This is a genomic window from Candidatus Nanosynbacter sp. HMT-352, assembly GCF_022819385.1.
Classification (GTDB): domain Bacteria; phylum Patescibacteriota; class Saccharimonadia; order Saccharimonadales; family Saccharimonadaceae; genus Nanosynbacter.
The window spans coordinates 114,142-344,827 of record NZ_CP089290.1 but is presented as its reverse complement, the minus strand read 5'-3'; the positions used below and the strand labels follow the sequence as shown (position 1 = coordinate 344,827).

225 protein-coding genes, 13 tRNA genes, 3 rRNA genes and 2 other RNA genes (2 of these 243 running past the window's edge) are annotated in these 230,686 nt (G+C 42.3%); 71 read left to right on the top strand and 172 right to left on the bottom strand.

Translation table 11 applies throughout. The features are described from left to right. The 4 genes in view from LRM44_RS01785 to prfB are tightly spaced (at most 41 nt apart) and all read right to left on the bottom strand, a layout consistent with a single transcriptional unit that may run on beyond the window. Nucleotides 1-85 carry the beginning of a CHAP domain-containing protein gene (locus tag LRM44_RS01785; RefSeq protein WP_243804398.1) on the bottom strand. The gene continues 1,055 nt to the left of window position 1, outside the view, so only the first 85 of its 1,140 coding nucleotides appear in the window; it begins with the start codon at nt 83-85; its stop codon lies off the left edge, out of view. Nucleotides 86-126: 41 nt separating this feature from the next. Beyond that, nucleotides 127-1,113 carry a cell division protein FtsX gene (locus tag LRM44_RS01780; protein WP_178143235.1) on the bottom strand — a complete coding sequence of 329 codons (987 nt, stop codon included), beginning with the start codon at nt 1,111-1,113 and terminating at the stop codon, nt 127-129. Beyond that, the gene (gene ftsE / locus LRM44_RS01775; protein ID WP_129632464.1) at nt 1,113-1,796 is read right to left on the bottom strand and encodes a cell division ATP-binding protein FtsE; all 684 of its coding nucleotides are present in this window, start codon (nt 1,794-1,796) and stop codon (nt 1,113-1,115) included. Before ftsE ends, LRM44_RS01780 begins: the two co-directional genes overlap by 1 nt. Nucleotides 1,797-1,816: 20 nt before the next feature. Continuing rightward, a complete protein-coding gene (prfB, locus tag LRM44_RS01770; RefSeq protein ID WP_129635424.1) occupies nt 1,817-2,908 on the bottom strand; it encodes a peptide chain release factor 2 in 1,092 nt (363 codons plus the stop codon). 51 nt (nt 2,909-2,959) lie between these two features. Here prfB and hpt point away from each other — a divergent pair, with 51 nt between their 5' ends. Further along, nucleotides 2,960-3,499, top strand: coding sequence for a hypoxanthine phosphoribosyltransferase (gene hpt, locus LRM44_RS01765; protein WP_243804396.1), 540 nt, complete (start codon nt 2,960-2,962; stop codon nt 3,497-3,499). Here hpt and murD read toward each other — a convergent pair. The 22 genes from murD to frr form a co-directional block, all read right to left on the bottom strand. Beyond that, entirely contained in the window at nt 3,496-4,740 is a 1,245-nt protein-coding gene (murD, locus tag LRM44_RS01760; protein WP_243804394.1) for a UDP-N-acetylmuramoyl-L-alanine--D-glutamate ligase, read from the bottom strand. The two genes, hpt and murD, sit on opposite strands and share 4 nt — an antisense overlap. 36 nt (nt 4,741-4,776) lie before the next feature. Beyond that, complete coding sequence (locus LRM44_RS01755) at nt 4,777-6,054, bottom strand: M16 family metallopeptidase (RefSeq protein ID WP_129744011.1); 1,278 nt, start codon at nt 6,052-6,054, stop codon at nt 4,777-4,779. A gap of 15 nt (nt 6,055-6,069) precedes the next feature. Continuing rightward, nucleotides 6,070-8,700, bottom strand: coding sequence for a preprotein translocase subunit SecA (secA, locus tag LRM44_RS01750; protein ID WP_243777699.1), 2,631 nt, complete (start codon nt 8,698-8,700; stop codon nt 6,070-6,072). A gap of 125 nt (nt 8,701-8,825) precedes the next feature. After that, nucleotides 8,826-9,197, bottom strand: a complete 372-nt coding sequence (gene hpf, locus LRM44_RS01745; RefSeq protein ID WP_129744703.1) for a ribosome hibernation-promoting factor, HPF/YfiA family — start codon at nt 9,195-9,197, stop codon at nt 8,826-8,828. Between the two features lie 29 nt (nt 9,198-9,226). Then, nucleotides 9,227-10,468, bottom strand: a complete 1,242-nt coding sequence (gene serS, locus LRM44_RS01740) for a serine--tRNA ligase (RefSeq protein WP_243804392.1) — start codon at nt 10,466-10,468, stop codon at nt 9,227-9,229. A gap of 90 nt (nt 10,469-10,558) precedes the next feature. Next, a complete protein-coding gene (locus LRM44_RS01735) occupies nt 10,559-11,779 on the bottom strand; it encodes a hypothetical protein (protein WP_243804390.1) in 1,221 nt (406 codons plus the stop codon). Between the two features lie 163 nt (nt 11,780-11,942). After that, a complete protein-coding gene (locus tag LRM44_RS01730; protein WP_243804389.1) occupies nt 11,943-12,782 on the bottom strand; it encodes an undecaprenyl-diphosphate phosphatase in 840 nt (279 codons plus the stop codon). A 65-nt stretch (nt 12,783-12,847) separates the two neighbouring features. Continuing rightward, nucleotides 12,848-14,125 (bottom strand): PspC domain-containing protein, encoded by a 1,278-nt coding sequence (locus LRM44_RS01725; RefSeq protein ID WP_243804387.1) that lies wholly within the window; start codon nt 14,123-14,125, stop codon nt 12,848-12,850. After that, on the bottom strand, nt 14,125-14,469 hold the full coding sequence (locus tag LRM44_RS01720; RefSeq protein WP_243804385.1) for a PadR family transcriptional regulator: 345 nt from the start codon (nt 14,467-14,469) through the stop codon (nt 14,125-14,127). The genes LRM44_RS01725 and LRM44_RS01720 overlap by 1 nt, the downstream gene beginning before the upstream one ends. Continuing rightward, complete coding sequence (locus LRM44_RS01715) at nt 14,459-15,163, bottom strand: ABC transporter ATP-binding protein (RefSeq protein ID WP_445083030.1); 705 nt, start codon at nt 15,161-15,163, stop codon at nt 14,459-14,461. The genes LRM44_RS01720 and LRM44_RS01715 overlap by 11 nt, the downstream gene beginning before the upstream one ends. A gap of 4 nt (nt 15,164-15,167) precedes the next feature. Beyond that, nucleotides 15,168-16,457, bottom strand: a complete 1,290-nt coding sequence (locus LRM44_RS01710) for an ABC transporter permease (RefSeq protein ID WP_243804382.1) — start codon at nt 16,455-16,457, stop codon at nt 15,168-15,170. A gap of 119 nt (nt 16,458-16,576) precedes the next feature. Further along, entirely contained in the window at nt 16,577-17,227 is a 651-nt protein-coding gene (locus LRM44_RS01705; RefSeq protein WP_243804380.1) for a hypothetical protein, read from the bottom strand. 23 nt (nt 17,228-17,250) lie between these two features. Beyond that, entirely contained in the window at nt 17,251-18,204 is a 954-nt protein-coding gene (locus LRM44_RS01700; RefSeq protein WP_243804378.1) for a CNNM domain-containing protein, read from the bottom strand. Between the two features lie 90 nt (nt 18,205-18,294). After that, on the bottom strand, nt 18,295-20,055 hold the full coding sequence (locus LRM44_RS01695; RefSeq protein ID WP_243804376.1) for a DUF2207 domain-containing protein: 1,761 nt from the start codon (nt 20,053-20,055) through the stop codon (nt 18,295-18,297). Nucleotides 20,056-20,073: 18 nt separating this feature from the next. After that, the gene (locus LRM44_RS01690) at nt 20,074-21,576 is read right to left on the bottom strand and encodes a lysine--tRNA ligase (protein ID WP_243804374.1); all 1,503 of its coding nucleotides are present in this window, start codon (nt 21,574-21,576) and stop codon (nt 20,074-20,076) included. Nucleotides 21,577-21,622: 46 nt separating this feature from the next. Beyond that, nucleotides 21,623-22,078, bottom strand: a complete 456-nt coding sequence (greA, locus tag LRM44_RS01685; RefSeq protein WP_243804372.1) for a transcription elongation factor GreA — start codon at nt 22,076-22,078, stop codon at nt 21,623-21,625. Nucleotides 22,079-22,210: 132 nt separating this feature from the next. Beyond that, on the bottom strand, nt 22,211-23,452 hold the full coding sequence (locus tag LRM44_RS01680) for an aminoacyl--tRNA ligase-related protein (protein ID WP_243804370.1): 1,242 nt from the start codon (nt 23,450-23,452) through the stop codon (nt 22,211-22,213). A gap of 17 nt (nt 23,453-23,469) precedes the next feature. Continuing rightward, nucleotides 23,470-24,276, bottom strand: a complete 807-nt coding sequence (locus LRM44_RS01675) for a CPBP family intramembrane glutamic endopeptidase (RefSeq protein WP_129634813.1) — start codon at nt 24,274-24,276, stop codon at nt 23,470-23,472. Continuing rightward, the gene (locus LRM44_RS01670; protein WP_243804368.1) at nt 24,257-25,417 is read right to left on the bottom strand and encodes a M50 family metallopeptidase; all 1,161 of its coding nucleotides are present in this window, start codon (nt 25,415-25,417) and stop codon (nt 24,257-24,259) included. Before LRM44_RS01670 ends, LRM44_RS01675 begins: the two co-directional genes overlap by 20 nt. Then, a complete protein-coding gene (gene uppS / locus LRM44_RS01665) occupies nt 25,414-26,109 on the bottom strand; it encodes a polyprenyl diphosphate synthase (RefSeq protein ID WP_243804366.1) in 696 nt (231 codons plus the stop codon). Before uppS ends, LRM44_RS01670 begins: the two co-directional genes overlap by 4 nt. Then, entirely contained in the window at nt 26,102-26,521 is a 420-nt protein-coding gene (locus LRM44_RS01660; RefSeq protein WP_129634675.1) for a hypothetical protein, read from the bottom strand. The genes uppS and LRM44_RS01660 overlap by 8 nt, the downstream gene beginning before the upstream one ends. Beyond that, nucleotides 26,521-27,075 carry a ribosome recycling factor gene (frr, locus tag LRM44_RS01655; protein WP_129637019.1) on the bottom strand — a complete coding sequence of 185 codons (555 nt, stop codon included), beginning with the start codon at nt 27,073-27,075 and terminating at the stop codon, nt 26,521-26,523. The genes LRM44_RS01660 and frr overlap by 1 nt, the downstream gene beginning before the upstream one ends. Before the next feature lie 90 nt (nt 27,076-27,165). Between frr and recF the strand changes: the two genes are divergently transcribed. Further along, entirely contained in the window at nt 27,166-28,218 is a 1,053-nt protein-coding gene (gene recF / locus LRM44_RS01650) for a DNA replication/repair protein RecF (RefSeq protein WP_243804364.1), read from the top strand. 51 nt (nt 28,219-28,269) lie between these two features. On the opposite strand, the gene LRM44_RS01645 is transcribed toward recF, so the two are convergent. From LRM44_RS01645 to LRM44_RS01630, 4 genes are all read right to left on the bottom strand, one after another. Beyond that, nucleotides 28,270-28,581, bottom strand: a complete 312-nt coding sequence (locus LRM44_RS01645; RefSeq protein ID WP_243804362.1) for a hypothetical protein — start codon at nt 28,579-28,581, stop codon at nt 28,270-28,272. 157 nt (nt 28,582-28,738) lie between these two features. After that, entirely contained in the window at nt 28,739-29,335 is a 597-nt protein-coding gene (tsf, locus tag LRM44_RS01640; RefSeq protein ID WP_243804360.1) for a translation elongation factor Ts, read from the bottom strand. A 1-nt stretch (nt 29,336) separates the two neighbouring features. Further along, complete coding sequence (gene rpsB, locus LRM44_RS01635) at nt 29,337-30,065, bottom strand: 30S ribosomal protein S2 (protein WP_164999874.1); 729 nt, start codon at nt 30,063-30,065, stop codon at nt 29,337-29,339. 86 nt (nt 30,066-30,151) lie between these two features. Continuing rightward, nucleotides 30,152-30,802, bottom strand: coding sequence for a hypothetical protein (locus LRM44_RS01630; protein ID WP_243804358.1), 651 nt, complete (start codon nt 30,800-30,802; stop codon nt 30,152-30,154). Nucleotides 30,803-30,935: 133 nt separating this feature from the next. Here LRM44_RS01630 and LRM44_RS01625 point away from each other — a divergent pair, with 133 nt between their 5' ends. Then, the gene (locus LRM44_RS01625) at nt 30,936-31,280 is read left to right on the top strand and encodes a type B 50S ribosomal protein L31 (RefSeq protein ID WP_129636941.1); all 345 of its coding nucleotides are present in this window, start codon (nt 30,936-30,938) and stop codon (nt 31,278-31,280) included. 61 nt (nt 31,281-31,341) lie between these two features. Here the strand turns inward: LRM44_RS01625 and LRM44_RS01620 are convergent, their stop codons facing one another. After that, the gene (locus LRM44_RS01620; protein ID WP_243804356.1) at nt 31,342-31,941 is read right to left on the bottom strand and encodes a hypothetical protein; all 600 of its coding nucleotides are present in this window, start codon (nt 31,939-31,941) and stop codon (nt 31,342-31,344) included. A gap of 60 nt (nt 31,942-32,001) precedes the next feature. Here LRM44_RS01620 and prfA point away from each other — a divergent pair, with 60 nt between their 5' ends. Continuing rightward, entirely contained in the window at nt 32,002-33,072 is a 1,071-nt protein-coding gene (prfA, locus tag LRM44_RS01615) for a peptide chain release factor 1 (protein WP_232736378.1), read from the top strand. Here the strand turns inward: prfA and LRM44_RS01610 are convergent. Continuing rightward, nucleotides 33,069-33,653 carry a hypothetical protein gene (locus LRM44_RS01610; protein WP_243804354.1) on the bottom strand — a complete coding sequence of 195 codons (585 nt, stop codon included), beginning with the start codon at nt 33,651-33,653 and terminating at the stop codon, nt 33,069-33,071. The two genes, prfA and LRM44_RS01610, sit on opposite strands and share 4 nt — an antisense overlap. Before the next feature lie 140 nt (nt 33,654-33,793). Between LRM44_RS01610 and prmC the strand changes: the two genes are divergently transcribed. Beyond that, nucleotides 33,794-34,618 carry a peptide chain release factor N(5)-glutamine methyltransferase gene (prmC, locus tag LRM44_RS01605; RefSeq protein ID WP_243804352.1) on the top strand — a complete coding sequence of 275 codons (825 nt, stop codon included), beginning with the start codon at nt 33,794-33,796 and terminating at the stop codon, nt 34,616-34,618. Here the strand turns inward: prmC and LRM44_RS01600 are convergent. Continuing rightward, the gene (locus LRM44_RS01600) at nt 34,615-35,379 is read right to left on the bottom strand and encodes a hypothetical protein (protein WP_243804350.1); all 765 of its coding nucleotides are present in this window, start codon (nt 35,377-35,379) and stop codon (nt 34,615-34,617) included. The two genes, prmC and LRM44_RS01600, sit on opposite strands and share 4 nt — an antisense overlap. 21 nt (nt 35,380-35,400) lie before the next feature. After that, nucleotides 35,401-37,044: an LCP family protein gene (locus LRM44_RS01595; RefSeq protein WP_243804349.1), complete on the bottom strand. Its 1,644-nt coding sequence runs from the start codon at nt 37,042-37,044 to the stop codon at nt 35,401-35,403. Between the two features lie 41 nt (nt 37,045-37,085). On the opposite strand from LRM44_RS01595, the gene lepB reads away from it, so the two are divergent. Next, the gene (gene lepB, locus LRM44_RS01590) at nt 37,086-37,691 is read left to right on the top strand and encodes a signal peptidase I (protein WP_129632352.1); all 606 of its coding nucleotides are present in this window, start codon (nt 37,086-37,088) and stop codon (nt 37,689-37,691) included. Between the two features lie 6 nt (nt 37,692-37,697). Here lepB and LRM44_RS01585 read toward each other — a convergent pair whose 3' ends face one another. The 28 genes from LRM44_RS01585 to LRM44_RS01450 all read right to left on the bottom strand — a co-directional run bounded on the left by LRM44_RS01585 (nt 37,698) and on the right by LRM44_RS01450 (nt 63,281). Continuing rightward, nucleotides 37,698-38,576 carry a ParB/RepB/Spo0J family partition protein gene (locus LRM44_RS01585; protein WP_129744455.1) on the bottom strand — a complete coding sequence of 293 codons (879 nt, stop codon included), beginning with the start codon at nt 38,574-38,576 and terminating at the stop codon, nt 37,698-37,700. After that, nucleotides 38,573-39,337 carry a ParA family protein gene (locus LRM44_RS01580; RefSeq protein ID WP_129632346.1) on the bottom strand — a complete coding sequence of 255 codons (765 nt, stop codon included), beginning with the start codon at nt 39,335-39,337 and terminating at the stop codon, nt 38,573-38,575. The genes LRM44_RS01585 and LRM44_RS01580 overlap by 4 nt, the downstream gene beginning before the upstream one ends. Before the next feature lie 95 nt (nt 39,338-39,432). Continuing rightward, nucleotides 39,433-39,738, bottom strand: a complete 306-nt coding sequence (gene rplU / locus LRM44_RS01575; protein ID WP_129632343.1) for a 50S ribosomal protein L21 — start codon at nt 39,736-39,738, stop codon at nt 39,433-39,435. Between the two features lie 80 nt (nt 39,739-39,818). Then, nucleotides 39,819-40,496, bottom strand: coding sequence for a Fic family protein (locus LRM44_RS01570; RefSeq protein ID WP_129744454.1), 678 nt, complete (start codon nt 40,494-40,496; stop codon nt 39,819-39,821). 41 nt (nt 40,497-40,537) lie between these two features. Further along, a complete protein-coding gene (locus tag LRM44_RS01565; protein WP_243804346.1) occupies nt 40,538-41,365 on the bottom strand; it encodes a sugar phosphate nucleotidyltransferase in 828 nt (275 codons plus the stop codon). Nucleotides 41,366-41,373: 8 nt separating this feature from the next. Further along, nucleotides 41,374-42,645, bottom strand: coding sequence for a TIM44-like domain-containing protein (locus LRM44_RS01560; RefSeq protein ID WP_243804345.1), 1,272 nt, complete (start codon nt 42,643-42,645; stop codon nt 41,374-41,376). 95 nt (nt 42,646-42,740) lie between these two features. Continuing rightward, nucleotides 42,741-42,929: a hypothetical protein gene (locus tag LRM44_RS01555; protein ID WP_129744451.1), complete on the bottom strand. Its 189-nt coding sequence runs from the start codon at nt 42,927-42,929 to the stop codon at nt 42,741-42,743. 125 nt (nt 42,930-43,054) lie between these two features. Further along, nucleotides 43,055-43,789 carry a hypothetical protein gene (locus LRM44_RS01550; RefSeq protein WP_129744450.1) on the bottom strand — a complete coding sequence of 245 codons (735 nt, stop codon included), beginning with the start codon at nt 43,787-43,789 and terminating at the stop codon, nt 43,055-43,057. 87 nt (nt 43,790-43,876) lie between these two features. Next, a complete protein-coding gene (gene ileS / locus LRM44_RS01545) occupies nt 43,877-46,786 on the bottom strand; it encodes an isoleucine--tRNA ligase (protein ID WP_243804343.1) in 2,910 nt (969 codons plus the stop codon). Nucleotides 46,787-47,089: 303 nt separating this feature from the next. Further along, the gene (locus LRM44_RS01540) at nt 47,090-47,776 is read right to left on the bottom strand and encodes a LiaF transmembrane domain-containing protein (RefSeq protein WP_243804342.1); all 687 of its coding nucleotides are present in this window, start codon (nt 47,774-47,776) and stop codon (nt 47,090-47,092) included. Nucleotides 47,777-47,804: 28 nt separating this feature from the next. After that, nucleotides 47,805-48,794: a WxL protein peptidoglycan domain-containing protein gene (locus tag LRM44_RS01535; RefSeq protein WP_243804340.1), complete on the bottom strand. Its 990-nt coding sequence runs from the start codon at nt 48,792-48,794 to the stop codon at nt 47,805-47,807. 103 nt (nt 48,795-48,897) lie between these two features. Further along, nucleotides 48,898-49,542 (bottom strand): hypothetical protein, encoded by a 645-nt coding sequence (locus LRM44_RS01530; protein WP_243804339.1) that lies wholly within the window; start codon nt 49,540-49,542, stop codon nt 48,898-48,900. A gap of 59 nt (nt 49,543-49,601) precedes the next feature. Next, nucleotides 49,602-50,297 (bottom strand): LPXTG cell wall anchor domain-containing protein, encoded by a 696-nt coding sequence (locus LRM44_RS01525; protein ID WP_243804337.1) that lies wholly within the window; start codon nt 50,295-50,297, stop codon nt 49,602-49,604. A gap of 8 nt (nt 50,298-50,305) precedes the next feature. After that, the gene (locus tag LRM44_RS01520) at nt 50,306-52,726 is read right to left on the bottom strand and encodes an RCC1 domain-containing protein (protein WP_243804335.1); all 2,421 of its coding nucleotides are present in this window, start codon (nt 52,724-52,726) and stop codon (nt 50,306-50,308) included. Nucleotides 52,727-52,798: 72 nt separating this feature from the next. Next, nucleotides 52,799-53,407 carry a vitamin K epoxide reductase family protein gene (locus LRM44_RS01515; RefSeq protein WP_243804333.1) on the bottom strand — a complete coding sequence of 203 codons (609 nt, stop codon included), beginning with the start codon at nt 53,405-53,407 and terminating at the stop codon, nt 52,799-52,801. Next, the gene (locus tag LRM44_RS01510) at nt 53,400-53,657 is read right to left on the bottom strand and encodes a hypothetical protein (protein ID WP_232736358.1); all 258 of its coding nucleotides are present in this window, start codon (nt 53,655-53,657) and stop codon (nt 53,400-53,402) included. Before LRM44_RS01510 ends, LRM44_RS01515 begins: the two co-directional genes overlap by 8 nt. Then, nucleotides 53,657-54,112 (bottom strand): transcriptional regulator NrdR, encoded by a 456-nt coding sequence (gene nrdR, locus LRM44_RS01505; RefSeq protein ID WP_243804331.1) that lies wholly within the window; start codon nt 54,110-54,112, stop codon nt 53,657-53,659. The genes LRM44_RS01510 and nrdR overlap by 1 nt, the downstream gene beginning before the upstream one ends. A gap of 5 nt (nt 54,113-54,117) precedes the next feature. Then, entirely contained in the window at nt 54,118-55,311 is a 1,194-nt protein-coding gene (ftsZ, locus tag LRM44_RS01500) for a cell division protein FtsZ (protein WP_243804329.1), read from the bottom strand. 37 nt (nt 55,312-55,348) lie between these two features. Beyond that, nucleotides 55,349-56,575 carry a cell division protein FtsA gene (gene ftsA / locus LRM44_RS01495; RefSeq protein ID WP_165000189.1) on the bottom strand — a complete coding sequence of 409 codons (1,227 nt, stop codon included), beginning with the start codon at nt 56,573-56,575 and terminating at the stop codon, nt 55,349-55,351. 47 nt (nt 56,576-56,622) lie between these two features. Beyond that, the gene (gene map / locus LRM44_RS01490) at nt 56,623-57,390 is read right to left on the bottom strand and encodes a type I methionyl aminopeptidase (RefSeq protein ID WP_129744655.1); all 768 of its coding nucleotides are present in this window, start codon (nt 57,388-57,390) and stop codon (nt 56,623-56,625) included. After that, the gene (locus LRM44_RS01485; protein ID WP_129634944.1) at nt 57,387-57,944 is read right to left on the bottom strand and encodes an adenylate kinase family protein; all 558 of its coding nucleotides are present in this window, start codon (nt 57,942-57,944) and stop codon (nt 57,387-57,389) included. The genes map and LRM44_RS01485 overlap by 4 nt, the downstream gene beginning before the upstream one ends. Nucleotides 57,945-57,953: 9 nt before the next feature. Then, nucleotides 57,954-58,412 carry a GatB/YqeY domain-containing protein gene (locus tag LRM44_RS01480; RefSeq protein ID WP_146555181.1) on the bottom strand — a complete coding sequence of 153 codons (459 nt, stop codon included), beginning with the start codon at nt 58,410-58,412 and terminating at the stop codon, nt 57,954-57,956. Further along, the gene (locus tag LRM44_RS01475; protein WP_039326918.1) at nt 58,412-58,627 is read right to left on the bottom strand and encodes a 30S ribosomal protein S21; all 216 of its coding nucleotides are present in this window, start codon (nt 58,625-58,627) and stop codon (nt 58,412-58,414) included. The genes LRM44_RS01480 and LRM44_RS01475 overlap by 1 nt, the downstream gene beginning before the upstream one ends. A gap of 43 nt (nt 58,628-58,670) precedes the next feature. Then, nucleotides 58,671-59,291 (bottom strand): hypothetical protein, encoded by a 621-nt coding sequence (locus LRM44_RS01470; protein WP_243804327.1) that lies wholly within the window; start codon nt 59,289-59,291, stop codon nt 58,671-58,673. A 119-nt stretch (nt 59,292-59,410) separates the two neighbouring features. Beyond that, nucleotides 59,411-60,550 (bottom strand): alpha/beta hydrolase family protein, encoded by a 1,140-nt coding sequence (locus LRM44_RS01465; RefSeq protein WP_243804325.1) that lies wholly within the window; start codon nt 60,548-60,550, stop codon nt 59,411-59,413. A gap of 70 nt (nt 60,551-60,620) precedes the next feature. Then, the gene (gene recJ / locus LRM44_RS01460) at nt 60,621-62,255 is read right to left on the bottom strand and encodes a single-stranded-DNA-specific exonuclease RecJ (RefSeq protein ID WP_243804323.1); all 1,635 of its coding nucleotides are present in this window, start codon (nt 62,253-62,255) and stop codon (nt 60,621-60,623) included. Beyond that, a complete protein-coding gene (locus LRM44_RS01455; protein WP_129632285.1) occupies nt 62,255-62,557 on the bottom strand; it encodes a helix-turn-helix domain-containing protein in 303 nt (100 codons plus the stop codon). The genes recJ and LRM44_RS01455 overlap by 1 nt, the downstream gene beginning before the upstream one ends. Nucleotides 62,558-62,621: 64 nt before the next feature. Beyond that, entirely contained in the window at nt 62,622-63,281 is a 660-nt protein-coding gene (locus LRM44_RS01450; protein WP_243804321.1) for a phosphoribosyltransferase, read from the bottom strand. Nucleotides 63,282-63,320: 39 nt separating this feature from the next. On the opposite strand from LRM44_RS01450, the gene priA reads away from it, so the two are divergent. Genes priA through fmt form a run of 3 tightly spaced genes read left to right on the top strand, consistent with a single transcriptional unit; the run spans nt 63,321 to nt 66,701 of the window. Then, nucleotides 63,321-65,261: a replication restart helicase PriA gene (gene priA, locus LRM44_RS01445; protein WP_243804319.1), complete on the top strand. Its 1,941-nt coding sequence runs from the start codon at nt 63,321-63,323 to the stop codon at nt 65,259-65,261. Nucleotides 65,262-65,281: 20 nt separating this feature from the next. Continuing rightward, a complete protein-coding gene (gene def, locus LRM44_RS01440; protein ID WP_243804317.1) occupies nt 65,282-65,857 on the top strand; it encodes a peptide deformylase in 576 nt (191 codons plus the stop codon). Further along, entirely contained in the window at nt 65,817-66,701 is an 885-nt protein-coding gene (gene fmt, locus LRM44_RS01435) for a methionyl-tRNA formyltransferase (protein ID WP_243804315.1), read from the top strand. Before def ends, fmt begins: the two co-directional genes overlap by 41 nt. Before the next feature lie 42 nt (nt 66,702-66,743). Here fmt and LRM44_RS01430 read toward each other — a convergent pair whose 3' ends face one another. The 6 genes from LRM44_RS01430 to LRM44_RS01405 form a co-directional block, all read right to left on the bottom strand. Beyond that, on the bottom strand, nt 66,744-67,172 hold the full coding sequence (locus LRM44_RS01430) for a DUF5663 domain-containing protein (RefSeq protein WP_129743837.1): 429 nt from the start codon (nt 67,170-67,172) through the stop codon (nt 66,744-66,746). A 62-nt stretch (nt 67,173-67,234) separates the two neighbouring features. Then, nucleotides 67,235-67,549 carry a DUF5663 domain-containing protein gene (locus LRM44_RS01425; RefSeq protein ID WP_243804313.1) on the bottom strand — a complete coding sequence of 105 codons (315 nt, stop codon included), beginning with the start codon at nt 67,547-67,549 and terminating at the stop codon, nt 67,235-67,237. 36 nt (nt 67,550-67,585) lie between these two features. Next, nucleotides 67,586-69,727, bottom strand: coding sequence for a hypothetical protein (locus LRM44_RS01420; RefSeq protein ID WP_243804311.1), 2,142 nt, complete (start codon nt 69,725-69,727; stop codon nt 67,586-67,588). A gap of 104 nt (nt 69,728-69,831) precedes the next feature. Then, the gene (gene infB / locus LRM44_RS01415) at nt 69,832-71,601 is read right to left on the bottom strand and encodes a translation initiation factor IF-2 (RefSeq protein ID WP_243804309.1); all 1,770 of its coding nucleotides are present in this window, start codon (nt 71,599-71,601) and stop codon (nt 69,832-69,834) included. Between the two features lie 49 nt (nt 71,602-71,650). Then, on the bottom strand, nt 71,651-72,727 hold the full coding sequence (locus tag LRM44_RS01410; RefSeq protein ID WP_146422314.1) for a 30S ribosomal protein S1: 1,077 nt from the start codon (nt 72,725-72,727) through the stop codon (nt 71,651-71,653). A 111-nt stretch (nt 72,728-72,838) separates the two neighbouring features. Further along, complete coding sequence (locus LRM44_RS01405; RefSeq protein WP_243804307.1) at nt 72,839-73,309, bottom strand: hypothetical protein; 471 nt, start codon at nt 73,307-73,309, stop codon at nt 72,839-72,841. A gap of 76 nt (nt 73,310-73,385) precedes the next feature. On the opposite strand from LRM44_RS01405, the gene LRM44_RS01400 reads away from it, so the two are divergent. Beyond that, entirely contained in the window at nt 73,386-74,198 is an 813-nt protein-coding gene (locus LRM44_RS01400; RefSeq protein ID WP_243804305.1) for an ROK family protein, read from the top strand. Next, nucleotides 74,170-74,634 carry a hypothetical protein gene (locus LRM44_RS01395; protein ID WP_243804304.1) on the top strand — a complete coding sequence of 155 codons (465 nt, stop codon included), beginning with the start codon at nt 74,170-74,172 and terminating at the stop codon, nt 74,632-74,634. Before LRM44_RS01400 ends, LRM44_RS01395 begins: the two co-directional genes overlap by 29 nt. Nucleotides 74,635-74,675: 41 nt before the next feature. Here the strand turns inward: LRM44_RS01395 and LRM44_RS01390 are convergent, their stop codons facing one another. The 9 genes from LRM44_RS01390 to LRM44_RS01350 all read right to left on the bottom strand — a co-directional run bounded on the left by LRM44_RS01390 (nt 74,676) and on the right by LRM44_RS01350 (nt 82,214). Further along, nucleotides 74,676-74,885, bottom strand: coding sequence for a con-10 family general stress protein (locus LRM44_RS01390; protein WP_129637339.1), 210 nt, complete (start codon nt 74,883-74,885; stop codon nt 74,676-74,678). Nucleotides 74,886-75,213: 328 nt separating this feature from the next. Further along, nucleotides 75,214-75,930, bottom strand: coding sequence for a hypothetical protein (locus tag LRM44_RS01385; protein ID WP_243804302.1), 717 nt, complete (start codon nt 75,928-75,930; stop codon nt 75,214-75,216). Beyond that, entirely contained in the window at nt 75,927-76,625 is a 699-nt protein-coding gene (locus LRM44_RS01380) for a DUF3152 domain-containing protein (RefSeq protein WP_243804300.1), read from the bottom strand. The genes LRM44_RS01385 and LRM44_RS01380 overlap by 4 nt, the downstream gene beginning before the upstream one ends. Nucleotides 76,626-76,743: 118 nt before the next feature. Continuing rightward, nucleotides 76,744-76,852: ribosomal RNA gene (rrf, locus tag LRM44_RS01375) — 5S ribosomal RNA — on the bottom strand. A 181-nt stretch (nt 76,853-77,033) separates the two neighbouring features. Then, nucleotides 77,034-80,420 (bottom strand): 23S ribosomal RNA (locus LRM44_RS01370). Between the two features lie 270 nt (nt 80,421-80,690). Then, nucleotides 80,691-81,830, bottom strand: coding sequence for a dihydroorotate dehydrogenase (quinone) (gene pyrD, locus LRM44_RS01365; RefSeq protein ID WP_243804299.1), 1,140 nt, complete (start codon nt 81,828-81,830; stop codon nt 80,691-80,693). Between the two features lie 92 nt (nt 81,831-81,922). After that, a tRNA-Val gene (locus tag LRM44_RS01360) sits at nt 81,923-81,999 on the bottom strand. A gap of 12 nt (nt 82,000-82,011) precedes the next feature. After that, nucleotides 82,012-82,088: transfer RNA gene (locus tag LRM44_RS01355), tRNA-Ile, on the bottom strand. A gap of 49 nt (nt 82,089-82,137) precedes the next feature. Continuing rightward, a tRNA-Ala gene (locus tag LRM44_RS01350) sits at nt 82,138-82,214 on the bottom strand. Nucleotides 82,215-82,280: 66 nt separating this feature from the next. Here LRM44_RS01350 and LRM44_RS01345 point away from each other — a divergent pair. Then, nucleotides 82,281-82,520 (top strand): hypothetical protein, encoded by a 240-nt coding sequence (locus tag LRM44_RS01345; RefSeq protein WP_243804297.1) that lies wholly within the window; start codon nt 82,281-82,283, stop codon nt 82,518-82,520. 293 nt (nt 82,521-82,813) lie between these two features. Here LRM44_RS01345 and LRM44_RS01340 read toward each other — a convergent pair. From LRM44_RS01340 to LRM44_RS01325, 4 genes are all read right to left on the bottom strand, one after another. Beyond that, nucleotides 82,814-84,340 (bottom strand): 16S ribosomal RNA (locus tag LRM44_RS01340). 213 nt (nt 84,341-84,553) lie between these two features. After that, nucleotides 84,554-84,985 (bottom strand): divergent PAP2 family protein, encoded by a 432-nt coding sequence (locus tag LRM44_RS01335; RefSeq protein WP_243804295.1) that lies wholly within the window; start codon nt 84,983-84,985, stop codon nt 84,554-84,556. A 3-nt stretch (nt 84,986-84,988) separates the two neighbouring features. Next, nucleotides 84,989-87,487 (bottom strand): DNA gyrase subunit A, encoded by a 2,499-nt coding sequence (gene gyrA, locus LRM44_RS01330; RefSeq protein WP_243804293.1) that lies wholly within the window; start codon nt 87,485-87,487, stop codon nt 84,989-84,991. A gap of 9 nt (nt 87,488-87,496) precedes the next feature. Then, nucleotides 87,497-89,485 (bottom strand): DNA gyrase/topoisomerase IV subunit B, encoded by a 1,989-nt coding sequence (locus LRM44_RS01325; RefSeq protein ID WP_243804291.1) that lies wholly within the window; start codon nt 89,483-89,485, stop codon nt 87,497-87,499. A 192-nt stretch (nt 89,486-89,677) separates the two neighbouring features. Here LRM44_RS01325 and LRM44_RS01320 point away from each other — a divergent pair, with 192 nt between their 5' ends. Continuing rightward, entirely contained in the window at nt 89,678-91,240 is a 1,563-nt protein-coding gene (locus LRM44_RS01320; RefSeq protein ID WP_243804289.1) for a hypothetical protein, read from the top strand. A gap of 10 nt (nt 91,241-91,250) precedes the next feature. Further along, the gene (locus tag LRM44_RS01315; RefSeq protein ID WP_243804287.1) at nt 91,251-91,820 is read left to right on the top strand and encodes a hypothetical protein; all 570 of its coding nucleotides are present in this window, start codon (nt 91,251-91,253) and stop codon (nt 91,818-91,820) included. Between the two features lie 14 nt (nt 91,821-91,834). Here the strand turns inward: LRM44_RS01315 and LRM44_RS01310 are convergent, their stop codons facing one another. The 4 genes from LRM44_RS01310 to ssrA all read right to left on the bottom strand — a co-directional run bounded on the left by LRM44_RS01310 (nt 91,835) and on the right by ssrA (nt 97,369). Then, nucleotides 91,835-94,738, bottom strand: coding sequence for a type IV secretory system conjugative DNA transfer family protein (locus LRM44_RS01310; RefSeq protein WP_243804285.1), 2,904 nt, complete (start codon nt 94,736-94,738; stop codon nt 91,835-91,837). Between the two features lie 8 nt (nt 94,739-94,746). Next, nucleotides 94,747-95,193: a hypothetical protein gene (locus tag LRM44_RS01305; RefSeq protein ID WP_243804284.1), complete on the bottom strand. Its 447-nt coding sequence runs from the start codon at nt 95,191-95,193 to the stop codon at nt 94,747-94,749. A gap of 54 nt (nt 95,194-95,247) precedes the next feature. Continuing rightward, nucleotides 95,248-95,619 carry a hypothetical protein gene (locus LRM44_RS01300; RefSeq protein ID WP_146423691.1) on the bottom strand — a complete coding sequence of 124 codons (372 nt, stop codon included), beginning with the start codon at nt 95,617-95,619 and terminating at the stop codon, nt 95,248-95,250. Nucleotides 95,620-96,965: 1,346 nt separating this feature from the next. After that, nucleotides 96,966-97,369, bottom strand: a transfer-messenger RNA (tmRNA) gene (gene ssrA / locus LRM44_RS01295). Between the two features lie 66 nt (nt 97,370-97,435). On the opposite strand from ssrA, the gene LRM44_RS01290 reads away from it, so the two are divergent. From LRM44_RS01290 to rplT, 4 genes are read left to right on the top strand one after another with little or no spacing between them, the layout of a single operon-like run. After that, nucleotides 97,436-98,959: a YifB family Mg chelatase-like AAA ATPase gene (locus LRM44_RS01290; protein WP_243804282.1), complete on the top strand. Its 1,524-nt coding sequence runs from the start codon at nt 97,436-97,438 to the stop codon at nt 98,957-98,959. 59 nt (nt 98,960-99,018) lie between these two features. Beyond that, nucleotides 99,019-99,549: a translation initiation factor IF-3 gene (gene infC / locus LRM44_RS01285; RefSeq protein ID WP_129743560.1), complete on the top strand. Its 531-nt coding sequence runs from the start codon at nt 99,019-99,021 to the stop codon at nt 99,547-99,549. Further along, entirely contained in the window at nt 99,549-99,743 is a 195-nt protein-coding gene (gene rpmI, locus LRM44_RS01280) for a 50S ribosomal protein L35 (protein ID WP_129743559.1), read from the top strand. Before infC ends, rpmI begins: the two co-directional genes overlap by 1 nt. A gap of 2 nt (nt 99,744-99,745) precedes the next feature. Then, a complete protein-coding gene (rplT, locus tag LRM44_RS01275; RefSeq protein ID WP_129743558.1) occupies nt 99,746-100,087 on the top strand; it encodes a 50S ribosomal protein L20 in 342 nt (113 codons plus the stop codon). A 50-nt stretch (nt 100,088-100,137) separates the two neighbouring features. Here rplT and rnpB read toward each other — a convergent pair. Then, an RNA gene (gene rnpB, locus LRM44_RS01270) (RNase P RNA component class A) lies at nt 100,138-100,479 on the bottom strand. A 175-nt stretch (nt 100,480-100,654) separates the two neighbouring features. Then, nucleotides 100,655-101,299, bottom strand: coding sequence for a site-2 protease family protein (locus tag LRM44_RS01265; RefSeq protein WP_243804280.1), 645 nt, complete (start codon nt 101,297-101,299; stop codon nt 100,655-100,657). A gap of 98 nt (nt 101,300-101,397) precedes the next feature. On the opposite strand from LRM44_RS01265, the gene rpmB reads away from it, so the two are divergent. Then, nucleotides 101,398-101,607: a 50S ribosomal protein L28 gene (gene rpmB / locus LRM44_RS01260; RefSeq protein ID WP_129632249.1), complete on the top strand. Its 210-nt coding sequence runs from the start codon at nt 101,398-101,400 to the stop codon at nt 101,605-101,607. Nucleotides 101,608-101,679: 72 nt separating this feature from the next. Here rpmB and LRM44_RS01255 read toward each other — a convergent pair whose 3' ends face one another. From LRM44_RS01255 to thrS, 4 genes are read right to left on the bottom strand one after another with little or no spacing between them, the layout of a single operon-like run. Then, nucleotides 101,680-102,318, bottom strand: a complete 639-nt coding sequence (locus tag LRM44_RS01255; RefSeq protein WP_243804278.1) for an MBL fold metallo-hydrolase — start codon at nt 102,316-102,318, stop codon at nt 101,680-101,682. Nucleotides 102,319-102,320: 2 nt separating this feature from the next. Further along, nucleotides 102,321-102,914: a hypothetical protein gene (locus LRM44_RS01250; protein WP_243804276.1), complete on the bottom strand. Its 594-nt coding sequence runs from the start codon at nt 102,912-102,914 to the stop codon at nt 102,321-102,323. 24 nt (nt 102,915-102,938) lie between these two features. Beyond that, nucleotides 102,939-103,841, bottom strand: a complete 903-nt coding sequence (locus LRM44_RS01245) for a tRNA (adenosine(37)-N6)-dimethylallyltransferase (protein WP_243804274.1) — start codon at nt 103,839-103,841, stop codon at nt 102,939-102,941. 11 nt (nt 103,842-103,852) lie between these two features. Then, on the bottom strand, nt 103,853-105,664 hold the full coding sequence (gene thrS, locus LRM44_RS01240; protein WP_243804272.1) for a threonine--tRNA ligase: 1,812 nt from the start codon (nt 105,662-105,664) through the stop codon (nt 103,853-103,855). Between the two features lie 60 nt (nt 105,665-105,724). On the opposite strand from thrS, the gene LRM44_RS01235 reads away from it, so the two are divergent. The 9 genes from LRM44_RS01235 (at nt 105,725) to LRM44_RS04195 (ending at nt 112,780) form a co-directional block, all read left to right on the top strand. Next, nucleotides 105,725-105,801 (top strand) — tRNA-Val (locus tag LRM44_RS01235). Nucleotides 105,802-106,223: 422 nt separating this feature from the next. After that, on the top strand, nt 106,224-106,382 hold the full coding sequence (locus tag LRM44_RS01230; protein ID WP_178143158.1) for a major coat protein: 159 nt from the start codon (nt 106,224-106,226) through the stop codon (nt 106,380-106,382). Nucleotides 106,383-106,947: 565 nt separating this feature from the next. After that, nucleotides 106,948-108,600: a hypothetical protein gene (locus LRM44_RS01225; RefSeq protein WP_243804270.1), complete on the top strand. Its 1,653-nt coding sequence runs from the start codon at nt 106,948-106,950 to the stop codon at nt 108,598-108,600. A gap of 266 nt (nt 108,601-108,866) precedes the next feature. Then, nucleotides 108,867-109,721, top strand: coding sequence for a hypothetical protein (locus LRM44_RS01220; RefSeq protein WP_243804268.1), 855 nt, complete (start codon nt 108,867-108,869; stop codon nt 109,719-109,721). A gap of 154 nt (nt 109,722-109,875) precedes the next feature. After that, on the top strand, nt 109,876-110,736 hold the full coding sequence (locus LRM44_RS01215; protein WP_445083029.1) for a rolling circle replication-associated protein: 861 nt from the start codon (nt 109,876-109,878) through the stop codon (nt 110,734-110,736). A gap of 232 nt (nt 110,737-110,968) precedes the next feature. After that, complete coding sequence (locus tag LRM44_RS04180) at nt 110,969-111,835, top strand: tyrosine-type recombinase/integrase (protein WP_243804264.1); 867 nt, start codon at nt 110,969-110,971, stop codon at nt 111,833-111,835. Nucleotides 111,836-111,837: 2 nt separating this feature from the next. Further along, nucleotides 111,838-111,925: transfer RNA gene (locus tag LRM44_RS01205), tRNA-Val, on the top strand. A 139-nt stretch (nt 111,926-112,064) separates the two neighbouring features. Further along, nucleotides 112,065-112,190, top strand: a complete 126-nt coding sequence (locus LRM44_RS04155; protein ID WP_259373137.1) for a hypothetical protein — start codon at nt 112,065-112,067, stop codon at nt 112,188-112,190. Between the two features lie 32 nt (nt 112,191-112,222). Next, complete coding sequence (locus tag LRM44_RS04195) at nt 112,223-112,780, top strand: NrdR family transcriptional regulator (RefSeq protein WP_445083028.1); 558 nt, start codon at nt 112,223-112,225, stop codon at nt 112,778-112,780. Here the strand turns inward: LRM44_RS04195 and LRM44_RS01200 are convergent. The 7 genes from LRM44_RS01200 to LRM44_RS01170 form a co-directional block, all read right to left on the bottom strand. Continuing rightward, nucleotides 112,698-114,386: a glycosyltransferase family 2 protein gene (locus LRM44_RS01200; protein WP_243804262.1), complete on the bottom strand. Its 1,689-nt coding sequence runs from the start codon at nt 114,384-114,386 to the stop codon at nt 112,698-112,700. The two genes, LRM44_RS04195 and LRM44_RS01200, sit on opposite strands and share 83 nt — an antisense overlap. Before the next feature lie 3 nt (nt 114,387-114,389). Then, nucleotides 114,390-114,767 carry a hypothetical protein gene (locus tag LRM44_RS01195; protein WP_243804261.1) on the bottom strand — a complete coding sequence of 126 codons (378 nt, stop codon included), beginning with the start codon at nt 114,765-114,767 and terminating at the stop codon, nt 114,390-114,392. A 4-nt stretch (nt 114,768-114,771) separates the two neighbouring features. Then, nucleotides 114,772-114,847, bottom strand: a tRNA-Thr gene (locus LRM44_RS01190). A gap of 52 nt (nt 114,848-114,899) precedes the next feature. Then, nucleotides 114,900-115,898, bottom strand: coding sequence for a SurA N-terminal domain-containing protein (locus tag LRM44_RS01185; protein WP_243804259.1), 999 nt, complete (start codon nt 115,896-115,898; stop codon nt 114,900-114,902). Continuing rightward, nucleotides 115,876-116,406 (bottom strand): PH domain-containing protein, encoded by a 531-nt coding sequence (locus LRM44_RS01180; protein ID WP_146554927.1) that lies wholly within the window; start codon nt 116,404-116,406, stop codon nt 115,876-115,878. Before LRM44_RS01180 ends, LRM44_RS01185 begins: the two co-directional genes overlap by 23 nt. A gap of 5 nt (nt 116,407-116,411) precedes the next feature. Further along, nucleotides 116,412-116,488 (bottom strand) — tRNA-Arg (locus LRM44_RS01175). 41 nt (nt 116,489-116,529) lie between these two features. Next, complete coding sequence (locus LRM44_RS01170; protein WP_129743549.1) at nt 116,530-117,054, bottom strand: nucleoside-diphosphate kinase; 525 nt, start codon at nt 117,052-117,054, stop codon at nt 116,530-116,532. An 86-nt stretch (nt 117,055-117,140) separates the two neighbouring features. On the opposite strand from LRM44_RS01170, the gene xerA reads away from it, so the two are divergent. After that, a complete protein-coding gene (xerA, locus tag LRM44_RS01165; protein ID WP_243804257.1) occupies nt 117,141-118,064 on the top strand; it encodes a site-specific tyrosine recombinase/integron integrase in 924 nt (307 codons plus the stop codon). Here xerA and LRM44_RS01160 read toward each other — a convergent pair. The 14 genes from LRM44_RS01160 to LRM44_RS01095 form a co-directional block, all read right to left on the bottom strand. Then, nucleotides 118,061-119,209, bottom strand: coding sequence for a hypothetical protein (locus LRM44_RS01160; RefSeq protein WP_129634912.1), 1,149 nt, complete (start codon nt 119,207-119,209; stop codon nt 118,061-118,063). The genes xerA and LRM44_RS01160 overlap by 4 nt on opposite strands. Then, nucleotides 119,202-119,900: a PilW family protein gene (locus tag LRM44_RS01155; protein ID WP_243804255.1), complete on the bottom strand. Its 699-nt coding sequence runs from the start codon at nt 119,898-119,900 to the stop codon at nt 119,202-119,204. The genes LRM44_RS01160 and LRM44_RS01155 overlap by 8 nt, the downstream gene beginning before the upstream one ends. Further along, nucleotides 119,884-120,465 (bottom strand): type II secretion system protein, encoded by a 582-nt coding sequence (locus tag LRM44_RS01150; protein ID WP_243804253.1) that lies wholly within the window; start codon nt 120,463-120,465, stop codon nt 119,884-119,886. The genes LRM44_RS01155 and LRM44_RS01150 overlap by 17 nt, the downstream gene beginning before the upstream one ends. Beyond that, complete coding sequence (locus tag LRM44_RS01145) at nt 120,458-121,198, bottom strand: type II secretion system protein (RefSeq protein ID WP_243804251.1); 741 nt, start codon at nt 121,196-121,198, stop codon at nt 120,458-120,460. The genes LRM44_RS01150 and LRM44_RS01145 overlap by 8 nt, the downstream gene beginning before the upstream one ends. A gap of 32 nt (nt 121,199-121,230) precedes the next feature. Then, nucleotides 121,231-122,112 (bottom strand): prepilin peptidase, encoded by an 882-nt coding sequence (locus tag LRM44_RS01140; protein ID WP_243804249.1) that lies wholly within the window; start codon nt 122,110-122,112, stop codon nt 121,231-121,233. 72 nt (nt 122,113-122,184) lie between these two features. Next, nucleotides 122,185-122,664, bottom strand: coding sequence for a type II secretion system protein (locus tag LRM44_RS01135; RefSeq protein ID WP_243804247.1), 480 nt, complete (start codon nt 122,662-122,664; stop codon nt 122,185-122,187). A gap of 81 nt (nt 122,665-122,745) precedes the next feature. Then, a complete protein-coding gene (locus LRM44_RS01130; RefSeq protein WP_243804245.1) occupies nt 122,746-123,960 on the bottom strand; it encodes a type II secretion system F family protein in 1,215 nt (404 codons plus the stop codon). A gap of 3 nt (nt 123,961-123,963) precedes the next feature. Then, nucleotides 123,964-125,034: a type IV pilus twitching motility protein PilT gene (locus tag LRM44_RS01125; RefSeq protein WP_129632198.1), complete on the bottom strand. Its 1,071-nt coding sequence runs from the start codon at nt 125,032-125,034 to the stop codon at nt 123,964-123,966. An 11-nt stretch (nt 125,035-125,045) separates the two neighbouring features. After that, nucleotides 125,046-126,806, bottom strand: coding sequence for a GspE/PulE family protein (locus LRM44_RS01120; RefSeq protein WP_243804243.1), 1,761 nt, complete (start codon nt 126,804-126,806; stop codon nt 125,046-125,048). 13 nt (nt 126,807-126,819) lie between these two features. Then, on the bottom strand, nt 126,820-127,050 hold the full coding sequence (locus LRM44_RS01115) for a hypothetical protein (protein ID WP_129636905.1): 231 nt from the start codon (nt 127,048-127,050) through the stop codon (nt 126,820-126,822). Next, entirely contained in the window at nt 127,047-127,715 is a 669-nt protein-coding gene (locus LRM44_RS01110; RefSeq protein ID WP_243804241.1) for a hypothetical protein, read from the bottom strand. Before LRM44_RS01110 ends, LRM44_RS01115 begins: the two co-directional genes overlap by 4 nt. Beyond that, a complete protein-coding gene (locus tag LRM44_RS01105) occupies nt 127,715-128,440 on the bottom strand; it encodes a PilN domain-containing protein (RefSeq protein ID WP_243804239.1) in 726 nt (241 codons plus the stop codon). Before LRM44_RS01105 ends, LRM44_RS01110 begins: the two co-directional genes overlap by 1 nt. Then, nucleotides 128,437-129,483: a type IV pilus assembly protein PilM gene (gene pilM, locus LRM44_RS01100; protein ID WP_243804236.1), complete on the bottom strand. Its 1,047-nt coding sequence runs from the start codon at nt 129,481-129,483 to the stop codon at nt 128,437-128,439. Before pilM ends, LRM44_RS01105 begins: the two co-directional genes overlap by 4 nt. A 44-nt stretch (nt 129,484-129,527) precedes the next feature. Beyond that, nucleotides 129,528-132,512 (bottom strand): hypothetical protein, encoded by a 2,985-nt coding sequence (locus tag LRM44_RS01095; protein WP_243804234.1) that lies wholly within the window; start codon nt 132,510-132,512, stop codon nt 129,528-129,530. Nucleotides 132,513-132,556: 44 nt separating this feature from the next. Between LRM44_RS01095 and ychF the strand changes: the two genes are divergently transcribed. Beyond that, a complete protein-coding gene (ychF, locus tag LRM44_RS01090; RefSeq protein ID WP_243804232.1) occupies nt 132,557-133,636 on the top strand; it encodes a redox-regulated ATPase YchF in 1,080 nt (359 codons plus the stop codon). Here ychF and LRM44_RS01085 read toward each other — a convergent pair. The 14 genes from LRM44_RS01085 to pnp form a co-directional block, all read right to left on the bottom strand. Continuing rightward, the gene (locus LRM44_RS01085) at nt 133,626-134,348 is read right to left on the bottom strand and encodes a TlyA family RNA methyltransferase (protein WP_243804229.1); all 723 of its coding nucleotides are present in this window, start codon (nt 134,346-134,348) and stop codon (nt 133,626-133,628) included. The genes ychF and LRM44_RS01085 overlap by 11 nt on opposite strands. Before the next feature lie 9 nt (nt 134,349-134,357). Then, entirely contained in the window at nt 134,358-134,918 is a 561-nt protein-coding gene (gene efp / locus LRM44_RS01080) for an elongation factor P (RefSeq protein ID WP_129632170.1), read from the bottom strand. A 73-nt stretch (nt 134,919-134,991) separates the two neighbouring features. After that, nucleotides 134,992-135,189 carry a 30S ribosomal protein S18 gene (gene rpsR, locus LRM44_RS01075; protein ID WP_129634767.1) on the bottom strand — a complete coding sequence of 66 codons (198 nt, stop codon included), beginning with the start codon at nt 135,187-135,189 and terminating at the stop codon, nt 134,992-134,994. Between the two features lie 13 nt (nt 135,190-135,202). Beyond that, the gene (locus LRM44_RS01070) at nt 135,203-135,625 is read right to left on the bottom strand and encodes a single-stranded DNA-binding protein (protein WP_243804227.1); all 423 of its coding nucleotides are present in this window, start codon (nt 135,623-135,625) and stop codon (nt 135,203-135,205) included. Nucleotides 135,626-135,660: 35 nt separating this feature from the next. Further along, the gene (gene rpsF, locus LRM44_RS01065; protein ID WP_243804224.1) at nt 135,661-136,014 is read right to left on the bottom strand and encodes a 30S ribosomal protein S6; all 354 of its coding nucleotides are present in this window, start codon (nt 136,012-136,014) and stop codon (nt 135,661-135,663) included. Between the two features lie 130 nt (nt 136,015-136,144). Further along, a complete protein-coding gene (locus LRM44_RS01060; protein WP_243804222.1) occupies nt 136,145-138,358 on the bottom strand; it encodes an FtsK/SpoIIIE family DNA translocase in 2,214 nt (737 codons plus the stop codon). A gap of 105 nt (nt 138,359-138,463) precedes the next feature. After that, entirely contained in the window at nt 138,464-140,623 is a 2,160-nt protein-coding gene (locus LRM44_RS01055) for a ribonuclease J (RefSeq protein ID WP_243804220.1), read from the bottom strand. 142 nt (nt 140,624-140,765) lie between these two features. After that, nucleotides 140,766-141,719, bottom strand: a complete 954-nt coding sequence (locus tag LRM44_RS01050; protein ID WP_243804218.1) for a YhgE/Pip family protein — start codon at nt 141,717-141,719, stop codon at nt 140,766-140,768. Between the two features lie 27 nt (nt 141,720-141,746). Then, complete coding sequence (locus LRM44_RS01045) at nt 141,747-142,853, bottom strand: YhgE/Pip domain-containing protein (RefSeq protein WP_243804216.1); 1,107 nt, start codon at nt 142,851-142,853, stop codon at nt 141,747-141,749. Next, nucleotides 142,846-143,280, bottom strand: coding sequence for an RrF2 family transcriptional regulator (locus LRM44_RS01040; protein WP_146423662.1), 435 nt, complete (start codon nt 143,278-143,280; stop codon nt 142,846-142,848). The genes LRM44_RS01045 and LRM44_RS01040 overlap by 8 nt, the downstream gene beginning before the upstream one ends. 84 nt (nt 143,281-143,364) lie before the next feature. Continuing rightward, on the bottom strand, nt 143,365-143,946 hold the full coding sequence (locus LRM44_RS01035) for a uracil-DNA glycosylase (RefSeq protein WP_243804213.1): 582 nt from the start codon (nt 143,944-143,946) through the stop codon (nt 143,365-143,367). A 60-nt stretch (nt 143,947-144,006) separates the two neighbouring features. Further along, entirely contained in the window at nt 144,007-144,942 is a 936-nt protein-coding gene (locus tag LRM44_RS01030) for a hypothetical protein (RefSeq protein ID WP_243804211.1), read from the bottom strand. 110 nt (nt 144,943-145,052) lie between these two features. After that, the gene (locus LRM44_RS01025; protein WP_243804208.1) at nt 145,053-145,931 is read right to left on the bottom strand and encodes a hypothetical protein; all 879 of its coding nucleotides are present in this window, start codon (nt 145,929-145,931) and stop codon (nt 145,053-145,055) included. A gap of 39 nt (nt 145,932-145,970) precedes the next feature. Beyond that, nucleotides 145,971-148,088 (bottom strand): polyribonucleotide nucleotidyltransferase, encoded by a 2,118-nt coding sequence (gene pnp, locus LRM44_RS01020; protein WP_243804206.1) that lies wholly within the window; start codon nt 148,086-148,088, stop codon nt 145,971-145,973. 181 nt (nt 148,089-148,269) lie between these two features. Here pnp and LRM44_RS01015 point away from each other — a divergent pair, with 181 nt between their 5' ends. Beyond that, nucleotides 148,270-148,878, top strand: a complete 609-nt coding sequence (locus LRM44_RS01015) for a sortase (protein WP_243804204.1) — start codon at nt 148,270-148,272, stop codon at nt 148,876-148,878. A 58-nt stretch (nt 148,879-148,936) separates the two neighbouring features. Here the strand turns inward: LRM44_RS01015 and rpsO are convergent, their stop codons facing one another. From rpsO to LRM44_RS01000, 3 genes are read right to left on the bottom strand one after another with little or no spacing between them, the layout of a single operon-like run. Continuing rightward, complete coding sequence (gene rpsO / locus LRM44_RS01010) at nt 148,937-149,203, bottom strand: 30S ribosomal protein S15 (RefSeq protein WP_129632131.1); 267 nt, start codon at nt 149,201-149,203, stop codon at nt 148,937-148,939. 38 nt (nt 149,204-149,241) lie between these two features. Next, nucleotides 149,242-149,898 carry a tRNA pseudouridine(55) synthase TruB gene (truB, locus tag LRM44_RS01005; RefSeq protein ID WP_243804203.1) on the bottom strand — a complete coding sequence of 219 codons (657 nt, stop codon included), beginning with the start codon at nt 149,896-149,898 and terminating at the stop codon, nt 149,242-149,244. 3 nt (nt 149,899-149,901) lie between these two features. Further along, entirely contained in the window at nt 149,902-151,596 is a 1,695-nt protein-coding gene (locus LRM44_RS01000; RefSeq protein WP_243804200.1) for a hypothetical protein, read from the bottom strand. Nucleotides 151,597-151,755: 159 nt separating this feature from the next. Here LRM44_RS01000 and rpsT point away from each other — a divergent pair, with 159 nt between their 5' ends. Then, nucleotides 151,756-152,106, top strand: coding sequence for a 30S ribosomal protein S20 (gene rpsT / locus LRM44_RS00995; protein ID WP_253073852.1), 351 nt, complete (start codon nt 151,756-151,758; stop codon nt 152,104-152,106). 46 nt (nt 152,107-152,152) lie between these two features. On the opposite strand, the gene holA is transcribed toward rpsT, so the two are convergent. Genes holA through LRM44_RS00970 form a run of 5 tightly spaced genes read right to left on the bottom strand, consistent with a single transcriptional unit; the run spans nt 152,153 to nt 157,883 of the window. Next, nucleotides 152,153-153,055: a DNA polymerase III subunit delta gene (holA, locus tag LRM44_RS00990; RefSeq protein ID WP_243804198.1), complete on the bottom strand. Its 903-nt coding sequence runs from the start codon at nt 153,053-153,055 to the stop codon at nt 152,153-152,155. Continuing rightward, nucleotides 153,052-153,930, bottom strand: coding sequence for a bifunctional DNA-formamidopyrimidine glycosylase/DNA-(apurinic or apyrimidinic site) lyase (gene mutM / locus LRM44_RS00985; protein ID WP_129743855.1), 879 nt, complete (start codon nt 153,928-153,930; stop codon nt 153,052-153,054). The genes holA and mutM overlap by 4 nt, the downstream gene beginning before the upstream one ends. Before the next feature lie 10 nt (nt 153,931-153,940). Further along, a complete protein-coding gene (locus tag LRM44_RS00980; protein ID WP_146423893.1) occupies nt 153,941-154,588 on the bottom strand; it encodes a hypothetical protein in 648 nt (215 codons plus the stop codon). A gap of 21 nt (nt 154,589-154,609) precedes the next feature. Further along, nucleotides 154,610-157,147, bottom strand: coding sequence for a DNA polymerase I (gene polA / locus LRM44_RS00975; protein WP_243804196.1), 2,538 nt, complete (start codon nt 157,145-157,147; stop codon nt 154,610-154,612). A gap of 16 nt (nt 157,148-157,163) precedes the next feature. Beyond that, complete coding sequence (locus LRM44_RS00970) at nt 157,164-157,883, bottom strand: hypothetical protein (protein WP_243804194.1); 720 nt, start codon at nt 157,881-157,883, stop codon at nt 157,164-157,166. Between the two features lie 62 nt (nt 157,884-157,945). Here LRM44_RS00970 and LRM44_RS00965 point away from each other — a divergent pair, with 62 nt between their 5' ends. Continuing rightward, on the top strand, nt 157,946-158,533 hold the full coding sequence (locus LRM44_RS00965) for an AAA family ATPase (RefSeq protein WP_129744938.1): 588 nt from the start codon (nt 157,946-157,948) through the stop codon (nt 158,531-158,533). Here LRM44_RS00965 and rpoD read toward each other — a convergent pair whose 3' ends face one another. Both rpoD and dnaG read right to left on the bottom strand, forming a co-directional pair. Then, complete coding sequence (gene rpoD, locus LRM44_RS00960; protein ID WP_129635320.1) at nt 158,534-159,496, bottom strand: RNA polymerase sigma factor RpoD; 963 nt, start codon at nt 159,494-159,496, stop codon at nt 158,534-158,536. It lies immediately after the preceding gene. Next, on the bottom strand, nt 159,493-161,226 hold the full coding sequence (gene dnaG, locus LRM44_RS00955) for a DNA primase (RefSeq protein WP_243804192.1): 1,734 nt from the start codon (nt 161,224-161,226) through the stop codon (nt 159,493-159,495). The genes rpoD and dnaG overlap by 4 nt, the downstream gene beginning before the upstream one ends. Nucleotides 161,227-161,294: 68 nt before the next feature. Between dnaG and LRM44_RS00950 the strand changes: the two genes are divergently transcribed. Then, on the top strand, nt 161,295-161,891 hold the full coding sequence (locus LRM44_RS00950; protein ID WP_243804190.1) for a hypothetical protein: 597 nt from the start codon (nt 161,295-161,297) through the stop codon (nt 161,889-161,891). On the opposite strand, the gene LRM44_RS00945 is transcribed toward LRM44_RS00950, so the two are convergent. The 4 genes from LRM44_RS00945 to LRM44_RS00930 form a co-directional block, all read right to left on the bottom strand. Beyond that, complete coding sequence (locus tag LRM44_RS00945) at nt 161,888-162,226, bottom strand: MmcQ/YjbR family DNA-binding protein (RefSeq protein ID WP_243804188.1); 339 nt, start codon at nt 162,224-162,226, stop codon at nt 161,888-161,890. The two genes, LRM44_RS00950 and LRM44_RS00945, sit on opposite strands and share 4 nt — an antisense overlap. Next, complete coding sequence (gene orn / locus LRM44_RS00940) at nt 162,223-162,774, bottom strand: oligoribonuclease (RefSeq protein ID WP_243804186.1); 552 nt, start codon at nt 162,772-162,774, stop codon at nt 162,223-162,225. The genes LRM44_RS00945 and orn overlap by 4 nt, the downstream gene beginning before the upstream one ends. Then, on the bottom strand, nt 162,771-163,820 hold the full coding sequence (locus LRM44_RS00935; RefSeq protein ID WP_243804184.1) for a hypothetical protein: 1,050 nt from the start codon (nt 163,818-163,820) through the stop codon (nt 162,771-162,773). Before LRM44_RS00935 ends, orn begins: the two co-directional genes overlap by 4 nt. Before the next feature lie 178 nt (nt 163,821-163,998). Then, nucleotides 163,999-166,545, bottom strand: a complete 2,547-nt coding sequence (locus LRM44_RS00930; protein WP_243804182.1) for a helicase-related protein — start codon at nt 166,543-166,545, stop codon at nt 163,999-164,001. A gap of 195 nt (nt 166,546-166,740) precedes the next feature. Here LRM44_RS00930 and pyrH point away from each other — a divergent pair, with 195 nt between their 5' ends. After that, nucleotides 166,741-167,445 carry a UMP kinase gene (pyrH, locus tag LRM44_RS00925; RefSeq protein ID WP_129634563.1) on the top strand — a complete coding sequence of 235 codons (705 nt, stop codon included), beginning with the start codon at nt 166,741-166,743 and terminating at the stop codon, nt 167,443-167,445. A gap of 4 nt (nt 167,446-167,449) precedes the next feature. On the opposite strand, the gene LRM44_RS00920 is transcribed toward pyrH, so the two are convergent. From LRM44_RS00920 to LRM44_RS00880, 9 genes are all read right to left on the bottom strand, one after another. Then, complete coding sequence (locus tag LRM44_RS00920; RefSeq protein ID WP_243804181.1) at nt 167,450-167,887, bottom strand: MscL family protein; 438 nt, start codon at nt 167,885-167,887, stop codon at nt 167,450-167,452. A gap of 27 nt (nt 167,888-167,914) precedes the next feature. Next, the gene (gene argS / locus LRM44_RS00915; protein ID WP_243804179.1) at nt 167,915-169,546 is read right to left on the bottom strand and encodes an arginine--tRNA ligase; all 1,632 of its coding nucleotides are present in this window, start codon (nt 169,544-169,546) and stop codon (nt 167,915-167,917) included. Between the two features lie 45 nt (nt 169,547-169,591). Continuing rightward, nucleotides 169,592-169,750: a hypothetical protein gene (locus LRM44_RS00910; protein ID WP_243804177.1), complete on the bottom strand. Its 159-nt coding sequence runs from the start codon at nt 169,748-169,750 to the stop codon at nt 169,592-169,594. An 89-nt stretch (nt 169,751-169,839) separates the two neighbouring features. Next, the gene (locus LRM44_RS00905; RefSeq protein ID WP_243804175.1) at nt 169,840-170,859 is read right to left on the bottom strand and encodes a hypothetical protein; all 1,020 of its coding nucleotides are present in this window, start codon (nt 170,857-170,859) and stop codon (nt 169,840-169,842) included. An 18-nt stretch (nt 170,860-170,877) separates the two neighbouring features. After that, nucleotides 170,878-171,783, bottom strand: a complete 906-nt coding sequence (locus tag LRM44_RS00900; protein ID WP_243804173.1) for a hypothetical protein — start codon at nt 171,781-171,783, stop codon at nt 170,878-170,880. Nucleotides 171,784-171,845: 62 nt separating this feature from the next. Further along, nucleotides 171,846-172,025 (bottom strand): hypothetical protein, encoded by a 180-nt coding sequence (locus tag LRM44_RS00895; protein WP_129634555.1) that lies wholly within the window; start codon nt 172,023-172,025, stop codon nt 171,846-171,848. Between the two features lie 51 nt (nt 172,026-172,076). Further along, nucleotides 172,077-172,472, bottom strand: a complete 396-nt coding sequence (locus LRM44_RS00890; protein ID WP_243804171.1) for a pyridoxamine 5'-phosphate oxidase family protein — start codon at nt 172,470-172,472, stop codon at nt 172,077-172,079. Nucleotides 172,473-172,486: 14 nt separating this feature from the next. Then, nucleotides 172,487-173,464, bottom strand: a complete 978-nt coding sequence (locus LRM44_RS00885) for a ribonucleotide-diphosphate reductase subunit beta (protein WP_039327939.1) — start codon at nt 173,462-173,464, stop codon at nt 172,487-172,489. A 13-nt stretch (nt 173,465-173,477) separates the two neighbouring features. Continuing rightward, nucleotides 173,478-175,880 carry a ribonucleoside-diphosphate reductase subunit alpha gene (locus LRM44_RS00880; protein WP_243804169.1) on the bottom strand — a complete coding sequence of 801 codons (2,403 nt, stop codon included), beginning with the start codon at nt 175,878-175,880 and terminating at the stop codon, nt 173,478-173,480. A gap of 322 nt (nt 175,881-176,202) precedes the next feature. Here LRM44_RS00880 and LRM44_RS00875 point away from each other — a divergent pair, with 322 nt between their 5' ends. Genes LRM44_RS00875 through LRM44_RS00860 form a run of 4 tightly spaced genes read left to right on the top strand, consistent with a single transcriptional unit; the run spans nt 176,203 to nt 179,830 of the window. Continuing rightward, nucleotides 176,203-177,267, top strand: coding sequence for a DNA adenine methylase (locus LRM44_RS00875; RefSeq protein ID WP_243804167.1), 1,065 nt, complete (start codon nt 176,203-176,205; stop codon nt 177,265-177,267). Between the two features lie 13 nt (nt 177,268-177,280). Then, entirely contained in the window at nt 177,281-178,135 is an 855-nt protein-coding gene (locus LRM44_RS00870; protein WP_243804165.1) for a type II restriction endonuclease, read from the top strand. A 5-nt stretch (nt 178,136-178,140) separates the two neighbouring features. Next, nucleotides 178,141-178,920: a TRM11 family SAM-dependent methyltransferase gene (locus LRM44_RS00865; protein WP_243804163.1), complete on the top strand. Its 780-nt coding sequence runs from the start codon at nt 178,141-178,143 to the stop codon at nt 178,918-178,920. Then, nucleotides 178,907-179,830 carry an abortive infection family protein gene (locus LRM44_RS00860; RefSeq protein ID WP_243804162.1) on the top strand — a complete coding sequence of 308 codons (924 nt, stop codon included), beginning with the start codon at nt 178,907-178,909 and terminating at the stop codon, nt 179,828-179,830. The genes LRM44_RS00865 and LRM44_RS00860 overlap by 14 nt, the downstream gene beginning before the upstream one ends. 122 nt (nt 179,831-179,952) lie before the next feature. Here LRM44_RS00860 and LRM44_RS00855 read toward each other — a convergent pair. Beyond that, nucleotides 179,953-180,042 (bottom strand) — tRNA-Ser (locus tag LRM44_RS00855). 78 nt (nt 180,043-180,120) lie between these two features. Here LRM44_RS00855 and LRM44_RS00850 point away from each other — a divergent pair. Continuing rightward, nucleotides 180,121-180,915: an ABC transporter ATP-binding protein gene (locus LRM44_RS00850; RefSeq protein ID WP_129634543.1), complete on the top strand. Its 795-nt coding sequence runs from the start codon at nt 180,121-180,123 to the stop codon at nt 180,913-180,915. Beyond that, nucleotides 180,912-182,123, top strand: a complete 1,212-nt coding sequence (locus LRM44_RS00845; protein WP_243804160.1) for an ABC transporter permease — start codon at nt 180,912-180,914, stop codon at nt 182,121-182,123. Before LRM44_RS00850 ends, LRM44_RS00845 begins: the two co-directional genes overlap by 4 nt. Nucleotide 182,124: 1 nt before the next feature. On the opposite strand, the gene LRM44_RS00840 is transcribed toward LRM44_RS00845, so the two are convergent. Beyond that, nucleotides 182,125-183,165 carry a bifunctional phosphoglucose/phosphomannose isomerase gene (locus LRM44_RS00840; RefSeq protein WP_243804158.1) on the bottom strand — a complete coding sequence of 347 codons (1,041 nt, stop codon included), beginning with the start codon at nt 183,163-183,165 and terminating at the stop codon, nt 182,125-182,127. Between the two features lie 77 nt (nt 183,166-183,242). On the opposite strand from LRM44_RS00840, the gene LRM44_RS00835 reads away from it, so the two are divergent. Beyond that, the gene (locus LRM44_RS00835) at nt 183,243-183,752 is read left to right on the top strand and encodes a hypothetical protein (RefSeq protein WP_243804156.1); all 510 of its coding nucleotides are present in this window, start codon (nt 183,243-183,245) and stop codon (nt 183,750-183,752) included. A gap of 61 nt (nt 183,753-183,813) precedes the next feature. Here LRM44_RS00835 and groL read toward each other — a convergent pair whose 3' ends face one another. The 3 genes from groL to LRM44_RS00820 form a co-directional block, all read right to left on the bottom strand. Next, on the bottom strand, nt 183,814-185,457 hold the full coding sequence (gene groL / locus LRM44_RS00830; RefSeq protein WP_129744366.1) for a chaperonin GroEL: 1,644 nt from the start codon (nt 185,455-185,457) through the stop codon (nt 183,814-183,816). Nucleotides 185,458-185,473: 16 nt separating this feature from the next. Continuing rightward, entirely contained in the window at nt 185,474-185,743 is a 270-nt protein-coding gene (locus LRM44_RS00825; protein ID WP_243804154.1) for a co-chaperone GroES, read from the bottom strand. A 172-nt stretch (nt 185,744-185,915) separates the two neighbouring features. After that, nucleotides 185,916-186,779: a hypothetical protein gene (locus LRM44_RS00820; protein WP_129744367.1), complete on the bottom strand. Its 864-nt coding sequence runs from the start codon at nt 186,777-186,779 to the stop codon at nt 185,916-185,918. A gap of 87 nt (nt 186,780-186,866) precedes the next feature. Between LRM44_RS00820 and LRM44_RS00815 the strand changes: the two genes are divergently transcribed. Then, nucleotides 186,867-188,156, top strand: a complete 1,290-nt coding sequence (locus LRM44_RS00815) for a Mur ligase family protein (RefSeq protein WP_243804152.1) — start codon at nt 186,867-186,869, stop codon at nt 188,154-188,156. On the opposite strand, the gene LRM44_RS00810 is transcribed toward LRM44_RS00815, so the two are convergent. Continuing rightward, on the bottom strand, nt 188,113-189,429 hold the full coding sequence (locus LRM44_RS00810; protein WP_243804150.1) for a UDP-N-acetylmuramoyl-L-alanyl-D-glutamate--2,6-diaminopimelate ligase: 1,317 nt from the start codon (nt 189,427-189,429) through the stop codon (nt 188,113-188,115). The two genes, LRM44_RS00815 and LRM44_RS00810, sit on opposite strands and share 44 nt — an antisense overlap. A gap of 41 nt (nt 189,430-189,470) precedes the next feature. Here LRM44_RS00810 and tsaD point away from each other — a divergent pair, with 41 nt between their 5' ends. From tsaD to LRM44_RS00795, 3 genes are all read left to right on the top strand, one after another. Continuing rightward, entirely contained in the window at nt 189,471-190,541 is a 1,071-nt protein-coding gene (gene tsaD / locus LRM44_RS00805) for a tRNA (adenosine(37)-N6)-threonylcarbamoyltransferase complex transferase subunit TsaD (protein WP_243804149.1), read from the top strand. 18 nt (nt 190,542-190,559) lie between these two features. After that, a complete protein-coding gene (locus LRM44_RS00800) occupies nt 190,560-191,486 on the top strand; it encodes a lipid II:glycine glycyltransferase FemX (protein ID WP_243804147.1) in 927 nt (308 codons plus the stop codon). A 162-nt stretch (nt 191,487-191,648) separates the two neighbouring features. Further along, nucleotides 191,649-194,204: a valine--tRNA ligase gene (locus LRM44_RS00795; RefSeq protein WP_243804145.1), complete on the top strand. Its 2,556-nt coding sequence runs from the start codon at nt 191,649-191,651 to the stop codon at nt 194,202-194,204. 1 nt (nt 194,205) lies between these two features. On the opposite strand, the gene LRM44_RS00790 is transcribed toward LRM44_RS00795, so the two are convergent. Continuing rightward, complete coding sequence (locus LRM44_RS00790; RefSeq protein WP_129635078.1) at nt 194,206-194,547, bottom strand: hypothetical protein; 342 nt, start codon at nt 194,545-194,547, stop codon at nt 194,206-194,208. A gap of 141 nt (nt 194,548-194,688) precedes the next feature. Between LRM44_RS00790 and LRM44_RS00785 the strand changes: the two genes are divergently transcribed. Continuing rightward, nucleotides 194,689-195,771 (top strand): VanZ family protein, encoded by a 1,083-nt coding sequence (locus tag LRM44_RS00785; protein WP_445083027.1) that lies wholly within the window; start codon nt 194,689-194,691, stop codon nt 195,769-195,771. 54 nt (nt 195,772-195,825) lie between these two features. Here LRM44_RS00785 and LRM44_RS00780 read toward each other — a convergent pair. Continuing rightward, nucleotides 195,826-195,915: transfer RNA gene (locus LRM44_RS00780), tRNA-Ser, on the bottom strand. Between the two features lie 17 nt (nt 195,916-195,932). Then, nucleotides 195,933-196,025: transfer RNA gene (locus tag LRM44_RS00775), tRNA-Ser, on the bottom strand. A gap of 72 nt (nt 196,026-196,097) precedes the next feature. On the opposite strand from LRM44_RS00775, the gene LRM44_RS00770 reads away from it, so the two are divergent. From LRM44_RS00770 to LRM44_RS00745, 6 genes are all read left to right on the top strand, one after another. After that, entirely contained in the window at nt 196,098-196,505 is a 408-nt protein-coding gene (locus LRM44_RS00770; protein WP_129744374.1) for a hypothetical protein, read from the top strand. Between the two features lie 35 nt (nt 196,506-196,540). Continuing rightward, nucleotides 196,541-197,059, top strand: a complete 519-nt coding sequence (locus LRM44_RS00765) for a hypothetical protein (protein ID WP_243804141.1) — start codon at nt 196,541-196,543, stop codon at nt 197,057-197,059. Between the two features lie 111 nt (nt 197,060-197,170). Continuing rightward, a tRNA-Arg gene (locus tag LRM44_RS00760) sits at nt 197,171-197,247 on the top strand. A gap of 18 nt (nt 197,248-197,265) precedes the next feature. After that, the gene (locus LRM44_RS00755; RefSeq protein WP_146555096.1) at nt 197,266-197,499 is read left to right on the top strand and encodes a hypothetical protein; all 234 of its coding nucleotides are present in this window, start codon (nt 197,266-197,268) and stop codon (nt 197,497-197,499) included. A 21-nt stretch (nt 197,500-197,520) separates the two neighbouring features. Beyond that, a tRNA-Ser gene (locus LRM44_RS00750) sits at nt 197,521-197,608 on the top strand. A gap of 8 nt (nt 197,609-197,616) precedes the next feature. Continuing rightward, the gene (locus LRM44_RS00745; RefSeq protein WP_243804139.1) at nt 197,617-198,069 is read left to right on the top strand and encodes a 23S rRNA (pseudouridine(1915)-N(3))-methyltransferase RlmH; all 453 of its coding nucleotides are present in this window, start codon (nt 197,617-197,619) and stop codon (nt 198,067-198,069) included. On the opposite strand, the gene LRM44_RS00740 is transcribed toward LRM44_RS00745, so the two are convergent. Then, complete coding sequence (locus tag LRM44_RS00740) at nt 198,064-198,738, bottom strand: ComF family protein (RefSeq protein ID WP_243804137.1); 675 nt, start codon at nt 198,736-198,738, stop codon at nt 198,064-198,066. The two genes, LRM44_RS00745 and LRM44_RS00740, sit on opposite strands and share 6 nt — an antisense overlap. 104 nt (nt 198,739-198,842) lie before the next feature. On the opposite strand from LRM44_RS00740, the gene LRM44_RS00735 reads away from it, so the two are divergent. After that, on the top strand, nt 198,843-199,337 hold the full coding sequence (locus LRM44_RS00735) for an Hsp20/alpha crystallin family protein (RefSeq protein WP_243804135.1): 495 nt from the start codon (nt 198,843-198,845) through the stop codon (nt 199,335-199,337). Nucleotides 199,338-199,437: 100 nt separating this feature from the next. Here LRM44_RS00735 and LRM44_RS00730 read toward each other — a convergent pair whose 3' ends face one another. The 6 genes from LRM44_RS00730 to LRM44_RS00705 form a co-directional block, all read right to left on the bottom strand. After that, the gene (locus LRM44_RS00730; RefSeq protein ID WP_243804133.1) at nt 199,438-199,815 is read right to left on the bottom strand and encodes a pilin; all 378 of its coding nucleotides are present in this window, start codon (nt 199,813-199,815) and stop codon (nt 199,438-199,440) included. A 61-nt stretch (nt 199,816-199,876) separates the two neighbouring features. Further along, the gene (locus LRM44_RS00725) at nt 199,877-200,290 is read right to left on the bottom strand and encodes a hypothetical protein (RefSeq protein WP_243804131.1); all 414 of its coding nucleotides are present in this window, start codon (nt 200,288-200,290) and stop codon (nt 199,877-199,879) included. A 2-nt stretch (nt 200,291-200,292) separates the two neighbouring features. Then, complete coding sequence (locus LRM44_RS00720; protein ID WP_243804130.1) at nt 200,293-200,721, bottom strand: pilin; 429 nt, start codon at nt 200,719-200,721, stop codon at nt 200,293-200,295. Between the two features lies 1 nt (nt 200,722). Continuing rightward, nucleotides 200,723-200,998: a hypothetical protein gene (locus tag LRM44_RS00715; RefSeq protein WP_243804127.1), complete on the bottom strand. Its 276-nt coding sequence runs from the start codon at nt 200,996-200,998 to the stop codon at nt 200,723-200,725. Between the two features lie 10 nt (nt 200,999-201,008). After that, a complete protein-coding gene (locus LRM44_RS00710; protein WP_243804125.1) occupies nt 201,009-201,446 on the bottom strand; it encodes a pilin in 438 nt (145 codons plus the stop codon). Beyond that, nucleotides 201,446-201,817: a hypothetical protein gene (locus tag LRM44_RS00705; RefSeq protein WP_243804122.1), complete on the bottom strand. Its 372-nt coding sequence runs from the start codon at nt 201,815-201,817 to the stop codon at nt 201,446-201,448. The genes LRM44_RS00710 and LRM44_RS00705 overlap by 1 nt, the downstream gene beginning before the upstream one ends. Nucleotides 201,818-201,920: 103 nt before the next feature. On the opposite strand from LRM44_RS00705, the gene LRM44_RS00700 reads away from it, so the two are divergent. The 10 genes from LRM44_RS00700 (at nt 201,921) to LRM44_RS00655 (ending at nt 217,500) form a co-directional block, all read left to right on the top strand. Continuing rightward, nucleotides 201,921-201,998, top strand: a tRNA-Asp gene (locus tag LRM44_RS00700). A gap of 33 nt (nt 201,999-202,031) precedes the next feature. After that, complete coding sequence (locus tag LRM44_RS00695) at nt 202,032-203,396, top strand: superantigen-like protein SSL4 (protein WP_243804120.1); 1,365 nt, start codon at nt 202,032-202,034, stop codon at nt 203,394-203,396. 45 nt (nt 203,397-203,441) lie between these two features. Next, nucleotides 203,442-206,201: a TrbL/VirB6 family protein gene (locus LRM44_RS00690; RefSeq protein WP_243804117.1), complete on the top strand. Its 2,760-nt coding sequence runs from the start codon at nt 203,442-203,444 to the stop codon at nt 206,199-206,201. 46 nt (nt 206,202-206,247) lie between these two features. Beyond that, nucleotides 206,248-208,782, top strand: a complete 2,535-nt coding sequence (locus tag LRM44_RS00685; RefSeq protein ID WP_243804115.1) for a TrbL/VirB6 family protein — start codon at nt 206,248-206,250, stop codon at nt 208,780-208,782. 29 nt (nt 208,783-208,811) lie between these two features. After that, entirely contained in the window at nt 208,812-209,723 is a 912-nt protein-coding gene (locus tag LRM44_RS00680; protein WP_243804112.1) for a PrgI family protein, read from the top strand. Between the two features lie 9 nt (nt 209,724-209,732). Then, nucleotides 209,733-210,608: a TraC-like domain-containing protein gene (locus tag LRM44_RS00675; RefSeq protein WP_243804110.1), complete on the top strand. Its 876-nt coding sequence runs from the start codon at nt 209,733-209,735 to the stop codon at nt 210,606-210,608. Beyond that, the gene (locus tag LRM44_RS00670) at nt 210,608-212,467 is read left to right on the top strand and encodes a VirB4-like conjugal transfer ATPase, CD1110 family (RefSeq protein WP_129631974.1); all 1,860 of its coding nucleotides are present in this window, start codon (nt 210,608-210,610) and stop codon (nt 212,465-212,467) included. Before LRM44_RS00675 ends, LRM44_RS00670 begins: the two co-directional genes overlap by 1 nt. A 17-nt stretch (nt 212,468-212,484) precedes the next feature. Next, nucleotides 212,485-215,505: a M15 family metallopeptidase gene (locus LRM44_RS00665; RefSeq protein WP_243804108.1), complete on the top strand. Its 3,021-nt coding sequence runs from the start codon at nt 212,485-212,487 to the stop codon at nt 215,503-215,505. 1 nt (nt 215,506) lies between these two features. Further along, nucleotides 215,507-216,772: a lytic murein transglycosylase gene (locus LRM44_RS00660; RefSeq protein ID WP_243804106.1), complete on the top strand. Its 1,266-nt coding sequence runs from the start codon at nt 215,507-215,509 to the stop codon at nt 216,770-216,772. Nucleotides 216,773-216,924: 152 nt separating this feature from the next. Beyond that, nucleotides 216,925-217,500 (top strand): peptidase associated/transthyretin-like domain-containing protein, encoded by a 576-nt coding sequence (locus tag LRM44_RS00655; protein WP_243804104.1) that lies wholly within the window; start codon nt 216,925-216,927, stop codon nt 217,498-217,500. On the opposite strand, the gene dnaN is transcribed toward LRM44_RS00655, so the two are convergent. Together dnaN and dnaA are read right to left on the bottom strand one after the other, a co-directional pair. Further along, nucleotides 217,497-218,594, bottom strand: coding sequence for a DNA polymerase III subunit beta (gene dnaN / locus LRM44_RS00650; RefSeq protein WP_243804102.1), 1,098 nt, complete (start codon nt 218,592-218,594; stop codon nt 217,497-217,499). The two genes, LRM44_RS00655 and dnaN, sit on opposite strands and share 4 nt — an antisense overlap. Before the next feature lie 245 nt (nt 218,595-218,839). Further along, nucleotides 218,840-220,195, bottom strand: a complete 1,356-nt coding sequence (dnaA, locus tag LRM44_RS00645; protein ID WP_129743847.1) for a chromosomal replication initiator protein DnaA — start codon at nt 220,193-220,195, stop codon at nt 218,840-218,842. A 223-nt stretch (nt 220,196-220,418) separates the two neighbouring features. On the opposite strand from dnaA, the gene rpmH reads away from it, so the two are divergent. From rpmH to LRM44_RS00625, 4 genes are read left to right on the top strand one after another with little or no spacing between them, the layout of a single operon-like run. Beyond that, nucleotides 220,419-220,556 (top strand): 50S ribosomal protein L34, encoded by a 138-nt coding sequence (gene rpmH / locus LRM44_RS00640; protein WP_129635430.1) that lies wholly within the window; start codon nt 220,419-220,421, stop codon nt 220,554-220,556. A gap of 59 nt (nt 220,557-220,615) precedes the next feature. Then, on the top strand, nt 220,616-220,963 hold the full coding sequence (gene rnpA / locus LRM44_RS00635) for a ribonuclease P protein component (protein WP_243804100.1): 348 nt from the start codon (nt 220,616-220,618) through the stop codon (nt 220,961-220,963). 24 nt (nt 220,964-220,987) lie between these two features. Further along, the gene (locus tag LRM44_RS00630) at nt 220,988-221,908 is read left to right on the top strand and encodes a YidC/Oxa1 family membrane protein insertase (RefSeq protein WP_243804098.1); all 921 of its coding nucleotides are present in this window, start codon (nt 220,988-220,990) and stop codon (nt 221,906-221,908) included. A 9-nt stretch (nt 221,909-221,917) separates the two neighbouring features. Then, nucleotides 221,918-222,379, top strand: coding sequence for a Jag family protein (locus LRM44_RS00625; protein WP_129636891.1), 462 nt, complete (start codon nt 221,918-221,920; stop codon nt 222,377-222,379). On the opposite strand, the gene LRM44_RS00620 is transcribed toward LRM44_RS00625, so the two are convergent. Genes LRM44_RS00620 through LRM44_RS00610 form a run of 3 tightly spaced genes read right to left on the bottom strand, consistent with a single transcriptional unit; the run spans nt 222,360 to nt 224,740 of the window. Further along, nucleotides 222,360-222,794, bottom strand: a complete 435-nt coding sequence (locus LRM44_RS00620) for a GtrA family protein (RefSeq protein WP_243804096.1) — start codon at nt 222,792-222,794, stop codon at nt 222,360-222,362. The two genes, LRM44_RS00625 and LRM44_RS00620, sit on opposite strands and share 20 nt — an antisense overlap. Continuing rightward, nucleotides 222,763-223,713 (bottom strand): glycosyltransferase family 2 protein, encoded by a 951-nt coding sequence (locus LRM44_RS00615; protein WP_243804094.1) that lies wholly within the window; start codon nt 223,711-223,713, stop codon nt 222,763-222,765. Before LRM44_RS00615 ends, LRM44_RS00620 begins: the two co-directional genes overlap by 32 nt. Before the next feature lie 13 nt (nt 223,714-223,726). Next, nucleotides 223,727-224,740, bottom strand: a complete 1,014-nt coding sequence (locus LRM44_RS00610) for a glycosyltransferase family 2 protein (RefSeq protein WP_243804093.1) — start codon at nt 224,738-224,740, stop codon at nt 223,727-223,729. A gap of 38 nt (nt 224,741-224,778) precedes the next feature. Here LRM44_RS00610 and LRM44_RS00605 point away from each other — a divergent pair, with 38 nt between their 5' ends. From LRM44_RS00605 to LRM44_RS00595, 3 genes are read left to right on the top strand one after another with little or no spacing between them, the layout of a single operon-like run. After that, entirely contained in the window at nt 224,779-225,588 is an 810-nt protein-coding gene (locus tag LRM44_RS00605) for an ABC transporter permease (protein WP_243804091.1), read from the top strand. Between the two features lie 5 nt (nt 225,589-225,593). Next, nucleotides 225,594-226,754, top strand: coding sequence for an ABC transporter ATP-binding protein (locus LRM44_RS00600; protein WP_243804089.1), 1,161 nt, complete (start codon nt 225,594-225,596; stop codon nt 226,752-226,754). A 6-nt stretch (nt 226,755-226,760) separates the two neighbouring features. Then, nucleotides 226,761-228,569, top strand: a complete 1,809-nt coding sequence (locus LRM44_RS00595; protein WP_243804087.1) for a glycosyltransferase family 2 protein — start codon at nt 226,761-226,763, stop codon at nt 228,567-228,569. A 95-nt stretch (nt 228,570-228,664) separates the two neighbouring features. Here the strand turns inward: LRM44_RS00595 and LRM44_RS00590 are convergent, their stop codons facing one another. Together LRM44_RS00590 and LRM44_RS00585 are read right to left on the bottom strand one after the other, a co-directional pair. Beyond that, nucleotides 228,665-230,362, bottom strand: a complete 1,698-nt coding sequence (locus LRM44_RS00590) for an FG-GAP repeat domain-containing protein (protein WP_243804085.1) — start codon at nt 230,360-230,362, stop codon at nt 228,665-228,667. After that, nucleotides 230,359-230,686, bottom strand: the 3' portion of a protein-coding gene (locus LRM44_RS00585) for a hypothetical protein (protein WP_243804083.1). It continues 263 nt past the right edge of the window; 328 of the gene's 591 nt are visible here — the last part of the coding sequence; its start codon lies beyond the right edge, outside the window; its stop codon occupies nt 230,359-230,361. The genes LRM44_RS00590 and LRM44_RS00585 overlap by 4 nt, the downstream gene beginning before the upstream one ends.

Here is a 230,686-nt window from a genome sequence, read left to right as displayed (position 1 = left end):
ATCCAGCGAGCAATGCAGACATCGCCACCAGAGACGCTCTGCTGACTAATGATGCCGAAACTGGTGTGGTGGACCGTAGTTTCATACGTCTATGTTAGCATAAGCGTAATCAGTATGTCAAGAACTTTACAGCTTAAGATATTTGCGAGTTGCCACCCAAGATGACGCCACGCCAATTGCCGCGCCGACCAGAATCATGCTCAAGAAAACCAGTACGCCGTACATTTTTAGATGATTCAAAAGATTATCGATAGGAATGCCGTATTTTACCATCGGATCATGTGCAAGAATTAACAGCCCGTACCCAACCACCGTTGCGATAATTGCCGCGATAAATCCGTACATTATAGCCTCAACGATAAACGGACCTCTGATGAAACTGCGTTCTGCGCCAATCAACTTCATCATCTCAATCTCGTCCTTGCGGTTGAAAATTGCCATACGAATAGTATTAAAGACCACAAGCGATGAAATCACCACGAAAACAACTGTAGCGATTGACCCGCCAATACTCGCCAATCTCACCCAACTACCAACTGTTTTAATAGCTTGCTGGCGCTCACCTGAGAATGATGGTTCCCTGTTAGGATCTTTGTACTTTTTATACAGATCATCTGTTTTAACAAAATTATTTAATGACTGCTGGTTGTTCAATTCTTTCACAGAAACACGAAGCGTTGCCGACATCTCATTACTAGACTCACGAATCGCCTCAAGTGTGTCTGGATTGTCCTTATATTGCTCGGCTTGCTTTTCACGCGCTTCTTCCGCGGAAATATACTTAACGCTATCGACATTATCTAATTTTTCAATTCGAGATTTAATCGTTTTAATCGTTTTTTCTGGCGTGTCGCCCTTTAAGTAAATTGACATATCGGCACGCTTGGAGACATTTGAAACGGTATCAACCAAAACCTGACGCGCTGATAATGTTATAAACACGATAATCAACGTGACGCTCATCACCGCGGTCGCAGCAATTGTCAGCCAGGCGTTACGACTAAAGTTATTGATACCATATCGGCACATTCTAACAAACGTCAACCAACCTCGTCGACGCTGACGTATACGAATAGTTTCTTTGTTCTTGTTGGATTTACTAGCTGATTTCATTACTGTTTATAACTCCCTCTCGCCTGATCAGAGGTGATTTTACCATGATCAATTGTAATAACGCGCCGCTTCAATTTATTAACAATCTCCACGTTGTGAGTCGTCAAAATAACCGTCGTGCCATACTTGTTAATCTTTTCCAGCAAACGAACAATATCCCAGCTGTGCTTCGGGTCCAAGTTTCCAGTCGGCTCATCGGCAATCAGAATCTTCGGCTGACGCACCACCGCACGCGCAATCGCTACACGCTGGCGCTCACCGCCAGAAAGCTGATGAGGAAAATGCTTTTCCTTCCCCTTAAGACCAACCAACTCGATCACCTTCGGCACAGTTGCCTTAATTTCTCGATTTGTCATTCCAGCAATTTCCAGCGCAAACGCCACATTTTCAAACACCGTTCGATTCGGAAGCAACTTAAAATCCTGAAAAACCACGCCAATTTTCCGACGCAACAGCGGAATATGTTTATCCTTCAAATTGTCATAATCAATTCCGCCAACCACAATTTTTCCAGAGCTCGGCTTTTCTTCGCGAGTCAAAAGCTTCAAAAGTGTCGATTTGCCAGCACCCGACGTACCGACAATAATCACAAATTCACCAGCACCAACATGAATGCTTGCTCGATTCAGCGCCGGCTTGTTACTTTTTCCGTAGTTCTTCGTTACCCTATCTAACAGAATCATTACTAGTATTATACCATAAGCTAAATATTTTTAGAATTAGCATTTTGTTCTAAATATGCCGTGATAAATTCGTCAATATCGCCATCCAGAACACCCTGAGCATTGCGGTTTTCATGCTTTGTGCGCGTATCTTTAACTAGTGTATATGGATGTAAAACGTAATTTCTAATTTGGCTGCCCCAATTTGCTGATTCGCCAGCCCTAAGATCAGACAGAGTTTCGGCGTGTTGCTCTAATTTCATCGCTAGCAATTTTGACCGCAGAATCTTCAACGCCGTTTCTTTATTCTGAATCTGTGAACGCTCATTCTGAATAGCCACCGTAATCCCTGTCGGCTCATGCGTCACCCGAACCGCCGAATCCGTCGTATTCACACCTTGACCGCCCTTGCCACCCGAACGATAGACATCAATTCTTAAATCATTCGGGTCAATTGATATTTCATCGGGCGCGTCAATTTTCGGCAAAACCTCGACAAGCGCAAAACTAGTCTGGCGCAAATTGTCGGCGTTAAACGGACTTAATCTCACCAAACGATGCACGCCATTTTCCGACCGCAATTTTCCATAAGCAAAAGATCCAGAAATCTCCAAAACGACCGTTTTAATTCCAGCGTCATCATTTGTCGAGCGTTCCAGCGTATCAACTTTCATTCCAGATTTTTCCGCCCAACGCAAATACATTCTCTCCAACATCGCCGCAAAATCCTGAGCGTCCAGTCCGCCAACTCCAGCAGAAATACGCATAATTGCCGAACGGTTGTCATATTCGCCAGAGAATAGCAAATCGGTTTTATGTCTATCAAAACTCTTCTCAATTGCCGCAACTTGCGCTTGGAATTCTGGCAACAAATCGTCATCACCAAGCTCCATCAGCTCCACCATATCGCCAACCTGCACCGTCAAAGTCTGCCAAGGCTCGACGGTCTGACGAAGGCTGGCGGCTTGTTTCGTTAATTCTTGGGCGTAATCAGGATTATTCCAAATTTCCGGCTGATTCAATTGATCATCCAGCTCCGCCAATTTCTGCTCCAAATCAGAAAACTTCAGCGCTTTTTTAGCCTGTTCAATTTCTTTTTCTAACTCACCAATTTTCTTTTTTAGCGGTTGCATATATTTTATTGTACCATTTTTCAGCACCCAATTCTCTGTTAAAATAAAAAGATGGATAAAGATATTGAGAAAATTCTATTTACGAACGAAGAAATAAAAACGGCAGTTCAGAAACTTGGGAAAAAATTGACCGAGGATTATCACGATAAAAATCCTGTCATCGTGGGTATTTTACGCGGCGCGGCACCGTTTATGATCGACTTGATACAAGCGATGGATTGCTATATGGAAATTGATTTCATGGCAGTCTCCAGCTACGGCGACGACACAAAATCTTCTGGATCTGTAAAAATCATCAAAGATTTGGATACCGATGTGACGAATAGGCACGTGTTAATAGTTGAGGACATAATTGACAGCGGTCGAACCGCCCAGGCGCTAAGAGAATTATTTGCCGCAAAAAATGCTGCGTCGGTAAAAATATGCTCGCTATTAGACAAACCAGCACGGCGCGAAGTTGACGCAAAAGCCGATTACGTCGGCATCGATACGCCGAATGAATTTGTCGTTGGCTACGGTCTGGATTTTCGCCAGCAATATCGCAACTTGCCGTACATCGGCGTCTTAAAACCAGAAGTCTATCAAGATTAAAGCTCTTCTACGGCGGCGACAAATTGCTCGCCACGATCAGAATAGCTCTTAAACATATCAAAGCTGGCAGCCGCTGGACTAAGAATCACCACGTCGCCAGATTGCACTTTATTTTTGGCCGATTTGGCAACTTCTTTCATTCCCGCCATATCCAATTGGACAATCTCGCAATCAACTTTTTCTTCCCTTAAAACTCCCCTGATTTCATCAGCGTTAGCGCCATTGATAATTATCAATCGCACGTTTTGTCGGGCAATTTCTTTCGCTAATTCAGAATAATCCGCGCCTTTATCCGATCCGCCCAAAATCAAAATTTTCGGCTCCGCAAAAGCTTTTAATGCCGCAATCGCACTGCCCGGAGTGGTCGAAATGCTATCATCGTAATATTTCACGCCGTATTTTTCAGCAACAAACTTCAGTCGATGTGGCAACCCTGTAAACTCGCTAAGCCCCTTCTTTATCTCATCATCCGACACGTTCGGCAAAATCGACTTTACAGCCAGTATCGCCGCGCAAGCATTGTCAATATTATGTCTCCCCGGCAAGCGAATCGCAGAAGTTATATCGTCCGAAAGAACAAATGGATACTCCTTTTTCTGCGCCAAACTCGCATCTGCAATCGACGAACTAAACTCATTTTGAGAATTATAGACAACATAATCGTCCGCGGTTTGAGACTTGGCAATATTCGCCTTTGCCGCCAAATAATCATTAAAATTAGCGTGAACATTCAAGTGGTCAGGCTCAATCATCAGCACCACGGCAACGTGCGGAGATTTCTGCAAATCCCACAATTGAAAACTGGACAATTCATAAACGACAATGTCATTTTTCTCAATTTTTGGCAAAATATCCAAAGCTGGCACGCCAATATTCCCCACTAAATGAACGGTTTTACCTGCGGCGCGCAAAATCGACGATATAAAACTGCACGTCGTGCCCTTGCCTTTTGTGCCAGTCACGCCAATTATAGTTGCTGGGCAATTGGCAAAAAACTCATTTGTCGATGACCAAATTCGACCGCTAGTCTTTATCTTTTTTGGCGGAAGACTTGGCGACCTAACAATTAAATCCGCACTCTCCAGCCCCGAAAATCCTGTCTGATAAGCCACATTTTCCGGCAAATTATCTACTTTTTCACGCTCGTCCGCCACCAAAAAATCAGCTTCCGGAAACTTCTCCCGAAAATAACGCAAATTAGATTGACCTTCAACACCAAAACCAGCAATGACAATTTTCATAACCTGATTATATCACGGGCAATTTACGATTACACCCTAAAACAGCTTGTCGAGCTTGTCGTACAGCTTTGTTAATAGCTCTTTTTCTTCCGAAGTAACTGCTGCCAACGTCCATGTGTTGGATGCAAAAAATTGACGAGCCGTTTCAATCAACTGATCAGGAGTTACCGCCAAAATAGAATCTGGAACGGCGGCATAATCTCTCACGAAATCGTCAGCAAAATATCGTCCTACGTAAAAATTGCTTACTTGCCCAACAGTTTGAGCACCCATTTGATAACGACCCAATGAATATGACTTCACACTTTCCAAATCTTCTTCAGAAATAGATCCAGCCAAAACTTTCTTCAATTCCCTCACGATAATATCAAAGAGCTTTTCTGCAGTTTCAACATTTACTTGTCCGCCAAAATCCCAAGCCGAATCGTAAAAACCAATCGACGTATCACTAAAAATACCATACGCCAAGCCTTTTTTACGAGCCGCGCCAAAAATCCGTGAGCTCATCGTGCCGGTCAGAATATGGTTCAACGCGTTCATAGCCGTGACTTCTTCGTCACTTAACTCGCGCGGGATCATCATTGACCAGCCAAACGTCAAATTAGTCGCCTCTTTTCGTCTAACTAAAACCGGGTTAGCCCTACGCGGCTCATCGCGCGGAATAACGAATCGCTCGCCCGTCTCTAATTGCCAGCCCTCAAGATGTTCTTTAATAGCCGCTTTTCGTCCAGCCATTTTTCCAGCCACCACAAACCGCATATTCTTCAAAGTATGCGTTCGCTTGTGATGATTTTTAATGTCTTTCAGTTCAATATTAGCAATTGTTTTTAAGCGCTGATTATACGTCAAAATATCTTCACCCAGCGCCTGCTGAATGCGCGGCCACATCACGCGATTGTGATTATTGAGATAACCAGTTAATTCAGAGCGAACATTACCCTTTTCCGCCTCAAGCTCATCGGCGTTGAATCGCGGCGTTGTAATAGCCAACCTCTGAAGCTCCAAAATCCTGTCCCACTCAAAATCCGCACAAATCGCTTCATAAACCATTGAATAGTCAGAAGTGTAAGCGTTGTGATAAGCGCCGTTCTTAGTAAACTCCTGCTCGTAATTGTGCTCCGAACGAAACTTTTCATTCGCACCGAACGCCATATGCTCCATAATGTGAGCTGTTTCGTAAATGTCTTTATTCAGAACATAGCGATTGCCTGCCCTGAATTGCACTTGAAAACTCATTACCGTAGCATCTGGAACATCAATCAACAAGCCGCGCGCACCATTCTTCAGTCTAATTTCCTCAACTGTATGTTTCATTGCCTAATTCTCTGATTATTTACGATTTTTCTTACGGTTCTGTCGCTGAGCTTTTTTCTTCTTTCGAGCTTGATTCTTCGCACGATTTGATTCCGCGCTAGTCTTGCCTTTTTTCACAGAGAAGTCATCGTCGCGATTTTCCTCGCCCGAACCAATTTCATTTACGCCACGCTCAACGGCATTTTCCGCCAACCTAGTTAGCTCGGTGTCATATTCGTCGTCTTGAGATTGACGAACTGTAGCGTCGGCTTTATGAATATTAAATATCGTTGCCAGAACTTCATCGCGGAGATTAGCCTGTAAACTCTCAAACAACTTCTGGGATTCTGATCGATATTCCACCAAAGGATCACGCTGCCCAACACTTCGCCAGTGAATTCCTTCGCGCAAATGTTGCATATTTTCCAAATGTTGCATCCACAATGTATCCAACACCGCCATGTAAACTTCGCGCTCAACCCCACGCAAATCATCAGCGCCAATCTCACGCTCTTTCTCCGCGTAAGCCTCTTCTGCCAGCTCCAGCGCCTTCTCATAGCGCAAACGATCTTTCTTTTCCTTACCAACCTTTTCAATTTTTTCCTTATCAACCGGGAAAATTACAGAGAAATCTTCGACAAACTTTGGATTATTCTTTGATGGAAGAGTCGTTAGTTCGTGAACTTTAGCTCGCAATAATCGCTCAATTTCCGGCTTAATATTATCGCCTTCCAAAATCCTACGTCGCATAACATAAACGACGCGGCGATGACGGTTAATCACATTGTCATATTGAACAACATTTTTGCGCGTATCAAAGTTGTAGCCTTCAACTCTCTTCTGGGCAGCTTCCAGAGTTTTCGAAACAGCCCGAGTTCTAATTGGAGTGTCGTCATCAACGCCCAGCCTATCCATCAACGACGCAATTCGCTCACCCTGGAAAATTCGCATCAAATCATCTTCGGTCGAAACATAAAACTGAGTCTCGCCTGGATCACCCTGGCGTCCGCCACGACCGCGCAACTGATTGTCAATTCGGCGTGATTCGTGTCGCTCTGAACCGATAACAACCAAGCCACCAAGTTCCTTCACGCCCTCGCCAAGCTTAATGTCGGTACCACGACCAGCGATATTCGTAGCCAAAGTAATCGCGCCTTTTTCGCCGGCTTTCGCCACAATCGCAGCCTCACGCTCATTGTTCTTGGCGTTCAGAATCTCAAACTTAATGCCTTCTTTTTCCAAATATTTAGCAATTTGCTCATTCTTTTCAATAGAACCAGAGCCAACCAAAACAGGACGACCTTGCTTGTGGTAATCCTTAATCGCCTCAGCAACAGCTTTCAGTTTGGCTTTTTCAGTCTTAAAAATCAGGTCTTCCTTATCCTCGCGAATAACTGGTTTGTTCGGTGGAATTTGGATAACATCAAGTGAATAAATTTGCTGGAACTCCTCAGCTTCAGTAAATGCCGTACCCGTCATACCGCTCAATTTATTATACAAACGGAAATAATTCTGGAATGAAATTGTCGCCAAGGTCATGCTCTCTTCCAGCACAGGAACGCCTTCTTTTGCCTCAATCGCCTGATGTAAACCTTCGTTGTAGCGGCGACCCTGCATCAAACGGCCAGTATGCTCGTCAACGATGATCACCTCGCCGTCATTAGTTACGACGTAATCTTTATCACGCTTGAACAACGTCTGTGCTCGCAAAGCCTGATCCATATGATAAACGCTGCGCACGTGATCTGGCGTGTATAAGTTTTTTATTCCCAACAATTTCTGAACTTTTTCAACGCCTTCATCAGTCAAAGCAACACTTCGGCGTTTCTCATCCAAAACGTAATCTTCTGGAACCAACTTCGCGGCGATTTTAGCAAATGTGTAATAATTGTCAGGATTTTCAGCCGCTGGAGCAGAGATAATAAGTGGCGTACGAGCTTCGTCGATCAAAATTGAGTCGACCTCGTCAACAATCGCAAAGTTCAATTCACGCTGCCTGAGCAGATCAACGTCGTTAACCATATTGTCGCGCAAATAGTCAAAGCCAAACTCGTTATTTGTGCCGTACGTAATATCCGCAGCGTAAGCCTCTTTACGCGAAACTGGACGAAGTTTTCGCATTCGAGGATCGTCGTGATGCTCATTGTCGTAATCTTTATCATAAACAAATGACGCTTCGTTAATAATCACACCAGTGGTCAAGCCTAAGAAATCATACACTTGGCCCATCCAACCAGCGTCGCGCTGCGCCAAATAGTCGTTAACCGTCACCACATGAACACCCTTACCCTCCAAAGCATTCAAGTAAGTCGGCAGTGTCGCCACAAGAGTTTTACCTTCACCGGTTTTCATCTCGGCAACGTTACCCTCATGAAGAACCATGCCGCCAATCAACTGCACATCATACGGACGCTCGCCAATCACACGCTTAGCGGCTTCCCTTGCCACAGCAAACGCATCTGGCAAAATCGTATCAAGCGTCACATTCTTCTTCGACAAACGCTTTTTCAGCTCATCAGTCTGCGCCCGGAGCTCCTTGTCGGACATCTTTTCATATTTGTCGTTCAGACCGTTAATAACGTCAACTTGCTTACGCAATCGTTTCAAAATCTTCTTCTGTGGATCGCCAAAAATCTTACTCAGCGCTTTTTGTTGTGTAATTGCCATAAACCTTAAAACTCCCTCACTTTCAGGCATTTTCAAAAACTTCTTTTATTATAACTTTTTTCGGGCAATTTGAAAAGAAAAAGCGCCCAGAATCTGAACGCTTTCCTGCTAATTTCATCTATCAATTATTTTCGACCAAAAGTCTGCTTTAGCTTCGCCAAAACCCCGCGACTTCCGCCAACGTGAGCCAGCACATCGTCTTTGTACTTACGAACTTGGCCATTCAACCTCGCTTCAACAATATCCACCGCCGCCAAAACGTTCATGGTTGAATCCTTAGCTATAATTTTCTTATCTGGCACATTGATAATAACTTCAACTTCGTACTTGTTGCCGCCAGGATTATCGATTTGCTTAATCTTCACATCTGCAGATGCGCTTTTTCGCGCGTGGCGTGGTAAATATTTTCCCAACGAACCAATTTTTCGCTCAACATATTTTTTTGTTGTGGCGTTCAGCTCATATTTAACGCCAGTAATTGTGATATCCTTAATCATTTTTCCTCCTACTAACTAATACGCTCTTATTATATCACGTCACGACCATTCATATACGGACGAAGCACCTCTGGGACAGTCAAAGTTCCATCTGGATTCTGGAAATTCTCCAAAATCACTACCAATGAGCGAGCCAACGATACTGCAGTTCCGTTCAAAGTGTGAACAGATTCAATCGTGCCGTTTTCTCGGCGAACTCGAATGTTCAAACCACGAGCTTGATAATCAGTACAATTTGAGCAACTCGTCAACTCGCGATAGGTTTGGTCAACCGGCGACCAATATTCAATGTCGTACTTCTTTGCAGCCGGTGCACCCAAATCGCCCGCCGCAATATTAACCACGTGATAAGAAATCCCAATTTGCTGCCAAAGCGCCTCTTCAACGCTAAGAATTTTCTCATGAATTTCTTTAGACTGCTCCGGCAAACAAAACGCGTACATTTCCAACTTATTGAACTGATGAACTCGGAACAGACCACGTGTGTGCTTTCCGTATGTTCCCGCCTCTTTTCGATAGCAAGGACTATATCCAGCGTATAACAATGGCAAATCTTTTTCGTCCAAAATTTCATCCGCGTGATAGCCCGTTAGTGGCATTTCCGCCGTACCAATTAGCGTCAAATCTTCGCCGTCAACTACATACTCGTTACTGCCCTCGCCCTTTGGAGTAAAACCTGCGCCCTCAGCTGTTCGCAAATTGACCATATGCGGCACGGTCATAAATGTGAAGCCCTGCTTTGTTACGTAATCCAAAGCAAATTGAGTTACGGCATTTTCCAATAAAGCCAAATCGCCCTTCAAATAATAAAACTTCGCGCCAGCCACCTTAGCACCACGCTCAAAGTCCACCCAGCCGCGACTTACAGCGTAATCCAAATGGTCTTTTGCGCCAGTTTTGCAATCGCCATAAACTTTTACCTCAACGGAATCTTCTTCACCGCCCAGAGGCACGTCGTCAAAAGTGATATTCGGGACGTTTTTAAGAATTGCCGCAACTTTTTCCTCAGTTGACTTCAAATAACCCTCACGCTCTGCCAGCTCAACTTTCAATTGCTTACCCTGATCAATCAGTTCTTGATCCGGTCGACCGCCTTTCATCTTCGCTGAAATTGCATTACGCTGTTCGCGTAGCGCTTCAACCTGCTTCTGTAAATCGCGGCGCTCATCGTCTAATTGCAACAATGCCGCAATATCAACTTTGTAGCCTTTATCGTTTGCCGACTTTTGCACCAAATCGACATTTTCCCTGATGAACTTAATGTCTAACATGTCTCAATTATATAACAACATAGGCTATATATAAATAAACCCCGCCGGATTTAACAGACGGGGCTTTTTAGATAAGTGTAAATAATTTACTTACATAGCTGTGCCAGGTAACGTCGTTGGCCATGGAACATTGTCATTTGGCACATATGATACGCTAACGATCGGAGGGAGCGTTGGCGTTGGATTCTCAGCGCTAGCTGCTTCAGCATTAATCTGCCCACTAGTTTGAATGATCCAAGTCAAGTACGAATTACCCCGTCGTCCAGCAGAAGGACCTTGCATCTGGTCACTAGGGCGTAGTCCATCTGGCAACGTGCCTGTACCACCACCGTTCCAGTTATACGCCCAGCCCGTAAGAGCTGCGTACAGATAAACAGTATTGTTAATTCGTCGAACCTTGACTACGCTAGCTTTCATGGATGTTGATAGAATCTGAGGAACACTTCTCCAGCCAGTGTCACCATATACAACCTTCCAGCCTGTTTTATCACTACCACGAGTTTTAATCCAGCGAATTGCACCATTTGTAGCAGCTGTATCAGTATAGTACGTGCCAACACTAGCCTTAACATTGCCCTCAGGCATACCAGTTCCGCGAATTTCGTACGTATCTTTCCATTCTACGTCACAGTCGTCATCAGTTTTCTTACCGAGTACTTGATTTGTTTTACCACCCGCAGGAAGATTCTTGCCTGCAAATTGTAAACCTAGGTTGCTTGTACCATTTCCGGTAATAGTCAATCCAGTCGAGCAAGGCTGAGTACTATTAGTTACGGAAATTGTAGCATTTCGGCCAGCCGCTCCTGTAGCACCAGTTGCACCCGTTGCACCTGTAGCTCCCGTGGCTCCCGTGGCTCCCGTGGCTCCAGCTACCCCAGCGGGACCCGCCGCACCAGTGTCGCCTTTGTCGCCTTTTTGACCATCTCGACCGTTCTGACCATTAAGACCATCCTTGCCATCTCGACCGTTCCTGCCATTTTGACCGTCAAGCCCGTCTCTACCGTCTCGGCCATCCTTACCCTTTAAGTCTGAGTAGGCTATGATATTTTTCCATTCAGATTCCCCGGCATATCGCCACTGGATGTACAGGGAGTTCTTCTGAATTTCAATTTCGCGACTATCAGATTTGCTAGATTCTTTCTTGCCATCTTCCTTATTAGTACCGTTATCCTTATTTTTCAAATCCTCAAGCGAAACTATTTTCTGCCAATTTCCATCAGCATACTTATATTGAATCTCGCCCGAATCCTGACGAATAGAAACTGCGTTCGGATCAATTACTCCACGTGGCGAAATCTTAATAAAAAACAATAATATTATGAGTATTATTGTGATCACAAAAAGACTTAGCACGAAAGCTTTTGATGCAGGCTTTCTTGTATTTTCTCGCTCCACTTAAAATATTCCTTTAAACTTTATTTAATATTGATTATGCTTTCATTTTACATGTAGCAATATGAAAAATCAATCTTATCTAAACGTGATAAATCACACCAAAGCTAAGCATAACCAACAAAAACAGCCCCAGGACAAATCGATAAATTATAAACGGTCGGAAATTATTACTCTGAATAAACTTCAATAGCCATGACACGGCCAAGTAGCCGACACCGAATGAAATTACCGTGGCGATTATAGTCGGAGTCCAGCCAACGCCGCCAGAAATGTGTTTATATTCGGTAGCGACTTCCAATAGCCCCGCCGCGACCAGTGCTGGAATACCCAAGAAGAAACTTAATTTCGTAACCGACACGCGGTCAAATCCACGAAACAGACCGACTGAAATCGTTGCGCCAGAACGACTAACTCCCGGAATAAGCGACAAGCATTGCCCCGCACCAATTGCCAAAGTGTCTTTCCAGCTCGTCTCAGTTTCGCCACGCTTGTTATTTCCCGCACGATTGTCAGCCAGCCACATAACAACGCTCCAGCCAATCAACCCGAACGCCACAAACCACAAACTGCGCAGAACTGTTTCAACTTCATGCTTAAATAACAGTCCGACAATCGCAATAGGAATTGAGCCGATAATAATTGCCCAGCCGTATTTATAATCAAACTTTCGGCGCGCCCTCTTCCACCATAAACCGCGCCACCAAGCCTGCAAGATTCGCCAAATATCACTCCAGAAATAAATCACCGCCGCCAAAATTGCTCCGATCTGAATTATCGCCGTAAAAGCCACGACGCTCGGATCGTCAATTCGCATTCCCATCAATTTCTCGGCAATCGTCAAATGCCCAGTCGAAGAAATCGGTAAGAATTCCGTAATTCCCTCAATTACGCCGAGAATAATTGCTTGCCACCAAGCCACGCTTAAAAATTACCTTTCATCCTTCAAGTGTAGCATTAGCGGTAAAATCATTCAAATGCGTGAGCCTAAGATTCGGGGTTTTCTGCTTCAATCGAATTTTGATAGAACAAACCGCTAACATTCACGCCCGCAGGAGCATAAATTTTCAAGCCAGTTATCGGCTTATAAAACTTCAAGCAGCCGTCAAAGAATATCGCGTTACACTTCTCAGAAACGGACAGCACAATTTTATCGCCATCGCGGCGCACGTTAATTTCTGGCTTATTCGCCTTTGGCAAATCCACAAACTCCGCTTCCACCTTAAATTTGTCAGAATTTATTCGCGAAACATTCCCCACTGGCATATCGATAAAAATTGAATTAGCGTTTGTCGTATCTGGAATATCGATATTCACTTTCTTCGTGAGTTGCTGCGATTCACGCGCATATTCTAAGCCAGCGTGAGCGCTAAATATTGCAGCGCTTGCCAAACTCATAAAAACAACGGACGCCGCCACGATCATTGTGATTACAGACATTCGATTGACCTTCCAAGCGAATATGCTACGCGTTACAATTGCGCCAAATATCACCGCCGCGATTCCGCCAATTGCCAAGGAAGTCCATACTCCCCACGCCCACATTTGCATACCCAAACCGCCGAGCATATCAATCATGGAAACGCCGAGCGCCCCGCCAACAATCAGCCCAAACAGTATCGCTAGCGTCGTAAGTAACACCATAACACCGATAAAATATTGGAAAAATTTCGCAATTGGAGTTTTTCCGACAGACACAGTTGAATTTCCATCAGCGGAAGCTTCCTTAAGCGCAGCCAAAGTTACAGGCTTTCCGCGCATTCGCAATTTGTCCGACGCGGTTTTTGCTGGCGGCATTGACACCCACATCGCGAGGTAAACCAGCACCATCGTGCCGAATGTTACGAACGGCGAGACAATTGCAATAAGTCGCACCCACAACGGATTGATATTAAAGTACGCCGCTATTCCCGCGCACACGCCGCCAATGACAGCCCCGTCCGTGTCGCGCATCAATTGCTTTTCTGGCTTCTCATTATCATCCGTCAATTCATCAGTTGAGTCCTCACTATCATCCGAAAAATCACGCGGCTCACCCATTTGATTTTTAATCGCCAAAACGTCATCGTCACTAATAACGCCCTCTTTCATCACGCCACGCTCGGCTAAAATCTCAACCATTCGCGCCTCAATTTCCTTCATCGCTTCCGCGTCGGCGTGCATATTTTTCTGAATCGAATTAAGATATTTTTCTAGCGATTTCTTAGCGTCAATTTCCACGCTAAACGCCGTTTTTGCCAGATGAATCCTGGTTATTTCCTTCATTATTTTATTCCTTTCTCTAAGTTATCAAGCGAATTATTTAGCATATTTACGCGATCTTTAAGTTCGTGAATCAATTGATCGCCGTGATCTGTCAATGAATAATATTTTCGCGGCGGACCTTGCTCACTTTCCTGCCATTCGTGTTGCAGATATCCGTCTTTCTGCAGCCTATTCAGCAGCGGATAAATCGTACCTTCGACCACCGTTAAATCCGAATCGTTCAATTGCTTAACGATATCGCCGGCGTACTGCGCTTTATTAGAACAAACCAGTAAAACACAGTAAACCAAAAATCCTTTTCGCAATTGGACTGCCAAGCTTTCCGCATAGCTATCAACGTCCACTTTTACCTTCTTTCGGTATGTTAGAACCCTTAATTTTGCCGTCTTTGATCAGAATTTGATAATCACATTTCTTAGCCAAATCAACGTCGTGCGTCACGATAATCAGCGTTGCGCCTTCTTGCTTGTTGTAATTGAACAGCAACTCTTCCACCTTCGCGCCAGTTTCGCTATCCAAATTTCCCGTAGGTTCGTCCGCAAAAATGATCTGAGGACTGCCGACAATTGCCCGCGCAATCGCCAAACGCTGCTTCTGACCACCCGACAAATCCTTCGCACGATTTTTGCGCTTCTCGTACAAGTCCACCGCCTTCAGTGCCTCATTGATTTTACTTTCCCTCAAGCCCCTTGGCATTTTCATAATTTCCAGTGGCAAACTCACATTATCCGCCACGCTTTCATTGCCCTGAACAAAGAAACTCTGGAAAATAAAACCTATTTTTCTCGCACGAAACTCGTCAACTTGCTTTTGTTTCAATTTCAGAATATCCTGACCGTCAATAATCACTTGACCTTGCTGTGGTCGATCCAAGCCAGAAATTGCGTGCATTAGCGTCGATTTTCCTGAACCAGATTTTCCCAAAATCGCCACGCTCACGCCCGTTGGAATTCGCAAACTCACATCATTTAGCGCCACAAATTGATTCTTCTTTTTGCCGTAAATTTTCGTCACATTTTTAAGCTCAATCATAACAATTCTCCTATTCCGTCCTTAACGCCTCAATTGGATCTAATTTTGTTGCCTTGCGGCTCGGCAGCCAGCCAGAAAGTACCGCCATAATCATCAGCCCGATTATCAAAAGTCCCATTTGCAGAGGATTAACGACTAGTAAATTCGTGCCTTGCTCCAACTTCAGGAAATTAGCAATCATAGGGTTAAGTAGCGACATCAAACTCGCCAAACCAACACCAATCAAACCGCCGAGAAGCCCAACCCACGCCGCTTCATACCTGAACATTTTACCGATATCACGGCCTCGCATTCCCAGAGCTTTCATTAGCCCAATCTGGCTAGTTCGCTCCAAAACCGAGATATACATCGTATTAACAATTCCAAACACGCTCGCAAGCAGCGCCAAACCGCCAAACCCAATCAGCGCCATTTGAGCCATATTCACAAAAGTCAGCATAGCCTTGCGTACATCCTGAACCGAAGACGCCACGTAATCCTTACCAAGTTCACTCTTCATCGCCTCAACGTTTTTCTCATCATCAACCGACGCAATTACATAAGAATAATCATTAGGCAAATCTTTAGGGTGACTAAAGTCGTAAATATCCTTAGCGTCGTCCACAGAAACGCGCACGGCTGGCTGATAAAACAGAATCGTGTCCGAAGGTTTATCGACTGCCGCAACTTTCAGAGATATTTCTTTGTCAGCGTTTTTGCTCGGCGAATCTCCTTTTTTCAATCCCAGCGTAATCGTTTGTCCAATTGCTGATTTTGCATCACTAAATCCCATTTCTTTTACGTAAGATTCTGGAATAACAACCTCGCCCTTTTTCGGCATAAAATTGTCCAAATTACCAGCCGCAAACTTCATTCGGGTCTTATCAAACTTCACAGTTACACTAGGCACGAATTTTTTGTCACTTGCCGAACTTTTGGCATATAAAACTCCATACATAGAATAAGCTGGCGTCACTTTTTCTACGTGCGGGGTTTGCTGTATTTTTTTCACATCGTTATCAGTCATCGAATATTTTTCTATCGCCTTAGACTGATCCTTTTCCGTATCTTCCGAGTCGCTATATTCTGGGAGATTACTATCAGGTCCCGACGAGGTCACTTTTTTATAGACCGAAACAGATTTTTTATCGCCAGCCGCGTCAACCATGCTGTTCGTATACAGCCGACCGCCTTCTCCAGCCATCAGCGCCAGACCAATCGTAAACGCTCCAACTGAAATTGCCAGCGCAGTTAAAATCGTGCGACCTTTTGATTGCCCCAAATTTCGACCGGCGCGTTTAATAATGTCAATTCTTCTCACATTAAGCTCCTTGTTGATTTACTATACATAGTACTATGTTATACAAGGTACCTTAAATAGTCAAGGTATTTTTGAAAATAATATTCAAAAAATCGCAGGCTCTGTCAGCTTAGGGATCGCTATTTTCGCCTAGCTTTAACTATCTTCGCCAAGCCATTAAGCGCGCGCTTATAAAAAGAGTCAGCATTCACACGCTCCCGCGACTCGCCGTCGCTCACACTGTCCTGAATCTCGCGACTGCCCGCAACAACCTCGTTCTTCTCTATCGACTCATTATCCACCAAACCAGCCATATATCTAGCGGCATCAAAAAACGTCGGATCTCCCCAAATCTTGACTTCTCCATCATCTCCGTAATCAATTACTGCAGAAATAACCTGCTCGTCGTCCTTATTGTAGATTTCATCATCAATTCCATCGTAATCATCAATCTCTTCGTCGCCATACTCAGCATCAAAGCGTCCGCTATAAAATCGACAATCGGCGATAATGCCACGACACAGATCCCCTTGATCATTTCTCTGCCATACGCTCATCAATATCACCAGATCAGAAGTAGACAGATCAGCCTCCTCAAGCAACTTAACAGATTGTCCTTTGCTGATAATTAGACGACCACTTCCCTCTGCCCTAGACTCATCAATATACATCACATCCTGCGGCGATACGTCCGAATAAGTATCGAGTGTATACAGCACTTCAGGAGACATTGTCTCGGCCGTAACTTGTCGTAATCTATCAGGCACTCCATTATTATATTCTTCAAACATTTTATGGCCTCCTCAATTTAATCTTATTCCTCATCATACTCATCTTCAATCTCTTGATCCAGGATCTCTTCAATCACGTCTTCCAACGTAATAATTCCCAGCTCCGTCTCATCGTCCATCACCACAAACAAATGATTGCGCGTTTGAATAAATCGACTTAAGACCGTATCCAGGCGCGACCTCTTGTCAATATCGTAAATTTTATCGCGGTACAATTGGCTAATTGGCAACGGCAAATCTCGTCCAACGATATCCTTCACGTATAAAACTCCAACCAATTCCCCGTCAGATTGAACCGGAATTCGCGAATGTCCAGCGTGCTTAATTTGAGCGAGTAAAGTTGCGTCCAGCTCGTCATCCAAATCCACGACGAAAACCTCGCTCATCGGCGTAACCAAATCGCCAGCCGTCTTTTTACTAAACTGCAACGCTCCTGCCGCAATTCGGCTTTCGTCATAATCAACCGGACTATCCGACCTAATGGCGTGCTCGTGAATGATCTCCTCCAGCTCCTGATGAGAATATAATTGCGGCGTTTCCTTGCCCAGCCAGCGATTCAGCAATTTCGACATCGGCTGAGCAAGCGGCCAAAATAGCACGTAAATCACATCAAGCAGCCAAAAGAAATATCGCACAAATCGATATCCACGCTGCGAGAAAATCGCCTGCGGCAAAATCTCGCCAAACATCGTGATGAGAAGCGTCGCAATCAAGCCACCAACCACGCCATTCGTCATATTGCCAAGCAAAATTGACATCGCAGTATTCACGCCGACGTTGCCGAGCAAAATACAGAAAATCAAATAATAGCCGTCTTTCCGATATCGATATACCCGCGCCGCAATTTTGTCGCCCTGCCTGGCCTTTCGCTTCAAGTCATCAGGTCGCGCCATCATTAAACCAATATTCAAACCGGAAAATAGCCCAGAAAGCACCAGCAGAACAGCCGCCGCCAGCCATAATAAAACATCAGACATAATCACAACCTCTACTCTGAATCGCAGCTAAAAATAGCCTGCCAGAAAATAACTCCAATAAAAAATCCATATCTTTAATTATACCAAATTCTACCAGCCGCCGCCTCCGCCGCCGCCTCCGCCGCCGCCAGCGAATCCACCACCAGACGAACCGCCAGAAGTTGAAGAATAATCACTAGCATGGCCAGCCGCCGTCGACAAACCGCTTAGCCCAGACGAAAACGCCACAGCATTGAACGCGCCTTGTCCAACGTACCAATCTGGCGCCTCGCCAACTTGCTCGTAATATTTACCCATTTGCTTGCTCCAATTTTTCTCTTGCCCGAACAACACAGCGTAAGGTAAAACTCTTTCATATAATTTAACAAGTTGTTTTCCGTCGTTCACGTCAACAACTATTTTTTCCGCGCCACTAGGACTTTGTAGAATATTCAAGCGCTCAGCCTCAGCCACGCCGATATACATTTTCAATCCCTTCAAATATCGCCTCAAACTCAAACCTTTATCTGTCAATGACCAACCTCTGGACGCGAAAGCAAGTATAATTGACATAACAAGGAGCATCGGCGACAAAAACAAAACAGCCAACACAAGAACTCGCTTAAACCACCCTCTCATTATTCGCTTTACCTCTGGATTTTGCTCGCATAAACCATATTTCTCTCTGGCTAGCGTCTCCAAATTTTTATCATCGTCACGCGTTCGCGTCATGTATTTTATATTATTTTGAAGATTTTTCAGATTTAGGCGTTGACCTGGCTTTGGAACAGATGAACTATCGAACATATCTTGAATAACTTCAATTTCCTCGGCTTTGAGTTCTTGCAAATCTTTAATAATTTCAATCTCATATTGCGCACCGCTAAACAGCGAAGATTTTTTCACTTCATAAATTTTAATATAATACCGAACTGCCAGATCTAATAATTGCGCAACCTTTGGCAAGCCTTTAACCTTGAATGGATCGTATTTTTTCAAAACATATGTCGACATCAAAACACTAATATCTTCTGGCGGCAAATATTCCGGTGGAATCGGTTTTAATTCCTTATCTCTGCCAACCAACCGCCTATATCGAATTATTAGAAAAATCACCAAAGGTGTCGCGATTGTATAAGCTAAAATCTGCATCAAATGCCAAATTCCAATCAACTTTTCCATCAGCGTTTCTTGATATCCAGAAAAAGTCCCGCTCTTAAATCCAACCGCCACGGTTACGCCCTGTTGACGACTCAATTTATCTATTTTTGCAGTAATCTGGTTCTCAATTTCACTCAAGTCGCATTGCGTCGTCGAACCTCGACTGCCGACATAACAAAAAGCTTTCCCTTGCCTTGCCGCAACCAAAGACTCATCAAGTTTCACGGAAATTTGCACATTTTCCATAGGAACACGCCACTCATCACCGATCACATCCCAATAGAATTCATCACGCCCTGTATCGCCGTAATTCTTAGTTACGTCACGCTGCGTAAACTTAATAATGTAAGTTTTCTCGCCTTCCACGTAGGTGTTTTTATTGCCAATTCTCAACTCATCGTCATTCCAGGAATATTCAAGCGGCGTACCGTTTTCATCAGTTACAGATTGCAATGAAAAATTCGTCGAGTGATCATCGTACTTCTTAACAAAAACTGGCGCGATTCCCCGATTTTGGTTCGGCGGAAAATTAGCAGTAATTCGCCAAGTAGCTTCCAATTTTGATCGATTATCAGAGTCGCGGCTAAGTGAATATTCCGCATCAAATTTTGTGATAGTAAAATTATCCGTCGAGCGCGCCGCAAACGCCATTTTGCCAGACCCGACCAGCAATAGCCCAACAGTTAGTAGCCCCAAAAGAAAACGTTTCATGCTTTAATTATAACAAAATTACAAGTTGACTTGCGGATAAATCGCCCGAGTTGTTTCGTCAATTTCGCTCTTAAGCTGTGGGAACGGCACACCTTCACGTGCTGTAATGCCCTCAAAAATCCAGAATACTCGCTCAGAATAACCCCAACCACAAGCCGGCGGCATTCCATATTCCAACATCTCAACGTAATCAATATCAAGCATCATCGCCTCTTCATCACCAGCGTCACGCATTTGCTGCTGCTCAAGGAAACGATTCAGCTGGTCAATCGGGTCATTCAACTCAGAGAATCCATTGCCCAATTCCGAACCAGCTATCACCGGCTGAAAACGCTCCACCGTCTCTGGATTTTCCGGATTAGTCTTTGACAACGGACTAATAAACTTCGGCGTATTCACCAACCAAACCGGACCAGCAACATCTTTACGAATATTCTTCCATAATTTATCAATGCTGCGCGGAATAGAGTCAGTTTTTTCGACTTCCAAATTATATTCTTTCAGCTTAGCGGCAACCTCTTCAATTGTCGTGTTATAAACGTCGATTCCGTAGTGCTTGCGAATAACTTCAGCATAATCCCAGACTTCCCACTCGCCGCTCATATCAACGTTGAATTTGCCCAATTGGAATTGCAAAGTACCAAAAGTCTTCTGAAGCACATCTTTATACATCGACTCCATGAAACGCATTCCCTGCTTCCAATCCCAGTAAGCCGCGTACCACTCCATAGCAATATGCTCCGGCAGATGCTCGTCCGAATAATTTTCATTACGAAAACGCGGACCGAGGTCATAAACTTTTTCAAATCCAGCGCCAATCAGCCGCTTCAACGGTAATTCGTGGCTAATTCGCAAATAAAACTGCTGATCGCCCAGCGCATCCATATGCGTCACAAATGGGTTCGCGTCCGCACCGCCAGTGGTGTGTTCCAAAACAGGAACATTAATCTCGATAAACCCATGACTATTCAAATAATCTCGCGTTGCTTGCCAAAACTTACTTCGTCGAATGAATCGCTCGCGAACTTCAGGATTGACATTCATATCAACATAACGTCGACGCAAGCGCTCTTCCTTATTCTCTAATTTTTCCGGCATTGGCCTTAATGATTTAGTCAACAATCTAAGTTCGCGTACACCAACGGATTTTTCACCTGTTTGCGTGGTGGTCATTACGCCCTTCGCCTCGATAAAATCGCCCGTGTCCAGCAATTTAAGCTGTTTCATTCCAAGCACACCGCGCGCAGCATCTAATTCCGCCACGTCATCACGCTGCAAGTAAAGCTGCACGTCGCCAGATTGATCGCGTAATTTAATAAATGCTAATTTACCAAAACTGCGAATAGACGCTACACGGCCCGCAACAACAACTTCCTTACCAGCTAACTCATCGTACTTAGACAAAACCTCAGCACAAGTGTGAGTTCGTTCTGATTTTGCTGGATATGGTTCAACGCCTAATTGACGTAACGTTTCCAGTTTTCGTAGTCGTTCATTGCGATAATCTTGAAGTGTAGCCATAACAGAGATAATTATAGCACATTATATGCGGTAAATCCCGCCGGACTTAAGATATCGACTTAATAATGTAAGTAATTTCGGCTTTTGGCGTTTTAATCGTTACTTCATCACCAATTTTCTTACCAATCAATTCTTTGCCAATTGGCGACTGGTCTGAGATTCGTCCAGCCAATGGATCAGCTTCAACTGGTCCAACCACTGTGTAAGATACGGTTCTTTCTGGGCATTGCAATTCGACCGTACTACCCAAACCAACGCTTGAGCTGCCGTTGGATTTAATAATTTCGGCGTTCTGCAGAATATCTTCAATTTCCAAAATTCGCGTTTCCACCAAGCCTTGCTCTTCGCGTGCAGCGTCATATTCCGCGTTTTCGCTCAAGTCGCCAAAATCTCGCGCTGCCGCAATTTTCTCGGCAATCTCGCCACGTCGCCCCTTCAACTCTGCCAATTCTTTTTCTAAATCAGCCTTTCCAGATTCTGTAATTTGATAAGTTTTTTTCATAAAAATTTCCTCCTCTACTGTATGTAGTGGTATTAGTCTTACGATCTACACTAAATATAGTGTTTTTAATTAGTCTTAATTAAGTCTATCTGAGTATATCAATCGCTATTTATTATGTCAATATAATCAGCCCTACCGACTAAGGCAAAAATCCATCAATTGTTGATGATCCATTTTTCGCGTTTCGCCAGTTGCTCGTTCCGTCAATTCAAACAAGCCATCACCGTCAATCGCTCGATCGCCAATTGTTATCCGCCACGGCAATCCCATTAACTCAGCATCGGCAAATTTCACGCCTGGACGCTCATCACGATCATCAAGTAGCGCGTCGACGCCACTGTTAGCCAGCTCGTCATAAAACTTACCTGCTAGTTCCTGACCTTTTTCACCAATTGCAACAATATGAACCTTAAACGGCGCAATATTCTCTGGCCAAACCAAACCTTTATCATCAGCGAACTTCTCAACAATCACGCCCATAACTCGCGTAATTCCAATGCCATAACTTCCCATATAAGCGTATCGCTCTTTACCTTCGGCGTCGGTGAACACCAACTTCATTTCTTCGGATTTCTGCGTACCGAAATTAAAGATATTGCCAACTTCAGCAGTTTTCACTTTTTCTAACTCACTACGATCAACGCCAAGCTCCTTGACCGCCTCGTCCAAAACTTCTTCATTAACAGCAATATTTTTACCGCGATGAAGATAAATATAATCCTCGCCAGCGTCGCAAATAGTCTGAAACTCATGGCTAAACTTCGTGAAAGCGCCACCAGAAGCAAACGTCACATATGTTTCATCGCCAATCCCAAATCGGTCATAACAACGCTTATACGCCTCAATAACCGAATTGTAATAACTATCCAAACTCTCCTTACTGTCGTGAATCGAATACATATCCTTCATCACAAATTCACGACCACGCATAATTCCACTCTTAGCGCGAAGCTCGTTTCGCAATTTATTCTGAAATTGATAAACGCTAATTGGCAAATCTTTGTAGCTCTTTAAGTAATTACGGAGAAGATCGACAATCGGCTCCTCGTGCGTCCAACCAAAGCCAATGTCTGTGCCGTCTTGCAACTTAGACTTAAACCAAACGTCGACCAATTCATCGCTCCAGCGACCAGTTTCTTGCCACAATTCCTTTCGCTGCAAAGTACTCATCATCAATTCCTGGCTATTAACCTTGTCCATTTCCTCGCGAACAATTTGCTTGATATTCTCAAGAACTCTCAAACCCAACGGCAAAAACGAATACACGCCCGCCATCGTTTTATGCACGTAGCCAGCACGAATCAAAAGCTGAGCATTTCGCGCAACCTCGCCAGCTGGCGCCTGCTTCAAAGTCCTAGTAAAAAGTTGTGTCATTCGCATATTTTTCTCCTTTACATAAATATAAATGGCAATAACGATTCCGTCTGATTAATTGCGCCCGTATTGATAAACAAGAAATAAAAAGCTATTCCGTTTTTCGCCATATGCATCATAATCGGCACCCAAATTGCGCCAGTGTATTCCCTGGTCGCACACATCACTAGGCTTAAAGTAAATGTATCAACTGCCACCGCCCATTGCAATGGCGAATCCGGACCAACCCAAAGATGCGCCGCGCCAAATGCTATGCTCGTTACGATAATTGATAGCCAAACCGAGAAAGAATTGCGCAACTTGCCATAAAGATATCCGCGATACAAAAGTTCCTCAACAATTGGCGCCAGCACCACCAACACAACAAATGCCATGATAAATTGCCAATGGGTCGCCAACATACTCTGACTGAACGGTATGATCTGCTTTTGTTGCATATCCACTAAGAAAACAACTCTGGCGATACTCATCGTGACCATTGTTAGCAAAAAGTACGCCACGAAAGCAAACGGAGAAATGAATATTTCCAAAAACGTTGGCCAGTCATTCACGCCCAAATTGCTCAAAGTTGTTCGGCGCTTCTTAACCAAAAACGGCACACCAACCACGACAATTAGCGACAAAATATATACGACAACCGAAAGCACCGTGTTAAAAATAACTGGATTCACAGAATTGAGTGGCACGCCGATTTTTATCAAAGCACCGACCGCCAATGAAACAACAACTTCCACCGCCAAAAATACGCCATAAACCCAAGCTGGGAGCGCCAAAATCAGCCACCATTTGCAGTTTTTTAATTTCTTAGAAGAGCTTTCCAACATCACTGATCGTCACCAAAATTGTTAAGATTAATAGAATTAGCATACCGGTTGCCTGAATGTTTTCTTCACGCTCTTTCGTCAGATCTTTCTTAAATAAGCGGAAAATTGTCATCGTGAACCAGCGACCGCCGTCAAGCGCTGGGATTGGTAAAATGTTCATCACCGCCAGCGTCAGCGAGATTAACGCCGCCACGAAAATGATGTACTCAATTCCAGAACTGACAACTGACGGGAATAATACGCCCAGTATGCCAATTGGTCCTGCTACGCTCCCGCTAACAGATGCCAAATCAGCTCGTGCAGATTCTTTTGACTCCGCGGAACCGAATATTTGCCCAATTGATCCATGTACGGTTTTTACTAATAGCACACCAACGCCTTTGATCGTTTCGTATGACAATTGTCCAGTAGTCGCCACACCCACAATAGGCGCCGACCATGTGCTATACATTTTCTCCGTCTGCCCCGGAATAACGCCCAAATATCCGCTTCCCTTCACGGACTTTTCATCATTAAGCTGGACGTCAACAGCTAACTCTTTGCCGTCACGCTTGTACTTGACGTTGATTTTTTTGCCAGCATTCTCTTTCGTTACAATTGGCAATTCTCCCGCCTCTGTAAGCGACTGACCGTTTATCCCAATCAGTTCGTCATTAACCTTAAGTCCAGCTTTATCAGCAGGCGAACCTGGCGTAACTTTCGCTATCGCCACCGGCGAACGCCTAACCTCTGTGTCAAATGGCAATTGGACTTGGTTCGACAGGATTTTCGGCATGCCAATTATCGCAAGAATCGTGAACAAAACAATTGCAGTTATCCAGTTCATCATAACGCCAGCCAGCAGAATCTTCGTCTTCACCCAAAATGTCGATCCGCCATATGTGCCCTCGCCTTTCGCGGAATCGTATTCACCTTTCAATCTGACAAATCCACCAAGCGGCAGCCAATTCAGACTAAACGTTACGTCCTCACCCAAGAAACTTCGCTTTACTTTCCATTTTTTTGCAGCAGGCGGAAATCCGATTCCGAACTCTTCAACCTTAATGCCGTTTCTCTTGGCGACAATAGCATGACCTAATTCATGCAAAACCACCAATAAAATGAGAACAAATAGCCCTAAAAGTACTCCCCAAATAATCATTTTCCAAACCGCCTATTCCGATTAGCATATTCCTCTAAAATTACCGACACGTCATCCGTTGTCATGTCTGGCCAATTTTTCTCAATAAACATCAACTCACTGTACGCTGATCGCCACAACATAAAGTTGCTGAGCCGCTGTTCACTAGAAGTTCTAACAATCAAATCGCACGGCGGCACCTCTGGCGCGTATATATTTTGAGCAATCAACTCGGGCGTAATTTCCTCAGAAGAAACTCCAGATTGAACAATTTTTTTAACCGCATCAGCAATCTCCAAATGTCCGCCATAATTCAAACATAAAACCAATTCTCCATTTTTCAGATCGGCGGTCTTTTCCTCAGCCTCGTCAATCGCTTTGATCAATTGATCCGACAAGCCTTCCCTGGACCCAACAACCCTCAAGCGAACCTCGTTTTCGATAAATATCGGCAGGTCAGCCTTCAGTATGTTCAATAGCAATTTCATCAAATGTCGGACTTCTTCCTCTGACCGCTTCCAGTTTTCCGTACTAAACACGTAAGCGCTCGCGTATTTCACACCCCGATGAAGGACCTCCAACGCCACGTCTTTTAGCGCGTTATAGCCCGCCAGATGTCCTTCGTATGTCGGCAAGCCATGCTGTTTTGCCCACCGCCGATTTCCATCAACAATAAACCCGATATGCCGCGGCAAACTCACATTTTCACTCATTATTCGCCCTCCATTCATCAATTAACTCAACATCTCGTACGTCTTTTTCACGTCCACGCCAACTCTTCCATTTGCGCAGAAATTCCAAATCAACAAACCTCACGCCATCATATTCCACCGCGTAATCAAGCAAATCATCATAGCTAACAGCCTGCCCATCAAAAACCCAGCCATCCCAAACTTCAGCCGAACCGTCATCTTTTACAAAATAAAAACGCTGATTATCGTCAAACTTTTTAAGCCAATTGCCACTTTCCTCAGAGAGCTTTTCCATCAAATCAGAACTCACCGCAAGATCAATATCACTAGCTGTACGAATCCCCAATTGATCCAAAATCCCGCTACCAATAACAATAATTTGATCCAACGGCAAGTTCAACGCCTTCACTTTGTCGGCAAAAGTTTCGCTCATTAAACTGTTAAGACGTCCTTTTCTTTCGCCTTAAACGCCTCGTCGATTTGCGCCTGCATCTTACTCATTAAGCCGTCAATTTCTTTCTCTACACGCTTCAAATCGTCTTCGCTCAGCTCTTTGTTGTCCTTCATTCGCTTAGCATCCTTAAGAGCATCCTGGCGAATATTACGCATCGCAATTCGAGCCTCTTCAACCTTCTCGCTAACCTGTTTCACCAGTTGATGGCGACGCTCTTCAGTCAAAGCTGGGACTGGAACGCGAACCACTCGCCCATCGTCAGACGGATTAAAACCTAGACTTTGATTATCGCGAATTGCAGAAGAAATTGCTGTAATATTACTCGGGTCAAATGGCGTAACTAACAGCATTTGTGCCTCTGGAGCGGTTACGTTTGCAACCTGATTAAGCGGCATTTTCGAGCCGTAAGCCTCAACCATAACGCCGTCAAGCATTCCAGCGTGCGCCCTGCCCGTTCGCACCTTCTTCAATTCATCTTGAAAAAAGCTAAACGCTGCGTTCATTTTTTCTTCATAAGGGTTTGTGTCGAACATATTTCCTCCAATTTATCTATCCGTTATTATATCAAACTTCAAGCGTCTTGTCTGCTAATTTTGCCTTACGCCCCGTGCTATAATAACAGAGTGATTTCTAAGATTAAGCTATACAATTTCCGGTCTTATCATCTACACGAAGCGACTTTTAGCAATTCTGGTACGGTAATCGTTGGGCCAAATGGCACCGGCAAGACGAATCTGCTCGAGGCGGTTTATGTAGCGCTACGTGGCAGTAGTTTTCGGGGCAGCCTTAGCGATTGTATGACACTGAATGCCCCACAAACAATTGTTCATCTGGAGGGCGATTTCGGCGAGCGACGCATTAAGCTTGATTCAATTTCCGGAAAAATCAACAAAGAATTCATCATCAATGACAATAAATCAAAGGTCTTAACCAGAAAAAACCGCTTGCCCGTCGTTTTGTTTGAACCAAGCGAACTAAGATTAATTTCCTCTTCACCGTCCCGACGGCGCGACTTTCTGGATGGCTTAATTGCCCGACTTGACCCCAAATACGACACGGATTTAAGAGCTTTCAATCGCACTCTTTTACAGCGCAACGAGCTCTTAAAATCCCACCAAGAAGACTCATCAATTTGGCGCGACAACCTGTTTGCCTGGGACATAAAATTTGTCCAATACGCGACCAACATTGCCCAAAAACGAGCCAAATTTCTCCAGATAAGCGAGCCCCGCATAAAAAATTTATACGAATCTTTGGCAGGAAAAGACACGCAACTGTCCATTGAATATGGCGCTATTGTACCTCTGGAAAATTACGACCAAGCCCTACTTAATCGCTTAGGAAAATCCCGCGAATATGAAATAGCAACCGGTTTTACTTCAGCTGGCCCACACCGTGAAGATTTCACAATTTTCCTCCATGATCAGCCCGCTATTAAAGTTGCTTCACGCGGCGAAATGCGAACTATTATGCTGGCGTTCAAATTATTAGAACTAGAACTTCAAACAGAAGTCAGTCAATCTCGACCGCTAATTCTACTGGACGACGTTTTTTCTGAATTAGACGCCACTCGCGAAAAACTCCTCCAAGAAACCATCCAAAATCACCAATTCATCGTCACCACGACAGATGCGCGCCACCAAAAAGACGGCTGCTCAATAATTTCCACACAATAAAATCCGCCCTCTCACATGAAGGCGGATTTATTTATTCTACTCGACCCCTGCTTACTCTACAGGTCGCTCATTAGCCATTTGTTTTGCTAATTTATTCCTATGCTTTATAAGAGCCTGCAGTGCCACGGATTGCTCTCTAGCAGCCTGCCAGGCCTTTGGATTTTCTCTAGACTCCTCTGAAAGTTTAAACAGCTCTTCTCTAGCAGCAATAACGTCCATCACAGCTTTGTCTAACTGTTCAGTAGTTGTTTCTGGATTGGCCTGATTTACATCAGTCTCTTTGTCATAGGCTCCCTCCAAAACACTCCATTCAGTTGTTGTATCAGGAGAAGGATCTTGATTTTGGCTTAATATTTCGCTCATATTATTCCTTTTCGTTTCTTTACGGCTATATACCGCTTTTTTAATATGTACTAATACTAGCACGTATTTGTAATATTGTCAATATACTTGTGGTAAATATTGACAAAATAAAAAATCGACCGCATCGCTACGGCCGACTTCTTCTCTGCGTGAAAATCTATTCGCTTACGCCCAGCTCGATTCGCTTGAATTGACGAATAACGATGTTCTCACCTAATTTCGCAATCGCTTCCTTAATGTGTTGCTCAACAGTCTTAGAGTCGTCCAAAATGTACGCCTGGCTCATAAGAACCTGCTCAGCAAAATGCTTCTTCAATTGACCTTCAACGATCTTTTCGCGCATTTCTTCAGGCTTGCTTGCCAAAGATTCGCTCGCCATAAGCTCAGCTTTAACGCGCTCCATTTCCTCTGCTGGAATGTCAGCTTCAGAAACATACTTTGGGCTCATCGCTGCAATTTGCATAGCAACTTCGTGCGCCAACGTCTTAAAGTCGTCAAGTCGAGCCACGAAGTCGGTTTCGCAGTTTACCTCAACGATAACGCCAATTCGGCCAGAGTGAACGTAGCTCTCGATCAAACCTTCACGGGCTTCACGATCACCCTTCTTTTCAGCTTTTGTCAAGCCTTTTTTGCGCATAGCTTCCAAGGCTTTATCGAAATCGCCCTCAGCTTCAACCAAAGCTTTTTTAGCGTCAGTCAAGCCTACGCCAGTCAATTCACGCAATTTTTTGATATCGTCAACAGAAACGCCCATCCTATTTCTCCTCTTTTTTAGCTGGTTTTTCTTCAGCCTTTACACTACCTGCACCTTCAGCAACTGCTGCGGTGAAGTAATCTAATAGCAATTGAATACCCTTAACAGCGTCGTCGTTACCTGGAATTACGTAATCAATTCCTGTTGGGTTAACGTTGGTGTCAACAATTGCAAATACTGGTACGCCCAAAGTTTGAGCCTCGCGAACTGCATTTGCGTCGGTCAATGCGTCAACCACAACAACAGCGCCTGGCTTGCCCATCAAATCCTTGATGCCGCCATATTTCATATTCAAGCTGTCGATTTCCTCTTGGAAACGCTGCACCTCAAGCTTATTGTAACGCTTTTCCAAGTCACCTGAAGCCATTCGCTTTTCAAGATTTTTCAGCTTCTTAATTTGCTGAGCAATAGTTGAACCGTTAGTCAACATACCACCAATCCAGCGCTCAACTACATATGGCTGGTTGATCTTTTCAGCTGCTTCACGAACAACATCTTTAGCTTGCTTTTTAGTGCCAACGAACAAAACCTTGCGACCTGATGCAGCAATCTTTGTCAATTCTGGCAAAGCCTTATCCAAAGCTTCAACGGTCTTAGTCAAGTCAATAATGTGACTATCCTGACGCTTACTGTGAATATATGGCGCCATCTTTGGGTGCCAGCGGCTGGTTTTGTGTCCAAAATGAACACCTGACTCCAGCAAAGCCTTAATGTCTACCTTGACAGACATTCTCTTCTCCTTTTGCCTCATCCGCCCACGATTTGGAGTGTGGAGCGGATTGTGTCATTAAAATTAGTTACTTGGCAATTATACCACTATTCTTCATCAGGAGCAACTACCTCTTGACGAGACTTAATAAATTTTTCCAATTCCTCTTTAAGTTCTTTTTTTTCTAAACTAGTATCTAGAGGCGAATTTATAGAAGACACCCTTTTAATATCGCAGCACTTAATGAACTCAAAGTATTCAATTCCATTACCTGAAACGACAGCACCATAAGTACTAGTCTTACGGCTAAAATCTTCCATGGTCATAGGCGGAGTTGGTTCGCCAGTTACGTTTGCCGATAGCTTAAAGAATAACAATGCGACTTTCTCTCCCAAACGGCCCCCATCTTCTATATATCCGTCAAAGGCTACGACCGAAGTATGAACGTCCAGCGGCATCTCCCTGTATGAATCCTGAATTACTTCGTGCGGATTAAATAATTTTGCAGTTACTTCCTTAGGCTTACCCGGTGTCTGCATAACTCCAATCCCAAACTCCTCGCCAACTAGCGCCAGCATACGCTCTGACTCCCCCGAATTATATAGCTCAAAAGATTCGGTTTTATCGGGATTTTCTAATATCGCCCCTAACTCTTTTGCTATTGCCAATTCCTTAGAGCGACGAAAAGCTTCTCCCGCTAAACGGCTCAACAAGCCAGTACACTTACTCTTATCATATATCAAAGAGCCATTTTCCATAACACATACTCCTCTTAAATTAGCGTATCTCATCTATAATTATGCGCTACTTTTTACAGATACGTCAATATGTCCGCACACCCTTTCGATAAATATTGCAATGCCTGCGGTTTTCTGTTAAAATACCAAGGTTATGAAAAGCAGTATTCACCCACAGAACTATCGCCCTGTCGTATTTAGCGACGAACAAGCGGGCTTCGCGTTCTTGACTCAGTCGACAGCGCAAACAACCGAAACCATCAAATGGGAAGACGGCAACGAATATCCATTAGTTAAGGTTCACATTTCATCAGCTTCACACCCATTCTTTACTGGTGAGGAAAAGATTATCGACACCGAAGGTCGTGTTGATCGCTTTAAGGCTCGTCAAGCAGCCGCTGAAGCTCGTAAAGCAGCTTTGGCAAACAAAGCAAAGAAAGCTAACGCTAAAAAAGCAGCTAAAACTGATTCTCCAAAATCAGATAAAAAGACTAAATAATCTAACAAATTAGTCCGACAACTCAAAAACCGCTCAAATCACTGGGCGGTTTTATTTTACACTAGTTCAATCTGACAATACTTATCTCGCGACATAATATTTCATGGTCTCCCCGCATCTTTGCGGCACATAAGCGGTGAGCGCCGTCACCTTGCAAAGTCAAAAATACTCCGCCGTCAGAGTCTATGACAACATCTACACTGCGTATTGGAGGACTAGTTTTCGGATCCATTTCTGCGTATTGTCTAATAATATCGCGGCTACTTTTTCCACCTTTCGATTCCGACACTCGCCCTTCTCGCCAATCTTTAATCATCGGTGCAGCCACAAATAATTCAACCGGCAACGGAATATCAGATCCCGAAATCGCTCTCATATCAGGCCACTCACCCTCATATATAGATATTTTCGTTTCACTGGCAATATTATCTTTAATTAATTCATTTAAATCACGTAGTGAAACTGGCTTCGCTATTGGATGAGCGTCAATCTCAAACAAACTCTTCACAATCAAATCAACTCTCGGATCGTTTGCTGGGATATCCTCTGGAAGGCTTTCAATACACTGCACCAGTTCAGATGACTTTCCAACGTCGCAAAGCGCCAACTTATCAGTATTTTCGTAAACCAAATCACGCGAATCAACCTTGCATTCTTTCATTATGACCATATAATACAATACTAGGAAACATTTGTCAATGTATGATATAATTTTATAGATATGGCGAAGATTTCTTTAGATATGGATTCTCTGAAAAATGAACGAGCTGATTTGAGCAATTTTTTAGCGCAACCTGATGCTTACAGTTCACCAGATTTTACGGTAAAAAACAAACGATTTTCAGAATTAGAAACGCTTATCTCCAAAGGCGAAGAGCGAGAAAACCTGGAAAAAAACTTAGTAGAAGCCAAAAAGTTAGCAAACGAAGGCGGCGAGCTGGCTGCCCTGGCGAAGCTTGAAATTACTGAAACCGAAGCTCGATTGACCGAATTAGAAGAAGAATTGTTCATCCTACTTACCCCGAAAGACCCCAACGATGAGAAAAATATCATCATGGAAATCCGCGCCGGTGCGGGTGGCGATGAAGCGTCATTGTTTGCGGCGGAACTATATCGTATGTATCTACGTTGGTGCGAATCTAACGGCTATAAAGTAGAACTAATTAGCGAATCAGCCAACGATTCTGGCGGCTATAAAGAAGTTATTTTCATGATCAAGGGCGACGCGCCATACTCTAAATTGAAGTTTGAAGGTGGCGTACACCGAGTTCAACGAGTTCCAGTCACTGAAAGCCAAGGTCGCGTCCACACTTCAACCGTAACAGTGGCGGTTTTGCCAGAAGCAGAAGAGGCTGACATTGAAATAAATCCGAACGATTTGCGAGTTGATATTTACCGCTCCAGCGGACACGGCGGACAGAGCGTGAATACCACAGACTCAGCAGTGCGAATCACCCACTTGCCGACTGGAATGATAGTTACAAACCAAGACGAAAAATCGCAAATTAAAAACCGCGAAAAAGCCATGAGCGTGCTTCGTTCGCGATTACTGCAGATGAAAATTGACGAGGAAAACGCCAAATTAAGCGCCGAGCGACGCTCGTTGGTTGGAACTGGCGACCGCTCGGAAAAAATCCGAACGTACAACTTCCCGCAAGACCGAATCACCGACCACCGCATCCACTACAGCCGCAGCAATATCCCCGCTGCAATGAACGGGGATATCGACGATTTGATTGAAAATCTACAGAGATATGAGCGTGAACTGAAAGCTCAGAATGCTAGTAATTAGTACAGCTTACGCGGCTCAGCAGACTCCAATAATTCTGCCAACTTACCTATCTCTTCCACACCAACAGGCTGACGATTCAGCCCCATTTGTTGCTCTAATTTATCATTCTCTATTTCATTGTTACACCTATCAACCATACGTATTATGATGATACCTTCGGGGCGCAGTACTCTCTTTAACTCTCTCGACCGCTCAGCAATATTGTCATCGTACCTAAAAACCTGATCATCTTCTATATAATAATCATGCGTCTCTTTACTTCCCTCATTCCACTCCATAATTGATATGGATCGTTCTTTATCTCCATTATCAAGCAGAGCGGATTCCACACTGACCAATACATAAGATCCGTCTTTTTGAGGAATTTCTAATAAAACTTGCGATTTTACCCGATCCATCGATTCAGTATGATCGTAAGTTTTCGCATCTCCCGCGAATCTAAGTAATGTCAACCAAACCAGATCATCAAATTCCTTTGCCGCCCGCAACTTTTCTTCGGTCGTCAGTTCAAGATTAAATCCTTCTGCAAACTCCATTTGTTTTGCGGCTTCACTACTATGCGTATTATTTGGCAATTCCATTATATATTCATCTCTTTCGCTAATGATATGAAGCCTATAATACTCTCTCTCTTGATTTATCAATACTTTTTACCATTTTTCTCAGTTTTTGCAAGCGTTTTACTTTTTACATTCCATAGATATATGTTATAATTAGCTATATGATTATCTCTGAATGGCTAAAAATTGCCGCAAAATCCTTAAAAATAGCAAACATCCCGTCCGCCAGATTAGACGCTGAATTAATATTAGCCAACACTTTGCGGAAAAACCGTACTTACCTACACGCTCACCTGGACGAAGAAATTGACCCCAGAAGATTTGATATCGCAAATGCCAGATTAGACCTAAGATTAGACCGCGTGCCAATCGCCTACATTCTGGGCTATAAAGAATTTTACGGGCGTAAATTCACCGTATCTCCATCTGTTTTAATTCCCCGTCCTGAATCCGAAGATCTAATTTCACTGTTCTTAGAACTGACCGCCAGCGAAATTGCCGAAAAAGTTTTAATTGACGTTGGCACAGGGTCTGGCTGTCTGGGAATTACTGCCAAATTAGAGAGGAGCAACTTGTCGGTAATTTTATCCGATATCAGCAAACCAGCCTTAAACATTGCAGAAAAAAATGCGAACGCCTTAAATGCGGACGTCCATATTCAACAGCAATCATTACTTAATGGCCAACTCAAACCAGTCGACTATATATTTGCCAATTTGCCTTACGTTGACAAAAATTGGGACGTGTCGCCAGAACTTCAATACGAACCAGGTATTGCGCTTTTCGCCGAAGATGAAGGACTGAAATTGATATTACAATTGATCTCACAAGCACCACGATGTCTCATCTCGGAAGGTTTGTTATTTATCGAGGCGGACCCCCAGCAGCACAATAGAATAATTAACGAAGCCGTGAAAAATGGTTTTGTAAGAGAGAGAGTTCTCAATTACATCCTAGTCCTGCGTTTCACTGGTGTCCAAGATTAAATTACTACAGAATTTAAGAACACTAGCATCACTAAGATAATTCCGATAGTAAGAATCACCGGAGCGGATATGTCTGAAAATCGAATAGCTTTGTGTTTGCTGTAAGACTGATAAGCTTTACTGACAACAAGCGAAAATAGCAATAAGATTATTGTAACTTGTGAAACACCGCCAAATAATGACTTTCCGTAGCTATAAGTCCAATAATACGACAGCCAACCCAGCTCAGCAAAGATGAGTCCCCAGATTGCCGAAAGTAAAACCGTCTGTTCTTCGTCATAGCTGTGTAGGAAATGGCGCGCAGAACTATAGCCGATCAAGAACATCATAATAACAACTACAGAAACTGGCCACTCGTACGACACCACCATCAGAGCAGTTACACCGACGAAAATAGCGATCAACGACTGCATGGCGACCTGCCAGCGCTTAGACATCGGCTTAATCACGACCAGCCAAATTGCATATAATATCGCCAACGCTACACGGAAATAAAACACTGACGTAGGTAGATACATCAGACCAACAACACCAATTCCGACCGTTAAGTCAACCAAGTTAGCCTGAATGTTTGCCCACCAAAAACGCGGACGAACAGCAATTATGCGCCATTTACTCAGCACGACAAGTGCTAATGCTGGAAACGGGGTCTGAAATGCTTGAGCAATAACAAGCAATGCAGCCGCCAAGCCAATATTTAAGACATAGTAAACCAATTCGCTCCAAAACGTTCTTCGTTTAACAGTTTTCAGTAACTCCATAACTTACTCTATTATACCAAATTATGAGCCAGTTCCCACAACAACGATAAATTGCGCATCAACATTCAAATTATACTTCGAGGAATCTGATGAAACCGAGCCGTACAACTCCTTAAATTTATCTTTTGTAGCAGTTTTTTCTTTGCCGGCTGGCAATTGATAAACTTGAGTCTTCCCTATTTTTTCATTACCTGGAGCATTGCCGACATGAACAACTTTCATTCCTAATTCTGTCAATTTGTCCGCTTCTTTCTGTGCTGCACCAGCCACGCCGGAACCATTCAATACGGCAACCGTGGCTTTTTCTTTAGATAATGGCGTTGCATAAATCTCAGACTTTATGTAAGCGCGAATATCGTCATAATCATATAATCCCGCAGCTGGCTGAACTATGCTTGCGCCACCCGCCGTGCCAGTAGTCATAAGTACGTTGTTTTCCTCCACAAAACTCAATCTGTGAATATCAGATTCTTTTATCTCTGAGCCAAGGTTCATAATTGTACGGATTTCTTTCGTGTCAATGTTTGTGCGCAAGTTTTTTCCCATAGCATCCATCAGAGACGTCACCTTACCAAAGTCAGTCAGCGTTCCCGTGGAAGTAGCTTTGTTTTTCAGTGCCATAAGTACCAATTGCTGGTTTTTCTCTCGATCAAAGTTGGATTGTTCCAATCCGTAAGTTGGTGCCACCAAACCACGCGCTCGAGAAAACCACATCGCTTTTTCGCCGTCCATTTCGTGCTTGCCATTAGTTAATTGCATATAGTGACCTGTTGGACATCGTTCGCGACGTTGCTGATAATTCAACTCCTTCGCTCGACACATCCAGTCCATGCTTGGATCAAGGATTCCTCGCGGATCACGACTCTGTACATCAACAGTAACTCCGCCGACCGCATTGACAGCATCACGAATCACCGCAGTATTAATATGCGCCACGTACTGAATATCCATACCGAATATATCGCCGATGAATTTCTTCGTTTTATCCATTCGTTCGGCTTCCGCCTGCGCACTATCTCCGTTATTCACGCAGCCAAAATATTCATTGATTTTACCAGCGTAGCCAGAATTACACGCCATGCCAAATTTTACATACAAGTCACGCGGAATACTAAACATATACGCGTCCTTCTTTGTCTGATTGACGCTAAGAATCATCATTGAGTCGGTCAATGTCGCACCCGGGTGATCCGGATCATCATCTGTTGTACCTAAAATCAGCACATTGCTTCGACCATAAGCATCCTCTTTCAGTTTCTGCTGTGAAAATAGTCCTAAGATTCCGCCGTTATGGAACACCGAGTTCATCGTCTGCCATAATTTTAATAGCAGCCAACCCGCCACAATTGCAATAATAATTCCGATAATCGCAAGAATAATCCTGGTAATTAACTTTTTCTTACGCTTCTGTTTGCGCTCCTGTCGATGAGAAGGCTTGGTATTTTCATCAATCGCCGCCAACGATTCGCTAATATTCTGCTTTAATTTATTAGCAGAAGTTGGTTGCTGAATATTCCTTGTCGCATTATTCGATACTTGCGAACTATCTTCGTTACTACGATGATGCCCGAGCGTAGTCGTTTTTTTGCTAGTAATTTCCCCCAACGAAGTTCGCTGTGGTCGCTTGGCGACAAATCCGTCCATCGACTGTTTGCGTGGTTTCATATCTATTGATTATAACACACAAAACGCTTATAATTGAAACAATGGACGCTACTTTTATGGATCGTCATCCGAAATTACAAGATGGCCTGGGAATGGTCATTTTCGTTGTTGGCGTGGTGATCGGCACTCTTTTATTGAACACTTTTGTATTTCAAACTTTCAATGTTGAAGGTGCCAGCATGGAAACGACGATGTACACTGGTGATCGTCTGATCGTCAATCGATTGCCCGTCACTGGTTCAAAATTGCAGAATAAAAATTATATTCCAAAGCGCGGACAAGTAATTGTGTTTAAGAATCCGAATTTTAACGCCTCAACAGGCAAAGATGAATATATTGTTAAGCGCGTAATCGCCTTTGCTGGCGAGCGAGTTACTGTGAAAAACGGCACCGTAACTGTTTACAATACAGAAAACCCTGACGGATTTAACCCTGACACCTCAGTCAATAAGAATGAGCCAGGACAGCCTACCTCTGGAGATGTCGATACGACCGTACCAGAAGGCACGATATTCGTTATGGGTGATCACCGCCAAGGAAGCTATTCTTGCGACTCCCGAAACTGCATGGGGCCAATCCCCCTTTATGACATCGTCGGACCAGTCAGTCTACGAATATTCCCGTTCAATAAAATTCGCTCGTTCTAATAAAAATTATTTTTCGAGTAATTCTCTTATTCGTTCAAATTCAAGATTATCCTTAAACTTGATACTAATCTGACCGGCTCCACGGCCGTTTGTACGGATCTTTACCCCTGTTCCAAATCGCTTTGAAAGACTTTCAATAGCATCTGCGTGAGGCATATCTGCTGGGCGGCGTTTGTTCTCGATTGGACTAGCCTTCGCCTGCTTCCATAACGTCACCACTTGTTCAATTCGTCGCGCTGACCACTCCTCGCGAATAGCTCGCTCCATAATATCTTCCGCGGCGTCATCAGGCAAACCGATTAGAGGCCTTGCTTGCCCTTCATTTAATCGCCCCTCAAACAACGCCTGCTGCACAGACTTCGGCAATTTCAGTAGCCTCAACGTATTACTGACCGCACTTATAGATTTGCCGCCCAAACGCTTGCCAATTTCCTCCAGCGTCATATTGAATTGATCGCGCAATTTTTGATAAGCAGTCGCAGTTTCAAGCGCATTCAAATCATGTCGTTGCAAGTTTTCAATCAAAGAGACCTCCAGGCGATTTTGATCGCTCATACTCCTGACGATACACGGCACCTCTGTTAAATTCGCCCTATTCGCCGCACGCCAGCGTCGCTCGCCCGCCACTATCAGATATTTATCGCCTTTTGGCGTCACAACAATCGGCTGAACCACGCCGTGCTCGCGCACCGATTCCGTCAACTCATTCAAAGCATTCTCATCAAAAAAACGACGCGGCTGATCTGGATCTGGGACAACTTGATCAATAGCAATATCTCTCAAATGAGAAACTTTCACGTCCTGTTGCGCTGTCGGATCGAACGTTTCATCGATCAAATTGGTTGGAATCAATGACCCAAAACCTCTACCTAAACCTTTTTTCATCGTTCCACCCTCTCTATAATTTCTTTCGTTAGCGCCTTATAAGCCCGAGAACCTTTTGAGAAACGATCGTATGCTCCAACTGGCGCGCCATGGCTAGGGGCTTCAGCCAAGCGAATATTTCGCGGAATGCTATTCTTGAAAATCTTATCTGGAAAATATTTTTTAACCTCAGCGTGAACTTGCCCAGATAATGTAGTCCTGGAATCCATCATCGTCAATAAAACGCCCAATAATTCCAGAGGTGGATTAAGCCCCTTCTTTATCAATTTCATACTTTCCAAAAGCTGCCCCAACCCTTCCAGAGCATAAAATTCCGCCTGAACTGGAAGCAATACGTAATTAGCGGCAATCATACCGTTGACCGTCAACAAACTCAAGCTCGGCGGACTGTCAATAATAATATAGTCGTAATCCGTCGCCTTTTGTAAAGCTTCTCGTAAGCGAACAAACCTTCCCTGCGCCTGCGCCAACTCCACTTCTGTATTCGCCAAATGAGGTGTGGCTGGAGCGATTGATAAGTTTTTATATTCCGTCGGCAATATGATATTCGCCAGGTCAATTTGTCGCATAATCACCTCTGATATTGTTGCGCCCAAATTCTGTTTATCTATTCCAAGTCCACTGGTAGCATTACCCTGTGGATCAAAATCCACCAACAATGTTTTCTTGCCAGCTTTTGCCAAAAAATACGCCACGTTAATCGACGTCGTTGTTTTGCCGACGCCACCTTTTTGATTTGTCACCGCAATGATTTTTGTCATTCGTTCCCCTTTTTACCTGCCTTAATTATAGCATGAGCAGAACATAAATAACAGACATCAAAAAACCGCTTCCTTTGCGAAAGCGGCTCTTCAGATTATTTAATTGACGTAATTTCAATCTTCGTGTACTTCTGGCGATGACCAGTTTCTTTATGTACACGCTTCTTACTCTTGTAGCGGATAACGCGAAGCTTGTCGCCCTTAACTTCCGCTTCTACGACCTTAGCTTTAACGCTAGATCCTTTTACAGTTGGCGTACCAACCTTGATTTTATCACCATCAATCACTAAAAGTGCGTCGAGAGTGAGTTCTTTTGTGCCTTCAGGGAGGAGATCCACCAAGAGGGACTCTTTTTCGCTGACAAGATATTGTTTGCCAGAGATTTTTACGACTGCTTTCATTTCGTTCCTTAATTATTATGAATTAACTCTAATAATTCTATCAAAAACTAGCAATAAAATCAAGTACACATCAGTAGCAATTACTTATAAAGCGGAGCTTGACCAAAAGGACCAGTATACAACCTGTCATCTTTATGTTCGGACGACAGCAGACTTTCTAAATACGCAATGACGTCTTCTGGATTTGACTGGGATTTGCCTTCGGGCAGATATGGAATATAGCCATTAATCATAAAACCGCCGCGCGCCCTTGCGACATCTCGAGATTCAGAAACTATACCGTAATTATTCTCCCATCCATCATCATCATATTCCTTGTGGAATATGGAACCTACAATTCGAGCCGTCCTGCCATTTCCATCCTGAAATGGATGAAGCAGCACAATACCAAGTGCAGCCACATCACCAAGCCGCTCTGGATTAACATCATCAGAAGATTCTTTTATCAATCTTATCAATTCGTTCATCACCTCGTAGCGGTACTCAACAGGTATAGTTTCCTTGTCGCCTATTTTCATAACGCCATCTTCTAAAATCAATGAATCAGCAGACCCCTGAACTCCCCTATTAATATTATCAATAAGCCCAGCAAAATCCTCAAGGCTAACATTCTTAAATTGATCTGCCCGCTCTTTTGGCGTAGAGCCATCAATACCAGCCTCAGCTACAAGATTCTTAAGACCCTCCGCAGACAACACTTCGCCAGGATTCTTAATTTCGACTCCGTTCATAGTTGTTTGTTTTGGATGTTTTTCCATGTATAGACTATATAATAGCACAAAAAATCGATATAGTCAAGTTAGCAGGTAGCGTTTTTCGCCATAGCGTTATTCGCCTTCAGCCAACCGCTCGGTGAGCCGCATTCCATATATTCACCCTTGGCCTCGCCAACAACAATCACACCGCCGCTATCGATGTACGCATTAATCGCGTCCGTTAGCTCAAACTCACCTCTCTTAGGGTTTGCCGGCAAAGTTCGCGCCAACTCAAAAATCTCTTTGTTCAGGACGTAAAAACTTGAATTGCTGAGGTTACTTGGAGCTTCTTCCAATTTTGGCTTTTCAATTATTCGCACAAAATTGCCCTGATTGTCAGTTTCAATAATCCCTGTTTGCGGAATAAATTCCTCTTCGACAGGATTTCCTAATAGCCCAGCCGACAATCCGCGTGATTCCACTAGCTCCGCCAAATCAGCCGCGTTCGAACCGCCGTCGCCGCGCCAAAAGAATTGATCGCCCATAATCACAAAAGCCGACTCACCCTGTTCGATAAATTCGCTCGCCAGACCAACTGGAATACTTGTGCCATAACCACCAGTTCCCGGTTGGGTTAAAAAATGTATTCGGACGTCGCGAAGTGGCGCCACCAGAGGAAGCTTGTCCTGCTTGCCCGCTCGACGTAAATAATCGTTCAATTGAATATTCGATCGATAATAGCTCTGCACCTGCGTACTCTGCTCACCAACTACGAAGTAAATATCCTTCACGCCCGCTCGCACAACATCTTGCATAATATAATCAATCACTGGACGAGTACCAACTGGCAACATACACTTTTCGATAGATTTGGTAATCGGCAGCATTCGCGTTCCCCAACCAGCGACCGGAATAATAGCTTTAGTAATCATAGCACCTCCTACATTTTCAGCTCTTTGTGAGCTCTTCTTAAAATCTCCAACATTTCCGCATAGCGTTTTTCATCAGAAGAAACCCGGGCATATAGAATAACTATATTGTCCATCACTTCAATGTTAGCTTTTATATTCTGGTCATACAGCCACGCCATAAAACTCGGATTTAATAACTCAAAGCTCGCCGCCTGATCTTCGTTTGTGGCAAAAATGGTATAGCGCTTATTGAAATCTCCCCACTCCATTTCAATTTTCTTATAGCCAATTGGCGATATTATCCGCTTCCTAAAAATGCTATTATCATCCCTGTCGACCAAAATTCCACCGTAAGATTTGGGTAGCATAATCTGACCGATAAGATAGTTAACCTCATCTTTGTTTTTACCCTCGTCCGTAAATCCATTGCCATTTTTAAGCACACAAGTATAAAGCTGAACAAGAATGCCACCATCCCAAATGCCAATAACATGGTTATTTACGTCAGCAGAGCTAAAATAGCGCGGCAAAAATAAGTTACCACCCTTCGGAAGAAGCAGCCTACCCCAATCCAGACTAAAATACATACCATTGTCCTTAGCAAACTTATTCAGCGAGCCAACTAATGTATTAACGTCCTCAGTCGGCTGATTTATGCCATCTAACTTCCACTCATTGCCTTCACGAACAAAGTTCCACTTCTCTGCAAATTCTTCGTTAGTACTTCGGATTTTCTTACCTGTAGCAACCTCCTCTAGCCTATCGTCTGCTTCCGCCAAAAATGCTACACTCACCCGATCGCTTTGATTATTAGCATCGTCATGCGCGTCAGCAAAAATAGCCTCATTTATCCGCACGTTATCGACGACATTCCTACGACCCATTTGACGCAAAGCCTGCATTACTAGTCCAATGTGATTTGAATATCTCTGTGTCGTGTACTTATGAATTGACTCATAATCTAAGTTACTCCAATCATACTGAAACCTCTCGAAAACTTGCCTAGCGTAATTAGTAAGATTATCTGGCTGCCATAACGAATCAGCGGAGGAAGCTTGGTGAACTGTATTAGTAGCCGCCTCACTATTTTGGCGAAATACTTTGAGCTTATCAACAAATACAGAGATAGCGGCCCCCACAAAAGTAGAAATAACTGCACATATGAACCACATTAAGTCGGCTAAATACAGTAAGCTAAAAACTAGTCCAACAGCAACGCCCACCAAGAAGCCTGCTATTTTTGATCTAGTCTTCCTTTTTACAAAGCCTGCCACACCGCCCGATACAGCTGCGGGTAGCATCAAAATTAAGGATCCCCCAGAAGAGCCCGACCCTCCTCCGCCGGCTCGAGCAAAAAACATTAAAGACTCAATTAACATGAGCTAATTATACACTATTATCTGTCAAAATCGCCATCCGCACGAGACCAAAACTTACGAATATCCTCTATATCGTCGGCATCCAGACGAATCGCCTGCGGCTCCCGCTGCTCTTTAATAATTTCCTCAGCAAGCCCATCCGCCAGCGGGTCGATTGGCGAAAACCCTATTTTACTACCGAATAATTTGTTGAATAAATTTTGCATAACTTTTTTTATTTTTATCAATTAACAGTGATATATTAGCATAAGTACGGTTAAAAGTCAATAGAATATCCTCCCCATGAAGAGGAGGATATTTTTTACTGAAATTCTTATGAGAATCTACAAAATTACGATCGCTTAATAATTGCAGCACCGCCAGCGGTAATTGCCGTAATAGCAGCGGCAATAACTGAGTATACACTCGCGCCAGTTTCAGCTAAAGTCTCGGTAGGCTTAGCTTCTTTGCGTGGAGAAGCTGGAACTGAGGTTGATTCTACTAGAACTGGAGTAGTCGCTATATTAACGTTTTCCGATTCAGTTGAAGCTTCAGGGTTTACTGGATTTTCTGGAGTAGCTGGATCTGGATTAGCAGGAGCTTCCGGCAAACTTTCTGGGTTTTTCAATGTTGCCGATGTCTGGCTCAACTTCACAGCCTTTGTCAGATTACCACCAACAGTCAATGCGACAGTTTGGCGCAATGAGTTATCGTAATTACCTTCTTTGTCGAACCAGTATGTGTCAATTGAAATAGGAGTATCGTATGGGATTGAATCGGCAGAACTTGAGTAATACTTCTTCACCAAATCCTCAATCGACAGTTCACTGCCCTGCATCAATTCTTGACGAATAGGACTTTTCAGCTGAATCTTATTTGTGCCATTCGTTAGCACGAATCGATAGTGGTCGTTCGCAACGCCCTCGAACTTAATTATATTTTTCTCACCTTTATACTGAGCGGTGGAAATTGTTATTTTTGGTGCAGCTGGCGGATTAGCTTCTAATGCAGATGCGGTTACGTTGCCGAATATTACGCCAACGGTAGCCAATGCAGCGATAGCTCCAACCTTAATTAAGTTAGTCATAGCTTATCCTTTCAAATTATTATGCTATGAACTTGTTATACTAGCTGCCCTTGACTTTTGCAAGCATAGACGTTATAACTTGGTTTTTTAAGCTTTTTTCAGGGAAATTTTTACCAATTTACCCTCGATTTTGGCGTCATATTTTTCCGATTCATTGATCACAAAATTCAATTCCACGGCGAGCGTTTCAGATTTAATGACGTCAGCGAAAGCGTTAACAGCTTGAGATATTTCAGAATCGTCACTAGAAATACTCAATACAATTCGATCATCTATCTGCAGACCAGCCTGCTTGCGCGCGCTTTGGACATGGCGAACGATTTCACGCATCAAACCTTCGCGCTTTAGCTCAGGAGTGATTGTTAAGTCATAAACAACGCTCGGTTGCGCCGACTCAGACTCTGAATCTGTAACAATTTCAACCGATTTTACGTTCAATTCATCTTTAGCGATATCAATCAAGAATTGCGCAACTTCCGCTGGCGTATCCTGAGAAATAGTGTTGATAAGTTTCACAGACGCCAACGGCTGACGCACCTTAATTCCCTCCGATGCGCGCTTCGACAAGCCATCATTCACCGCAGTACGCAGTGCATTCATGTCGCGAAGCATTGAATTGTCTATTTCACCAGCCGGCAGCCAATCTTTAAGATGAATCGACTCGTTATCGCCCGTCAAATTATGATACAATTCTTCCGCTAAGAATGGCGTAAACGGCGCTAACATATAACTGAGTCGCACCAAAACGTAATGGAGCGTGCGGTAAGCGTCATTTTTATCACCGTCATCTTCAGATTTCCAGAAGCGGCGACGACTACGTCGAACATACCAGTTACTTGCGTCGTCTAAGAACGGCAATATCGGCTTGGTTGCGTCCTGTAGATTATAGTTGTTAAGACCTCGCTCGACCTCTGTTATCAATTGATGCAACCTCGACACAATCCAAATATCCAACGGATTTGTTAAATCGTGAAGCGGATCTGACAAATCGCCGTTAAACTCCCAGCCGTCAACTTCAGCATACATCGTGAAGAAGTCGTACATGTTCCAGATCATACCAAGCTTACGCGCTACATCCATCACATCCTTATCCGCCAAGGCAAAGTTTTCGCCATTTGTTAGTGGACTTGAAAGCATCAAGAATCGGAAGCTGTCGGCCGAAGTCTTATTCATCAATTCCATCGGATCGGTATAATTCTTTAGCTTCTTGCTCATTTTTTTACCGTCGGCAGCATTGATAAATCCAGTACAAATCAAATTCTTCCATGGAGATTTACCAAACAAAGCCACGTTTACCGCCGTTAAGCTATAGAACCAGCCACGCGTCTGGTCAATCGCCTCAATGATAAAGTCAGCCGGAAAACTTGCTTCAAATTTTTCCTTGTTCTCAAATGGATAATGGAATTGAGCGAATGGCATCGAGCCAGACTCAAACCAACAATCCAAAACCTTGCCGATGTGATGCATTTCTGCGCCGTCGCACTCAAACGTAACGTCCATAACTTGCGGCAAATGGTAATCGTCCAACTTGCAGCCCGTAACTTCTTCAAATTCCGCAAAGCTACCAATCACCTTCACCACTTCCGTGCCATCATTTTTCACGCCCTTCCACACTGGAATTGGTGTCGCCCAGTAACGATCGCGGCTCAAATTCCAATCCGGCGCCTGCTCGATGATGTTATGGAATCGTCCAGTCCTCAGATTATCTGGCGTCCAGCTTGTCTGCTCGTTCGCCTCCAACATTTCCTTTTTCTGGCTCTGAACATCCATAAACCAACTTGGATGAGCACGGTACATCAATTTCGTGCCACATCGATGACAATGCGGATATTCGTGGCGAATATATTCAATTTTCAGCGCCCGACCCTCTTCCAGTAAAGTCTTCGCTATCTCTTTATTCACTTCCCAAATATTACGACCCAGCCATCTGCCTTCTGTGTAATTTCCATCACCATCAACTAACGATAGCACTGGAACGTCATTTTTTCGGCACAATTCATAATCGTCCTCACCGTAAGCTGGCGCAATATGAACAATTCCCGTACCATCATCAGTCGTCACGAAATCTGCGTGAAGAATCTTATGCGCAGCCGGCCCACGATTTTCAAACAAAGGCTCAAATCGCTTGCCCACCAATTCAGAACCTTTAATCGTCTTAACAATTGAATATTCCAGCGGCTGGTGCTTTTCGTCCGTCATAACTTTCTCGACTCGGTCACTTGCAACGTAAAACTTTTTATCGCCGTACGCCACCAAAGAATAATCAACGTCTTGATTTACCGCCAAGACCATATTTGCCGGCAAAGTCCACGGCGTTGTCGTCCACGCAAGCAAATATTCATCCTCATCTTCCAGCTTAAAGTAAACGAATAAGCTCGGGTCGGTGTCCATTTGATAGCTATTCTCCATAGCCACTTCACTCTTAGAAATTGGCGTCGCGTCCTTCGTACAATAGACCAAAATCTTTTCACCTTCGTAGATTTTACCTTCTTCGTAAAGTCTCTTGAACGCCCACCAAACAGATTCCATGTAATTATTATCCATGGTTTTATAAGCGCCCTTAAACTCGACCCAACGACCAATTCGCTCAATCGTGTCTTCCCATTCGGTGCCAGTTCGAACCATAGCTGCTCGACATTCCTTGACATAATCTGAAACGCTAATTTTTGTGCCAATCTCTTTTTTATTAGAAATGCCTAGCGTTTTTTCGACGTAAACCTCTGCTGGCAGCCCATGACAATCCCAGCCCCAACGGCGCTCAACTCGCTGACCTTTCATCGTGTGAAATCGTCCCATCGTATCCTTCACAGTACTGACCAATAAATGTCCGTGGTGTGGCGTTCCCGTCAAAAACGGAGGACCGTCATAAAAAACCCAAGAATTATCAGCAGGACGCTGCGCGATCGACTTGTTAAATGTGTCATCCTCTTTCCATCGCTGCACCCAATCTTTCTCATATTCTGCAGCTCGACGACGTGTTCCATGTTTGAATTTCATTATATTGCCTCCTTTATTTTTTAGATCTTCGACAATTATTTTCAATTAAAAATCACCTCTTTTGACTTCGAGAATCCGCTTGGGTGTTTTATGCGGACGGTACCATCTCGATTCCAAAAGAAGTGATTCTTTCAGCTCTTTATTTGCTATTTACGCAAGCTCACGGCAGGTTCTAATCTCGACTTTATGCCGATTTCTTCCCGCAGACTTCACGGCTGATAACCGCTCATTTCACGCCAATTCAACATACGCGAAAACGCCCTACTGCTATTGTAGCGCGTTTTCATCAAAATCCCAAGAACTTTATTTAATTTCCAGACCGCCTAAAATACACTCACCCTTCAGATATAGAGTCTTTTTGGCAGAATCTTTAGGTAGAGTTTTATCATCAGTTCCACCCAAAAATCCGCGCACTTCGTTCTTAACAATCACATCGTCTGGCAAAGTAATGTTAACGCCACCGCAAAATGTAAAAATTTCAATTACAGAACCGTCTTTAATCTTTGCTTGACGCAAATCCAAATCCACGCCACCAAATATCGCAACCAACGAACCGCCAGTATAATCACCTTTTACAGCGTCTTCTTCGCCCCAAAAACAAGCAATTTTCTCACTACCTGCGTTGTCTTTGTCCAGCTTTTTGGAGCGCTTAACACCCTTAGGGCTGGTATTAAACATCATTGTCAAACCAGCAGCAATCAAAACTACAGGCCAGAATACCTTCCAGATACTAACATCAACTATTCCGTAAGAATTGACGCCAATCAGAACGCCAATCGCAACCAGTAATAATCCCCAAATCCATGACGTTTTATTTCGATAATTGAATATATTCACCAGCCCAGACAATACAAATCCTGCAGCCCAAACCGTACCCCAGAAAATATCCCAGCTAATGTTAATAACTTCGAGGTTTTTCAATAGTAAAACCCCGCCGAGCGCCACGATTACAATGCTCAAAAACGCTCTAATCAGAGAACTTTTCTTCATACAACTATTCTATCACTTTTTTATAAACTCAACGCTTTTTAAATTGAACAGTTTTTTTGTTCCGTTTTGATTTTATGACAATTATCACTATCAAAATAATGAACAAAAGTATTCCACCGCCAATCATCATTAACGCTGTAGTTGATGGCCAGAAGAACAATTCTTTTGGCTCAGCGGTTTTGGTGATTAGCTCATTTTTATCCTGGCTAATTCCCCACTCGCCAGCCTTCTTTTTATAGGAAATCGACAACTCTACCTTATATTTTCCACCCCAAAACGGCGCCAAATTGCTATCATAATTAAACTGCCGCGTTTCATTCGCAATCATTGCATTCACGCCACCGTTTTTATAGACAACATTCCCCATCGGGTCTTTCACGACCAACTTTACGTCAACATCAGCCGACACATTGCCAGAATTTTTTAAGGCAATTTCATACAATTGACTACTGTTAGAATTCTTAACATTAAACTTCTCAATCGTCACGTCGCGGTGAATATCGCCAGGAACGGTTATCGCCATACGAATAGCCTGACGAGTCTGAACTTGAATGCCGCCAGCATTATTTGACACCTGTTTAACCTTCCGCTGAACAACCATACATGCATTATGCTCGCCAACATCTGCTTTGCTTGGAACATTTACCGTAAAATCAACAAGCGTGTTCTCGTTCGCGCCAAGAGTCACCTCTTTCTTAGAGACAGAAACCCACTTGCCCGCACCAACTTTATCCTCCGACTTCTCCTTGCAGGTCATATCGCCAGTCGTTGTAACTGTGCCGTCAACCGAATAAACTTCAATCGTTTCTTCTTTATCAGACCCGTTTTGGACATACAATTGGTCAGATTTCGAAGCGCCGCCAGAAAGATTATAGATGAAAATTGAGCTTGTCCTGGGATTATTTGGATCAGGATTTGCCGGTCGACCACCAATACCATTAGCAGACACCGACACAGGCAAAATCAGTCCTGCAAGCACCGCCACTCCAATAACCTTACTCCATAACAAACTCTTCATATCCCTCCTTAAAGCCTATTATGCTTATTATATCAATGTCACACATAAAAGAATAGACACTCATCAGAATGTCTATTCTCGCTCAATAATCTAAGCCTTTTTATTAAATAGCCGTGACAGTCTGAACCATTGGGAGAGTGTATGTGCCAGCTGGCTGAGAAGCTGGAATAGCCTGAGTCAATCCAATGCCCGTAATATAGCCAGCCCAAACTTTATCTGCACTAGCTGAGGCTGTCATTAATCTAACTGGATTACTTCCACTAAACGCAGTCGCAGCGTTTTTTAATACGCCAGTACCCGAGCCAATTACTGGAGTGATTGTTCCCGCCGAAGGATTGACTGTTAATTGTCCAGTAGTAGCATTAGCATTATATTTATAAGTGTCAGATCCAGCAGAACGCCATTCACCAGACCCTGGCTGAAGAGCATTTAGAGTCAGAGTCCAGCCATTATTTGCGGCACCCGGATTTTCAACATAAATACGATTCTGATTATCTCCAAATGTTCCAGTTGAAGTCTGTTGCGAAAACGATACGGTTTTAGCTGCCATAGAAAATGTTGGATTATTAACCACGACATTACTTGAATTACGAATGTCAGTACTCAAGACTCCAGGATTAATTGTCTGAGAGAGTTTAGAGTTAGCGGTAGTTGCGGCATTAGCAACAGAGGAATTCGTCATATTGTACAATCCCAATAGACCAACTACACCTACGCTCGCAATGATTAATAATGCTAATTTCTTCATTTTTTCTCCTTACTTAATTGATTTAATTTATTATGCTAATAATTACTGTGGTTATTTTTTCATTCATCCCTCTTTTTCTGTTTTTTAACAATAAATAACATAATGAACGCCGCAACAATTACACCAATGCCAGCAGCCATAATCGTCCATAAATTAATTCCCGTATTAGCCAAAGCCTTACTTATCTCTTTAACAATCTTTGGAATAACAATAACATCTTCAATGGTTTTTTTCGGAGTCGTGAATGAAAAATCAGCAAACCGCACTACTTCCGGAGATGTCACATCAGCCTTCAGTTTAGTTGTAACGCGACCGTTATAAGTGTGTTCTGGAGCTGGCGGCATAAAATTATCACCTGGATGATTATTCTGCCAATTTGAAAAATCCAACACCCATATATTTCCGTTAACTTTAAGCTCGCTATCCCGCCCCAAAACAAAAGTCCGACCACCGAACTCAACCTTCAAATCGTGCTGACCTGTCGCGGGATTAGCTACCGTATGCACCGCATCATAAACGCCATACACCAGCAGATCTTTCCCATTTACCAAATCAAACTTAGAGAATTTTGGCGGAAAAATCGGACAAATTGACTCATTCATCTGACTACCTGTTTCCAGAGAATCGCGAGTACAGTCAGTAATCACTTGTGACAAATTAGAATTAGCCGACGAGTTCGCAAAAGCCGAATAAGGGCTGCCCAAAATAGCTAGTAGTGTTATGACAATGAATAATTTTTTTACTCTATTTTTCATACTCAACCCTATTGCGCTGTTACCGTTAATGTCATTGGCAATTCATAAGTTCCTGGTTTTTGATATGCTGGAATAGTCTGATTTAATCGAACATTCTGTAGTAAAAATGCGCACCCCAATTGACCAGTTGACCCGCTACTGCTCATCAATGTAACGCCGTTAGCCGTAGCAGTCCCTACCTTAAATTGAGAATCAACGCCCTTTGATATTCCTGATGTTTGGCAAGTTGACCCGCTCAATGAACTACCCGAAGCTAAGACAGATGATGTGCCAAAATTGACAGACAGAAATCCCTGATCGCCATTAGTGCCGTTGAACATATACGATTCTGTGCCGCCAGTTCGCTTCCACTTGGCGGTCGCGCCGTCAGATGCCGACAACACAACGCTCCACCCAGAACTGGTCTGTGTATTTGTCACTTCAATTTGTTTCGAGCTTGAGTTGGACAAGAAAGCGCTGGTAGCTACACTGCTATTACTCATAGTCGAGTTGTCAAACTTCGTACCGGTATCCGTAATTGTAGCGCCAGCATTATCCCTAAAACGAATGTCTAACGACCCAGGAGCAGTCTTAAATTCTGGATACATTGTGTAGTTATCAATACTAGATCCAGGAGCGGCAGTCGTATCGGTTGCTACGCGGACGCAATAACTTTCATTCCTGTCGAGTCCTTTATCAACAAGCGCCAAATCCCACACGCCCATTTCGCCAGCAGATATTTTTTGCGCATTCGTAAATGTTCCAGCCGCTCCGCTTTTTCTCACCAGGCTTTGAGGTCGAGAAGCGATAGCTCCTGCCGGTAATTCCGGATCAGATGAATTACTATTGATATTAGTGCCGTCAGCGGGACCGCTCACAGAATAAGCAAGTTTTGACGCTCCGGTCACGACTTGCCAATCTGAACTACTTACCGCCGAACAAGTTGCTGCGCTGCCCTTTTTTGCATATTCGACACGCAGCTTCATTGACGCAGATTCAATAGCTCCCCCTGGAGGCGCTATTAGCGTAGGGCTCGTGACAGGACTGTTGCTCGACTGACCATTTCCTACCTGACCCTTGTTATTATTACCCCAACAATACATCTCACCCGTACGTAAGGCGCATAAAAAGTCTTTACCTACATACATGGAAGTTTCACCAGAACTCGTAAATGAAACATTCACTTTTACAGGGGAGGGCAAAAATCCTGTAGCCACCCCACTACCCATTTGACCCTTAGAATTGTCACCCCAACAATAAATTTCGCCAGTATTTAATACCATACACGTAAATTCGCCGCCAGCGTAAACATTTTTAATAGTCTTTCCTCCAGAAAGGACATTACTGCCAAAAGGAACTCTTGAAGCAGTATTTCTATAGCCCATTGCCGTAACGCCCAACTGACCCTTGTCATTTTTTCCCCAGCAATACACTTCTTGACCGCCAGAAATAACAGCACAGGCATGTGAATCACCAGCAGATATTGACTCAACTTTTTTTCCATTAAAACCTTTGACTTCAGTAGGATACTGAGTTTTACCAGTAGCAAGTCCTACTCCAGTCCTTCCCGTAGCATTAGACCCCCAGCAAAATGCTTTGCCTTCAACCGTCGCAGCGCACGTGAATTTATCTCCTGCAACAACCTGTTTAACCGATTCCGTCCCAAAGTTACTCATATTAACCGCCGTTGGTGTGTTTGAGCCTAAGAATACGTCACGACCTAATTCTCCATTTATACCTCTACCCCAACAGTACAATTTTCTCTCCGAGTTAAGCGAGCAAGTATGTTCATTGCCCGCAGCAATTTGAGAAACGACTGTGGTCGCGGTCTCTATAACTGGATATGGAGCATTCCTCTGAACTATACCACTATTCCCTAGCCTTCCAGCTAAGCCATAGCCCCAACAATAATCTTTATTATCAGAAGCGATTACACAAGTATGATAATAACCAGTGGTAATCTGTTTGATAGTTTTCCCATTGAGAACATCTTGTGTATATACGGGCACTGGAGTCGTTGATGAGGTGGTTGAATTAGTACCAAGAACTCCATACTGACCATTACCCCAACAATAAACACTATCATCCGACATAATGGCGCAGTTATGCTCATACCCGCTTCCGTATTCAGCTAATTTTTTAAAATATGCACTCTTATTTTGAAGACCAACCCTCAGCCGAAAATCGGCGCCGACTTTTGGTAATGTGGCAACGGTGTTGGTATTTGCAAGCGGACTGCCTGGATTAATACTATTGGACGATTCGTACAATCGATAAGAAACTTGTTCCACTTCAACCTGCTTGCCACCACTAGGAATAGTTGCACGACTTTGCTGAGAACTCAAAAGCATAAATCCTAAGGCTGCGCTAACAACAATAAAACCGCCAAGAATAAAAAATCTCTTGGCTTTACGGTCTTTTATTATTGATAAAGTTCTATTATGTTCCATAGTGGTGGTATAAATTGAGCATAAATATACATCATAAATATACCATAAGCACTTTGCATAAAGCAAGCAAAACTAGAACAATTGGCTGCCGAATTTGGCGATTATCGCGACAATTACCGCAACAACCAGCGATACCACGACAAGCACATCATATCCACCACCAACGATCTTCTGCATATATCGACAAGGAATATTTTTCTGTAGAACATTATAGCGCGTCAAACCGAACATAATCATCAGCATTCCAAGATCTAAGGTCAAGCACCACGGACAAAGCACGCCAATTTCGACGTAGCTCATATAAAACATCCAAATAGCAAATATCATTCCGATGATAGCACCGACTTGCGCCGCCTGCATAAACCACTTTGGAAACTTCGCTCCCGCTAACAACGCTACTGCAATTGTTACCATAACAGGCAAAGTCATCACGCCGATGAAACTGTTTGGAAATCCTAAAATAGCCGCCGACCAATGATTCGCCACCGCCGAACAGCTCAGAGCCGAGCTAAAATCGCAGCTTAATACGGCATGAGAGTTTTTTGCTAGTTCTAAGGCTTCAATAGACAATACGAATGATGCCAACAACCCTAATCCACTACCGACAAGCATTACAAACGCCGCCAAATTTTGCTTTTTCAAATACTCGTGAAATAGCCAGTTTCTGATTTTACTAAACATAAAAACTCACTTCGCTAATTGTTGGTAGCGGCAAGCCACGCCAAAGGTTTTGCAATTGACCACTGTCACTCAGCGCGATAATTGTTGGATATTCTACAATGTCATACACTTCGCAAAAATTATTGCCTTCTGCAGAATCAGGACTCATTTCCTCTAAAACCTGACCAGTTTGTCGGCTAAAATCACGCAAAAAGTCTGAGACTTGGCGCGCATAATCGCTTTCCGAACGATAAATCACAACTACTCGCATTACAATTCCCGCTCGCCCTTACTGCGTCGCTTTGCTAAAATCTCTACAAAATCATCCAGCGTTTTAAACTCATAAAAAACACTGGCAAAACGAACGTACGCCACTTCGTTACGTTTTTCTAGCTCGTCCAAAACTTGATCGCCAATCTGTTTTGACGTAACTTCCGATTCGCCCAGCGCGTATAAAGAATCTTCAACCGCCGTAATGATATTATCGACTTCCTCGTCAGACTTAAAGAATTTTCCGACCGAACGACGCGTAGAATTCGCCAATTTCACTCGGTCAAACAGCTCACGATCGCCATTTTTCTTTATCACCGCTAGATTCGGTTTTTCAACTCGCTCATACGTAGTAAATCGCTTGCCATCTGGAGTTTCTCTGCGACGTCGAATTGCGGCACCATCAGAAACTTCGCGTGATTCAATAACGCGACTATTGCCGATATTAAATATCATTTTATCTACTCCTTGTTCTTCTTTCGTCGCCTCAGAAATGCCGGCGTATCATCCTCATCATCGTCAGCTTCAACGGTTGGATTTTCCCAAATATTAGTTTCTGGCTCAGCCGCAAAACTTTCGGCAGATTCTTCCTTATCCAACTCTAGGTCAATATTTTTAACCATTTCGTCATCAACTTCTGTTTCGGCAGATTTTGTATCGTCACCCACAGTCAAGCTAACTTCCTGCTGGCGGAATGTATCGCTATCAAATCCTGTCGCAATCACCGTAATGACCAGCTCGTCTTCCATTTCCGGCTTCAAAGTCGCACCAAAAATAATGTTGGCATTTGGACTAACAGCGCTAGTAATAATTTCTGCAGCCTCCTGAATTTCTGCCATACTCATGTCGTAGCCGCCAGTTACATTGAACAGAACACCCTTGGCGCCATCAATCGACACCTCAATTAGAGGGCTTTCAATAGCTTGTTGCGCCGCCTGAACCGCTCGATCATCGCCGCTCGCCCGCCCGATGCCCATCAAAGCTGAACCGGCATTGCTCATAATCGCCTTAACATCGGCAAAGTCAAGGTTAATCAAACCATGCTCAGTAATCAGTTCAGAAATACCTTGAACGCCCTGCCTCAAAACATCATCGGCAATTTTGAAAGTTTCCAACAGAGGCGTTCGGCGATCAATAGTTTGCAATAATCTGTCATTTGGAATTGTAATCAAGGTATCAACCTCGCGTCCCAAGTGAGAAATCGCCCAATCCGCGTTAACTCGGCGCTTTTCACCCTCAAAGCTAAACGGTCGAGTTGCCACGCCAACCACCAAAATACCAAGCTCGCGTGCCACTTCTGCTACAACATAACCAGCACCAGAACCAGTTCCGCCACCAGCACCAATTGTCACAAATACCATGTCTGCACCTTCTAAGGCTTCTCTAATTTCGTCACGGGATTCATTAGCTGCAGCCTCGCCAACAGTAGGGTCAGCGCCCGCACCCAAACCATTAGTTGCGTCACGACCAAGATGAATTTTTATGTCAGCCTTCGAATTGTGCAACGCCTGAGCGTCCGTATTCATAGCAATAAATTGGACGCCAGTCAGACCGGCATCTTTCATTCGGTTAATAGCTGAACCACCAGCACCGCCAACACCGACGACTTTTATGCTGGCAAATGTTTGAACTTCACTTGGTTGTATTTGCGGCATATATTCCCTCTCTTAATCCTTACATAAAGTATATCATTTATTTAAATCTAGCGAAAATATTTTTAAGTAAACCGCCAGCTTTTTTAGTGACATCATTTGCGCCAACTATCGGTTTTACCTGCTGCGAAATGCCCATAGAGTCAATCAACATCAGACCAACCGCAGCCGAAAATTCCGCACCTTTTACTTCATCGCTAACTCCGCTATAGCCAGCCGGAACACCCAAGCGTGCCGCCACACTCAATTGATCTTTCGTGAACTCCACCATACCCTTGACTTTCGCCGCACCGCCAACCAGCACAACGCCGCTCGGCAGTTTTCCTAGTCGCCCAGCTCGCTTCAATTCTTTAGCAATTGCTTCAAAAATCTCTTCATATCGCGCTTGGACAATCTCGTCAATTTCTTCTTGGTTAAATTTATATGTCTGCTTTTCAACCTTCGTTTCAACTTCGCCCAAAACGTCGCCGCCAAATCTCGCGTGCGCCAATTTCACAACTTCCGCGATTTCCGGATCTGTCCTAAGACCAATAGCCAAATCGTTCGTTACATTTTGACCGCCCATTGGAATGACCGCCAGGTGCTGCAAATCGCCCTCTTCGTAAATGGCAATTCCTGTAGTTGCCGCACCAAAATCAATCACCGCAACGCCATTTTCACGCTGACTTTCCGTAAGAACGGATTGAGCTGCTGCCAAAACCGACGGAACAACAGACACAGCCTCAACCTTAGCCATTTCCGCCGACTTCTGTAAATTAGTAATGTGCGGGACCAAGCCAGACACGACATTCGCCCTAATTTCCAGACGCGCACCAGTCATACCGATTGGATCTTTAATATTATCCTGACCATCCAGCCTATACGCGTGTGCAATAATATCTAAAATCTCTCTATTCTGTGGCACTTTTCCAGTTGTAGCAACTTCCTCCAGCCTCAATATATCATCATGAGTAACTTCATTATTAACAGTTCCAACGGTAATCATTCCGTCAGCCTTAGTACTTAATAAATGAGAGCCGTTAATGCTCAATGTGGCTGCGTTAATCTGATGACCGCTCATTCGCTCAGCTGGCTCCAGGGCCTTATCAATAGCCTCAGCTGGGCCACTTAAATTCGTTACGGTTCCCTTTCGCATTCCGCTATTCGGCGCTTCACCGACACCAACAATTTTTGGCGCACCATTCTCTGCATCAATATAACCAACGACACAGCGCACGTTTTTTGTGCCAATATCAATTCCTACCACATATCGAGATTGCTCCTGCATAAGCTCTATTATACAGGTTATGCCTATAATTTGGCAAGCGAATTAGCCTAAAGCTTCGTCAGAATTTCAGCGCCAGTTTCAGTAATCAATACCGTATGCTCAAAATGCGCACCCAGACTGCCGTCTTTCATACTAATTGTCCAGCCGTCGCTGTCGGTAATAATTTTCTCACCACCCAAGCTCGCCATCGGTTCAATTGCAATTGTGTCGCCAGCGTGCAGCATCGGACCAGTTCCTCGCCTGCCGTAATTCGGAATTTCTGGCTCCATATGCATACTCAGCCCCACACCATGACCAACCAATTCACGGATTATACCAAGTTTAGCCTTCTTCAACACAGCTTCCACCCCCGCTGAAATATCGCCAACTCGCGTTCCATCGCCAGTTATCGCGTCAATTCCAGCATATAAACTCTGTTCTGTTGCGTGCAATAAATGTTTCTTCGCACCCTTAGGCTCCTCATCAACAACCATAGTAAAGGCACTATCCGTTTTCATTCCACGATAGCCAATCACCAAATCGAAGCTGACCACGTCGCCCTTTTCAAAAACATATTCGGTCGGGAAAGAGTGCACCAATTGCTCGTTCGTCGATATACAAATAACACCTGGAAACTTCACTTCATCCGTAAGATAAGTCGCCTCTGCGCCAAAATCTTTAATTCGCTTGGCTACAAAATCATTAGCGTCCAGTTCGCTCATTCCAGCCGTTACAGATTTTTTCAATTCGTCATAAATTGTCGCAAGCATTTTGCCGCACTCGCGCATATCTTTCATCTGTTGCGGCGTTTTTTCTCCGGTGATCAATTGGCTCATTTTACGCCCTCAACGATGCCGCGGCTAACCAGTTCTCTCTCGATTTCATCATGAACTTGACCAACAGTTCCAACGCCGCTCATATGCACAATTGGAACACCATTGTCATTCAAATAATCCAGAATCGGGTAAATTTCACCTCGATAAATACTGAGTCGCTTGTCGATTGCTTCAGGAGTGTCGTCAACTCGACCGCGAACCCTCAAACGCTCCAGAATTTCATCGCGCGGAACTTCCAATACAATTACCAACTTCACATCTTTTCCATGATGCGAACGCGACTCAATTAGCCATTTAGCCTGCTCTAATTGCCTTGGATAGCCGTCCAAAATTACACCATTAATATCCTTAGCTTTATTAAGAGCCTCGCCCATCAAACCGTTGATAGTTTCCATCGGCACTAGTTCGCCAGATTGCATGCGATGAATCAATTCGCCATCGTGAGTATCGCGCAATAACTGTCCGGCACTAAGCCAACGCCAACCGTGTCGTGCCGCTAAAATCTGACCCTGCACACTCTTACCAGCACCCGCCGGCCCAAAAAATACAATCATTTTTTCCTCCTATTTCGTGAGTTTTTCTTTAACAATTTTTGCCACCAATGCGCCATCCGCAGCATTGCCAGCCTTACTTTTTACCGCGCCAATAACTTGTCCCATTTTCTGAATTGAGACATCGTCCATACCCGCAATAACTTCTTCTACAATCTTCGAGATTTCCGCCTCGCCAAGTTGCTCTGGCAAAAATTCTCGTAAAATTTCCGCTTCTTTTTCTTCAGGTTCCGCCAATTCCGCACGGTCATTCTTTCGATATAAATCCGCACTTTCGACGCGCTTTTTTACTTCTCGAGCAACGACTTTTTCAATTTCAGCATCATCCAAACCGTCTTCTCGCTTGCCCAAAGAAACTTCTTCGTTTAATATTGCTGCCTTTAGATTACGCAAAACATCACCACGAAAACGATCGCCGCTCAATAGAGCGGCTTTCATTTCACTAGTAATGCGCTCTTTTAGCGCAGACATTAACGCACCCCTAGGCGCATTTTTGCCGTTTTTTCAGCTCGTCGCTCGCGGCGAATAATAGCTTTTTTACGACGCTCGGTCTTTGAAATTGGTTTTTCAAAACGCATAACGCTCTTAGCGCGAGCCAAAACACCGCTTTGCAAAACCCTGCGGTTGAAACGACGAATGATATTTTCGTTCGCTTCCTTCTGATCTTTACGTGTTACTTGTACCATACTGCAAACATTATAACAGATAAGAAAGTATTTGCCAACTAGATTATCGCTTCACCCTCTCTGACGTGATATTTAATACCTCATCATCAGAAGTAAGCGTAATAGTATAAGTGATCGAATCAGCCCAATACCCAGTACAGTCAGATTTGTATTCTGTAACAGGGATCTTGACAGTATACGTACCATCATTATTTTTGGAAACTTCAACTCCGGCAAAGTCACAAGGAATATTTTCTAGCCAAGCCAAATCACCAGGAACTTCTCCATTCGCATCACCACCAGATAAAGACAATCGAACGCCATTATTTATCTCATCCATTCTGCCCTTTAGAGAATTTAAGCGACCAAAAGCCTCCTCTATTATCGCTACCGCCTCAGGATTAGACTTATTTCTTGACATCCATAATCTACGCGCCTGTTCTGGTCCTAAAGAACCCCAGCTAGAGGCTATATACAAACGTTTAGCTAGTCTATCATATTCACCCGCTGCGACATCATACTCTTCTTTAAGGTGAGCTAAGGCTTCGCCAGACAGCTCCTCCGCGCATGTAAAATTACCACCTTCGGGAAAATCAACCAGTAGCTTTAGCGCTACCTCCCCCAGGCTATGATGTGTATCTTTCTGATATATAATCTCCCCTCTGTCGCTATTAGAAAACTCCATATTACCAAACCTCCTAAAATCACCCTCTACTTAAAAAGTATTACTATACTATAATACACTACTCTACAAGTAATGAAACTATTACACCTAAGCCAAATGCAATAATCGCCCTGCAAGCTTTAGGCGGACAAGGCGAGATCTTTAGTATCAGCGCCATACACAATCGCTAACACAGTAGGGTCGTTCATGACATTGTGAGTGTGGTTGTTCAAAATTCCATATAGTCCGACTTCAGCACTTGTCGACTTAGGCTCACCATTCACAATACCGACAATGCGAGCCATGTCACGCATATTAGTCAAATGACTACCTTCGGGTACAAATATAATAATATTGTTTCGGACATTTGGTGCGGCTTTCAATAAATCTTCTAATAAGCCATCATTACTTAAGGCGAAAGGATCAGTAAGGAATTGCTGGCGCCAACCTTGTTTCGGCGGAGCAAACTCGACACTTGACTCTCCTAAGAGTTTACCAACCTCCTCAATAACTTTAGGATCTTCTCTCTGCAAGAACTTCAAGCCCAGTTCTTTTGCGCTTGGACTCAATGATTTCTTGCCGTAACGTATCAATTCCATGCCTTCTTTTCCTATGAAATTCCACCCCAAAGCAACAATCCCCATTTTACGCGATCCCACCGGATCAAATAGTCGTAGCTCATTAACCTTAGATTCCATGTGAGCAACTGACGACGTCGCAACACGACCACCCAAAGAATGCCCACCAACACTAACCTCGTCGAAATCTTTCGCGACATGGTCAATTACTGGACCAACATATTCCCCTAAGCTACCGTAGCTACCAGTCTTTCGTATCTCCTTACGAACAGACTCGGGCAGCATTCCAGAATTACCCACTCCTGGCATATTCATAACCATAATAGCCGCATCCGGATTCTCGCACGCCAGAACGGCAGCTTCTCGAATTGCGTTTGGATGACGGAAATTTCCTCCCCATCCATACAAAACAGCCTGAATCTTATTCGCATTTTCATTACCAAATATCGCAACTTCAAGCCCAACTCTACCTAGTCCACTAAATACACGAATATAGCGCGGATCTCTCAGTTGTTCAACAGTCTTATTCATATGGTTTGAATTGTAAGATTCCTCAGCCAAGCGACGCATATCTTCCTGTGTAGCAAGTTGTATAGTCTTTCCCTGTCTTAAGCCACTATCAATCTCGGCGACCTGTAGACCATTCTCAAAGCCATAATCTGTAGGTTTAGGTGACGGCGTCCAAAGTTTTTCTGAACTCATAAAAATATCGCTCCAAATAAATTTAAACTATTGGATTTATTATACAATATATATCTAAGTAATGCAACTATTACACCTCGGCCAAATGCAATAATCGCCCCTCAACCGACTGCATTCCCTGCCACTCATTTATGGTTGGCTGAAACCAGACAGACACTTTGTCGCCCACTTCACGGAAAAATTCTTCTGGCGCATTAAAAGCCAGCATCTGCAGCGCAACGTCATTCTTATCACGCAAGGTCAATTTCACGTGTTGCCCATCCGCACCCATTCTCCTCACGCTCAAAACCGTCGCTTCAGTTATTTTCAATATAGGCTCCGCGTTACCATTGCCAAACGGCTCCATCTTCGTCAAATTATCAATCAGTTCCTCATCAATTTCCGAAAAATCGTCAATCTCAACGTCAGCTCTCGGCAACAAATATAATTCCTGATTTTTTAATTGCAGCGAATCGTAAAACTCATTCACTCGTCGTCTAAAATCGTCAACTCTCTCGGTCGCCAGCGTCACGCCCGCCGCCGCTCCGTGACCACCACCTTTAATAATGATGTCGTCAGCCGCACGAACCGCGTCAGCCGCGGAAAAATCACCAAAACTTCGCGCCGAACCCGTAGCCTCATCGCCACGCTCGCCAATTATAAAAACCGGCTTCTTATATTTTTCAACCAACTTTGACGCCACAATGCCAATGACTCCGTGATTCCAATTTCCGCTATTCACCACCAAAACTCGATCATCAGTCATATTATCTGCCTGCTGGCAAGCTTCGTCAAAAATCTCGTCCTGAATACTACGACGCTTAATGTTCAATTCTTCCAGCTTTTCGCTAGCTTCCAATGCCTCCAAACCATCACTCGCCGTCAGCATATCCAGAGCATATTGCGCCGTCTCCAATCTGCCCGCCGCATTCATTCGCGGACCCAAGCCAAATCCCAAATGCCTAGCATTAACCTTCTCCGGCTCAATTCCCGCCACTGACATCAACGCCTTCAAACCAGGACGCTTCTGCTTTTTCAAAACCTCCAAGCCCCAATAGACATTCGCCCTATTTTCATCCGCCAACGTAACTATGTCGCAAACCGTCCCTAGTGCCACCAGATCCAATAGCCACTTCTCGTAACCATCTGGCAACCCGTCCAGTTCGGTTTGTAGAGCTTGTACCAACTTGAACGCCACACCCGCACCACACAAATCGCGAAACGGATATTTATGACCAGGAAACTTCGGATTGACCGCGGCAACACTCGGCGGTGGAGTCTCAGCAACATTATGGTGATCAGTCACCACCGTATCAATCCCCAAACTCGATGCATATTCAATTTCCGCATGACATAAACTTCCCGTATCAACCGTGACAATCAAATCCGCGCCCATATTCCGCACCTTATCAACGGCGCCCATCGTCATTCCGTAACCCTCAACAAACCGATTCGGAATAAACGCGCCAACTTCCTTAAAGCCAAACTTACCAAACGCATCCAGCAAAATTGCCGTCGCGCTCAGCCCGTCAATATCGTAATCACCATAAATAACAATTTTCTCACACTCAGCGTGCGCCTTTTTCAAGCGGTCCACCGCTTTTTTCATATCTGGCAATAAAAACGGATCATGCTTTACTGACGCGTAATTCGGATTTAAAAATTCTTCACACGCCGCACGCGTAGTCAAGCCTCGAGCCGCTAAAATTTTCTCAAATAATGTCATTAGTCTTTATCAGCCATGCCACGCTTTGATCGCGCTGAATATTGCTGAGATTTAATCACCATACTTTGTAATTCCTTAAAAATTGGGAATTGTTTATTAGTGAAATACGTACGTGAGTTACCTTGCTTTTCACTCTGCAAAAATCCAACCTTTTCTAGTCGCTTCAATTCTCGTTGAATATTTCCAGGATCTTCCTTAATTAGCTTTGCCAATCCGCGAACATGTGTGTGAAAATCAGGATACTTAGCGTATACTACTACAATTTTTCGCCGCACCCTAGATGTAATAAAAACGTCTAACATAACCTCCCTAACGCATCTTTCTTATTTAAAGTTTATCACAATTTTACAACACCCGACAAGTTTTTTACTTCCAATTCAAAATAACCTGGTTAATTTTCGCTATCGTTTCCTCTTTGGACGGCAACGTATTGTCCTCGTAATAATGATTTAATCCCATAAAATTCTCCTTCACGTCCAAGATATGCATTTCGTCAACCGTCATGTGCAATTTATCCACTGCCGCCACACCACAAAACGGCACCGCAATCACCAATTTCTCAATCCGAACCGACTTCAGAAAACTCAAAGCCACGTCCAAAACCGACAAATCATCGCCAAAACCATCACTCGCTAAAATCACCACCCGATCCTTCAGCATATCCTTATCGATGATTCCACCATCACCCAAAAGCCTATTCATTTTCTGATGAGTCTCGCGCTTTTTCTCTTCCAGATAACCGTGAAATTCACTAGTATATTCATTAATTTCACCGTCAGAAAATTGACTATTATACGTAAATTGCCCAGACTGCGACATCGCCCCGATGCTTAAACTTTCCCCAGGAATCTCAATCCCTTCGCTAAGCAGCATCATGAGGACACAGTGAAGCTTCACTGCAATTTGCTCGCCGATCAGCACGCCACCTTCGCCAATTGCAACCACTGCACAGTTTTCATAGCGATACTTTTCCAGTACTTGATCAGCCAGAATTGCCCCAGCCTGCGAACGACTCTCAAAATACATATGCTTATTTTAGCATTTTTTTCGCGATATAATATAAACATGCATTACTATTTGGTTTCGCCAACAAGAATCGTCCGCGCCGACGCAAGTTCGTTTACGTATTCTTCAGAGGAAAGACTACCAGCTGGAACGATTATCGCTATAGAAATCGGCAAAATTAACGCTATTGGTGTAGTTCTACAAGAAGTTCGCCAGCCTGATTTTGAAGTCAAGCCAATTAGTAAAATCGTCGAAGAATATCCCTTGCCAATCGAACTCGTTCAAACCGCCATATGGATGAGTAAATATTACGCTACACACCAAGCGACCGTCTGGCGAGCAATTTTACCCAGCGGATTATCCAAAAAACGTCGCTCAATTAACCAATCCACCTCAGTTAATCCAGCAGAAAATCGAACAAAAAATGTATTCACCGATGAGCAAAAAGCAGCCCTCCAGACCATCGAAAATCTCCATTCCGGAACGATGCTTTTACACGGCGTAACTGGCTCAGGAAAAACTCTAGTGTACATAGAAGCCGTCAAACAAGCCCTAGAAGAAGAGCAATCGTCAATAATTTTAGTCCCCGAAATCGCCCTAACTTCGCAACTGGTTGCTGAATTTTCCGCTCATCTGCCAAATGTCATAGTTACCCATTCCAAACAAACCGAAGCTCAACGATATGCAATATGGAAAAGAGTCGTCAGCTCAAACGATCCGGTAGTAATCATCGGTCCGCGATCTGCTCTTTTCATGCCCGTGCAACAGCTCGGACTTGTGGTGATTGATGAGTGTCACGAACCGAGCTTCAAACAGGAACAGTCCCCTCGATATTCAGCCCTCCGCGTCGCCTCAGTTCTTACGAATCAACATCGCGGCAAGCTAATTCTAGGTAGCGCCACCCCAGCAGTCGCCGACTATTACATTGCCAAAAAATCAAACACGCCAATCATTACAATGACAAAACCAGCAAGACCAGACACCGTTCGCCCCAACGTGACGCTGGTTGACATGACAAAGCGCAACAATTTTACTCAACATCAATTCCTCTCCGACCCACTCTTGAAATCTATAAACACAGCATTATCAAAAAATGAGCAAGTTCTTATTTTTCACAATCGACGCGGCACAGCATCAATCACATTATGCGATAACTGCGGCTGGCAGGCTGGCTGCCCACGCTGTTTTATTCCACTCACTCTGCATGCGGATAGTCATAAATTGTCATGTCACATTTGCGGTTTTTCGACCAAAGTTCCTACTAGTTGCCCTGAATGTAAAAACGCCGACATCATCCACAAAGGTATCGGAACTAAGCGAATTGAAGACGAATTACAGAGGTTATTCCCGAACAAAAAAATTGCTCGATTTGATAAAGACACCGATTTGAAGGCTACCGTAGATGAGCGTTATGATGAACTGAAAAATGGTGAAATAGATATAATTATCGGTACACAAGTTATTGCCAAAGGGCTAGATTTGCCACATTTAACAGTCGTCGGAGTTATTCAAGCCGACACCGGGCTTTCCCTCCCTGACTATTCATCTCCCGAACGAACATTTCAATTGCTCGCCCAAGTCGTCGGTCGCGTCGGCAGGTCAAGCACACCAACAGAAGTTGTTGTCCAATCATATCAACCAAATCACCCATCCATCACAAACGGACTCTCTCAAAACTATACAGATTTTTATCAAAGAACCATATCTCAACGACAAAAAACCAACTTTCCACCCTTTACTTACTTATTAAAATTAACTTGTGTTTATAAAACCGAAGCCGCCGCCATAAAGAACGCTAAAAAATTGTCTGAGCTATTAAAATCCAATTTTGATAACATTGAAGTTTTTGGACCAACGCCCGCTTTTTATGAGCGCGTCCGCGATACATATCGATGGCAAATCGTAGTAAAAAGTCCCAAACGACAAGAGCTTCTTGACGTATTGAATTTCCTGCCGTCATCACACTGGCAGTACGAGCTTGACCCTGTAAGTCTACTGTAATTTCTGGTATAATTATAGCAATGACAAAAGACGATATTATCACATTACCAAACCCACATCTTCGCCAAAAATCATCGAAAATCCACGTTGTTACTAATGATGTTGTAAAACTGGCAGACGAAATGACCGCAGCCGCGCTGGACTGGGAAGATTCCAGACCTCACGAAATTAGCGCTGCCCTCGCTGCCGTGCAAGTCGACAAATTAGAGCGTGTCGTGATTGTTCGAGCTGATTTTGAAAGAAAATCAACTCGCGATTTCATCACTCTTATCAATCCAGAAATCGTGAAATATGAAGGCGAAATTGTTGAAGACTTTGAGGGATGCTTAAGCGTTAAAAGCATTTACGGAAAAGTTCCCCGCTATAGTAAAATTCGCGTAAAAGCCATGAATTTAGATGGTGAGGAAGTACGAATTAAAGCCGAAGGATTTTTGGCGCGCGTATTACAGCATGAGATAGACCACTGTAATGGATTAGTTTTTATAGACCATATTAAGGATAAAAAAGACGCTTTTTATACGCTCGATAAGAAAGGCGAGTTGCAACCGCTAGATTATGACAAAGACATCGCCGAAAATAGTATTCTTTGGGACTGAAAATTACAGTCTAATTACTTTAGAAGCTCTCGTTGAAGAGGGATTTAACGTTGTTTGCGTCATCACCAAACCCGACACCAAGCGCGGTCGCGGACACAAGCTTACCGAACCTCCAGTAAAAACATTCGCCAAGTCTCACAATATTCCAGTTTTGCAGCCAAGCAAAGTCAGTGAAATTACCGACTACATAAAACAACTTCAGCCAGTAACGGGCGTTTTGGTTGCGTACGGAAAAATCATTCCCCAGTCAATTATCGACTTGTTTACACCGGGAATTATCAACGTCCACCCTTCTCTACTACCAAAATATCGAGGACCTTCACCTATTGAATCAGCTATAGCCAATAGAGATACCGAAACTGGCGTATCGATAATGCAACTTGATAGTAAAATGGATGCCGGTCCTATATACACCCAAACTCGACAATCCCTCACTGGAAAAGAAACAAAGTTCGAGCTGTACGACAAATTATTTCACGAGGGCACTTCTCTGCTAATAAAAAACCTGCCAAACATCATCAATGGGAGTCTTCAACCAACACCACAGGACGATTCTCAGGCTTCGTACTGCCAATTATTAAACAAGGACGATTCGTGGCTCGATACGGAACGTATGACCGCCGCCGAGGCCGAAGCCCACGTTCGCGCACACCTCGGGTTTCCACGTAGTAGAATGACAATTGACGATCGAGATATCATCATCACGAAATCTCATTGCGACAAAACTCCGAATTCTCATCTTGATAAAAAATTTGCCGACGGCAACTATTTAATTATCGACGAGCTCATCGCACCCAGCGGAAAAACAATGACCGCTGAAGATTACCTAAGAGGCTACAAATAAAAATAACCCCGCATAAGGGGTTATTTTATCGTCCGCATAAAATTACGCTTGGACTGAACCTAAAATAGCATCTTTATTCGCTATAATTTCCTTCTTCAAGTCGGCCATAACCGCAGCCACAACGTCACGATAATCTGGTCGGTTAACCTCTAGCCACTTAGTAGCTGCAAATTCATCCTTCAGACGCGGATCGTCAACTGGCAAACCTGAAGCTTGTGACATTTTCTGCAACATTGGTTCCTGCTGATAATTAGGCGCATGTTTCATCAGAAAATCATCCACAGCACCAGGAGTTTTATCGATAATTCCCGCAAACTCCTCCAGCTGAGCATCACTCATCCCTTGGCTCAATCGTTCGCCAACTCGAAGCTCCAATTCACTATAAATATGCTGCAGCAACGATTTTTGCTGATCTTCTGGCAGCTGATCCAGCCCCAATTCTTTAAGAAATTCTTCATTCAGTTGGAACATAGTCCTCCTTTTCTTTCGTCTATATGATTAAGTTAAATTATACCAGCAACTGTTTAATATTACTATCCGCGAATCATATTCAGCGCGTCATTGTATAATTTTTGTAGCTCAATCATAGTCTCATTCATCGAGGTTTGAACAATTTCCGTCAAATTAACACCATTATTTACACACCAATTCAATACCGCAGAAACATCGTCGCCATCCAGTAATTTCATAAACTCATCCAGCTTCGCTTCGCCAACAGCCAGTAAAATCTTCCTTATGATCTTATCCTGGACGCTGTTAGTTACATCTTTCCTCATCTGTTCTTTTTTATCCGCAGGCAATGATCCAAAACCAGCCTGTGCTAAGAATTCGTCAGTAATTTCAAACATTTTTTTATCTCCTTATTTATTTTTATATTTTATCTATTAAACGTATCTACTCAATACATCCAACACGTGCTCAGTAGCACTAGATCCGTCGACTTCCAGATACTCTATTCCGCCAGTATTATACCATTCCACGGTGTGACCGTCAGCCATGGCTTTATCAGCCAGATTATGAAGTTGATCCATTGCGTTTGCGTCACCAAACTTCTCAGCAGCCCAGTTCCAAGGATAGTCGTAAGAACTAAAATTTGGTGTATCTGGATTAACACTATTTCCGATTGTTTTGGCAGCAGGGTTATCTATAAGAGGTTTGTTGCCAGACTGTGGTATTTGATCATCACCAGATTGTGGAGTTGTATCAGCACTACCCTCAGGTCCAGTAGCGTGTGCAGAGTTAGCCCACCAGTCATTAATGAAACTACCAACAACACCACCCAATACAAAACCAACAGCATACTTACCTGATGACGACAGTACTTTCTTACGCAGGGCATCCCGCCTCTCTGTACTCACACCCTTAAGATTGTCAACTGATACATTGACTGCACGCTTCATAACATCGTCAATTTTCATGTTGGCCACAGCTTTTTCAAATGAAGGATCTATAGTTCCAAGACTGGCATCAGCGTCTATGCGATCTTCGCCACGATGCTCTTCCAGAACAGCTTGCTTTGTTGCTCCAGCAACTCCCAATTTCGTTACAACACCGACAGCCGTCGTAATAGGCCATCCAGCAATTCCAGCAAAGGTTCCTGTAGCAGTACCTACCACAAGACCAGTGCCACCCAACTTCAGCCACTGAGCAATCTTACCACCCTTATTAAACCATTTACCAACTTTAGCGGCAGCTTTCTTAAATTTACCACGATCATCGAGCATGCTGTCATACTTATCTGTCGTCATTCTTGAGGTTTCTTGCATACTTGCAAACGCTGCTTGAGCCATTTCCGCTGCTAATTCAGTCTGCTTTTCTGGATCCTGTTTTGCTGCTTCGATTTTATCAGCAAACTTAAGACGCATGTATTCCAATTCTCTCTCTTTCAATTCTTTTGCAGCAGCTTCCAACGCTTCTTGTCGTTTCTTTTTCCCAAAGAAGTGTGATTCAGCAGCGATACTAGCCTTAGCAAACCTCTCCCTAGCGATTTTAAGGTTAGCAGCAGCTTCATGTTCTTCTGGGCTCATCTCGGTTTTTTCAGCATCATCATACTCATCACCAAGATATTTATATCGCATAGCCTGTTCGTACGGTGTTAAGCCTTCTGGATTATCATCCTTCTTTGGTTTATCCACGTTAGGGATCGTCGTGCTAAACATATCTTTGTCTATTACGTTTTCACCTTTAACCCTAGTATATACATCGGGATTTACGGGGCTTGAGTATTTAGCAGCCGCAGCCTCGCCCTTCCGCTTATCTATAAGTATATCAAGAGGTGTAGGCTTGGGCGGTTCGATTTCAGCAGGATATTGACGACCGTCTGGTTTAGTGACAGATTTAGGGAGAGAAGGTTTAGGATATTCAGGATATTGACGACCGTCTGGTGTAGTAACAGATTCAGGGAGAGAAGGTTTAGGCGGCTCAGAAACAGGAATGTTCTTTTCCGCAGAGCTTCCCGAAGCGTCTTCAGTACTGTCGCTAGCCTGTTCTTCTGAGGTACTAGGCTTTACTGAGTTTAAGTATTTAGCAGCCGCGCCCCCAACAAAACCCCGCCACTCATCTCCATGTATATCACTAGGCTTGGGCAGCTCGATTAGAGCAGCGGGTGTATTGCCTGATTCTACAGGAGATCGATTACCGTCTGATTTAGTGACAGGTTCAGGGAGAGAAGATTTAGGATAAAAAGGATATTGACGACCGTCTGGTGTAGTAACAGATTTAGGGAGAGAAGGTTTAGGATATTCAGGAGTGGTAATAACCTTCACTCCAAGACCTTCCAGAGATTTCAATTGTTCCTCAGACACAGTATTAGCAATTGGGCTAGTGTCGCCCGATTTTACGGGAACCTCAGGAGCGATTGTGCCGGATATATCTTTAGCCTGCTCGTCAGAACCTCTGCCGGTCACTACTCTCCAAGTATATAATGCAACTTCTCCTAATTTTCGTGCAGCTTTTGTAAACAGATTATCTTTTTCAGGAGACGGTTCTCCATTAGGATTAGGCTGAACTTCAGATGTTTTGCTCATTTTGTGGTGGTTTCCTTTCGCCTTCTGCACGCAGAATGGCAATAAACTTATGTATATCTAAGATACTATCATAAATACACAAAAAAGTCAATACTTAGAGCAGTCTACCCCAGTGTCTTCTTCACTAATTCCCTCGTAAAGAACTCCAGCTTGTCGCCAATTTCTAAGGTAATCTTTTTCTTTGTCCTGAGGCTCAATCCACACATTTCACCTTCAAAGACTTCTTTTGCCTCTTGTTGCTGACGTTGTACAGAAGAAACCTCAACCTCGGCAATTTGCTCTCCGCCACGTTTTACGCGCGCCAGCAAGTCCTTAGCGACTTTACCGTGCTTCACTTCGCCACCAGCAATCACTTCTTCGCGCATCGTCCTAAATACGCCCTTAATTTCCAACTCACCAATTTCAGTTTCAACGATTTCTGGCGCTAGCAAAGCCTCCATTGAAGCCTTAGCGTCATCCAACAATTCATAAATCACCTTAAAAATTCGCACTTCCACGTGTTCACGCGCCGCTAATCGCTTAACTGCTGGCGGCAAATCGACATTAAAGCCATAAATCACCGTATTTTCACCAACCGCCAAATGAATATCGTTCTCAGAAATATTACCAACGCCAGTTCCAACAACATGAAGCTCAACTTCGCCATTCGTATCAATCAGCTTCAAACTATCAACCACAGACGTTACCGAACCCTGAACATCAGCCTTAACGATTACGTTAAATTCTTCCGCGTCAAGCTTTCGATTCATCATCTTAAGAATATCTGCACCAGTAACATTGGTTGTGGCTGCCATTTTCTCCTGTTCAATTTTAGCCTTTTGCGCCAAATTGCGAGCTTCTTTTTCGCTCTTCGCAATCTCAAATCCATCACCGAATTGCGGCAATTCCTTAAATCCAGTCATATTCACTGGCATACTTGGACCGGCATCTTTAACGGCTTTACCGCGAAAATCTTGAAGCGTTCGGACTCGCCCGTAAGCCGTCCCAGCAACCAGATAATGACCAGGTCTCAAATGACCATTCTCCACCAACAAGCCAACTACGGCGCCACGACCAGTTTCCATGTGCGCCTCAATCACTAGACCTTCGGCCGGAACATCTTCATCTGCGCGCAAATCTTCCATATCCGCCACCAATAAAACCATATCCAAAAGCTTATCTAAGTTTTGACCAGTTTTCGCGCTAACCTCAACCATCACAGTATCGCCACCCCATTCTTCAGGATTCAAACCATGCTCAGATGCCAATTGAGTTTTTACCAGTTGCGGATTAGCCGCCTCTTTGTCAATCTTATTAATTGCCACCACAATTTTAGCGTTAGCTGACCTGGCAAATCGAATAGCTTCAACAGTCTGAGGTTTAACTCCATCATCCGCCGCCACCACGATAATCACTACATCGGTCAGTGTAGCTCCATGCTGCCTTAGCGCCGCAAAAGCCTCGTGACCTGGAGTGTCCAATAAAGTGATAGTTCGTCCGTTGCGCTGAGCTTGATAAGCGCTAATATGCTGAGTAATTCCTCCGGCTTCACTAGCCGCTGTTTTCTTATCAAGAATCGCATCTAGTAAACTCGTTTTACCGTGGTCAACATGCCCCATCACAGCTACAATCGGTGGACGAGGAACTGCCTTATCTGACAATTTGTGCGCATGATGATGAATTTCTGCTGAAACCGTCTTCCGTTTCAGCTGCACATCCAGCCCCAATTCTTCAACAATAATCTGCGCAGTCTCAAAATCTAGTCGCTGATTAATTGTCGCAGCGATTCCGTTCTTAAACAATTCACCAATCAGCGTAGTTACTGACAATCCCAGAGTTTCGGCCAACTCGCCAACCGTTACCGAATCCGCAATATTGACGATTTTTTCTGCCATAATAAGCTCCTCTCACCTCTGGGCGTAACTACGCTTCAGGGGATTTGTATTATTTTTTCTTTGATGATTTGCCGAGTGAAAGAGAAATCTTACGATTTTCCTTATCGATATCCAAAACTGTAAATTCTTTACGCTCGTTCAACGTAAATACCTTTTCAGGATCAGTACCGTCACCGCCAAGCTCTGACACGTGAACCAAAGCTTCAACCGCTGGACTCAACTGTACGAATGCACCAAATGGAGTAATTCGAGTTACAGTTCCCTCAACTTTCTCACCAGGCTTAAATTGCTCAACTTCATCCAACCATGGATCTTTGGTCAATTGCTTCATACTCAAGCTCAAGCGCTCTTTGTCGATTGCAATAATCTTAGCTTCGATAGTTTGGCCAACCTTTACGTAGTCAGATGGGTTATTGACACGCTCCCAGCTAATTTCTGAGATGTGAATCAAACCTTCAATACCTTCAACGTTAACGAACACGCCAAAGTCGACAACACCCGTAACAACACCCGTAACTGTGTCGCCAATTGCCAACTTCTGGAATCGCTCTGCCAAACCTTCTTTAACCGCCTCTTTTTCAGAGAAGATCAATTTGTTAGCTTTCCGGTCAGCATCCAAGATTCGCGCTTTAATATCCTTCTTTACCAGGCTATTTAATCGTTGCAAAATTTCGTCCTTGTCGCTAGAACCTACGCGAGGATAGTGTTCAGCTGACAATTGCGATACTGGCAAGAATCCGCGAATACCTTCGTATTCAACTAGTAGTCCACCGCGGTTAGCGTCGTATGGTACAACGGTGATGATTTCACCAGATTCCAATTTAGCCATAACTTCATCCCAACCACGATCTTTCGCAGCCTTGCGCAATGAAAGTAGCGAATAACCGTCTTCCAATTCGGTATCAATTACGCTAGCAATTACTGAATCGCCAACATTGTAATTCTTTGAAAGGCTAACTTCGCGGCGTGGAACCAAGCCAACGCCCAAAGGCCCTAAATCAATTAAAATTTCGTGCTTCTTTACCGATAAAACAGTACCGTCAACTGTTTCACCGACAGTAAGTTGTTTAACATTATCGCCTGCTTGAGCCAGCAAGTCATCCATTGTAATTTTGGCATCTGCCATAAGTCTTCTAAAGACCCCTTCCTTAAAATTGATATTATTCTTCAGGGACATAATAAAAATATCCCCACAGATTATCACAATTATATCACAACAGACAGATAGAAGTCAAAGCTAGATAAGATAGCGAGATCGCTGGTAAGCTACCGTCAAAAATGCCAAAATACCAAAAGCCACTGCAGAAACAGCTACATCTTCTGGTCCAGTTTTTGGTAATCCTTTATCAGATTGCTTAGAGGGAGTAGAAGGAGCTGGCGTTGTAGATGATGGTGATTGTTGAGACTGAGAAGATTCAGGTGCAGGAGTTGTCTTTTTCGACTCTTCAGTCTTCACATCGGTTCGCGCCTCACCTCTTCCACTTGATTGATTATTCGTTTTTTGATCTGCGGACTGCTGAGATGTGCTGTTGTTTTGTGAATTCTTATTGCTATTCTCTGATGCTACCAAATCACTAGAGATCGGTGATCCATCTTGTGATAAATTATTTTGCCTAATTCCGTAAAGAACAGCCAAAGATATAGCCACTAAAATAGCGCCTACTACTACAAAAACTCCAATTGATCCAGTCTGATTTATTCGCTTCATATTATATCTCCACTCAAATTTTCTTTATTATATCATAATGACCTCTTATAAGTAAAGCTGGTGATATAATAAATATATGATTATTACGGTTGACACAGGTGGGACCAAAACATTAGTAGCCAGCTTTGACGAGGAAAAAAATCCTAAGCATATCATTAAGTTCCCCACCCCTAAAAACGTAGACCAATATATTCAACGCGTCGCCGATCAAATTCACCTGATTGCGAACAATAAGCCAATTGATGCAATTTCTGTGGCTCTGCCAGGAGTAGTCAAAGACGGCGTGGCAGTGTGGTGTCAAAATCTCGGCTGGAAAAATCAACCTATCCGTGAGCTACTTTCCCGATATTTTCCTAATATACCAATATTCATTGCAAATGACGCCAATATGGCAGGACTGGCAAGTATGCTCAGATTGCCCAAAACTCCCAGATGCGGTCTATACATCACCCTAGGAACCGGCGTTGGCACTTCCCTAATCCTGAATGGAAATCTACATAAAGAGCTTAGCGACTGCGAGGGCGGACATATGTCTTTGAATTACAATGGCAAAATTACCACTTGGGAAGAGATTGCTGCGGGTAGGGTTTTACGGAGAATTTTTGGCGAATTATCATCAGACACGCCCCTGGAAGTCTGGGAAGAGGTTGCTAATAGGATAAAAGCTGGATTGCAACCCCTCATCGCCTTTACACAACCAGATGTCGTTGTTATTGGCGGGAGCGTGGGAGTGTTCACATCCTATTTTTCAGATATTTTAAGCGGTATTCTGGCAGAAAACTTACCCGCCGCCATATCAGTACCAAAAATAATCAGCGCCCCTAACCCAGAAGAAATTGTATTATACGGATGCTACGACAATGCCATCAGTCAGCTTGTCTCAAATTGAACACGATTTTCCAGAACTGCAATTCAAGGAGGGTGAAGTATTTTCCTGGAACCCTAATTTGCAAACAGTCTATTACGAAAAATTAGATTCGCAAGAAGACTTAGTGCAACTTTTACACGAAATCGCCCACGCTAAACTTGGTCATAAAAATTATCAATATGATATCCAGCTTATCGAAATGGAAAGATCCGCCTGGGAGTACGCCGTTGATACTTTGGCTCCAAAATACGGCTTAACTCTCAGTATGGACGACGATAATATTCAAGATTCTTTGGATAGCTACAGAGACTGGCTACATAAACGTAGCCTTTGCCCTCAGTGTGGCGCAGTTGGATTACAGGCCACTTCCTCATCTTACAAGTGTATTAATTGCCACTCAGAATGGCGCGTAAATCAGGCGAAATCCTGCCAACTTAAAAGATATCAAATAAAATAAGCCTCTCATACGGAGGCTAATTTTAAGAGATTGGAGCGGTCTTATTCTGCAATTTTTTGTACTGTCTTCTTAGTACGGCGTGAAATGCGTCCGCCCTTAGCACCAGCGATACGAGCCAAAGCTGGATTTGCAGCAAAGCCACCAGTTCGACCATTTTTACCGCCCTTACGTCCGATTTTCGCGTAAAAATCTGGATCGCGAGCTAGATTTTTTTGAGCAGCCTTTAAGCCGCCAGCCTTTGTTCCTGCCATAGGAAGGTTTTCCTCCATTTTTAAAAAAGATTTCCACATAAATTTAAATGGAAACCCTCACCTTTATATATCACACATGATATGTGTTATGTTTATATGCTAGCATATAACTAACGCTTTGTCAATATTTACATAAGTAGTTTTTTATTGTGAATAAAATATTGCATTTTACTGACGCGTTAGCTATACTAATAAAGTCAGTTACTGACGGCACCTGTTGGAGCTTTAGAAATTATGAGTTCCACCACAAAAAATTCTCGTTTTCTGCGAGATTCGAGAAGAAAAATATCCCATCACATAGAGGGATATTTTTTATTGCAGATTTATTCTAAAACTCTCTTAATAGATTGTCTATTCTAAGCTGAGATTCTTGCGTTAACTCATTCTGCAAACCAATCCAAGCGTTAATAGCCACAGTAAATTTATCCCTGGCTATAGTAAACTGGTCGCTATCTTTCTTTTCGCTAGCCGACTTCAAATCACGTACAGCCAATAAAATAGCATCTATTCTCTTCACCACTAACTTACGTAAGTCGACATCGTCTTCTCTGGATTCCAACCTCTTCTTTGCACTAGTCCATATTTTCTCCATAGCAATAAAGTCATTTTGCCTGGTCTTCGATAACTCATCTGACACCGTACGTATTTCGCCGCTCAATTCCTTATCAAACTCCATAAAGCTAACAATCTTCTCCATACTCTGTATAGTTCGGTTCATCTTCTCTACTGATTTATTGCATTCTTCTGAATACTTTTTAAATCTAGCATTGACGTTCTTCTGCCAAGATATAAAAAATACCACATCACAGCTTTGGCGTTTATTTTTTAAATCACCCAAATATTCGTTCAATTTTTCAGTAGATAATTTGTCTTTTTGCAAATTAATAAACAGCGAGCTCTCCACTTCATTAGTATTTTTTGTTACGCTTTGAACGTTTCCCCAAGATTTCCAACTCATGAATCCATACGCCAATATCATTATCAGCGTTATAAAACTCATGACAATAGCCAATTTAAGCGTGCGATAATTTTTTATCAATTTCATAGTTCTATCCCCAGCGTAGTTGACCATAATTCACTATCAAGCGGCCAAGGATTAAAAGCACACCCCTGTAAATCAATTGATTGCTGCTGCATAACCGCCGCTGGATTATTAACCCCAGAACAATTCAAATGCCCATGCCCCAACCAGTGCCCAACTTCATGATTGATTACCATATGTCGATAATTACGAATATCACCACCTGCTTTATTCCACGCTGTAGTTGCGCCAGACCATCGATTATCATTGATAATGACAGAAGACCCGACTCGACAGCTCCAATCCGCGTCACAGCCTGATGAGAACGAGGACATTAATTCAGCTTGCGACAGAACTAAATTGAAACTTCCACCCTCTTTCACCTCTTTAAAAACAATTCCCATACGCGCCCAACCTCGATTATCATTTAAGGTTTCGTTTACCTGTTTCGAGAACTCAGCTAGATTTGATCGGACATTGCCCTTTGTTGATATTGTATATGTGACTTCTTTTTTTGCTCCAGAATTTGATTTTTTTGACGATTGAGACGTGGAGTGCCAATCTGGAATCTGAATGTCTGGCGCTTTAAAGTTTGATAAAGAAGAGGGAGATTTTATTTCAGAGAAAATTTTAGCACTAATCACCTTCTTCGCATCACTCTTATTCTCATTGGGTGCTGTTATGTTAATCGTTGGCGTTAAAGCAACAGCAATCGCCATACCGCCAGTAGCCACCCTGCACACTATACACATACTTATATTCTATCACCCACCAAAACATACCACAAACGTTTTAAGACAAAGAAGAAAGCCACCCTATTAGGATGGCTTTCTTATAATTCGGCACCGTGCTAGTTTCCCACTTTCGCAGTATAATCGCCGCTGGGGAGCTTAACTTCTGTGTTCGGAATGAGAACAGGTGTTTCCTCCTCGCTATGGGCACCGAAGGAGGGGGTTACGACGCTTGGTTCCGTATATACTCCACGGTGGGCCAAACCCCTTTCTTCGATGTCCAACATCAGCACGGAATTGATTTTTAATTGACTGGTACTTTTGAAAAGCACCAATTACTAGTTAAGTCTACCTTATCCGCAATGTTTATGCAAGCATAAACTCCACGGACAAGGACATAAAAAGGCAATGGGACTATTAGTACGCTTTAGCTCCATACATTACTGTACTTCCACCTTGCGCCTATCAAACAGATAGTCTTTCTGTGTCCTCATAGGGAAACCTTATCTTGAGGTTAGTTTCGCGCTTAATATGCTTTCAGCGCTTATCTAGTCCGCACATAGCTACTCGACAATGCAGCAGGTGGCCACAATCGATACACCAGAGGTGCGTCCGCCCCGGTCCTCTCGTACTAGGGGTAGATCCTCTCAAGTTTCCTATCGTCCATACCGGATATAAACCGAACTGTCTCACGACGTTCTGAACCCAGCTCGCGTACCACTTTAATCGGCGAACAGCCGAACCCTTGGAAGGTGCTCCCCCTCCAGGATGTGATGAGCCGACATCGAGGTGCCAAACAGCGCCGTCTATGTGAACTATTGGGCGCTATAAGCCTGTTATCCCCAGGGTAACTTTTATCCGTTTGCGCTGTCGATCCCACATTCATGTACAAATGTACGTACAGCGGATCACTTGCTCCGACTTTCGTCTCTGATTGGAATGTACTCCTCACAGTCAAGCTGGCTTATGCGCATACACTATCACTTCGATTTCCATCCGAAGTTAGCCAACCTTTGAACGCCTCCGCTACTCTTTAGGAGGCAACCGCCCCAGTTAAACTACCCACCATACACGGTCCGCTAACCGGATAACGGTCAGCGTGAGAACACAATCACAACAAGGGTGGTATTTCACTTGGTGACTCCACAAATACTGGCGTATCTGCTTCAAAGTCTCCCACCTATGCTACACATGTTGAAACCATATTCAATGTAAAGCTGTAGTAAAGCTCCATGGGGTCTTTTCGTCCTGGTACGGACAGACGGCATCTTTACCGCCAATGCACTTTCACCGAGTCCTTCGCTGAGACAGTGCCCACATGATTACTCCATTCGTGCGGGTCAGAACTTACCTGACAAGGAATTTCGCTACCTTAGGACGGTTATAGTTACCGCCGCCATTGACTAGGGCTTCAGTTCGCACCGTGAAGCGCTCCCCTTAACCTTCCAGCATTGGGCAGGAGTCAGCCCCTATACATCCACTTTCGTGTTAGCAGAGACCTGTGTTTTTGATAAACAGTTCCGTGGGCTCTTTTGCTGCGGCCCCCACATCGTTAGACGTCAGAGGTTCGCGTTCAAAAGAACAATTCGTTTGCTCTATCTCAGAAAATTCGTTTTGTGATTAAAAATGTACTCTTTAACCTAATATTCACTGAGTGAACGCGGCTGATATCCACCGAAGTGGGGGCAGACCTTATCCCGAAGTTACGGTCGCTGTATTGCCGAGTTCCTTAGCGAAGGTTCGCTCGTAAGCCTGAGTCTACTCGACTCGAGCACCTGTGTTGGTTTGCGGTACGGGCGGCTAAGTCCACGCGTACACCTGCTTTTCTAGCCAGGGCTTTCACCAAAATCGCGACTCCGAAGAATCACTTTCACTCCCTTTGCGTTCCCGCTCGGTTGGACGGATAAACCATGAATCCGCTTCGATTACTTCCCCGTGAACAGTGTACAAAACTTAACCGGTTCAGGAATATTAACCTGATGTCCATCGCCTACGCTCTGCGCCTCGGCTTAGGCCCGACTAACCCTGAGATGATTACCATGGCTCAGGAAACCTTGCTCTTACGGCCGAGAGGATTCTCACCTCTCTTATGGTTACTCATTCCAGCATTCTCACTTCCTACCGCTCCACCGAACCTTCCGATTCGACTTCACCGCTGATAGGAACGCTCCTCTACCACTACACACTAAGAACAAAATCAAAGTTTTTTAATCAATTTAAACCTTGGAATGATCTTTCCGTTCTTTTCAATATTATCTAAAAACATTTTCTTAGGTCTAGCCCATAATTCTCCGTCGCCATAAATGGCTCGATAAACTACAAGCTCTTCAAGCGTCTCAGTATGAACAGCTATACTTACAACAACATACTTATTGCCTTTATAGTGTTCGTAGACGCTACCTATGTAAATCTCATTTTCCATAAATTGATTGTAACACAACTTTAACTTTGTACTTAGCGTGTAATCCATATCTTCGGTATAACGTTTTAGCCCCGTTACATTTTCCACGCAAGATCTCTTGACTAGTGAGCTGTTACGCACTCTTTAAATGAATGGCTGCTTCTAAGCCAACATCCTAGCTGTTTAAGAAATCTCACCTTGTTTCCCACTGAACGTTAATTTAGGGACCTTAGATGATGGTCTGGGCTGTTTCCCTTTTGAGCACCGATCTTAGCACCGATGTTCTAACTGCCGTGATTACACACATGGTATTCGTAGTTTGTTAAGGGTGGGTACAGTTGCCCGCCCCAGTCCTTTACAGAGCTCTACCCCCATGTGCTACTAACACGACGCTAGCCCTAAAGCTATTTCGAGGAGAACCAGCTATCTCCGAGTTCGATTGGCATTTCACCGCTAACCACAAGTCATCCAAACACTTTGCTGCGTATCCTGGTTCGGTCCTCCACCACCTGTTACAGTGGCTTCAACCTGCTCATGGTTAGGTCACCCGGTTTCGGGTCTAATCCTTACAACTTGATCGCCCTATTCAGGCTCGCTTTCACTGTGGCTCCGTCAATTGACTTAACCTCGCTGTAAAAATTAACTCGCTGGATCGTTCTACAAAAAGCACGCCGTCACCGGACAAGCCGGCTCCGACTCCTTGTAGGCACTAAATTTCAGGATCTATTTCACTCCCCTCCCGGGGTTCTTTTCACCTTTCCATCACTGTACTAGTTCACTATCGATCGTATATTATATTTAGCCTTGGCTGGTGGTCCAGCCAGATTCAAACAGGGTTTCTCGTGCCCCGTCCTACTCGATAAAACATACATAAGGTCAGCGTCGTTTTCATATACACGGCTTTCACGTTCTTTGGCTAGTCATTCAAACTATTCTACTAACCACGCCGATTTCTTACCTTACTAACTGTTGATAGCCAGTTATCGCAAATCAGATTATTTGAATGAATCAAATTCTCTGACTTGGTCATATGTAATATCACAACCCCTTATAAGTATTCGTCTATCAACTTATTTGCCTAAATTAATAGGCAAAAACTTAAAAGGTTTGGGCTGTTGCGATTTCGCTCGCCACTACTTTCGCAATCGTTATTTACTTTCTCTTCCTCATCCTACTAAGATGTTTCAGTTCAGATGGTTCCCGCTCGCTTGCCTATGTGTTCAGCAAGTGGCAACATGACATGACTCATGCTGGGTTTCCCCATTCGGAGATCTCCGGATCAAAGCTTGTTGACAGCTTCCCGAAGCTTATCGCAGTCTTCCACGTCCTTCATCGGTAATATACGTCTAGGCATCCATTTAGCGCCCTTGAGTACCTTTTTATGCATTGACTTAACTAGTAGTTGCTACTTTGCAATTACTACTACCGTCAATTAAAAACTCAATTTCTTTTACTCTCAAATTGTTAATGATCAGTGCCTCACACATTTGAGTGCACAATTGACAGGTCAATAAATTGACAAATCTATCTACACTCAGATGTTTTCTCACTGCCCTCGCACGCTTTGCAGTGTATTGCCAGAGGTTCGTTTGAACATTCGCTTAACTAGTAATTAACTATACAGCAGCTGAGATTCTTTTGCAAGGGTTTTTTCAAAGTTTTTTCGACTTTTTTTGCTTTTTATTAAAATCAGCGCCAATCGCCTCAGAAATACTATAAAAACCGTCATTTTTTAGAAGCTGAGACAACTCGCGATTTATTCGCCCAATTAGCTGCGGACCTTCGAAAAACAGCCCAGTGATAAGCCCAACTAGACTAGCCCCTGCCTTAATCTTAGCGTATGCATCTTCGGCCGAAAAAACTCCGCCAACACCAATAATAGTCAGTTTATCTCTATAATTTTTATATGCATACCTAATCAGCTCTAGACTATGTGCGCGAGTAGGTTCGCCGCTTAATCCACCCCTAATATCATCAGTCAAAGGATCTTTAAGATCTACCTTCTCACGATCCTTTATTAAATTAGCTACCGTTACACCCTGAATATTATGCTCAACAATAACCTTTAATAACGAGTCGAACTGTCTCAAATCATACAAATGTGGCATTTTAACCCAGAAAGGAACATTTCTCTCTACAGAATCTAATTCGCTCAATAAAGTCTCTAGCGTACCAGCATAGATAAACGGCTCCTTGCCAGCATTCGGACAAGAAATATTGATCTCTATAACACTAGCCAAGCTGTTTTCTACGATATAACTAACCGCTTTTTTTACATCCCGAATTATATATTCCTCCGGAACGACTGGCCCAAATTCGTCTTTCGTGGATTTATCAGCAATAACAGCCACAGACACAACAGTCGGCATTGATTTAATTTTAGATCTGTTTAATTCAATGTAGTCACTAATCTTCTCTAATCCATAATTCGGCATACCAGCGTACACAACTACAGATTTGGTGTTCGGCAATCGATGAAACCATGGTCGCAGATTTCCCCTTCTCGGCTCCATAGTCACAGATCCGCCAGAAGCAAAGCCAAATCCAACATCTTCCATTAAAGGTGACAATTGTACATTTTTATCAAATCCCGCTGACAAGCCTATTGGGTTATTAAATACAACTCCATCAATTTCTTGCTGTAGCGACTTATCCTGGAAGCTCCATAATTTACGAATAGCCCATCTAATAGGAGGAAACGCCTGCGCCAAACGACCGCAAAAAATAGTTAACTTATGCGTAAAATCTGGTGTTAATAAAAATAATATCGGCTTAATAATACACTTATACATATTCTAAGAGTATAGCTATCTATGCTTTATTAAGCAAGGTTACTTGCAAATAAAAAATCGCCTGTTCGGCGATATTCCTGACTATCTATGATTGGTGGGCGCTGAGGGACTCGAACCCCCGACCCTCTCGGTGTAAACGAGATGCTCTAGCCAACTGAGCTAAGCGCCCATATTAAAAATATGGTGGGCGATGAGGGACTTGAACCTCCGACCTCGTCATTATCAGTGACGCGCTCTAACCAGCTGAGCTAATCGCCCTCATTCGTCTTGGTGGAGTGTTGTGGACGTAAGCCCACTTCACCCCATATGGTGGAGACACAGGGACTCGAACCCTGGACCCCCTGCTTGCAAAGCAGGTGCTCTAGCCAACTGAGCTATGTCCCCATAAATTGCCGAGACCTTTTAATTGTACAGTATCTTTTTAATTCTGACAAGTGTATAATTAATAATATGTTATATCAATTTAGTTTTAGTGCATTATTTTTTGGGATTTTGGTCTTAATTGCTGGTGGAATCGTCGTTATTTTCCATCAAAAATTAGCCGACAATCTGGGAAGCGGCGTAAGTAGCTATGATCGTTTCAAATTTTGGGGACTTGTTACATGTGGAGTAGGATTCGCTATTATGCTCAGCCTGCACACTATCCCACTAAACTGGCTACTAAACTCCCTTTTTGGTAGCGGACTATAATAGGTGTCTACGAAAAACATAAATAGCCAAACACTGTTGGCTATTTTTTGTAATCGCAATTCTATCAAAACATCAGATTTAATAAAATCAGTCATATAAAAAGCCCCTCGTAGAGGGACTTTTTTGTTTAACAACTTGATTGTGCAATTCATCAATCGGTTTATCGTAGAGAAAGGTTGAACTTTTGTCTCGTCCTCGAGAGGACTATTGTAAATATGTAAGCTCGACACACTTACGAGACCGACCTAGCTCAATCTGTGATTGCTCGACAGATTGGCATCGTTACTCCCTAGAAAGGAGGTAATCCATCCGCACCTTCCGGTACGGATACCTTGTTACGACTTAACCCCAATCATGCCCCCCACCTTAGGCCGACGAATCGGACTTCGGGTGTTGGTCACTTTCATGGTTTGACGGGCGGTGTGTACAAGACCCGGGAACGTATTCACCGCAACTTGCTGATTTGCGATTACTAGCGATTCCGACTTCATGCAGGCGAGTTTCAGCCTACAATCCGAACTGAGACTAGCTTTGATGCGATTTGCTTCACCTCGCGGCTTCGCTGCGCATTGTACTAGCCATTGTATTACGTTTCTAGCCCAGGACGTAAGGGAAATACTGACCTGACATCATCCCCTCCTTCCTCCCCGTTACCGGGGCAGTCTGAATAGAAAAATACAACTATTCACAAGGGTTGCGCTCGTTGAAGGACTTAACCTAACATCTCACGACACGAGCTGACGACGGCCATGCATCACCTGTCACAGGGTTCCAAAAGGCACAGTCTACTTTCGCAGACCTTCCCTGGATGTCAAGCCCTGGTAAGGTTCTTCGGTTATCATCGAATTAAAGAACATAATCCACCGCTTGTGCGGGTCCCCGTCAATTCCTTTATGTTTTAGCCTTGCGGCCGTACTCCACAGGCGGGATACTTAACGCGTTAGCTTCGCTACTGAAGGGGTCGATACCTCCAACAGCTAGTATCCATCGTTTACGGCGTGGACTACCCGGGTATCTAATCCGGTTCGCTCCCCACGCTTTCGTGCCTTAGCGTCAGAAATGGCCCAGTAACCTGCCTACGCCATCGGTGTTCCTTCTAATATCTACGGATTTCACTCCTACACTAGAAATTCCAGTTACCTCTACCATTCTCGAGTTTAACAGTTTGAATAATAGTCTGTATGGTTGAGCCACCAGGTTTCACTATTCACTTATTAAACCGCCTACGCAACTCTTTACGCCCAGTCACTCCGGATAATGCTTGCACCCTACGTATGACCGCGGCTGCTGGCACGTAGTTAGCCGGTGCTTATTCATGAGTTACCGTCATATTCTTCACTCATAAAAGAAGTTTACAACCCGAAGGCCTTCATCCTTCACGCGGCGTTGCTCCATCAGGCTTTCGCCCATTGTGGAAGATTCCTCACTGCTGCCTCCCGTAGGAGTCTGGACCGTGTCTCAGTTCCAGTCTGGCTGATCATCCTCTCAGACCAGCTATGGATCGTCGGCTTGGTAGGCCATTACCCTACCAACTACCTAATCCAACGCAGGCTTCTCCCAAAGCGCCCGAAGGCTTTAATCCGAAGACCATATGCGGCATTAGCTACCCTTTCGGGCAGTTATTCCTCACTTTGGGGCAAATTCCTACGCGTTACTCAGCCGTCCGCCGCTCGCCGACATTTTACACAAAATTCTTGAATAAATCTTCTACATTACCCAGAAGCTTCCAGAATTCAGTGTAAAACTCGCTGCCGCTCGACTTGCATGTGTTAGGCACGCCGCCAGCATTCATCCTGAGCCAGGATCAAACTCTCCGTTAAAATCTACTTTGTATCAAAGTATTAAGGCTCTACAAAAATATAAACTGACGATGATATTGCACAATCAAATTGTTAAAGTTCATCTTAAGTCAGACTGAAGTATGATTTACCTCGCTTTACAGATTGTAAACCGTTGCTTAACTCGCACTCCAGCAACCAGACTTGTTACTAATCTTACAGTATATAATTGCCTAGGTCAATAGATTTTTACAATTATTTTGTTGCGAAAAATACAACGGCAGCCACAACCGCACCAATAGCTGCTCCAGCAGCCACTTCTACAGGGGTGTGACCATGAGCAACGCGAAGCTTTTTCAACTTGCTACCCTGCTCTGAGATCAACTTATTAAGTGTTTCGCCCTGCATTCCAGACGAATAGCGAACCATCATGGCATCATACATTACTATAATAGCCAGCCAAGTAGCTAGTCCAAATACAGAACTATCCCAGCCATCTTGTAGCCCCAGAAATACCGCCAGCGACACAACAATCGCACTATGAGCGCTTGGCATACCTCCGGATAGAAGTATTTTTGGGTTTGTATCACCGCTAAATACTCGACGATTACGCCCCATGAGATGAAACACTTGCTTCAACCCTTGGGATATCGCCCATGCAATTACTGGGACTATCAAGACTTTCATTTATTAATTACCCTCATCCTGCGGACGATCCGCCATCAAGCCGATTGACGAAACAGCGTCGCCGTCAGATAGACGCATAATCGTCACGCCCTGAGTTGTCCTTCCGAGTAGCTTAATATCGCTCAAGCCCAGGCGGATAGTTTGACCATTCTGAGAAACCAATAACGCCTCTGTTATTTCTGGGTCGATAGTCTGCACAGAGATAATCGGACCAGTTTTTGCAGTTACAACTGCGGCTTTTATACCAACTCCGCCACGTTTATGACTTGGGAAATTCGACACCTTTGTACGTTTACCGAAGCCTTTTTCACTAACCACCAGCAAGGTTTGGTCGTCGCCCGTAACGATATCCATACCAACAACAGAGTCATTTGGACGTAATCTTACGCCGCGAACACCACGAGCTGATCTACCCATTGGGCGCGTATCTTTCTCATTAAAGCGAATAGCTTGCCCCGCAGACGTAGAGATAATCACGTCATTCTCGCCGGTCGTCCTCTTTATCCAGCGCAGCTCATCGCCTTCGTCTAATTTAATAGCAATCAATCCATTCGTACGAACATTGGCATAATCTTTCACAGGAGTCTTCTTAACTGTACCCTTCTTTGTCGCCATGAACAGATATCCGTCTTCGTTGGCGTTCTTTTCGTGCTTGATAATTGCCGTTATCTTCTCTTCTGGCTGAAGTTGCAATAAGTTAACCGCGGCAACACCTTTCGCACTTAGGCTGGCAGCTGGCACTTCGTAAGCCTTCAATCGGAAGATCCTACCCATATTGGTGAAGAATAATAGATAATCATGCGAGCTCGCCTGAACGACCTGGTCGATAACATCTTCTTCCTTAGTCGTCATACCGCGCTTGCCTTTACCGCCACGATTTTGCCTACGATAATCACTTACTAAGGTTCGCTTGATGTAATTTTCGCTTGTAAGCAGAATTACCGACTCTTCCTCTGGAATCAATTCCTCATCAGAGAACTTTCCTAATTCGTGATTAATGATCTTACTGCGCCGCTCATCGCCATACTTTTCTTTCATAGCAAGCAATTCTTCCTTAACGACACGCAAAATCTCATTCTCGTCAGCCAGAATTGCCTCCAATTTCTTAATCAGTTCGTGGAGTTGTTTCAATTCTTCTTCAATCTTGTCGCGCTCCAATCCCTGCAATCGTCGTAGTTGCATCGCCAAAATTGCGGCCGCCTGGATTTCTGACAGACCAAATCGCTCCATCAAACGCTTGTCGGCGTCGTCATAACTTTCGCGAATCGTCTTAATTACCTCGTCAATATGATCAAGCGCAATTTTCAGACCTTCCAATATATGAGCTCGTTCCTTAGCTTTGCGAAGTTCAAACTCAGTCCTGCGTCGAATAACTCCTTGACGATGCTTAATAAACTCCGCCAAAATCTCTTTTAAGCCCATAACTTTAGGCTGAATACCATTGACCAAAGCCAGGACATTATAATGGAATGATGTTTGTAATCCAGTCAATTTATACAATTGGTTAAGAATCTTCTTTGGATAAGCATCTTTCTTCAGTTCAACAACAACTCTAACCTTACCGCGAGCACTTTCATCTCGCGCGTCGGCAATGTGTGTAATTTTCTTCGCAAGGACGAGTTCTCGAACCTTATCAACAAAACCTTCCTTACTCATGCCATACGGAACTTCGGTGATTATAATACTGTAACGACCATTTTTACGCTCTTCAATCGATGCAACCGCACGAATCGTAACTGAGCCACGCCCAGTTTCATACGCTTGACGCATTGGCGCACCACCGTAAACTTCCGCACCCGTCGGAAAGTCAGGGCCCTTAATGTGCGTCAATAGTTCATCTAATGTAATTTCAGGATTATCTATCTGAGCAACTGTAGCGTCAACCACTTCACCAAGGTTGTGCGGCGGAATATTAGTTGCCATACCGACAGCAATACCCATCTGACCGTTTAGCAGGATATTTGGAACAGCCGACGGCAAAACCACCGGCTCTTTCTCTGTTCCGTCGAAGTTATCACGAAAATCAACGGTTTCTTTGTCGATGTCAGACAGCAATTCGCCGCCAATTTTATCCATTCGCGCCTCAGTATAACGGGAAGCCGCCGGCTCATCACCGTCCATAGAGCCGAAGTTACCCTGACCTTCGACCAGAGTATATCGCATCTTCCAAGGTTGAGCCAAGTTCACCATAGCGTCGTAAATTGATGAATCGCCGTGCGGGTGGTAGTTACCCATCACTTCACCGACGATCTTTGCCGACTTCACTGTAGCGTGAGGAGCGCGCCAACCATTCTTATTCATCGCATACAAAATACGGCGATTAACAGGCTTCAGCCCGTCACGAACATCCGGCAAAGCACGGTCAATAATAACCGACATGGAGTATTTAAGGAAGGAGTCTTCCATAACACGCTCAACTGTCGACTTTTCAATACCGCGAACTTCTGACTCTTCGTTCAGAATTTCTGGTTCTACTATATTTTTATTATCGTTGTCCGCCATATCTCCTCCTTAAAAGTCCAAATCTTCCACATTAACCTTAGCGGCATTTGTTTGAATAAAATTTTTCCTCAATTCTACACTATCACCCATAAGCTTCGTAAATATCGCGTCTGCCCGTTCTGCGTCCTCAATATTAACCTTCACCAATGTTCGATTTTCCGGATTCATAGTCGTTTCCCATAATTGAGCGGCGTCCATCTCGCCAAGACCCTTAAATCGTTGCTGCGCCGTGTAACCTGCCTGCTTAAATTTCTCAGCATTTTCATCAATCTTTACACCAGCAGCCCTGCGCTCATTGATCTTTTCGTTCAATTTTTGCTCGAGGGCTACTTCATCATAGACGTAATCTATCTTACGATTACTTCCAGTTCCTCTACTCAGCCCAAACAGAGGCGGCTTCGCCAAATATACGTGACCTGCTTCAATCACTTCAGACATATATCGGAAGAAGAATGTCATCAAAAGTGTAGAGATGTGCGCACCATCAACATCGGCATCTGTCATAAATATAATCTTGTCGTAACGAATACCACTGATATCAAATTGGTCGCCAATTCCAACGCCCATAGCCTTAATCAACGAAACAATTTCAGCATTAGCAAACATCTTATCAAACCTTGCGCGCTCAGTATTCAGCACCTTACCGCGAAGAGGAAGAACGGCCTGAATGGTTGAATCACGACCGTCCTTAGCAGAACCCGCAGCCGAATTACCCTCGACAATAAATAATTCACAATCTTTTCGGTTACGAGATGAGCAATCCGTCAACTTAGATGGCAAGTTTAAGCCTTCAAATGCTCCCTTGCGGATAACGTTGTCGCGCGCAGCCCTTGCCGCCTTACGAGCTCGTGCCGCCAATGTAGCCTTGCCGACAACCTTCTTAGCTGTAGCTGGATTTTCCTCCAAGTAATACGCAAAATATTCGCTCATCACCTGATCAACATAGCGGCGCATCTCTGGATTACCAAGTTTATTCTTGGTCTGACCTTCAAACTGAGGATCTGGCAACTTCACCAAAATAACTGCCGTCAAACCTTCGCGGATGTCATCACCAGTCAGATTATCCTCTTTTTCTTTCAGCAAGCTATTCTTGCGAGCATAATCATTAATTACACGCGTGAGGGCTGTTCGAAAACCAACCAAATGAGTACCACCATCAGGAGTTAAGACGTTATTGGCAAATGGCTTTACCACTTCAGCGTAAGTGTCGTTATACTGAACCGCAATTTCCACCATACAATCTTCAACCTGCTTCTCAACGTAAAATATATCGTCCGATAAAACATCCTTGCCGATATTCAGATTTTTTACATAGCTCTGAATACCGCCCTCAAAGTAGAAAGCTTTTCGTTCGCCAGTTCGTTCGTCAATAACCGACGTGTGAATACCTTTTGTAAGGTACGCCTGATGACGAAGATAATTAACAACCCATTTATAGTCAAAATTAACCGTCTCCTTAAAGATAGTTGGGTCTGGATAAAATGTAATTGTCGTACCAGAATCATTAGACTTTCCGACTACTTCTAATTCTGTCTGAGGCACGCCTGTTGCGTATTCTTGGCGATAGATTTTACCGTTCTTCCTAACTTCAGCAATCATCCGAGTAGACAGCGCATTCACAACACTAGAACCAACACCGTGAAGTCCAGACGAGACCTTATAGCCGCCGCCGCCAAACTTACCACCGGCGTGTAAGATTGTTAATACCGTCTCTAGCGTACTCTTACCTGTCTTTGGGTGTTTATCAACAGGAATGCCACGACCGTCATCAGATACTCGAACGCCGCCATCCTTTAACAAAGTTACTTCGACCTTTGTAGCATAACCAGCGATTGCCTCGTCAATTGAGTTATCGGCAATCTCCTTAATCAAGTGATGTACGCCCTCATATCCCGTACTACCGATGTACATTCCTGGACGCTTACGAACCGGCTCAAGACCCTCTAGGACCTGGATTTGTGAGCCATCATAAGATTGTTCATTTGTTTGTTTAGCCATATCTCCCTCACTATTATCTGAATTATCAGCTCTTTTCAACAACCTTATTATACATCAAAATAGATATATTCTCAAACTATTTACTTTTTCAGCATGCTTATGCTAAAGTTAGATTAAAGTTATATAACAACAAAAATAAAAGAGGTCAAAATGTTCAAAAAAATTATCTCGCGCCTACCATACAGCCCTTCAATGATCCACAGTTTGGGCTTTTATGCGAAACGCTTACGTAAAGAAGAGGCTACTCGAAAGATCGGTCTTATCTTAACCGCCCTAGCGCTTATCGTGCAATCTTTCACTGTTTTTTCACCACCAGAATCAGCCAATGCAGCAGATTCCAGCGACTTAATTTACGGCGGAATTTCTAGCGGTCAGCAACTGATGGCTCATTATGATGCGAACACAAATAATATTCACGACCTCTACGATCATCTTGGTATTAGCCGCTCTGATTTGGTAGCGGCGACTGGTAATCTTCAGACATTGAACAGTAACATGGGAACTTATTCTTGGGGACTTACGCCTCATTTTGGACCATCAAGAGGTGAAGGTTCATATGTAGTGCGCACATCTCAAGGAGGGGCTCGCACATTCTACTATCGACCTCACAACCTCTGGGGCAGCTTCTCATACAGAGCATTCGTTGGATATTCAGCCGGGACTGGCTGGTTTGCAATTATGCTTAACTGTGGCAACTTAATCTTAAAATTCGCACCACCAAACCACCATTGTCCGACTGGTCAAGTTGGCACATACCCAAACTGCTCCACTCCACCACAGCCAGTAGCTACATGTAACGCTCTAGACATAAAGAATAATGGAGACACTTACCAACTTACAGCCAACGCAAGTGCAGCCAACGGTGCTACAATTCAAAAATATGTATACAGTATTTATCGAGGAAACACCCTAGTTAAAACTATAGAAAGCAACGATAAGATTGTATCTTATACAGAGAAAACACCGGGATCATACAAAGTTGTTCTAACGGTAAAAAGCTCGCTGGGCGACAAGACCTCAGACGCCTGCGTAAAGACATTTACTATACCAGAGCCAGCAAGATGTCCTCAAAACCCTAAATTATTAAAGGATGATCCTCAATGTCAACCATGTCCAGGCGACTCTACTATATGGATTAACGATAGTCGATGTTCTGCCTCGTTCGTGCAGACAAAAACTGCAGTTAATCTCACCCAGAATAACGCTGACGCAACAACTACAGTTGCGAAATCTGGAGATCGAATTACCTACACTCTTTCGGTAAAAAACAAAGGTCTTAAAGAGGAAGAATTTACATTCAAAGATCAAGTCAGCGACCTATTGGAATACGCAGACATATTCGATGCTGGAGGTGGAAAATTGACAGACGACAAGAGTGCTAGTGCAGGTAGTGGAAACGCAAAGATGCTTATCTGGAGCGCAGTTAAGATTAAACCAGGAGAAACCCAGAAGCGCAGCTTTACTATCCAAATAAAGAACAGCATCCCGGCGATGGCTAGCGGTAAAAGCAATCCAATGTCTTATGACTGTAGGATTGATAACACATTTGGCAATACTGTCAGCACAAAAATTGACTGCCCCGCACCGAAAGTTATTGAACAAACCACTTCGCAATTACCAAAAACTGGCGCCAGCGAAAATATGATGTTCGCAGGAATTATCTCAGCTGTAGTTGTATTCTTCTATGCTCGATCACGTCAATTAAATAAAGAGGTTAGAATTGTTCGGCGAGACATGTCCGCAGGAACTTTATAGGAGGTGAAAAATGAGTGAAAAATTAAAATCTACTGTAGAGAATGCTGTCGACACCAGAGAATTAGCAGACTTAAGCAGAGAAAAAGCGGCTGAAATCGAAAGATCTCTAGAAAAGGCGGTTGAAAAAGAAAAATCAAATGCCGAAAATGAAAATAGCATTAAACATGAGGCTATGGAAATTGCCACCCGCCAAGAAAAGCGGCAAGAACAAAAAGAATCTAAAGAGATAAAAGAAGATAAGCCTCTTACAAAAAAAGATATTGAAGCTTCGTATAAGAAGACTTTGGAAAATGTACAAGACCAATTATCAGCTCCATCCAGGGCTTTCAGTAAGGTCATTCATAATCCAGTAGTCGAAAAGACTAGTGACGCAATTGGCAATACTGTTGCCCGCCCTAACTTAATCATTTCTGGCGCCTTAGGAGCAATAGCTTCTGTCGTTGTGTATTTTATCGCCAAAAGATACGGATACCTATTATCAGGATCAGAAACTATTATCCTGTTTGTAGCCGGCTGGTCTATCGGCGCTGTTATTGAGTATGCTCGAGTAGGGTTTATCAACAACAGGAAAAATAGCTAGATAGATGTTGAATCTTATCTCAAGCTAATCATCACTTCACTATCGTCATCATCACCATTACGTAAATCGAGCCGATTCTTAACCACAGGTTGGCTCGGTTTTACATTTACAGAAGAAACAGGGTTATTATTTGTAGCCATAGACACATTTGTCCTATTGACGACAGCACTATCTATCGCAGAAGGTTGACTTTGCTGTTTATTGCCAAGGTTAGAAGCTGTAGCATTTACGCTATTTATATTAGAAGGCGCATTATCAACCGCCCCTGGGCGACCTTGCGGATTCTGTATTTGCGAGGAAGCCTGTGGGGCTTGCGAATTTACTGGTCTTACAGTTGGGCTAGGAGCGGGCTTTCCTCCTAATTGTTGTCTCTTCGCTAGCCATTCATCTAAGAACGATGACCCACCGCCCGACGATTTTTGACCAACAGAAGGCGCTAATTGAGAAGGACTCGTCTTTGGTTGCGCACTACCTCTAATCCTGTCAAATATCTCCTTTTCAACAACAGCTCGTGGTTTACCGTATTTAGCAGCAGATAGCCTTACTAACGCGTCTCTCAGCTGATTATTAACTTGCCCCATCGGAGGAATCCAATTCATACTAAACGGCGCAGACGGCACGTTATTAATCATCACAGAAGTTATGGACTGGAAGTTTGGCAATTTAGCCAAGTCGTCGACATCGAAAGTCGGCTGAAACTTCTTAACCATCAATTCGGCGTCAGTCACACCGATACGCCCAGAAATAACCGTACCGACGTTACCAATAATAGCTTCTCGTATCTTATCCGTTAACTGAGTCATAAACTGGTTACCCATAATAAGACTTAATTTATACTTACGAGCCTCAGACAGAATAGATTCAAAGCTGTCAGTGGCGAAGTTCTGGAACTCGTCAACATACAGTGAAAAATCAACCCGCTGATCCTCTGGAATATCCGCCCGAGACATCGCTGCTGCCTGGAACTTCATCACAAAAATAATACCCAAAAGCTTAGAGTTAAGTTCACCCATCTTACCTTTCGACAAGTTAACCAGCAAAATCTTATTATTATCCATAATTTCACGCAAATTAAATCCAGATTTGGTCTGACCAATGATATTTCGCATTGCATCGTTGGAAATAAATGGACCAAACTTTGATACAACCCATGAAATAACCTCACCCGCCTCATTTGACCTCTGTGACGCAGGAAATTCCTTTGTCCAGAAATCAATAACTTGCTGATCTTTTACATATTTAAGCTTGCTTTTCACAAATTCAGGATCAATAAGACACTTCGGCACATCAATAAACGTTCCACCAGCAGGATCCGACATTAACAATAAAGCGCAGTTTCTAAAAATATGCTCCAGGCGAGGACCAACAATTCCCGTATGGCCTGGGTCATAAAGCCCATACAACATATTAATCGCCTCTTGAACCAAAAAGTCTTTTTGATCTGGAGTGTCGAACTCAAACATATTCAGACCAATTGGATTAGTCATGTCAGCAGGATTAAAATAGATAATATCCTCAACGCGTTCTTTTGGAACCTTACCCAATAAAGATTCAACCAAATCACCGTGCGGATCAATAAAGGCGAATCCCCGACCATCCATCATATCCTGATAAGCCATATTTTCCTGCAAGACAGATTTACCAACGCCTGTTTGACCAATAATATATACGTGGCGGCGACGGTCTTTTGTTCCGATTCGAATAGGTTTTTTGACTCCTCGAAATTCGTTATATCCAATCAGCAAACCCTCATCCAAAACGTCTGTTGGTCCATCAACCTGCTTGGACATCTGTCGCTTAACTTGTGAAGTCGGGATCGCGTTAACTCCAGGCAAATGGAATAATGTTGCCATTTCTACACTGTTGAGAATATTACTACGAGTTTCCTGAGGGAAGAACCTCATAATATATGCTGTTGTCATTTCCTCAACATTCCTAGTTAAAGAGAACTTAAACCCATTATTGCGCGGTGAGTCAAACAACGAGAAGGCTGCTATTATATTTTTTAACAACACTTGAGAGCGCGCCGCAGTATTTGACGAAATTACAACACGTACTAAGACTTCATATGCAGGATAGCGAGTCTTTTCGCTGATAGCATCCACTTCCGCCTGCTCTAAAGATGTTAGTTGCTTGTCCTCAGAACTAGAGCCACCGTCTTTTTCATTATTCTCTGGCGGTTTCCACAGAGCCTCCATAATATCCATAGGAGCAACGCCTCCAAAGCCTTTCTTCTTGCCCTTATTTTTCTTCATGCCGTCAATGTGAGACTCTGAAGCCTTGGACCAACCGTCATACGCCGGACGTAGTAAAAATTGCACACCTATCCCATCTTCTTTGGACGCCGAAGATAAAGCATTTAATAATGCCCTGGAGGCATCTCTTTTCGACTCCTGATAAGTCGATATTGGATAAACAAAGGACTTTTTCAGGGTGAATTCGCCGCCGATGGTTCCGCTCATCTTGCCGACCTTGCTGAATATATTAGTATCAGACACCTCTTCTAGCCTAGCAGAAGGATATGCTGCCGCTACAGCTTGGCGAATAACATCAACTAACACTAGCGGAACAACAGCATAATAGTGAACTAACCCACCATGTGCAACAATCTCAAACGATATATGACGTTGGCCGTAGACTTTACTTTTGAATCCTTTAGTTGCCGTACTTGAGATGATATTGTACATCACCTGGGCCTGCGACAGCACCTCTTCAGTTAAATCTCGCTCATCTCGATTTGAATCATTGATGTCTTCACTTGTCGGAGGCAAATGTATAAGCAATGGCACCATCTTCAAGCCTCGTTCATAATTTTTGGCTTCCCTAAGCATGTTACGATACAACACAAAAGCTACCGCAGAACCAGCGGCTATAATAACAATCGCGATAAAACTAACTATCAAAGGACCCGCACCCATATAAAACCCTACTTACTACCGTCGTCATTTTGACCTAAAGTCTTATTATATCGTTTTTTTAAATAATCAGCCTGCAGCTGTGCAATAACTCTATTCCTCTCATAAGGATTATCTTTTGTTAAAGCTATAATCTTTTTAACTTTATCCACCCACTCTCTTTCTATCAAGTCTTCATCCGCTGCCACCAGAGGAGTATCATCATCAGCTACTACCCCCGGCTGATTCGTACTTTGAGCGTCGTTTTGAGATTGAGATAAAGGAACTGTTGTAGTATTATCAACAGGCAAAGCCACGGGGATATTGTTATATTGTTCAACCCCAGCACCAAGTGACTGCTCGGATTCTCTTCCGACTTCAGGATTTAATGATGTATTTTCTACATTATACTCACCGCCACCTATATTTTGTGGCTGCACCTCAGGAGTCCTATTAACTTGTGGCAGTTCGGGATTCATAAATATATTGTACCACGTAACTACTTAAAATACACGACTACATTCAGGACGGGATTAGTATCTTTTATGTATAAAAAAACACGCCAGCAATTCAAACACACCAAGTAATAATATCTCAAAAATCCCAACATCTCCCATCGATTGCATACCCACATAAATAACTGGAGCAAGAGAGATTACAGTAGAATAATAATACGTCTTATACTTAGATTCATTGCGACTATTCTTGAAATTAAAAAATTTCGCAGCTATTCGCTCCGATGTTAAAAATACTACATAAGTTAGACAGATAAATAGCACATACAAACATACAAAAAACGCTAAAATCCCAAACGGACCAGCAGAACTCGGGTTTGTTGCGTTCAAAATAACCGCAGTCAAAATCAATGCAACCAACGCTATAAAACTAATTATCTTCATCCCCATACTCACATCATACTATACACAAGAAGCCTGAGCGATAATACTATAGCATATAGACACAAACCATCCGCCGATAAAAAATAACTATTAGGCGCGGGTGCTACTTGCCTATTACCGCTCGAGGCGATTTGACCGCTCCTTAATTAAGGAGCATCCTTGCAGTGTTCCTCTGCATACATCCAGGACTTTCATCGCTAGTTCTTTAACGAGGATTAACTGGATGTATGCGGTACTAACCGCGCGCTCAACGCTTTTACAATTTGCGAAATATTGTAAAGGCGGAGCATTGGCTGCGTCATTATAAAAATCATGCAGCCAACTGTCCGTCGATTTATACGCAAAATGTGGCTTTATATAAAATTTATTGTTAATGTATTTTTGCTTTTTTGTTTTTCTAAAAGCTTACCCTTATACTAGCATAGCCCTATTTAGATGTCAACTATTACTCGGTCAAAAAGTATTGTAATTTTCACCTATTTTTTAATGTTGTTAAAATTATCATCTGTTAATTATTCTCTTATCGCTTTATGGCTATCTGTGTATTTTACAACAAGCTTGTCATTTTTAAGTATTATCTAGCACAGATTGCACACCATTCAATGAAGATATCGTCGATTTAGCGACCGCCCAATTACACGACTAACCTATGGTTGCCTGTCATCCAAACATTGCCACAAAAATAGGTTCGTACAGTCAATATCAGACTAACGTCTAGTACTCGAAACCGCGATAAAATAGTAGTCTCTACTACCCGATTTATAAAACTCTGTTCACTTTCATTGTCGCACTATAGCAAACTTAACAAAATTATTTTTTATATTATTACAAGAACATACAAGCATCAGTATGCATATTAAATCCTATATATCAAATGCTATACAGCAGTCTTAATTAAAAATTACAAAACGAAAGCATAAAGTTTATTCGTAGTACACAGAGCCATCCTTTACGTTTCAGTTAAAAAATCCTAGAAAATGTACGGCAATTTAATTTGTGATATACATAAAAAAGACCATCAAATAAGCACCAGTCTCTGACATGTAACTTCATAGTAAAAGTCATTAGAAAAACAGCTGCAAAAATTAGAAAGAAGATTATAAAATGTGTGGTATTTTTTACTCAACTTTTTACAAAAATATTGTTGACATAAGCATTTATATAGCTTATTATAGGGGTAGCTTCTGAATAAAAAAGTTATACAGAAGCCAAAAATAAAAAGAAATTGTAAAACTCCACTTTTTTGAAAACAACCACTACTCGCAGGTGGTTGTTTTTCTATCTTAAAGATAAATTCTACTCTTTAACATAAATAAAGCCAGCGATAAGGCTGACTTTTAATCTAATCTATCTGGTGGAGCTGCCGGGTACTGCCCCCGGGTCCAACTGGTATCACAACATTCGTCTACGAGCATAGGCTTATCTAAATTTATTTAATAACGCTACTCGGATTTAAAATAAACCAAGAAAACCGAGTTCCGTTACGTAGTAAAAGTCCTACATATCCGCTACTTCCAAATATATAGCAAGCAACATAGATATAACACCCTTAGATATTGACTGTTGCCACAATACAAGGATGATCGCTAAAAATTAGGCAGCGATTGGCGCAAAGGCCATCTTAGGAGCGAAAGCGCTCGCTACGAATGACTTTGCTTTTGCAACAAAGTTTGCATCTAAAAAATATACGTTACGCGTATCGTCGGCTCGCAGAATGTCATGATAAGGTCCAATTGTCTAAAGCTATATCAGCCCCACATATCGATTCATATTATATCTCTATCTCATTCAAAAATCTACATGCTTATGTTTTAATAGATTCATGATTAGTAGAGTTATTTCAGCTACACCCTACGGATTTAGTGGACAAATCATCGAAGTTGAGGGAGATATGTCAAAAGGGCTTCCTAGTCTACAAATCGTCGGAATGGGTAATAAGGCCATCGATGAGTCTAGAGATCGGGTACGTAGTGCAATAAAAAACTCTTCCCTAGATTTTCCGAAAGGAAAAATAATCATCAACTTAGCACCGGCAGAGTTACCAAAAGACGGATCTCACTTTGATCTCCCCATTGCCTTATCTATTTTATGCATCAGTGGCACGCTCAACCAAGGCGACATAAACGATGCGGTTTTTGCAGGTGAATTAGCACTAGACGGCAGTCTACGTCCAATACGATCAGCAATTATTACAGCCGAAGTAGCCAAAAACCAAAAAATTAAATCGGTATACGTGCCAGCCCAAAACGCCGAACAAGCAGCACTAGTGACTGGAGTTGATGTATTTCCAGTAGAAAACCTAAAATCACTCTTCTTACATCTCAAAAAAGAAAAGATCATTAAGCCAATAGACAGATCATCAATAAAAAATATATCTCGCAATCATAAAAATACTCCAATCATCGACGACATCTACGGACAAGAACAAGCAAAAAGAGCGATTCAAATAGCCGTTGCCGGAAGACATAATATTTTATTGTCCGGTCCTCCGGGATCAGGAAAAACTATGTTGGCAAAATCTCTGAAGAATCTATTACCAGCCCTATCAGAGGATGAAATAGTAGAAGTGACAAAACTTCACAGTCTTGGAGAGCACACTATAATAAACAATCCCATAGTAGATAGACCGTTCAGATCACCACACCACACCGCAAGTAGAGCATCTATTATTGGCGGAGGATCAAAAGTGCAGCCAGGAGAAATCAGTTTAGCTCATAGAGGTGTCCTATTTCTCGATGAGCTACTCGAATATCCACGCACTGTGCTTGAATCACTTCGTCAACCCTTAGAAGATCACGAAATTACCGTCAGTCGTGCAAATGGTAAATTCAACTTCCCTGCCAATTTCTTATTAGTAGCCACAATGAATCCTTGCCCTTGTGGATTTCTTGGAGATCCAGAAAAAACTTGCATATGCTCACAAAATCAAATTCTCAATTATCAAAAAAGATTATCAGGGCCGTTACTTGATCGAATAGATCTAACAGTGTCGGTTTCACGAGTCCCCCATGAAAAATTATTAACTAATAAAATGTCGACAAAATCACAACAAGAGACATTTTTATCTGAGATACATAAAGCCTACTCTATCCAGAAAGACAGATATAAGTGTAGTTACAAATACAACAATGATATTTCAAGCAATACTGTTGATAAAATTACATCAATCTCAGAATCTGCAAAAACCTTCTTGACGAACGCAGCCAGAAAGCTAGACTTAAGCACTCGCAGCTATTTTAAAGTTATAAAAGTTTCTCGCACTATCGCAGATTTAGAAGGATCCGCGTCCATAGAAATTCCACATATAGCAGAAAGCCTACAATACAGACAGATTAGCATAGGTTAATTATTATCCTTGAAAATAACAGACATCTCTGTTACAATAGCAACTGAGTTAATCTAAAATTGCTTCAAAAAGGAGAGCCAGAGATTAATAAATCAATCCGTATCAACGGAGCAATCCGTGCAAGAGAACTGCGGATAATTGGTCCTGATGGCGAGCAGCTAGGAATCATGTCCCTTAAAGAGGCTTTAAGTAAGGCCAACGACATGAATCTTGACCTAGTTGAAATATCACCGGGAGCCAATCCGCCAGTTGCTAAAATCATTGACTGGGGTAAATACCAGTACCAAAAAATGAAGGATCAACAGAAGAATCGGCGCCAAGCCAAATCTGGAGACCTAAAGCAGATGCGCTTTGGTCTAAAGATAGGAGCTGGAGACCTAGAGGTTAAGCTGAAGAAGATCCGTAAATTTTTAGAGGGCGGACATAAAGTTCGTATACAAGTGGTCTACAAAGGTCGCGAAATGGCCCATAAAGAGATCGGCTACGAATTGATCGACAAAATCATGGAGCACCTTAGTGAGGATGCAATATTAGAGCAAAAACCTCAGATGGCTGGTCGCAATCTGAGCGTAGTAATAAGGAGTAAATAATGCCAAAGCTAAAGACCCACAAAGGCACTGCGAAGCGTATCAAGCTGACCAGCACCGGAAAATTGACCCGCCAGCGCGCATTTGGCGGCCACTTGTTGGCTAAAAAGTCAAAAAGTCGTAAGCGCGCAATCAACACAACAGCAACAGTAACTGGTTCGATGGCCAAAAACGCCCGTCGAGCAATGGGAGTATAGTTATGCGAGTAAAACGAGGAGTTGCCGCACGCGCTAAGCACAAAAAAATCTTAAAAGCAGCTGAGGGAATGCAGCATAATCGCACCAGAAGTTTTCGTCTTGCAAAACAAGGTGTTATTAGAGCTCTGCAGTACGCCTACCGCGATCGTCGAAACAAGAAGCGCGATCTACGCGGTCTATGGATTACTCGAATCAATGCAGCCGCTCGACAAGAAGGCACAACTTACGGCAAGCTTATAGCTTCTATGAAATCTAAAAACATTGAGATTGATAGAAAAATATTAGCAGAATTGGCAGTTAACGAGCCAAAAGCTTTCGCTGAAATAGTAAAAGCAAGTCTATAATAGGACAAATCTACCAATATAAAACACCCTGACATTATGCAGGGTGTTTTATTCATAGTCTGCCTATAAGCCGGGTTCTGTCTAGGGCAATCATCTATCTAGTTTGCTTGTTGCCAAACAAATCAAGCGGTTATCGATCTGCGGACGGATAATCCTATTTGCAAATCTCCTTGCAGCCGACAGGGTTTACCTCTCGTCTATGTCGCCATAGACGACTGTGGGCTCTTACCCCACTCGTTTCACCTTTTCCCTCGTATATAAAATACGAAGGTAGTTTTGTCTCTGTGGCACTTTCCCTAGAGTTGCCTCCGGTCGCCGTTAACGACTGTCGTATCCTTCGCTGCCCGGACTTTCCTCTTAAGTACAACTTAAGCGATTGCCTAACAGACTACATGATATATTATAGCACTAAACCCCAGACTTGTCTGTGGGCGCTAGATATTCCCCGCATAAATGCAAGGTGGGTGCTCGCAACTTATTGCCACGACAATAAATCATTAAAGCTCCCTATCATATGATGTTAGGAAAATCATACGCGCCCACGGATAAATCCAGGGTATGGTCTTATTATACACCAAATATGTTCATAAATACACGCAAAATTGCCTGAATATAGCCCGACATAACCTGCCCAATTACATCAGAAAACAGCACAACTATAATCATCACTAGAAGAATGCCGTTCTGCTCAATTTTCTGCATAACGCCCCTGATGCTATCTGGCGCTACGGCGTATAGTATTCTAGACCCGTCCAGAGGTGGAATTGGTAGCATATTAAAAACAAAAAAGCCCAGGTTCACCGATACAGCAGTAGAAATAATCAGTCCAAATATCGTAGACTGTACTGCCCCGGTATTATTAATAACGCCGCTAAACACTCCGACGCCAAACACAATAAAGGCGATTATTAAATTAGTAATTGGGCCAGAAAGAGAGACAAGAGCCGCCCCCCAATCGCCAAAACGGACTCTATTTGGATTAAATGGAACAGGTTTAGCTCCTCCAAAAACTGGAGCATGCAGTATCACCATAATCAAAGGAAGCAAAATAGTCATTACAGGATCGATATGTCTTATGGGATTAAGCGTCAATCTCCCCTCTTCTTTTGCGGTATTATCGCCCAATGCATATCCCATAAAAGCGTGCATAGCCTCGTGAATGGTCATAGACAATAATATAACAATCAAAACTACTATTATTTCTAAAATCATAAGTGTTATTATAGCATCAATACACGATCTTGACTAATTACACAAATGCCGCTACAATAATAAGGATTGTTATTAATAATAAAGTAAAGAGAGTGGAAATGGCATCACGATGTGATTTAACAGGCAAAGGCAAGCAGTATGGCAACAACGTCAGCTTCTCCCTGCGCCGCACTAAGCGCGTTTTCAAACCAAACCTTCAGAAGAAGACTTTTGTTGTTGACGGTCAAAAAATTACCATGACTTTAAGCACAAAAGCTATTCGCACCCTGAAGAAAAAAGGTATTTTGGGCGCAACTGCTGATAAGTAATCGCTAAATCAAATTTTAATAAAATAACTCCGATTGTATTATCGGAGTTATTTTTAATTCAATGAGAAGACTCTAACTTTTCGATATTTGAACAACCGTTAAATTATCTGGTAGATCCGTTATTTTCTTTAACTTCCATTTTGGACCAGCCTCAACAACTGGAGCTCCTAGGTTTTTTACAAACTCATCCACGCCATCCTGTGGAAACTCATAATGCAAAGTAGTGTCATTGTAATGCACTGGAATCACCACCTTAGGGTCTAATTGACGAATTATTGAAGTTGCCCCCATTGCGTCTAATGTATATCCATTTCCACCGACAGGTAATATTGCAAAATCAACAACACCTATATTCTCAAGCTGATCATCAGTTAGTTTATTCTCAATATTACCAACAACCGCTCCCTTAGCTTCACCAACCGTAATTTTATATATTGTAGATTTTTTAACATCATCTGCGGTGTCGATATGTCGGCGCGCTGGAATTCCTAGCAATGAGACGTCTCCGACTTCATATTCACCTGGACCAGAAAATAGCAGTCTTGGTGTAGAATCCACAACAGCAAACCGATCCTCTGTAACCACCTCTACGTCATTATCCACAGAAACATTTTTTCCTCCGACAATCTCTAAATTCGGATCAAATACCACACGAAGTTTCTTTGTGGTAACAATAACAGCATTTGCTCCTTTATACTCTATTTCAAACATACCTACTCCTTTCTCATTATATTTTCCGTATCTACTAATACAGAGTGCTTGTTTCTTACGATATCCATTATAAACCTATCTTTGACACTCATCCTATAGTAGAAATCATCATAAGATATTACGGCATAATTTATTTCTATTTTTCTATCTTTTTCGATTTTTTTAACAAGATTTTTTATAGTTACGGCAGACATATCATCGCCGACCAATAGCAAATCAACAGCAGAGCTTGATCCGACTACTAATTTCCCCGAAATAATAGCCAATCTTAAACCTCTCATTCTCCCTAAAGAATCTTTCCAGGAAACGCTGTTCGCAGCACCCGTACCGTCTTCTGCATTTTTATCTGAGAATATAGCTGCAAGCGGCTTAATGTAAGGATAGTCTTCATTTACGCTATAGTACAGTTTATTATCAATAGCATCTTGCTGTACTATACCTACAGATACCATATTAGCTAGCTCTCGACGGACGGAGTTTATCTGCTCATCGATCATCCTAGTAATTTCTCTCACATAAAATGACTTTTCTGGATTATTCAGAAAAAGATGCAATAATTTTACCCTAGTTTTTGAACCAAATAATGAATCAATCATTGTACTATAATTGTAACATATTTTTTACTTACTATCTAATACTCGAGATAAATATTGTTCACACGAATGAACATCTCCCCATTCAATAAATGGGTTTCGTCTAAACCACGTCAACTGACGTTTCACTAAGTTTACATCACTAACAATAAACTCCCGAATAGCCTGATCTTCATCTATTTCTTTCTCGATTAATTTCTTAATAATAGGATAAACATTACCCGTCATAGCCTCATTGCACCACCCGGTATTATTGGCTAATCCTATTGTTTCTTCTACAACACCATCCTTGAACATTTTTTTTGCTCTATCTGTAATCCTCCGTTTTAGTAGTTGTTTATCTGTAGTAATTCCGACAACGACAGTATTATTCAATGGAGCCTCCAGTCCAGACGGCTTTTTATCGGCTCGCTCAATAGCCCTAATTAGATATCTTTTATTTTTACTATTCTCTGGCAATACTACATCATGATTAGCACAGTATTGCCGAAGTTCAGATATCGTCATTTCTTGTAAGTTGGCTCTCTTTTCTTTGCTGTATTTAGCTCCAAACTGAAAATCAAATATAACAGAATCAATATACAACCCTGTTCCACCAACAAGAAATGGAATATTTCCCCGACTTCGGATTTCTTTAATCTTTCGACAGGCATAGTCCTTAAATTGCGATACACTGAAAGAATCTCCTGGATCTACTAAGTCAAGACCCCAATGAGACACTCCTTGCTGCTCACCCAAAGAAGGCTTAGCTGTCCCGATATTCATACCACGATAGACAGTCCTACTGTCAGCGCAAACTATCTCTCCTCTATACTTCTTTGCTAATTGTATGACTAACGATGTTTTGCCACTAGCAGTAGGACCAACAATTACAATTAGTGGTAGGCGACCTTCATCAACGCCGTTATCTAATTTTATAAACCTATCCAATTAACTCAACCCTACAAAGATTTTATATACTCAGCAAGCTGCTCCAACGATATTTTTTCTTCGCCAGATTGCGTGCGAACACTAACCTCGTTAGCTTCCATATCCCTTGGTCCTACGATAAGTTGAACAGGTATCTTCATAGAGGTAGCCTCCCTGATCTTCTTACCTAATGATTCATTTCTAGAATCTATTGTAAATCTTACATCATTATATCTAACTGGCTCCATGAGGGTAATGTCTGATAATATAGTTGTTATTTTATCAACATATTCTAACACTGTGTCGTTAATCGTTAAAATACGAACCTGTTCTGGAGCCGCCCAAAACGGAAACCATCCGCCAGTATGTTCTATAAACACACTTAAGAATCGCTCAATTGAACCCAATAAGGCACAGTGAATCATAACTGGTGTTGTAAAATCGCCATCAGCATCTGCATATTCCAAACCAAACCTTTGTGGCTGCACGAAATCTAGCTGCACAGTTGCAACTTGATGTTCACGGCCGATTGCATCTGTTGCCATAAAGTCAATCTTTGGACCATAAAATGCCGCCTCACCCTCTTGTTCAAAATAATCCAAGCCTACTTTCTCAACAGCAGACTTTAACTGGTTCTGTGCGGAATCCCATAGACTAAGGTCGCCTAAATACGAATCAGACTCGTCACGATAGCTTAATCTAACCCTGAGCTTCATATTGATTGAGCCATATAACTCACGAGCAGCAGATAGCAAATTATTAATCTCGCCTTCAATCTGATCAGTACGACAAAATATATGACTATCATCCTGCGTTAATGAGCGCACACGGTTCAATCCGCCCAGCTCGCCAGTTTTTTCGTCGCGATAATCTGTTGTCGTTTCCAAGTATCTTACTGGCATGTCACGATAACTTCGCGGTCGTGAGGCAAAAATTTGCGTATGATGCGGACAATTCATGGGCTTAAGAGCCATCTCATCACTAGTTTCTTGGCTTTTAACTAAAAATAACTCTTCTCCAAACTTAGCCCAATGACCTGATGTTTCATATAGATCCTTTTTCGTAATATGAGGAGTCCAAACCTTTTCAAAGCCGAACTTCTGTCTCAGCTGGTTCGAATATCGAGCCACTATGTCTCGTAAAATCGTACCGCGAGGAGTAAACAAAGGTAAGCCAATTCCTACCAGAGGAGAGGTCGTATATAGATCAAGCTCCTTGCCTAATTTGCGATGATCTCGCTGTTTTGCAATTTCCAATCTATTCAGATATTCATCCAGCTCTTCCTGCGTAGCAAACGCTACACCATATATTCGCTGCATTTGTGGATTATTCTCATTGCCTCGCCAATATGCTCCAGCCGTCTTAGTAAGTTTAAATGCGCCAACTTTTCCAGTACTATCCACATGTCCACCTCTACACAAATCAGTGTAATCACCCTGAGAATACAAAGAAACAGTCTCGACTTTACTGTCGCCATCAGACACAGATCCCATTTTTTCTCCAGCTAATTCGCTAGCAACGGTAGTACCGGATCTTTTGAGGTCATTCAGCAATTCCATTTTAAAGGTCTGATCTCCCTTTATAGCCCAATCAATAGCCTCTTCTACTGACACATCGCGCCTCTCAAACGGATAATTATCCGCTACGATCTTTCGCATCTCCTCTTCTATCTTCGGAAGATCAGCTTCAGAAATTGTCCCGTTGTCAAGATAAATATCATAATAAAAACCATTATCGATAGCTGGACCCACGCCGAATTTCGCTTGAGGCCATAAATGCTGAATAGCCTGCGCCATAATATGCGCCAGGCTGTGTCTCATAGATTTTAGTTCTTCTTCACTCATACCAATATTATACCACGCTCCTTGATAGTAGACATCTGTTATGATAATATTATTATATCTGGGCGATTAGCTCATTTGGCTAGAGCGCTTCATTGACGTTGAAGAGGTGAGAGGTTCGAATCCTCTATTGCCCACCAGATACGACGATTGTATAACTCTTTATCGGTTACTGATGAAGAGTTTTTTTAATGTCGTAAAGGAGTAAAGAAAATGACAATCGCAAACTCAGATAACATCAGATCTCATATCTTTCGTGTGTATGTGGAAGAACGTACCTCAAAAGAGAATAAGCCTTATAGTGTATTGAATATCGAATGGGTTATGCCTAACGAGAAGACATACAAACAGACTGTCTTTCTCTCTGCTGAACAGCTAGCTCTTATAGAGTCATCAGTTGCTAAGGAGGCTCTACTTTAATTGTAGGGCTTTATATTTTGGTGCTTGTATTAAAAGCAAGTTAAATGTCAATGTAGACGCAGCCAGAGTGCCATTGTAGCGGGCTGGTACTCAAGTGTTGTATTGAATAATTAAAAGCTACAAGAAAGGATTAAAGCAAGTTATGAAGCTTATTGAAGCAGCTGACGCTACTAGCATCATTACGACAGTTATCGGGTACTTTACTCAAAACTGGCCTGCTCTTGCAATTCTGATCGGCTTTGGCGTTGGTCTGAAGTTGTTCCGCAGCTTTGGCAATCGTGGCCTTAAAGGTCGTTTCTAGTAGTTCGCGGGATGTACGACTCCCACCACACGTATATCCCGCACCTTGCTTAATTAAATTATGAAGACTATAGAGATTGTACAATTAATAACTCAGACTCTATCTGCTAATTTCTCTTCTCTTTTGGCGATCGTTGCTGTCGGTGCTGGAGTAAAGATAGTTTTGGATATTATTTTTAAGTCTCTTTATTCAGTTACTAATTCTAGATAGGAGTTCTTTTTATGTCATCAATGGAGTTACAAACAATTTTAGATAGATTTCTTGTAAGGTTCTTTGTCATTCTGTTTTCTGCTGTTATTTGTTGGTATCTAATAAGACGGATTAGTTATTCTGGAGGTGATAAATAATGAATTCTAGTGATATTGTCAGTTTAATTTATAACGCTATTACTCTTTTTGCATTGGGATTCTGCGTTTATTTTCTTTACACTGATTTGTTTAAGAATAGGAATAATAAAAAATGATGATGTTGTTCGCTTTATTCTCCATTTTTTTATTAGTTATAGTTGTTTTCTCGATCGATGAAGAAAAAGAATATCAGACCTATTTAAGAAAGAAGCTTGAAGATGAAAATAAATAAGAGAGTATTTTATGCTTTATCTTCTCTTTTAATTTTGGGCTATTCTGTTTTATCTCCCTTTAATTCAGTTTTTGCTCAGGGCTCTACTCCTCAGATTCCCGATTTTCATACTACTAAGAAACTATTATTACAGTACGACAAGTCTTCTGTTGATGTAAGTACTCTTTTTTATTCATATTTCTTCACTAGAAGAGATGTCGAGTGGACTTCTTCTTGTGGTCGATTTATTTCTCGAGCTGATGCTGAAAAGTCATATAAGAAAGCTGTTTACGGTAATGGTGACTGGATTGTTCTTAATTATTATTATGGTGGTAATGGTCGTGATAAGAGTTATGTTCGTCTTTATTGGACCGAATCCAAAGCTCCGAAACAGATTCTTCGTTATGATGAATATTACGGATATCATTTTTCTGAGTCTGGTTTTAAACGTATTGACTTGATTATGTCTTCTTCTAATTCTTTTAAGGTTACTTGTTCTTCTTCTTTGGTACAAGATGATACTCCTTTGGTCCTTTCTACTTCTTATTCAGAACCACCAGGTTTTATTGAAACTTTCTTGTCTACTCCTGATTATGAACTAAGCTCTATTCTTAAGGATCGTAATATTAAGATTCCTAAGTCTCTTCAAGATGAGATTTTACCTGATTTTGAATATGATGTTATTGATAAGAAAATCTCAATAAAACATTTAAAGGATCGTGATCGAATAACTCTTGATGCTTTTTCTGACTATACGAAAGATGGCTGGCGTCTAGTCGATAATACTTATCAATTAGTTTTTACTATTCAGAAGCGCCGTGGTGGCGATGTTGTGCATCAACAGACTATCGACGCTGGTGGTACTTTTTCTGTCGATTTACCTAATTACGATGAATATACTGTAGTTGCACGCTATTCCGCTAGGGCTTGCTATTCTTATGGCGAGAGTTCTTCAACTCCTGATTATTGTATAAATGGTTTTCCTAAAGATACTGAATATATAAAATATAAAGAACGTTATATGTATATTAATGTTGACGGTCAGAAGCATTCTAGCTCTACTGTCGATTCTGTCTGTCTTGAGGGTTTTTGTGAGGAGAAGCGAGAGAAGCCGAAATATGAAGACTGTTCTCAGTATGACTATAATTTTAATGGATTAAAAATACCTTCTTTCGGATCTATCGCTTGTGCTATTCGTAATTCTTTTGTTTGGTTTTTTACAGATTTTATTTTTAGTATAATTTTTCCAAAAATTGAAGATCTTCGATCTCTATGGAATGATTTATTGAATACTATTATTGATCGATTAGGTTTCTTAGCCTTGCCGTTTACGTTTATAAAAGGCGTGTTTACTACAGTTGAAGCTATGAACTCTAATAATAGTACTTGTGCTGTTTCGCTTACTGTTTTTGGCTCTACTGCTAACCTTGAGATGTGTAGGTGGCGATATCAATTACCTGCTGTTTGGTCATTTATGCAGATATTTCTTCAGGGTGGTATAGCTATTGGTTTCTTGTGGACTTGCTACAGGTTGGCCAATCGTTTCTTTGGTATTTATGTTGAGGATTATGAAGAAGAAGATCACGAGACTCATTTTGTTCGTTGGCTTGATGAGCGCACTGGAGAGCACGGTGATTGGGAAGAAAGGAGAAAGGATTAGTTTATGATAGTGATGTTTATTTTATCGTTTATAGTCGTTATAATTAAATTTATTTTATCTCTTATATTGATTCCCGCTGCTCCATTAGTCTTTCTTAATGCTATTAATAATGTTGTTCCTTATTTTGCTTTTCCTATAGTCGTTCTGAGAAATTATATAGGTGATACGTTCTTCGCTACAATGCTCGTTATGATCGTTACTAGTATTACTGTGTTTATAGCAATACGTCCTGTTCTTTGGTTCTATAACAAAGTGAGGGGTCATTAATGCCTAATATTTTACCATTTGTTTCTAAGTCTTTATCTTTCGATAAAGAAGCTATTAGAGAAAATAGACGCAATCTTAAGGATCCAGATTACTTTCGTCCCTCAGGTATTCAGACCTTTTTCGGTGAACAAGGTGATGGTAAGACCATAACTCTAATTCATTTTTATAAGAAGATCGCAAAACGCTATCCGAAAGCTATTGTTGTTTCTAACATCATATTAAAAGATCGTACCGCGCTTAAGTTTGATGGATCTTTAGATAAATTAAAGTCTATCCTCTCTCGTGAGATCGATACTGTTTCTAGCTATATCTATTATTCTTCTTTAGAAGAATATGCACTTGTCAATCAATGCGTCCGTAACGGTAAATATGGTGTGATAGTTATTACTGATGAATATCAAAATTATTTTTCTAATCAGGATTCTCGAAACGTTCCGCCCTGGGTCATTCATCAGGCCGCTCAGAATCGTAAACAGAAACGGATCCACCTCGTCACTTCTCAAGATTACGATCAGCTAGTAAAAGCTGTACGTCGTCGTTCTGATATTGCCTTCAAATGCAAGTCTTTCGCTCTTCCATTCGGCTTGTCTGCTGGTCCTATTTTTACAATTTACTGGGCGTTTATCGCTAAGAAGCTGGAGTTTGACAATAATGGCAAGCGTGTTGACGGATCGCGTCCTCTCAAAATGGGATTCTTCTTCCAGTCGCAAGCGTTGCGCGATTCATACGACACTAATCAGGTCGTATTTACTGGCTCTCAGGCTGACGGCGTCTACCTTGCCTCACAACCTACTGTCACGATAAAGAAACTTGCCGTTCCCCTTAGAAGGAGAAAGGGGGTGTTTTTCAGGTAGAAGCGACTCTCTGATCGGCGCGAAAAGTTACGCTTTTCGCGTCCGGGCGGTGTCTATAGGTTCTCGCCCGTAGGGCTACTTGATAACCCAACACTTAACAAGCGTTTATAGAAGTAAACAACACGTAAAAAATAACATATTGGGGGTATGTTTAATGAATCAATCTTTAACTGTAATTGAACACATTACAAAGGAATACCCTAATAATATGTATAAAGTCACTATTTTTAACAATCCCTTAGTTATTCCACGACCCAGATTGGGTCATAAGCCTAACAGAAATTCGGAGAAGCCATCAGATAAAGCTATTGAAGAGTCACTTCGTCGTACTCGTACTACTATTTTCGATTATGCTTTATCTAATAATTTTTCCTATTTTGTTACTTTTACTTTCAATCCTAAGAAGGTTGATAGATATTCTATAGAGTCTACATCGAATATTATGAAGTACTGGCTCAATCGTCAGAAGAAGCACTCTCCTAATTTTGCATACGTGATTGTTCCCGAATTCCATAAAGACGGTGCTATCCACTTTCACGCTTTGATTCGTGATTATAATGCCGAATTGAAGTCTACTAATGTTTTTCAGAATGGTAAACGCGTCTATAACCTTACAGGTTTTACTGCTGGTTTTACTAACGCTCAGAAGCTTGATGATGATCAAACTAAGGCTGCAGCGTATCTTACTAAGTATATTACTAAGGATATGATCAATCGATTCAATAAACGTCGCTACTGGGCCTCTAAGAATCTATACAAGCCCGTAAAGCGTTATGAATCATTATCTGAATTAGGGTTGGATTCGTATATTTTTGATGATAATTTAGTTTTTTCTTCTGATAAGTATGATATATCTGTTTATCAGTTTAAACGTGATTCAGCTATTGATTCTATTTATGATCTATTGATCGATAGAGATGTACCTACTTCGTCATCTGTTATTCCTGTTAGCGTCAGACTTCGTCAAGCATCATTACCTACAATATTCAAACAGACTCGCCCTCTTCCGCCTTAATTTTTTGTTTTTAGATAGTCTTCTATAATTTTCTTTATCTCTATAGTTTTATTGTAGATTCCTACTGTACAGAATGAAGCTATCATCATAATTATCATACATAAGAATACAATAAATATTACTATTATAGTTTCTAGCGGTAATTGTGTTAGATCCATTTTTTTCCTTTTTATTTAGTTTTATCTATAGGTGCATTATATAACATAAATTGGAGGGTAGAAAGTGTTTTTTTATGAAGATATCTGAAGCTTTTAAGCTTTATATTTGCGATTATGTATTAAGAGCTGGTAAGTCTATTAATACTGAATCTAGCTATTTAAATATCAGTAAGTCCTTGATTTCATTTTTTGGAGATGTAGACATTGAAAGTTTATCTTTTTCGGATTTTAGAGATTGGCACAACTTTGTTTCATCTCGATGGAGATCTAATACCGTTCGTAATGCTATCTCTTGCATTCGTATGGTTTTAAAGATGACTGCAAGGAGAGGATTCAATGTTATGGATTATGAAGAGTTAGTTGTTCCTAAGCGTGAGAAGTATGTTATTCAATACTTATTACCAGAGGAGATTGAGGATTTTATTTCTGTTGCCTCTCGTCAATGTAGAGGATATGGATCTATGAATCGATTGCGCAACATTGCAATATTGCGTTTGTTGGCCGCATCGGGTATTCGTGTTTCTGAATTAGTATCCTTGAATCGCAACAGTATTCGTCATCGTAAATTTACGGTTATTGGAAAGAGTAAGAATCCTCGTGTCGTTTTTATTGATGAAGCTACTGAAGACGCTATAAATAATTATTTAGCTTGTCGCACTGACGACAACTCTGCCCTTTTTATTTCTCATCAAGGCGCTCGATCTCGTCTTACTACTGGCGGTGTTCGTCGTATATTTGAATCTATTTGCGATAATTCAGACTTTATTAATGTGACTCCCCACACCATTCGCCATTCGTTTGCTACAATGCTTTTAGATAAAGGTATTGAATTATGCTATATTTCGGATTTACTGGGCCATCAGAGCTTAGATACGACGCGTATTTATACACACTATACGAATACAAAATTACAACATATTTATGATTCAGTTATGGCTTAAATGTGTTATTATATATGTAGTTAGTAACTTTTACAGAGTATTCCATTGACGTTGAAGAGGTGAGAGGTTCGAATCCTCTATTGCCCACCAGATGCGACATATAAGCCTCGTCGACAGTAGACGGGGCTTTTTATTAATAGAATTAGTTAATACAATAAAAAATAACCGAACCTACACGTTTACCATATAGACCTTGACTTTATTTGATAAGTATGTTAGAATTTAAAGTATGAGTAAACATGACTCACCTAGTTTAGGCACAAAAAAGCCGCAACACTGTTCTTTATTGAGCAAGACCAAAATTCACTACGAATATAACAAGAAGATCAACGAAGAAAGATCTATACTTAATTAAGTTACCAGATTTATAAAGTAATCGCCTCTACAATGAGGCGATTTTTATTTTTACACAGCACTTTTCCACTGGATTTTTTTATAGTTGTATGTCAATATATTGATATGATATGCATAAAATGTTTTCACGAAAAAACCCACGTAACAAATTCTCGTCAAAATAAAAAATACCCAATAACCTGGCGTAGACATATATGCGACCAATGCGGTTATTCTTTTACAACCTACGAAAAGCCTGCGATTTCCCTCGTTGTCACATCACAAGATGGCAAGAAAAATAATTTTTCTATAGGAAAGTTGATACTTAGTATTGCGCGAAGTTTTAATCATAACGAGAAATTAGCAGGCTCATATAGCCATGACTTGGCCAATACTATACAAGATAAATTAATACATCTACACAACAAACCCGCGATATCATCGCAACACATCGCCGAAATAACCCACTCAACATTACAGAATTTCGACCAAATAGCCGCACTGCAATACGCAGCACAACATGATCTTATTACTCCTCAGAGGAAGAAGCGTCGCGGTCGCCCCTCTTTTTCTTATTCTGAGCACGACTCTGATCATTCATCTCTACAGTAGTCTTCTCTGTCACGTCAAACTTATCAAGATATTTACCAAGCAAAAGATGAGTCTGGGCATTATACGAGGCCATTGAACTGTATACTATAGCAATTACAGGCATCAAAGCCCATTGCAGGACCATTAATATATTCCTACTCTTTTTATATCTTTCTGGGCGCGAAGGCAGAAGTTTAAATGATACGAAAATTGAAACCAGAATACCCACCATAGCTATCTGTTGTATTAAGCTAACCGTATCCGGCAGTTGATGTGCGGCAACACTACGAGCAGCCTCACTATTCAGCACAAGCGGCGCCCACCCGCCAAAAGCAACAATTAGGGCAATACAGGCCTGCGTTACATGTCCATCTAACAACCTTATAAACCTGGCTAGACTAGGCCAAAATTTTACTGTTCTATTTTTATTGAATACGTTATTACCAACGTATGCCACATCTGAAGCTCCGTAGCTCCAACGACGCAACTGAACAAACTGAGCCTTCAGCGTCTTTTTATATCCATTAGACAATACCGCATCCTGATAAATCGGCACAAAAATCGGCACAACTTCATAATTACCATCAAAATAGAAATAGCTTCTCCAGTACTGGTGGCCATCTTCAACAATTGTTCGCGTACTCCAAAAGTTCATCTCAACGAGAGCATTCATTGGTTGCGAATGTGACGCAAAGTTACGCAGAGAATATGGGCGCATGGAGCTGATAATATTCCAAAATGAGTTCCCTGTTGCCACTACTCGCATTGGCGCGGGAACATCCCATATATTATTAGTAAACAAGCATATGGGCTGGAACGATAAATGTTTTCTGTCTTCATGAGTAATATACTCATATGTCACATAATCAAAGTAATACTTATGCGGCTTATTATCACAATCCATCGTTGTAACAATAACATCAGAAAAGGCTATTTCTTCCTGTTGTAAATATTGCTCCAGCCACTTGCCTGCATACGTGATATTTCCACCCTTACCAACCACTTCATTTGGCAGGTCTTTTGGATGTTTTACAATATGGAAAGAATGAAAGTACTTACCATATTTCTTTTTCAGTATTTTAGCTGTTGTATCAATATCAACACCACCACGCTCTTCGTACGCAAAAACTACAATTAGACGCTTCTTGTCGTATGTAGTATCTAAAACCGACTTAAGAGCAGGCTCAATCACTTCTATACTCTCGTTGTATGCAGGCATAATAAGAGCGTTGTAAATATTACTAGGTTTAGGATAGTACCCATCTTCCGCAGCAGACATAAATCTTAGATTGTCTACATGTTGTTGATATAACAACTCCTTAGATTGATTATCTCTCAGTCTAGAGTATGCTTCTTTCGGATCTTCCAAATCAGACAATCGACCATTCCAGTCGACTCTCGACGCTTTTTCCATATTACTATAACCACTAATTACCCTATAGCTAATTGCTATGGCCTTCACAAACGCGGCCAGGATTATAGACAGTAAATAAATTGACGCCAGAACAGGACTTAAAATAGACAAAACGATCAAAAGAACAATAGCCCCGTAGCTTAATAATCCAGGAAGCATCTCAAGAAAACGATATTTTTTTGTTCGTTTACCAAGTGGGATTTCAATGTCCATGTATTATCCTATCGATGCAATTTTAATTATAGAATAGGCTAAAATAGCTAAAATAGCTAAAATACCCAACGTCAACCATAAAATAAATATAGCCAAGCTTCGTTTCTCTAGTGAAATTAACTTGACACTTAGCGCAGAGTGACCAAAAACTATCACAAACGCCAAAGCAAAATAACTAAATAGACTAGACCAGTGGCTCCTATAAAAATTCGCATCACCATACGTAGTGTAGCGCGTAATAACCTGAGCCTCGCTATGTTTTATTGATGATCCTAAAAATATAGATATAACAATAGCCACAACAACATTAACGATCAAAAGAGTTGCCACAGTCCTGTCGCCAAAAACAATTTTTATCGATTTCTTTATAGTGTCTTTCATAAAATGGAGCCGTTGACTGGGCTTGAACCAGCGACCTGCTCGTTACGAATGAGCTGCTCTACCAGCTGAGCTACAACGGCAAACTCCTTAGAAAATTATAGCAAAAATAGGAGTTTTTTCAAACTAGAACGACTATTTATCAATTGAAATGAAATATTTTACTTTATTGTTATTTTTTAAGTAGTTAAACTGGTTATTAAATTCAGTCAATGGAACTTTTACATAAGAGTAATTTACGGTGTTGCCTTCAATATTATTAAGCGTCACAAAGTAATATCCGTCACCTGAAAGAGTCTTTATAGGACCTGAGATTTTGCCCTTTGTTAATGACATAGCTGCTTTCGTTAGACCTCCGTCAGAATTATCCGTAGAGACGGATAGATCAAATACAGACTGCACTTTGTCGCCCATTCCCGTAGCAATATCCTTCAATGACTTACCCTCTTGCAGCCTCTTCTTAATGTCAGACACTAGGTTATTGGCTGTTTTATCAATCTTAAAAGATACTTCCTGCTTTAACAAAGTATATTTCATAGCAGTTTTTAGCTCATCCATTGACCAATGAAGATTGTCTTTCACTACAGACTCATAAGCGGACTGCGATAGCTTACTAGATTCCTGCTGTTTTTTGATAAGATCTTGAACCTTTTTATCATCTACCGTAATATTATTTTCTCTCGCAAGTTTTTTGACATATGCCACCTCCAACGCCTTATCTATGGACTGGTTTTGGTAGAACTTAACTTTGTCCTTTTGATCTGCTAGCCCTTGAGACTGCAATACCGCCAATGAGCTACGATGGTACAAAAGATAGTCACTATACTCAGCATTTTCTCCGTCAATATTAGCCACAGGAAGAGGTAAAATCTTAGTTATCCTATATGCAATATCACTTGTGTCTTTCCAGACATATAACTGCACCCAACCAAGAGCAATGAAAACAATTAGAATAACAACACTAACAAGCATCGTTATCCATACCAATCGGCGTTTGGTGTATTGGATGGGATATTTATGCTTACGACCGGCCGCCAAAACCTTCTCGCGGTGCTGGGCTACTGTATCGTTTGTAATCCTCTTAGGTAGCTCCTTTGGTTGTTTTTTATCTTTACGGTTCAATAGATTCTTCATTGATATCCTCCTTCTTTGTCGAAATTTCCACTGCGTCTTGTAGCTTATTATAGATCTTATCCGGATGTTCTACGTTTTTTATAACAAGATCCCCTACAAAAGTTTGAATAACTATTGTTCCGAATTTAAACATTTCTCCGCTAAACCCCGGGATACTATAACTAATATTCTGAATTTTTGACAATTTCAGCTCAATGACATCTTTACCAAAAAATCCATGCTGAGTAATCTGACGAATCCTCTGATCGGTAACAATATAGTAAGTATAAAACCACATCAAAAAATGATAGAAAAAGAGCATCAAACCAAAAATAAATCCACCAACAAACACCCATAAAAGATTCAAATTATCTTGCCAAATTAAAAAAGGCAATGAACCAAGCGTCATCGATCCTAGAAGAAGATAGAATCCTTTTCTCATAGCGATTATGTGACGACGAAACACAAACAACAGTCGCTCTCCGTCACGCTGCCCATCAAATTGCTTATCTTTAATTTGCTCTGTCATATATCTGGTACCCCGGGCAGGAGTCGAACCTACAACCTTATCCTTAGGACGGATCTGCTCTATCCAGTTGAGCTACCGAGGCATACAACCATTATACCACGGTAGCTCTCAGGAAAGACTAGCTTAGCGAGTAAACTTTTCACTTAATGTGTGATAATTTACCAATTCTTCCGGCTTGAACCAATGCTCGATCTCACGAACAGCCTCATCTGAATCGCCAGATGCGTGAATCAAATTTGGAACTCCCTTTTGGCACTCATCTGCATAGCCAAAACTAATATGTGAGTAATCACCGCGAATTGTTCCCATATCAGCCGACTTAGGTTCTGTTGGACCAACAATCTTCCTAACAACAGCAACAGCTTCGACGCCCTCTAGTACCATTGCTATAACTGGACCATCCATCATCATATCTAGTGTTATATTCAAAGTATCCTCGCCTCGACGAGTAGCCAATTTACCGATGTCCTCGTAATGAGCATAGTAATGGTCTCTGGATGGTGATGTCATTTTTACGCCAACTATTTTTAGACCAACTCGCTCAAAACGTTGTAAAATTTCCCCAACTATACCTCGTTGAACTGCGTCAGGCTTAAAGACGATCAATGTCCTCTCAACGCCACAGTAGTTTTTTTCGCTTTCTGCCATAGATACTCCTCTGCTTATTATTTTCTAATATAGTAGCAGAAATAAATAATTTGATAAACATATTCATTAGCGATAGAATAAATATTATGTTTATGTCAGAAGCCTTAACTGATTTCTTAGAACACCTAGAGGTTGAAGGTGGACGCAGTCAAAAAACCATCATAAATTATCAACTATACCTGGAGAGATTCATCGATTTTGCCGGCGATATAGATGTTGAGAAAATTACATCAGAACTAATACGCCAGTATCGCCTCTGGCTAAACCGTTATAAAAATGACAACACCGGCGAAGAACTATCTTTAATTACCCAAAGTTACCATCTTATTGCATTACGAGGTCTGCTAACCTACCTTTCTCGTCGTAATATCAAAAGTCTAGCGGCCGACAGAATTATATTGCCCAAAGTAGTCCGTAAACAAGTGACTTTTTTACAATATGACGAGGTTTTACGCATGATCGATCAAATACCAACCGATACAGAATCTGGTCTGAGAGATCGAGCAATCGTTGAGTTGCTATTTTCCAGTGGACTACGTGTTTCAGAATTGGTCAATTTAAACCGAGATCATATAAACCTAAAGAGGCGCGAATTTATGGTGCGAGGAAAAGGACAAAAGGATCGCCCTGTTTTTATTTCGAAAAGTGCTGCCGAACACATATCGGCATACCTGGAAGCTAGAACAGATAATTTACCCGCCCTATTTTTAAGCTATAGTAAACGCCACGCAACTCCCAACACCTCCGGAGATTACCGTAGGTTAAGCGCGCGCAGCATTCAGAGAATGGTTGGTCAATACGCTAGATTAGCTGGTATCACAAAACATGTAAGCCCACACACTATGCGCCATAGCTTTGCCACCGACCTACTTATGAACGGTGCAGACTTGCGTTCAGTCCAATCAATGCTGGGACATAGCAATATATCAACAACACAGGTATATACGCACGTTACCGACCAGCATCTGAAAGATATTCACGACCGATTTCATAGCGACACAGAAGCTTAGCTTATGGGCTTACATCGACCTGCGGTAGCAGATCCGCCGCCAGATACAGAGAAATCTTTGCATAGACTATTCTTTAATTCAACCGCATTATTAGGATATGCGAAATCATCTCCTATTTGCAATCGAGCTTCAACTCTTCTGAATAAATCACTTGCCCGCCCCGTGGAATCGACAATTGGCTGGACTCCATCAAAATTGACAATCGTTCCGTCGGTTTTCTGAAGAGAAATCTTCACACTACCACCTTTATATATAGGTAATAACCTTAAGAACGCAGTTTCGCTACCGGCTGGAATCTCATCAACATCAATCACCGCTTTACATGAATATTCGCCAGAAAACTTGAATGTCTTGCTGCAAGAAATCACACTTGTTCCGTTATTATGTTCGTTACCGTCAGTTGCGCGTGGATGATCAGAAATCTTACCAGAAACAGCAGTACCATTCTGACCTACTACGTCTGATCTTAAAACATTCGGTCGTAAGAAAGAAGTGACACCAGTTGAGTCTAAAGCCGCTAAATTAAAGGTGGCGCCTGGGTTAATAAGCTGCACGCGCATCAATTGTGGCGAATTGGCATTCCAGTTGTTTTTCGTCGGCAGATCCCCAGAAGTGGATATTTCAGTGTTAGCGGCGTTGGCGCCATTCAAATTACTCTCATCATCGCGCCTATACCATTCAATAGATATCTTATTGAATGAACCAGTTGCGCGTAGTGGCACAATTTGAGATTTTTCCTCGATAGACTTATATATAAAATCTTGAGATTTCATAGTGATCTTTACGCAAGTATACGCTTGATCAAATTTTTTACCCGCATCTGTACCAGTTTTAATAATAGTTTCACCAGAAGAGCCACCTCCGACAACACCAGATGCCGCGACCATATTACAATTAATTGGACCATTCAGCACTCCCGCCGCTTGAATATTGCCCGTCTGGGCGGCACGAACCACACGCTTAGCATCTTCAACCCCAGCCAAAGCCGCGTCATAAGCACTCTGCGACAGATCATTATTCGAGGATTGTCGCTGATCCATAATCATCAACTTAATAAAACCAATAGTAACAATAGTCAGCAACATCGCGCCAAATATAACCGCAAAAAGAGATACAGCACCTGATTGTCGCGCATTTTTACCCATTTGTCCTCACAATCATCTCAAATTTATTTATAGCACAGAACTCAAAATTGCTATCATCTTCAGTCGGAGCTTTACAGGAAGAATTCCTTATTTCACTCATCTTGCTCGTCCCCAGCGTAAAGGTCAATTTATACAGCGCCTCCCTTGAATTGTCTGAGGTAACCTTTTCTAATGTAACTTCGTGTACACCAATTGAGCCATCGCCGCTATTGATAGCCCTGAGCAAATTGGACGATTTCGCAAGATCGACGGTTTCCGGATATTTGCCAGAAGCATCTTTTTTACACAATCCACTATCCGCATCAACTACGCGCACCAAATTCACTGGATTACCATTAACCTTAAACAGGCTATTTCCGCCCAACAGGCTAGGATCGTCCAAATACTTTGGATTATTCCACACATAAGAATGAGAGCCAAGACAAAGTCGACCAGTTGACCAATTGCTATTATTCGGCACCCTCAACCCCGTACTATCAATCTTTTCAGCATTCGCCTGAAGAAAATCACGTCGGATAGTGTCTGAAATATCCCGCCCCGCTTGATTAACATCACGAAGCACAATTCCTCTACTATACATTTTTCCCGCTTGAATACCCACCATAGCAATCGACAACAAAAGAACAGAGATAAAACTCATAGCGAGCATCAATTCGATAAGTGTAAATCCCTTTTTATAGTCCCGAATCATATAACCTCACAATTGTACCAATAGTTGCCGGCATTTTACTGCCAACTGGCATCCAGCACGCTTTTATGTACGCATCATATTTATTGCTATCCCTGCTCCCGACAGTCGTACTCGGCTTAACCAATCTAACAGATATTCCATACGTTTTTTTAGTATCGCTATCAACCCGCGCGTACGTTTCTGCTGGTTTATAATCGCCAGGATTGTTCAATATACTAATCTTCGAAGCAAGTGAAGGCGTCGCAGCCAAAGCAAACTCTTTCGTAGAAAAATCATCAGGACATTTCTCAGCACCCAAGTTTCCTTCATTGCTATTAACAGCAGAAACGCTCACCGAATTATTGTCTACCAATTTCTTCCAAGTGTCATTTTTCATATCATGCGCATATCTTAGCATTTCAGCCTGAGCGTCAATCTGTTGGCGAACCAACGTCGTCTCTAAAGAATACTGAGCAATAGCCATCCCGCGATTCATAGTTTCTAATGCAATAACGGCAACTAGACTAAAAATGGTTACTCCAAGCAGCACTTCAACAAGTGTGTCGCCCCTGTTAAGCTTACGCATCAGCACAACCTCCTGTCGCATTACCCATAACTATAGCATCAGCAGAACCTGCATGCGATCGTAGGAAAATAGATAATCTCTCCCCCGGTAGCCAGCCGTCATCATAAACACAAATTTCCCTCTGTTGACGCTGCTCGCCAGCAGATTGCACAACTCCAGCACTATTTTTATTATTGACGAAATCAGTTAAATTGTCACCGAATCGGCTCGTGTCAGTTCTAATATCCAACTGCCCCGTCTCTGGATGACGGTACATCAAAATAGAAATATACGCACTATCCTTAGCTTGGTTAGAAAACCTAGTTTTTGCTTGCCAATTAACGATATATTTATCAGACTCAGCGCCGCGTTTATAAGTCCACGCGCTACCCTTATCTGATCTATAGGCATAAACTGGATAAGTTTTGTACAGATTGCCGTCCGTCGAGCCCAGAGAACCTTCAGTGGTAATATAGCGACCGACGATCACACAATCAGATTGTCCACGTAGAGTTTCAGCTTGACCATCAGAGCCTTCAATTGGACAAGTGCCCTTAGATCTCTCATTCTCAACATTGACCACCTTCGAGTACTCATTTCGCAAAAAACCAGCATAAGACTGCACCGAATCGCGATATTGCTGACGATTAATTGACATACTTACGCCAACCATCAGCATAGAGGTCAGCAAACCAGAAATAGCCACAAACAAAATCACTTCAATTATAGTAAAACCTTTTTGTTTATTGCCCATCACTTCTCCATTATAGCATAAGCGCTTTTTACTTAGACAATAAGAAAGCCCCACTCTAAAATTTGTCGGCTAAAGAACCAAGCGAGCAAAAACCCTACGATAAGCAATGGGCCGAAGCATATCCGTGAAGTTACTTGCAATTTTCCTCGCATCATTGATGGCAAGACAAGAAACGTGCCGATAAGATTTGCGATAAATAAAGCTGCAAACGCCAAAAGCCAGTTTCCCAAGAACAAACCCAATCCAAGTCCAAGCTTAACATCACCAAAACCTATCCAAGTTTTATCTTCCCCGTAACGATATTTCGAGAATAAATATAGCACCATATATATTCCGCTCAGAATCGTAATCGACCCAAATAACGTCATCAAGCTTTTTGAAAAATCGCCAGCTAGACATACTTTTATTCCCGCAAAAATAGCGCCAAGAATAATAAACGGAATATTAATTACATCTGGAAGAAGTAGCCATCTGAGGTCATAGACAAATAAAATCGCCAGTAGCACCAAACTTGCCAACCACAAGACCAGCAATACAATCTGCCAGATATCCGTCAATGACCCAGACCAAAAAGCCACGGATGCGACGAACAATCCAGCCATCACTAGTTCTAGCAAGATTTCCGTCCAACCGATAAACGCTCTGCAATATCTGCATCGCCCCAATCCAGCAACCCAACTTACCACAGGAATCAAATCGCACCACTTAAGCTCATGTCCGCAAGATAAACAGCGAGATCTATCTTTGGAAATTTTTTTTATCAATGGAGATAATTTCTTTAATTCCTTTTGGTCAACTTTTTCTCCAGCTTTTTTATCTTCCATCAATTGACGAGCTCGCAAGCGCCAAATTTGCGCTCCGGCGAAACTGCCTAAAATAGCCCCTAAAAATCCCACTAGTACAAACTTAATCATACTTCTTATGGTAACAAAAAACCATAAAAAAATCAGCCCCATACCGAGGCTGATTCGTAATTTATCTATGGATTATACATCCTGGCAATACAATTGCTTTTGAGAACCGTTATTTTCCAATAGAACTACAACTGCTGCGTTGCGTGAAGATCCGTTTTGCAAAGTTATGTTTGCTGGATCGTCAGCAGATGGAGCTGGCGTGCTAGCAGGACATTTCTTACCTCGCATAACCTTGATTTCGTTACTAGCTACTGACATTGAAGCACCAGGTGTAGCAACCTTTAACTCTGAAGACTTGTCGTATTGATCAAGCTTGTCGACATACTTGCGTAGAGACTCTTCGTTAAATGTGCCACCGTTGCGGTTAGCTGCGTTCCAATTGGTAATAGCTGCAGCAACTGTTGAAGCATCGTTCTTCCTTGACTGGTCATGCTGGCTACGTTGCAAAGCTGGCAATGCGATAAACACCATCGCAAAGATAAGTCCAGCAATAGCCAAGACTAGGACGACCTCGATGATTGTAAATCCTTTTTTATTATCTTTTTTTGTCATTAGATTTCCCACCTTTCTATGGTTTACCTATATTTACGCAAAAATGCTTACGTTTATAATACACTAAAAATATAAGTCAGTCTAGCGAATATTGATGTTGCCGACCAAACTATAAATTGGAAGCAAGATAGCCGCGACCATCGTACCTGCAACTATAGCCAAAAAGACCATCAGGACTGGTTCTATCGCCGTCGACAAAGCGCGAATTTCCTCATCAAGCTCATCTTCATAAACTTGAGCGGTCTTGCCCATCATCTCATCAATTTTACCCGATTGCTCACCAATTTTAATCATCTGCGGTACCATTGCTAGGAAATAATCTTCATTAGATAAAGAAGCTGAGAGCGCCTTACCGCCTTTAACCTTATCCGATGCGCGAAGTATACTTTCGCTAATAATCACGTTATTGACAGCATCAGACGTAATACGAAGCATATCAAGCATCGGCACGCCAGTACTCAGAAGAACTTGACCAGTCCTGGCAAATCGAGCCATGTACATTTTCCTGAACATTCCTTTAAATAGCGGAACATTAAGCTTAAAGGTGTCTTTAGTCCTAATTCCTTGTTCAGTTTTCAGATATTGTACTAGGAAATAACCGCCGATAATCATTGCCAATATAACAAGCCACCAAAGACTACTAAAAAAGTTCGCCGTTTTAATCATCATAAGAGTTACAAATGGCAACCCCTTATTTAAGTCACGATACAGACCCTCAACTTGCGGAACAACCGTGAACAACATAAATCCGATAACTAAGATAATCACTACCAAGACAATTGACGGATACATCATAGCACCTCTAATTTTACTCATCATAGCAGCGTCCTTTTCCTGCTGAGCCGCCAACCTCTTAAGAGAATCATCCATTGTACCTGACGTTTCACCAGCCGAGACCAAAGCTACATAAACTTTATTGAAAGCTTCTGGATGCTTTGCGAACGAATCAGACAAGGATTTACCACCTTCAACGTCAGAGATAATTTCCTGGACTATCTCCTGCATGCGCTTATTCGTAGTCTGTTCCTGAACTGTTCGAAGGCTTTGCGCCAAAGGTAGCCCTGCACCAATAAGTGTAGCCAGCTGACGAGTAAATACAACCTTATCCTTAGTGGTGATTCTACCAGAAAACTTTGCAAAGAAGCTGGTCTTATCGTCTTGTAGTTCAATTTTTAATGGGACAAACCCTTGTGACGTCAAAAGCTTCGCGGCAGCATTTTCGCTATCAGCCTGAACAACTGATTTAACGATTTTATTACTTGCACTATCTCTGGCTTCGTAATCGTACTTTTTCATTTACTACCCCCTCATCAACCTCTCGAATTCCGTCAAATCGACAGCAAATTCACGAGCGCTATCATACGTAATCGTACCATTCTGCACCAAATTGACCAAAGTTCGATCCATCGTCTGCATTCCCTGATCAGCACCAGTCTGAATCACGGCATCCAATTGGTGAGATTTACCTTCGCGGATAATGTTGCGCACCGCTGGATTAGCAATCAAAACCTCTGCCGCCACAACTCGTCCGCCGCCAATAGCTGGGACTAGTCGCTGCGAACAAATTGCCATCAAAATATTACTGAGCTGAGCACGAATTTGCGGTTGCTGGTGCGGTGGGAACACGTCAATCATACGGTCAATTGATTGCGCTGCGGAGTTCGTGTGTAGCGTTGCAAACACCAAGTGTCCAGTTTCGGCAATTGTAATCGCCGCTGAAATCGTCTCGAGATCGCGCATCTCACCAATCAACACAACGTCTGGGTCTTGGCGAAGACTCGAGCGTAAAGCTGCAGAGAAGGAATAAGTGTCGTAATGAACCTCACGCTGAACTACCACTGATTTTTTCGACTTGTGAGTAAACTCGATAGGATCTTCAATGGTAATAATATGCTGTGAGCGCTCAGAATTAATTTTATCAACCAGCGCCGCCAAAGTTGTTGACTTACCAGAACCAGTTGGACCAGTGACCAACACCAAACCGCGAGGAAAATCCGCAAACGTATTAACAACTGGTGGCATACCCAGTTCAGATGCCGACTTAATTTCATTTGGAATCAAACGTAGAGCTGCAGCCAAATTGCCACGCTCATGAAAGGCGTTAACTCGGAATCGTCCCAGTGTGCCAAACGCAAACGAAAAGTCGAATTCCTTATCTTTTAGCAAAATCTGTCGCTGATCTTCATCAAGAATCTGAAATACCAATCTCTCAACTGCAGGCTCGTCCAATGGTTGAGTTCCGGCGGCCGGCATAAGCGCACCGTCAATTCGTAGCATTGGCGGCAAACCAACTTGAATATGAAGGTCTGAAGCTCGCTTCTTAACGACTTCTTCCAGCAAAATCTCAATTCGCAATTCTTGATTATTCATATTTCCTCCTTTTACGCGGTATCCGCCGCTACCCTATTAACTTCTTCTATTGTCGTTATTCCGTTCAACGCCTTCAGATAACCATCTTGGCGCATCGTAATCATACCCTGTTGAATTGCCATTCGCTGGATTTCCGCTGAAGTTGCGCGCTTAACAATCAAATTCTGAATCTCTTCAGTAATATCCATGACCTCATACAAACCAGCTCGTCCAGCATAACCGCGAGGAGTTTGCGGCGTATCTTTTCCTTTTGCCAAGGCAAACGACGTCTGCGTCGCTAGCGGCAAGCTTTCATATCCCAGATCTTGCGCGTATTGAGCAACTTGCTCCCTTGTTTGCGGCAATAATCCACCAACTGCCTCGCGAATTACCTGCGTTTCCAGTGGTGACGATTGATAAATATCCCGACGACGCGCCACTCGCCTCACCAAACGCTGACCAATAATTGTGTTAACCGTGCTAGCAATAAGAAACGGCTCGATTCCCATATCCAACAAACGTGGCAATACACCAGCAGCGGAATTAGTGTGAAGTGTCGAGAAAACCAAGTGTCCCGTTAAGGCCGCCTGAATAGCCAAATTCGCAGTTTCGTTATCGCGAATCTCACCAACCATCACAATGTCTGGGTCTTGGCGCAAAATTGAGCGCAATCCAGAAGCAAACGTCAAACCAACTTCTGCGTTCACCTGAATCTGATTGACGCCATCCATCTTATACTCAACCGGATCTTCAAGCGTCACAATATTCACGGTGTCATCCTTAATCTCCTTGATCAACGCGTACAAACTCGTTGACTTACCAGAACCAGTTGGACCCGACGTCAAGATCATTCCATTTGGTCGCTTAATTCCCTTGCGAATCGTTCTTAATGCGCGCCCAGCGTAGCCCATGTCTTCCAAGTTGAAAGAACTTCCACTCTTATCAAGCAGACGAATAACTACTTGCTCGCCCCAAACGACAGGAGAGATAGCGATACGGAGGTCAACTTCTTTACCTGCGACGTTAACCGCGAATTGACCATCCTGAGGAATCCGATGCTCGTCAATTTTCAGATTGGAAAGAATCTTAATACGACTAACTAGCGCCGGCTCAATGCTCTTTGGAAGCTGCATAATCTCACGCAAAACACCGTCAACACGACAACGAATCTTCAAAGCCTTCTCTAATGGCTCAATATGCACGTCGGACGCGTGACTCTTCACTGCGTACTCCAAAATTGTCGACAACGCTCGTGATATTGGTGAATCTTGAACAATTGTTTTGATATTGCCAGCTTCCGACAAAGACTCTTCCTGCGAAGCCTGTGCAGCCACATTAACAGACGACAAGTCAGTCTTATATTGATCTAAGACATGACGGACACTCTCTTCCGAAGCCATAAATACTTTTATCGGACGCTGGATACGATTTGACAAATAGTCCACCGCTTGAACATTATTCGCGTCGATCATCGCTACCGCTAGTCTATTCTGAACTTCGGCTAGCGGCACAGCCATAAATCTCTCAGCAACGTCGGACGGCAATAGAGATAAAATATCCTGGCTAATAACACTATTCGACAGATTGACGTACGGCACACCCGAAACTTGAGCCACGCCATGAACTAATAGTTCATTATCAAGCAGTCCCTCTTCGCTAAGCAAACTAAATAACGGCTTGCCACTCTCAGAGGCACGCTTTAAGGCATCATCAATGACAGACTTCTCAATAAGCCCCTCGTTTACGAGCAGCTCGATCAACTTATCTTGGATGTCGTCCGTCAGTAAAGCCATTTACACCCCTTCTCTATTTGGCTGCATCTTGACCTACGAATATTTCAACAGTTGGATTTATCGCATTATTATTAAAAATCGCTGGGTTTGGCTTTTCGACGTCAGGTGATATTTCTCGAATAGTCTGTACTTTTGTGCCAGATTCTGGGACTTTTAAGAACGAGATATTAGAGGCGACAATATAACCGATTGCCACACCTACACCCGCGATCAATATTACCATTGCTATGTCTGTTTTCTTCATGGCTTAACCACCTTATTCTCTAATTGTATTGTTTGTGCTGGCTCGTAATAAGCGACACCTCGAACTACCAAACTCAATCTATCCTCATTTCGCTGGATTTCCACGGTCTTTAGGTCAATGACTCGAATAGACGCCTCTAACTTAGTTAACAATTCTTTCAATTTTTCAGCTGGACCACTCACTTCCATAGTAAATGATATGACGTTTTCAGATGTTGACTCAGAGCTTTCACTATCAGATCCAGATTGAGCAACGGTCAGATTTTGAATAGTCACACCAGTAGTCGTGTCAATAAATTTATTCTTCAACGAAGCACCAAGAGCATCGGCGTTCGCATTATCTGGCAACGCATCCAGTATCGTCTGAAGAGCATTACTTTCGCTGCTTGATTTTATAGAATTAAGTGCAGTATTCGTATCTAAGACTCTAATATTCTTCTTTAGCTCGTCAACCGACGACAGGTTTTTATCTAGACGAGAAATTGTATTTTGCTTCTCCAGAAGAATCTTCGAATGAAATACGATTTGCTGCACCAAAAATATACTCACAACAAGCGCAATTCCCGCCAAAAATGCCGCAGAAGCCACAAAAATAAACATAGTCTTTTTCGATGAGTCAATCTGTTGCCGCTTGCGTATTGCAACTTCTTTATTATCGGTCGCCATTATTTCTTCTCCTGTTTTTTCGAGTTACTCTTAAACAAGCTATCCGGAATTCCCTGACGTGAGTCTGTCACATCAACCTTACCAGTCGGCGTCAACACGGAAACTGTGCCATTATTTGCAGGCGCTAGTAATTCTTCTGCGTATTCAAACGAGAACGAGAATTGCAACACTTTTTTACCTTCTGAGTTCTCTCCAAAACTAGTATCGCCATCTTTTATCTCCTTAGTCAGACTAACCTCGGAACTTTTATCACCGTCAGTAGTCTGGACCTTCGTATTCAAGATGGTTTTCTTTAAGGTTTCTAACGCGCTATAGCCATTAACCGCGCTACCCTCCAGAGTAATAGTTTTTGACTCAGGATTGACTTTTATATCCGAAAAACTAACGTTATTTGGTGCAACCGGATTAACCGCTGTTACAACATCAAAGATCCTTGAATTAATCTTCTTTCCAGAATGTTGCTCATTGATCTTTGTCAATTGATTTTGAATCGTTACAACCTTATTGAGATCTTCGACCGCCATCAATTTGTCGTTCCTATCTTTAATAACTCCGTTCTGAACCGCCTCGGCTGCAATTTGGCTACCAAAAATCAACGCCAAAACAACTACTGCCGCAATCGAAGCACCGCCCGCCAAGAACGATATCGAAATAACCCGATTGCGCATAGCCCGAGTCTTCAATAGCTCGCGCTTAACGTTTGGGAGAAGATTTATCTCAATCATGATATATTACTCCTTTGTGCCAGACCTACGGCAATAGCGAATTCTGAAGCAATCGGCGCCAATTGCTGTTGATCTGACTGAGAAACTTGAACGCGCTGCCACGGATCTGCGGCAATTGACTGAACTCCAGTTTTATTCATCACATACCCATCAAGTTGCGGAATAGCTGAACCAAACCCTGATAACAAAATTCCAGAAACTGCTACGCTTGGATATCGAGTTTGGAAAAACTTTATAGATTTCACCAGCTCTGAAGAAAAATTGTCGAGAGTTGAATCAATAGCCCTTAACACTTGACCATCCAATTTATCCGGCGCCAAACCAAATTTCAAAATAAATTGACGAGCTTGATCTTCCTGGACGCTAAGATTCTGAACCGCCGATCGAACCAAAGATGAAAGCCCTGTCGGAATCATACGAATAAGTCGCGGCGCTCCGTTGTAGACGACCGCCAAATCCGTTGAATTTTCGCCCATATTGATAATCAAACGCGCATCCTGAGAATCGGTAGCTGATAAAGAGCGAACCATAGCAATAGCGTTTGGCTCTTCGGCAATCACATTGAAGCCAAGATTTTCAACTAATTCCAGACGCTCTTCCGCATAAGACTTCGCTGTACTTGTTAGCAAAATCTCATACTGATTCTGAGCATGCAAACTATCACCCAATAAAACCCAGTCAACTTCTGCCTCATCCAAAGACATTGGAATATATTGATCAACTTGATATTTCATCATCGCCTTCAATTCCTGCTCAGAAACCTTTGGCACATCAATAATGGTAGAAAACGTCTTATTTGACGGCAAACCGACAGCTACATTGGACGTCTTAATCCCAGCTTGACCAACGGCGGTCATAATAGCCTCGCCCAAACGTCGCTTAGACTCTGGAGAATCGCCGCTCGTTATCTTAGAATCAACTGGCGTATAACCGTAATGAGACAAACTCCATCCCGTGCCAGTACGAGACAATTGAACCACCCGCACCGCATTCGTATCGATGTCCAGTCCGAAGAATTCGCCCAACCCTTTTGCTAATTTCATAACTAATAATAATTATATACATTAGCGTTTTAATTTGCAAACTTTTAATATCTTGGCGGCAATTCGCGAACATTCATCGTACTAATCGCGCCAGTGTTTCGATAATTATTGTAAGCCCAAATATAAGTGTCAGCCCTCAAATTGATGATTTCTGCTGGAGTTCCAGGATGCATATTCGGATCATTCTTTGCAGATGAAGCATGTTTTCCGCCGTACGTTCGTCGCAAGAACAAGCGTCCAGTTTTAATTGGTCCGTTAACCTTCAGTTGCTTCTTACCGCAAGAAGATTCAGAAACTCCACTTAGCCAATCTCCGAAGCTAATTACCACGCCACAAGTACTAACATATCCGTCTTTCTGAGTAATCAACCAAGCATTCACCTCTCCAACCGAAGGCTCTATGATAATATTTTTCGCGTAGATAATTAGTTGTGGCAATTGACGCACATCATTCGTGTCTGTGTATAGTAAGTCGCCCGAAATCCTAACTACGCCCGAGGACTTTATGACTATACTCTTGCCTACACTTAATTTTGACCCCGTTAAGGTTACGTTTCCAGCGTTATATTCACCCGAAGCTAGACTATTCACATCTACATTGCCAGAGATATTACCTCTCGCCCCACGAACTGACGGTAAAGTAAAATTATCTGGAACTGAACTGGTGCTACTGAAATTACCATACTTTGGAATATTGGCGAAAGTTAGCTTGTTGTAGTCACGTGGAGTCACTCCCGAGCGACCATTAAACGATGACGACAATCCAGCCCCAGAAGCCGAATCTGCCTTACCGTTAGCAATAATTCCATATTCGCCCCAAGAACCGTACACATTCTGATTCGTATAGGCCATCTTATACGCCAATGTTATATCCTCGATCAGTAGCCCCATATGCGATGGGTTAGATTTTACATAAATATCGATGAAGTTATTATTCTCATATAAAACAGTGCCTGGCTGCGTCTCAGCGGTAAATCGAGAATTTCCAGCATAGCCCGGAAGACCCCAACCAAAATACTGAACTCCTTCAGGTCTGGATCCGTTGTCGTTACCTAACGTTTTCATCTCATAACCGTTGATCTTCACCTTAACGAGGTTATCTACAGCTCCACTAAAACCGATCTCCAGACTCTTAGCATCTTTTAACCCTTCTAAATTAATACCCTTCAATCTAAAGACGTATGTATTTGAGCACGGGATAATCTCTACTATAGGACGAGAATTATCATGACAATTTAGATGAGCCGGATCCGGTTTACTATTAGAATGCGTATGTCGACCAAAGCTGTTTATACCAATCCATTTTGCAGAGTCAGATGTCCTCCAAACGCCCCTCTTACAATAATCAGGATTATAGACGAGCGATGCGTCACCAACTATGTCATAATACATGGAATCGGGTTCACACGTAATATAACCATCTTGCAATACATCGCCTCCACCAGGAGCGCGCCACTGTGTCGTTACAATCGTCCTTGCTTGATAGTCGTCTTTTAAGTTGGTCGCATCACCATGACAACTCGGAAGATAATCTGGCTTTCCAGTAGACTTCTTATACGCCCTCTGATTTCCATTACCGCCATACTGATCTTCGGCACAAACTATTGACCAATGTTTATCATCCATATTACCACCCTTATATCCATATTCACCGGGACTAAACGACACTTCATCACCAAGCTTATTACCATCTTTGTCTAAACCTGTACCCCACAGTCCCCTTGCTCGTATAGAGGTCTTATCTAACTCAATGCGACTAAGATTCTCATCAGGAACGTTCACGCTGTTCGATGTCTTGCTAGTAATAACTTCTTTGTCAGTCTTAATATCACCGCCCCAAACCTGAACCTTTGGTCTTTTTGACGACCTAATACACTTAACTGCGTATCTAAAATCCGTAGAAGGAGCCGAACCATTATAATCGCTAACCATAACCACGTAACATAGACTGTCGTTAGCACTTAGCTTAACCCTGTCCAAATTATCTATCTGATTTGTAGCCACTGGAGTCTGACCGGTGTTTAATTGACTGCCAGTGTTTTGAACAATTTTTCTACACGCGCCACTATCAATATTTAAGCTATCTCTATATTGTCCTTTAATCAGTCGCACAATTGCGCACGGCCAATCATCATCAGCAGTACCCCCAGGAAGTGAAACCTCATTACTCTTTCCTGTAAGCTCCGATACTTCAGCCCCTCTGACAACAAATCGAGCAAGTGCATACGAAGAATTTTGAGTCTTTAAAGTCCCTTTGTTATTCAACCCAGCATTTATTCCCTCAATTTTCGTGACATTTTCTGCGTCAATATAATCCGAATTAACACTCACCGAAGGTTCTACATCATAATCATACGGAACTTCAACACAGGCATATGATGAATACACCCAGCCGGTTGGCACCAAAGAATTGCGCCTATCCCAGTAGATTCGCTGACATATACGCTTACCCATGTCTTCTTTTCGAATAACTCGCGTAAACATAAATTTATTTTCTCCAAGCGGACCACGAACATCCTCCAGCTTGGATTTTCCGTTCAATGCCTCCATAGTGGTAGTGTGATAATCCACTCCCTTTGGATTATTTGTTCGATTCCAAGCCCAACCCTTCCAGTTAGATTCAGGAATAGTCGTAAACGACCGAGGACCTTCATTATGCCAAGCTCCCCTATCATTCAGACTGACATCATTATCCATCGGCTGATTTGAGCTTAAATCGAACACATCCTGCTGAACGCCAGTTATAACATTATCAGTAGGCCCTCCGCTGACAAAAAGACTATGCCACCAATCAACTGTATCTCCGGGCTTCACATTCTTTAACCTCCCTGGAGCGACAGCCCAATTAGATCCGAAGTTGGTAGCGTCTTCTGGATTAAATTGCTTAGTAACCCAGGATTTACCAGTTATCGTCCAATTTGGCGAACTTGGCGCCGCATACGTATAGATAAAAAAAGCCGTTACCGAAATAGCCAAAGCCACTACTATTGCCAGCATGCCCACCTTAGGCAATGAGTATTTTCTTCTCATGCTTACAATTATATCAAAGATTCCGCAGATGATATAATAAATATATGAGTTTATCTATTGGAATCGTTGGTTTACCAAATGTCGGCAAGTCGACACTTTTTAACGCTTTAACAAATAATGATATTTTGGCGGCTAATTATCCGTTTGCGACAATCGAGCCGAACACGGGAATTGTTCCCGTGCCAGATAATCGCCTGCAAATTTTAGCCGATCTTTATCATGCGCAAAAAATTATTCCAGCCACTGTAACTTTTGTTGATATTGCAGGGCTGGTTGCTGGCGCGTCTAAGGGTGAAGGTCTAGGCAATAAGTTTCTACACAATATCAGAGAGTGCGACGCAATTATTCATGTTGTCCGCGCGTTCGAAAATTCAAAGATTCTGCGCCATGATGAAGCACCGATTGACCCTAAGAAAGACATTGAGGTTATAAATACTGAGCTTATTCTGGCCGATCTACAAACTCTTGAAAAACGCCTGCCTCAACTTCAAAAAGAAGCCAAAGCGAGCCCAAAAGCTCGCCAAAAAGTTGAATATCTGCAGTCTTTAATCGACAATTTACAAAAAGGCGTACCAATTTCCGCCCTGACAGATGTGGATTTTGAGGCAATTTCCGACCTGCACCTTCTTACCGCCAAACCCGTTATTTACGCATTTAACGTTGACGAGGAAGGATTGAACAACTCCGATCTACAGAGTCAATTGACCGAACTCGTAAGTCCCGCAAAAACCGTCTTTGTCTGCGCAAAATTGGAGGAAGAATTGAAAGGCTTATCCGAAAATGACGCCAAAGAGTTATTAGAAAGCTACGGCGTCAAGGAAACTGGACTCGCCAAACTTATTCACGCAGCCTACGATACGCTCGGACTACAAAGCTACTTAACTGCGGGCGAAAAAGAAGTCAGAGCTTGGACAATTCACAAGGGCTGGACTGCACCGCAAGCCGCGGGCGTTATTCACTCGGATTTTGAGCGCGGATTTATTGCCGCACAAATTGTCGATTTTAACGATTTGGTCGCAGCAGGATCGGAAGTTAAGGCTCGTGAAAACGGCAAAATTCGCACCGAAGGAAAAACCTACGTCATGCAGCCAAACGACGTCGTTGAATTTAGGTTTAACGTTTAGCTAATTTCAATTTGTAAAATCGCTCGAGATTGCCCTTACTGCCAGCCACTTCACTATCTTTTTTGTCTAAAACGACGAAATATTTCCTCGCCCAATCTTCAAAATCGGACAAAATCTGTCGACGAACTTTATCGTTTTTAATAATTCCCTTATTAACCTGATGCCGCCCCGCCTCAAATTGAGGCTTCACCATAGCAACCAATATCGTATTTGTATTCATCAAATTTTCTGCCACGTGCGGCAAAATTTCCCTCAGAGATATAAACGACACATCGCCCACGATAATATCAATTACTTCATCGGCATAAAAATCACGAATATCGGTCTTTTCGTGAAGAACAATTTTTGGATTCGGTCTCAAACTTGGATGAAGCTGATCAGTTCCAACATCAACAGCAAATACCTTTTTGGCGCCATGACGCAGTGAATAGTCAGTAAATCCGCCCGTACTCGAACCAATATCTAAGACAGTTTTATCCTGAAAATTAAGATGAAAATACTCTGCCACGCTTGCTAGTTTTAAGCCAGCTCGCGAAACATAAGTTTCTTTCTTCTCGAGCTTTATCTCGTCCGAATCAGACACCATAGTCCCTGATTTTTGGACAATTTTCTTATTCAAAAAAACATAGCCCAGGCGAATAAAATTATCCGCCTGAGACCTTGTTGTCGCCAAACCACGCTCGACCAGAGCTTTATCTAATCGCTGTTTCATTAAATAGAACTATTTCTTTCGCTCGCGATATTCACCAGTGGATGTGTCAACGCTAATAATATCACCCTGCTTGATAAACGCTGGAACTTTGACAACCAGCCCTGTCTCCAAAGTAGCATCTTTTAGCACAGATGAAGTCGTATCGCCCTTAACCACATCTTCCGTATAGGTAACTTCCAGATATTTATTCTTTGGTAGTTCAACGTTAATCACTCGACCGTCAAAGAATTGAAGGCTTAATTCATCGCCTTCTTTCAGGTATTTACTAGCATCGTCCACGATTTCCGCAGCCAGCTCAAATTGCTCAAAGCTAGTCGGATCCATGAAATAGAACTTGTCGCCGTCGTTATACAAATATTGCGCAGTTTTATTATTTACTTCCGCAGCTTCGATTCGCTCTTGACCCTTGAAAGTCTTTGGAATAACACTTCCGTCAATTAGGTTTTTCAATTTCACGTTAACAATCGAACCGCCACGACCCATAACTTTTTGGCCGTACTCTACGACGCGATATGGCTTGCCGTCAATTTGACAAACTACGCCTTTTTTCAAATCAGTTGGCTGATACATATTTTCTCCTTTCCAATAAAATATCTCGCTGCCAAATATGTAATAGCAACGAGATATTGCGCATTAAACGTTCCTAGTTGCTACTGACAAATGGCAACAAAGCCAAGTGGCGAGCACGCTTAATTGCTACTGCCAAGCTTCGCTGTTGCTTTTCGCTCAAACCAGTCTTGCTGATTGGCTCGATTTGACCGTAAACATTGATGTAACGTTGTAAAGTTTTTACATCTTTATAATCAAAAATAATCGGTGGATTTTTCTTCAATTGTGCCATTTTAATCTCCTTATTAGAATGGGATTTCGCTTAGGTCAATTGGCTTATCGTCAATTTCCGTTACGACTTCCTCTTTTTTAGTAGTCTTTGGTACTGCAGAACCTGAATTGTCGCCGCTTGGACCATCTAGGAACGTTACGTCCGAAGCAGTAACTTCAATTCGGCTCTGCCTTTTACCAGTATCCTTATCTTCCCAGCTATCCTGTCGCAGTCGTCCTTGGATTAAAACCCGACGACCTTTGCTTAGATATTGCATTACCAAATCACCAAGTTTATCCCAGGCTGTGATATTGAAAAAGTCAGCCTGATCGTCTTGAGATTGTCGATCAACAGCGATACTAAAACTAACTACGTTCTTGCCAGAAGCAGTTGTTCGCTGTTCTGGATCACGTGTCAATCTACCCAACAAAATCACTTGATTGATACTTCGTGCCATATTCTATCCCCTCTTTCACCTTACGGTAGTTAGGCTTATTTACTTGATTCGCTTGAATCAGATTCTTCGTTGCGTGCTTTTTGCTCGCTTAATGCTTGACGAGTTTTTTCATCAGTTTTTACCAATAGGTAGCGCAAAACTTCATCGGTAATATTAAGTGTGTTGGAAATCTTCAATAAAGCTGGTGCCGGCAATTTAACCTCAAAACAAACGTAAACTGCAAAATCTTCACGCTTGATTGTGTAGGCCAATTTTTTCTTGCCCCAGTTTTCTTCTTTGATAATTTCACCACCGTTAGCAGTGATTAAACCACGTACCTTATCCAACGCTGAATCTAGATTAGCCTCTAAATCCGGGTGAATAAGAACAGTTAGTTCGTATTCGTTCATGTTTCCTCCTCTGGAATCCATTTACGGATGCTTACGCTGTCTCACGCAAGCTTAGGTTAATATTCAATTGTTATTATATCACTAAATGACTTATATTGCCAATTTCACTACCGATAAGTCGCAACAATTACTATTCCGCCAGCAATTCATCAAGCTCTTCTGGACTAGAAATCAAAACATCGCGCGGCTTAGAGCCATTCTGCGGGCCAATAATTCCCCGCTCTTCCATCTCTTCAATAATTCGCGCTGCCCGCTGATAACCAATTCCCAGGCGCGTTTGCAGCATACTTGTTGAGGCCTTGCGACGCTCAACCACCACACGAACCGCGTCCTTAAACTTATCATCACCACCTTCCGACAAGTCCATCACGACTCCACCCTTGCCATCCAATTGAACTGGCTGAGCCACCACTTCATCGTTGTACTGCGGAGCCATCTGCATACGCAAATGATCGGCAATTTTATTCACCTCGTCATCTGTCACCCAGGCACCCTGAATACGCCTTGGTTTGCTCATGCTCGTTACGTAAAATAGCATATCTCCTTGACCCAATAATTTCTCAGCGCCAGATTGGTCTAAGATCGTAATACTATCAACTTGACTAGCCACCGTAAAGGCAATTCGCGCCGGCACGTTTGCCTTAATCAAACCAGTAATCACGTTCACGCTAGGACGCTGCGTTGCCAATACCAAGTGAATACCAACCGCTCGCGATTTCTGCGCCAAACGAACAATTAGCGTCTCAACATCCTTTTTAGCCATCATCATAAGATCAGACATCTCGTCCACCACAATCACGATATATGGCATCGATCCATCTTCATGCTCCTGAACATTGCCATTTTCATCAGCAATTGCAATCTTCTTAGCGCGCGACTGCAGCCTCTTGTTATATTCCTTAATATTACGGATTTTCTCGCCCGCCAACAATTTGTAGCGTCGCTCCATCTCATTCACCGCCCACTTCAAAGCTGAAATGGTCTTTTCCGGTTCATTAATCACCGGAGTAAGAAGATGCGGAATATCAGCGTACGGCGCCATTTCGACTTGCTTCGGGTCAACCAAAATCAACTTCATATCACTCGGACTATTACGATACAGCAAGCTACACAGCAAAGTATTAATCATCACAGACTTACCAGAACCCGTTTGTCCAGCAATCAACAAATGCGGCATCTTTCCCAGTTCACCCACAACAACTTGACCGGATATATCTTTACCAATCCCAAAGCTCAAAGGATCACGAGCAGCAGCCCACTGTTTTGATGACAACGTACTTCGTAGTCGCACTTCGGCAGCCTTGCGGTTAGGCACTTCAATACCAACCGCTCGCTGACCAGGAATTGGCGCCTCAATCCTTAAACTTTGTGCTGCCAAATTAAGCGCAATGTTAGTTTCCAGCGCCGTAATTCGCGTCAATTTAACCCCACTTGGTGGTCTTAGGGTGTATTGCGTGACTTTTGGACCAACATTAATGTCGCCCATCGCCGCCTCAATATTAAATTCAGCCAGCGTATCGTGAATTATTTGGGCATTCTGGCGCGTATCTCCAGCATCAGCACCGCTTTCGTTCTTCTCTAATAGATCTAAGCTTGGCGCTTCCCAATTTGGATCACGAGTTGCCACCAAAGCCTGCTCTTCATTGACCTTCTCTGGTTTATCTACTTTCTTCAATAGACTCTTTTTCTCTTTGGCTGTATCAATTATTGGCACACCAGCGTTTAGCTTAATTTCTCCCAAGTCGGTCTTTTTCTCTTCTTCTGCTGGCTGAGCAATTGACGCCTTTTTCATAATAGAACGATTATTATCGTCTTCCTTAGTATTACTCTTAATCATCTCCCAAAGTTTACTGAAAACTGTAAACGGCGACGTTTGAGTAATAAATAGAACCGTTATAAACGCCAAAACTAGATAAATAATTACAGCAATTGCCGAATCTACCATTTTCAGGGTAGCCGTATTCAATATGTCGCCCACAAATCCACCAGAATTCGGATGCGAAACCGTCTTCATTAGCCCAAACAATCCAGAAAACCACACAATTTCCAGAATTGCCGCAAATTTCACCACTGCGGGTAATTGATTCTCTTCTGCTCGGAAAGTCTCAACCGCCAAATAAATCAGCAATATCGGCAAGGCATACGCGGTGTAACCAATTATTTTTACGGTTGCCATATCAATCCATTGTAAAACTGGACCACCGACACCAAACCACGATACGACGAGTAGTAGAGACAAAAGAATAAGCATCACCGCGCCAACTTGTGACCAAAAACCCGCCGGCAAACTATGCTGCGGCTTGGCTGGTGCGGATTTTTTCGTGCTCTTTCGTTTTTTTGCCATAATCGTTTTTATTATACACTGATTTTACACTTATTAACAGATGTAAAATCAACTTAATACGCTTAGTATTATAGCATAATTCACCAGTAAAATCAATCCAGAACCCTAGTACGGGCGAGTATTCTGTCGCTCTCTGGCTTTTGTGTCGTTTGCTTCAGTATCTGGCACTTGGCGCTGCGGGAAACGACGACGCGGCGCAGTCGGAAGAGTCATTTTTGACTCACCCGAGGCGGGTCTCTTACCGCGCGCTGGCGATTTCACGGCAGAATGTGTTGGCGTAGCTGCCGACTTAACAGGTTTCAAGCCACCAACCTCATTTATCACCGGAATGACAATCGGCGTTCGGCGAGTCTGATCATATAATATGTGCGTAATCTCATCTTTAATTTCTTTTTTGATCACATCCAAATCATATTTGCCAGAAAAACTACGTGCCGCTTTTTGCTTCAAATATTGACGAATCATATTCATCAACTCTTCAGAGTCGCGCAAGTAAATAAATCCGCGAGAAATAATGTCTGGGCTAGTTAATAATCGTCCAGTGCCACGCTGTACAGTCAACACCACAACAAACATTCCCTCTTGTGACATGTGAATGCGATCTTTCAGCACAACCTCAGAAACAATCGCGCCAGTGTCATCATACATCACACCGCCAACATGAATTCGCCCAGCCTTCTTTGCTTGTCTTTCAATATCAATTTCAATAATATCTCCAGCATCGCACACAAAAATATTCTTACGAGGAATTCCGCATTCTTTTTCCGCTAACCTGGCATTATGCACCAACATATGGAATTCACCGTGAATTGGCATGTAGTAAGTCGGATTAAGTGCGTTGATCAATTTAACGTGATCGTCATAATAACCGTGACCCGACAAGTGCAACGGACCGATTCCCGTCAGGTGAGTTTTACCGTTCTGAATAACGTCAGAACCTTCGCGCATCAGACCGTCAACCGTTCGCACCACGCTTTTCTCATTGCCAGGAATTGGATTTGAGCTAAACACCACAACGTCCGAACCCTTAATTTTCATATATTTATGAGCGCCCGTCGCCATGCGATTTAAGACGGCGTTAAATTCACCCTGCGAGCCAGTACAAACTACGGCAATTTGGTTATCTGGCAATTTAACAATATCTTCCATCTTCATAATGGTGTCTTTAGGAATCTTAATCGTCCCCGAACGCAACGCCACTTCCAGGTTTTGAATCATCGAGAATCCAGCAAACGCCACCTTGCGTCCGTGCTTATGCGCCTCTTCCAAAATTAATTGCAAGCGATGTACCTGCGATGAGAAACAACTTAAAATCACTCGACTATTGCTAAACTTGTCCATCACCTGACCGATGGAATACTGAATATCAAACTCTGTGTGCGTGTGCGTGCCAGCCGACTCACAGTTGGTCGACTCGTTCATGAACATCAAAATGCCTTCTTTTGAAGCCACTTCCGTAAGTCTCTCAAGATCAAACTTTTGACCGTCAACTGGACTTTCCTCAAATCGCCAGTCACCAGAATCGACAATCACACCCATTGGAGTTCTAATAATCACCGCCGTAGAATCAGGAATTGAGTGGTTGACTCGCACCAACTCGATTGAAAAATGCTTAGAAACTTGAACAATTTCGTGACTCAGCGGATCCATCACTCGATAATCCGGCTTGAAATCCACTTCTGAATCGTCCATCGTTCGATCAAGCATACCAATCGTAAACTTAGAGCCATAAACTGGCGCTGGAATACGATGAATAAAATGGCGGAACGAACCAATGTGATCAAGGTGCCCGTGCGTAAAAACATGCGCCTTAATTTTATGCTTATTCTCTTCCAGCCAAGTAATATCCGGCGTGATGTAATTGATGCCTGGATAATCACTGCCTGGGAACAGAAAGCCCATATCTACAATGATAATCTCATCATCATATTCGATGGCGTTCATATTCTTACCAATTCCCATTTCGCCAACGCCACCAATTGGGATAATCCGAAGTTTCGGCTGACCACCGCGAACAGGTTTTGGTTGCATTTTGGCGCTAAACTGCTCGCCGCCGTATCCGTTGTAAACTGACTTATTCACTGGAATATCAATCAAGTGCTGTGAAGCCCTGAGATTAACGTTCTCGCTTGTTCGTCGCTGAGCTCGGAAAACCTCACCCTTACGAGTAGTTGTGCTATTCAAAACTGCATTGTTACTTTTCTTTGACTGCAGACGTTTATTAGCGTCGTCCTTTTGCGGTGTTGCTAGTCGCCGCTGACCCATATTGTTATACTCCTTTTTTATTACAATATAATTCAAAAACCAGGTATAGAGGTGAACTGATGTAAATTCCTCTAGTTAGTACTCTTATATTAGCAAACCGCTCATATTTTGTCAAAGAACAATGTTTTATAACAGAGGTCAATTAATCATCGCCATCAACCGACGTGTGTGCGAATTTACGCTTGCCACGATAAGCGAAGAAGCCGATTGTCAATAAATTAGCCACCAACAAGAATCCAGCCAAAACCCACATACTACCGCCGTAAAATGCGTTATCTAGCCCGCCCGAAATAGCCTGGCGCAATGCGCGAATTGAGTAAGTCATCGGCACTAGCGGATTAATTGTCTGGAAGAATCCGTTGGCAGTTTGGATTGGGAATGTTCCTTCGCTGGAACCCAATTGAAGCACCAAAAGAACCATCGCTAGGAATCGCCCTGGATTGTCCAAAACAATCACCAAAAGCGACACAATCGACATATACGCAAACGACGTCAGATAAATTGCCCCGATGAAATGCGCTGGATGCTCTGGAGTTAGCCCTAAGAAAAACACCATCACCAACATCAGAATCGTTGCTTGCATAAAGGCCGCCACGCCAGCCACCGAAGCTTTAGATAGCCACCAACGAATCGCACTTTCCTGCTCAGAAAAAGTTTTGCGAATCGGATAAATAACATTCAGGACAAGTGCCCCAACGAACAAACTTAGCGACAAAACATACGGCGACAAAGCGTAGCCATAATTCGGAACATTGCCCTTTTCGGTCATTTCCGACTTCACTGGATTTGCAATTTGCTGCTGAGTCGTAGCGCCAGTTGGTTGAACTTTTATGCGATTAGAAGCGTCCGCCAATTTATTCGCCAGCGTATCCGCGCCGCTTGCCAGTTGCGAAGTTCCATCAATCAACGCGCCCGAGCGACTTTCTAACAAACTCGCGCCATTCGCCAATTTTTGACTGCCCGATTTTGCTTCGCTTAAGCCGTTTGTTAAGCTTGCCGAGCCCGCCAACAATTGATTATTCGCAAATCGCACGCTGTTATAGCCGTTAAATGCGGTGATTGCGTTTGGCGCCAATTGATTGACGCCGTTATTCAATACAGAAACTCCAGCCTGAAGCTGCGTTTATTGCGCTGATAGTTGCTGTTTTAGCGCTTGAAGATCGTCACGTAGCGTCGTCGTCTGCGCGCTAATTGTCTGAATTTTCGTGAATGCTTGAGAAATATTGCTGATTTGCGACAAACTTATCGTCGTCGTAGAATTGCCACCAGGAGCGGCTGCTTGCGCGCCCAAAATCCGCAAAGTATCGCCCGCCGCCGACAAGTCGGACTCCGAAGCTCGCATTGTTTGCGCCAAAGTTTGCGCTTCCGTTTTTACCTTGTTTTGCTGAGCCACGAGCGCTGGCGATGGATTACTAACGCTGGCGTTTAATTGATTTATGCCCGATTGCAATTGTTTCATACCGTCAGATAATTGTGACAATTGAGATTCGGTCGGCAAATTGTTCGACAATTGCCCCAATCCCGCCTGCAATTTACGAGAACCGTCGCTGAGTTGCGCTAATCCGTCAGTCAAGGATTGCTGATTTACCGCTAATTGCTTAACGCCGCCAACGTATGTTTGTGTGCCAGATTGCAATCGCCCTAATCCATCGTGCAAAGTTGACGCGCCGTTAGCTGCCGTGTCCAGCCCTACTCCAAGCTTGTCCAAATTCTCCAAAATTCCCTTAGCGTACGCCTGGGTGATTTGTTCAGACACCGAAGATTTAACCTTGGCGGCAGCTTGATTACTGACTAGCGAACCGATATAGTTTTTCGCTGGCGTGGTCGTAAAATTAATAACCGCTTGCTGAGGTTCAGATTCGGTAATTGACGCCGCTTTCTGCGAAAAGTCGGATGGAATAGTTACCACTGCATAAAAATGACCACTATTCACGCCTTCGTCTGCTTGTTGCTTACTGACAAACTCCCAACCCAAATCGTGATTATCTTTCAGTTTTTTCTCGACAGATTCGCCTACATTCAGCGATTTGCCATTTAAGCTGGCGCCCTTATCTTCATTCACAAACGCCACCGGCAAGTTTTTTGTTTGTCCGTACGGATCCCAAATTGAACCTAAGAAAAATCCACTATATAAAATTGGGATAAACGAAATCACAGCCATGGATATCAGCAATATTTTATTACTAAACAAATGTTTCCACTCGGCTCGTAACATCTTATTTTTAATCATGTGTAACCTCCTTTGCTACATCTTCCAGCGTCACAGTTTTCAAATATTCACTCCACTTTTCCTGCGCTTCAGAAAAAACCTTTTCTATCATATTCATGCCAATTTCCACCTGACGAGGACGCGATTGAAAAACTCTCTCAATAATTCCCTGAGGTTGGAAAAATGGCGATTCTCCTTCAATTGCAAGGACAACATCATGCAGCGTAACTTCGTTCATTTTTCTCGCTAAAATAAATCCGCCGCCAGTTCCCTGAGTTGAAGTGATTAGCTTTGCTATTACCAATTTCCGACTAATTTTCTTCAAGTACGTCGGCGAAACCAGCATCTTTTCCGCCAGCGCATCATTAGTTACCGGCGTCGTCCTTTTCGGATCCGCCAGAATTGCCATAATGCAGCACGCCTGCTCAACAGCTCCCGATAATCTCATACAAATCCTTTCTCGACTTAGATATAATAGATATCGATTATCCACTATACTACGTCTGGGAAACTTTTGCAAACAATCGCCTAATTAAGCGCCGCTATTATTCTTCACAAATTCCACAGCCTGAATAAAATCGTCAATTAAAGTCTGACGCATACCGCCGTTATAAAGCGCAGCGGCTGGATGATATAACGGAATCACTACGAATTCTAGATCATGTAGACGCACTTTACGTGGGCGACCGTGTTCTTTACTGATCTGCAATCCCGGAATAAATCCGCCGCCACTGTGCCTCCCTAAGGTCAGAATAGCCTTTGGCTGGATGATTTCTAGTTGCCTGAGTAAATATGGCCAAAATTGACGCTTTTCCTCTGGTAACGGGTCACGATTATTCGGCGGCCGATACTTAACAATATTGGTAATATATACATCTGACCGCTGTAAATTGGCAGACTTTAGCATTTCATCAAGGAATTTTCCCGCAGCACCAACAAACGGCTTGCCCTGCAAATCTTCATTCTTCCCTGGCGCCTCGCCAATAAAAACGATATCAGCATCAGGATTTCCATCGCCCATAACTAATTGCGTCGCCTGATCCGCCAGATCCGAGCAAACCTTCTCTTTTACAATTTCTTCCGCCAACGCATCCAATTTAGCCTGCTTGTCCATATATTTATTCTATCAAAAAACGCCCCGCAAGAAACGAGGCGCTTCTGATATTTAGTAAAACTATTTATTTACCTTGTTTACCAGTATAGTTCCTAGGTTATTTAATTCATCGCGAATTTCACCCTCTTCTGCCAGCTTCTGTATTCCTGATGTCCATTCATTAATAGGCTTCTGAATCGCAGTAAGACTGTCATAAAATTCACTCATGTAATTGGAGTCATACTTTTTATAATCACTCTTCATTTCTACAACCTTCGGTAGCATCTCTTCGACTTTTTCTAGCTTGGTAGTGAAATCTCTAATAAACTTTTTATTAGTTTCGTTCTTAGCGTCAACATTCTTAAGATTCTGTCGAGCCTTCCTAATTGTGCTTTCTACGCTAGAAAAGTTAGAGCTATTTCTGCCGTCAGAAAATTCAATTATCACCGGCATAATCTTCTCGTATACTTCTCCAAAAGCATCTACGGCTGTATTGAACTTTTCTAGTTTGCTCTTTAGAGCCTCATACTTTTCGCGAACCTCTTTGTCACCAGTGACGGCCTTCATCTTACCTATCTCTGTCAATCTGTCATTAATTTCGCTCTTTGTTTTAGTGAGCTTATCACGATTGGATTTCAATGAAGTCTCAGTTTCTGAAGTGGAGATGTACGAAAGCGACGAGGCTGCCTTATTGTATATCTCGATTGTATCGTTCACTTTGTCTACAGCAGCTTTATAATCTGCCTTGCTTGGACCGCCTAGCAACAAGACAGCTAGGACTACACCGATGATAATTACGACTAGTCCAATTATTCCGCCGATGATTCCCCACATGGCACCTTTGCTCATTTTCTTTTTTGGTGGCATTTGGTATGGAGTTCCCATGGTTGGTTGTTGTGGGAATTGTTGTTGTGGCTGAGGTTGCTGAACCTGCTGGAATTGCGGCTGTTGTGTAGCCTGCTGGAATTGTGGCTGAGGCGGTGTTTGGGATTGTGATTTATTATTGTTGTCATCCATAAATAGTAGTCTCCTGACTTTTATACTTTTTGTCATTATATCGCTATAGCTTAATTATAGTCAAATAAAAACACCCCGATTTCTCAGGGTGCTTTGTTTTTAATTACAGACTATTTATTAGCTTTTTCTTCCAAAACTTTCTCAAAATCATCAATAGACTTTTTCCATTTTTCTACAGCGTCAGTATTGAAATCTGTCTTTGGAGTCTTTGGTGCTTTTGGTAGCGATGATCTTGATTTTGTATTTTTAGCATATTCTACAATTGCCACATAATACTGCTTCATTTCTGTGTAATAATTCTTCCAGTCCTTACCATATTTGGAGGCTAGCTTATTTTCAGATTTTGACATCTTATCCAAATAATCTATACAGTCTTTTGTCTCGGAATCCAGACGCTTCTCGAAATTTTCTTTAGATTCTCGGAGGTATTTACTTACATCAGGAGATTTACACTTTTCATAAGTCTTGTCTTCTGTAAGAATAACCAAAAAATCTAGATACTCTCGCGCGCCATTATTCCAACTATCCACATACTTATCATACGCCGCCTTCACATCCTTATCGCGAAGTGCTCTATGAGAACTCATTTTCTTATTAAGATCGTTAATTCTCTCGATGGCTTTATATATTTTATCTTTTGTGTTTTTAGTACCAGCACCATTCTCGCTTATAAAAGCATCTCCTACATCAAGACCGGTAAACTGTGAAAGCAGGTCTTTATAATCCGCCTTGCTTGGACCACTTAGTAGCAAGACGGCTAGGACTACGCCAACGATAATTACGACTAGTCCAATTATTCCGCCGATGATTCCCCACTTGGCACCTTTACTCATTTTCTTTTTTGGTGGCATTTGGTATGGAGTTCCCATGACTGGTTGTTGTGGGAATTGTTGTTGTGGTTGAGGCTGCTGAACCTGAGGCTGCTGTGGAGCCTGCTGGAATTGTGGCTGAGGCGGTGTTTGGGGTTTGTTGTTGTTACTATTGTCCATAAAATTTCCTCCTAAAATTACGCTTTCGCTATTATATATTTACAAACCAATCATCGTCAAATTAATCTTACCGCGCTCGTCAATTCCAGTGATTTTCACGCGAACAGTTTGACCTTCTTTCACGACATCAGTCACTTTTTCAACTCGACGTTCCGCCAATTTCGAAATATGAACCATTCCGTCAACACCAGGAAGTATATTCACAAACGCGCCAAAATCTTTAATACCGACAACTTTGCCTTCGTAAATCTTGCCGACTTCCGGCTCCTCGATCAGACTCTTAATCCAGTTCATAGCCTTTTCAATCGACGTGCCGTCTGGGCTAGCCACAGTAATCAAACCATCTTCTTTAATATCGATCTCAGCGCCAGTTTCCGAGGTAATCTTATTGATCGTCTCACCACCCTTACCAATAATCACGCCAATCTTATCCGGATCAATCTTAATCTTCTCAATTCGTGGCGCATACGGACTGAGCGACTTACGAGGTTCTGGAAGAACGCTGAGCATATGCTCCAAAATGTGCGCTCGGCCAGCTTTGCTCTGCTCAATTGCCTGACGTAAAATCGCCACTGGCAAACCATGAACCTTCATGTCCATTTGAAGAGCCGTAATGCCCTTTGAGGTCCCGGTCACCTTAAAGTCCATATCACCAGCAAAGTCCTCAGCATCAGCGATATCACTCAATACATACGGAGTATCGCCGTCCATCATTAAGCCCATAGCAATTCCACTCACTGGAGCCGAAATTGGCACACCAGCATCCATCAACGCCAAGCAGCTAGAACAAGTCGCCGCCATCGAAGTCGAACCGTTCTGGCTCATAATCTCAGTAACTGAGCGAATAGCGTATGGAAAATCTTCTTCAGTTGGCAAAACTGGGAGCAAAGCGCGTTCCGCCAAGTATCCGTGACCAATTTCACGTCGACCTGGACTACCCATTCGCTTGACCTCGCCAACCGTATAGCCCGGCGCATTGTAATGATGCATATAACGTCGCTCACCGTCGGTAATTTCCATAGTGTCAATCAATTGCGAATAACTAAGCGGCGCCAAAGTCACAATATTCATTCCCTGAGTCACGCCACGCGTAAACAAGCTGGAACCGTGAGCGCGCGGCAAGAATCCGACTTCCGAGCTGAGCGGACGAATCTCAGTTAATTGTCGACCGTCAGGACGAACTCGTTCAGAGACAATTCCCCGACGAACATCTTTATGTAAAGCCAAAGTAAACGCTTCGTCGTAATCGCCACGAACTTCGCTATATTCTTCCTCGTCCAGTCCCAATTTTTCCGCCATCGCTTCATGGAACTCAGCACGAATTTCGCTAATCATTTCATTACGCTCTGGATATGGGCGACGAATTTTCTCACCAAATTTTCCATCAGCCCACGCGTTAACCGTTTGCTGAATTGATTCGTCTGGCAAAATTAAATCGTATTCCTGCTGCGTTGGCGCAACTTTTTCTGCCAATTCGCGCTGCAAGGCAATTGCTGGCTGCATCATCTGGTGAGCCCACGCCATAGCATCAACGATAACGTCCTCCGAAACTTCTTTGGCGCCAGCCTCTACCATTGTTATACCGCTTTCAATACCAGCCACAACCAAATCAAGATCTGACTTTTCGCGCTCTTCTGGAGTCAAAAACGCCTTAAATTCACCGTTCACTCGACCCGCGCGCAAACCAGCCACTGGACCGTCAAACGGTGTACCAGTTAACATCAACGCGCTAGACGCAGCGATCATCGCAATCACATCTGGACGGAAACTCGGATCCATACTCAAAACAGTCGCGACGACTTGAATTTCCTGTCGATAACCTTTCGGGAAAAGCGGACGAATCGGACGATCAATTAATCGACCAATCAACACAGCTTCATCGCTCGGGCGACCTTCGCGCTTGATAAATCGACTGCCAGAAATCTTACCCGCTGCATAAAATTTTTCTTCATAATCAATCGACAATGGAAAATAATCCAATTGCACTGGACGCGGACTAACCTGAGCGCTGCCCAAAACTACAGTATCGCCGTAACGCACCAAAACACTACCAGTCGTCCTAAAACCGACGCGATTCACCTCTAGCGTCAGTGGCCGACCACAAAAATCAGTGGTAACACTAAAAATCTCCTTGCCGCTTGGATTGATAATACTCATAAAGAGCTCCTTTCTTGCGGTAGTAACAGGGATGAAATTACTTGGCAATTTAGTCGTCTCATCTCTATCACTTCCGCGTTACAAATTGCTCCTTATATTATACTAAAACCTCAACCCAAACGCCAGCCGCAAGCGCACTTAACATAACCTTATTAACAGATGAATATGCTATAATTTATTCATGTCACTTCAGCTAGATTCAGTAAAAAATCGCCAGAAAAGCTGGAAAAGCTATATCTTAACTATAATCGCAATCTTAATGATTCTTGGCGGAGTTTATTTGCTTGCTCTCATCAGCACGCCCCTTATTTTGTCGCAAAACATCGATCCAAAAGACAACCAGACCACTCAGCTCATCACTAAAACTGAGAATAAAATTACCGAAAATCGACTTTATATACCGAAAATCGACATAAATTTGCCTTATAGTACTGGCGGCGCCGAGACAATGGAACATGGTGCGTGGTGGCGTAAACCAGAAAACGGCAATCCAAAAGATGGTGGCAATTTTGTCTTATCTGCACACCGTTTTATTATGGGCCTAACTCCTCAGCAGACGCTCAGAAAATCGCCTTTTTATAATATTGATAAATTGACTGTCGGCGATGAAATTATCATTGACTATAACGGCGTGCGTTACAATTACGTCATCAGTGAAAAACAAAGCGTTAAGCCAGATGCCGTGGAAATCGAACAACTTACAGATCAGCCGCAATTAACTCTTTATTCCTGCACTTTGGGCGGCGCAAACGATGGACGAGATGTGATTATCGCCAAATTGAAAAAATAGCCAGAACAACAAAAATCCCCTTTTCGTCAAAGGGGATTTAAGCAGTTTTTAACGTAAACTATTTACGCAAACCTAATTTGGCAACAACTGCTTTGTAAGACTCAAAATCAGTTCGCTCCAAATATTTCAGCAAACGCTTGCGCTTACCAACCATTTGGATCAAGCCGCGACGAGCCATGAAGTCGTGCTTATTCGCCTTCAAATGCTCCGTGACTTCTTTGATACGAGCCGTCAAAACCGACACCTGAGCCTGTGGGCTACCAACGTCGTTTTTATTGACCTGAGTCAAAGCAATTGCTTTCGCTTTATTTTCTTTGCTAATCATAGCTCTGTAATTATACCAAGCTTCTCTGTTTTTTGCAATTAACTAGTAATTCCAAAATCCGCCAGAGTCTTTGCCTGATCAATAGAATAGTCGGCTATTTTTGTTCGACGCAAATTCTCGCAATACGCACCCGTCCCTAGTTTCTCGCCAATGTCCACCGCCAGCGTCCGAATATAAGTTCCGCTTGAAACGTGAGTTCTGATCTTTAATTTAGGGTATTCGTATGCCAATAACTCCAATGAGTAAATTTCTATCACACGCTTAGGAATCTCAACTTGTTTACCTTCGCGCGCCAATTTATACGCTCTTTCACCGTTAATTTTTATTGCGCTAAAAATCGGCGGCGTCTGCTCAATTTTTCCCACAAATTGGCTAACCACCTGCTGAACTTCTTCCAAACTCGGCTCATAATCAGACACATCAGTAATTTCGCCTTCTGGATCACCCGTCGAACTATTCTTGCCCAGAATAATTTCTGCCTCGTACCACTTATCCAGCTTAGTGAAAGTTTCAGCTTCGCGGCATTTCTTTCCAGTCATAATAATCATTAGCCCAGTAGCAAACGGATCAAGCGTACCCGTGTGGCCAACCTTTACCTTCTTTCCCGCCTGATTAGATAAAACTCGCCGCAAGCGCGCTACCACCCCAAAGCTAGTCATTCCCTGAGGTTTGTCTATGAGAATCACTTCGTCCATCAACTATTGTCCTGGAATGTGGAATTGCGCTGGATTGAAGTCTGCATTTTGAGCTGGCTGAGTTGGCATCGCGGTGATCGGCGCAGGTGCTGGAGCTTGCGGAGCGGCTACTGGCTCAGGAGCCACCCCCAACGGTGCAATCTGTGGCAATCCATTTACATCAACACCTGTAGGTGCTGGCGGCATTGGTGGCAAAGCGCCGAAATCTGGCATTGCTGGTGGCATTGGCAAATCGAAACCTGGAATGCTATTTTCAGGATTTGTTATTGCTGGCTCAATTGGCGCAATCGGCTGGCTCGGAGCTGGCGCTACTGGATTATTCAATTGATTTGTGTCGTTAGTAATTGCCGAAATAATCGACTCTTCAGATTGCGGCGCAACAGGTATTGTCGACAATTTTTGCTCAGCGGCGTTAGTTGTCGCGAACGGGTCAATCTTCGGTGGTTCATCAGACGCACCCATAGCCGCATTTAACGGAGTATCGCCAAACGACGGCGTGTTATCGCCCACGTATTTACCGTGCGTTAAGATGGTTTTATTTTGATCGCTAGCCAATTCCCTAATCTTATCCTCGGCAGCCTGTGTAGTCGTTGCGTTCAGAGTGCCACCCATCAGCGGAGTTTCCTCAAAAGAAAGCTCGCCCTTTGAAACTATTTTTTCACTCGGCTTTTCTTCCTCGACTTGTGGCTCCTCCTTTATTGGCTCAATTTTAGCCAATTTCTCTTCGGCAATCCTAGCAGACTCTTCTTGCTTTTCCTTCGCCGTTTGTTCGGCTACCTCATCAACATCGCCCTTCTTTTCGTGGCTAATCGACAAAGTTCCGTCCGCGTGTACAGTTTCCTCATCTTTCTCCGCTTCTTCAGTTTTATCCTCTGAGGCTTCCTCTTTTTCTGGAGATTTTTCTTCGATCTTTTCAATCTTCTGCGGCTCGTCCTCTACTTCGCTCTCTGCGATCTTTGAAACCACCAATTGCTGATTTGCGCCCGCCGCCATAAGTTCTGCGGCTGTAGTCATAACCTTTGATGACGTATTGCTATTACTAAATCGGTCAGTCACTGCAACAATTCCCGTAAGCAAAGCCGTCGCCATCTGCTCGTCCAGAGTTACCTTCGGCGTTTTCAGATCATCAAGAAGCTCAACAACCATTTCACTCACGCCACTAGCATTAGATTCGTGCCAATCAACAGAACCCAGACCACTCTTTACATCGCCCGCTGTTATAGCCGCAACCGTAGCATCGTGCAAAATCTTACCGTGCGCAGTCAAAGCCGTATCAATACTTTCACTATTTTCAACATTTAGCGCCAGAACTAGCTCAACGTTATAATCACCCTGTGAAAATTCCAAGTCTTTATCGGTAATTGTCGTACGATATGGCGTAATAAAAATCTTCACCGCGTCATCAACAACTTTATAGCGCAAATGGTCAGCCTTTTCTTTATCCAAGGCAATAATAAAATCACGTAAAGAATCTGCAGTCTGCTCAAACGTCTTATCAGGATTCAAGAACGTAATTGCTGGCGGAATGTCGCCGCTAAACACAGCCGTAGCGTGCTTCCCTAGTTTATTGAGGAAAATCGTCAATCCTAACGCTGCCGACAATTCGTCGACTGATGGGCTAGAACTCACCGTCACTAAAATATTAGTTACATCCTTGATGCTCTGGATTACTTTTTGCTTTGCTGATCCGTTTGACATGATTTTTCCTATGTTTGTTTTTTGTAATTACGCTTGGCATCACTATACCATAAGCAGTACCATAAAGTCAATATCTAAGCCGCCTCTTTACAATTTATGCTATTTTCTGTATAATTCTTCCTGATTAGCGATACAAATCTATAGAGGTAAAGGAGAAACATGCCAATCATCAAATCCGCCATCAAGCGTGCTAAACAAACTCTAAAGCGCCGCGAGCGAAACATCAGCATTAAAAAAGACATTAAGACTGCTGTTAAAGCTTTCTCTGCAGAACCAAGCACAAAAACTCTTGCTGCAGCACAAAGCGAAATCGACACCGCTGTTAAAAAAGGCTTGATTAAGAAAAATACCGCTGCTCGCCGAAAGAGCGCATTAAGCAAAATTGCTAAAAAAGCAGGTGTTACATTAGAAGCCGCTAAAAAACCAGCCGCAAAGCCAGCAACAGCTAAGAAAACTGCTGCTAAAAAAGCTCCAGCAAAGAAGCCAGCTGCTAAGAAATCTGAAAAATAATCTGTAAAGATTACTAGAAAATACCCCGGAATTAACTGGGGTATTTTTATTTTCCAATTCCAACCAGCGCCGCCTCCACAATCAGCCACGGATTTACAGAGGTTGTTTTCATTTGTAAGTCCGCCCGAAGCAGCGCGTCATTTATCCTCTTCAGTTTTTCCTTATCGACACCTTTTGCTGAAGACGCCAATTTTCGTAAAACATACGGACTAGCTGAAAAATCCGAAGCCACCAACTTACTGTCGCCGCCAGCCAAAACCAACGCCGTCAAGTTAGTTGCCTGCGAGGCAAGTAATCCCATTGTCTGATAGGCGCCATCAACGCCACTTTCCGACTCCAAATAACTAATTATGTCGTGGACCTTATCATAATCACCCGCCAGCGCCGAAATAAACAAATCAAACACATTTTCCGGCCTCGCCAAAGGTATAAAGTTGTCAATTAAATCATCCGTCACTTTTTCCGCCAGCGCTAATTGATCCAAAAAGTTACTCAGTCGCAACTGATCAAATCCCAAACGATCGACAATTATCTCTGCTTGACGATTCGTTAATTCACACCCACGAGCCTTTGCTTCCGCCACGCACCATTTTAAAAGTTGCGGTTTTTGACGATCACTAAGCGGTGAAAATTCCTGAACTTTGGCATTTTTCTGTAGCCACTTATACGTTTTCGTTCGCTTATCAATTTTATCTTCCACCAAAATAATTGTCCTGTCATCATCAAACTTCATATCTGGAAGTTGCGACCAAATCTCAGAATTTTCGCCTAGTTTTGAAATCAAATACACCGACGAGTTCATAAACAGTGTCTGCCCAATTGCTATTTCCTGCATGCCAGCCAGCGTCAAATCTTCGCCATCATATCGCGCCACTTTTTCATCGCCAATCAGCTTAGCAATTGCTCGCCGTTTCTCGAATTCGTTTTCGCCGTAAAAAAGGTAAATCACTTCGCCTCCACTTGGCAAACTGGACAAATATGCGTACCGCGTCCAGAAACCTTCATCTTTACAATCTCTTGATCAGGATGCCGATGGCACGGCTGACCTTCCCGACGAAATACGTGCGCAAACGACAGATAATTCCCTTTTCTGCCTTCAGCGTCAACATAATTTTTATCCGTCGAGCCACCCTGATCAATACTCAATTGCAAAATCTGGCGCAGTTCATTAAACAAATCTTCCAATTGGTCATCGCTAACATTCCTAACGCGCGTCTGAGGGTGAATTTTCGCAGCCCACAGAGCTTCATCGGCATAAATATTGCCAACCCCAGCAATCACCGACTGATCAAGAAACGCTGGCTTTATCATCGAATTTTGCCGACGGCGAATTCGCTTAATAAAGTCACCCGCCTCAGTTTTTTTATCGAGCGGTTCCGGACCAACTTTCTGCATAAATGGCAAATTTTCTATCTCATCAGTCGGCATCAATTTCATCCAGCCAAACTTACGCTGATCATTAAAAAACAGGTGCGAACCATCTGTAAAGTCAATTTGCACTCGTGTCGACTTATCTGGTAATTCACCAATCAAACTATCATTCGGATGACCACCAGCAAAACTATTAGCCCCACGAAAAATCAATTGCCCAGTCATCTTAAGATGTATCACCAGCGAATAACGCGTATCAAGATCAATCATCAGCACTTTTGCACGACGTCGCACCGCCGTTACATGCGCACCGTATAAAAATTGCTGAACGTCTGTGGGTGAATTCGGAAAACTCTTTGGTGAATCAAATACCGTCGCTCGCACAACAGCCTGACCTGGCAGCAAATCCGCCAAACCGCGACGAACTGTCTCAACTTCGGGTAGTTCTGGCATTCGGCAAGTCCTACAGCTTAAATAAAGCTTCTTCTTGACTTAGGCCAATTCCAGCCGCCATTTTTTTGCCGTCAGGAATTTGTTTCAAAAACATATCCAAAATCTCGTTCACGTTAGCTTGTGCCGAGCCTTTAGAGCCGCTACAATCCGACGTCCACAAGCTCTTCACAACGGAATTGTCCTTCAAAGTTTCGAATTTGTAAATTTTACCGCTAGCACAAATCCCCCGCAAATCGTTTTGCTGCTCAGTTAGCGGCGTGCCTTCCATCATTTTTCGCTTATCGAGCGCATAAACCAGCTCCGTATAAGCCCTGCTGTTATTGTCCAATTTTTTCTCTGCAATCGGCTTATCCAAATAACCCTCGTACGTTGTCATTTCGCGAGATTCTGGCGAAATAGTGATGCTGTATGAGCGGAAATTCTCATTCGCTACAATCGGTCCGCGCACTGTCAATCGAACCGCGCTTCCCACGTCCGTCGACAACAAAGCAACTTGCCCTACGTTAACATTCTGATCCGTTGTTTGACCTGAATCGTTTTTGCCAAATAATGCTCGACCAATCGCAATAACCGCTGCTACCGCCACAACCGTGATAACAATAACCAGCAAAATTGGTACAAATCGAGAAAATGAATTTCGTCGTTGAGTGTATTTCATGGCGTAATTATACCATATTTTCTACACTTCACCCCAATTTACGCCCGTACCGATATCTACTTTCAATTTAATCGGTAATTCCGGACAAACGCCCTCCATTTCGGCTTTCATAATCTCGCTGACTTTCTGGATGTCTTCAGGTTTGCATTCCACCAAAATCGAATCATGAACTTGTAGAATTGCGTCAGCCAAGCCCGACAATTTATCCTCCAACCGAATCATTGCCAATTTCATCAAATCCGCTTCCGTACCTTGAATTGGCATATTCATCGCAGCCCTTTCCGCCGAAGATCGCACCATAAAATTGCTCGATTTTACATCAGGCGTTGGTCGTCGCCTGCCAAAATACGTTTCAACAAATCCCTGTTCTCGCGCTTGAGTTAGAATTTTATCCAAGTACTGACGAATCGGTTTTCGCACCTCAAAATAATGATCAATAAACTTTTTCGCCTCTGTAAATGACATTCCCGTAGCCGCCGCCAAACCGTGCGGGCTCATTCCGTAAAGTACACCAAAATTGATCACTTTCGCCGCTCGGCGCTGAGATTTGCTTACTTCATCAATCGATATTCCGTATGTTTCCGCCGCCGTTTTTGCGTGAATATCAACATCGCTATTAAAGTCTTCGATCAACTTCTCGTCGCCAGCCAACACGGCAGCCAGCCTCAGCTCAAATTGCGAATAATCCGCGCCGACAAAAACTTTGCCATCACTCGGAACAAACGCCTGGCGAATTTTCCTGCCCAGTTCAGTCCGCACCGGAATATTCTGTAAATTCGGATTTGTACTACTCAGCCGCCCCGTGCTGGTTACGTCCTGATTGAATGTAGTGTGAATTCGCCCATCAGTCGCCATCAATTTTGGTAACGCCTCAATGTATGTGCTGATCAATTTGGTCAATTCTCGATATCGCTCAATCAACTCAATAATCGGATGTTGTCCGCGTAATTTGTCCAACTCTTTTTGACCTGTTGAATATCCAGTTTTCCCCTTTTTTATGCCCGCAGTTGGTAATTGTAATTTGGTAAATAAAACCTCAGAAAGTTGCGCTGGACTAGACGCGTTAAACTCATATCCAGCCATGGAATACATTTGTTGTTCAAGCCCGCTGACTTCCGCCGCCAGCTCATCGCCCATCTGTTTTAATAGTGTATCGTCCAACTTCATCCCGCGTTTTTCCATCTGGAATAGCGCCCAAATTACTGGAAAATCAAACTCGTAAGCCACACGTGCAATTTGCGAATTGTTCGACATGTAAACTTTTTGTTCACGATAAATTTTGTGTAAGCGAGCCAATTGATAAGGCGAGGAATTGTCGTCAGAAAAATAGCCAGACAGCGCACTCAAACTACGATCACGCTTCAGCGGGTCAATCAAAAACGCCGCCTGCTCAACGTCCCAAACTTCGTGAAAACGCACCGCCACGCCATGATTATCCAGCTCGTGATACAACTGCTTGACATCCGCCGCGATCACAATTCCCTGCGCCAATAATTGCCACATAGACTGGCTAATTTCGCTAATTTTCGCCGTCCATGCCGACTCAGGATTCGAGCTTATGTAAATTACGTCAGGCTCCGACGAATCGATATATATTATATTTTCCGCCTCAAACATCGGCGTATCGGGCAATTTTTCAATTCGTGGAATATCCAACTTCGGTTCTTCTTTTTTCTCATTTTCCGCCGCTTGCATCGTTCGCGGTAATCGTCCAATCAGCGAATTAAACTCCAACTTCTGCAGAATTTCCGTTACTCGCGCAAAATCGCAATCATTAACATCCGCCACATCCCAGTCCAGCTCAATCGGCGCGTCCGTCCAAATTTCCGCCACTTGCTTGGTCAAATATGCCGACTCGCGACCATTTTCCAACTTCGTTCGCAAAGCGCCTTTTTGCTCGTCCAAATGCTCATAAACTCCGTCCAGAGTTTCATATTCTTGCAATAATTTCACCGCTGTTTTCTCGCCAATTCCCGGCACTCCCGGCAAATTATCACTTGAATCGCCCTTCAGTGCCTTCAAATCTAAGAATTGTTCCGTCCGAATTCCGTATTTTTCTTCAAAATATTCCGCCGTGAACTCCTCGATATTCCTTAAACCATTTTTCATAGCGTAAACCTTGGTCATTGGTGATATCAATTGCAATGCGTCCAAATCAGACGTTATCAAGCATGTTTCAATTCCGCGAGATTCCGCTTGTCTGGCAAACGCGCCCATAATATCGTCCGCCTCGTAATCATCAATTTCATAAAGCGGCCAGCCAAACGCATCGAGCAGTTCGTGTAAAATCGGAATTTGCTGATAAAAGTCATCGGGTGCTGGCTTGCGACCAGCTTTATATTCTGGATATAATTCCCGCCGCTTGCGGATATTCGTGCCTCGCTTATCCCAAGCTACCGCCACATAATCCGGCTCTAATTTCTTAATTAGCTCAATTGCCAAACTTACAAATCCATACACACCACCAGTCGGAGTTCCGTCAGCCATCGACAATCCCGGCATAGCATAATAACCTCGGTAAAACACCGACTTTCCATCAATAACTACTAGACGCTTCATAGTTCTATTGTAGCATTTAAGCGACTGTCGTTAGAGAGTTGATTATTGACGCTTCGGCAAGTTTTTGTTGTATTCTCCCATAATTATCATAAATCTCCCCAAATATTTTTTTAGCATTGAAAGAATTATTACCCTGTTTTTTCTGCCATTTGCCGTATCTCTCATAGATTTCTCTAAGTTCTTCCATAGAATTGTAGAAGCCATCATCGTATTTCATCCAACGCCTATGAGACTCCCACTTTTCCCTTTCGTAACTGTAGAGGTGACAGTATTCACTTGTCTTATTTATATCTGTCTTATCGCTCGTTAGTATATGCAAGATTTCTACATCACCAAAATTATCAAATCCGACAGAAAATTTATAAATCGATCCCCGTAATATAGAAATAGAAGTAGGCACAAAATCAACTATAGAAAGATCATCTATAAAAACATAATCAAACTCATCTTTATCGTATGGCATCTTATATATCTGATATCGATCTTTCGGATTAGGTGACGAAGTGTCAGGATTCTTCCAAATCATCCATACCTGACCATACTGATCAATAACCGGTTTGTTAACAAATTTTTCCCATGTCTTACTACGATCAAATTTCGATTCCAGTTCCTTAACTTGCTCTAATATATTATCCCATTGAACTTTTTTACGATATTCTATTAAACGACCCCAGATACTAAAATCAGAAAGTGGATCCTGAGGTAACTCTCCAGTATGTCCATGAAGTGTTTCCATAGTGTGTAGCTTAAAGATACTCTCTATTTGGAAGAATGTCAACAAATTGTTAAAATTAGTACATGACACAACCATACGCAAAAATTATCGCCCTGGTTGGATTGGCGGGCAGCGGCAAAAGTTCGGCTGTCGAATATTTGACAGAAAAAGGATTTCCAAAAATTTACTTCGGTGGCGTTATTTATAAAGCCATGGACGAAGCTGGAATTGAAAAAACTTGGGACAATCAACAGCAATTTCGCGAAGAGATTCGTCGCCGCGAAGGCAAAGATTTCGTAATCAAACGCGTCATAAAAAATATCCACGATTTAATAAACGCTGGGCAAAATAAAATCGTTTTGGACGGATTATACACTTGGAGTGAATATAAATTCCTTAAGCACGAATTTCCTGGACAAGTTGTCGTTATTGCTATTGTTACACCGAAATACCTCCGTTATCAACGAATGGCTAAGCGCATAGAGCGCCCAATGCAACCGCACGAAGTTGATCAGCGCGACTGGTCAGAAATCGAGAATTTGGAAAAAGGTGGACCAATTGCTATTGCTGATTATTTCATCATTAACGACGGCAGCCTCGAGCAATTACACCAAAAAATAGACGCCGCAACTCACGACGCCCATTTTTGTAAATCGCCCGAACAGTGTTAATTAGTCCAGATATTCGTAAAGTTTTTTCGCATCTTTGTGCTTACGAAGTTTTGCTAGTGCCTTAGCTTCAATCTGGCGGATTCGCTCACGCGTAACTGCAAATTCCTGACCAACTTCTTCCAAAGTGTGGTTTTTTCCATTATCCAAACCAAAACGCATTCGAACAATTTTCTGCTCGCGATCACTCAAACTTGATAGAATTTCCTGAACTTGCTCTTTTAACAATTGATTTGAAGCGGAATCTTCTGGCGAAACCGTATCTTCGTCAACGATAAAATCTTGCAAAACTGAGTCGTCATCTTCACCATCACGCCCAACGCCAGCATCCAAAGAAGAAATGTCTTGCTTGATCTTAATGACATATTCAATTTTCTCTGGTTCCATATCCAGCTCTTTAGACAATTCTTCAATTGTTGGCTCACGGTTCAATTCCTGTGTCATTCGTCGCTGAGTACGCAGCAATTTATTGATCGTTTCCACCATGTGAACTGGAATACGAATCGTTCGCGCCTGATCAGCAATCGCACGCGTAATTGCCTGACGAATCCACCAAGTCGCATAAGTCGAAAACTTAAACCCCTTATCCGGATCAAACTTCTCAACCGCACGTAAAAGTCCAGTATTTCCTTCTTGAATCAAATCCAAAAAGTCCAAACCACGACCAGAATAACGCTTAGCAATTGACACCACCAAACGCATATTCGCCTCAGCCATCTTATCCTTAGCCTTTTTATCACCCTCGACAATTCGGCGCGCCAAGTCCATTTCCTCTTCAGCGCTAAGTAGTGGGATTTTACCAATTTCCCGCAGATACAGCCTGACCGAGTCATCCGACACGTCGTCCAAATATTGCCCAGTTGTCAACGAATCCAAATCTTCCGATTCTTCTTCGTCTATAAGCGTTGGATCAAAATCATCATCTTCGTTTAAGTTTACTGGCTTCGTCGTGATATCGTCGCTCACTTTTTCTCCTTAATCAGATTATTTAAGCTCTGGCGCAAATTCTGAGACAAAACCTCATCACCCGACGCCTCGGCCTCCCTAAGCTGCGTTAATAATTGATTCTTTTTGTTTTCGCGATGTTTGATTGTTATCTGTCTGACTAGCCGAGCCATCTCTTCGTCCAAGCTTTTTTGCTCCCAATTGGCGTAACGACTTTCACTTTTCAACTGTACTATTTTCACATACTGTTCAATTTTTTGCAAGTCCAGGGGAACTTCACCCAAATCCGCGTCTGGATTATTCCGCAAATAGCCAATTAACTGCCGCGCGTTGTCATCATCCAACATTTCGCCAGAAACCGCCGCCAACCAGCGCCGCACAGATTTTTCACTCGCCGCCAACCCCGCCAGCATATCTTCAGTTTCATCCTGAACCGGAGTCGGTTTTTCTTTTTCAATTTTAGCCTTTTTCAATTGATGTTCAGCGACTTTTTCATTCGACAATTTCGCCTTCAGTGCGGTGATTGACGCGCCAGTTTTTTCAGAAATCACCAACAAATAATGCTCTTGTTCCACTGGATCTTTCAAGCCTCGGACAATTCTCAGCGCAATGGTCGAAAATCTTCGCTTGCCTTCCGCCGACTTCAAATTCTCCATTTCCGCGTATCTAGCAATCACCCAATCCACCGCTGGCTGAGATTGGTCAATCGCCGCTTGCCAAAGCGCTGAATCTTTTTGGACCAATTCGTCTGGATCTTTGACGCCATCAGGTAAGCTCACCACTTCCAATTCCACGCCGACTTCCTGCGCCAAATTGATAGCGCGCTCCGTTGCGTTAACTCCCGCTCGATCGCCATCAAACGCCAAGCGAATCCGCCCCGCCAATCGACTAAGCGACTTCAAATGTTGCGTCGTCATCGCCGTTCCAGAGGTCGCAACCACGTTTTTGATGCCCGCTTGATGACTACTAATCACATCCAAATTGCCCTCAACAATCACCGCCACATCGCTTTTTCGAATCGCTTCCTTGGCTTGATGCAAACCAAAAATATGTCGCGATTTATCAAATAACAGCGTTTGCGGCGTGTTCAAATATTTTGGCGCGCGCGGATCGTCACGAATAATTCTGCCCGTAAATCCCACAACTTCGCCATTGCCATCACTCAATGCCACCATCATTCGCCCGCGAAACAAATCGCCACCAAACCGATTCGACAAGCCAGCGTCCGCCAATTCCTGCTTAGAAAATCCTCTTTTTTCCAACGCTTTCGTCAATGTGTCGCCATTCTCTGGCGCATAGCCAATCAAAAAATCACCAATTGTTTGACGATTTAATCGCCGTTTTTTAACCACATAATCCAGAGCTAATGAATTTTTTACCAAATTCTGCTGATAGAAATTAGCAGCCAGCTTCAGCGCCTCCCTAGCCCTGGCGCGACGCTTGGCTGTTCGTCCGTCGCCATTAGAAAACAAAGTCAGATCAACGCCTGCCTTCCGAGCCAAATGTTCCAGCGATTGACGAAAATCCATTCCTTCCACCATCATCACAAACGTAAAAATATCGCCGCCTTTTCCAGAAGAAAAATCGTGCCAAATCTGCTTTTCTGGACTAACCATAAAGCTTGGGGTTCGCTCATCAGTAAACGGACTTAAACCCTTCAAATTGCGCCCTGCTCGCTTCAACTGAACATACTCACCAATCACATCCTCGATGTTTAGTCGCGCCCGCACTTCTTCTTTGGCATCATTCATATTTTTATTATATCACTCTTTACCTCTGTTATTGTTTGTGGTTAAATAGAAATATGTATCCTGACAATTTGAATAACCAACCTCAAGGTATCGATTATCTGAATCAAATTGCCACACCTCCGCCAGCGGAAGGTTTTGATAAAAAAACCAAAATCATCATCGCTATCTTGAGCTTTATCGGCTTGATAACCCTGATTGCGATATTTGTTTTTTCACAAGATTCCATGCCAAACGCCAACCCGTCACAAGTTGCAGCGCGCGTTAATAAGCTACTCACTATTTCCAAAAAATACAATAATAAATTCCGCTCAACCAGCTTGCAAACCACCAACAGTTCTCTGGTTGCAGTACTGACCACCGCAGACGCCTCAATGGGCGAAGCGCTTCAAGCAACCGGCATCAATTATAAGGAAAAGCAAAAGGACATCCTCGCTCTAGATCCGTCAGAAAAATTAGAGAAAAAATTGGACGAAGCTCTTCTGAACACGCAATTGGATATTACCTATGCCCACGAGATGAATGTGCAAATAACAGATACAATCAACATGATGAAAAAGGTATACAAATCTACCAAGTCAAAAAAGATGCGCGAATGGCTAGTAAAAACTGCTGACGATTTAGAGAATATCCAGAAGCAAATCAATCAAATCATTAAAGCAGATTAAGCTTCCGAGACTAATCGATAGCTCAACCTCGCCAAATCAAAGACCTCTTCGTCAGTCAATTGACCTGAACAAATAATTGTATTCCAATGCTTCTTATTCAAGTGATAACCTGGCAAAACAGTTTCGTACTTTTCTCGTAAATTCTGCGCCAACAACGGATCGCATTTTAGGCTTACTCTGAGAGGTTTTAAACCTTCCGCCACCAACGCCACCATTTTCCCTGTGCCATCATTATCTCGACCAAATTTATACACCGCAATATCCTCACCAAACGGATAATCCAGCCATACGCCCGGCAAACTTAAAATAAATTCTTCAAATTGTTTATGCGTCATACTTTCACCTTTTTCAAATAATATTCAAGTTCCATAATACTGCCGCGGATATCTTCCAGCGCTCGATGATCTTCTGGCTTGGCAAATTTCTTACCGTATTTACCCTCAAACACCACCTTCCACGCGCTCACATCCAACACTCGATAATGTAGTCTTTTTGACAACGTTGACCACCATTGGTCAATGAATCGACGATCTTGGTGAATTGAATTGCCTGCTAACAAAATCTTCGTTTCACCCGCAAAATACTCATCACAAAACGCCAACAATTCGCGTTCTATTTCCGCCAAAGGTTTTCCCGATTCATTCTGCTCCTCTAGCCCGCGTCGCGCTTCCGGATGCTCATTCCAAAAACCAGCATTTCGGTCCAACAACTTAGCCAGCTTTTCCGAATCGTGGAGCACAATTCCTTCATACGTCGCAATTTCCTTAAAATTCCAATCCGTAACAATTGCCGCTACTTCCAAAATCTCATCACGCACTGGATCTAGTCCAGTCATCTCCAAATCCACCCACAAAATCTTTTTCGGCTTAAAACTTGCTTTCATATCTTTATTATACTACTTTTTGACATCGTAGTAATCTCGAGAAACCGCTCTGGCACCTGTCTTAATAGCCTTTCAACAACGTCATCAAACTTTGCCGCACCACCAAGCTTCAGGCGATTTTCTCTTTCAGTCCGAAGGGATTCAAGCACGCCATCAGACGGGACAAAATCCGTCTCATTCACTAGATAATAATACATCTCAATAGCACTCATATCTTCACAACCATATGGTATCATTCCATAAAACTTTAGATTTTCCACATAGCGTTCGGCCAATTCGTCGCTGACTTCTAACGCCTTATCTAGCTGTAGCGCTTGCATGAAATAATCACCCCTTGGATCACCATAAATATCATCTGGCAATTGAACACTCTTGATGGTTGCATAGTCAATCCCCTGAACTTGCATATCAGACAGAAGCCTCACTGCCTTGAGGGCTAATTTATTGCCAATTCGATAGCCATAATCAATGTCGTGTTCAAAAACTGTCGGTCTAATAATATGCTCAGCAGTATCCAACACTGCTTGAGTGCTAGCCAATAGCCTCCAAGCACCGTTGTTCTTGTGTATGAGCACTTGATTGATTGTAAAATCATGCCGCCTCATAAACTCGGCAGTAGATTGTACAGACTCCGCGCCATAGCCATTCATTGCATCACGTGGCGAAAAACGCATTGAAAGATCGCTCGCTACCGCCCGAATCTCATCTGGATCATAATCGCCACCAGCAATAACTTCTTCTAAAATTACCAAATCGACATCGCGAGGAGGCGGTAACTGACGGTCGCTATGAACTAGAGACTCCAAAACCTGACGAGCCGCCCCACCCTTTACACCAATAAATGACGGTAGTTCGTCTAGATCAAAACCCAAATTAGCCCGCTCAATAGCATCGGCAGGTAATTCATATTCATATATTTCATTGCAGCGAGCTTCCGGGTTGCCAGGCTGCTCGCAATCATAATATTTCAGCTGGCAGCTAATTCCTCCAAATTCTACGCGGCGCTCGCCGCTATCAAGCACTTGCAAGGCGCAAGGTTGATGCATCTTCGCCTCTATACCACTCGGAGTCGGGCTTAATTTTTCCGTAATTAATATTATAGCATAAACAATTTAAAAAGTCAATCAAAGAAGTCCTCTCATCACGCACTGGATCTAGTCCAGTCATCTCCAGGTCGATCCATAATATTTTTTCGCCTTACTCATACTATCTATTACACACACGTTATCTGTTTATCTGACCATAAAAAGCTTCTTGCTGCTCGCTCGTTAACACATTCTGCACTTCAGCCCAAACCTTAGCCTCCGCCTCATGGACATTGTGACTATTTACCGCAGACCCGTCTAGGACCTGATGCAATTGACCCTTGGTGATAACTCGCTGATGTTGTAAATCAAACAATACTCTTACTTGTTTATTAGCCTTGTTTTTCATTGCGTCCACTATCAGCGCGATTTGCTCATCTGTTATGGCGGGGATTTTTTGCTGCCGCTCTGGACCGAGTATCAGCGAGCCGACTTTCGGCCGCGTCACACGAACCAAGTCACCATTAGGAGCAACTCTATCACCAAGGGATTCAGACACAGCGCTGCTACTCAAGGCTTGAGCAACTTGATTCTTGGTTACTGGTAAAATTGTGTTGAGTGTGTATCGACGACCATCACGCGCATCATACCACCACGGTAAAGCCAGGGCCAACTTCAACGCCTCCGAGCCCATACGTCGCACTAAGCTGTGCGAACTAATTTCATACTCAGAAATACCACGTTCGCCAGTATGAACATTCTTGTATTGATTAACCATTGTTCGTCCAATGCGCCGACTACCAGTTTTGGCATACAATAATTCCTGAAACCCGCGCACCAAAGCCACCGATATATTGTGTTTTTCCTCGCTGTTTAGTTCACCCATGTCGATATCGTTTGGATTAACCGACAGGCGCCGACATATTTTACTAAATTGATAGTGAATATTATCCGCCTTATTGGGATCAATACCATTAGTCAGGTAGACGTCATTGTCAGTACGACAGCCGTCATAAATCTCTCTGGTTTTCAAAAAAGCATCGTATTCGGCAAAAAAGTCATCTGTTGTATCGGGGCTGACAAATTCCTGGAACAATTCCTTTGGTTGATGCCAGGCGGCAAAGCCACCACCCGAGACGGAGGCTGCCATGGCCGATAATGCCAACACTTCACGTAAGCTTCCCCCATTCTTAATCATTTCTGCTAATGCCCGAGACAACTCTGGTGACAATGGCAAATTATCCATAAACTCACCAATTTTTGTGATCTGCCCCTCTCCATCAATTGCTTCCAGGGTTTCCAGCAAATCGTACGACTCTTGAATAACTTTTTTACTAGCAACAGGATGCATCAGGTATCGGTTCAGATCCTCAAAATCACCATTCAGATGGATAGCCGACAAAACGTTGCGCACAATATTCGTGTGATATATCTCCGGTGGAATATGCTGTTCACGGGACGCAATATCATAAAATCCTTTCAGCTCATCTGGCAAATAAATCTTATCGTAAGATATCGGACGGGCCAATACAAACTTAGCGCCATCAATATCACGACCGCCCCGCCCCGCCTGCTGCATCAGCTCTGCTTGAGTACACAATCGAGGCGGTAGCCCTTCTGCACCTTCTTCGCCAATCTCCTTACTCTTCGTCAGTCCATTCGATAGCACCAAATCAACCTCAGGGATAGTGATTCCAGACTGTCCAGCCGAGGTCGAAACGATGACAAACGACTCATCTTCTGCTGGTTTGGCAGTAAAAATCTCTCGGCGCGCAGCTTCTGATATGCCAGAATGTAGTTTGAAAAATCGTATTTTCCCGGATTGATGGAGAGTATGACGTTTGATTGACGCAATGGTCTCATCAATACTCCTCACGCCTTCAACAAAGATTAGTGATTTTTTCGAGTCCTTACCATATTCAAGGTAGGCCTCGGATACGGTATTCACCTTATCTTCTTCAATATCAATATCATGCGGCCGACCCTCAATGGTTACGACTGTTAGTTCTGACCCGTTAATATCTTCGTACATCGCCTGAGAAACTTCCGTGTCAGGCGTGGCACTAGAAAAAGCCATATGCCATTTGCCGGTATTCTCTATCGATTTTGCCGCCAGAGCGGTAGCAAATTCCATCTCCAAATTGGCTTCATGTATTTCATCAACCAGGATAAGCGTCTTCTCGTCCTGCCAGTCGCTAGAAAATTGTTCCAGCTTTTTCGTAAACGTTGCTGGAGTCATGAAACAGAGCCTAGTGTCCGGCGTCGCTTCAGTGGCACGTCCGTGAATCTTGCCCACCAAGTGATTAGAATATTGTTCGCCAAGCTGTTCACGCAAACTCTTCTCAACATATTCAGTAACATTATCGACGATAACCCGCCGCGGCATCAACACCACGACACGATCAAACCGCTCCAGTGCATACTGAGCGGTTTGTGTCGTTTTACCACTACCCGTCGGTCCGCACAGCCAGGATATTTTACTTTCCGATAATGTGTCTAATATCTCTGCTTTGTGCTTATATGCAGGTAGTTTTTTGTCACCAAGATCATAGTCAGCAAAAGGAGTTTCCGGTAGTTTACTGTACCGTTCCCGCAATTCTTTTAAACGCTGTCGCCTCTGTTCGGGCGGTTCACCATAACTATACGACGGTTGACTGGGTCTTTCACTATTTCGACTCAATAAATGACTACTGCTAGGTTCTTGCGATCTACGTAAATAGCCCGGCCGACGAACTCCATCTTTCACACTACTCTCTCCTTTATACTCACATTGTAGATAGGAGAAAGTAAAATAGCAAACGTAAGCGTCTTAGCTTTTTCTTGTCTAGTTTGTCTAACTTAAAAAACGAATATTTGTATAGCAAATCGCAATTTGTATTACACTGCCGCCCCCCTTTTGCATTTATGTTACTTTTCAAGCGCGCTATGATACACTGGTGTCATGACAAAACGCATCCTACTCAAATTATCAGGTGAACAACTTCAAGGCGAATTCGCCAGCGGCTTTGACCCAAAACGCGCTCGCTGGATTGCTGAACAAATTCGACCAGCGCTGGACGACGGGGCTGAAATTGTAATTATGGTTGGCGGTGGCAATTACGTTCGCGGTAATCAAATCATCGGTCACGGAATTCAACCTGTTTCCGCACATAATATTGGCATGCTTTCTACGCTAATGAATGCTATTGCACTGGCTGACGTATTAAATGACGCAGGACTGCCAACTCGCGCATTATCTACAGTTGAAGTCAATCAATTTATCGACCACTATACTTTCCGACGCGCAATTAGCCATATTAAGAAAAACCGCATCGTTATTGTGGCGTGCGGCACCGGCAGACCATTCCTGACTACTGATACCGCAGCCTTAAACTTAGCGCTAGAAATGCAGTGTGACGCCGTGGTTAAAACAACGAAAGTCGACGGAGTTTACGACAAAGATCCTATGAAATTCCCTGACGCCGTAAAAATTGATCATTTATCTTACCAAGAAGCCCTGACAAATCCTAACATTGCTGTCATGGATAAGGCGGCAATTGGACTAGCAATGGACGAGCATATTCCAGTTGTAATTTGTGATTTGCTTACAGACGGAAATATTCTCCGCGCAACCCGCGGAGAATCAGTAGGCACGCTTATTAGTTAAGGTTTTAATCCTTTTTCTTATCTAATTTATCGAGTTTCAAGAAGTGAATGATTGCATATACAACAAATGCAACGGCTATCAACGTAATTAACGAGCTAACGAATGCGCCGTATAAAAACTCACCTTTACGTCCAGCAACTTCAACTGTGAATGAAGCTGATTGCAACCCTTGCTGAGAACCAACAACCAGCTGCACTAGCGGATCAATAAATGCTGTTACCAATTTTTTCACAGTATCACCAGCTGCGGTACCGATTGCCAAACCAACCGCCATACCGACAACGCCCTGTTCGCGAATAAAATTAATAAATCCAGCCATGTGAGTGTCTTTTATCGCTGCACTTACAATTTTCTTTTCTTTGATGGTGGCAACTTTCGCCGCGGCTTTTACACTCTTAGAAACCAACTTTTTAGCCGATTTGTCGATACTAGGTTTTGCCATAATAAATTCTCCTTTTGTTATTGGATATTATATCTTATTTGGCGCCACGATTCCCAAAATAGCCAATCCGGCCTTAAGAATATCGGCGTAAATTGCCACGATTCCTACACGATGCGCCTCTTTGTCGCTACCAATAACCTGATTTTTCTCGTAATATCGATTAAATTCTTGCGCCAATTCAAACAAATACGTACAGATGTGATGAGGCTCCAGACTCTCCTTAGCACGATCAACCACGTCCACGTACTCACTCAATTTTCTGACCAGCATTTTATCTTCGTCAAACAACTCTGTCGGAAAGGCAATTTCTTTGTCGGATTTAGTTAAAATACCTCGCGCCCGAGCGTGAGCGTATTGCAAGTAACTTCCCGTATTTCCCGTCAAACTTACCGCGTCGTTAATATCAAATATGACGTCACCGCCGATCTTCACTTTCAAGAATTGATAACGAAGCGCGCCAGCAATCACGTCGTCAGTTGGCTCGCCGCCAGCATTTTCAATTGCCTTCTTAAACTCATCGAACAGCCAGCCAATTGTAACAACCTCACCCGTTCGCGAACTCATTTTCCCAGTTGTCAATTTGACCAAGCCAGTTGCGTAATTAAACAATTTTCCTTTCAAGGCTGGAATTGACAATTCACTAGCCGCAATCACGCCGCGGAAGTATGCTGCTTGCTCCTCGCCATTTACTGTAATTGACAAGTCCAAATTCGGGTAGTCCTTATACTTCAACTGGATCAATCCCATATCATGCGCCCCATAAAGACCATTGCCATGAGATCCAATAAACACGTTATCGAACGCGCCGTATTTGCTACCATTAAAAACATACGCACCGTCAGATTTGGTGAACACCTCTGGAGTTTTTTCTTTAATCAAAGATTTGCCCAATTCTTCAGTTTCGCTCTCAACGTAACGTCGCTCAATCGGCACGTTTCCAAGTCGCTCAACATTAGAATCGATTTCGTCAAAACTCCAACTTTTACAGATTTCGTAAACTTGTTTATATAGTGGATCATCCAGGACGAATGATTGCTTAGCTAGTTCATCAATCTCTGCCTTCGCCTCTGGAGATTCTTTCGCCGCACGCGCACCTTCAACGTACATGCGACTCATAAATTCATTTCGCTTATCGGCTGGGATTTCGTTCAATTTATTCATATCGCCGTCAATCTCACGCAGAATCGCCCACATACTTTTACCGACATGCGTCCCAACATCACCGTGATAACTCACTCGATGCACAATTGCGCCGTCAACCGCCAACAGATTAGCCATCGTGTCCGCCAAAATCGCATTCAAAGCGTGTCCGATATGCATAGCCTTAAATGGATTCGGGCAATTGGTTTCAATTACAACCGTCTGACCGGCGCGCTTCGTCGTTGGCTCTTTTTTCAAAGAATTTAGAACGGATTGATCACTCAGTTTTACATTGATAAAACCTGGACCAGCCACGCTTACTTCATTAAACTCTTCTTCCTTGCGCAGATTTTCAGCAATCATCTCCGCAATTTCACGCGGATTCTTCCCTAGCGGCTTAGCCAATTGCAACGCCACATTTGTAGCAAAGTCACCAAATTTCGGATCAGGACGCGTCAATTGTACCGATACATCTTGATCAAAAAGTTGCTTCACTACTTGAGAAATAATCTGTTCCATACTGTCCAGTATACAACAGAGGTGGATTATTATCTAGCTAAATCCCTACGCTGTTTCGTCAAGTTCTTCCAGTTCCAGGCTTAATTTCGTCGCCGAACTTGGGCTAGATCCTTTCACGTGTTGCAATACATATGTCAATGCCGACATATCGTCTCGACTCAATATGCCTTCGGTAAGTCTGTGAATATCTTTTTCTTCAGCCATTTTATTCCTTTTTGTTTTAATTTTTTATACAGTAAAATGATATCACATTATTTTTATTTTGTCAATAACTAAGACTTCGGTGCCGCTCGCTAGGCTTTATTTTTGTCTGATCGACGCCTATATTCTTCCGCTATAACCCTACCTATTTCGCTGTCTTTTAAGTACTCTTTGCATGACGACAATAAACGCTCGGATGCATCAGAATCCTTCATCTCTAGCGCCTTTCTATATGAATTACTAAACGCCGCAAACATACCATCCTCATCCTCCATAACTCTGATGGTAAGTTTCTTATCCTCTGACGATACGTAAACAAATATCAATTCTGCACCAGATTTTAATGCCGTATGAATCGCCGCAGATCCCATTTCACTGCGAGGCTTTGAACCTACTGAGTCATCCGCTGAATATCCAGCCAAAACCAAAGATCCACCATCCTCAACAAATTTAACCGCTTCTTCGTAATGGTCTGTTGAAAAGTGAACCGGTTTTTTACTCTTTTTATCTACCCATTCATATGGCACACCAAAAAAGTTTTTAGCGCCAAACGCAAGATATTGTATAGCCTCTAGGTTGATTCCGCCAACGCCCTTCTTAATCCAATCTCTATTAGTCGACGCTATGCCAATATTAATTTTGTTCAACAAAGACGCCAAATAACTAGCCGTAGGAACATCCTCTCCATTGAAATGTGTTGGCGCTATAACACTTCCCCTACCTTCTTCTTTGGACTTTTTGGCGGCTTCAATTAAAATATCTTCGCCAATTATTTCAACTTCCTTTTTGCCATGCATTAAGCCCATCAACAGCTTAAGTCCAGGGGAAAGTCGAACGTCTGTTTCTGGCAGTCCCAATTCTTCTCCAGCTGCCTCAAGTTTTTCTACCGCCGAATTGTTAGTTAGTCCAAAAGGTTTGCTGTGCTTTTCTCGTCTACCACGCACCCATTTCTTAAGAGAACCAAGCGCAACCGACAGAGAAAAACCCTCTCTCTGTGGCTCAGTTTCTTTTACGTCAATATCAGACTCTTCAGCGATGCCTGGATGGAAGACTTCATCGAACAATTTTTGTTCTTCTGGGGTTGGGGTAAACTTATCTATTCCTGCAGTCATTTTAACTATCTCTCCTTATTACGCAGCCAATACCGGATCATATTTATCACGCATATACCCTAATATCGCCTTCCCACCAAACGCTTCCAATATGCGACACTGCTCTTCACGAGCCGCCTTTGAGTAAGACGCTTCATGCGAAACATTGGCATAAGCTTCAACTTCATCAGGACTAGGCTTAATAATCTCACCAAATACCAGTCGCACAGTTTTTTCACCTAAATACTGTTTTAGATGTATCGCATTGTCATTAAATTGGTCTGGATTTCTCTTCTGACCCTCAACCTGCATAAGTACAGGAATTATAGTAGCACCCGTCGCCAGGCTTAGATGAGGAGCTAATTTACCCGCCTTTTCTGGCAGTTCACCGTCATTTTTTATCCCAATATTGCTCATCGGGTTATGTGCTGCAGTAATAACAGAAAGTCCACTATCTGTTATTTTTTCTTGCAGACCTAAGTAATCGTCACCATTAAACGGCAACGCGTACTTATTATCAATGGCACCTTTTTCCGCAGATGGATCTCTTCCATACGGAACCTGAAAAAAGTTATCCATCCCAACAAGTTCATATGGTATCCTCTGATGCCAAAGATCCATATTAGTGGAGGCTACTGTCATGCCTATACGTCTAAACCCAGAAACTACGCTAGCAACAGTCGAAACATCAACGTCCGTTAGGTGACTCGCAGCAAATATAACACCCTTGTTTTCCTCGGTTTTCTTAGTTGCCTTAAAAAGATTATCAGCCCCCTCAACGACAACATCCCCCACATTACCAAAAAGCAAATCAGTAACCAATTCAAGAGGAACGCGCAGTCTTCTTGGGCTCGGATCATACAGACCTTCAGATGCGCCCTTTTTAGCGTACTGTTTAATCTCTTTTATAGCCTCAGATCCTGAAAAAGTCTCAATTTTTTTCACGATGCTCTTAATTATACAACATAATTGGCTATGCTGTCAATAGTAAAACGCTGCTCGAAACTCTATTCGCAACCGTCACAAATAGTCAAACTTGCTGGGTCAACTGGTGCTGCAACAGTACCGTTCGACTTTGCTTGATCGTCAGCCGCTTCCTGCGCTGCTTTAAGAGCTGCGTCAATGGCACTCAATTTCTCTTCCAAAGTCATGTCATCAGTAATAATCTGATTTGCGTTCATTTTCATTTTCCCCTATATTTAGTAGTTACTTAACCAATTTTACGCTAGATATAGCGCTTATGCAATAAAATGCAGCCAATTGCCCGTTGTAGTTTTTTCATCAAGTTCGCCAATTGGCGCAACGTATATTTGCGGATTTTCACAGCGTGGCATAAAATCAGCCAACTTCTCTTTATAAGCTGCCATTGCCGCCTCTTTCTCAGATTCTGGAAGTTCAGTCACGTTAGTTTTTAAGAAAACTGCTCGCTTTTTATCATCCCAAACCACAAATTCCGCCTTACCGTTTCGAAACGCATTTTCTGAATGGCGCGCAGTCGGCTCTGATATCCAAATTATAGAATCACCCAATCGTGCAAAGTGCAGCGGCGTCACCAAAGGAGTTCTATCAACATTCACCGTCGCCAACGCACCAACTTCGACTGTATCTAATATTTCTTTCGCTAATTCGTTCATATCATCAACTCCCATTACTTCGTGGTATTAACTTCGTAACTAGTGTTTGTGCTTTCAAAGAAATTCACCAATTCCAGCGTATCATTGGCGGCTGCCATCCATTTGGCTGGATTTGGCACGTTATATTCAGGCTCAAAACCTAATTCCTGCAAGCGTCGGTCGGTCATATGCATAACGTATTGGTTCACATAATCAGCGTTCAATCCCAAAATTCCCTTTGGTAGCATATCTTTGTTATAAGCCTTCTCAAGCTCCACTGCCTGCAGAATCAAGCCACGGATTTCCTCGGCAAATTCCTGCGTTTGCAATTCTGGGTTCTCGTCCAAAATCGTCAAAAGCAGATTGATACCAAACGTCAAATGAAGATTTTCATCGCGAGTAATCCAGTCTAGTAGTGAGCCAACATTGCGCAACAAATTACGCTGACGGAAACTCATGCCAACCATAAAGCCTGAATAGAACCAAATTCCCTCCAGCACAATGTTATACGCTACCAAAGACCTAACAAAATCTTTCTTGCCTTCCAGCGAATAAATATCCAAATTCGGATCAAGCATCACGTCCAAATGTTTATTCTGGAAGTCAGCCTTATCCGCCAATGATTTTTTACCAAATCCCGCAGCATAAATTTCCTCGCGATCAAATGGAAATGTCTCAATAATGTATTCAAACGTCATGAAGTGGTTGGCTTCTTCCCACATCTGTTTTGACAAATATAGTTGAGCTTCCGCCGCGTTCACATATGGATAAATGCCAAACGCCAATGATTTATTGATCAATAACTCGTTTGGATTCAAATAGCTAATAACTGTTTTCAATGCGTGTTTTTCGTCGTCTGACAATTTTTCAAAATCCGCCAAATCCTGAACTAATTGGACTTCGTTTGGAAACCACGTGTTAGCCACTGCTTGATTATAAAGATCATACGCCCAAGGGTAACGAATTGGGTGAAGTGATAATCCATCGCGTAATCCTGAACCTAAAATTCCCATCTTAATTTCCTCCTTATTTATTAATTTTCGCAAATCCAAATCCGCGCACTTTACTATTTGTACGGACTTTTTGTTCTGCAATTTTATCAACTGAAACTGTTGTCTGCTCCGACTGATGACGCGGCTTAACATGCAGATAATATGTCGTCTTCAAGCCACGCTTCCACGCTTCCGAATAAATCTTCACATATTCATCAATATCTCGCGTCTCCAGATACATATTTCGAGAAATCGCTTGATCGACCCACTTCTGAGCCCTAGCCGCCACCTCAATAAATGCGTACGGACTAAGCTGGAAACTTGTTTTATAAACATCCTTGATATTCTGAGGAATGCCATCAATATCTTGAATATCGCCTTGAGCCGCAAAAATCTCATCCTTCAAATTGTCCCACAAACCAAGCTTCTTCAAGTCGCGAACTAAATTATGGTTCACTTCCAAAAACTTACCGTTCAAAGTCGAGCGACTGAAAATCTGCGCAAATTGCGGATCAATTCCAGGAGTCGTTCCCGCCACGTGACCAATGTTAGCCGTCGGCGCAATTGCCATAAGAGTCGCATTTCGCATTCCCTTCTTCACTTTCTTTCGCAAACCATCCCAGTCTAGTCGCGCCTTTTGGTCTATTTTCACCTTCACGCCGCGATCTTTTGATAGCTTATCAATCGTATCAATTGGAAGAATTCCCTTACTCCAACCGCTGCCTGCGAATGTTGGATAGCTGCCCAATTCCTTCGCCAGGTCAGCCGATTGATCAATGGCGTGATAACTAATAAACTCTGTCAATTGATCAATCAAATCGTACGCTTCTTTCGATTCGTAGCAATAACCCAATTTTTCCAACACGTCAGAAAGACCCATAATCCCGAGGCCAATTGCTCGAGTTTGCTGATTCGAATACATCGCTTCTGGAATTGGAGTTTGAGTGATGTCGCACAAATTGTCCAATTGTCGCACTGCCGCACGAGCCGCTTCTTTCAATCTATCCCAGTCCCAAGTTTTATCCTCACTAAGAAATGCCGACAAATTAATGCTCACCAAGTTACACGTTGCAATATTATTTTTATCCTGCGGTAATGTAATTTCCGTACACAAGTTACTGAGGTGAATTGTACCCGTATTGTTATTTAACGCACGCACGTTAATCGTATCTTTCCAAGTTAGCCACGGATGAGAAGTTGCTTGTAGGCTAGTCAAAATGCGCTTAAATTGCTGACGAGCTGGAACTTTATCAAATGTTCGCAACTTCCCAGCTTCCGCCATCTTGATATATTCTTTATATCGCGCCGAAAATTCTTCGCCGTATAGTTCTGTCAAATCTGGAGTTTCTGCTGGATCAAACAAATACCAATCTTGATCTTTTTCTACTCGCTTCATAAATTCGTCAGAGATAAATACCGCAGTATTCGCAAATCTGGTTCTTAGATATGGGTCACCAGAGTTTTGGCGAAGGTCAACAAATTGATCAAAATTAAGGTGCCAGTTTTCCATGTAAATTGCAGCTGCACCAGCCTTTTTACCCTTACGAGAAACCGCAAAAAGCGCCGTATCAATCATCTTCATAAATGGAATTGGGCCAGTCGATTCAGTGTTGGTGGTTTTAACTGGACTGCCCGCTGCACGTAGCTTTGTAAAACCAATGCCAATTCCGCCCGTACCTTTAGCAATCCACATTGTGTCGCGAACAGCCTTAGCAATTGACTCCATGTCATCATCGACATTAAGCAAGAAACAGTTACTGAGTTGCGGGAACGAGCCGCCAGCATTAACTCGCGTTGATCCACCCGGAACGTACTCCAAATTGCTCATGTGATTATAAAACTCAATCGCTGCAGTCGTTGGGTCAGATTCGTTATAACTAAGCCCCATAGCAATTCGCATGTGCGTAAACTGAGGTGTTTCAATTGGCGAGCCGTTTTGCTTGCGAAGAGCGTAGCGATTTTTATTGGTCACCACACCCAAATATTTACTCAAATCATCACGTGCTGGATCAAGTTCTGCCGCCAGCTTTTTCAGATCAAATCGACCGTCAGTCATGCGCTTATCCAACAGCCCTTCTTTCACCGCCGCCTTAACGAACTTCGGAAATTCGCGCGCATGAAGCTTTTTCAATTCTTCCGCCGTCTCATAATCGCCCAAAATCTGCTTATAGACAGTTTTCAGTAGCAATCGTGCCGCGATTTTATCATAGTCTGGGTCGTCCTTAACGTTTTGCAAAACTGTTTGAATGACAGCCTCGTCCAATTGCTCGGTTGTAATTCCATCAAATAATGTCAATTGTAATTCAGTCGCCACCTGAACAACCTTAGAAATTTGGTCCGGCAAACCTTCACACGCTTTTAAAATAGCCGTATTAATTTTATTAGCATCAAACGGTTCTTTTGTTCCGTCGCGTTTGACTACGTTAATTTCTTTCACATACCCTCCTTAATTTTCCCCTCTTAAAAACAAACCACCAACACCTCATCTGGTGGCCTGTCTTCGTAGCTTGTGTTTTTTGTTTATTTATGGGCTCGCTATATATATAGCGTACAATAATAACTATAGCCGCTATATCTAGTGTTTTGCAAGCTATTTAGTAAAAATTACAACCTATTTATTTCACGACCAGATGAGCCGCCCCTGTCTACGATTTTTTAACAAAACAATCTATAAAACTACCGAAATAAAATAGCCTATTTTAGATCTAGCGTTATTCTAGTTTTAGAATATAATAATAAGTAGAATAAAGCGAGGTAAAATGGATTATATTTCGGCAAAAGAAACGGCTGTAAAATGGGCTATTTCTCAAAGGAGAGTAGCTGCTCTATGTTCTGAAGGACGAGTTATTGGTGCTGTATTCGCCGGGAATACATGGATAATTCCACATAATGCCATTAAGCCACTAGACGCTCGGACAAAAGAAGCGTCATTAACCAGCACCAGAGCAAAACCTTTCTTAAAATGGGCTGGAGGTAAAGGACAATTACTCAAGGAGATCGAACAATATTACCCATTCTCCAAAGACACTACTATTACAAAATACGCAGAACCGTTTGTTGGTGGTGGCGCGGTTCTTTTTGATATTTTGAATAAGTTCAAACTTCAGGAAGTCTATATTAGCGACATCAACGCCGAACTAATAAACACATATACTGTCATCCGTGACGACATTGACGCACTATTAGGAGTCTTAAGACACTTTGAGAATAATTATTTAGCATTAGACAACGATGATCGCAAAGAAGTCTATCTAGCCAAGCGCGCACGTTTTAACGAACTTAAGTCCAAAAAAGAAAACAGAATTGAGCTAGCTGCCTTAATGATATTCCTTAATAAAACCTGCTTTAACGGCTTATATCGTGTAAATCGTAAGGGTGAGTATAACGTACCGATGGGTGCGTACAAAAAACCGATTATTTGCAACGAGCATAATTTAAAGATAGTATCCAAAAAACTACAAAACGTAAATATAGTATGCGGTGATTACAAGAAATCCGGCGACTTCATAGATAACAAAACGTTTGTCTATTTCGATCCGCCATATCGTCCACTAACTCCGACCGCAAGCTTCACTTCCTACACAGAAGGTATGTTTGACGATAAAAACCAATTAGAACTTGCGAAATTCATTCAAGAACTAGACAAAAAAGGCGCCAAGATAGTCGCAAGTAATTCCGATCCGAAGAACACTAACAAAGATGACAACTTCTTCGATAAAGCTTACGCAAAACAGAATATAAGACGCGTATCCGCAACGCGTATGATAAATCGAAATAGCGACAAACGCGGAAAAATTAACGAATTATTAATATCAAACTTTTAAAGAGAGGAACAAAATGAAAAGGAATTTTAATGAATGGCTAGGGGGATTTCGAGAAAGCATTGCCGACTATGGCTACTATATCGACTTTCCAAAGATTTATAAAAACGTAGATGCTATCAAGATAGAACTAAATATCTTGAACACGCTTGTCGGCTCACAGAATATAGAGCAAGAGTTCGACAATCTTATCGCGAAATATCCAGAAACATTAAAATGTATTCCTATCTTGCTAGCGATTCGTTCTAACGAGATTTATGCTATAGATGAAGACGGTGAATATAACTATAACTTCAGTAAAATGAATTATTCCGCCGAACAATATAAAATCTTTATGCGAAAGACTGGTCTATTCGACCTTATCACGAATCATATTATCAACAACTTAGTAGATTATGCTACTGGTATAGAAACCGGACTAGATTCCAACGGTCGCAAGAACCGCGGCGGTCATTTAATGGAAAATCTCGTAGAAGGATTTATCCAGAAAGCTGGCTACGTCAAAGACAAAGACTATTTCAAGGAAATGAACCTTAGTAAAATTGAGAATAAGTGGCGCATTGATCTTTCTGCCATTTCCAACCAAGGCAGTACCGAAAAACGTTTTGATTTTGTAATTAAAACCAATAATAGCATCTATGGAATCGAGACTAATTTTTATGGTAGTCGTGGCTCCAAGCTTAACGAGACGGCTCGTAGCTATAAAACGCTTGCACTTGAAGCTAAGATGATAGATGGCTTTAAATTCGTATGGTTTACCGATGGGAAAGGCTGGAATAGTGCCAGAAACAACCTAAAAGAAACATTTGATATATTGGATGACATTTATAATATCAACGACCTTGAAAGCGGTGTGATAGAGAGATTTTAGTTTATATGTCCGACAAAAAGAAAGAGATAAAAAAATGGGAGCCAGACGATTTTGAGCTAGAAATGACCAGCGTCTGGAGTTTTCCTAATCGCGGTAACTGGGCTACCCACGATGCAAAATGGAGAGGAAATTGGTCACCGTACGTTCCAAGAAATATTCTGCTTCGCTATTCAAAAGAGGATGACTGGGTATTAGACCAATTCGCCGGTGGCGGCACCACATTAGTGGAGGCAAAATTATTAAACCGTAACATTATTGGAATGGACGTTAATCCAGTCGCACTTCAAAGATGTCGTGAAAAAGTTAAATTCAAACATGAGGGCGCAGACGGCATAGTTAAGGTGTTGAAATGTGATGCACGAAACTTAAAACCACTTCCTGACGAAAGCATCGACCTAATATGCACACATCCGCCATATGCAAATATCATCCACTACAGCAAAGACCAAGATATTCCACAAGATTTGTCAAACTTTAAAGTTAATGAATTTCTAGAACAAATGAAAAGTGTAGCATCAGAAAGCTACCGTGTATTAAAGTTTGGTAAATTCTGTGCAATTCTAATGGGCGACACGCGCCAAAAAGGTCACGTAATTCCGCTAAGTTTTAAAACAATGCGAGTATTCGAAGAAGCCGGCTTTACACTAAAAGAAATCGTCATGAAAGAACAACACAACTGCCGAGCAACCGGTTACTGGAAAACGAATAGCATAAAATATAATTTTCTTCTGTTGGCGCACGAATATTTATTTGTTTTTGAAAAGGCAAACTATGGCGGTCGATAAAAGAAAGCTTATTTTAAATGACTACTACCAAAGTAATTGCCTAGTGGAAAGAGCAGAAATTTTTGAAAATCTGTATCTAGGCAATAGTGGTTTTAATATAGAGCCATATCAACCAAGCTCTACAATAATCGAAATATACGAAGACACACCGAATGATTGCAAAGTAATTTTTGCGTGTATTCACGATCGACTAAACAAACTACTCGATTTTATGCATGAAAAAGTACGCAAAAATCGTCATTTCAATGCCGCACAAAGTCGGGAATTATCTTTGCTTATTAAAAGTGTTTTTTCCTTGGAAAAGAATCTGGATGAAGTGGGCGTAGGCGTAGAAATAAGAAAAGATTATGCAAACTGGATGTCTCGATGTCTTGAATTTCTACGGGATAGCGGTGGTAGCTATATTCCAGAAGAGCTTGAACTACCGGAAATAGAAAAATATGAGCCAGTTCTCTTGATAAAAGATGTAGTTACGGAAAAACGACTCAAAAATACGGAAGTAACCTTTTCAAGTCAATATCAGAAGGACCAATCGGAACTAATGCTAGCTATGATAAAAACAGATGCAGTAAAAGCCATCGGAATGGCAAAAGAATATATTGAGACCTGTCTTCAGGGTATACTAGACAGCAAGATAGAAGAGGATGTTAACAAATTATCAATAATACAATTGATGTCAAAAGCTAGAGACTACTTCAAATTAAATAGGTCAGAGTTAAAAGAAATTAGAGCTATTATCAGCGGTCTATCTCAAATCGTGAACGGAATCGCGGAACTACGAAATAATAAAGGCAGTGGACATTCCCATACTAGCAAAATACCAAAACCGACAGCTATCGAAGCAAGGCTGGCGGTAGATGCCGCAATAACTATAGTCAACTTTTATTCGGAATTATCCCTGAAACAATAGTAATCCAAGTCCTTGCCAATATAATCTAACGAACAGACTAAATTTATCTCAGAGTCAATTAAGGTTAGACTTTGTAAGGTTTTTAATACCATTCTCGACTAGTGTAATTCCAAAAACACACTTGGCGGAAGGAGAGGGATTCGAACCCTCGAACAGATTGCTCCGTTACACGCGTTCCAGGCGTGCCAGTTCAACCACTCCTGCACCCTTCCTTGTTGATAATTATACCACAACTTTATTGCCCCTTATGGTTGCACTTACTGACGTTCATTCTCTATAATAAGTCAAAGATGAAAGAAACTATTCCACCACGCATTAGGCTTGTTAATGTCACCAAAAAATTTGGCTTTGGTGATGCTGAGATTCGCGCCTTAGATAATGTCGATTTAACCGTTAAAAAGGGCGAGTTTATTGCTATTATGGGACCAAGCGGTTGCGGAAAAACTACTTTATTAAACACCCTTGGACTATTAGACCAGCCATCAGAGGGCGAATATTATCTGGACGATGTCGCTGTTGACAATCTGAGCTCACGACGACGCGCCAAAATTCGCTCCAAACACATCGGCTTCGTTTTCCAGAATTTCAATCTTATTCCTCGTCTGACTGTAATTGAAAACGTGGCGCTGCCGCTAACGTATAAAGGACTCGGGAAAGTCAAACGACTCCAGGAAGCTAGCCGCATTCTGAAAACTTTTCATCTGGGACAACGTGAATATTACATGCCACATCAATTATCTGGCGGTCAGGTTCAGCGCGTAGCAATTGCCAGAGCGTTGGTTAATAGTCCGTCAATTATCTTAGCCGACGAACCAACAGGAAATTTGGATAGCAAATCGAGTCATCTCATTATGGAAGAGTTGTCCGACTTACACCGTCGCGGCAATACTATAATTATGGTTACTCACAACCCAGAATTGACTCATTATGCCAGTCGCGTTATCACCATGCTGGACGGAAAAATCGACACTGACGAGCATAAGGAAAAGCGCAAGTTCACTAAGAAGTTAATTGTAGACGATGAAAAAGAAGAAAAACCTAAGAAGCAAAAATCTTCAAAGAAATCGAGGGCGAAAAAATCGTGAAAATATTAGTAAAAAATCATTTTGAGAACGCTACTCAGGCGCTACGAGCTAATCGTGGACGAACATTTTTGACAATTGTAGGCGTAGCTATTGGAATCGCCAGCATCACCATGGTTCTATCTCTAACTGGCGGATTTAATCACCTATTCGGCGACAATTCCAACCAATCATCCGCTCCTGTCGCCATTGTTAAGTCTGGCAATCAAAAAGCCGTCCCGAATCTGCTGACCGAATCCGACAACACAACGACGGTCAACACATTGACTGAAACGGACGCCAGAGATATAGGGAAAATTGCCAATACGAAAGCCGCGCCAATTGCTTTCCTACACGCCGAGCTGCGCGCCCGCGAAGGTAAAGTCGATATCCAAAACGCTGCATTAATCGGCAGTACGGAATCGCTAAAAGACGTCGCCAATTTGCAAATTGCTACTGGGCAATTTATTAACGACATCGGCGGAGTTGTCGTCGGTCAGCAATTGTCGGTCGATTTGTTCGGCACCGAAAGGTCCATCGGAAACGTTATTTACATCCGAAATCAACCATTGACTGTTGTTGGCGTGTTGAAGAATATTGAAAATCCAGCCAGTTATTTGGACGTGAATTTTAATAACGCCGCCATTATTCCATTGTCTGTGATTAAAAAATTCACCCAAGGCACGCCGCAGATTCAGCAAATCATCGTGACTACCAAAGACCAGAAAAACCTCAAATCAGTCATAAAATCGGCTGACGATATTTTGAAGAAGAATCATGATAGCGATAAGAATTATCGAATCGTTTCTGGCGAAGAGATAAACGAAAAGAAGTCTAATGTCGCGAAATTCCTCTCGATAATCTTAACTGTCATCGGCATTATTTCTCTGTTAATTGGTGGAATAGGCGTTATGAACGTGATGCTTGTCAATGTCGCCGAGCGCCAGCGTGAAGTCGGCGTCAGACGAGCCGTCGGCGCCACGGGCTGGGACATCATCAATCAGTTCTTAATCGAGGCAGCGATCATCGGATTCCTCGGCGGAATATTGGGCTACGGGTTAGGCTTGGCGGGAGCTTATATTGCCAGCTTATATTTACCGCTCACACCTTATATTTATTGGCAGACAGCCGTCTTATCAATTGGACTATCAATAATCATCGGCGTAATTTCTGGCGTATATCCAGCAGCCCGCGCCACTAGACGTGACCCTATCGAATCTCTACGATATTAAATTAACTAAGTTCCGCTTTCAATTTTTCAATCAGCTGAACTGGTCCGGGATTAACTCCATTAAGAATGGCTGTGTAAATACTAGCCGCGTCAGCCAGCACCAAGCCCCACAGCAATTGTTCCATAAGCGTCTTCCCTCGAAGCTCCAGTACGTGCGCCTTTGGTCGCTTACCACTCAACAAACGATCACTCAGCTCCATTCGCTCGCGGATTCTGTCCCGCTCCAAATTGCTACGAATATCAAAAACCGTAAACGGCTTCTCTACTGGATGCGACGACCAACCGATGAACTCGTTATGATTAAATTCTGGATATTGATTCGAGAACGCCAAATTCTTCGCCGATTCATTCCAGCTGATTTTCCACTTATACGCCAGCGGCCAAGTCAATTCACCACCAAAAACAACCAGCGTCTTGCCAATTGTTAATTTCGCAATCTGCTTTGCCAAATTATCAGCTTCTGGCGTTTTGGCTGTCCAATTAGATATCTCGCCCGCCAACCAATCAGCACTATTTTTTACCTGATCATACAAATCATTATCAATCACCCAAAAATGTTGCAATAGTTTCAATAATCCTCGCAGATGATAAACCGTCGACATTCGTGGCTGTGCGCCAGCTGGAACTTGGGCGTAAGTTACGTTGTCATTCTTCGCTCGCTCAATCAACGCCCCGCCAGTCGACATAGCCGCCAAACACGCCTTCTTCTCCAATGCTTGCTGATAACAACTCAAAGTCTCCTCGGTATTGCCCGAATGACTAACCGCAATAACCAACGTTTCCTCGCCCACAAATCCCGGTAAATCATAGCCCTTCACCACTTCAAGCGGAATGTGCAACCAGCCCGCGGTCAAAACTCGAACCATATCAGCCGCTAAAGCCGAACCGCCCATTCCCGCGATCACAATATTCTTAAAATCTCGACGCTGATTCGCACCTTCGTGAATCGACACTTCATATCGAGCTTGTTCTGGAATATTCAAAACGCCGCTCAAAACGTCGCCTGGATCATATTGTTTTATCACATTCATATCATCTAACATCTTGCGCTCCTTGATTAACTCATGTTATAGTGTAACATATATAAGCTTAAACAATTTAATATATAAGGTGGGTTATAATGGATTCTCAAGCTAATCAATCATTCAGTGACGACCAAGAACTGGCTAAGGTATTAGCTGGTGTATCACAAGATACAGACAATAATTTACAATTCGAAGAAACAAATGCTACAGCTTCACCTGTAATTAATCCTGCAACCATCTCACCAGACCCTGTCGCTACAGACCAGAGCAATGAGCCTGCTACTGACATAACGAAGCCTGCCGCTCCAGAGCCAGTTACGCCAACTCCAGTGGTCAGCGCACCAACTCCAACTGCAACTGCAGATCCTGCGCTTGATACGATTAAGCAAACTGCCTTGAACGAGTTGCGTCCATTGGTCGACAAACTAGACGTTTCTCCAGAAGAAAAGTTTGATACTTACCTATTGCTTCTTCGCTCTACGGACGATAAAACTCTGATCGCACCAGCACACGACGCTGCCGTAGCTATTGTTGACGAAGCTCGCCGCGCTCAGGCTCTCCTGGATATCATTAAAGAAATCGACTATTTCTCAAATCCTCGTTAAGCCATTTCTCCAAAATAAAAACCCGCCATTTTCGGCGGGATTTTTATTGCTCGGGGCAGATTTACATCATACCCATTCCCGGCATACCACCAGGAGCAGCTGCAACTTCAGCCTCCGGAATGTCAACCACCAAAGCGCCCATAGTTGCCGCAATTGACGCAATTGACACTGCATTTTGAACAGCTTCTTTAGTCACGCGAGCTGGGTCAATAACGCCAGCCTTCTTCACGTCAATCAGACCATCTTCTGGCTTCATAACGTTAACGCCGAATCCAGGTTTGCCAGATTCAACTTGAGCAAGCAACGCGTCGGCATTCAACCCAGCATTTTTCATAATCTGCAAGAACGGTTGCTTCAGAGCGTCTTTTAGGATTTGTCGACCAACCGACAAACTCTCCGCGCCGCTAACTTTTAGATTGCCAGCCAAATTGACCAAAGTTACGCCACCACCAGCGACAATTCCCTCAGCCAAAGCCGCCTTAGTAGCCGCCACAGCATCATCAACGCGGAATTTCTTTTCATCAATTTCCGTCTCAGTCGCGCCACCAACCTTAATAACCGCAACCTTGCCAGACAATGCCGCGGCACGCTTGTCGAATTGCTCTTTCTCATACTCACTAGAAGCATTTTCCGAAAGCGACTTAATCTCAGCAATTCGCTCCTTCACACCTGAAGGTTTGCCTGCGCCTTCGATAATTGTCGTTTCGTCTTTTCCGACAATCACCTTGCGCGCCGAACCCAAAACTTCTAAGCCAGCGTTTTCGAATGTCAATCCGTGATCTTCAGAAATCACAGTTGCGCCAGTCAGCACAGCGATATCACGAAGAACATCCTTGCGACGGTCGCCGAAACTTGGCGCCTTAACGGCTACAGTATTGAATACGCCCTTCAATTTGTTCAAGACCAAAATACTCAATGCTTCGCCTTCAACTTCATCAGCAATCAGAACAACGTCCTTTTTACCGCTTTGTGCCAATTTTTCCAACATTGGCAAGAATTCCTGCACGCTAGAAATCTTCTTATCAGTGATTAGAATTGCTGGCTTTTCGTACACAGCTTCCTGGCGACCCGCGTCAGTAACAAAGAATGGACTCACCCAACCCTTGTCCAAGCTAAAACCTTCGACAACTTCAGCTTCCAGCTCCAAACCTTGACCAGCCTCAACAGTAACCACGCCGTCTTTGCCAACTTTCTCGATTACGCCAGCGATCAATTTACCAATTTCCGCATCTCCCGCCGAAATCGTAGCAACTTCAGCCACGCGGTCAGACTTGCCTTCAATCGGCTCAGCCAATTTGTTCAATTCTTTAACAATTTCCGCGCCAGCTTGCTCGATGCCTTTCCTAAGTTCCATCGGATTATGTCCAGCCGCAATCAATCGATTTGCCTCTTTCAAAATCGAGTATGTCAACACCGTTACAGTCGTCGTGCCGTCGCCTGCTTGCTTGTTCAAATTCTTAGCAGCCTGTTTGATTAAATCGGCACCAACTTTATAGCCCAGCGTTTCGTCATCGTTTTCTGGCAATTCAATTCCTTCAGCCACAGTTACACCGTCATGAGTAACAGTTGGACCGCCAAAACCCTTCGCAATCACAACATTGCGACCCTTTGGACCGTAAGTTACCTTAACTGCGTCGTATAGCGATTTAGCACCGCCAAGCACGCGATTTCGCGCATCGTCATCATAAAAAACTTTTTTTGCCATAATTAAACTCCCCTTTTTATCCAACAACCGTTGCTAAAATATCTTCTTCGCGAACAACCAAATATTCCGTGCCGTCAATTTTCAAATCCGTAGTCGAATATTCTTTGTAGACAATTCGATCACCGACTTTGACGTTCTTCACATCGCCGCCAACTGATTTAACTTCCGCAACTACTGGCTTTTCTTTAGCGTTATCAGGCAAGTAAATTCCGCTCGCTGTCTGAGTCTTTGCTTCTTCACGCACCGCTACAACACGGTCGCCAAGAGGCTTAATAGGTGTACTCACGTTATCCTCCATTTCGTTAACAACGTATCTATTGTAACGCACTAATTTAGCACTCGTCAAGTGTGAGTGCTAATTACCTCCTACGCCTCGACTTTCTAGATTTTTTACAACGGTCGTGGTAATATTCACACAGAAGTAGGTAGCGCCACCCGTATTGGATGGGAAAGCGGACCTACTTCTTTTTATGACGGCTGTCTTCTTTCCTAGATATTTCTTCAAGTTCTTCCTTATAAAGTGAACACACCCTTTTAACAGCGTTATCACTCGGCATTAAATTGTCTCCATATAAACCAAAGTCACCCCGTCTATGATCGAAACCAGACCAACTAGCGTGGTATCCCTCATCACGGTCACTATTATTAGCATTCCGCGCAGAGTCTGGCGTTGATTTTATATCAAGACCAATTGTATTACCCTTATACTCAACTATAAGATCTATTCCAGCAAGATCATCGTCAATGCTAGTCGTATGAACAGCCCGCACTCCCTTAGTTTTCCTTAAAGCTATTTCAGCAGCGATTTCGTGACGCATACCATTGATCACGTGATCTAAGAATTTATATGCATTTTCAATTTCCTCATCGCTATAGCCAAGGCAATCCATAGCGTTCTGAACGTCCGATATAAGATCTGATTTGCGAGTATATTGCCCTTCGCTAATTATGTCTCGTACAACTTTATTAAAAGCTACAACTGTCTCTTTTTCTTTTATCTTATTATTGCGCTCATAAAATACCCCATTCCTATAAGATTCAAGTTTTTCTTCCGCGCAAATCCAATAAGGCATCCTTTGTATCAACTCTAGTATTTTATATTCCGGTGCTTTATCCGTGTCACCTCTCTCTTTTAAAATATCATCCGCAACACCTGACGCAACATATCTATCCACTAATCGATATGAACTTTCCGGATTAAACTCTCTGGTTGCAGCTCGCCCTATTCCTAATACAATTTCACGCAGTCTTTCTTGATATTTGGAAGATTCAACAATCTCCCAAGCAATCTCAGCTACTCCTGATCCTCTAGCAATCTCCATACAATAGTTGATATAATACCATAAAATCATTAAAAATGCAACCTCAACCCTTCTCCCTACTATTCCTCAATCTGTTATAATAACTCCATGCAATTATTCAAACATCTCTTAGAAACAATTCTCGGTTCTTATGTAAAAAAATATCTTAAATCTCATCCTGACACCAAACTAATTGCCGTAGTCGGCAGCGTTGGTAAAACTAGCGTAAAATCAGCAACCGCCACTGTTCTATCAGAAAAATTCACCGTGCGCCATAGTCGTGGCAATTTAAACACAACCTTAAGTGCGCCGCTGGAAATCTTAGGCGTAGACGGGCCAAAAAACGCCAAATCTCCCCTAGCCTGGCTAAAAGTCTTCTTCGCAGCACACGCCAGCGTAAAAAACCCCGAATCGCCAGATATAATTATTCAAGAATGCGGCATTGATTGTCCTGGTGAAATGGCTACTTTTATGCGCTATATTCAACCCGACATTGCCATAATTACCTCTGTTGCTCCTGAGCATATGGAGTTTTTCAAAAATATGGATACGGTAGCTCATGAGGAATTGTCTATTAGTCAAGTCGCTAAAAAAACCATCTTCAACCTTCACGATATCGATGAAAAATATCATAATCTCATAGTTGGAAATCGCGTGAGTTACGGCGACGAATCCGCTGATGTTTTCCTGGAAATTAAAAAGACTACAGACACTGGTTGTATTGTCAATTTAAAACACTCCGAGGGAACTTCTCAGGACATCAATATTTCTGTATTAGGAAAGCACAACATCCGCTCAATCACTGGCGCAGCGGCAGCGGGGTTAGCCTGCGGAATGAATATTGAAGAAGTTGCGGCGGCTTTAACAAAAATCAAACCAGTTTCAGGTAGAATGAATATTTTACGCGGCATACGCGGCTGTACGTTGCTGGACGACACTTATAACGCCAGTCCTATTGCCATGGAAAACTCGCTAAAAACGCTCTATTCCATCTCTGCCAATCATAAAATTGCCGTATTGGGCGATATGAATGAACTAGGCGAAACGTCCGAATCGGAGCATAAAAAAATCGGCGAAATTTGCGACCCTAAACAGTTAGAATTACTCGTCACCGTCGGTAAAATGACCAAGAAACACCTCGCGCCAATCGCTGAAGAAAATGACTGTAAAGTAATTTCTTTTGACACGGCGCTTGAAGCTGGAAAATTCCTGAAAAATAGCGACACTAAAGATACGACAATTCTATTCAAGGGCTCACAGGGCGGTATTTACCTTGAAGACGCCGTGAAAGAATTACTACTCGACCCAAGCGATGCAGAAAAATTAGTTCGCCAATCACAAAGCTGGAAACAGATTAAAGCGAAATTTTACGACTCTTTTTCTCAATCTCAGAAATAATTTCCTGAACGACCTTCTTGTCATTCCACGGAATTCGCTTGCCATTCACAATTCGGTACTGCTCATGACCCATGCCCGTAATCAGAATCGTATCGCCACGAACAGCCGACTTCAAAGCCTGATAAATTGCCTGTTTTCGATCAGCAATTTCCGTCATTTTATGAGCCTTCTTCGTTCGCTCAATTCCCTGACGAATCATTGCCCGAATTTCATCTGGATTTTCGTTATAGCTTTCCTCGTCAGTTAGGAAAATCCTATCCGCCAAATTAGCCGCCAGTTCGCCCATAATCGGACGCTTTGTCTTATCTCTATCGCCGCACGCACCAAACACCAAAGTTAATCGCCCCTTGGTAATTTTATGAGTAGTTTTTAGCAATTTTTCCAGCGCGTCTGGTGTGTGCGCATAATCCACAATAATATCAATTCCAAGCTTATTTTCTACTCGCTCGAATCGTCCAGGAATCGCTTCCAAGTTCGCCACACCTTCTTGGATATCTTCCAACTTTATCCCCAACAAATACGCCAACGACACCGCAGCCGACATATTCATCACGTTAAATTCGCCAGGCAAATTAGTCGCCAGCTCCAAATGAGTTTGATGGTCAATCAGTAAACTCGCCTCTGTTCCCTTTTTATACAACTTAACGTGCGTTAAATGAGCTTCAGCTTCCGGATTCGTCCCGTAAGTCATTTTCTCGCCAGAAGCTGTAAACTTATCAAAGTATTCAAACCACTCGTCATCACGATTCAGCACGATATATTTCGGCTTTTTCTCAAATAATTTAGCCTTAGCCGCCGCGTAAGCTTCCATCGTTTTGTGATAATCCAAATGGTCTTGAGTCAAATTAGTCATCACCGCCGCCTCAATTGGCACGCCGTCAAATTTATGCTGTGATAAAGCGTGACTTGTTGCCTCTAAAATCACATATTCTACGCCTTCACGCTGAGCCGTCTGGAAAAAACTAAACAGCCTCGCCACAGTCGGAACTGTCGCATTCAAATCATTTATCTTTTCCTTGCCAGCAATTTCAATCACCGCCGTCGTGAATAATGCGGTCTTAAAGCCAGCCTCTTTCAAGATCTCATTGATATAACAAGCAGTCGTAGTTTTCCCGTTCGTCCCTGTTACTGCGATAATTCTCAAGCCACGAGCTGGATTGCCATACCTTAGGCTAATCATCTTCGTGCGCGCAACTCTATAGGCGTTTTCGGTTTTTTCCAAAGCTCCTTGAGGTAGCGTTTTTCTAGCAATTTTTACCAACTCGTTTTTCATAATATCCATTTTACCACTTATATTTGCTATAATAAAAACAAATGAGGATTTTGGGAATTGAATCCAGTTGCGACGAAACAGCGGCGTCAATAGTTGAAGATGGCGAACGCTTGCTTTCAAATGTCGTCAATTCTCAAATTGACATTCACGCAGAATACGGCGGAGTTATTCCAGAAATTGCCGCGCGTAGTCATTTGGAAGTTGTAAATCCCGTCATTAAAAAAGCTTTGTCTGATGCAAATTGCACTTGGGATGACATCGATGCCATCGCCGTTACTTACGCGCCAGGGCTTATTGGATCGCTATTAATCGGCACTCTCGCCGCTAGAACTCTCGCTATTATCCACGATAAACCGCTCTTTAAGATTCATCACGTAGAAGCTCACGTGTACGCCAATTTTATCAATAAGCAAGCCGACAATTTATCTCTAACATTGCCAAAACAGCAGCCGTCATTCCCTATGCTTTCGTTAATCGTTTCAGGCGGGCATTCACAACTTGTCCTATTCAAAAATCACGGTGATTATCAACTTATCGGACAAACCCAAGACGACGCGGTTGGCGAAGCGTTTGATAAAGTCGCTAAAATCATCGGCTTGCCATATCCTGGCGGCCCAGCCATCGCTAAAGCTGCTGAGCTTGGCGATCCACACGCGTTTCACTTACCTATTGCTAAATTATCCGGCGATTACGATTTTTCCTTCTCTGGGCTTAAGACAGCCGTTTTGAGAGCCGTTCAGCACGAAGTCGGTAAAGACTTCACTTTTCCCTCTCATGAGCTTCCAGCACTCGTAGATTACGAATTACGACGTAATATGGCGGCGAGTTTCCAGTATACAGCCATAAAAACTCTCGTAAATAAAACCAAGAAGGCGTTTGACAATTTCCAACCAGCTTCCGTTGTAATCGCTGGCGGAGTCGCAGCTAATCAAGAATTGCGCCGTCAATTACGCGAAGCTTTGCCAATTGACATCGAATACGCCCCTATCCAACTCTGTACAGATAACGCCGCGATGATTGCCACTCTCGGTTATTTCAAATCTCAAATTGACGAACCGACAGATCCATACGATCTGGAAGTTCAGCCAAGTTTATCAATGACAGCAATATAACGTTGTGAGGATTACAACATGAATCAACATTTTCTACAATCATCAGCCTGGGAAAAATTCCAACAATCGCTCGGTCGAAAAGTCTTTCACAACAGAGGTGAAGGATGGGAATATTTCGCAATATTAGAGCACGGCACGGGCAATTCTCGCTTATATTGTCCTTTTGGACCAACCGCCACTAATGAGAAAAATTTGCAGTTGGCATTAAAAGATCTCGTTGACCTAGGTAAAAAACTTGGCGTGACTTTCCTTAGAGTCGGACCAATTAAACCTACCTTTTCTAAGGTGCTATCTGACGAGAATTGGAAAAAAGCCACTTACGTCCATCTACAACCAGAACATACGCATATTATCAATCTTCAGCAACCAGAGGAAGAAATTATAGCAAGTATGGCGCAACCCGTAAGGAATTGCTATAGGAATTATCACAAAAAAGGCGTAGCAGTCCATCAATCTCAAAACCCGGACGATATTAAATATTTCCTAGAATTGATACATGAAGTTGCCAAACGGACTGGTATGTCGCCGCACCCAGATTCATATTTTCACAAGCAAGCTGGTTCCCTGCTGCCATCAAAGGACGCTTCATTTTGGTACGCGACATACAACAATAAAGTAATTGCTACTGCCCTATTTTTCGACTCAAAAACAACTCGAATTTACGCGCATGCAGCAGCAAATTCTGCACCAGAATATCGCAAACTTAATGCCGGAACTGCCCTGCTCACCGAAGCGATAATCGATGCAAAACATCGTCAAATGGAGAAAGTCGATTTATACGGAATTGCTCCTGAAAACGCACCAAAAAATCACCCATGGGCTGGCTTTACGAAGTTCAAGCAATCGTTCGGCGGCGAAGATGTCTACTCTGGGTCAACCTGGGAACTTCCCTTAAAGCCACTTCAATATTGGTTATATCGAGCGTATCAAACGATCAGAAAATAACCTTAATTTCATCCATCGCACCACATAAATTTGTGGTATAATTAAGATGTAATATAAATATGTGGAGAAATTAGAGGATTACGCAAATAAGAGCTTTTGCACGTGAAAAGCTACTTTGTTTTCTTTTGTCTTTTTTCACATGAAAAAACCATGGAATAACTTATGCAGCTAGCTAAACAATACATACCAAACGATTACGAACCAAATATTTACGCCTTATGGGAAACCAGCGGCGCATTAGAGCCAACAGGGGTAGGCAAGCCATATTCAATCATTATGCCGCCACCTAACGCGAACGGCAATCTTCACATCGGGCACGCACTCGATATGAACCTGAAGGATATTCTGATTCGCTATCACCGAATGAAGGGTGACGACGCCGTATTTATTCCAGGCGCTGACCATGCTGGGTTTGAAACTTGGGTTGTGTATGAAAGAGAATTAACAAAGCAAGGGAAGAGTCGCTTCGATTTTTCACGTGACCAATTGTATAGTCAAGTTTGGAATTTTGTACAAGAAAAACGCGGTAACATGGAACTGCAATTGCGCGCATTAGGTGTTAGTGCATCATGGAAGCATTTGACATTCACTCTGGACGATAAAGTCATCAACACCGTATACGACACATTTAAGAAAATGTGGGATGACAATTTGGCTTACAGAGGTGAGCGAATTGTCAATTATTGTACCGAACACCAAACCAGCTTTGCCGACATCGAAGTAGAACATAAGAATGAGAAAGGGAAGTTGTGGAAAATAGCTTACCCGACATTAGATAAAATTGGCGAGATTATCATAGCCACTACGCGCCCAGAAACTATGCTTGGCGACGTTGCCGTGGCGGTTCATCCAGATGACGAGCGATACAAAAAATTGGTTGGAACTCGCATTTTACTGCCGATTGTCAATAAGGAAATTCCTATCATCGCGGACGAATATGTCGACATGAGTTACGGCACCGGTGCGGTTAAGATTACGCCGGCGCACGACCCGAACGACTTTGAAATTGCAAAACGTCATGATTTGCCTCTAGAGTCAATTATCAGCCCAGAAGGGAAGATGATAAACGTGCCAGCACAGTTCTTAGGATTAACACCAGTAGAAGCTCGCGCTCGAGTTTTGGAAGCGCTGGAGGCACTGGAGCTACGCCGTGGTGAGACTGAAATTGAACACGCCGTTGGACATTGTTATAGGTGTGGCAGCGTAATTGAGCCAATGATTAAAGAGCAGTGGTTTATTAAAACACAATCACTCGCACAGCCAGCAATTGATGCACTCAAAAAAGAAGAAATCACTTTTTATCCAGCATCCAAGCGCAAAGAACTCATCGCATATCTTGAGCAATTGAAAGACTGGAATATTTCACGACAGATTCCATGGGGAATACCAATTCCTGCGTTTGTAAATGAAAACGACCCTAAGGATTGGATATTCGATACTCGCACCAACGAGCAAAGTATTGTTGTAAATGGCACAACATATATCAGGGAAGAGGATACCTTTGATACTTGGTTCTCATCTGGACAATGGCCATATATTGTTACAGATTATTTGGATGGCGGCGAATTGGCCAATTATTTCCCGACCGACATGATGGAAACCGGTATGGATATTATGCGCGCATGGGTTTCACGAATGATTATGCTCAGTCTGTACCGAACAGGGAAGTTGCCATTCAAAGAAGTTTATCTACACGGAATGGTTAATGACGAGCACAACCAAAAAATGTCTAAGTCTAAGGGCAATGTCATAAATCCAATGGAGTTGGTTGCGGAATTCGGATCTGACGCAACACGTATGGGGCTTATTTCTGGGCGAGCGCCGGCTCAAAGTCAGGCCTTCAACCGCGGCTCTGTTATCGCTGCTCGCAACTTCTGCAATAAGCTATGGAATATTGCCAGGTTTGTCGAAGCTCAGATTGGCGATAATCACCAAATTGTCGACTTAGAGCCACAAACTCCGGCTGACCACTGGATTATCCGCCAATTGAACGACGCCGCCAACAACATCGCCGTTCGATTAGAGCAATATCGCTTCTCAGAGGCATCAGAAACTGTTTATCACACCATCTGGGACGACGTGGCTGACTGGTACATTGAATCGTCTAAAACCGCGATCAATCGTCCGTTGCTATCTTGGGTTTTGGCAACTTCTTTGAAAATCGCTCATCCATTTGCGCCGTTCGTTACGGAAACGATTTGGCAAACACTCAATTACACCGACGGCATTTTGATGCGTGAAGCTTGGCCAACTCCAGAAAAGTTCGATCCGATTGCTGCCGAACAATTCGAGCAACTTAAACTTCTGGTCGCTGAAGGTCGCTGGGTGATTGCCGAGCTGCCAGGGAATAAGAAATATCGATTGTTATACGGTAATGACAGTCTTATCGCTGACAATCAAGACACAATTAAGCATCTGATGCGGCTTGAGGCAATTGAGCACACCGACCAACCACGCGGACTGAGATTAGCAGCTGCAAACAGGGAAGCGTGGCTAGATATTGATAGCGAAACTCTGTACCAGCATCAGGAAAATTTGGAAATGCGCCTAGCCGAAGCACGTCAGAAATTGGCGGGATTAAAGAAGCGCCTGGAAAATCCGACTTACATTGAGAAGGCGCCAGCCCACCTTGTCGAGGAAACTCGTGAGCAATTAGCCGAGCAAGAAAAAATCATTACTCGGCTTGTTTCGGAACTGGAAGTGATTAGCTTAAAATAGCCTAGCTCACACCTTCAAAGTCAAGGTGATATCCGTCAAAAGTATGTTGACCACGGGCGGCATATTTTTGGCGTAATCGCTTCTTGTCGTTATTTCGAGGCGTAGTTCGCGGTCGCGCTGAACCTTCTTTCAGCACATTTGACAATTGAGCGTGTTCTGGATGAGTATGGGGCTTTGTTTCTGGCATTTTTATTTCATCCTCAACGCCACTCTGAACGCTATATGTTTTCCAAGATGACAAAAACGCTTTATCGACGTTGGTGTCGTGCAGCAGCACACCAAACGCTACATTCAAACTGATAAACATAGTTGTAACGGTGAAAAACTGTTGTACTAAATTCATTTTTATTCTTTCTTTTTGTATCTATTTTTAGAATACTGATTACAATGTTAGCATAAGCTTTGTTTTTTGTCAAGTATATTTCCCAGCATAGAAATAGTCATCCTGAACTTTACAGAGAAAATGTTTAGTATAATGGAGTTTATGGGATACCTAATTTCTATTAAGGTCGCACTAATCCTTTTCCCAATCTTGGCTTTTCTTATCACATTACCGTATATGATTGCGAACTATCGAAAATACGGCTCCGTCAATAAGCTGCGGACTTTGATTTTCTATTCCTTTATTCTGTATTTATTAACCGTATATTTCTTAGTTATTTTACCGTTACCAAATCCAGAATCCGTTCACACGACTTACGCAGAAAATCTGAATTTAATTCCGTTTTCATTCGTCGCAGATTTTATAAAGAACAGTCCACTAGTATTAACAGATAGCTCAACTTGGATTACGGCGATAAAACATCCCACTTTTTACGTTCCTGCTTTCAACGTTTTAATGCTCATTCCGTTCGGAATTTACCTGCGCTACTATTTCAAATGTCGCCTTAAAAAGACGTTGTTATTGACAGCTATTTTAAGTTTATTCTTTGAGTTAACTCAACTGTCTGGACTTTATTTCATCTATTCAGGACCTTACCGATTAGCCGATGTCGATGATATCATCCAGAACACGATAGGCGGATGCGTCGGTTACTTTCTGGGCTGGTTTGCGACGTGGCTACTTCCGTCCAGGGAGGAAATAGATGAAAAATCCCTTGAGGCGGGTTCGCGAGTTTCTGCAGTCCGCGTTAGTTTATCTCTAATAATCGACGCTGTTATCATCCGTATTCCTTACACCTTATCAAAAACCCAACTTCCGTTTTCGCTATTTTTAGCCCTCTATTTTAGCCTAATTCCTCTACTAAACGGTAAAACTTTTGGTAGCGCATTATTAAAGTTTGGGCTAACATTTGAAAATAAAAAATGGATTCGCACAATTTTCAGAGGAATCTTACTCACGATATATTTTTGCATCATTCCCGCAGGCTTGTTTTACCTCGCGGATGAATTTAATAAGGAAGCGGATTCGCTATTGTTTCTCTGTCTGCTCGCAATTGCATTCTTAGCATTCATATTATTCGTATTAATTACAATTGTCGTAGCGTTATTTAACCGACGTTTTATGTTTGATCGTCTATCTGACGCAAGTTACGAAAGTACGATTCAAGTCAAACAAGAGAAATAAAAAAATAGGAGACCCGTATGAATCTCCTATTTTTCAAATTCAATAGTACTATCTTGGCGGAAGGGGAGGGATTCGAACCCTCGGTACGTTTTACCGCACGCCGGTTTTCAAGACCGGTACCTTCAACCACTCGGTCACCCTTCCGTACTATCTCTGAATTTTGGCGGAGGAGGGGGGATTCGAACCCCCGCTACAGATCTCTCCATACTAACGATTTAGCAAACCGTCCCCTTCAGCCACTTGGGTACTCCTCCAAATTCACTATTTAGTGTACCATAGAAGTGTAATTATTAACAGCTTTATTGCAAATAGGATATAATAGAATTATGGTAAAAGGATATATTTCTAAAATTATAACAGGATTACTTACAATCGGATTCGGCGTAGCTTTGGTGACGGCTCCAGTTTCCGCATTAGGTGAGGGCGGTGCGCCAGCCGGAATTAACGCAGCACGCGGCGATAATACGCCAGCCAACTTAGCTAATGGTGATTCATCAATCGTAAGGCGAGCCATCAACATTATGCTATTCGGCGTCGGCGTCTTAAGCGTCGTTATGCTAATCTTCGGCGGTTTCCGCTATGTAATATCTGGCGGTAAAAAAGAATCCGTCACAAACGCCAAAAACACAATTTTATATGCAATCATCGGTCTACTAATCGCAGTCTTTGCTTACGCCATAATCAACTTCATCCTTGGCGCAGCTTTAAGCGGCGGATCAACCACTAACGTTTAATTGTTCACTAATTCTCATCGTGATATACTAACGTCATGAACGATAGTCCAGAAAACCAAGACTTTGAAACGCCATCACCCAACAGGCTTGATTTAACCGAGCCAATAGCCTGGAACGCGCAAGAAGGCGTGCAGGTTCAACGCGGTAAATTGTGGTACGTGTTTTTTGTCATTGTGTTGATAGGTTTAATGGCTTTAGCAATTTTAGTGTTTAAGAACTGGACTTTCGCAGTTTTACTACCAATTATGGCTGTAGCCTTGTTTGTATTATCGAACAAAACCCCACAAGTAATAAACTACGCGATTAGCCCCAAAGGTATTTACATCGCCGATGTTTTACACGATTTTAGCGAATTTCGCGCATTTGGATTAATTCACGAAAATAACCAACATTCGATTCTATTATTGCCAGTAAAACGATTCTCACCAGGTTTAACTATTTACTTTTCCGAAGCAGAGGGCGAGAGAATTGTTGATATGCTCGGAGCGCGCCTACCAATGCAAGAAATTAAACCAGACGCCTTAGAGAAGTTTATTCGGCTGATAAAGCTATAGCTTGATTGACTATATTTTATGTGGTAGAATACGAAAGTTCAGTGCTTTATAGCAATGAAGGTACCTTATATTTTTTGTTGCGGCCAATCGTTTTTTTTCGAAAGGCTGTATGCACCCGTAGCTCAGCTGGATAGAGCGCTGGCTTGCGGAGCCAGAGGTCGTAAGTTCGAATCTTGCCGGGTGTACCAATTAACCTAAGGAGGGGTATGAATTTTATTAAGTACGTAAAATATTCAGGATTGGGAATTATAGCAATCTGTTCGACTGCTATAGCAATTTTAGCTGGCGCAGAGTTCTTTGAATTGATAACTTGGAATGAAGCTAGTAAGTGGATGATTAAATTTTGTCAACTAGGTGGCGTCGGTCTAGCTCTATGTATCGTCTGGAGTATTATCGGTACTATAGTGGCCAAAGACTCAAAGAAGACTGATAAAAAATAATTTCCCGAATTAGTTAGATACGGAGAGGTGCAGGAGTGGTTGAACTGGCCGCTCTCGAAAAGCGGTATGGGGCAACTCATCGAGGGTTCGAATCCCTCTCTCTCCGCCATAGACATTATGAAGATCACCATTATAACAATCGGAAAAAAGCACGAAGCCTGGGTTCAACCAGGCATTTTTCGTTTTTTAGAGCGTCTACGAGCACCTTTTGCTGCGGAAATGATTATTCTACCGCATTCAAGCTTTGAAGGCGACAGAGCGCGCCAGGAAGAGTCTGAGCGTATTTTTTCACGCCTCAATTCGGACGACTTCGTTATTTTGCTCGATGAGCGCGGAAAAAACTTATCGTCACCGGAATTATCTAATTTAATTACAGACAACATCAATAAGCATATTGTCTTCATCATCGGTGGCGCTTATGGAGTTACTAGCGACTTGCGTCAAAAATCCAACATCGTTTGGTCATTATCAAACTTAGTGTTTCCACATCAATTGGCCCGTCTTATTTTAGCTGAGCAATTGTATCGCGCCCAAGAAATTCATCGCGGCAGTCACTATCATCACTCATAGCTTCGGGCGCCCGTGCCTGGCAATAACCGCAATTTCCACGTGTTTGGCACCATTTTTCTTCAAACATTCCGCCACCGCCAACACAGTTGAGCCAGTCGTAAATATATCATCAATAATGATATATCGCTTATTTTTATCAACTTTACCCGCAATTTCAAAAAACTCCTTTGCTTGACGTTTTCTCTGGGCGGAAGACTTTGTAAAATGCTGAGTGACGTTATTTCTGCGCCGGAGCAGGGAACAACACTCTATTTTTCTACGTCGAGATAGTTTAATAGCAATTTTTCGGATATGATCAAATCCACGACGCCGAATATTCTTAGAAATTGTAGGAATCGGTACGATTACTGTACCTGACGGCAATTCAGGCAGGGCTTCGTCTAAGAACTCGCTTAGTAAATCGGCCGCCGCCTGAACGCGGTTAAACTTATAATCATCAATAATCTTTGCGACAACACCTGTACGTCGTGAAAAACACCAGATCATATCACAGGGGAGCTTATGCTTTTTACATAAGTTGCCATTTTCCAATGAATCACCGCATAATACGCACATATCATACTTCCGACTCGTGATGTATTTTTTACAATCTAAGCATAAAATACCACCCGTTTTACCGCACTTATAACAGTGGTGAGGAGCGATGATTGATAATAGCGTGTCAAACATTGTAATTTTTACGTTTTAAGCCTTTCTCTGTTGATTATAACGCACATTACAGTTATACTAATAAAGACTTTGTCAATGAGCCTATTATAAAAGTGGAGGAAATTATGGCCCGAAAGCAAGATGATACATTACTAACAGAACAGGAATTGGCTGCGGCGTTTATTGACGATGATAACGACGATCTGCTACCTGGTTTTAACGACGACAATAGTAGAAGCAACAGTACACCAGCGACACGATCCGATGACAACTGGGAAGATGAAGCTGATGATGCAATGGGTCAATTAGCTGTTGACGTTTTTGAGACAGAAAATAACCTGATTATTAAAGCTCGTACTGCCGGCGTAGACCGAAACGACCTAGACGTAAGCATTTCTGACGGTATCTTAACAATTAGCGGTACACTGTCTAGCGGTGACGAAGCAGATGTTCGCCAATGGCACATCCAAGAGTGCTACTGGGGCGAATTCAGTCGTACATTAGCATTGCCAACCGCTGTAAATGAAGAAGGCGTTAAGGCAGAATTAAAAGATGGTGTTTTGACAATTACTTTTGAAAAGATAAAGCAAGAAAAAGCAAAGAAGATTCAAGTTCTGTAAAAAATCATTTCACAGAAAATACCGTCACAAGTTGGCGGTATTTTTTTAGCCACAAAAAAAGAACCTCGTCAGCGAGGCTCTTTTTTACCGGTAGGGTAGATTAACCCTTAAACTTATCGATAACCATATTGACGATTGCATATGCCAAAATAGCGATCACCAAACCGACAATTGCGTACAAAACTGTGTTCTTAGCCGCCTGAACCTTATTACTATCACCAGCTGAAGTAGTGTAGCGGATACCACCCCAGATAAGCATAATAACACTCAATGCACCAACGGCAAACAAGAATATATTTACAAATTGCTTAACCAAAGTTTGAGGATCTGAAGCGGTTTCACTCACACCTTCTCCTCTTGCACTGCTTACACCATTAGTTAAGGTAAAATCACTTTCAGCGCTTGCAGCTGGAGCTACAGCCAAAGCAACAGTTGGTACTACCAGTAGTCCCGCCAAGATTAATTTTAATTTATTCATTGTTATTTTCTCCTTGTTTAATGATATTACTATTATACATTTTTATCTGTTATTTGCAAAACTAATTAGTCTTTACCTCAATTCCGAATTGTCTCAAAATCATCTTAACTATAACCCATGCAAGAACAGCCACAATTAGACCAACTATCGAATAAGTGAGAGCAGTTTGAGCAGACTTCGTTTTTGCGGCATCTCCAGCTGAGGTGATATAGCGAAATCCGCTAAAGATAATCATAGCAACAGATAAAATACCCACAGCCCACAGTAGAAAATTAATCAATATACTTATTAATCCACCTTCACCTGCAATGCTTTTATTTTCCATATCCGCCGTAGTAGCAGTTTTTATACCTTTTTTTACGACGCTATTAGCAGCTTGCGCGGAAACATTTGTGGAAAGAGAAGCTACTGATATGGCTGAAAATCCAAACACCGAACAAGCTACAATTAATGCCGATAATATCATTTTTTTCATTTTTACTCCTTACTATGATTACTAGATTCATCATGCTTAACAGGCTTATTAAACCCGTCAAACACAAAATTGACAATCGCCGAAGCGAATACAGAAACTATTAAGCCAACGACAGCATATAAAATAGTACTCCTGGCTTTTGCAGCCTTCTGAGCATCACCACTGGAAAGTGCAAATAAAATACCACCAATGACTATCATAATAATCGAAATAGCACCGACAGCCATAAGTAGAACTTCAACAATAGTTTTTATAATGCCGTTCACCTGACCTTCACCTTTATCTTTATCTTTATTTTGGCAATAGACAGAGTTTTGATTTTCCTCTGAGCAAATATTAATACCGTTAGCCGCAGACACTGCTGGAGTGAACACTCCAAGAAGCCCAATCATTAGTATTCCAGCCGTCAGGATTTTTGTAAAAATCTTCATCTTAAACCTTTCCTATAATATAACCTGTTATAGCAATCGCGTTAGCAATAATTACCAAACCGATGACTGCATATAGAATAGTATTCTTTGCGCTAGCCGTCTTAGCTGGATCGCCGGCAGATAGGGAATAATTTATCCCAGCAATAATAACAATTATAACAGCTATGACACCAGCCACCCAAAATGCCAAATTAACAAACCTCATAATATCTACATCATTATTCTGCGGCACACCAAGACTATCAGCACTCCCCAACAATCCAGCAAAAAATTCCATATATCTCATTTTATACTCCTATATTTGATGATATAAAGTTAACCAACGCAACAGAAGCTAAGGCGATAACCAAGCCAATCGCGGCACTCATAATAGTCTTTCGCCCGTGCGCAGCCTTATCTGGAGCCCCGTTACTGGTCATCATCAAGAAACCACCGTATATAATATATCCAACGGTCGTATAACCAATAAGTTGCAGCAAATCATCAACGATATTAAGCGCGATTTTCCAGATAAATTTTGCCTGTGAATCAGCGTCTGAACCAATATCTTTAATAGAACAGTCACCTTTCGTCAATCCATAATACCACGGCTTTAATGTTAAAATTTTACCTTTTTCATCACATTCATTACCTTTACTTTCAGCAAAAGAAGTATCCGGGAAAGTCATACTCACCCCAAACGACCCTATAATCATTAAAGACATTGCTATTATAATCTTCTTCATTAATCGAAAACCCCTCCTGGAATAATAAAGTTAGTAATTGCCACCATAAACGCAAACATTATTATCCCAATAACAGTATTCGTCCAGACTTCACGTGCTTTTTTTATCTTATCTGGACTACCCTCAGAAGTGGTATATAAGAATGCGCCATATATAACAGCACCAACTGCCGCAACCAAAACTCCAGCGGTTAAGATTTTAATAACTTGTTTAATTATGTTGATAATTGCCGTGCTACCTTCGCCTTCACAAGAAATAACAGAGGTTTCCGCGCCACCGCAACTGGCGGCCAAAGCTATTCTGGGTATAAAAACGCTCCCTGCGATTACTGTTGCGATAAATATACTGACTACAATATTTCTTTTTGTCATAAAATTTTCTCTTATACCTAAATTGTAAAATAGTCAAGCGAAAAAAGCAAACATTTTCCTTGAAAAGACAGAAGTAATCTGATAATATAAGGGATATTGATATGCGCTCGTAGTGAAGTTGGCCTATCACGCCTCCCTGTCACGGAGGAGATCGCCGGTTCGAATCCGGTCGAGCGCGCCACAGATAATTCACCCCTTGATAGGGTGTTTTTTTATGGAAAATATACCATTTTTATTGCATTTCTGTACAATTTATGTTATGATATCGCCAATTAGACTGGAAGGTCTAAGGAGTTTTTATAATAAAATACCTGACAATGTCAGAGAAAGGACCCCAAGCGTTATGGTTCAAAATGGTGAACGACTTAACCCAAGCGGTTCAAAAGAAACAAACCCTCTACTAAGAAAAGCTATCGCTACGCTCACTATTGCTGCTACCAGCATATTACCAATGTCAGCCTGCGGCGAGACTCACAGCGAGCCAACTCCAGATACAACAACATCTACAGCGCAGGAAACGCAGAATCCAACATCAACTTTAAGCCCAACTCCATCTCCTGAAGCCAGCACAACTAAGGCTGAGAAAGACATACCTCAAGAAATAATCGACAAATATAAAGACGTAAATCTATCTGACATCAGAGGTCTTTTAGAAAAAGAAAAAAGTGGTGAAGAAGTTAGCTATAGTGAATGGCGAGCTACTTTCACTAAATTCGTAAACGAAAACTTAATACCAGAAGACAATCGAATATCTGCAGATAAATACGAAGCTGTATACACTAACAGAGATAATCTAGTCGAAGATCTAAGTCCTGTCATCGAAAATAATGTTATAGGTATATTCGCTCTTGGAAGTATACGTCAAGACTCTATTGAACACGGTTATCCTTTCTCTAAAGAAGAAATGAAAATCATAGACAAGGGTGTATTAAATACAATTACAGCCGCTCAAGCTAAGTTCTCCTTAGGTTCTATAACTAAGTATGATAAGAATGAGCATTTTCCTAATATATTCAGGATAAAATATATAACCAATATTAGGGCAGAGGCCATTTTTGAGAGCACGGGTAAAAACTATAAAGGTGAAGAGACCCCATATACCTATTACACGTCTGACCCTTATGAAAAAGGGACCCAGAACCATTGTGACGTTAAACAATCTATCGCAAGATGCATGGAAACCGAAGCTGGCGTAGATCTTGGACCAAATAAATCTCCGTCTGGAACCGGTTCTATATATGGAGCTGCTACTATAGAAATAGCTAAAGTATATAAAATATCCTATGAAAATACTGACGGCAAGCAACGATCTGTACCTTTTGTAGTTAGAACGTTTGTTAACGGCGACACAGATCCAAATAACTTAAATGTCCCCGGAACTCAGGAGGTTTGTAGTAGTTTACATAGCGTAGATTTCACTGACGTCGGCAAAGAAATGTATATGACACCCGTAATAGCTGGTTTTGATATATTGACCGACTCTGATATAGACTTTCCATTCCTGGAAGAAAATGGTGTTAAAGTAGCACCTAGATCCATTCCCGAGGTTGCTGAAGCTATTGAAAATAGAAATAAGTAGATTTTTTAATCTATTCCTTGCATAAACACCTTCATATGTGATTAAATGAAGGTGTTTATGTTTATTGGGAAACAAGCAATTAAAAGGGTGGGGTGGCTTAAGAAGTCTATTATACTTTTATGCATATTTACTCTTTTTATACTACCTATAGCAAATATTTTATCAGCCCATCCCGCGTTAGCTTCAAAAGACCCGAGCAGGTTCAGTAATCTAAAAGAGAATGAACAATACAAGTTCTTCATGTACGCCTCTGCTATGGCAAAATGCTTCACCCTTCCTCTAGCGGTGCATACTGACGTTGATGACCAGCTGTTGAATGATAATGTAGTATTCTCGACGTGGGGGGATTATATTTCTGTTTATGCTTATATAGGTACATATCCGGAAGTAAAGGGGTTTAATAAGGGTGGAATAAAATGTAACAGTACAGAATTTCAGCAAGAGGCTTTTAATACATTTGGAATTTCACCAAATGAGTTACTGTGTTATATGGGCTACTCAAAGAACGGTTTAAAAGGAAATAATGATAGTAATGCAAAACATGAAGAATGTGTTGCTTTAGGATTAACTAACGATTTCACCTATAGTGGTATGCCTAAGAATGGCAAAGAGAATTTCTTAAATGCTCTTAAGACATTAACTGGATACGATCACACTAAAGCAGAAGAAGATGCTTACATAAAATATAGAAAATATTCAGACTGGATTAAGGGTTGTGTGGATGGTGAAGCAACCAGTAAGTCTGACAACACATGGAAGGTTTCTGTCGTTAACATAGCCGCTAAAAAGGTTGATAGGATATACAAGCCAAAAGGCAAAACTGAGTACATGTATGACGGAGGATATAACAAATATAATACGCCTGATTTTCCTTCATGCAAATCAATTGAAAGTGAACTGGCAATTGCGGCTAAAAAATATTTAATTATTCTAAAAATAAATGCAGTAGATACTGCCTGCGCAGGACTGGCTGATGAAAAGCTTAAAGCCTGCAAAGACGGCGCAAACCATAAGAGTGATACCGCACACTGTGGAAAAACCTATGATGGTGACGAAGAAAAAATAAACGCCTGTAAACAAGGTCAGTCTGCCAAAATTGAAGCCCCAGAAGAAGAGGAAGGCGGCGAACCAAAAAACTCCTGCGGTATTGATGGCGGTTTAGGCTGGCTAATCTGCCCCGTAATGACATTCGTAGCTAACATTAATGACGCAGCCTACGGTGCTATTTCTGGATTTTTAGATATAAAACCAGCAATACTTGGTGACAACAGCAATACTTCCGGAGCAAAGCAAGGTTGGGATTTTTTCCGCAATATAGCCAACGCCATATTCGCCGTAATATTCTTATGGATTATATTTTCTCAAATCTCTAATGTTGGCGTTAGTAATTATGGAATTAAGAAAATCCTGCCTCGCTTAATAATAGGGGCTTTACTAGTTAATTTATCTTATTATCTTTGTCAGATTTTTGTAGACTTATCTAATATATTAGGGCATACATTAAAGGACGCCTTAGAAGCTGGAGCGGGAGGAATAGGTACTGAATCTGAAGCTGCAGGATGGGGTAGTGCCATCGCTGCCACCATAGTGGGTGTTGGCGGAGTAGCTGCATTTGCCGCCTTAGCTATTGGAATCCCCACTCTTGCTGCTGGATTCTTGGCGATTATGACAGTATTTATTATTCTAGTAGTTAGGCAAGCAGGTATCATACTATTAATATCCATGTCTCCTATAGCCTTCGCGGCGTGGCTACTGCCAAATACAGAAGACTTATTTAAAAAATGGATGAAAATGTTCCGGGGACTGCTATTAGTATTTCCTATAATATCTTTGTTGTACGGCGCGGGAAAATTAGCTGGTGCAGTGTTAGCATCAAGTGCGACAGTTGATCCGAATAATCCAGACGAGACTCTGCAGCTAGTTGCTTTAGCAGCCACTACTATGCCGCTCATTGCCACACCTTTCGTATTGCAAAACTCCTTAAGTTCACTGGGTAGTATCGGGGCAAAGATAGGGAAAATGAGCGCCGGTGCCCATAGTAGATTTGCCGGAAACATAAAAGGTACAGCAAAAGGACGTGTTGACAATTCTGTTATTGGCGATACGAAAAGAAAATATTCAGACTTCATAAATAGAAAACGCGCAAGCATGCGAGCAGGTGATTTTCGCACAAAGATAGACAATGGTAAGGTTGGTCGATTTATGGGTTGGGATAAAGGTGGAGCACGCGCCCGCGCAACTGTAGCTAAGGCGTTCGAAAGCGACGTTGAAGACGCATCCACAATGTTGCAAGGTATGACATCGGACGATATAGCCAAGATAGCCAACGGCACAGACACAAAAGCCTCAAAAGCTATGCGCGCAGCTGCCATTGATCATACTATGGCTAATGGTAGTTTTGAAGAACGTATGGAGGTGCTGAGTAGCCTAAAAGGTGTAGATACTTCTATAAAACAACGAGCGATTAAAGGTTCATTTGCAAAGGGAGATAATAATATCATAGGAAACAAATTCGGGAATGATATCCTCGAAGATAAAGTTGGAAATATGACTGATCTAAAGAATATGGCTATAGATAACGCTGCAGGTGGCAATTTACAAGCAGAACATCTTGTGCAAAATGCAGCGGGTACTGAATGGTTAGTTGACGCATCTATGAAGGCGGAGGATAAAAAAACCAACAAAAATGCCACAAGTGCCATATCGAATATTAAAAGTATGGCCCTTAAGGCTAGATTGAACCCAAATACTGCAAAGAATATAAACGGAAAATTGGATAGCACATTCCGTAAAGTTGGCTCTTGACCCCTACTCTTGACTTTTTCCATCAAAAATGCTAATATAACCTCAGATGGAGTGGTTAATTTCCCGTAAGCAGCTTCTTAACAAGTGGCTGCAGTGGTTCGTATTGCTGATAGCAGGGATGCTGGTGGGCATTTTTCTTAATACCTTAACACACTCGACTTCTGTTCATGCTGTAGATGCAGAATGGAGCGGTCATAATTTAACCTACAACAAAGAAAAATACACGAAGGTAAGTGATGATAAAAAGATCAAACAATTTAACCTACCTGATAATTCGCTTGTTTATGTTAATGAAGACAAGAATAAAAAAGAAACCAAGGTTATTTATTTCCCATCAAGCGAAATATCTTCACTAAGTTCCGCAACCTACGCGGTTTATTCATTTACGCCACCGAACACTTATGAGCAAACCAGCACCTCAACTATTTCAATTGAATCGCCATCTGAAAATTCAACCAGCACTTCCTGTGATGTACAGGGAATAGGTTGGATTATCTGTCCAGTTTCCAACTGGCTGGCTGATGGCATTGATTTTATGTACAGCGCACTTCAGGAGTTCTTAAAAACCAAGCCATTAGAAACAACCAACCAAAACAGTGGAATTTATCTGGCGTGGGTCATTATGCGCAACATCAGCAACGTGGCGTTTATTGTGGCGTTTTTGGTGATTATCTACTCACAATTAACCTCCGTAGGAATTAGCAATTACGGCGTTAAAAAAATGCTCCCTAGGTTAGTAATTGCGGCGGTGCTGGTTAACTTATCATTCACGTTTTGTGCTGTATTGCTGGATTTATCAAACGTAACTGGCTACGCCTTCCAGGACGCTTTCATGGGGATTAAAAATACCATATCCACTGTAGGAGAAAATACGGGCGTAGGTTGGACATGGTCGGAAGTTATTATGATGATATTGTCCAACGGGGCTTTAGCTGGCGGGGTAGTCGCAACAGTAGCCATGGGCGCAGAATTGCTACCGTTGGCGCTATCAGCATTAGTGGGAATAGGTCTAGTACTTCTCTTAGTGCTTCTAATTATGGCAGCGCGCCAAGCTTTAATTGTAATCTTAATCATCATTTCACCTTTAGCATTTGTTTGTTATTTACTTCCTGGTACAGAAAAATGGTTTAAGAAATGGCGAGACTTATTCTTCACGATGTTAGTATTCTTCCCGGCATTCGCTGTAATATTCGGTGGAGCACAATTGGCAGGAATAATAATTATCCAAAACGCTACAGGAGCAAATGGTGGAATAATGCAGATTTTAGGTATGGTAGTTCAGGTTATACCATTAGCCTTAACACCTATAATTCTGAAACTTAGCGGCGGAGTATTAGGCAAATTTGCTGGGTTTGTTAATGATAAAAACAAGGGCTTATACGACAGGACTAAGAACTGGTCTAAAGATCGCCGCGAAACTATTAAAAACAAGAAACTGGCTAATGCCAATATGGCGCGATTCAACCCAAATCGTTTACGCCGTTGGGCAGATCATAACAGTAGATTGCGTAAAAAGGATCTGGAAACTTCACAGAAAAATGCCGAGAATTCATTTAGAAATACAGCCAGGTATAAGAAGTCAGACTTGTATGCCAGGCAGGCTTCCAGACGCTCAGATTTCTTATCTGCACAAGATGATAATCGCTATACCGAAGCTACGCTGGGTCACGCACCAGATGATATATACGAAAAAAGATCTCTATACGATCGTGCTAGGAGAAATATGTCGGCTACCTATGCAACTCGACAAGATTTGAAAGCTCATCAGCAGCAAACTGCATTCATGAATGACATTAAAGACCTAGAAACCGAAATTGCAACTGCAGGTCTGATTAAAAATAACGCTCAACGTCAACAGCATAGTGAATTTGCAGAGCAATTGATAAACAGCAAGGAACTTCGAGAGAAAGCCGGCGGTCACGTATTCAAAGATGCAAATGGCAATTTGATTGGTGCAAATGCGGCCTTAGCTTCAGCCATAGCAACCAGCCGTAGCGAGTATGCTAAGTCAATCGATGAGGCTCGTCAAATCATAAAGCACTACAAATTGGATGCAAAACAGAGGCAGGGATTAGCCCTGGACAAGGTATCTATAAGCCTTCCTGGTGGAGTTAATTTATCTGGAGATAGTATATTCGTACGTGAAGCCGCAATTGAGGAGCAGATTAAATACGGTACCGCAACAGAAGTCGCCGAGCTTCTTAGCGAATTGCCGCCAGAATTCTATTCTTCTGCAGCTTCAGCGCTAGCAGAATCTGGTGTAAGGAATAAGGCGTCCTTTATGGGAGGTAAGCTCATTGATGATATGCTGAAGGGTGATATTAATAACAGGGGAGATCTAATGAACTACTTTGCTGAATGGTTGCAGGGTGGTAAATATAAACCTGAAACTTTAGCGTCTACGGATGCCGATGCCGTTAAGTTGTTGATAGAAGCTGTAAATACTACATCTGTTATTACTGATAAGAAACGTCAAGATCTTAAGAAAGTTATCAACACAATCCTTACCGATAAGAGGTTATCAGCTAATGCAACTGATGCAACCAAAGAGCAATTTGAAATTTTCCGCAATATGCTATAATCTCCATATTTTGATATAATATAAGCAGTATGTCGGTGTATAAAGTTCCTCAAGATGTCGAGGCGGAGGACAAACTGCTCGGGCCGTTTAGTTTCCGACAGTTTGTATTCTTAATTATAGCTGTTATCGGAATCGCTATTGCATACGGTTTGAGTACAATTTTACTACCTTTGGCAATAATTCCTGTGCCGATAATTTTATTCTTTGGAGCGCTAGCTTTACCGCTTAAAAAAGATCAACCGATGGAAGTTTATTTGGCAGCAGTCATTTCTTTTATGCTAAAACCAAAAAAGCGTCTATGGCAGCCTGATGGAATTGAAAGATTAGTCGAAGTTATCGCGCCAAAAGTCGAGGAGAAGACTTACGGTAATAATTACGATCAAGCCGAAGTCCAGCGAAGATTATCATATTTGGCGAATCTGGTGGATAGTCAAGGTTGGTCAATTCGTGGCGTCAATGATCCTAACAGTTCAATGCGTGCCGATTTGTTTAACGAAGGACAGGCAGCTAACGACATATTGGATGAAAATAGTGCTACGGCGCAAAATATCAATCACTTAATAAATCAGTCCGATGTTCGTAGGCGACAAGAAGTTATCCAAAAGATGCAAACAGGGCAATCTGCTACGCCGCCTCCCGCGCAAACACCCCAATCATCTCAACCAGATAATCCTACTCCAGCCACACCACTACAAATGAATCCGTACCCAACGATGCGTCAATCTGTATTAAATCCAGCGTCCGAACGGCCTGCCGCGAGCGCTCCAGCTCAAACTCAACCGACAACCACGCCGCAAACTAGCGTAAACGAGGTGCCACCTGCTATAATAGAACTGGCAAATAACCGCGACCTCTCGATTGAAACGATTGCGCGTGAGGCAAATCGAATTCAGCAAGAAAATAAATTATCAGATGAGGAAGTGGTGATTTCACTACGTTAGGTGGGGTTTATGCAACCAGAGTTACAAAATCAACAATCTTATCAGCAGGGTCCGCAAACCAATGCGGCTCTTCCTAATGTCCCTCAGCAATCACCAGGGGCAATTGGTTCAGGACCAAATCCAACTGCGCCGTCTCCAGACAAAACCCCTGAGAATAAGAAACAAAAAGGACCAATTAGCACCCAGAATACGCTGCTTTTCTCTGAAATGCGCGAAAATATGATCATTATGAGCGACGGTAGTTTTCGGGCGGTAGTGGAATGTGAATCAATCAACTTTGACCTGATGAGTTCACGCGAAAGAGAGGGAATTGAGTTTAGCTATCAAAACTTCATTAACTCTCTATATTTCCCAATTCAAGTTCTTATCCGTTCACGCCGCGTGGACATTGGCCCATATCTGGACAGATTGGCTGAGATTCGCCGCAATCAAGACAATATGCTTCTCAATGTCCTAATGGACGATTATATGGATTTCATTGATATTCTGGCACAAGAGGCAAACATTATGGATAAAAGTTTTTATGTTGTCGTTCCATATTATCCAGCTGGCGAGGAAAATGCCTTCAAGCAGCAAACTAAGGGATTATTCAATAGCTTCTTCAGTGGAAAAAAAGAGGCAACCGTAACAAAAATTGACCAAGTCACCTATACTAAAGCCAAAGATGAAATTAAGAACCGTATTGATTTGGTTATGAATGGTCTATTCCAAATGGGCGTAAAAAGCTGGCAATTAAATACCAGGCAATTGGGTGAGCTGTTCTACACCTCATATAATCCAGACACTTCATCGCGTGAATCATTGGCGGCAATTGATCCAAGTGAACTTACAACAACTTACGTAACTAAGGGTACAGGTCAACCGCCATCAGGAGGTATAAAATAATGGCAAAGAAGAAATTAGATGCTGTTGATATTGCCGCTCAGCAACGAGCACGAGAGCAAGCCGAAGTCGAACAAGCCTTCTTAACTGGTGTTAGAACTTTGCGTGATTTTATTGCGCCAAGTAGTATTGAGCTTCATTCTGACCATTTCAGACTTGGCTCAAAATATGGCCGCACAATGTATGTTTATGGCTATCCTCGTCAAATCTACACCGGCTGGCTTAGCTCAATCATTAACATCGATGAAGTGCTGGATATTAGTATGTTTATTTATCCAGTCGATACGCAAATTGTCCTAAATAACCTGCGCAAAAAAGTTACTCAGCTGGAAGCAACCATGAATATAAACATGGAAAAGGGAAAGGTGCGCGACCCAGGCTTGGAAGCGGCTTTGCAAGACGCTGAAGAATTGCGCGATCAATTGCAGATTGGCGCCGAAAAGTTCTTCCGCTATGGCTTATATATCACGCTTTACGCCGACAGCTTGGACGAACTAAACTTCATCCAGCATAAAATTGAAACTATTTTTGGTCAGCAATTGGTGTTCTCAAAAGTGGCTTCCAGCCAGCAGGAACAGGGATTGAATAGCTCTATTCCACAATTGACCGATGAACTACAGATTCGCCGCAACATGAATACTGGCGCAATTTCAACCAGCTTCCCATTCACTTCAGCCGATTTGACGGACAATAAAGGTGTGCTTTACGGAATTAATATGCATAATAATGGTTTGGTGATTTTTGACAGGTTCTCTCTGGAAAACGCCAATATGGTCGTGTTCGCTAAGTCTGGTGCTGGTAAATCATTTACCGTTAAGTTAGAAGCTTTAAGAAGTATGATGGTTGGGGCTGATATTGTGATTATCGACCCAGAAAACGAGTACCAAAAACTGTGCGACGCAGTTGGTGGCAGTTATATTCGATTGAGTTTAAGTAGCGACACGAGGATCAATCCGTTTGATTTGCCGCGTGTTATTGACACTGATGAAGCAGATGACGCGCTGCGCGCTAACTTAGTTACGCTACACGGACTGCTCAGGCAAATGCTGGGCGGCGCAGGAGTAGGAGCTGGCGGGCAAGTCGTAGCAGGATTATCGCCAGCAGAAGAAGCTGATATTGATCAAGCATTAATCGACACTTACGCACGCGTTGGCATTACTTCAGACCCGTTGACACATAATTCCACGCCGCCAACAATTTCCGACCTATACGACACTTTGCTTCATATGGGCGGAACTGGTCCAAGTCTGGCTCAGCGACTCCGCAAATTTACCTCTGGAACATTTGCGGGAATATTCTCACAACAGAGTAACATTGATATTAATAATAATATGGTCGTCTTTAATATTCGCGACTTGGAAGATGAACTGCGACCAACGGCGATGTATATTGTTCTGAACCACATCTGGAATATTACGCGCACCGACCAGAGAAAGCGTATGTTGATTGTTGACGAGGCTTGGCAATTGATGAAATATGACGATTCTGCCAACTTCTTATTCTCATTAGCCAAGCGCGCCCGCAAATATCAATTAGGACTAACGACAATCACGCAGGACGTGGAAGACTTCGTCGGAAGTAAAATGGGACGAGCAATCGTTTCCAACTCCTCAATGCAACTACTTTTGAAGCAGTCTGCCAGCGCCGTTGACGTTTTAGCGCAAGTGTTTAAATTGACAGATGAAGAGCAGAAACGACTAGCTAATTTCCCGGTTGGACAAGGTTTATTCTTTGCTGGACAAAATCACGTTCACATCCAGATTCAGGCTAGCGATACCGAATATAATTTGATCAATACAAATCCCGTATCACAACAAATAAAACCGTCAGATTCACCAATCGGCGGCTACGGAGCTGTGTAGAAAAATAGCGAGAAAATATGGCACGAGTTGATTACACGACGGATTCCGAAACTGACAGCAGATTAAATCCTGCTGAGCAGGCTAAGTTTGATCAAATCTCGGCTGGCTACGACAGTGGATCAGAGTTAAGTGATCGCGAAAAAGATGCCATAAATGACCTTGAATCTCAGTTTGATAATAAAGATTCGGATTTGAATCCTAATCAAAACGATTCCGCCAGCGCTGCTGTTAATAACCAAGAGTCTTCTGTTCCAGACAACGGTTTTTATCAGCCATCTGCGGGAAAAAAGAAAAGTCCAGTGACATTCAAGTCTTTACTGAAAAAACGCGGACCAATTGCAGCTATTGCCGGAATATTAGGACTGGGCGGTGGAATTATGGGAATATTTCTTAGCCCAGCGACAATGTTACAAAATATTATGGAGAATTTCACCTGGAAAAATGACTCCGCTACAATTGTTAAAGAATCTCGCGTGAAAAAAGTCATGAATAGAATGATTGGAGCAAGTGATGACGCAGGAATCTGTAAAAACAAAAAGATACGCTGTAAAACAGGGCGGCTCTCTAATAGAGCTCTCAATAAATTTAAGAAATCTGGTCTAACTCCGGTTGACGCCAATGGCAATGAAATGAAACTAAAGAGAACTGGTTACCCAGAAAAAAATCCAACCCATTGGAAGATAGAAGGAATAAACGGCGGAAAGCCCATTGAAGCCTCAAAATTAAAGGACGAATTACTAAAGAAAGAGAATCGTAAAATTGCCAGTAAGGTCTATGGCAGAACCGGTCTGCTGAAAATGCGTTTCCGTGCCTGGACAGGAAAGCATATGAGTAAGCTCTATAATAAGTTCAGCCTTAAAAGAAATAGTGCAATGTCAAAAATCGATAAAAAACTTAAAATAACAGAGAGGATAAAAAAATTCCGAGAGGGGATGCCAAAATTTAATAACAGCACAGCCGTCAATAACGTCAAGACCGGAATTAATAAGATGGGAGGTAAATTAAAAAAAGGAGCGCTAGCCTACACCATTGCTGCTGGTTATTGCTTAGCTGTAAAAATTCCAAATATTATCGCAGCAGGAGTTACCGCAGTTCAGCTAGCCCCTCTGCTCGGATTGGTTATGGATGTAGTACTATCTCCTGGATCGCAGGCTAAAGCTTCTGGACTAGATAGTCAACCTGCCGCAGCATTATTAGGTCAGAAGGCTTCAGCTGCCGAATCTACAGGCAGTGAGTTCTCTCAAGAAACGATGGAAACTATAGGCGACATGCTTACTCAAAGGGGCAAAATGAAAGATTCTGAAAACACCGAAGGATCAGCTCTGGATTCTCCATTTCTCCTTGCAGCAATGGGTGTCAATAATGACAAGCCAGGAATTGCTAAAAATTATGTGCCAGGGTATTCAATAGTTACAAATCCTATAATTCGCAAAATCAATGACCTTAAAGGCGCCACTCAGGGAGCATGTGATTTCATACTTAGCCCAGTTACAATGTACACTTTTATGGCCATAGAGGGTGCAGCTACCGCCGCCGCCGGTGGATGGCCTAAATTGGTAACTTGGGTAGGAAGCCAAACTCTCGGTGCAATAGTTACAAAGGTAGCAGAGGTAGCAGTAGGCGACCAAGTTAAAACAATTCTTGAAGAACTAGCAAAGAAATTTCTTGTACCAAATAATGCTCAATATAAGGATTTAGGTGATGCACTTGGTGTTGGAGCGGCAGCGTTCTTTGCAAGCGGATCTATGGGGCAGATGTTACCAGGGCTTAAAATGAGTCAATTGGCAGAATTCAATGGAATCCAAATAGCCAACGAAGAATTCCAAAAAGAGATGGATATTGCTTCATTAAGCCCATTTGATACATCCAGTAGATATACATTCTTAGGTAGCATATTCCATAATATGGGTAATATGATGATAGCTAATGGAACTTATAGTAAAACTCCAGTAGCAATGCTGTCTAATATTCTCAGGCTACCTTCTATAGCGCTGTCTTATTCATCCACTGCAAAAGCAGCAAGCGGTATGTATTCTGACAAATACTGTGGATACGCAAAGGACTTTTACATGGGGAGTGGGTCACCAGACGATCCAGCTGTAAATCTGGCAGGACTACCATGTACAGGTATAACTAAAAGCCAGGATAATATGTCGGTAGAGGAAGCTATACAGATTGCCGAAGATGAAGGATGGATACAAAAAGATATGGATATTTCAGATGGCGCAGATATATCCGATCTCATGACTAATGGATATATAGTTAAAGATACGCCTCTTTATGACTTCATTGAAGATTGTAGTGACGCGAGTAGCGGAAATTACTGGTTTAATAGTGGCGGGTGCGTAGCACCGACAAATTCAAAACAAGCGGCGACAACTACTACAAGTGCTACTTATAAAGACGCAGAAGGTAAAGATGTTACTAACGAATCTTTCGGAGCTGAAAATTCCGCTAAGCAATACGACGACAGAAAGCTTTCCGCTATGTCAGTATTACTAATTGACTTCCAAATCGCACAGTCGATAAATGGCGAAGACGAAGAAGACACTCCTTCAACCACAGCTAAAGCTCCAGACAATGGCGAGGCAGTTGGCGAGCCGCAATTAGAAGAAGCACAACAAGACGGATGGGGAGGCCATAGCAACGGCGAAATTCCAGACTCAGAATTACAAGCTCTATCTTTCTCGTCAGGCAATAAAATGAATAAGAAAGCTGCAGCGGCTATGGAAGAAATGAATAAAGCGTACAAAGCAGATAACAGGTCAGACTTAACAATTAATGAGGCGTATCGAGATTGCGCAACACAGATTAGATATAGTAAAGAACTAGGATCAAGAGCGGCTCCAGCCCCTCCATGTATATCAAACCACGGTTGGGGTCTTGCTGCGGACATTAATGTTGGAGGTTTTGATTCTCCCGCATATAAATGGCTCGAGGCGAACGCACATAAATACGGCTACGTTAATCCGCCTTGGGCAAAGCCTGGCGGTAGTAAGCCTGAACCGTGGCACTGGGAGTATGCAAGGAAGATTTAAAATGAGTCATAATATTAGATACAAGGTAAACTATTTCACGCGCAAGAAATTATCTATTCTCATATATTTCATTGCATCCGTCTCTATTGCGACACAGCCAATAGCAATAGCTACAGGATATCCAGACTCATATGTTACAAATGATATTCTCTGGTATAAAAGTGGAGAGGCAGATTGTGCTAATGCTGCAGTTTCCGTGTCGGCTGAATTATCTAAAAACATTCCGTCAGACTGGGGAAAAATTTTTTCCGCAGCAGCAGAAAAGCACGGCGTTAATCCTAACTTCCTGGCAGCATTATACTTAACAGAACAGGGAAACACTTGGAAACCACTAAACTCTCAATGGGCATCTTCACCGGTTGGCGCTAGTGGTCCTATGCAATTTATGCCGGGAACGTGGAGTGGTCACGCCGAAGACGGAGACGGGGATGGTAAGGCTGACATTATGAACCCTTATGATGCTGTTTTTTCTGCCGCACACCTAGTTAAGTCTCTGAGTACTGATAAAAATACTCCATTAGGCGACATTGGTAGTCCATGGAAGCGGGAACCTATGACAATTCTATATGCAGCGGGTGCTTACAACTGGGGCGGAGGTAATATTCAAAACCACACGTCCGACTCCAGTCCTTTAACTGACGCTCCAACGGAAACTCAAAACTATCTTAAAAATATCTACGAACTATTTAACAGCGACTTCACAAAATCAGGTCACCCAAACTACAAAGATCCGGCACCTTCAGGGGAAGGTGGTAGTGAAAACAGCTCCGCAAGTGCGTCAAATTGCGCAAATAGTGGCGGCGTACATGCCGGAAGTATAGTAGAAACAGCAAAAGGGCTGATAAATAAAGACAATCCAGGTACATCCTCGCAGGCATATGAAGACGCTCGTGCCAAATATAACCCTGAAGCCGGTGGCGATATGACAGACTGTGGAAAATATGTCGCTACCGTTATGCGCGCCAGTGGAGCTGACCCAGACTACCCACCAGCAGGCACCAGCATCCAGAGAAATTATGTGATGAATTCACCAAAATATACCATCATAAATACTAAATCTCCTAGCGACCTTCAGCCTGGTGATATATTAGTCCATAGTGGTGCAGGATCATACGGGCACACAATGATATATATCGGAGATCAAGGAGATGGTAACGTTGCGGTAGAAGCATCACTTGGAGATCATCCGCCTAGGTATGCTAATATTGGTCGCGTTCAAACGCAGCTAGGATATTCAACTAATGTAGTAGCGAGGTTAAATAAATAATTATGTTCAATATTTTTATACAATTAGATCGCAAAGTCAAAATAGCTATCGTCTCATTCGTAGGGTTATCCATCTCACTTATAATCTACGCGGTTTATCTACTGCAATTCGATGCCACGATATATGTATATTCCATACCTGACAGTTTGACGATGTCTTATGGCGACGTAAAAAACCAGCGAATTTCATCCAGGAAAGACATTAAAATAAAGCACGGCAACCATAAATTTACTTTCTCGGCCAATGGATTTGAAAGTTATACTACAGAAATAAATATTAACAAAAACGAGAAGAAAAACATCATATTCGCCTTAGAACCTATTACAGATGAAGCTAAAAAAGAATATGCAAAAGACAAGTACACTGATATCAAGGAGGGTATAGCTGGTAAAAAAGGTAAAGAAGCTACTCGTCAATTGGAAAATAAAAATCCCGCTATCAAATCTTTACCTATCCACAGCAGAGATTTCTATATATTTCCATGTGACAGATATCGATCTGGAGGAGATAAGACTATAGGAATATGTATAACAGTAACGGACTATTTTAACCGCTCTCAAATTGACGAGGCGTTTGCCAAGCTAAAAGAAAAGGGAATAAATCAAGAAGACTATGACATCAAAGTCAATAATCACATCTGGCCAACAGAGAAAGAGAAGTCTACAGGAGCTGCAGTTCAATGTAGAGGCTCGAATCCTGACTGGTGCTACACCTACAGAGATATTTAGCTCTTAAGCGGCATAATAATGTGCGTATAATCAGGATTTTTTACCTGCTCGCGAATTACGCACGGCGACAATTTGCCATTAAATGAGAATACAATTTCATCCGCGTCAATAATATTCAAAACCTCCGTTAGGTAGCGTGAATTAAGCGTTACTTGACCGTCTGCGGATATTTTGGCTGTTGCCTCTGATGTGTTCTCGCCAAGCTCAGACGCAATCGAATGAATAGAAAGTAGGGAATTTTCCTCTGATGCGGTAATTGTAATTCCACCACCAGATTCACGCGCGAATAACGCCGCAATTTTCGTAACTCGACTAAAATCAGACTTCTTAATAACAATCTCAGTTTTAGCGGTTGCCGGAATTAATTGGCGATAATCAGGGAATTTCCCGTCAATTAATCGGCTAACAATTTCCATATCTCCCGTCTTAAAACAAACTTGAGAATCGTCAAAAAGAACCGTAATTTTCTTCTCATCGCCGACGCTCTTACTGACCTCCGCCAGAGTAGAAGCGGGAATAATGGCTGACACTTCATTATCTGACTTTATTAGACGCTTTTCTGCCAGCCTGTAGCCATCAGTAGCGGCTAAGTATAGCGATCCTTCATAATTATGCCAATAAACTCCCGTAAGAACTGCTCGCGTGACGTCAGAGCTGACAGCCAACTTCGTTTGGACTATGGCTTTCTTAAGATCCTCAACGTCAATTTCATATTGTATAGCGGTTTTTTCATCAATTGTAGGCAGCTCAGGATATTCATCAGCCACCACGCCATTGATAACTGATGAGAATTTTCCTGAAGTTATATGCAAATGTTCGTTTTTAGTTTCAAGTTCCACCGGGCCGCTTGGTAGGTTTGTGATGAACTCTGATACCAATCGAGCAGGGATTGTAATAGATCCATGATCTTCAATTTTCGCACCAATGTATTGAGTAGAAGCAATTTCCAAATTTGTTCCAGCAATCAATAATCTTCCTCCATCAGTGCGAAGTAAAATATTATTCAATATTGGCAGTTCATTACGACTTGATGCGATATCTTTGATTAGATTAAGTGCTTTTGCAAGTTTTTCTTGGGTGACTGATACTTTCATTATACTTTCCTTAATTTTTAATTAGTCTTAATAGTAATAGGTGCTGTGGAAACTGGGTAAAAAATGTGTTCAAACAGGGGTAGAGTGGCGATAAAATAGGTGGAAAACTCTGTGTGCTATTTGTGGACTTTATAGTGGATATTTGTGTATTATTCCACTGTCTGCTGACTTGTCGTTTTCTTTCCACAGATCTGTGTGTTGGTAAGTCACCGCAAAAACACAACATCTGCACAGCTTTTCCACAATTAATGAACATATAATTTATCCTTAATGTCGTTAATTTGCTCGCGAATACTGACGTTGGTAAGACTTTCCTTAGTAATTTTTTCAATTGAATGCATAGCGGTTGTGTGGTCTTTTCGTCCAAGTTCTTGGGCAATTTTCGGAAAACTCATTTTCAGCTCACTACGTAGAAGAAACATCGCAATTTGCCTTGGCATGGCTATAAATTTATCTCGCCTGGATGAGCACATATCTTTTACATCAATATTATAATAGCGCGCCGTTTTATCAATTATTTGTTTGGCGGTTATATGTTGCGGTCTATTACGTTTAATATCTCCCAAAATTCCCTCAGCCGCCGCTAAATCAGGAGTGAAATTCTGCATTTCCGCATAAGCAAGCAGTCGATTCAAAGCACCTTCCAGCTCGCGAATGTTCGTCTTAAAGTTGGTCGCTAGATATTCTACGACATCGGAATCTAGTTCAGTGTTACTGAGTTCAGCTTTTGCTTTAACGATAGCGCAACGAGTTTCATAATCGGGCATCTGAATATCAATCGCCATACCCCATTCAAATCGACTACGCAAACGATCGGTTAGAGTAGGAATACTTTTTGGCGGTTTATCTGAGCTAATAATGATTTGCTTATTGTTCTGATGAAGATCGTTAAATGTATGGAAAAATTCGTCCTGAGTTTTTTCTTTTCCAGCGATAAATTGCATATCATCGACAATCAATACATCGACATTGCGATATTTATCAGAAAAACCTTTTTTCTTGAAACGAATAGAATCCAGAAACTCATTAACAAACGTTTCCGTAGTAATGTAAAGCACGCGCGCCGAAGGTTGTTTTTTAACTATCTCGTTACCAACAGCTTGCATTAAGTGAGTTTTACCAAGTCCAGAACCTCCGTAAAGATAGAGCGGATTATATTTTTCTCCTGGATGTGCGGCGACCGCTTGGCAAGCGGCATAGGCCAAATCGTTACTTGAGCCAACGATGAAGTTGTCAAAGGTATACCTGGGATTAAGATTACTAGAATGGGATTTCCTCGATGGTAAAATCAGCGGCTTCGCTGTTTCTTGTTGTCCACTTTTATCAACTTCACGATTAACACGCGGTTTTTTATTGCTAGATTCGACGTTATAAGAAATAGACGGGGCATTAATGCCGTTGTGAGCCAGGGCTTCCAATATTTGCGGATGAAATCGCTTTTCAAGTTGGGTTCTAGCAAAAATATTCGGCGCAATTATAAGAACTTCTTTGTCGGAAATTATTTCCAATTTGGTATTTTTAAACCACGCAGTAAACGACGAAGACGATACAGTTACTTCAATCTCACCTAAAACACCCTGCCAAACCGCATGACTATCCACGAAAATTACTCCCTCAAATCCTGTTAACTATCTTTACTATAGCAAATAAGGGGAGTTTTCCACAAGTATAAACGGAGTAGAAAGGTTACTATTCAAAACAGGGGTGGAGTTTTCCACAATTAAAATTCTCATCTGTTAAAATTGTGGAAAAATATACGTCGATAGTGGAAAAGTCATTGTCGACTTGCAAAAAGTACTGAAAGAATATATACTATTCATTGATATGCCAAAGCGAACATTTCAACCACACACCCGACACCGCGCAAAGACACACGGTTTTAGGGCACGAGTTTCTACCAAGGCTGGTAGGATGGTTTTGAAGCGCCGCCGCCTAAAGGGCCGCGCTAAAATTGCTATTTAATTGATAGCTAAAAATTATCCCGTCGATGAAGGCGGGATTTTTTGATATAATTGTAAAATATGTTACAACAATGTAATCGGTTTCATGGTCATGGCAGCCTTAAGTTTGTCTATAAAAACGGACAAGCGGTTCGTTCGTCTATAGCCACGATAAAATATGTGAAAAATCCGTATCGAAATCACAGCAGGTTTGCGGTTGTTGTTAGTAAAAAAGTTCTAAAGTCAGCGGTGCGTCGGAATCGTATACGTCGACGTGTTTATGAAATTATTCGCTTGGAGATGCCTAATATGAAAAATGACCAAGATGTGGCTGTTATTATATTTTCGGCGGAAGTTTTATCGATGCCACATAAAGACTTGAAGCAGACGATAAAGAATCTTTTCTCTCAAGCTAAACTGTATAAATAGGCGCTTTTTTGCTATAATTAAGACATGAGTTTTTTTGATGAGTTTATTGTTCGACCGATTTTAAATTTGCTAATGGCTATCTATAGTCTGATTCCGGATTTTGGTGTTAGCGTCATTATCTTTACGATTATTGTAAGACTTTTACTTTGGCCACTAATTAAGAAGCAACTTCATCAGGCAAAGGCGATGCGTAAAATGCAGCCAGAGCTTGTAAAGATCAAAAAACAGTACGCAAAAAATCCGCAAATGCGTAACTTAGCGATGGTGGAACTTTATAAAAAACATAACGTCAGTGCCTTTGGTTCAATTGGCGTTATGATTATTCAGCTGCCAATTTTGATTGCGATGTATCGAGTGGTGCAGATTTTCGTTTCTAGCCGCGCCGACTTAGGAAAATATGTTTATGATTTTATGAAAAATCTGCCGGTTGCTAATAATTTAGTAAATAATCCAGATCAATTTAATCAGAATTTCCTGGGAATTATAGATTTGACACAACACGCGATATCAAAGAATGGAATTGTTGTTGGCTTGGTTATTTTGGCGGCAGTTGCGGCATATTTGCAATATTTAACTTCAAAACAATTATCACCTCAATCCGACAGTAATCGTAAGTTGCGTGACATTTTAGCTGAGGCTGGCGATGGAAAAGAGGCAGATCAGGCAGAAGTAAATGCTATTATGACGCGAAAAATGATGAAATTTATGCCAGTAATGATGTTCTTTGTGATTGTGTATTTGCCGGCAGCTTTGGCGCTTTATTTGACGACAGCTAGCGCCGTGGGATATCTCCAGAACTATATCATCTTCAAGCAAGACTCTAAAGAAATGCAAGAAATTGCAGATAAAAAATCATCTCAAAAATCTAAAGCATCGACAAAAATCGACAAACGTGTTAAAAAGGCTACAGAGGCTAGGATAACTCGGATCAAGGCTAAGGATTAAGGAGGATTTATGGACCAAATTGAAACGGTTGAATTTGTAAAAAAATATTTAGAGGATTTGCTAACGTTCTTTGACTTGAATCTGGAAGTTTCAGTAAAAATCGAAGATGGAATTGTTGTAGCTTCAATTCCACATAGCGAGCGAAGCAGTATTTTAATCGGCAGAAATGCGGAAACATTGCGTAGTATTCAGAATCTTTTGTCGACAGCGCTTCATCATAAAGAAGCGTCAACTGTTCGGGTGAATTTGGATATTGCGGACTATAAAAAGCAGCACGCTGAAAAAATTGCCGAAAAGGCGCGTGGTTGGATTGAGGAAGTTCGACGAACTGGTGAATCAAAGGTTGTGGATTTGAATGCTGCTGATCGCTGGACGGTGCATCACTTGGCTGGTGAATATAGCGATATTGATACGCATTCTGAGGGTGAAGGTCGCGAACGACGGCTGATTATTAGTCAGAAGAGTTCTTAGTGTCTTTAAAGACTATTCTGGAGTACAGAACGTAATTCCAAACGAGGCTGACTACCGTGGCGGCTAGTTTGCTAATCAATAGGGCAAGTGACTTATTTAATCCGAAGCCTATAAATATCGGCGTAATGATAGCTATAATAATTGTCTGAATTACCCATAAACCAAATAGTGTAACTGCGGTGAATAAAAGAAATTGTTTTTTCAAGTTTTGGGATGTTGACTTGAAAGTATATTTTTTATTTGCAAAAAATGAGAACAAAAAGGCAACTAATGTTGATATAAAATTAGCAAACTCTTTTGGGATATTTAAAAAGATTGTTAGGCTAAAAAGTATGCCAAAATCTAGTACTGTATTAGTACTGCCAACGATAAGAAATCTTAATTTATCGGCGTGTTTTTTTAATATTTCCTGCATGATACTCCTCTATTAAATATAGCGGTCTGTTTTTTGTCTCAATAAATATCCGTCCTACGTATTCGCCAATTATACCTAGGGATAATAGCTGAACTCCGCCGAGGAATAAGATAACTGCCATTAGCGAGGAATATCCAGCGCCAGTAGAAACTCCGAACAAAGGGCGAACTAAAAGATAAATAATCCAGACAAAAGCAATGAATGAAATGATAAATCCAAAAATAGTCGCCATTCGTAGCGGCGCGGTAGTAAAGCTGGTAATTCCGTCGATTGCTAAGTTGAGTAGTTTTCGGTAATTCCATTTGGTTTGACCAGCTAATCTGGGGTCGCGATCATAAAATATCTCTTTTTTCTTATATCCAATCCAGCTGAAAATCGCTTTTGTATTGCGCTGAGATTCGCGGAATTTTTGCAAAGCCTCAATGCACCGGCGATCCAGTAAGCGAAAATCTCCAGTATCGACCTGAATGGGAATGTTGGTCGATTTCTGCAATATTCTGTAATACCATTGGCTGGTTTTTTTCTTCAGCCAGGTTTCGCCTTGTCGGTTGTTGCGGCGAGCATAGACGTCATCGTAACCATCTTCCCAATACGAAATCATTTCCTGGATGAGCTCTGGCGGGTCTTGTAAATCTGCATCGATAATCACCAGAGCGTCACTTTTTATGTGGTCAATTCCAGCTATCATGGCAATTTCCTTACCGAAGTTTCGCGATAGATTTATATAGCTGATACGAGAATCTTTTTTTGATTGCTCGGCTATGATTGAAAAAGATTTATCGGTGCTGCCGTCGTTTATGAAGAGAAATTCGAATTGATAATCGGGCGTGTTTTTTGTAAATTCGTCCAAGCGCCTAAATAATTGCGACAAAACGGATTCTTCGTTGTAGACAGGAATGAGAAGAGTGATGGTTTTCATGGTATTAAATATATTATTTTATTCTGAAAAAATGCTTAAATTTTAATAAACCAGTTTGATTTGGTAGCGGTCCATCGTGAATAATATTTCGAATATAGTCGACGGAAACCTTACGATTTTTTTGAATATGAAGACGTTTTTTATAAGCTGCCGGTTTGTGAATAATTGATACTAAAGCGCCCTTGAATGCAGGCCAACCGTTGCCGTGGCGAATTGCGCTGGCAAAAATCAACCAATATGTCAGTAAAAATCGTATACCAATATGCCAAAATAGTTTACCCGGAACATTTTTAATGAAGATTAACGGCAAGTTTTTAAAAGTATTGTAGACAGCTAATCCGGGAACTTTTTTACTACTAGCGCCAACTTTATGATAAGCGATAGCCTTGGGCGTGAAGCGAACTTTCCAGCCTGCCAATTGTGCTCGGAAGCTTAAATCGACATCCTCATAATACATGAAGAAATCTTCATCAAACATATCTATATCATCAAATATTTTTGCACGATAAATAGCACCGCCGCCAGTCGCACCAAATACTTCTCCAGGCTTAGTTGGTGCGTTTTTTATGGGCTCATCACGGTTTCTTGGTCCAGGAAGTCCCCACATTGTGTAAAAATCTCCAGTTGTGTCGAGAGTCTTGCTATTGCGTCTTTGTAAGATTCCAGTCGCAATTCCACATTCTGGGTATTTTGATAATTGATAAATAAGAGCTTCACACCAGTTTCTATCAGCTATCGCATCCGGATTAAGTACTCCAATATATTCAAAGTTGTTTTTTAGGGCGTAGATTAATCCTGTATTAATTCCTCCCGCGAATCCTAGATTATCTGAGTTTTTGAGCAAAATAATCTTTTCTTTTTTATGCGACGATATATATTTTTCAAATACAGTAACAGAATTGTCGCTACTATTATTATCTACTATAATAATAGTAGGTTTTAGGGTTTGTTTTATTAATGAATCAACGCACTCTATGGCGTCGTCGGATCCGTTCCAATTAAGAACTATAATTGTAAGTCTATTCATAATGTTCTTTTTGTATTGTATAATAGGTGATGTATATTATGAAGTGGCTAGAGGTTTTTAATAGAAAAAACAGGATTCTCTTAAGAGAATTAGTTATTACGGATTTTAAATTGAGATATCAGGGCTCTGCTCTCGGATATGTATGGAGTGTTCTTAAGCCGCTTTTTCTATTTTCGATATTGTATGTAGTTTTTGATAAATTTTTAGGAGTAGGAAGGAATATAGAACATTTTCCAGTGTATTTATTGCTGGGGATAATTTTATGGAACTTCTTCGTAGAAGCAACTAATCAAGGACTAAACTCTATAGTAGGTCGAGGTGACCTACTTAGAAAGATTAATTTTCCTAAATATATTGTTGTAATTTCTGGAACTGTATCCTCATTGATAAATTTGCTATTTAATATGATAGTGGTGCTTTTATTTGTGTTAGTAAATGGAGTTCAATTATCATGGATGTCGCTATTAATCATACCACTAATAATTGAACTGTATATATTTGCTTTAGGGGTGGCTTTTTTCTTGTCCGCTCTTAATGTTAAGTCGCGAGATACTGGATATCTATGGGAGGTATTTACTCAAGCTGCATTTTATGCCACCCCTGTTATTTATCCAATGCAGATGGTTTCACAGAAGAGCAATTTTGCTGTTGATCTGTTGTTTCTTAATCCTGTTGCACAAATTATTCAAGATAGTAGATATGTGCTTATAACTAAAGATACGATGATTATGTGGAATAGATTGAACCCGCTAATGATGTCTGTACCGTTTTTAGCTATAGCTATAGTGGTTCTATTTGCAGTTTGGTATTTTAAGAAGCAGTCGAAGACATTTGCGGAGGAGATTTAGGATATATGAAGGATGTAGTTATAGAAGTTAACTCTCTTACTAAGACTTTTAAGATACCAACAGAGTCTAGCAACGGGATTAAACAGAAGACTATTAATTATATTAAAGGCAAAAAAGGCTACAGGGAATTTACGCCATTAAAAAATATATCTTTTGATATTAAAAAAGGTGAATTTTTTGGAATAGTAGGTAAAAATGGTTCAGGTAAGAGTACTCTGTTGAAGTCTATAGCTCAAATCTATTCTCCGACGGAAGGTTCAGTGCGAGTAAATGGATCTCTTGTCCCGTTCATCGAGCTGGGTGTTGGTTTTAATCCAGAATTAACAGGTAGAGAAAATGTATTTTTAAATGGAGCTTTACTGGGATTTAGTCATAAAGAGATGGAGCTGATGTATGATGATATTGTTGAATTCTCTGAGTTGGCAGATTTTATGGAAGAGAAGCTTAAGAATTACTCATCAGGGATGCAGGTTAGGTTAGCTTTCTCTGTAGCTATTAAAGCTCGTGGCGATATTTTAATGCTTGATGAAGTGTTGGCTGTAGGGGACGCGGCTTTTCAGCAGAAGTGTTTTGATTATTTTGAAAAAGTTAAACGTAGTAATCAGACTGTGGTTTTTGTGACGCATGATATGAACGCCGTGCGCAGATTTTGCTCGAGAGCCATGTATATAGAAAATGGAACGATAAAACATATTGGATCTCCTCAAGAAATTGCCGATATATATACGGAGGTTAATATGGATGCGGTTACTAGTGTAGAAGAAGAATCTCATGACGATTCAGTTAGTATGTCTGTTGATATACCTAGTAAAAAAAATTTTACGCAAGAAGACTCGATTGATATTGGCGTGACTGTAGATGGTATTGCTGAAGATGTTTTTGTGAATATATCCTTTGTGTACGGAGGGTTTGTATTTGCTGATCGCAATTGTAGAGACACTCCTAGTGACTTTATACAAAACAATAGGAGGGTTAATTTCAATCAGAGTTTGGATGGCTTTAATCCTGGCAAATATGATATTCATATGTCATTACACCGCAGGGCTGATGATGGCATAATTAAACATTTGCCACGAGCATTTTCGTTTATTATTACAGGTAAGGATGATTTTCGTGATGGTCCAATGAGAATAATGGGAAAGTGGAGTGTAAAGAAGAGGGGATAAAATCAGATGAAAAATAAGATTATAAAGAGTGCTAAATTTGTTGTTAGATCAACATTGCATCCGTCATACGGTAGTGAACAAGTAAGGTTGTTTCGCGATCGTAGATTTATTAATAAGAAACGATATGAAGATTATATTAAATGGTTTGATAAGCATAAAGTAACCGATGAGCAACTTAAGTTACAAAGAAAATATTCCAAGGAATTTAAGCAACGTCCATTGATTAGTATTTTGTTGCCGACATATAATACAAATCCAGTATATCTGCGTAGCTGTATTGACTCTGTCCTATCTCAGAGTTATGACAACTGGGAGTTGTGTATTTCTGATGATAATTCTACTAGCGATCAAACAAAGAGTGTTATAAACGAATATGTAGAAAAGTATAATAATATTAAGGCTACATTTCGTAAAGAAAATGGTCATATATCAAAGTCATCTAATACAGCTCTTTCGATGGCTAAGGGTGACTATATATCATTACTCGATCATGATGACATTTTACCTCCCAACGCCTTGTTTGAAGTGGTTGATGTTATAAATAAAAATCCTGACGTAGATCTTATTTATACGGATGAAGACAAGATTGATAGTGACGGTATTCATATAGAACCATTTTTTAAACCTGACTGGAGTCCTGATTTTATGAATTCATGTAACATGGTAACGCATTTTGCTACCATAAAAGCGGGTGTAATTAGAAGTGTTAATGGATTTACCGTCGGAACACATGGCGCGCAAGATTGGGATTTATTTTTGAAGATTTCTGCTAAAACTAATAACATTTATCATATTCCGAAAATTTTATATCATTGGCGTAAATCTGAGACATCTACTGCTATGAATGCTGATAGTAAACCATATGCTTATATAAATCAAAAGAATGTCCTTCGTATTAGTGTAAGGCAAAGAGGAGAAAATGCCTATATAGATTCTCATGTTGCGTTAGGATTTTGGCGTAAAAAATATGTAATTCCGACAAACCCGTTGGTGTCAATTATCATACCAACCAAGGATAATTTTAGATATATAAAAAAGTGCATAGATTCAATTATTGAAAATACTTCGTATCCATATTTTGAAATAATAATTGTAGATACGGGATCTATAGATTCTCGAGTAAATGATTTTTATGAAAAATTGATAGATAATAATAGCAATGTGCATGTTATTAAATACAAGAAGAAATTCAATTTTTCAGATGCATGTAACTATGGTGTAAATAATTCTAGTGGAGAATATCTGCTATTCCTTAATAATGATACAGAGGTTATTACTCACGACTGGATTCAGTCGTTGCTTGAGCATGCTCAGCGTCCAGAAGTAGGGATGGTTGGACCTAAGCTTATATTTGAGGATAAGACAATACAGCATGCTGGAATAGTCTTATCTGAAAGAGATATCGCATTCCATCCGTTTTATGGTCAGGATGAGCGTACAGATATATTTACGTATATTTATACCGCCAATATTCGTAACGTATCGGCAGTAACTGGTGCTTGTTGTATGGTTAGTCGTGATAAGTTCAATAAGGTGGGTGGATTTGATAATAAACTTCGTATAACGTATAACGATGTAGATCTTAACCTTAAATTACGCAAAGAAGGCTATTATAATGTCTACACTCCATACGCGGAGTTATTCCATTATGAGTCTAAGAGTGTTGGTCGCATAAACACGAGTGAGAGAGACACTAGTGAACTAGAGAGTGCTCAAAAAGAGATGCGTAAGAGATGGGGCGAATACTTGAAGAGGGATCCATTCTATAATGATAATTTTGAGCAATTTGGTCCGGGATATAGGTTACCCGAATAACGTTAACTATTAATTATTAAATAACCGCGACAGTACAACTTACTATCGCGGTTATTTATAATATTTACGATGTAAAGATATACGAGTTATTATGCTTAGTATATTCCTGATGATGTAGATATGTGGCTGGCCCATGATTGTTGACCGTCACCCCATCCGTGTACTTCGACGGTGTTATTAGTCGTACCTCTGTATTTGACATAATAGATGGTATCTTTTCCTCTTCCTTGCAAGTCGGCTGCCACTATGTCGTTTGATCCTATCACATAGCCAGATTCTGGGTAATTGCTTGCGGTGTGACGCACCCAGTTTTTTAATGAAGAATCCCACACGTGAAATTCGATAAGACCGCTCGTAGTATTATCGAATTTAACATATATAAATTCATCTTTTTTATCTCCATCAAGATCTGCCGCAATAACTCTTCCTGTGTCCATACTAGCTGAAGGGTGGTTTGTTGCTGTGTGTCTAAACCAACTAGTTCCATTATTACTCCACCCATGTACTTCAATCATGCCAGAATTAGTCTGCTCATAATTAATCAGATAATATTCGTCATTACCATCACCATCGGTATCTGCTGTTATAACTTCAGAAAATAGCGGATCAATAGGTCCGGCAGATGTTGCAGTGTGAGCTAGCCAACGCAATCCATCTTGAGTCCACGTATGAAACTCAACTCTACCACTTGCGGTTCCGTTATAGTCGACCTTTGTTAATACAGTATTTTTGCTATTGACTTTCCTTGATATAACCTTGCTGTACTGCTGATTAAAGGTGTATGAGTTTGTCGCTGTATGCTGAGACCATGCCTGTAAGTTACTATTGGCCCATGTGTGCATTTCGGCACATTTACTGCCAGTATTATTAGGGACGGATATAGTTAAGGTGTCATTATTTCCATTTATCCTAGTTGGTATAATTCTAGCGCCAGTTTCTACGTTAGGTATATTCTGTCCGTTTTTACAAGAGAATGAGCTGCTTGATCTTGTATCTCCAAACCAGTCTGTAAAGTAATTATAAAAGTTACGATTACCATAGGCGCTACACCCATCACCTACGCCATACCCAGATGACATAGCAGCGGCATTTGGTTGATATGGTGTATAGCTATAAAGAGCGGCGGTTGTCCAATTCTGAATATTTATGTTAGATCCTCCGCAAGCAGCATTCGGACTCCATTGAACGAAATTTACGCCTGTTGTATATGGTGAAAACCAATTAGGATTACGTGTTATTATGTAGTGAAAGTGTTTCGCTGCCCATTCTAGCTGGTTTTCTAGACCAAAATATTTACTATCACACGCGGCGGTGTCTGGGCATCCATAGCCAGTTGCGCTTTTGAACTGCCCACGAGTTGGCCACGTGTCAGTAACTAGGGCTTGCTCTTTTTGGAGCAAAACTATTAAAAGCTGTGGGTTTACATGATATTTTTGAGAGACATCAAAGATTAATTGAGCAGCGCTTCTTCCATCTTTTGTTTTATAATCACGGAGACATGTGTATGGAGGACTATGCCACCCTTTCGATGCGGCATACTGAGCGTGAGTTATATCGGGTCTTCCAAACTCACTGGCTGGTTTGGCGCCATTTGTATCACATTGGGGAACTTTACTATTTAAAAATAACTGAATTTGGCCTGCACTCATGGATACGTAATTTGTTGCTACGGCATCATCCATAATATTGCCTGGGTCAAAATCATTTAATACTGCAGATGCTGGTGTAGAAGATAATATCGTTCCTAAGCATATTGACGTAAGTAGGCCTAATTTTAATATTAATTTCTTCATATAGTTATTTCTCCTTCAGTATCTCCAGTCACGTTGTTGTCTTCATAATGAATGTTTATTGTCCATTTTCCAGGTGACAATTGAGATAACGGAACGTTAAATCCTTTACAGCTAGACGTACTTGGACCAGCTTGCAGCTCTACACTATTGGAATACGTTTGTCCGCTAGTATTGTGCATTGATAACGTACATCTTCCGCTTGATGATATAGTTTGGATTAAACTACGGATATAAAGTGTGTTTGAATCTTTATCGACTGTTGTAGTTGTTATACTTACTCCAACTGTTGGTTTTTTTCCGTTGGATGATGGAGTCGGTTCTGGC

What these genes read in the sequence shown, in the direction of transcription:
- tsaD (WP_243804149.1), top strand. Translation starts at nt 189,471, where the DNA reads ATGAGGATTTTGGGAATTGAATCCAGTTGCGACGAAACAGCGGCGTCA.
- LRM44_RS01480 (WP_146555181.1), bottom strand. Translation starts at nt 58,412, where the DNA reads ATGTCTGCGCTAAAAGAGCGCATTACTAGTGAAATGAAAGCCGCTCTA.
- infB (WP_243804309.1), bottom strand. Translation starts at nt 71,601, where the DNA reads ATGGCAGAAAAAATCGTCAATATTGCGGATTCGGTAACGGTTGGCGAG.
- LRM44_RS00850 (WP_129634543.1), top strand. Translation starts at nt 180,121, where the DNA reads ATGAAAGAAACTATTCCACCACGCATTAGGCTTGTTAATGTCACCAAA.
- LRM44_RS01215 (WP_445083029.1), top strand. Translation starts at nt 109,876, where the DNA reads ATGAATCAATCTTTAACTGTAATTGAACACATTACAAAGGAATACCCT.
- LRM44_RS01045 (WP_243804216.1), bottom strand. Translation starts at nt 142,853, where the DNA reads ATGATTAAAAATAAGATGTTACGAGCCGAGTGGAAACATTTGTTTAGT.
- secA (WP_243777699.1), bottom strand. Translation starts at nt 8,700, where the DNA reads ATGGCAATTACACAACAAAAAGCGCTGAGTAAGATTTTTGGCGATCCA.
- LRM44_RS00710 (WP_243804125.1), bottom strand. Translation starts at nt 201,446, where the DNA reads ATGAAGAAGATTATAATAGCAATGTCTTTAATGATTATAGGGTCGTTT.
- recJ (WP_243804323.1), bottom strand. Translation starts at nt 62,255, where the DNA reads ATGACATTATTTGAGAAAATTTTAGCGGCTCGAGGCTTGACTACGCGT.
- LRM44_RS01580 (WP_129632346.1), bottom strand. Translation starts at nt 39,337, where the DNA reads ATGACAAAAATCATTGCGGTGACAAATCAAAAAGGTGGCGTCGGCAAA.
- LRM44_RS01060 (WP_243804222.1), bottom strand. Translation starts at nt 138,358, where the DNA reads ATGGCAAAAAAACGAAAGAGCACGAAAAAATCCGCACCAGCCAAGCCG.
- LRM44_RS00660 (WP_243804106.1), top strand. Translation starts at nt 215,507, where the DNA reads ATGAGTCATAATATTAGATACAAGGTAAACTATTTCACGCGCAAGAAA.
- LRM44_RS01485 (WP_129634944.1), bottom strand. Translation starts at nt 57,944, where the DNA reads ATGATTGTATTTTTTGGGCCGGCGGGTGCTGGTAAGAGTGTGCAGGGT.
- tsf (WP_243804360.1), bottom strand. Translation starts at nt 29,335, where the DNA reads ATGGGCGTTTCTGTTGACGATATCAAAAAATTGCGTGAATTGACTGGC.
- LRM44_RS01325 (WP_243804291.1), bottom strand. Translation starts at nt 89,485, where the DNA reads ATGGCTAAACAAACAAATGAACAATCTTATGATGGCTCACAAATCCAG.
- priA (WP_243804319.1), top strand. Translation starts at nt 63,321, where the DNA reads ATGCATTACTATTTGGTTTCGCCAACAAGAATCGTCCGCGCCGACGCA.
- LRM44_RS01535 (WP_243804340.1), bottom strand. Translation starts at nt 48,794, where the DNA reads ATGAAGAGTTTGTTATGGAGTAAGGTTATTGGAGTGGCGGTGCTTGCA.
- LRM44_RS00730 (WP_243804133.1), bottom strand. Translation starts at nt 199,815, where the DNA reads ATGAATAAATTAAAATTAATCTTGGCGGGACTACTGGTAGTACCAACT.
- LRM44_RS00705 (WP_243804122.1), bottom strand. Translation starts at nt 201,817, where the DNA reads ATGACAAAAAGAAATATTGTAGTCAGTATATTTATCGCAACAGTAATC.
- LRM44_RS01695 (WP_243804376.1), bottom strand. Translation starts at nt 20,055, where the DNA reads ATGAAACGTTTTCTTTTGGGGCTACTAACTGTTGGGCTATTGCTGGTC.
- rpmB (WP_129632249.1), top strand. Translation starts at nt 101,398, where the DNA reads ATGGCATCACGATGTGATTTAACAGGCAAAGGCAAGCAGTATGGCAAC.
- LRM44_RS01555 (WP_129744451.1), bottom strand. Translation starts at nt 42,929, where the DNA reads ATGCAAAATTTATTCAACAAATTATTCGGTAGTAAAATAGGGTTTTCG.
- LRM44_RS00865 (WP_243804163.1), top strand. Translation starts at nt 178,141, where the DNA reads ATGTCCGACAAAAAGAAAGAGATAAAAAAATGGGAGCCAGACGATTTT.
- rpsO (WP_129632131.1), bottom strand. Translation starts at nt 149,203, where the DNA reads ATGATTAGCAAAGAAAATAAAGCGAAAGCAATTGCTTTGACTCAGGTC.
- LRM44_RS01145 (WP_243804251.1), bottom strand. Translation starts at nt 121,198, where the DNA reads ATGGGCAATAAACAAAAAGGTTTTACTATAATTGAAGTGATTTTGTTT.
- LRM44_RS00600 (WP_243804089.1), top strand. Translation starts at nt 225,594, where the DNA reads ATGAAGGATGTAGTTATAGAAGTTAACTCTCTTACTAAGACTTTTAAG.
- LRM44_RS00895 (WP_129634555.1), bottom strand. Translation starts at nt 172,025, where the DNA reads ATGAAAATGAACGCAAATCAGATTATTACTGATGACATGACTTTGGAA.
- LRM44_RS00630 (WP_243804098.1), top strand. Translation starts at nt 220,988, where the DNA reads ATGAGTTTTTTTGATGAGTTTATTGTTCGACCGATTTTAAATTTGCTA.
- LRM44_RS01040 (WP_146423662.1), bottom strand. Translation starts at nt 143,280, where the DNA reads ATGAGATTATCGGGAGCTGTTGAGCAGGCGTGCTGCATTATGGCAATT.
- LRM44_RS01310 (WP_243804285.1), bottom strand. Translation starts at nt 94,738, where the DNA reads ATGGGTGCGGGTCCTTTGATAGTTAGTTTTATCGCGATTGTTATTATA.
- LRM44_RS00680 (WP_243804112.1), top strand. Translation starts at nt 208,812, where the DNA reads ATGTCGGTGTATAAAGTTCCTCAAGATGTCGAGGCGGAGGACAAACTG.
- LRM44_RS00835 (WP_243804156.1), top strand. Translation starts at nt 183,243, where the DNA reads ATGGATTCTCAAGCTAATCAATCATTCAGTGACGACCAAGAACTGGCT.
- LRM44_RS01130 (WP_243804245.1), bottom strand. Translation starts at nt 123,960, where the DNA reads ATGAAAAAGTACGATTACGAAGCCAGAGATAGTGCAAGTAATAAAATC.
- LRM44_RS01530 (WP_243804339.1), bottom strand. Translation starts at nt 49,542, where the DNA reads ATGAAGAAATTAGCATTATTAATCATTGCGAGCGTAGGTGTAGTTGGT.
- LRM44_RS00655 (WP_243804104.1), top strand. Translation starts at nt 216,925, where the DNA reads ATGTCTTATGGCGACGTAAAAAACCAGCGAATTTCATCCAGGAAAGAC.
- LRM44_RS00595 (WP_243804087.1), top strand. Translation starts at nt 226,761, where the DNA reads ATGAAAAATAAGATTATAAAGAGTGCTAAATTTGTTGTTAGATCAACA.
- nrdR (WP_243804331.1), bottom strand. Translation starts at nt 54,112, where the DNA reads ATGATATTTAATATCGGCAATAGTCGCGTTATTGAATCACGCGAAGTT.
- LRM44_RS00905 (WP_243804175.1), bottom strand. Translation starts at nt 170,859, where the DNA reads ATGACTGCAGGAATAGATAAGTTTACCCCAACCCCAGAAGAACAAAAA.
- polA (WP_243804196.1), bottom strand. Translation starts at nt 157,147, where the DNA reads ATGAAGCGTCTAGTAGTTATTGATGGAAAGTCGGTGTTTTACCGAGGT.
- LRM44_RS01055 (WP_243804220.1), bottom strand. Translation starts at nt 140,623, where the DNA reads ATGGGTCAGCGGCGACTAGCAACACCGCAAAAGGACGACGCTAATAAA.
- LRM44_RS00920 (WP_243804181.1), bottom strand. Translation starts at nt 167,887, where the DNA reads ATGGCAAAACCTAGTATCGACAAATCGGCTAAAAAGTTGGTTTCTAAG.
- LRM44_RS01180 (WP_146554927.1), bottom strand. Translation starts at nt 116,406, where the DNA reads ATGACAGAGCAAATTAAAGATAAGCAATTTGATGGGCAGCGTGACGGA.
- LRM44_RS00765 (WP_243804141.1), top strand. Translation starts at nt 196,541, where the DNA reads ATGAACGATAGTCCAGAAAACCAAGACTTTGAAACGCCATCACCCAAC.
- LRM44_RS01265 (WP_243804280.1), bottom strand. Translation starts at nt 101,299, where the DNA reads ATGATTTTAGAAATAATAGTAGTTTTGATTGTTATATTATTGTCTATG.
- LRM44_RS01220 (WP_243804268.1), top strand. Translation starts at nt 108,867, where the DNA reads ATGCCTAATATTTTACCATTTGTTTCTAAGTCTTTATCTTTCGATAAA.
- LRM44_RS01420 (WP_243804311.1), bottom strand. Translation starts at nt 69,727, where the DNA reads ATGAGCAAAACATCTGAAGTTCAGCCTAATCCTAATGGAGAACCGTCT.
- LRM44_RS01550 (WP_129744450.1), bottom strand. Translation starts at nt 43,789, where the DNA reads ATGACTAACTTAATTAAGGTTGGAGCTATCGCTGCATTGGCTACCGTT.
- LRM44_RS01780 (WP_178143235.1), bottom strand. Translation starts at nt 1,113, where the DNA reads ATGAAATCAGCTAGTAAATCCAACAAGAACAAAGAAACTATTCGTATA.
- LRM44_RS01430 (WP_129743837.1), bottom strand. Translation starts at nt 67,172, where the DNA reads ATGTTCCAACTGAATGAAGAATTTCTTAAAGAATTGGGGCTGGATCAG.
- LRM44_RS00860 (WP_243804162.1), top strand. Translation starts at nt 178,907, where the DNA reads ATGGCGGTCGATAAAAGAAAGCTTATTTTAAATGACTACTACCAAAGT.
- LRM44_RS01385 (WP_243804302.1), bottom strand. Translation starts at nt 75,930, where the DNA reads ATGAAATTGATAAAAAATTATCGCACGCTTAAATTGGCTATTGTCATG.
- map (WP_129744655.1), bottom strand. Translation starts at nt 57,390, where the DNA reads ATGAGCCAATTGATCACCGGAGAAAAAACGCCGCAACAGATGAAAGAT.
- LRM44_RS00740 (WP_243804137.1), bottom strand. Translation starts at nt 198,738, where the DNA reads ATGTTTGACACGCTATTATCAATCATCGCTCCTCACCACTGTTATAAG.
- LRM44_RS01150 (WP_243804253.1), bottom strand. Translation starts at nt 120,465, where the DNA reads ATGCGTAAGCTTAACAGGGGCGACACACTTGTTGAAGTGCTGCTTGGA.
- xerA (WP_243804257.1), top strand. Translation starts at nt 117,141, where the DNA reads ATGTTTATGTCAGAAGCCTTAACTGATTTCTTAGAACACCTAGAGGTT.
- LRM44_RS00890 (WP_243804171.1), bottom strand. Translation starts at nt 172,472, where the DNA reads ATGAACGAATTAGCGAAAGAAATATTAGATACAGTCGAAGTTGGTGCG.
- LRM44_RS01195 (WP_243804261.1), bottom strand. Translation starts at nt 114,767, where the DNA reads ATGAAAGACACTATAAAGAAATCGATAAAAATTGTTTTTGGCGACAGG.
- LRM44_RS00870 (WP_243804165.1), top strand. Translation starts at nt 177,281, where the DNA reads ATGAAAAGGAATTTTAATGAATGGCTAGGGGGATTTCGAGAAAGCATT.
- LRM44_RS04155 (WP_259373137.1), top strand. Translation starts at nt 112,065, where the DNA reads ATGAGTAAACATGACTCACCTAGTTTAGGCACAAAAAAGCCGCAACAC.
- ychF (WP_243804232.1), top strand. Translation starts at nt 132,557, where the DNA reads ATGAGTTTATCTATTGGAATCGTTGGTTTACCAAATGTCGGCAAGTCG.
- LRM44_RS01410 (WP_146422314.1), bottom strand. Translation starts at nt 72,727, where the DNA reads ATGGCAGATGCCAAAATTACAATGGATGACTTGCTGGCTCAAGCAGGC.
- LRM44_RS01540 (WP_243804342.1), bottom strand. Translation starts at nt 47,776, where the DNA reads ATGAAGAAAAGTTCTCTGATTAGAGCGTTTTTGAGCATTGTAATCGTG.
- LRM44_RS01140 (WP_243804249.1), bottom strand. Translation starts at nt 122,112, where the DNA reads ATGATTAAGTTTGTACTAGTGGGATTTTTAGGGGCTATTTTAGGCAGT.
- LRM44_RS00810 (WP_243804150.1), bottom strand. Translation starts at nt 189,429, where the DNA reads ATGAAAAACGAGTTGGTAAAAATTGCTAGAAAAACGCTACCTCAAGGA.
- argS (WP_243804179.1), bottom strand. Translation starts at nt 169,546, where the DNA reads ATGGAACAGATTATTTCTCAAGTAGTGAAGCAACTTTTTGATCAAGAT.
- LRM44_RS00795 (WP_243804145.1), top strand. Translation starts at nt 191,649, where the DNA reads ATGCAGCTAGCTAAACAATACATACCAAACGATTACGAACCAAATATT.
- prfA (WP_232736378.1), top strand. Translation starts at nt 32,002, where the DNA reads ATGGCGAAGATTTCTTTAGATATGGATTCTCTGAAAAATGAACGAGCT.
- LRM44_RS00770 (WP_129744374.1), top strand. Translation starts at nt 196,098, where the DNA reads ATGGTAAAAGGATATATTTCTAAAATTATAACAGGATTACTTACAATC.
- LRM44_RS01400 (WP_243804305.1), top strand. Translation starts at nt 73,386, where the DNA reads ATGATTATTACGGTTGACACAGGTGGGACCAAAACATTAGTAGCCAGC.
- LRM44_RS00690 (WP_243804117.1), top strand. Translation starts at nt 203,442, where the DNA reads ATGAAGGTGTTTATGTTTATTGGGAAACAAGCAATTAAAAGGGTGGGG.
- serS (WP_243804392.1), bottom strand. Translation starts at nt 10,468, where the DNA reads ATGTTAGACATTAAGTTCATCAGGGAAAATGTCGATTTGGTGCAAAAG.
- def (WP_243804317.1), top strand. Translation starts at nt 65,282, where the DNA reads ATGACAAAAGACGATATTATCACATTACCAAACCCACATCTTCGCCAA.
- LRM44_RS00735 (WP_243804135.1), top strand. Translation starts at nt 198,843, where the DNA reads ATGGCCCGAAAGCAAGATGATACATTACTAACAGAACAGGAATTGGCT.
- LRM44_RS01595 (WP_243804349.1), bottom strand. Translation starts at nt 37,044, where the DNA reads ATGAAACCACGCAAACAGTCGATGGACGGATTTGTCGCCAAGCGACCA.
- LRM44_RS00605 (WP_243804091.1), top strand. Translation starts at nt 224,779, where the DNA reads ATGAAGTGGCTAGAGGTTTTTAATAGAAAAAACAGGATTCTCTTAAGA.
- LRM44_RS01000 (WP_243804200.1), bottom strand. Translation starts at nt 151,596, where the DNA reads ATGTCAAACGGATCAGCAAAGCAAAAAGTAATCCAGAGCATCAAGGAT.
- LRM44_RS01395 (WP_243804304.1), top strand. Translation starts at nt 74,170, where the DNA reads ATGCCATCAGTCAGCTTGTCTCAAATTGAACACGATTTTCCAGAACTG.
- pilM (WP_243804236.1), bottom strand. Translation starts at nt 129,483, where the DNA reads ATGAAATTAGCAAAAGGGTTGGGCGAATTCTTCGGACTGGACATCGAT.
- LRM44_RS01585 (WP_129744455.1), bottom strand. Translation starts at nt 38,576, where the DNA reads ATGAAAAAAGGTTTAGGTAGAGGTTTTGGGTCATTGATTCCAACCAAT.
- LRM44_RS04195 (WP_445083028.1), top strand. Translation starts at nt 112,223, where the DNA reads ATGAGGCGATTTTTATTTTTACACAGCACTTTTCCACTGGATTTTTTT.
- LRM44_RS00840 (WP_243804158.1), bottom strand. Translation starts at nt 183,165, where the DNA reads ATGTTAGATGATATGAATGTGATAAAACAATATGATCCAGGCGACGTT.
- LRM44_RS01105 (WP_243804239.1), bottom strand. Translation starts at nt 128,440, where the DNA reads ATGATTGAGATAAATCTTCTCCCAAACGTTAAGCGCGAGCTATTGAAG.
- LRM44_RS00885 (WP_039327939.1), bottom strand. Translation starts at nt 173,464, where the DNA reads ATGGGAATTTTAGGTTCAGGATTACGCGATGGATTATCACTTCACCCA.
- LRM44_RS00945 (WP_243804188.1), bottom strand. Translation starts at nt 162,226, where the DNA reads ATGACGCATAAACAATTTGAAGAATTTATTTTAAGTTTGCCGGGCGTA.
- LRM44_RS01705 (WP_243804380.1), bottom strand. Translation starts at nt 17,227, where the DNA reads ATGTTTGAAGAATATAATAATGGAGTGCCTGATAGATTACGACAAGTT.
- LRM44_RS01520 (WP_243804335.1), bottom strand. Translation starts at nt 52,726, where the DNA reads ATGGAACATAATAGAACTTTATCAATAATAAAAGACCGTAAAGCCAAG.
- LRM44_RS00665 (WP_243804108.1), top strand. Translation starts at nt 212,485, where the DNA reads ATGGCACGAGTTGATTACACGACGGATTCCGAAACTGACAGCAGATTA.
- LRM44_RS01620 (WP_243804356.1), bottom strand. Translation starts at nt 31,941, where the DNA reads ATGAAAGAATGCAAGGTTGATTCGCGTGATTTGGTTTACGAAAATACT.
- LRM44_RS00615 (WP_243804094.1), bottom strand. Translation starts at nt 223,713, where the DNA reads ATGAAAACCATCACTCTTCTCATTCCTGTCTACAACGAAGAATCCGTT.
- LRM44_RS00980 (WP_146423893.1), bottom strand. Translation starts at nt 154,588, where the DNA reads ATGAAATACACTCAACGACGAAATTCATTTTCTCGATTTGTACCAATT.
- LRM44_RS01470 (WP_243804327.1), bottom strand. Translation starts at nt 59,291, where the DNA reads ATGGAGTTTTCTAATAGCGACAGAGGGGAGATTATATATCAGAAAGAT.
- LRM44_RS00675 (WP_243804110.1), top strand. Translation starts at nt 209,733, where the DNA reads ATGCAACCAGAGTTACAAAATCAACAATCTTATCAGCAGGGTCCGCAA.
- pnp (WP_243804206.1), bottom strand. Translation starts at nt 148,088, where the DNA reads ATGAGTATTATCAATCCAAGCGGCAAGGAGATTTTTAGTGTTACCACT.
- uppS (WP_243804366.1), bottom strand. Translation starts at nt 26,109, where the DNA reads ATGAGTGAAAATGTGAGTTTGCCGCGGCATATCGGGTTTATTGTTGAT.
- groL (WP_129744366.1), bottom strand. Translation starts at nt 185,457, where the DNA reads ATGGCAAAAAAAGTTTTTTATGATGACGATGCGCGAAATCGCGTGCTT.
- LRM44_RS01645 (WP_243804362.1), bottom strand. Translation starts at nt 28,581, where the DNA reads ATGAGCGAAATATTAAGCCAAAATCAAGATCCTTCTCCTGATACAACA.
- LRM44_RS00685 (WP_243804115.1), top strand. Translation starts at nt 206,248, where the DNA reads ATGGAGTGGTTAATTTCCCGTAAGCAGCTTCTTAACAAGTGGCTGCAG.
- greA (WP_243804372.1), bottom strand. Translation starts at nt 22,078, where the DNA reads ATGAAAAAAACTTATCAAATTACAGAATCTGGAAAGGCTGATTTAGAA.
- LRM44_RS00745 (WP_243804139.1), top strand. Translation starts at nt 197,617, where the DNA reads ATGAAGATCACCATTATAACAATCGGAAAAAAGCACGAAGCCTGGGTT.
- LRM44_RS01630 (WP_243804358.1), bottom strand. Translation starts at nt 30,802, where the DNA reads ATGGAAAATGGCTCTTTGATATATGATAAGAGTAAGTGTACTGGCTTG.
- rpsB (WP_164999874.1), bottom strand. Translation starts at nt 30,065, where the DNA reads ATGTCTGTCAAGGTAGACATTAAGGCTTTGCTGGAGTCAGGTGTTCAT.
- pyrD (WP_243804299.1), bottom strand. Translation starts at nt 81,830, where the DNA reads ATGTATAAGTGTATTATTAAGCCGATATTATTTTTATTAACACCAGAT.
- LRM44_RS01305 (WP_243804284.1), bottom strand. Translation starts at nt 95,193, where the DNA reads ATGAATCCCGAACTGCCACAAGTTAATAGGACTCCTGAGGTGCAGCCA.
- LRM44_RS00800 (WP_243804147.1), top strand. Translation starts at nt 190,560, where the DNA reads ATGAATCAACATTTTCTACAATCATCAGCCTGGGAAAAATTCCAACAA.
- prmC (WP_243804352.1), top strand. Translation starts at nt 33,794, where the DNA reads ATGATTATCTCTGAATGGCTAAAAATTGCCGCAAAATCCTTAAAAATA.
- LRM44_RS00670 (WP_129631974.1), top strand. Translation starts at nt 210,608, where the DNA reads ATGGCAAAGAAGAAATTAGATGCTGTTGATATTGCCGCTCAGCAACGA.
- rpsT (WP_253073852.1), top strand. Translation starts at nt 151,756, where the DNA reads ATGCCAATCATCAAATCCGCCATCAAGCGTGCTAAACAAACTCTAAAG.
- LRM44_RS01625 (WP_129636941.1), top strand. Translation starts at nt 30,936, where the DNA reads ATGAAAAGCAGTATTCACCCACAGAACTATCGCCCTGTCGTATTTAGC.
- LRM44_RS01255 (WP_243804278.1), bottom strand. Translation starts at nt 102,318, where the DNA reads ATGTTTGAAATAGAGTATAAAGGAGCAAATGCTGTTATTGTTACCACA.
- rnpA (WP_243804100.1), top strand. Translation starts at nt 220,616, where the DNA reads ATGTTACAACAATGTAATCGGTTTCATGGTCATGGCAGCCTTAAGTTT.
- pyrH (WP_129634563.1), top strand. Translation starts at nt 166,741, where the DNA reads ATGACAAAACGCATCCTACTCAAATTATCAGGTGAACAACTTCAAGGC.
- gyrA (WP_243804293.1), bottom strand. Translation starts at nt 87,487, where the DNA reads ATGGCGGACAACGATAATAAAAATATAGTAGAACCAGAAATTCTGAAC.
- LRM44_RS01345 (WP_243804297.1), top strand. Translation starts at nt 82,281, where the DNA reads ATGTTATATCAATTTAGTTTTAGTGCATTATTTTTTGGGATTTTGGTC.
- LRM44_RS00815 (WP_243804152.1), top strand. Translation starts at nt 186,867, where the DNA reads ATGCAATTATTCAAACATCTCTTAGAAACAATTCTCGGTTCTTATGTA.
- LRM44_RS01755 (WP_129744011.1), bottom strand. Translation starts at nt 6,054, where the DNA reads ATGAAACATACAGTTGAGGAAATTAGACTGAAGAATGGTGCGCGCGGC.
- LRM44_RS00590 (WP_243804085.1), bottom strand. Translation starts at nt 230,362, where the DNA reads ATGAAGAAATTAATATTAAAATTAGGCCTACTTACGTCAATATGCTTA.
- LRM44_RS00625 (WP_129636891.1), top strand. Translation starts at nt 221,918, where the DNA reads ATGGACCAAATTGAAACGGTTGAATTTGTAAAAAAATATTTAGAGGAT.
- LRM44_RS00755 (WP_146555096.1), top strand. Translation starts at nt 197,266, where the DNA reads ATGAATTTTATTAAGTACGTAAAATATTCAGGATTGGGAATTATAGCA.
- LRM44_RS01185 (WP_243804259.1), bottom strand. Translation starts at nt 115,898, where the DNA reads ATGAAGAATCTATTGAACCGTAAAGATAAAAAACAACCAAAGGAGCTA.
- rpmH (WP_129635430.1), top strand. Translation starts at nt 220,419, where the DNA reads ATGCCAAAGCGAACATTTCAACCACACACCCGACACCGCGCAAAGACA.
- murD (WP_243804394.1), bottom strand. Translation starts at nt 4,740, where the DNA reads ATGAAAATTGTCATTGCTGGTTTTGGTGTTGAAGGTCAATCTAATTTG.
- LRM44_RS01565 (WP_243804346.1), bottom strand. Translation starts at nt 41,365, where the DNA reads ATGATTACTAAAGCTATTATTCCGGTCGCTGGTTGGGGAACGCGAATG.
- LRM44_RS01225 (WP_243804270.1), top strand. Translation starts at nt 106,948, where the DNA reads ATGAAAATAAATAAGAGAGTATTTTATGCTTTATCTTCTCTTTTAATT.
- LRM44_RS01120 (WP_243804243.1), bottom strand. Translation starts at nt 126,806, where the DNA reads ATGGCTTTACTGACGGACGACATCCAAGATAAGTTGATCGAGCTGCTC.
- rplT (WP_129743558.1), top strand. Translation starts at nt 99,746, where the DNA reads ATGCGAGTAAAACGAGGAGTTGCCGCACGCGCTAAGCACAAAAAAATC.
- ftsZ (WP_243804329.1), bottom strand. Translation starts at nt 55,311, where the DNA reads ATGCCGCAAATACAACCAAGTGAAGTTCAAACATTTGCCAGCATAAAA.
- hpf (WP_129744703.1), bottom strand. Translation starts at nt 9,197, where the DNA reads ATGATTAAGGATATCACAATTACTGGCGTTAAATATGAGCTGAACGCC.
- dnaN (WP_243804102.1), bottom strand. Translation starts at nt 218,594, where the DNA reads ATGAAAGTATCAGTCACCCAAGAAAAACTTGCAAAAGCACTTAATCTA.
- LRM44_RS01030 (WP_243804211.1), bottom strand. Translation starts at nt 144,942, where the DNA reads ATGGATGACAACAATAATAAATCACAATCCCAAACACCGCCTCAGCCA.
- LRM44_RS01600 (WP_243804350.1), bottom strand. Translation starts at nt 35,379, where the DNA reads ATGGAGTTACTGAAAACTGTTAAACGAAGAACGTTTTGGAGCGAATTG.
- LRM44_RS00965 (WP_129744938.1), top strand. Translation starts at nt 157,946, where the DNA reads ATGACACAACCATACGCAAAAATTATCGCCCTGGTTGGATTGGCGGGC.
- fmt (WP_243804315.1), top strand. Translation starts at nt 65,817, where the DNA reads ATGACAAAGACATCGCCGAAAATAGTATTCTTTGGGACTGAAAATTAC.
- ftsE (WP_129632464.1), bottom strand. Translation starts at nt 1,796, where the DNA reads ATGATTCTGTTAGATAGGGTAACGAAGAACTACGGAAAAAGTAACAAG.
- ftsA (WP_165000189.1), bottom strand. Translation starts at nt 56,575, where the DNA reads ATGCAGGAGCAATCTCGATATGTGGTAGGAATTGATATTGGCACAAAA.
- ileS (WP_243804343.1), bottom strand. Translation starts at nt 46,786, where the DNA reads ATGAAATTCAAACATGGAACACGTCGTCGAGCTGCAGAATATGAGAAA.
- thrS (WP_243804272.1), bottom strand. Translation starts at nt 105,664, where the DNA reads ATGAGTGAAGAAGAACTAAAATCTATGAGACACAGCCTGGCGCATATT.
- LRM44_RS01170 (WP_129743549.1), bottom strand. Translation starts at nt 117,054, where the DNA reads ATGGCAGAAAGCGAAAAAAACTACTGTGGCGTTGAGAGGACATTGATC.
- LRM44_RS00695 (WP_243804120.1), top strand. Translation starts at nt 202,032, where the DNA reads ATGGAAAATATACCATTTTTATTGCATTTCTGTACAATTTATGTTATG.
- LRM44_RS00910 (WP_243804177.1), bottom strand. Translation starts at nt 169,750, where the DNA reads ATGGCTGAAGAAAAAGATATTCACAGACTTACCGAAGGCATATTGAGT.
- LRM44_RS01160 (WP_129634912.1), bottom strand. Translation starts at nt 119,209, where the DNA reads ATGGGTAAAAATGCGCGACAATCAGGTGCTGTATCTCTTTTTGCGGTT.
- LRM44_RS01700 (WP_243804378.1), bottom strand. Translation starts at nt 18,204, where the DNA reads ATGTCTGATGTTTTATTATGGCTGGCGGCGGCTGTTCTGCTGGTGCTT.
- LRM44_RS01095 (WP_243804234.1), bottom strand. Translation starts at nt 132,512, where the DNA reads ATGAGAAGAAAATACTCATTGCCTAAGGTGGGCATGCTGGCAATAGTA.
- orn (WP_243804186.1), bottom strand. Translation starts at nt 162,774, where the DNA reads ATGAAAGCAAGTTTTAAGCCGAAAAAGATTTTGTGGGTGGATTTGGAG.
- LRM44_RS01660 (WP_129634675.1), bottom strand. Translation starts at nt 26,521, where the DNA reads ATGAGCGAAACTTTTGCCGACAAAGTGAAGGCGTTGAACTTGCCGTTG.
- LRM44_RS00935 (WP_243804184.1), bottom strand. Translation starts at nt 163,820, where the DNA reads ATGCATCAACCTTGCGCCTTGCAAGTGCTTGATAGCGGCGAGCGCCGC.
- LRM44_RS00875 (WP_243804167.1), top strand. Translation starts at nt 176,203, where the DNA reads ATGGATTATATTTCGGCAAAAGAAACGGCTGTAAAATGGGCTATTTCT.
- LRM44_RS00785 (WP_445083027.1), top strand. Translation starts at nt 194,689, where the DNA reads ATGGGATACCTAATTTCTATTAAGGTCGCACTAATCCTTTTCCCAATC.
- LRM44_RS01380 (WP_243804300.1), bottom strand. Translation starts at nt 76,625, where the DNA reads ATGGCGATTGCTGTTGCTTTAACGCCAACGATTAACATAACAGCACCC.
- mutM (WP_129743855.1), bottom strand. Translation starts at nt 153,930, where the DNA reads ATGCCAGAACTACCCGAAGTTGAGACAGTTCGTCGCGGTTTGGCGGAT.
- LRM44_RS01085 (WP_243804229.1), bottom strand. Translation starts at nt 134,348, where the DNA reads ATGAAACAGCGATTAGATAAAGCTCTGGTCGAGCGTGGTTTGGCGACA.
- LRM44_RS01510 (WP_232736358.1), bottom strand. Translation starts at nt 53,657, where the DNA reads ATGCGAGTAGTTGTGATTTATCGTTCGGAAAGCGATTATGCGCGCCAA.
- LRM44_RS01690 (WP_243804374.1), bottom strand. Translation starts at nt 21,576, where the DNA reads ATGGCTACACTTCAAGATTATCGCAATGAACGACTACGAAAACTGGAA.
- LRM44_RS01450 (WP_243804321.1), bottom strand. Translation starts at nt 63,281, where the DNA reads ATGTATTTTGAGAGTCGTTCGCAGGCTGGGGCAATTCTGGCTGATCAA.
- dnaG (WP_243804192.1), bottom strand. Translation starts at nt 161,226, where the DNA reads ATGAATGATGCCAAAGAAGAAGTGCGGGCGCGACTAAACATCGAGGAT.
- LRM44_RS01465 (WP_243804325.1), bottom strand. Translation starts at nt 60,550, where the DNA reads ATGAGTTCAGAAAAACTTTGGACGCCGTCACCTAAACCTACAGATTAT.
- rpmI (WP_129743559.1), top strand. Translation starts at nt 99,549, where the DNA reads ATGCCAAAGCTAAAGACCCACAAAGGCACTGCGAAGCGTATCAAGCTG.
- LRM44_RS01610 (WP_243804354.1), bottom strand. Translation starts at nt 33,653, where the DNA reads ATGGAATTGCCAAATAATACGCATAGTAGTGAAGCCGCAAAACAAATG.
- LRM44_RS01680 (WP_243804370.1), bottom strand. Translation starts at nt 23,452, where the DNA reads ATGACACAACTTTTTACTAGGACTTTGAAGCAGGCGCCAGCTGGCGAG.
- LRM44_RS01525 (WP_243804337.1), bottom strand. Translation starts at nt 50,297, where the DNA reads ATGAAAAATAGAGTAAAAAAATTATTCATTGTCATAACACTACTAGCT.
- LRM44_RS01320 (WP_243804289.1), top strand. Translation starts at nt 89,678, where the DNA reads ATGATCCACAGTTTGGGCTTTTATGCGAAACGCTTACGTAAAGAAGAG.
- LRM44_RS01475 (WP_039326918.1), bottom strand. Translation starts at nt 58,627, where the DNA reads ATGGTACAAGTAACACGTAAAGATCAGAAGGAAGCGAACGAAAATATC.
- LRM44_RS01425 (WP_243804313.1), bottom strand. Translation starts at nt 67,549, where the DNA reads ATGTTTGAAATTACTGACGAATTCTTAGCACAGGCTGGTTTTGGATCA.
- LRM44_RS01670 (WP_243804368.1), bottom strand. Translation starts at nt 25,417, where the DNA reads ATGATTATTTGGGGAGTACTTTTAGGGCTATTTGTTCTCATTTTATTG.
- LRM44_RS01315 (WP_243804287.1), top strand. Translation starts at nt 91,251, where the DNA reads ATGAGTGAAAAATTAAAATCTACTGTAGAGAATGCTGTCGACACCAGA.
- LRM44_RS01455 (WP_129632285.1), bottom strand. Translation starts at nt 62,557, where the DNA reads ATGTTAGACGTTTTTATTACATCTAGGGTGCGGCGAAAAATTGTAGTA.
- LRM44_RS01560 (WP_243804345.1), bottom strand. Translation starts at nt 42,645, where the DNA reads ATGCTACCCGCAGCTGTATCGGGCGGTGTGGCAGGCTTTGTAAAAAGG.
- efp (WP_129632170.1), bottom strand. Translation starts at nt 134,918, where the DNA reads ATGTATCAGCCAACTGATTTGAAAAAAGGCGTAGTTTGTCAAATTGAC.
- LRM44_RS01110 (WP_243804241.1), bottom strand. Translation starts at nt 127,715, where the DNA reads ATGGCGACCGATAATAAAGAAGTTGCAATACGCAAGCGGCAACAGATT.
- LRM44_RS01390 (WP_129637339.1), bottom strand. Translation starts at nt 74,885, where the DNA reads ATGGCAGGAACAAAGGCTGGCGGCTTAAAGGCTGCTCAAAAAAATCTA.
- LRM44_RS01115 (WP_129636905.1), bottom strand. Translation starts at nt 127,050, where the DNA reads ATGAAGAAAACAGACATAGCAATGGTAATATTGATCGCGGGTGTAGGT.
- LRM44_RS01015 (WP_243804204.1), top strand. Translation starts at nt 148,270, where the DNA reads ATGTCACTTCAGCTAGATTCAGTAAAAAATCGCCAGAAAAGCTGGAAA.
- rpsR (WP_129634767.1), bottom strand. Translation starts at nt 135,189, where the DNA reads ATGGCACAATTGAAGAAAAATCCACCGATTATTTTTGATTATAAAGAT.
- LRM44_RS00715 (WP_243804127.1), bottom strand. Translation starts at nt 200,998, where the DNA reads ATGGAATTTTTTGCTGGATTGTTGGGGAGTGCTGATAGTCTTGGTGTG.
- LRM44_RS01230 (WP_178143158.1), top strand. Translation starts at nt 106,224, where the DNA reads ATGAAGCTTATTGAAGCAGCTGACGCTACTAGCATCATTACGACAGTT.
- truB (WP_243804203.1), bottom strand. Translation starts at nt 149,898, where the DNA reads ATGGACGAAGTGATTCTCATAGACAAACCTCAGGGAATGACTAGCTTT.
- LRM44_RS00610 (WP_243804093.1), bottom strand. Translation starts at nt 224,740, where the DNA reads ATGAATAGACTTACAATTATAGTTCTTAATTGGAACGGATCCGACGAC.
- LRM44_RS00620 (WP_243804096.1), bottom strand. Translation starts at nt 222,794, where the DNA reads ATGCAGGAAATATTAAAAAAACACGCCGATAAATTAAGATTTCTTATC.
- LRM44_RS01515 (WP_243804333.1), bottom strand. Translation starts at nt 53,407, where the DNA reads ATGTTTAGTAAAATCAGAAACTGGCTATTTCACGAGTATTTGAAAAAG.
- LRM44_RS01070 (WP_243804227.1), bottom strand. Translation starts at nt 135,625, where the DNA reads ATGGCACGAAGTATCAATCAAGTGATTTTGTTGGGTAGATTGACACGT.
- LRM44_RS01025 (WP_243804208.1), bottom strand. Translation starts at nt 145,931, where the DNA reads ATGGACAATAGTAACAACAACAAACCCCAAACACCGCCTCAGCCACAA.
- LRM44_RS01290 (WP_243804282.1), top strand. Translation starts at nt 97,436, where the DNA reads ATGATTAGTAGAGTTATTTCAGCTACACCCTACGGATTTAGTGGACAA.
- LRM44_RS01405 (WP_243804307.1), bottom strand. Translation starts at nt 73,309, where the DNA reads ATGAAGCGAATAAATCAGACTGGATCAATTGGAGTTTTTGTAGTAGTA.
- lepB (WP_129632352.1), top strand. Translation starts at nt 37,086, where the DNA reads ATGGACGCTACTTTTATGGATCGTCATCCGAAATTACAAGATGGCCTG.
- LRM44_RS04180 (WP_243804264.1), top strand. Translation starts at nt 110,969, where the DNA reads ATGAAGATATCTGAAGCTTTTAAGCTTTATATTTGCGATTATGTATTA.
- rpsF (WP_243804224.1), bottom strand. Translation starts at nt 136,014, where the DNA reads ATGAACGAATACGAACTAACTGTTCTTATTCACCCGGATTTAGAGGCT.
- hpt (WP_243804396.1), top strand. Translation starts at nt 2,960, where the DNA reads ATGGATAAAGATATTGAGAAAATTCTATTTACGAACGAAGAAATAAAA.
- LRM44_RS01675 (WP_129634813.1), bottom strand. Translation starts at nt 24,276, where the DNA reads ATGTTGGAAAGCTCTTCTAAGAAATTAAAAAACTGCAAATGGTGGCTG.
- LRM44_RS01570 (WP_129744454.1), bottom strand. Translation starts at nt 40,496, where the DNA reads ATGGAAAAACATCCAAAACAAACAACTATGAACGGAGTCGAAATTAAG.
- frr (WP_129637019.1), bottom strand. Translation starts at nt 27,075, where the DNA reads ATGTTCGACACAAACCCTTATGAAGAAAAAATGAACGCAGCGTTTAGC.
- prfB (WP_129635424.1), bottom strand. Translation starts at nt 2,908, where the DNA reads ATGCAACCGCTAAAAAAGAAAATTGGTGAGTTAGAAAAAGAAATTGAA.
- rplU (WP_129632343.1), bottom strand. Translation starts at nt 39,738, where the DNA reads ATGAAAGCAGTCGTAAAAATCTCTGGCAAACAATATCTTGTCAGCGAA.
- LRM44_RS01125 (WP_129632198.1), bottom strand. Translation starts at nt 125,034, where the DNA reads ATGAATAATCAAGAATTGCGAATTGAGATTTTGCTGGAAGAAGTCGTT.
- LRM44_RS00820 (WP_129744367.1), bottom strand. Translation starts at nt 186,779, where the DNA reads ATGGAGATTGCTAGAGGATCAGGAGTAGCTGAGATTGCTTGGGAGATT.
- LRM44_RS01135 (WP_243804247.1), bottom strand. Translation starts at nt 122,664, where the DNA reads ATGACAAAAAAAGATAATAAAAAAGGATTTACAATCATCGAGGTCGTC.
- LRM44_RS01035 (WP_243804213.1), bottom strand. Translation starts at nt 143,946, where the DNA reads ATGGACAAGCAGGCTAAATTGGATGCGTTGGCGGAAGAAATTGTAAAA.
- LRM44_RS00725 (WP_243804131.1), bottom strand. Translation starts at nt 200,290, where the DNA reads ATGAAAAAAATGATATTATCGGCATTAATTGTAGCTTGTTCGGTGTTT.
- LRM44_RS00970 (WP_243804194.1), bottom strand. Translation starts at nt 157,883, where the DNA reads ATGGAAACACTTCATGGACATACTGGAGAGTTACCTCAGGATCCACTT.
- LRM44_RS01250 (WP_243804276.1), bottom strand. Translation starts at nt 102,914, where the DNA reads ATGATTGATTCATTATTTGGTTCAAAAACTAGGGTAAAATTATTGCAT.
- LRM44_RS01725 (WP_243804387.1), bottom strand. Translation starts at nt 14,125, where the DNA reads ATGAAGGAAATAACCAGGATTCATCTGGCAAAAACGGCGTTTAGCGTG.
- LRM44_RS01335 (WP_243804295.1), bottom strand. Translation starts at nt 84,985, where the DNA reads ATGAAAGTCTTGATAGTCCCAGTAATTGCATGGGCGATATCCCAAGGG.
- LRM44_RS00720 (WP_243804130.1), bottom strand. Translation starts at nt 200,721, where the DNA reads ATGAAGATTTTTACAAAAATCCTGACGGCTGGAATACTAATGATTGGG.
- LRM44_RS01200 (WP_243804262.1), bottom strand. Translation starts at nt 114,386, where the DNA reads ATGGACATTGAAATCCCACTTGGTAAACGAACAAAAAAATATCGTTTT.
- LRM44_RS00790 (WP_129635078.1), bottom strand. Translation starts at nt 194,547, where the DNA reads ATGAATTTAGTACAACAGTTTTTCACCGTTACAACTATGTTTATCAGT.
- LRM44_RS01155 (WP_243804255.1), bottom strand. Translation starts at nt 119,900, where the DNA reads ATGATTCGGGACTATAAAAAGGGATTTACACTTATCGAATTGATGCTC.
- LRM44_RS01300 (WP_146423691.1), bottom strand. Translation starts at nt 95,619, where the DNA reads ATGGGGATGAAGATAATTAGTTTTATAGCGTTGGTTGCATTGATTTTG.